This is a genomic window from Burkholderia sp. 9120, assembly GCF_000745015.1.
GTDB lineage: Bacteria > Pseudomonadota > Gammaproteobacteria > Burkholderiales > Burkholderiaceae > Paraburkholderia.
In genome coordinates, this window is record NZ_JQNA01000002.1 from 229,055 (window position 1) to 459,740 (window position 230,686).

At 63.4% G+C, this 230,686-nt stretch carries 182 protein-coding genes and 3 tRNA genes (1 of these 185 only partly in view); 70 read left to right on the forward strand and 115 right to left on the reverse strand.

The window, feature by feature from the left end:
• Together atpG and FA94_RS09380 are read left to right on the forward strand one after the other, a co-directional pair.
• Nucleotides 1–799, forward strand: partial view of an ATP synthase F1 subunit gamma gene (atpG, locus tag FA94_RS09375; RefSeq protein WP_035550001.1) — the 3' portion only. Its footprint begins 80 nt before the window's first position; 799 of the gene's 879 nt are visible here — the last part of the coding sequence; its start codon lies beyond the left edge, outside the window; the stop codon is at nt 797–799.
• Between the two features lie 82 nt (nt 800–881).
• The gene (locus FA94_RS09380; RefSeq protein WP_408304485.1) at nt 882–1,307 is read left to right on the forward strand and encodes a F0F1 ATP synthase subunit epsilon; all 426 of its coding nucleotides are present in this window, start codon (nt 882–884) and stop codon (nt 1,305–1,307) included.
• Nucleotides 1,308–1,362: 55 nt separating this feature from the next.
• Here FA94_RS09380 and FA94_RS09385 read toward each other — a convergent pair whose 3' ends face one another.
• Genes FA94_RS09385 through FA94_RS09395 form a run of 3 tightly spaced genes read right to left on the reverse strand, consistent with a single transcriptional unit; the run spans nt 1,363 to nt 4,762 of the window.
• On the reverse strand, nt 1,363–1,896 hold the full coding sequence (locus tag FA94_RS09385; RefSeq protein ID WP_197070195.1) for a hypothetical protein: 534 nt from the start codon (nt 1,894–1,896) through the stop codon (nt 1,363–1,365).
• A 56-nt stretch (nt 1,897–1,952) separates the two neighbouring features.
• Nucleotides 1,953–3,308, reverse strand: a complete 1,356-nt coding sequence (locus FA94_RS09390; RefSeq protein WP_035550009.1) for a sigma-54-dependent transcriptional regulator — start codon at nt 3,306–3,308, stop codon at nt 1,953–1,955.
• Nucleotides 3,293–4,762: a sensor histidine kinase gene (locus FA94_RS09395; RefSeq protein WP_035550012.1), complete on the reverse strand. Its 1,470-nt coding sequence runs from the start codon at nt 4,760–4,762 to the stop codon at nt 3,293–3,295. Before FA94_RS09395 ends, FA94_RS09390 begins: the two co-directional genes overlap by 16 nt.
• Nucleotides 4,763–5,144: 382 nt before the next feature.
• On the opposite strand from FA94_RS09395, the gene FA94_RS09400 reads away from it, so the two are divergent.
• From FA94_RS09400 to FA94_RS09415, 4 genes are read left to right on the forward strand one after another with little or no spacing between them, the layout of a single operon-like run.
• Complete coding sequence (locus FA94_RS09400; RefSeq protein ID WP_231584913.1) at nt 5,145–6,395, forward strand: efflux RND transporter periplasmic adaptor subunit; 1,251 nt, start codon at nt 5,145–5,147, stop codon at nt 6,393–6,395.
• Between the two features lie 12 nt (nt 6,396–6,407).
• Nucleotides 6,408–9,479 (forward strand): efflux RND transporter permease subunit, encoded by a 3,072-nt coding sequence (locus FA94_RS09405; RefSeq protein ID WP_035550014.1) that lies wholly within the window; start codon nt 6,408–6,410, stop codon nt 9,477–9,479.
• 4 nt (nt 9,480–9,483) lie between these two features.
• The gene (locus tag FA94_RS09410) at nt 9,484–12,723 is read left to right on the forward strand and encodes an efflux RND transporter permease subunit (protein WP_035550017.1); all 3,240 of its coding nucleotides are present in this window, start codon (nt 9,484–9,486) and stop codon (nt 12,721–12,723) included.
• The gene (locus FA94_RS09415; RefSeq protein ID WP_051980507.1) at nt 12,720–14,285 is read left to right on the forward strand and encodes an efflux transporter outer membrane subunit; all 1,566 of its coding nucleotides are present in this window, start codon (nt 12,720–12,722) and stop codon (nt 14,283–14,285) included. The genes FA94_RS09410 and FA94_RS09415 overlap by 4 nt, the downstream gene beginning before the upstream one ends.
• Before the next feature lie 24 nt (nt 14,286–14,309).
• Here FA94_RS09415 and FA94_RS09420 read toward each other — a convergent pair whose 3' ends face one another.
• Entirely contained in the window at nt 14,310–14,513 is a 204-nt protein-coding gene (locus tag FA94_RS09420) for a hypothetical protein (RefSeq protein ID WP_035550019.1), read from the reverse strand.
• 412 nt (nt 14,514–14,925) lie between these two features.
• Here FA94_RS09420 and FA94_RS09425 point away from each other — a divergent pair, with 412 nt between their 5' ends.
• Nucleotides 14,926–15,819 carry a glutamate/aspartate ABC transporter substrate-binding protein gene (locus tag FA94_RS09425; RefSeq protein ID WP_035550022.1) on the forward strand — a complete coding sequence of 298 codons (894 nt, stop codon included), beginning with the start codon at nt 14,926–14,928 and terminating at the stop codon, nt 15,817–15,819.
• Nucleotides 15,820–15,899: 80 nt separating this feature from the next.
• Here FA94_RS09425 and FA94_RS39400 read toward each other — a convergent pair whose 3' ends face one another.
• The 4 genes from FA94_RS39400 to FA94_RS09445 all read right to left on the reverse strand — a co-directional run bounded on the left by FA94_RS39400 (nt 15,900) and on the right by FA94_RS09445 (nt 20,224).
• Nucleotides 15,900–16,346 carry a hypothetical protein gene (locus FA94_RS39400; protein WP_035550025.1) on the reverse strand — a complete coding sequence of 149 codons (447 nt, stop codon included), beginning with the start codon at nt 16,344–16,346 and terminating at the stop codon, nt 15,900–15,902.
• 2 nt (nt 16,347–16,348) lie between these two features.
• The gene (locus tag FA94_RS09435) at nt 16,349–17,803 is read right to left on the reverse strand and encodes a phosphatase PAP2/dual specificity phosphatase family protein (protein ID WP_051980508.1); all 1,455 of its coding nucleotides are present in this window, start codon (nt 17,801–17,803) and stop codon (nt 16,349–16,351) included.
• Entirely contained in the window at nt 17,800–19,563 is a 1,764-nt protein-coding gene (locus tag FA94_RS09440) for a bifunctional alpha/beta hydrolase/class I SAM-dependent methyltransferase (RefSeq protein ID WP_035550028.1), read from the reverse strand. Before FA94_RS09440 ends, FA94_RS09435 begins: the two co-directional genes overlap by 4 nt.
• Nucleotides 19,564–19,627: 64 nt before the next feature.
• Complete coding sequence (locus FA94_RS09445) at nt 19,628–20,224, reverse strand: CDP-alcohol phosphatidyltransferase family protein (RefSeq protein ID WP_035550030.1); 597 nt, start codon at nt 20,222–20,224, stop codon at nt 19,628–19,630.
• 240 nt (nt 20,225–20,464) lie between these two features.
• On the opposite strand from FA94_RS09445, the gene FA94_RS09450 reads away from it, so the two are divergent.
• Together FA94_RS09450 and FA94_RS09455 are read left to right on the forward strand one after the other, a co-directional pair.
• Nucleotides 20,465–21,094: a lysophospholipid acyltransferase family protein gene (locus FA94_RS09450; protein WP_035550032.1), complete on the forward strand. Its 630-nt coding sequence runs from the start codon at nt 20,465–20,467 to the stop codon at nt 21,092–21,094.
• A gap of 36 nt (nt 21,095–21,130) precedes the next feature.
• Nucleotides 21,131–22,063, forward strand: coding sequence for a phosphatidate cytidylyltransferase (locus tag FA94_RS09455; RefSeq protein ID WP_035550036.1), 933 nt, complete (start codon nt 21,131–21,133; stop codon nt 22,061–22,063).
• A gap of 47 nt (nt 22,064–22,110) precedes the next feature.
• Here FA94_RS09455 and FA94_RS09460 read toward each other — a convergent pair whose 3' ends face one another.
• From FA94_RS09460 to FA94_RS09505, 10 genes are all read right to left on the reverse strand, one after another.
• Entirely contained in the window at nt 22,111–23,733 is a 1,623-nt protein-coding gene (locus FA94_RS09460) for a TIGR04222 domain-containing membrane protein (protein WP_035550039.1), read from the reverse strand.
• A 368-nt stretch (nt 23,734–24,101) separates the two neighbouring features.
• Nucleotides 24,102–25,193: a double zinc ribbon family protein gene (locus FA94_RS09465; RefSeq protein WP_035550042.1), complete on the reverse strand. Its 1,092-nt coding sequence runs from the start codon at nt 25,191–25,193 to the stop codon at nt 24,102–24,104.
• A 263-nt stretch (nt 25,194–25,456) separates the two neighbouring features.
• Nucleotides 25,457–25,837 carry a hypothetical protein gene (locus FA94_RS09470; RefSeq protein WP_035550045.1) on the reverse strand — a complete coding sequence of 127 codons (381 nt, stop codon included), beginning with the start codon at nt 25,835–25,837 and terminating at the stop codon, nt 25,457–25,459.
• A gap of 210 nt (nt 25,838–26,047) precedes the next feature.
• A complete protein-coding gene (locus FA94_RS09475; protein ID WP_156126605.1) occupies nt 26,048–27,739 on the reverse strand; it encodes a hypothetical protein in 1,692 nt (563 codons plus the stop codon).
• Nucleotides 27,740–27,790: 51 nt separating this feature from the next.
• Nucleotides 27,791–28,951 carry a dTDP-4-amino-4,6-dideoxygalactose transaminase gene (rffA, locus tag FA94_RS09480; RefSeq protein WP_035550052.1) on the reverse strand — a complete coding sequence of 387 codons (1,161 nt, stop codon included), beginning with the start codon at nt 28,949–28,951 and terminating at the stop codon, nt 27,791–27,793.
• 8 nt (nt 28,952–28,959) lie between these two features.
• The gene (locus FA94_RS09485; RefSeq protein WP_197070196.1) at nt 28,960–29,799 is read right to left on the reverse strand and encodes a class I SAM-dependent methyltransferase; all 840 of its coding nucleotides are present in this window, start codon (nt 29,797–29,799) and stop codon (nt 28,960–28,962) included.
• Between the two features lie 29 nt (nt 29,800–29,828).
• Nucleotides 29,829–30,230 carry a GtrA family protein gene (locus FA94_RS09490; RefSeq protein ID WP_035550055.1) on the reverse strand — a complete coding sequence of 134 codons (402 nt, stop codon included), beginning with the start codon at nt 30,228–30,230 and terminating at the stop codon, nt 29,829–29,831.
• A 7-nt stretch (nt 30,231–30,237) separates the two neighbouring features.
• A complete protein-coding gene (locus FA94_RS09495; RefSeq protein ID WP_051980510.1) occupies nt 30,238–31,116 on the reverse strand; it encodes a formyltransferase family protein in 879 nt (292 codons plus the stop codon).
• Nucleotides 31,113–32,081 (reverse strand): glycosyltransferase family 2 protein, encoded by a 969-nt coding sequence (locus FA94_RS09500; RefSeq protein ID WP_197070197.1) that lies wholly within the window; start codon nt 32,079–32,081, stop codon nt 31,113–31,115. Before FA94_RS09500 ends, FA94_RS09495 begins: the two co-directional genes overlap by 4 nt.
• A gap of 519 nt (nt 32,082–32,600) precedes the next feature.
• On the reverse strand, nt 32,601–35,138 hold the full coding sequence (locus tag FA94_RS09505) for a penicillin-binding protein 1A (RefSeq protein ID WP_035550058.1): 2,538 nt from the start codon (nt 35,136–35,138) through the stop codon (nt 32,601–32,603).
• A gap of 225 nt (nt 35,139–35,363) precedes the next feature.
• Here FA94_RS09505 and fabV point away from each other — a divergent pair, with 225 nt between their 5' ends.
• Complete coding sequence (gene fabV / locus FA94_RS09510; RefSeq protein ID WP_035550061.1) at nt 35,364–36,560, forward strand: enoyl-ACP reductase FabV; 1,197 nt, start codon at nt 35,364–35,366, stop codon at nt 36,558–36,560.
• A 102-nt stretch (nt 36,561–36,662) separates the two neighbouring features.
• On the opposite strand, the gene FA94_RS38555 is transcribed toward fabV, so the two are convergent.
• From FA94_RS38555 to FA94_RS09520, 3 genes are all read right to left on the reverse strand, one after another.
• Nucleotides 36,663–37,145 (reverse strand): hypothetical protein, encoded by a 483-nt coding sequence (locus FA94_RS38555; protein ID WP_156126606.1) that lies wholly within the window; start codon nt 37,143–37,145, stop codon nt 36,663–36,665.
• Nucleotides 37,138–39,846 carry a glycoside hydrolase family 19 protein gene (locus FA94_RS09515; RefSeq protein WP_035550064.1) on the reverse strand — a complete coding sequence of 903 codons (2,709 nt, stop codon included), beginning with the start codon at nt 39,844–39,846 and terminating at the stop codon, nt 37,138–37,140. Before FA94_RS09515 ends, FA94_RS38555 begins: the two co-directional genes overlap by 8 nt.
• A gap of 229 nt (nt 39,847–40,075) precedes the next feature.
• Nucleotides 40,076–40,735, reverse strand: coding sequence for a TetR/AcrR family transcriptional regulator (locus FA94_RS09520; protein WP_035550066.1), 660 nt, complete (start codon nt 40,733–40,735; stop codon nt 40,076–40,078).
• A gap of 102 nt (nt 40,736–40,837) precedes the next feature.
• On the opposite strand from FA94_RS09520, the gene FA94_RS09525 reads away from it, so the two are divergent.
• Entirely contained in the window at nt 40,838–41,200 is a 363-nt protein-coding gene (locus FA94_RS09525; RefSeq protein WP_035550068.1) for a darcynin family protein, read from the forward strand.
• Between the two features lie 69 nt (nt 41,201–41,269).
• Here the strand turns inward: FA94_RS09525 and tssJ are convergent, their stop codons facing one another.
• From tssJ to tssB, 10 genes are all read right to left on the reverse strand, one after another.
• Complete coding sequence (tssJ, locus tag FA94_RS09530; protein WP_035550070.1) at nt 41,270–41,812, reverse strand: type VI secretion system lipoprotein TssJ; 543 nt, start codon at nt 41,810–41,812, stop codon at nt 41,270–41,272.
• A 13-nt stretch (nt 41,813–41,825) separates the two neighbouring features.
• A complete protein-coding gene (gene tssG / locus FA94_RS09535; protein ID WP_035550071.1) occupies nt 41,826–42,926 on the reverse strand; it encodes a type VI secretion system baseplate subunit TssG in 1,101 nt (366 codons plus the stop codon).
• A complete protein-coding gene (gene tssF, locus FA94_RS09540; protein WP_035550073.1) occupies nt 42,923–44,737 on the reverse strand; it encodes a type VI secretion system baseplate subunit TssF in 1,815 nt (604 codons plus the stop codon). The genes tssG and tssF overlap by 4 nt, the downstream gene beginning before the upstream one ends.
• Before the next feature lie 11 nt (nt 44,738–44,748).
• Nucleotides 44,749–46,353: a type VI secretion system protein TssA gene (tssA, locus tag FA94_RS09545; protein ID WP_035561776.1), complete on the reverse strand. Its 1,605-nt coding sequence runs from the start codon at nt 46,351–46,353 to the stop codon at nt 44,749–44,751.
• A 2-nt stretch (nt 46,354–46,355) separates the two neighbouring features.
• Complete coding sequence (locus FA94_RS09550; protein ID WP_035550074.1) at nt 46,356–49,931, reverse strand: ImcF-related family protein; 3,576 nt, start codon at nt 49,929–49,931, stop codon at nt 46,356–46,358.
• Complete coding sequence (locus FA94_RS09555; protein WP_051980512.1) at nt 49,928–51,199, reverse strand: KPHS_23130 family T6SS system protein; 1,272 nt, start codon at nt 51,197–51,199, stop codon at nt 49,928–49,930. The genes FA94_RS09550 and FA94_RS09555 overlap by 4 nt, the downstream gene beginning before the upstream one ends.
• A gap of 10 nt (nt 51,200–51,209) precedes the next feature.
• Entirely contained in the window at nt 51,210–51,458 is a 249-nt protein-coding gene (locus tag FA94_RS09560) for a PAAR domain-containing protein (RefSeq protein WP_035550076.1), read from the reverse strand.
• Between the two features lie 60 nt (nt 51,459–51,518).
• Nucleotides 51,519–53,855, reverse strand: a complete 2,337-nt coding sequence (locus FA94_RS09565) for a type VI secretion system Vgr family protein (RefSeq protein ID WP_051980513.1) — start codon at nt 53,853–53,855, stop codon at nt 51,519–51,521.
• Between the two features lie 115 nt (nt 53,856–53,970).
• Nucleotides 53,971–55,506 (reverse strand): type VI secretion system contractile sheath large subunit, encoded by a 1,536-nt coding sequence (gene tssC, locus FA94_RS09570; RefSeq protein WP_035550079.1) that lies wholly within the window; start codon nt 55,504–55,506, stop codon nt 53,971–53,973.
• A 63-nt stretch (nt 55,507–55,569) separates the two neighbouring features.
• Nucleotides 55,570–56,082 (reverse strand): type VI secretion system contractile sheath small subunit, encoded by a 513-nt coding sequence (gene tssB / locus FA94_RS09575; protein ID WP_035550081.1) that lies wholly within the window; start codon nt 56,080–56,082, stop codon nt 55,570–55,572.
• Between the two features lie 539 nt (nt 56,083–56,621).
• Here tssB and tssK point away from each other — a divergent pair.
• The 5 genes from tssK (at nt 56,622) to tssE (ending at nt 61,758) form a co-directional block, all read left to right on the forward strand.
• Entirely contained in the window at nt 56,622–57,971 is a 1,350-nt protein-coding gene (tssK, locus tag FA94_RS09580) for a type VI secretion system baseplate subunit TssK (protein WP_035550084.1), read from the forward strand.
• On the forward strand, nt 57,968–58,702 hold the full coding sequence (locus FA94_RS09585; RefSeq protein WP_035550087.1) for a DotU family type IV/VI secretion system protein: 735 nt from the start codon (nt 57,968–57,970) through the stop codon (nt 58,700–58,702). Before tssK ends, FA94_RS09585 begins: the two co-directional genes overlap by 4 nt.
• The gene (locus tag FA94_RS09590; RefSeq protein ID WP_035550090.1) at nt 58,702–60,525 is read left to right on the forward strand and encodes an OmpA family protein; all 1,824 of its coding nucleotides are present in this window, start codon (nt 58,702–58,704) and stop codon (nt 60,523–60,525) included. The genes FA94_RS09585 and FA94_RS09590 overlap by 1 nt, the downstream gene beginning before the upstream one ends.
• A 156-nt stretch (nt 60,526–60,681) precedes the next feature.
• Complete coding sequence (locus tag FA94_RS09595) at nt 60,682–61,167, forward strand: Hcp family type VI secretion system effector (protein ID WP_035550093.1); 486 nt, start codon at nt 60,682–60,684, stop codon at nt 61,165–61,167.
• Nucleotides 61,168–61,299: 132 nt separating this feature from the next.
• Nucleotides 61,300–61,758: a type VI secretion system baseplate subunit TssE gene (tssE, locus tag FA94_RS09600; protein ID WP_035550096.1), complete on the forward strand. Its 459-nt coding sequence runs from the start codon at nt 61,300–61,302 to the stop codon at nt 61,756–61,758.
• Between the two features lie 54 nt (nt 61,759–61,812).
• Here tssE and FA94_RS09605 read toward each other — a convergent pair whose 3' ends face one another.
• Together FA94_RS09605 and FA94_RS09610 are read right to left on the reverse strand one after the other, a co-directional pair.
• The gene (locus tag FA94_RS09605) at nt 61,813–62,193 is read right to left on the reverse strand and encodes a hypothetical protein (protein WP_231584915.1); all 381 of its coding nucleotides are present in this window, start codon (nt 62,191–62,193) and stop codon (nt 61,813–61,815) included.
• A 192-nt stretch (nt 62,194–62,385) separates the two neighbouring features.
• Nucleotides 62,386–63,009 carry a glutathione S-transferase family protein gene (locus FA94_RS09610; RefSeq protein ID WP_035550102.1) on the reverse strand — a complete coding sequence of 208 codons (624 nt, stop codon included), beginning with the start codon at nt 63,007–63,009 and terminating at the stop codon, nt 62,386–62,388.
• A gap of 247 nt (nt 63,010–63,256) precedes the next feature.
• Here FA94_RS09610 and FA94_RS09615 point away from each other — a divergent pair, with 247 nt between their 5' ends.
• From FA94_RS09615 to FA94_RS09625, 3 genes are all read left to right on the forward strand, one after another.
• Nucleotides 63,257–64,606: a glutamine synthetase family protein gene (locus FA94_RS09615; RefSeq protein ID WP_051980514.1), complete on the forward strand. Its 1,350-nt coding sequence runs from the start codon at nt 63,257–63,259 to the stop codon at nt 64,604–64,606.
• Between the two features lie 55 nt (nt 64,607–64,661).
• Nucleotides 64,662–66,020 (forward strand): aspartate aminotransferase family protein, encoded by a 1,359-nt coding sequence (locus FA94_RS09620; protein WP_035550105.1) that lies wholly within the window; start codon nt 64,662–64,664, stop codon nt 66,018–66,020.
• A 181-nt stretch (nt 66,021–66,201) separates the two neighbouring features.
• Nucleotides 66,202–66,849 (forward strand): GntR family transcriptional regulator, encoded by a 648-nt coding sequence (locus FA94_RS09625; RefSeq protein ID WP_035550107.1) that lies wholly within the window; start codon nt 66,202–66,204, stop codon nt 66,847–66,849.
• A gap of 40 nt (nt 66,850–66,889) precedes the next feature.
• Here the strand turns inward: FA94_RS09625 and FA94_RS09630 are convergent, their stop codons facing one another.
• Complete coding sequence (locus FA94_RS09630) at nt 66,890–67,786, reverse strand: LysR family transcriptional regulator (RefSeq protein ID WP_035550109.1); 897 nt, start codon at nt 67,784–67,786, stop codon at nt 66,890–66,892.
• Nucleotides 67,787–67,961: 175 nt separating this feature from the next.
• Here FA94_RS09630 and tam point away from each other — a divergent pair, with 175 nt between their 5' ends.
• From tam to FA94_RS09645, 3 genes are all read left to right on the forward strand, one after another.
• Nucleotides 67,962–68,738: a trans-aconitate 2-methyltransferase gene (tam, locus tag FA94_RS09635; protein ID WP_035550112.1), complete on the forward strand. Its 777-nt coding sequence runs from the start codon at nt 67,962–67,964 to the stop codon at nt 68,736–68,738.
• A 218-nt stretch (nt 68,739–68,956) separates the two neighbouring features.
• Nucleotides 68,957–69,322, forward strand: coding sequence for a hypothetical protein (locus FA94_RS09640; protein WP_035561788.1), 366 nt, complete (start codon nt 68,957–68,959; stop codon nt 69,320–69,322).
• Nucleotides 69,323–69,753: 431 nt separating this feature from the next.
• Nucleotides 69,754–70,689, forward strand: a complete 936-nt coding sequence (locus tag FA94_RS09645) for a LysR substrate-binding domain-containing protein (RefSeq protein WP_035550115.1) — start codon at nt 69,754–69,756, stop codon at nt 70,687–70,689.
• A gap of 112 nt (nt 70,690–70,801) precedes the next feature.
• On the opposite strand, the gene FA94_RS09650 is transcribed toward FA94_RS09645, so the two are convergent.
• The 4 genes from FA94_RS09650 to aldA form a co-directional block, all read right to left on the reverse strand.
• The gene (locus FA94_RS09650) at nt 70,802–72,463 is read right to left on the reverse strand and encodes a GMC family oxidoreductase (RefSeq protein ID WP_035550118.1); all 1,662 of its coding nucleotides are present in this window, start codon (nt 72,461–72,463) and stop codon (nt 70,802–70,804) included.
• 69 nt (nt 72,464–72,532) lie between these two features.
• Nucleotides 72,533–73,750 carry a mandelate racemase/muconate lactonizing enzyme family protein gene (locus tag FA94_RS09655; RefSeq protein ID WP_035550120.1) on the reverse strand — a complete coding sequence of 406 codons (1,218 nt, stop codon included), beginning with the start codon at nt 73,748–73,750 and terminating at the stop codon, nt 72,533–72,535.
• The gene (locus FA94_RS09660; RefSeq protein WP_035550123.1) at nt 73,751–75,073 is read right to left on the reverse strand and encodes an MFS transporter; all 1,323 of its coding nucleotides are present in this window, start codon (nt 75,071–75,073) and stop codon (nt 73,751–73,753) included. It abuts the gene before it with no gap.
• Nucleotides 75,074–75,206: 133 nt separating this feature from the next.
• On the reverse strand, nt 75,207–76,643 hold the full coding sequence (gene aldA / locus FA94_RS09665; RefSeq protein WP_035550126.1) for an aldehyde dehydrogenase: 1,437 nt from the start codon (nt 76,641–76,643) through the stop codon (nt 75,207–75,209).
• 284 nt (nt 76,644–76,927) lie between these two features.
• Between aldA and FA94_RS09670 the strand changes: the two genes are divergently transcribed.
• On the forward strand, nt 76,928–78,103 hold the full coding sequence (locus FA94_RS09670; protein WP_035550129.1) for a porin: 1,176 nt from the start codon (nt 76,928–76,930) through the stop codon (nt 78,101–78,103).
• A gap of 130 nt (nt 78,104–78,233) precedes the next feature.
• Here the strand turns inward: FA94_RS09670 and FA94_RS09675 are convergent, their stop codons facing one another.
• A complete protein-coding gene (locus FA94_RS09675) occupies nt 78,234–79,241 on the reverse strand; it encodes a zinc-dependent alcohol dehydrogenase family protein (protein WP_197070286.1) in 1,008 nt (335 codons plus the stop codon).
• A gap of 154 nt (nt 79,242–79,395) precedes the next feature.
• Between FA94_RS09675 and FA94_RS09680 the strand changes: the two genes are divergently transcribed.
• Entirely contained in the window at nt 79,396–80,322 is a 927-nt protein-coding gene (locus tag FA94_RS09680; protein WP_035550135.1) for a LysR family transcriptional regulator, read from the forward strand.
• Between the two features lie 77 nt (nt 80,323–80,399).
• Here the strand turns inward: FA94_RS09680 and FA94_RS09685 are convergent, their stop codons facing one another.
• The 5 genes from FA94_RS09685 to nirB form a co-directional block, all read right to left on the reverse strand.
• A complete protein-coding gene (locus tag FA94_RS09685; protein ID WP_035550138.1) occupies nt 80,400–81,074 on the reverse strand; it encodes a type IV pili methyl-accepting chemotaxis transducer N-terminal domain-containing protein in 675 nt (224 codons plus the stop codon).
• 95 nt (nt 81,075–81,169) lie between these two features.
• On the reverse strand, nt 81,170–82,537 hold the full coding sequence (locus FA94_RS09690) for an MFS transporter (RefSeq protein WP_035550142.1): 1,368 nt from the start codon (nt 82,535–82,537) through the stop codon (nt 81,170–81,172).
• 223 nt (nt 82,538–82,760) lie between these two features.
• Nucleotides 82,761–87,053 carry a bifunctional nitrate reductase/sulfite reductase flavoprotein subunit alpha gene (locus FA94_RS09695; protein WP_035550144.1) on the reverse strand — a complete coding sequence of 1,431 codons (4,293 nt, stop codon included), beginning with the start codon at nt 87,051–87,053 and terminating at the stop codon, nt 82,761–82,763.
• A gap of 35 nt (nt 87,054–87,088) precedes the next feature.
• Nucleotides 87,089–87,442 (reverse strand): nitrite reductase small subunit NirD, encoded by a 354-nt coding sequence (gene nirD, locus FA94_RS09700; protein ID WP_035550146.1) that lies wholly within the window; start codon nt 87,440–87,442, stop codon nt 87,089–87,091.
• A 41-nt stretch (nt 87,443–87,483) separates the two neighbouring features.
• Entirely contained in the window at nt 87,484–90,030 is a 2,547-nt protein-coding gene (gene nirB / locus FA94_RS09705) for a nitrite reductase large subunit NirB (RefSeq protein WP_035550149.1), read from the reverse strand.
• A 740-nt stretch (nt 90,031–90,770) separates the two neighbouring features.
• Between nirB and cobA the strand changes: the two genes are divergently transcribed.
• The gene (cobA, locus tag FA94_RS09710; protein ID WP_051980516.1) at nt 90,771–91,544 is read left to right on the forward strand and encodes a uroporphyrinogen-III C-methyltransferase; all 774 of its coding nucleotides are present in this window, start codon (nt 90,771–90,773) and stop codon (nt 91,542–91,544) included.
• Here the strand turns inward: cobA and FA94_RS09715 are convergent.
• Nucleotides 91,541–92,749, reverse strand: a complete 1,209-nt coding sequence (locus FA94_RS09715; protein ID WP_035550151.1) for a GAF domain-containing sensor histidine kinase — start codon at nt 92,747–92,749, stop codon at nt 91,541–91,543. The genes cobA and FA94_RS09715 overlap by 4 nt on opposite strands.
• Before the next feature lie 142 nt (nt 92,750–92,891).
• Here FA94_RS09715 and FA94_RS09720 point away from each other — a divergent pair, with 142 nt between their 5' ends.
• The gene (locus FA94_RS09720; RefSeq protein ID WP_035550154.1) at nt 92,892–93,272 is read left to right on the forward strand and encodes a response regulator; all 381 of its coding nucleotides are present in this window, start codon (nt 92,892–92,894) and stop codon (nt 93,270–93,272) included.
• Nucleotides 93,273–93,314: 42 nt separating this feature from the next.
• Here the strand turns inward: FA94_RS09720 and FA94_RS09725 are convergent, their stop codons facing one another.
• Nucleotides 93,315–94,202: an MOSC domain-containing protein gene (locus FA94_RS09725; RefSeq protein WP_035550158.1), complete on the reverse strand. Its 888-nt coding sequence runs from the start codon at nt 94,200–94,202 to the stop codon at nt 93,315–93,317.
• 285 nt (nt 94,203–94,487) lie between these two features.
• Between FA94_RS09725 and FA94_RS09730 the strand changes: the two genes are divergently transcribed.
• Both FA94_RS09730 and FA94_RS09735 read left to right on the forward strand, forming a co-directional pair.
• Entirely contained in the window at nt 94,488–94,892 is a 405-nt protein-coding gene (locus FA94_RS09730; RefSeq protein WP_035550161.1) for a GlcG/HbpS family heme-binding protein, read from the forward strand.
• 68 nt (nt 94,893–94,960) lie between these two features.
• Nucleotides 94,961–97,132 (forward strand): malate synthase G, encoded by a 2,172-nt coding sequence (locus FA94_RS09735; protein ID WP_035550163.1) that lies wholly within the window; start codon nt 94,961–94,963, stop codon nt 97,130–97,132.
• A gap of 267 nt (nt 97,133–97,399) precedes the next feature.
• Here the strand turns inward: FA94_RS09735 and galU are convergent, their stop codons facing one another.
• The gene (gene galU, locus FA94_RS09740) at nt 97,400–98,329 is read right to left on the reverse strand and encodes a UTP--glucose-1-phosphate uridylyltransferase GalU (protein ID WP_081935854.1); all 930 of its coding nucleotides are present in this window, start codon (nt 98,327–98,329) and stop codon (nt 97,400–97,402) included.
• 306 nt (nt 98,330–98,635) lie between these two features.
• Nucleotides 98,636–98,779, reverse strand: a complete 144-nt coding sequence (locus FA94_RS39100) for a hypothetical protein (RefSeq protein WP_176058197.1) — start codon at nt 98,777–98,779, stop codon at nt 98,636–98,638.
• Nucleotides 98,780–99,048: 269 nt separating this feature from the next.
• Here FA94_RS39100 and FA94_RS09745 point away from each other — a divergent pair, with 269 nt between their 5' ends.
• A complete protein-coding gene (locus FA94_RS09745) occupies nt 99,049–100,278 on the forward strand; it encodes an acyltransferase family protein (protein WP_035550165.1) in 1,230 nt (409 codons plus the stop codon).
• Nucleotides 100,279–100,506: 228 nt separating this feature from the next.
• Here the strand turns inward: FA94_RS09745 and FA94_RS09750 are convergent, their stop codons facing one another.
• Genes FA94_RS09750 through FA94_RS09760 form a run of 3 tightly spaced genes read right to left on the reverse strand, consistent with a single transcriptional unit; the run spans nt 100,507 to nt 106,578 of the window.
• A complete protein-coding gene (locus tag FA94_RS09750; protein WP_035550167.1) occupies nt 100,507–102,957 on the reverse strand; it encodes a glycosyltransferase family 4 protein in 2,451 nt (816 codons plus the stop codon).
• The gene (locus tag FA94_RS09755) at nt 102,954–104,420 is read right to left on the reverse strand and encodes a flippase (RefSeq protein ID WP_035550169.1); all 1,467 of its coding nucleotides are present in this window, start codon (nt 104,418–104,420) and stop codon (nt 102,954–102,956) included. The genes FA94_RS09750 and FA94_RS09755 overlap by 4 nt, the downstream gene beginning before the upstream one ends.
• Before the next feature lie 55 nt (nt 104,421–104,475).
• Nucleotides 104,476–106,578 (reverse strand): NHL repeat-containing protein, encoded by a 2,103-nt coding sequence (locus FA94_RS09760; RefSeq protein WP_408304516.1) that lies wholly within the window; start codon nt 106,576–106,578, stop codon nt 104,476–104,478.
• On the opposite strand from FA94_RS09760, the gene FA94_RS38560 reads away from it, so the two are divergent.
• The 5 genes from FA94_RS38560 to FA94_RS09780 all read left to right on the forward strand — a co-directional run bounded on the left by FA94_RS38560 (nt 106,550) and on the right by FA94_RS09780 (nt 112,108).
• Nucleotides 106,550–106,987 carry a hypothetical protein gene (locus FA94_RS38560; RefSeq protein ID WP_231585166.1) on the forward strand — a complete coding sequence of 146 codons (438 nt, stop codon included), beginning with the start codon at nt 106,550–106,552 and terminating at the stop codon, nt 106,985–106,987. The genes FA94_RS09760 and FA94_RS38560 overlap by 29 nt on opposite strands.
• Before the next feature lie 313 nt (nt 106,988–107,300).
• On the forward strand, nt 107,301–108,425 hold the full coding sequence (locus FA94_RS09765; protein WP_035550175.1) for an acyltransferase family protein: 1,125 nt from the start codon (nt 107,301–107,303) through the stop codon (nt 108,423–108,425).
• Complete coding sequence (locus tag FA94_RS09770; protein ID WP_231584916.1) at nt 108,422–109,222, forward strand: SGNH/GDSL hydrolase family protein; 801 nt, start codon at nt 108,422–108,424, stop codon at nt 109,220–109,222. Before FA94_RS09765 ends, FA94_RS09770 begins: the two co-directional genes overlap by 4 nt.
• Before the next feature lie 79 nt (nt 109,223–109,301).
• On the forward strand, nt 109,302–110,345 hold the full coding sequence (gmd, locus tag FA94_RS09775) for a GDP-mannose 4,6-dehydratase (RefSeq protein ID WP_035550178.1): 1,044 nt from the start codon (nt 109,302–109,304) through the stop codon (nt 110,343–110,345).
• Between the two features lie 260 nt (nt 110,346–110,605).
• Nucleotides 110,606–112,108 carry a Fic family protein gene (locus FA94_RS09780; RefSeq protein ID WP_035561799.1) on the forward strand — a complete coding sequence of 501 codons (1,503 nt, stop codon included), beginning with the start codon at nt 110,606–110,608 and terminating at the stop codon, nt 112,106–112,108.
• A 26-nt stretch (nt 112,109–112,134) separates the two neighbouring features.
• Here the strand turns inward: FA94_RS09780 and FA94_RS09785 are convergent, their stop codons facing one another.
• The 10 genes from FA94_RS09785 to FA94_RS09830 form a co-directional block, all read right to left on the reverse strand.
• Nucleotides 112,135–113,301 carry a glycosyltransferase family 4 protein gene (locus FA94_RS09785; RefSeq protein ID WP_035550180.1) on the reverse strand — a complete coding sequence of 389 codons (1,167 nt, stop codon included), beginning with the start codon at nt 113,299–113,301 and terminating at the stop codon, nt 112,135–112,137.
• On the reverse strand, nt 113,298–114,566 hold the full coding sequence (locus FA94_RS09790; RefSeq protein ID WP_051980517.1) for a glycosyltransferase family 4 protein: 1,269 nt from the start codon (nt 114,564–114,566) through the stop codon (nt 113,298–113,300). The genes FA94_RS09785 and FA94_RS09790 overlap by 4 nt, the downstream gene beginning before the upstream one ends.
• Nucleotides 114,563–116,035, reverse strand: coding sequence for a glucose-6-phosphate isomerase (locus FA94_RS09795; protein WP_035550182.1), 1,473 nt, complete (start codon nt 116,033–116,035; stop codon nt 114,563–114,565). The genes FA94_RS09790 and FA94_RS09795 overlap by 4 nt, the downstream gene beginning before the upstream one ends.
• 3 nt (nt 116,036–116,038) lie before the next feature.
• Nucleotides 116,039–117,193, reverse strand: a complete 1,155-nt coding sequence (locus FA94_RS09800) for a glycosyltransferase (protein WP_035550185.1) — start codon at nt 117,191–117,193, stop codon at nt 116,039–116,041.
• Nucleotides 117,190–118,125: a glycosyltransferase family 2 protein gene (locus FA94_RS09805; RefSeq protein WP_035561804.1), complete on the reverse strand. Its 936-nt coding sequence runs from the start codon at nt 118,123–118,125 to the stop codon at nt 117,190–117,192. The genes FA94_RS09800 and FA94_RS09805 overlap by 4 nt, the downstream gene beginning before the upstream one ends.
• Nucleotides 118,126–118,187: 62 nt before the next feature.
• On the reverse strand, nt 118,188–120,383 hold the full coding sequence (locus tag FA94_RS09810; RefSeq protein WP_035550187.1) for a polysaccharide biosynthesis tyrosine autokinase: 2,196 nt from the start codon (nt 120,381–120,383) through the stop codon (nt 118,188–118,190).
• 115 nt (nt 120,384–120,498) lie between these two features.
• Nucleotides 120,499–121,713 (reverse strand): polysaccharide biosynthesis/export family protein, encoded by a 1,215-nt coding sequence (locus FA94_RS09815; protein WP_035550190.1) that lies wholly within the window; start codon nt 121,711–121,713, stop codon nt 120,499–120,501.
• Entirely contained in the window at nt 121,707–122,162 is a 456-nt protein-coding gene (locus FA94_RS09820) for an arsenate reductase/protein-tyrosine-phosphatase family protein (RefSeq protein WP_035550193.1), read from the reverse strand. The genes FA94_RS09815 and FA94_RS09820 overlap by 7 nt, the downstream gene beginning before the upstream one ends.
• A gap of 105 nt (nt 122,163–122,267) precedes the next feature.
• Nucleotides 122,268–123,719, reverse strand: coding sequence for a UDP-glucose dehydrogenase family protein (locus FA94_RS09825; RefSeq protein ID WP_035550196.1), 1,452 nt, complete (start codon nt 123,717–123,719; stop codon nt 122,268–122,270).
• A 48-nt stretch (nt 123,720–123,767) separates the two neighbouring features.
• Nucleotides 123,768–125,165, reverse strand: a complete 1,398-nt coding sequence (locus FA94_RS09830; RefSeq protein ID WP_035550198.1) for an undecaprenyl-phosphate glucose phosphotransferase — start codon at nt 125,163–125,165, stop codon at nt 123,768–123,770.
• A gap of 221 nt (nt 125,166–125,386) precedes the next feature.
• Here FA94_RS09830 and FA94_RS38565 point away from each other — a divergent pair, with 221 nt between their 5' ends.
• Together FA94_RS38565 and FA94_RS09835 are read left to right on the forward strand one after the other, a co-directional pair.
• Nucleotides 125,387–125,743 carry a hypothetical protein gene (locus FA94_RS38565; protein WP_156126608.1) on the forward strand — a complete coding sequence of 119 codons (357 nt, stop codon included), beginning with the start codon at nt 125,387–125,389 and terminating at the stop codon, nt 125,741–125,743.
• A gap of 80 nt (nt 125,744–125,823) precedes the next feature.
• Entirely contained in the window at nt 125,824–127,401 is a 1,578-nt protein-coding gene (locus tag FA94_RS09835) for a mannose-1-phosphate guanylyltransferase/mannose-6-phosphate isomerase (protein WP_035550201.1), read from the forward strand.
• A gap of 341 nt (nt 127,402–127,742) precedes the next feature.
• On the opposite strand, the gene FA94_RS09840 is transcribed toward FA94_RS09835, so the two are convergent.
• Both FA94_RS09840 and FA94_RS09845 read right to left on the reverse strand, forming a co-directional pair.
• The gene (locus FA94_RS09840; RefSeq protein ID WP_035550203.1) at nt 127,743–129,059 is read right to left on the reverse strand and encodes a DUF6566 family protein; all 1,317 of its coding nucleotides are present in this window, start codon (nt 129,057–129,059) and stop codon (nt 127,743–127,745) included.
• A 584-nt stretch (nt 129,060–129,643) separates the two neighbouring features.
• Nucleotides 129,644–129,940, reverse strand: a complete 297-nt coding sequence (locus FA94_RS09845) for a YciI-like protein (RefSeq protein ID WP_035550205.1) — start codon at nt 129,938–129,940, stop codon at nt 129,644–129,646.
• 449 nt (nt 129,941–130,389) lie between these two features.
• Between FA94_RS09845 and FA94_RS09850 the strand changes: the two genes are divergently transcribed.
• The 3 genes from FA94_RS09850 to FA94_RS09860 all read left to right on the forward strand — a co-directional run bounded on the left by FA94_RS09850 (nt 130,390) and on the right by FA94_RS09860 (nt 132,338).
• On the forward strand, nt 130,390–130,686 hold the full coding sequence (locus tag FA94_RS09850; RefSeq protein ID WP_035550208.1) for a PsiF family protein: 297 nt from the start codon (nt 130,390–130,392) through the stop codon (nt 130,684–130,686).
• 212 nt (nt 130,687–130,898) lie between these two features.
• Nucleotides 130,899–131,351 carry a membrane protein gene (locus FA94_RS09855; RefSeq protein ID WP_035550210.1) on the forward strand — a complete coding sequence of 151 codons (453 nt, stop codon included), beginning with the start codon at nt 130,899–130,901 and terminating at the stop codon, nt 131,349–131,351.
• 393 nt (nt 131,352–131,744) lie between these two features.
• Complete coding sequence (locus tag FA94_RS09860; RefSeq protein WP_035550213.1) at nt 131,745–132,338, forward strand: BPSL1445 family SYLF domain-containing lipoprotein; 594 nt, start codon at nt 131,745–131,747, stop codon at nt 132,336–132,338.
• A gap of 194 nt (nt 132,339–132,532) precedes the next feature.
• Here FA94_RS09860 and FA94_RS09865 read toward each other — a convergent pair whose 3' ends face one another.
• The 11 genes from FA94_RS09865 to mltG form a co-directional block, all read right to left on the reverse strand.
• Nucleotides 132,533–133,600, reverse strand: a complete 1,068-nt coding sequence (locus FA94_RS09865; RefSeq protein WP_035550216.1) for a glycosyltransferase family 4 protein — start codon at nt 133,598–133,600, stop codon at nt 132,533–132,535.
• Nucleotides 133,601–133,926: 326 nt separating this feature from the next.
• Nucleotides 133,927–135,093, reverse strand: a complete 1,167-nt coding sequence (locus FA94_RS09870; protein WP_035550219.1) for an AAA family ATPase — start codon at nt 135,091–135,093, stop codon at nt 133,927–133,929.
• A gap of 79 nt (nt 135,094–135,172) precedes the next feature.
• Nucleotides 135,173–136,585, reverse strand: coding sequence for an alpha,alpha-trehalose-phosphate synthase (UDP-forming) (gene otsA / locus FA94_RS09875; RefSeq protein WP_035550221.1), 1,413 nt, complete (start codon nt 136,583–136,585; stop codon nt 135,173–135,175).
• Between the two features lie 164 nt (nt 136,586–136,749).
• Entirely contained in the window at nt 136,750–137,994 is a 1,245-nt protein-coding gene (locus tag FA94_RS09880) for a mechanosensitive ion channel family protein (protein WP_035550224.1), read from the reverse strand.
• Between the two features lie 191 nt (nt 137,995–138,185).
• Nucleotides 138,186–138,542 carry a Rap1a/Tai family immunity protein gene (locus tag FA94_RS09885; RefSeq protein ID WP_035550226.1) on the reverse strand — a complete coding sequence of 119 codons (357 nt, stop codon included), beginning with the start codon at nt 138,540–138,542 and terminating at the stop codon, nt 138,186–138,188.
• A gap of 280 nt (nt 138,543–138,822) precedes the next feature.
• Complete coding sequence (locus tag FA94_RS09890; protein WP_035550228.1) at nt 138,823–139,578, reverse strand: ankyrin repeat domain-containing protein; 756 nt, start codon at nt 139,576–139,578, stop codon at nt 138,823–138,825.
• 53 nt (nt 139,579–139,631) lie between these two features.
• Nucleotides 139,632–140,423, reverse strand: coding sequence for a TatD family hydrolase (locus tag FA94_RS09895; RefSeq protein ID WP_035550231.1), 792 nt, complete (start codon nt 140,421–140,423; stop codon nt 139,632–139,634).
• 77 nt (nt 140,424–140,500) lie between these two features.
• A complete protein-coding gene (locus FA94_RS09900) occupies nt 140,501–141,034 on the reverse strand; it encodes a GNAT family N-acetyltransferase (RefSeq protein WP_035550234.1) in 534 nt (177 codons plus the stop codon).
• Between the two features lie 77 nt (nt 141,035–141,111).
• Nucleotides 141,112–142,146, reverse strand: coding sequence for a DNA polymerase III subunit delta' (locus tag FA94_RS09905; protein ID WP_035550237.1), 1,035 nt, complete (start codon nt 142,144–142,146; stop codon nt 141,112–141,114).
• Between the two features lie 94 nt (nt 142,147–142,240).
• Entirely contained in the window at nt 142,241–142,861 is a 621-nt protein-coding gene (gene tmk / locus FA94_RS09910; protein ID WP_035550239.1) for a dTMP kinase, read from the reverse strand.
• Nucleotides 142,861–143,871: an endolytic transglycosylase MltG gene (gene mltG / locus FA94_RS09915; RefSeq protein ID WP_035561806.1), complete on the reverse strand. Its 1,011-nt coding sequence runs from the start codon at nt 143,869–143,871 to the stop codon at nt 142,861–142,863. Before mltG ends, tmk begins: the two co-directional genes overlap by 1 nt.
• A 78-nt stretch (nt 143,872–143,949) precedes the next feature.
• Here mltG and ygfZ point away from each other — a divergent pair, with 78 nt between their 5' ends.
• Nucleotides 143,950–145,029, forward strand: a complete 1,080-nt coding sequence (gene ygfZ, locus FA94_RS09920; RefSeq protein ID WP_035550243.1) for a CAF17-like 4Fe-4S cluster assembly/insertion protein YgfZ — start codon at nt 143,950–143,952, stop codon at nt 145,027–145,029.
• A 23-nt stretch (nt 145,030–145,052) separates the two neighbouring features.
• Nucleotides 145,053–145,898 (forward strand): NRDE family protein, encoded by an 846-nt coding sequence (locus tag FA94_RS09925; protein WP_035550246.1) that lies wholly within the window; start codon nt 145,053–145,055, stop codon nt 145,896–145,898.
• Nucleotides 145,899–146,088: 190 nt separating this feature from the next.
• On the opposite strand, the gene FA94_RS09930 is transcribed toward FA94_RS09925, so the two are convergent.
• The 5 genes from FA94_RS09930 to FA94_RS09950 form a co-directional block, all read right to left on the reverse strand.
• The gene (locus FA94_RS09930; RefSeq protein WP_035550251.1) at nt 146,089–147,048 is read right to left on the reverse strand and encodes an alpha/beta hydrolase; all 960 of its coding nucleotides are present in this window, start codon (nt 147,046–147,048) and stop codon (nt 146,089–146,091) included.
• Between the two features lie 106 nt (nt 147,049–147,154).
• Nucleotides 147,155–148,105 carry an SDR family oxidoreductase gene (locus FA94_RS09935; protein WP_035550253.1) on the reverse strand — a complete coding sequence of 317 codons (951 nt, stop codon included), beginning with the start codon at nt 148,103–148,105 and terminating at the stop codon, nt 147,155–147,157.
• Nucleotides 148,106–148,124: 19 nt separating this feature from the next.
• Nucleotides 148,125–149,123, reverse strand: a complete 999-nt coding sequence (locus FA94_RS09940) for an NADP-dependent oxidoreductase (protein ID WP_035550256.1) — start codon at nt 149,121–149,123, stop codon at nt 148,125–148,127.
• Nucleotides 149,124–149,273: 150 nt separating this feature from the next.
• Nucleotides 149,274–149,759: a PaaI family thioesterase gene (locus tag FA94_RS09945; protein WP_035550259.1), complete on the reverse strand. Its 486-nt coding sequence runs from the start codon at nt 149,757–149,759 to the stop codon at nt 149,274–149,276.
• A 102-nt stretch (nt 149,760–149,861) separates the two neighbouring features.
• Entirely contained in the window at nt 149,862–151,376 is a 1,515-nt protein-coding gene (locus FA94_RS09950) for an aminotransferase-like domain-containing protein (RefSeq protein WP_035561807.1), read from the reverse strand.
• Nucleotides 151,377–151,554: 178 nt separating this feature from the next.
• Between FA94_RS09950 and FA94_RS09955 the strand changes: the two genes are divergently transcribed.
• Nucleotides 151,555–151,932 (forward strand): hypothetical protein, encoded by a 378-nt coding sequence (locus tag FA94_RS09955; protein ID WP_035550262.1) that lies wholly within the window; start codon nt 151,555–151,557, stop codon nt 151,930–151,932.
• Between the two features lie 70 nt (nt 151,933–152,002).
• Complete coding sequence (locus tag FA94_RS09960; RefSeq protein ID WP_035561810.1) at nt 152,003–152,506, forward strand: LEA/WHy family protein; 504 nt, start codon at nt 152,003–152,005, stop codon at nt 152,504–152,506.
• A 28-nt stretch (nt 152,507–152,534) separates the two neighbouring features.
• Here the strand turns inward: FA94_RS09960 and FA94_RS09965 are convergent, their stop codons facing one another.
• The 3 genes from FA94_RS09965 to FA94_RS09975 all read right to left on the reverse strand — a co-directional run bounded on the left by FA94_RS09965 (nt 152,535) and on the right by FA94_RS09975 (nt 157,887).
• The gene (locus tag FA94_RS09965) at nt 152,535–153,713 is read right to left on the reverse strand and encodes an acetyl-CoA C-acyltransferase (protein WP_035550265.1); all 1,179 of its coding nucleotides are present in this window, start codon (nt 153,711–153,713) and stop codon (nt 152,535–152,537) included.
• Nucleotides 153,714–153,908: 195 nt separating this feature from the next.
• Nucleotides 153,909–155,993, reverse strand: a complete 2,085-nt coding sequence (locus FA94_RS09970; protein WP_035550268.1) for a 3-hydroxyacyl-CoA dehydrogenase NAD-binding domain-containing protein — start codon at nt 155,991–155,993, stop codon at nt 153,909–153,911.
• A gap of 217 nt (nt 155,994–156,210) precedes the next feature.
• The gene (locus tag FA94_RS09975) at nt 156,211–157,887 is read right to left on the reverse strand and encodes a 3-(methylthio)propionyl-CoA ligase (RefSeq protein WP_035550270.1); all 1,677 of its coding nucleotides are present in this window, start codon (nt 157,885–157,887) and stop codon (nt 156,211–156,213) included.
• A gap of 98 nt (nt 157,888–157,985) precedes the next feature.
• Between FA94_RS09975 and FA94_RS09980 the strand changes: the two genes are divergently transcribed.
• From FA94_RS09980 to FA94_RS10000, 5 genes are all read left to right on the forward strand, one after another.
• Nucleotides 157,986–159,542 carry a protein adenylyltransferase SelO gene (locus FA94_RS09980; protein ID WP_035550272.1) on the forward strand — a complete coding sequence of 519 codons (1,557 nt, stop codon included), beginning with the start codon at nt 157,986–157,988 and terminating at the stop codon, nt 159,540–159,542.
• 55 nt (nt 159,543–159,597) lie between these two features.
• On the forward strand, nt 159,598–160,029 hold the full coding sequence (msrB, locus tag FA94_RS09985; RefSeq protein WP_035550275.1) for a peptide-methionine (R)-S-oxide reductase MsrB: 432 nt from the start codon (nt 159,598–159,600) through the stop codon (nt 160,027–160,029).
• A 113-nt stretch (nt 160,030–160,142) separates the two neighbouring features.
• The gene (locus FA94_RS09990) at nt 160,143–160,673 is read left to right on the forward strand and encodes a septation protein A (RefSeq protein ID WP_012432930.1); all 531 of its coding nucleotides are present in this window, start codon (nt 160,143–160,145) and stop codon (nt 160,671–160,673) included.
• Between the two features lies 1 nt (nt 160,674).
• Nucleotides 160,675–160,995: a BolA family protein gene (locus FA94_RS09995; RefSeq protein ID WP_035550278.1), complete on the forward strand. Its 321-nt coding sequence runs from the start codon at nt 160,675–160,677 to the stop codon at nt 160,993–160,995.
• A 10-nt stretch (nt 160,996–161,005) separates the two neighbouring features.
• On the forward strand, nt 161,006–161,785 hold the full coding sequence (locus FA94_RS10000; RefSeq protein WP_035550281.1) for a peptidylprolyl isomerase: 780 nt from the start codon (nt 161,006–161,008) through the stop codon (nt 161,783–161,785).
• 147 nt (nt 161,786–161,932) lie between these two features.
• Here the strand turns inward: FA94_RS10000 and purL are convergent, their stop codons facing one another.
• Nucleotides 161,933–166,027, reverse strand: a complete 4,095-nt coding sequence (gene purL, locus FA94_RS10005) for a phosphoribosylformylglycinamidine synthase (RefSeq protein ID WP_035550284.1) — start codon at nt 166,025–166,027, stop codon at nt 161,933–161,935.
• A 326-nt stretch (nt 166,028–166,353) separates the two neighbouring features.
• Between purL and FA94_RS10010 the strand changes: the two genes are divergently transcribed.
• The 3 genes from FA94_RS10010 (at nt 166,354) to pgi (ending at nt 171,260) form a co-directional block, all read left to right on the forward strand.
• On the forward strand, nt 166,354–167,649 hold the full coding sequence (locus tag FA94_RS10010; protein WP_035561813.1) for an FAD-dependent oxidoreductase: 1,296 nt from the start codon (nt 166,354–166,356) through the stop codon (nt 167,647–167,649).
• 106 nt (nt 167,650–167,755) lie between these two features.
• The gene (locus tag FA94_RS10015) at nt 167,756–169,345 is read left to right on the forward strand and encodes an NAD(P)H-hydrate dehydratase (protein WP_035550287.1); all 1,590 of its coding nucleotides are present in this window, start codon (nt 167,756–167,758) and stop codon (nt 169,343–169,345) included.
• 292 nt (nt 169,346–169,637) lie between these two features.
• On the forward strand, nt 169,638–171,260 hold the full coding sequence (gene pgi, locus FA94_RS10020; protein WP_035550289.1) for a glucose-6-phosphate isomerase: 1,623 nt from the start codon (nt 169,638–169,640) through the stop codon (nt 171,258–171,260).
• A 150-nt stretch (nt 171,261–171,410) separates the two neighbouring features.
• Here pgi and FA94_RS10025 read toward each other — a convergent pair whose 3' ends face one another.
• Nucleotides 171,411–172,097, reverse strand: a complete 687-nt coding sequence (locus FA94_RS10025) for an ABC transporter ATP-binding protein (protein ID WP_051980518.1) — start codon at nt 172,095–172,097, stop codon at nt 171,411–171,413.
• On the opposite strand from FA94_RS10025, the gene FA94_RS10030 reads away from it, so the two are divergent.
• Both FA94_RS10030 and FA94_RS10035 read left to right on the forward strand, forming a co-directional pair.
• On the forward strand, nt 172,096–172,800 hold the full coding sequence (locus FA94_RS10030; protein WP_035550294.1) for an arylesterase: 705 nt from the start codon (nt 172,096–172,098) through the stop codon (nt 172,798–172,800). The genes FA94_RS10025 and FA94_RS10030 overlap by 2 nt on opposite strands.
• Nucleotides 172,801–172,919: 119 nt before the next feature.
• Complete coding sequence (locus tag FA94_RS10035; protein WP_035550297.1) at nt 172,920–173,261, forward strand: hypothetical protein; 342 nt, start codon at nt 172,920–172,922, stop codon at nt 173,259–173,261.
• 144 nt (nt 173,262–173,405) lie between these two features.
• Here FA94_RS10035 and FA94_RS10040 read toward each other — a convergent pair whose 3' ends face one another.
• From FA94_RS10040 to tig, 8 genes are all read right to left on the reverse strand, one after another.
• Nucleotides 173,406–175,343 (reverse strand): SurA N-terminal domain-containing protein, encoded by a 1,938-nt coding sequence (locus tag FA94_RS10040; protein WP_035550300.1) that lies wholly within the window; start codon nt 175,341–175,343, stop codon nt 173,406–173,408.
• Between the two features lie 86 nt (nt 175,344–175,429).
• A tRNA-Asp gene (locus FA94_RS10045) sits at nt 175,430–175,506 on the reverse strand.
• A 51-nt stretch (nt 175,507–175,557) separates the two neighbouring features.
• Nucleotides 175,558–175,633, reverse strand: a tRNA-Val gene (locus FA94_RS10050).
• Nucleotides 175,634–175,709: 76 nt separating this feature from the next.
• The gene (locus FA94_RS10055; RefSeq protein WP_035550302.1) at nt 175,710–175,982 is read right to left on the reverse strand and encodes an HU family DNA-binding protein; all 273 of its coding nucleotides are present in this window, start codon (nt 175,980–175,982) and stop codon (nt 175,710–175,712) included.
• Nucleotides 175,983–176,394: 412 nt separating this feature from the next.
• Nucleotides 176,395–178,818, reverse strand: a complete 2,424-nt coding sequence (lon, locus tag FA94_RS10060) for an endopeptidase La (protein ID WP_035550305.1) — start codon at nt 178,816–178,818, stop codon at nt 176,395–176,397.
• Nucleotides 178,819–179,021: 203 nt separating this feature from the next.
• Entirely contained in the window at nt 179,022–180,293 is a 1,272-nt protein-coding gene (gene clpX / locus FA94_RS10065) for an ATP-dependent Clp protease ATP-binding subunit ClpX (RefSeq protein WP_035550307.1), read from the reverse strand.
• 184 nt (nt 180,294–180,477) lie between these two features.
• Entirely contained in the window at nt 180,478–181,131 is a 654-nt protein-coding gene (clpP, locus tag FA94_RS10070) for an ATP-dependent Clp endopeptidase proteolytic subunit ClpP (RefSeq protein WP_007182010.1), read from the reverse strand.
• A gap of 215 nt (nt 181,132–181,346) precedes the next feature.
• A complete protein-coding gene (tig, locus tag FA94_RS10075; protein ID WP_035550310.1) occupies nt 181,347–182,693 on the reverse strand; it encodes a trigger factor in 1,347 nt (448 codons plus the stop codon).
• A gap of 409 nt (nt 182,694–183,102) precedes the next feature.
• Here tig and FA94_RS10080 point away from each other — a divergent pair, with 409 nt between their 5' ends.
• Complete coding sequence (locus FA94_RS10080) at nt 183,103–184,248, forward strand: glycerate kinase (RefSeq protein WP_035550314.1); 1,146 nt, start codon at nt 183,103–183,105, stop codon at nt 184,246–184,248.
• A 63-nt stretch (nt 184,249–184,311) separates the two neighbouring features.
• Nucleotides 184,312–184,764, forward strand: coding sequence for a MarR family winged helix-turn-helix transcriptional regulator (locus FA94_RS10085; protein WP_035550319.1), 453 nt, complete (start codon nt 184,312–184,314; stop codon nt 184,762–184,764).
• A 37-nt stretch (nt 184,765–184,801) separates the two neighbouring features.
• Here the strand turns inward: FA94_RS10085 and FA94_RS10090 are convergent, their stop codons facing one another.
• Entirely contained in the window at nt 184,802–186,295 is a 1,494-nt protein-coding gene (locus tag FA94_RS10090; protein ID WP_035550322.1) for a DUF3999 domain-containing protein, read from the reverse strand.
• A 275-nt stretch (nt 186,296–186,570) separates the two neighbouring features.
• Here FA94_RS10090 and FA94_RS10095 point away from each other — a divergent pair, with 275 nt between their 5' ends.
• Nucleotides 186,571–186,858 carry a hypothetical protein gene (locus tag FA94_RS10095; RefSeq protein ID WP_035550324.1) on the forward strand — a complete coding sequence of 96 codons (288 nt, stop codon included), beginning with the start codon at nt 186,571–186,573 and terminating at the stop codon, nt 186,856–186,858.
• A gap of 104 nt (nt 186,859–186,962) precedes the next feature.
• On the opposite strand, the gene FA94_RS10100 is transcribed toward FA94_RS10095, so the two are convergent.
• Nucleotides 186,963–187,049: transfer RNA gene (locus tag FA94_RS10100), tRNA-Leu, on the reverse strand.
• A 219-nt stretch (nt 187,050–187,268) separates the two neighbouring features.
• Here FA94_RS10100 and FA94_RS10105 point away from each other — a divergent pair.
• Nucleotides 187,269–188,102 carry a squalene/phytoene synthase family protein gene (locus tag FA94_RS10105; protein ID WP_035550326.1) on the forward strand — a complete coding sequence of 278 codons (834 nt, stop codon included), beginning with the start codon at nt 187,269–187,271 and terminating at the stop codon, nt 188,100–188,102.
• 89 nt (nt 188,103–188,191) lie between these two features.
• Here FA94_RS10105 and FA94_RS10110 read toward each other — a convergent pair whose 3' ends face one another.
• The 3 genes from FA94_RS10110 to FA94_RS37905 form a co-directional block, all read right to left on the reverse strand.
• Complete coding sequence (locus FA94_RS10110; RefSeq protein ID WP_035550329.1) at nt 188,192–189,409, reverse strand: DUF1501 domain-containing protein; 1,218 nt, start codon at nt 189,407–189,409, stop codon at nt 188,192–188,194.
• A 74-nt stretch (nt 189,410–189,483) separates the two neighbouring features.
• Nucleotides 189,484–191,193: a DUF1800 domain-containing protein gene (locus tag FA94_RS10115; protein ID WP_231584919.1), complete on the reverse strand. Its 1,710-nt coding sequence runs from the start codon at nt 191,191–191,193 to the stop codon at nt 189,484–189,486.
• A 182-nt stretch (nt 191,194–191,375) separates the two neighbouring features.
• Nucleotides 191,376–191,702 carry a hypothetical protein gene (locus FA94_RS37905; RefSeq protein WP_081935856.1) on the reverse strand — a complete coding sequence of 109 codons (327 nt, stop codon included), beginning with the start codon at nt 191,700–191,702 and terminating at the stop codon, nt 191,376–191,378.
• Nucleotides 191,703–191,932: 230 nt separating this feature from the next.
• Here FA94_RS37905 and ompR point away from each other — a divergent pair, with 230 nt between their 5' ends.
• The 4 genes from ompR (at nt 191,933) to FA94_RS10140 (ending at nt 195,407) form a co-directional block, all read left to right on the forward strand.
• Complete coding sequence (gene ompR, locus FA94_RS10125; protein WP_006048917.1) at nt 191,933–192,667, forward strand: osmolarity response regulator transcription factor OmpR; 735 nt, start codon at nt 191,933–191,935, stop codon at nt 192,665–192,667.
• Between the two features lie 44 nt (nt 192,668–192,711).
• A complete protein-coding gene (locus FA94_RS10130; protein ID WP_035550334.1) occupies nt 192,712–194,061 on the forward strand; it encodes an ATP-binding protein in 1,350 nt (449 codons plus the stop codon).
• A 198-nt stretch (nt 194,062–194,259) separates the two neighbouring features.
• Entirely contained in the window at nt 194,260–194,808 is a 549-nt protein-coding gene (locus FA94_RS10135; protein ID WP_035550336.1) for a peroxiredoxin, read from the forward strand.
• A gap of 74 nt (nt 194,809–194,882) precedes the next feature.
• Nucleotides 194,883–195,407 carry a carboxymuconolactone decarboxylase family protein gene (locus FA94_RS10140; RefSeq protein ID WP_035550339.1) on the forward strand — a complete coding sequence of 175 codons (525 nt, stop codon included), beginning with the start codon at nt 194,883–194,885 and terminating at the stop codon, nt 195,405–195,407.
• Between the two features lie 95 nt (nt 195,408–195,502).
• Here the strand turns inward: FA94_RS10140 and ispF are convergent, their stop codons facing one another.
• The gene (ispF, locus tag FA94_RS10145; RefSeq protein WP_035550342.1) at nt 195,503–195,982 is read right to left on the reverse strand and encodes a 2-C-methyl-D-erythritol 2,4-cyclodiphosphate synthase; all 480 of its coding nucleotides are present in this window, start codon (nt 195,980–195,982) and stop codon (nt 195,503–195,505) included.
• A gap of 104 nt (nt 195,983–196,086) precedes the next feature.
• Nucleotides 196,087–196,800, reverse strand: coding sequence for a 2-C-methyl-D-erythritol 4-phosphate cytidylyltransferase (gene ispD / locus FA94_RS10150; RefSeq protein WP_035550345.1), 714 nt, complete (start codon nt 196,798–196,800; stop codon nt 196,087–196,089).
• A 121-nt stretch (nt 196,801–196,921) separates the two neighbouring features.
• Here ispD and mfd point away from each other — a divergent pair, with 121 nt between their 5' ends.
• The 4 genes from mfd (at nt 196,922) to mscL (ending at nt 203,465) form a co-directional block, all read left to right on the forward strand.
• Nucleotides 196,922–200,404, forward strand: coding sequence for a transcription-repair coupling factor (mfd, locus tag FA94_RS10155; protein WP_035550348.1), 3,483 nt, complete (start codon nt 196,922–196,924; stop codon nt 200,402–200,404).
• Nucleotides 200,405–200,612: 208 nt separating this feature from the next.
• Nucleotides 200,613–201,839, forward strand: a complete 1,227-nt coding sequence (gene argE, locus FA94_RS10160) for an acetylornithine deacetylase (protein WP_035550350.1) — start codon at nt 200,613–200,615, stop codon at nt 201,837–201,839.
• 55 nt (nt 201,840–201,894) lie between these two features.
• Complete coding sequence (locus tag FA94_RS10165) at nt 201,895–202,929, forward strand: pyridoxal-phosphate dependent enzyme (RefSeq protein ID WP_035550352.1); 1,035 nt, start codon at nt 201,895–201,897, stop codon at nt 202,927–202,929.
• Nucleotides 202,930–203,018: 89 nt separating this feature from the next.
• Nucleotides 203,019–203,465, forward strand: a complete 447-nt coding sequence (gene mscL, locus FA94_RS10170) for a large conductance mechanosensitive channel protein MscL (RefSeq protein ID WP_035550355.1) — start codon at nt 203,019–203,021, stop codon at nt 203,463–203,465.
• A gap of 144 nt (nt 203,466–203,609) precedes the next feature.
• Here the strand turns inward: mscL and FA94_RS10175 are convergent, their stop codons facing one another.
• The 3 genes from FA94_RS10175 to FA94_RS10185 all read right to left on the reverse strand — a co-directional run bounded on the left by FA94_RS10175 (nt 203,610) and on the right by FA94_RS10185 (nt 207,925).
• Nucleotides 203,610–205,583, reverse strand: a complete 1,974-nt coding sequence (locus FA94_RS10175) for a hybrid sensor histidine kinase/response regulator (RefSeq protein ID WP_035550357.1) — start codon at nt 205,581–205,583, stop codon at nt 203,610–203,612.
• 89 nt (nt 205,584–205,672) lie between these two features.
• Nucleotides 205,673–206,164: a response regulator gene (locus FA94_RS10180; protein WP_035550359.1), complete on the reverse strand. Its 492-nt coding sequence runs from the start codon at nt 206,162–206,164 to the stop codon at nt 205,673–205,675.
• A gap of 150 nt (nt 206,165–206,314) precedes the next feature.
• On the reverse strand, nt 206,315–207,925 hold the full coding sequence (locus FA94_RS10185) for a sensor histidine kinase (RefSeq protein ID WP_035550361.1): 1,611 nt from the start codon (nt 207,923–207,925) through the stop codon (nt 206,315–206,317).
• A gap of 412 nt (nt 207,926–208,337) precedes the next feature.
• Here FA94_RS10185 and FA94_RS10190 point away from each other — a divergent pair, with 412 nt between their 5' ends.
• Nucleotides 208,338–208,832 carry a hypothetical protein gene (locus FA94_RS10190; protein WP_035550363.1) on the forward strand — a complete coding sequence of 165 codons (495 nt, stop codon included), beginning with the start codon at nt 208,338–208,340 and terminating at the stop codon, nt 208,830–208,832.
• Nucleotides 208,833–209,103: 271 nt separating this feature from the next.
• Here the strand turns inward: FA94_RS10190 and FA94_RS10195 are convergent, their stop codons facing one another.
• Nucleotides 209,104–211,614 (reverse strand): AsmA family protein, encoded by a 2,511-nt coding sequence (locus tag FA94_RS10195; RefSeq protein WP_035550366.1) that lies wholly within the window; start codon nt 211,612–211,614, stop codon nt 209,104–209,106.
• Between the two features lie 245 nt (nt 211,615–211,859).
• Here FA94_RS10195 and FA94_RS10200 point away from each other — a divergent pair, with 245 nt between their 5' ends.
• A complete protein-coding gene (locus tag FA94_RS10200; RefSeq protein WP_035550369.1) occupies nt 211,860–212,621 on the forward strand; it encodes an ABC transporter ATP-binding protein in 762 nt (253 codons plus the stop codon).
• Nucleotides 212,618–213,424 (forward strand): ABC transporter permease, encoded by an 807-nt coding sequence (locus tag FA94_RS10205; protein WP_035550372.1) that lies wholly within the window; start codon nt 212,618–212,620, stop codon nt 213,422–213,424. The genes FA94_RS10200 and FA94_RS10205 overlap by 4 nt, the downstream gene beginning before the upstream one ends.
• A gap of 147 nt (nt 213,425–213,571) precedes the next feature.
• On the opposite strand, the gene FA94_RS10210 is transcribed toward FA94_RS10205, so the two are convergent.
• Both FA94_RS10210 and FA94_RS10215 read right to left on the reverse strand, forming a co-directional pair.
• Nucleotides 213,572–214,135 carry a DUF6013 family protein gene (locus FA94_RS10210; protein ID WP_035550375.1) on the reverse strand — a complete coding sequence of 188 codons (564 nt, stop codon included), beginning with the start codon at nt 214,133–214,135 and terminating at the stop codon, nt 213,572–213,574.
• 314 nt (nt 214,136–214,449) lie between these two features.
• The gene (locus FA94_RS10215; RefSeq protein ID WP_035550379.1) at nt 214,450–215,466 is read right to left on the reverse strand and encodes a zinc-binding alcohol dehydrogenase family protein; all 1,017 of its coding nucleotides are present in this window, start codon (nt 215,464–215,466) and stop codon (nt 214,450–214,452) included.
• 146 nt (nt 215,467–215,612) lie between these two features.
• On the opposite strand from FA94_RS10215, the gene FA94_RS10220 reads away from it, so the two are divergent.
• Complete coding sequence (locus FA94_RS10220) at nt 215,613–216,566, forward strand: LysR family transcriptional regulator (protein ID WP_035550381.1); 954 nt, start codon at nt 215,613–215,615, stop codon at nt 216,564–216,566.
• Nucleotides 216,567–216,625: 59 nt separating this feature from the next.
• Here FA94_RS10220 and FA94_RS10225 read toward each other — a convergent pair whose 3' ends face one another.
• From FA94_RS10225 to FA94_RS10240, 4 genes are all read right to left on the reverse strand, one after another.
• The gene (locus tag FA94_RS10225; protein WP_035550383.1) at nt 216,626–216,943 is read right to left on the reverse strand and encodes a hypothetical protein; all 318 of its coding nucleotides are present in this window, start codon (nt 216,941–216,943) and stop codon (nt 216,626–216,628) included.
• Between the two features lie 66 nt (nt 216,944–217,009).
• Nucleotides 217,010–219,982, reverse strand: a complete 2,973-nt coding sequence (gene ligD / locus FA94_RS10230; RefSeq protein WP_035550385.1) for a DNA ligase D — start codon at nt 219,980–219,982, stop codon at nt 217,010–217,012.
• 61 nt (nt 219,983–220,043) lie between these two features.
• On the reverse strand, nt 220,044–221,105 hold the full coding sequence (gene ku / locus FA94_RS10235) for a non-homologous end joining protein Ku (protein WP_035550388.1): 1,062 nt from the start codon (nt 221,103–221,105) through the stop codon (nt 220,044–220,046).
• 359 nt (nt 221,106–221,464) lie between these two features.
• Complete coding sequence (locus FA94_RS10240; protein ID WP_035550390.1) at nt 221,465–222,694, reverse strand: cytochrome P450; 1,230 nt, start codon at nt 222,692–222,694, stop codon at nt 221,465–221,467.
• A 268-nt stretch (nt 222,695–222,962) separates the two neighbouring features.
• Here FA94_RS10240 and serB point away from each other — a divergent pair, with 268 nt between their 5' ends.
• Nucleotides 222,963–223,802, forward strand: a complete 840-nt coding sequence (gene serB, locus FA94_RS10245; RefSeq protein ID WP_035550393.1) for a phosphoserine phosphatase SerB — start codon at nt 222,963–222,965, stop codon at nt 223,800–223,802.
• A 254-nt stretch (nt 223,803–224,056) separates the two neighbouring features.
• On the opposite strand, the gene FA94_RS10250 is transcribed toward serB, so the two are convergent.
• From FA94_RS10250 to rimO, 6 genes are all read right to left on the reverse strand, one after another.
• A complete protein-coding gene (locus tag FA94_RS10250; protein ID WP_035550395.1) occupies nt 224,057–224,506 on the reverse strand; it encodes a hypothetical protein in 450 nt (149 codons plus the stop codon).
• 209 nt (nt 224,507–224,715) lie between these two features.
• Complete coding sequence (locus FA94_RS10255; RefSeq protein ID WP_035550398.1) at nt 224,716–225,900, reverse strand: cystathionine beta-lyase; 1,185 nt, start codon at nt 225,898–225,900, stop codon at nt 224,716–224,718.
• A 169-nt stretch (nt 225,901–226,069) separates the two neighbouring features.
• The gene (locus FA94_RS10260) at nt 226,070–226,681 is read right to left on the reverse strand and encodes a hypothetical protein (protein WP_156126801.1); all 612 of its coding nucleotides are present in this window, start codon (nt 226,679–226,681) and stop codon (nt 226,070–226,072) included.
• Between the two features lie 189 nt (nt 226,682–226,870).
• On the reverse strand, nt 226,871–228,055 hold the full coding sequence (gene bktB, locus FA94_RS10265; protein ID WP_035550404.1) for a beta-ketothiolase BktB: 1,185 nt from the start codon (nt 228,053–228,055) through the stop codon (nt 226,871–226,873).
• A 74-nt stretch (nt 228,056–228,129) separates the two neighbouring features.
• Complete coding sequence (locus FA94_RS10270; protein WP_035550406.1) at nt 228,130–229,080, reverse strand: sugar kinase; 951 nt, start codon at nt 229,078–229,080, stop codon at nt 228,130–228,132.
• 3 nt (nt 229,081–229,083) lie between these two features.
• Nucleotides 229,084–230,475 (reverse strand): 30S ribosomal protein S12 methylthiotransferase RimO, encoded by a 1,392-nt coding sequence (gene rimO, locus FA94_RS10275; RefSeq protein WP_035550410.1) that lies wholly within the window; start codon nt 230,473–230,475, stop codon nt 229,084–229,086.
• Nucleotides 230,476–230,686 lie beyond the last annotated feature (211 nt).

Genomic DNA, 230,686 nt, shown 5'->3' on the forward strand with positions numbered 1-230,686 from the left:
GCGCACGAGAATGGCCAATGCGCAGCGGCGCGCCCGCACGTTCCGTCCGTACGCGGAACGGATCCGTGAAATCGCGCTGCGTTTACGCGAGGACAGTCCCGACTATGTGTCGCCGTTGTTCGTTAAGCGTGCCCGGATCGCGCGTGTCGGGCTGATCGTGGTCAGCACCGACCGTGGCCTGTGCGGCCCGCTCAATAGCCGGCTGCTGATGCGTTGCGCCGAAAGCCTCAATGACTGGCAACGCGGCGGCATGGAAGCCGAGGTAATCGTGATCGGCGCGCGCGGCGCCGGCCCGTTGATGCGGCACGGCGCCCATATCGTCGCGCGAACCGCCGCGTTGAGCGCGGATCTGCACTTCGAGTCTTTCTTCGGCGCGGTGAGCGTGCCGCTGAGCGGCTTTCTCGCCGGCCATCTCGACGAGGTCTATGTGGCGTACAACCACCTGAGCAGCGCGCTCTCGTATGAACCGCGCATCGACAGGATCTTGCCGCTCGGTGAAATGCGGCGCGAGGGCGAAGAAGTTGAGCATGCCGGCGCAGTGCGGACCGAATACCTGTATGAGCCGAGTCCTAAACCGGTGGTGGATGCGTTATTGCTCCGCTATGTCGAAGCGCTGATCTACCAGGCGGTGGCCGAGAACAACGCCTGCGAGCAATGCGCGCGGATGTTCGCGATGCAGACGGCGACCGAGAATGCCGACCGCGTGATTCGCGATCTGCGGCATCTGTATCAGAAGACCCGCCAGGCGCAGATCACGACGGAACTGTGCGAGATCGTCGGCGGCGCGGCGGCCGTGTAGGTGGCCTTAGGCTTTTTATCGGCTTACGGGCTTGAGTGCCGCCCAGGCTGCGAACGAGAGGACCTCGGTGATGGAAAGTTTTATGCAAGTCGACATTCTGAGCGTCGAGCAGATGCTTTATTCCGGCAAGGCGAGCTTCATCGTGTTGCCCGGCGAGATCGGTGAACTCGGTATTTTCCCGCGACACGCGCCGCTGCTGACGAAAATCAAGCCGGGCGTGGTCACGGTTCACGAGCAAGGCACGACCGTCGAACAGCATATTTTCGTCGCGGGCGGCATTCTCGAGGTATTGCCCGAGTCCGTGATCGTGCTGGCGGATCACGCGGTTCGCACGCCGGAACTCGATTCCACCAAGGCCAACGACGCACGCCGCGAAGCGCAAACCTTGCGGGCGCGCTATGCGGACACGCGCCGCCCGGGTTTCGATTTCGCGGCGGCCAAAGCCGAACTCGCGGATGAAATAGCGCGCTTCTTCATGCTGGCGCTGCGGCGCGGCGCGCAGGAGTAGCGGAACGCCGCGCGGACGGCGGCGGTAACAGTGGCGGCAACGGCGGCAACGCTACTCAGCCGTTCAACGAATCCAGATTCAGCGTAATGATCTTGACCGACACGTCCTTGCAGGTCTTGTCGCGGCAGATGCCGCTGAACCAGATTTCGCCGCCGCCGATCATCACGCCCTGATCACGCGAGAACAACGTCGCATAGGTCTGATGCGCGACCAGATCGACCAGCTTCGGCGTAAAGATTGCGTCGTAATGCGCGACCAAGTCGCGCTTCGTGCGCAGCGTCACTTTCTTGCCATGCAACGCGACGGTGATCGGATATTTGACCATGCCCGCGACGGCCGGTTTGTCGGCGCGCGCCACGGCCTGTTGCAACTGGTCGAAGAACTGGCGGTACGGCACGTGGGAGCCGAACAGAAAGTCCATCCGCGCATCGACTGCCTGATCGGTCTGGGCATCGCTCTGCGTGTCAGTCTGTGCAGCGGTTTGCGCGACAGCGGAAGGCACGGGACCGAATGCGAGGGCGACGCCGAGCACAGCACCCGCCATCAATTGAACGTAAGTCGGGCGTCGGTGTGAGGGGATGCGTTCCATTGCGGCGTTCTCTTCTCGTTGCGTTATAAAAAGGACGCCCATTATCGCCTCTCCCCTCACCCCGCCTCCGTATCCCGGCCCGAATCCGCTACATCGATCCCATAGCGCTTGAGCTTGGCATACAGCAGTTGCCGGTTGACGTTCAAACGCCGCGCGGCATCGGTGCGATTGTTGCCGCTATGGCGGAGCGCGCGGCGAATCAGCATCTCTTCGAGCCTTGCCAGCGCGGAAGGCAAGTCCTCATCCGGCCAGTCGAATTCGAGCGCCGAATCGTGCGGCGAGCGCGCGTCCTGCAAAAACGTCAGGTCCGTCGCGTGGATGTATTCGCCGCGCACCATCACCGCGGCGCGCTCCATCGCGTTCTTCAGTTCGCGCACATTGCCGGGCCACGCAAAGCGGATCAGCAACGCGGCGGCATCGGCGGACAGGCGCTTGCCCGCAGCCACGCGCGTCAGAAAATACTCGGCGAGCGGCACGATATCCGCAATGCGTGCCGACAGCGGCGGCAGATGAATCGGCACCACGTGCAGCCGGTAAAACAGGTCCTCCCGAAAACTCCCGTCACGCACGCTGCGCAGCAGATCACGGTGAGTCGCGGCGATTACGCGCACGTCGACCGGCACCGGTTTGCCGCCGACCGGCACGACCACCCGCTCCTGCAACGCGCGCAGAATCTTGGCCTGCATCGCCATGTCCATATCGCCGATCTCGTCGAGAAACAGCGTGCCGTGCGCGGCCTGACGAAATGCGCCGTCGCGATCGGCGGTGGCGCCGGTGAACGCGCCGCGCGCGTGACCGAACAACTCGCTCTCCAGCAGATCGACCGGAATCGCCGCGCAATTCATCGCGACGAACGGCTGGTCGTGACGCAGCCCGTGTTCGTGAATCGCCCGCGCCACGACTTCCTTGCCGGTGCCGGTCTCGCCGGTGATCAGCACGGTGGCGTCGCTATCGGCGAGCACGCCGATGGTCTTCTGCACGGTCCGCATCGCCTCGCTCGAACCGATGATCGCCTCGGCCTCTTCCGCCGGAAAGCTCGCGCCCGACTCGGCGACGCTCGACAGCATGCGCTGCAGCACCTGCGCGAGATCGGCGCGGCCAATCGGCTTGGTCAGATGATCGAACGCGCCCAGGCGCATCGCCTCGATCGTATTGGACGCGGTGGCGTGCGCAGTCAGCACCGTCACCGCCGGCGCCGTGGGCCGCGCGCGCAACCGGCGCAGCACCTCGAGTCCGTCGATGCCGGGCATGCGCAGATCGAGAAACATCGCGCTGACCGGCTCGGTGTCGAGCAGGGCCAGCGCGCTCAAACCATCGGCGGCGAGACAGGCGGTGTGGCCGAGATCGACCACGACTTCGGCGAGCGCGTCGCGCATGGTGGCGTCGTCGTCGACGATCAGGATGTGGGGCATGGCAGGATGATCTCGAAAGTAGTGCCGTGGTCGGTCGATACGAAACGCGCGGCGCCGCCGTGCGCCACCGCGACTTCGCGCACGATCGACAAGCCTAAACCGGTGCCGTCGGGCCGTCCGGTCACGAAGGGTTCGAACAGATGATCCTGGATATCGGCGGGTGGCCCCGAGCCGCGATCGTGCACGGACAGCACCAGCGCCTCCGCGCGACGCAGCGCGGCGACCTCGATCCGGCTGCCGGCCGGCGCGGCGTTGATCGCGTTCAGAATCAGATTGTCGAGCGCGCGCTGCACCTGGTCCGGGTCGAAGCGCGCCTCCTGCCAGTCGGCCGAACTCGCGATCGTCAATTGTCTGGCGGCGGCGCGCTCCGTATGTTGAGCGACGCAGGCGTCGAGAAACGCGCTGACTTCGATCAGCTCGCGTTTCGGTTCGTCGTGTTCGGTGATGCTCAGTAACCGGCGCACCAGCGCGTCGAGCCGTTCGATCTCGCCGAGAATCACGCGCAACGCTTGCGGCTGACGCTCGGCGCCGCCCGCGACCGCGCTTTCCGCTTTCAGCCGCATCGCCGCGATCGGGTTGCGGATCTCATGCGCGACGCCGGCGGCCACCCGGCCGATCGCGGCGAGACGCTCGGCGGTCGCCATCTGCCGCGCGAGCGTGTCGCCCCGCTGCCGCGCGACCGATAGCCGCCGGCCGGCCTCGTTCAGCGCGAGGACGATGCGGTCCAGCTCGCGCTCGCGGGTGGGCGGCAACACCGGCAGGTCGGCCACGTCGTACGAACTGAGCGCCGTCTCGATCTGCGACACATGGCGCGACCAGGTCATCGTCAGATGTGTCAGCAGCGCGGCTGCGATCAGCACCGTCACCAGCAGCACGGCTTGCCCCGCCATCAGTTGATAGTAGCTGCGGCCCGCGAAGGTGAAGGTCCAGGTCATCGTCCACGCCGTCAGATGCGGGATTGGCCCCGGCAGCGGACAGGCTGAGATCAGCAACGTTTGCGAGCGCGCGCCGTAGCGCTGACTGGCCGCGCGGTCGCTGGTCAGCGCGGCGGCATTGATCTCGCGAATGCGTGGTAGCTCGCCGCCTGGCGGGTCGGTGCGCGGCGCGGCGCCGTCGTAAGTCGGAAACGCGTAGGCGAGCGAGCCCGTGTCGCCGTGCCAGATGCCGCCCTGCACGCCCGGCCGGTTGCGCAACGCGTTCTGCACGACGGCGCTCAGACGGCCGCGCGCGGCGGTGTCGTCGAGCGCGGGCGGCGCGGCCCCCCAGTCGGCGCTATGCAGACGGTAGGCCGACGCGATTGCATCGCAGGCGCGAGCGTTTTCCGCGGCGGCCTGGCCGACCTGTGCGGCCGCCGATTGATGGAACAGCCCCACCATCAGCCAGGCGGTTGCGCCTGCGGCGACGACCAGCAGTGCAAGCAGCACGATCAGCCGGCCGCGTAACGATCGAAGCATGGTGTTGTCCCGTGTTTTATCTCTGGCTGTCTCTGGCGCAGTCCCTCAGCCGCAGAGCCTCTGCCGCACTCCCTGATGCGAATGGTATGCCAGAGCGAAGCTATCCGGCATGGATGGGCGCTTGAGCAGGTCATTCGGCCATCGGCGGGCATTTCAAAGGCGTGGCGAGGCTGCCGGGTTTGGCGCAACGGTCTTTGAAACACGCACGGTCGCCCGTCGTGCGCCCGACATTGTCCTGATTTGCGACACCTTGCGTCGTGAATCACGACAACCGGCTGCCGCCTGAGCGTGCGCCAACCCGAAGGCATCGGCATCGCGCCGTTGGCACGGTGGTTGCAGAGCATAGCCGGCAAACCACCCTGTCTGATCGAACGAGGCGCACGTGAAAAGAACCAACCTGAAATGGCCGGCGCTCGCCGTCCTCGTGCTGCTGATCGTGGTGGCCGTCTGGTTGCTTTTCTTCCGGCATCCCGCGCGCAAGACGCCGGCCGTGCCGCCCGGCACGCCGGTCTCGGCGGTCGCGGCGAAACTGGCCGACGTGCCGGTCTATATCGATTCGCTCGGCACGGTCACGCCGACGCGCACCGTGACCATCATCACCCAGGTCAACGGCATTCTCGATTCGGTCGACTTCAAGGAAGGCCAACTGGTGCATCGCGGCCAGGTGATCGCGCGGATCGATTCGCGCGCGCTCGAAGCGCAACTGGTGCAGGCGCAAGGCACGCTGACGCACGACAAGGCCGCGCTCGCCAACGCGCAACTCGATCTGCAACGCTACCGTCAGTTGATCAAGGTCGGTTCGATCACACAGCAGACGCTCGACACGCAGATCGCGACCGTCAACGAAAATCAGGGCACGGTGGTGTCCGACACCGGCAACGTGAAGAACCTGCAGGTGCAGGTCAGCTACTGCACGATCACGTCGCCGGTGGACGGCGTGGTCGGTCTGCGCCTGGTCGATCCGGGCAACTACATCACGACGACCAGCACGACCGGCGTCGCGGTCATCACGCAGTTGCAGCCGGCGACCATCGTGTACGCGGTGCCGGAAGACTATCTCGGCCAGATTCATCGCGCCATGTCGCGTGGTGCGGTCGCCGTGCTCGCCTACGACCGCGACAAGAAAACGCTGCTGTCGCACGGCACCTTGCTCGCCGTGGACAACCAGGTCGACACCGCCACCGGCACGGTCAAGGTGAAGGCGGAGTTCCCGCAGTCCGGCGACGCGCTGTTTCCAAACCAGTTCGTCAATGCGCGGATGCAGGCGGATACGCTCCGGCAGATTCCGGTGATCCCGACCGCGGCGATCCAGCACGGCACGAACGGCGATTTCGTATTCGTGGTCGGCGCGGGCAACAAGGTGGCGCTGCGCAATGTGAAGGCGGGGCCGGTTAGCGGCGACAACACGGCGATTCTCGACGACGGCGTGAAAGCCGGCGAGCAGGTGGTGACGGACGGCGCCGACAAGCTCGATAACGGCTCCGCGGTGCGGGTGGTGGCGGGGCCGCCGGCTGGGGCGTCTGGAGCGAGCGCGTCGGCATCGGCAACGGCGGGCGCGGCGGCATCCTCCGCCGCCAGCGCCTCAAGTGCTCCAAGTGCTTCAAGCGCCGCCGCCTCTCCCGCCTCCAACTAACAGCCGGTCTCCATGAACATCTCGCGCCCCTTCATCGAGCGGCCGATCGCGACCACGCTGCTGATGATCGCCGTGCTGCTGGCCGGCCTGCTCGGCTATCACCTGCTGCCCGTCTCCGCGTTGCCCGAGGTCGACTACCCGACCATCCAGGTCTACACGCAGTATCCCGGCGCGAGCCCGGACGTGGTCAGCTCGTCGATCACCGCGCCGCTCGAAGTGCAACTCGGCGAAATGGCCGGCCTGAAGACCATGAATTCGACCAGTTCGAACGGCGTCTCGGTCATCACGCTGGAGTTCGACCTGTCGCTGTCGCTCGACGTCGCCGAACAGGAAGTGCAGGCGGCGATCAACGCGTCCGCGAGCTACCTGCCGGCCAACCTGCCCTATCCGCCGGTCTACAGCAAGGTCAATCCCGCCGACGCCCCGGTGCTGACTTTGTCGCTGACCTCGAACACGCTGCCGCTCACCAAAATCGAAGACCTCGCCGACACCCGTCTCGCGCAGAAGATCTCGCAGATCTCCGGCGTCGGCCTCGTGACGATCAGCGGCGGCCAGCGCCCGGCGGTGCGCATCGAAGCGAATTCGGGCGCGCTGAACTCGCTCGGCCTCTCGCTCGACGACGTACGCACCGCGCTCGGCAACGCCAACGTCAACCAGGCCAAGGGCAATCTGGACGGCAAGTACCAGGCGTATTCGATCGGCGCGAACGACCAGTTGCAATCGGCCGACCAGTACCCCGACATCGTGCTCGCGTACAAGAACGGCGCGCCGATCCGGCTCGCGCAGATCGCCACCTCCGTGCAGGCCGCCGAAGACGTCCAGCAGGCCGCCTGGACCAACAGCACGCCGTCCATCGTGCTGAACATCCAGCGGCAACCGGGCGCCAACGTGATCGACGTGGTGGACCGCGTACAGAGGCTGTTGCCGCAATTGCGCGCCAGCCTGCCGGCCACCCTCAAGGTCGCGGTGCTGACCGACCGCACGCAGACCATCCGCGCGTCGGTCACGGATGTGGAATACGAACTCGCGGTGGCAGTCGCGCTGGTCGTGATGGTGATCTTCATCTTCCTGCGCAAGGTGGCCGCCACGGTGATTCCGGCGGTGACGGTGCCGCTCTCGCTGATCGGCACGCTCGCCGTCGCGTACGGCCTGGGCTTCTCGCTGAACAATCTGACGCTGATGTCGCTGACCATCGCGACCGGCTTCGTGGTCGACGACGCGATCGTGATGATCGAAAACATTACGCGCTACATCGAGGCCGGCGACACACCGATGCAAGCCGCGCTCAAAGGCTCGAAACAGATCGGCTTCACGATCATCTCGCTGTCGGTGTCGCTGATCGCGGTGATGATTCCGCTGCTGTTCATGGGCGACGTGGTCGGCCGGTTGTTCCGCGAATTCGCGCTGACGCTGGCCATCGCGATCGTGATCTCGGCATTCGTCTCGCTAACGCTCACGCCGATGATGTGCTCGCGCATGTTCAAGGCGCACGAAGAGGAACACCGCGTTGATTTCTTCGACCGCGTGAATCGCCGCTATGTGCAGGGCCTCGGCTGGGTGCTGGAGCATCGCGGTTTGACGCTGCTCTCCGTGGCGCTGACCGCCGCGCTGACCTTCGCCATTCTGCTGCTGATGCCGAAGGGCTTCTTCCCCGAACAGGACACCGGCCTGATCGAAGGCATTTCGCAGGCGGCGCCGAGCATATCGTTTCCGTACATGGTGCAGAAGCAACAGCAACTGGTAGGCGATCTGCTGAAGGATCCGGCGGTGGCGAGTCTGTCGTCGTTCGTCGGCATCAATCAGACGAGCCCGACGCTCAACCAGGGCACCGTGCTGATCAACCTGAAGGACAAAGGCGATCGCGACAGCAGCGCCGCCGTGATCCGGCGTCTGTCGGACGCGACCGCGAGCCTCGCCGGCATGCGGTTGTTCCTGCATCCGGTGCAGGATCTGACGCTCGACGACACGATCTCGACCACCAGCTACCGCGTCGGCCTGCAGGCCACGGACCCGAACGTGCTGAACGTATGGACGGGCAAGCTGATCGGCGCGCTTAAAAAAGACCCGGCCTTCGCCGACGTGCAAAGCCAGGCGTCGCAACAAGGCAACCAGATTCAACTGACGTTCGACCGCGCCACCGCGTCGCGCCTGGGCGTCACGCCGCAAGCGATCGACGACGTGCTGTACGACGCGTTCGGCCAGCGCCAGGTATCGACCATTTACACGCAGCTGAATCAGTATCACGTCGTGCTGGTCGCCGACAAAACCTCGGGCAACCTGTCCGACCTGCTCTCCGGCCTCTACGTGGATACCGCGTCGGGCAGCGTCGCGCCGCTCGCGAGCATGGCGACGATGAAGCTGGTCCATGCGCCGGTCACGATCAACCGCCAGGGGCAGTTCCCGTATGCCGACGTGTCGTTCAATCTGCAGCCCGGCTATACGCTCGGCACGGCCGTCACGCGGCTTGCGGACATCGAGAAACAGATCGGCCTGCCGATGACCGTGCAGGCGTCGCTGGAAGGCACGGCGGCGACCTTCCAGTCGTCGCTGTCGAACGAGGCGTTTCTGGTCGGCGCGGCGATTATCGTCGTGTATCTGATGCTCGGCGTGCTGTACGAAAGCTTTATTCACCCGGTAACGATTCTGTCGACACTGCCGTCGGCGGCGCTCGGCGCCTTACTCGCGCTGGTGATCACCGGCACGCAGTTCGACATCATCGGGTTGATCGGGATCGTGCTGCTGATCGGCATCGTCATGAAAAACGCCATCATGATGATCGACTTCGCGCTCGAGCTGGAGCGCAACGAAAAGCTCCCTGCGGTGGAAGCGATCCGCCGCGCCGCCGAACTGCGTTTCCGGCCGATCCTGATGACCACGATGGCCTCGCTATTCGGCGCGGTGCCGCTCGCGTTCGGCACCGGCATGGGTTCGGAATTGCGGCATCCGCTGGGGATCGCGATTATCGGCGGGCTGGTGATCAGCCAGTTGCTGACGCTGTTCTCCACGCCGGTCATGTATCTCGCGATGCACCGCGTCGAGGATCGCTTCAGCAAACGCGACCAACCCGCGCCTGCGGCGGAGTGACGTGATGAACCTGTCCGAACCGTTCATCGCGCGTCCGATCGCGACCGGGCTGCTAGCGATCGGTATCGCGCTGTTCGGCGCGCTGGCGTTCAAGCTGCTGCCGGTAGCGCCCTTGCCCGAGGTGGATTTCCCGACTATCAGCGTGCAGGCTACGCTGCCGGGCGCGGACCCGAACACCGTCGCCACCTCGGTCGCGACACCGCTGGAGCGCCAGTTCGGACAGATTTCCGGCATCACGCAGATGACCTCGGTGAGCTCGCTCGGCGCGACCCGCATCACGATGCAGTTCGATCTGAATCGCGACATCAACGGCGCCGCGCGCGACGTGCAGGCCGCGATCAGCGCCGCGCGCACCAACCTGCCGGCCAATCTGGACGGCAACCCGACCTACCGCAAGGTCAACCCGGCCGACGCGCCGATCCTGATCGTCAGCCTCACTTCCGACTCGGCGACGCGCGGCCAGCTCTACGACGCGGCGTCGACCGTGCTGCAACAGAAGCTGCTGCAAACGCCGGGCGTCGGCGATGTCACCGTGGGCGGCGGCGCGCTGCCCGCGGTGCGGATCGAACTGAACCCGGACCGCGTGAATCACTACGGCGTGAGCCTCGAACAGATTCGCAGCGCGATCGCCACGGCCAACGTCGATCTGCCGAAAGGCTCGGCCGCCGTCGGGCCGTTGAAGTACAACCTCGGCGCGAACGACCAGCTCTACAACGCCTCCGACTACGCGCCGCTGATCGTCAAGCAGAGCGGCAACGACGTGGTGCACATCTCCGATCTCGGTTATGTGCGGCAGGACGTCGAGAATCTGGAGAACTACGGCCTGTCGAACGGCAAGCCGGCGGTGCTGCTGATCGTCTACAAGCAGCCGGGCGCGAACGTGATCGACACGGTCAACAACGTGAAGGCCGCACTGCCGTTTCTCGAAGCGTCGATCCTGCCGACCATCAAGCTCAACATTCTGATGGACCGCACGTCGACGATCCGCGCGTCGCTGCTCGACGTCGAGATCACGCTGGCGATCTCGGTGCTGCTGGTCACCGCGGTGACCTTCGCGTTCTTCCGCAACTGGCGCACCACGCTGGTCCCGGCGATCGTCGTGCCGCTGTCGCTGCTCGGCACTTTCGGCGTGATGTACTTTCTCGGCTTCAGCCTGAACAATCTGTCGCTGATGGCGTTGACCATCTCGACCGGCTTCGTGGTCGACGATGCGATCGTGGTGGTCGAGAACATCATGCGTCACATGGAGCGCGGCGAGCCGCCCATGCAGGCGGCGTTGACCGGCGCGCGCGAAGTGGGCTTCACGGTGCTGACCATCAGCGTCTCGCTGATCGCGGTGTTCATCCCGCTGCTGCTGATGGGCGGGATCGTCGGGCGGCTGTTTCGCGAGTTTTCCGTGTCGTTGTCGGTGGCGATCATCATGTCGATGATCATCTCGCTGACCGTCACGCCGATGCTCTCCAGCATCGCGTTGCGCAGCACCGGCCAGGCGCACGACGACAACGAATACCCCAATTCGCGCTTTCACCGCTTCTATGCGCGCACGCTGGGTTGGGTGATCCGCCATCCGGTGCTGATGGGGATCGTGACGATTCTGGTGCTGGCGCTGAACGTGCTGCTGTATATCGTGATTCCGAAAGGCTTCTTTCCGCAGGAAGACACCGGGCGGCTGATCGGCCAGGTGCAGGCGTCGCAGAGCATTTCGTATCACGCGATGCAGCAGAAATTCCTCAAGATCAATCAACTGGTGCTGAAGAATCCGAACGTGCAGGCGGTGGGCGGTTTTGTCGGCGGTTCGAATTCGGTCAATACCGCGCTGCTGTTCGTCACGCTCAAGCCGCTCGGGCCGCGCAAGGCGAGCGCCGATCAGGTGATCGCGCAGTTGCGCCGCTCGCTCGCCAATATTCCCGGCGCGCGGCTGTTCCTGCAATCGGCGCAGGACATTACCGTGGGCGGCCGGCAAAGCGGCGCGCAATACCAGTTCACGATGACCGCCGACGAGCAGACCGATCTGGACAAATGGGTGCCCAAGGTGGTCGCCGCCATGCACAAGCTGCCGATGCTGCAGGACATCAACACCGACCAGCAGGACAACAGCATGCAGGCGAGCGTGGTGGTCAATCGCGATACGGCGGCACGGCTGGGGGTCAATTTCGCGTCGATCGATCAGGGCCTGTACGACGCGTTCGGGCAGCGCCAGGTGTCGACCATCTACAAGTCCGCGAACCAGTATCACGTGGTGATGGAACTCGCGCCCGAGTACTGGACCGATCCGGCCGCGTTGAAGGCGATCTATGTGCCGGCCGGTGCGGCCGCCACCTCGGGCAGCGGTTCGACGGGCGGCGGCACATCCACGGCGCCGAGCGTGGCGACCTCCGCGAACGCGGCGTCCGCTGCGGCGGCGGCGGCCAGCGCGGCGGCCATGGCCGGTCCGGGCAGCCGTACGGCGACGCCCTCCACCGCCGTGCTGTCGAACGGCAACGCGCTGGTGCCGCTGGCCGCGATGGCGCATTTCTCGATCGCGCAAACGGCGATCTCGATCAACCATCAGGGCACCTTCCCGGCCGTCACGGCGTCGTTCAATCTCGGGCCCGGCGCGTCGATCGGCCAGGCCACGCAGCAGGTTGACGAAGCCGTCGCGCAACTCCGCATGCCGGCGAGCATTGTCGGCAGCTTCGCGGGCACGGCGCAGGTGTTCCAGCAATCGGTGGCGAGCGAGCCGATCCTGATCGTCGCCGCGCTGCTCACCGTGTATATCGTGCTCGGCATGCTGTACGAGAACCTGATGCATCCGCTGACGATTCTGTCGACGCTGCCCTCGGCCGGCGTCGGCGCGCTGATCGCGCTGCTGGTCACCAATACGGAGTTGTCGATCATCGCGCTGGTCGGCGTGATCCTGCTGATCGGCATCGTCAAGAAGAACGCGATCATGATGATCGACTTCGCGATTACCGAGGAACGGCAATCCAATCTGCCCGCCGAACAGGCCATCACGCGCGCCTGTCTGATCCGTTTTCGCCCGATCATGATGACCACCAGCGCGGCCATTCTCGGCGCGCTGCCGCTCGTGTTCGGCTCCGGCTACGGCTCGGAATTCCGCAAGCCGCTGGGCATTTCGATTATCGGTGGACTGATTTTCAGCCAGATGCTCACGCTATATACGACGCCGGTCATCTATTTGTGGCTCGACCGCGCGTACCAGCGTCTGCGCCGTCGACGTCACGGGAAGGAAGCAACATCATGAAGAGCAGAGTGTTGAGCGCGGTTGCGGGCGCGGGCGTGGGGCTGGCGACGCTGTGCATGACCGGCTGCGCGGTCGGGCCGGATTACAGCCAACCCACGGTGGCGATTCCCGCGACGTTCAAGGAAGGCGTGAACTGGCAACGCGCGCAGGCCGATCCGCAAGCGTCGCTGTCCAGCACATGGTGGCAGGTCTATCAGGACGACACGCTGACGGATCTGATCGGCCGCTCGCTCAAGGCGAATCAATCCATCGCCGCGGCCGAAGCCGCGTACCGGCTCGCGCAAGCCACCGTCGACGCCAACCGCGCGAGCCTCTTCCCCGTGATCACGGCGGGACTCTCTGCGACGCGTAGCGGCACCGGCAATGGCGCGGCCAGTTCCGGCATCAGCAGCACGACGGGCAGCACCGTGGCCGGCATACGGAATTCGGTCAGCGCCACGGCCACGGCGAGCTGGGAGCCGGACTTATGGGGCGAAGTGCGGCGCGAGGTCGAGTCCGCGAAAGCTAGCGCGCAGGCTAGCGACGCGCAGTTAGCGGGCGAACGCCTGTCGATTGCGGCCACGCTCACCAACGATTATTTCGCGTTGCGCCAGGCCGATCTGGATATCGACTCGCTGAAACAGCAGCGAAAAATCGACGCACGCATTCTCGACATCACGCGCACCGCGTTTCTGCAAGGCACCGCGTCGAACGACGACGTGCTGACCGCACAAGACACGCTGGAGATCGTGGTCGCGCAATTGCAGACCACCGCAACCTCGCGCGAACAGGACGAGCATGCGATCGCCGTGCTGATCGGCGTGCCGCCCTCCGGCTTCTCGCTGCCGCCGAAAAAGGATTACGCATTCGCCAATCCCTCGGTGCCGCTGGCGTTGCCGTCGCAATTGCTCGAACGGCGCTACGACGTGGTGAGCGCGGAACGCACGGCCGCCGCCGCGAACGCGAAAATCGGCGCGGCCGAAGCGGCGTTTTTCCCGGTGCTGGATCTGTCGGCGCAAGGCGGCTTCGAGCACAACGCGTTCGCGCACCTGTTCTCGCTGCCGAGCCGCGTGTGGACGCTGGGGCCCGATCTGGCCGCGACGATCTTCGACGGCGGCGCGCGCAGCGCCGCGGTGCGCGAAGCCCGCGCGACTTACGATGAAGATGTCGCGAACTATCGCGGCGCGGTGCTGACGGCGTTTCAGAGTGTCGAGGACAGTCTGTCGTCGATCAATCATTTGCAGCAGCAGGCCGCGGCGTATGGCGAGATCTATCAGCGCAACCAGCAGTTGTTCGCGAGCCAGCGGGCGCAGTTGCTGGCCGGGACGGCGAGCGAGGAAAGCGTGCTGACGCAACAGTTGACGTTGTTGCAGGCGGCGCAATCGTTGACGGATAGTCAGTCGTTGCTCGCGCAAGGGAGCGTGACGCTGATTAAAAATCTGGGCGGTGGCTGGCAGTGGGATGGAGCGCCGGGGAGCAATGCGGGTGCGTCTGGGCCGGTGGTGGCATCAGCGCCGGTGGCTTCAACCTCGACTGCGACTACAACGTCTGCGTCGGCTGCAACATCGACTCCGGCGCCCTAGGCGCTGCGCCACCTGCGGCCCTGCTCACTCCTTCCCACCGCCCTGCAACCGCGCCAGCAACTCGCGCCCCCGACGGGTCAATTGCAGCGTCATTTCATGCGGCTGACGCTGCCGCACTTCGACGAGCGCATACCGGCGTAACGCCAGCACATCGGGGTCCAACGGCTCGATACGTTTCTCCGTGTCGCGAAACAGCATGAGCGTCGCGAGTTCGTGATGGCTAAGCATCCGGCACCTCCGTTCATCAAAGCGTGGCGATGAGACGATAGTAGTCAGACGCCGCGACAGTTTGGCTACAGACACGTTTCCGCTTCTTACGGGCACGCGGGCTTCGCGGCGGTCAATCCGCCCGCAGGCCCGGCGTGGTGCGCCCTCCGCCGTCGAGCACGCGTAAACCGGCGTAACTCGCCGCGATTCCGGCGGCAAAAAGCTCACGATCGTGCGCAATCCCTCACGATCGCGTACCGCGATCTATCGAAACCCTATCGAATTCAAGCGTCGGCCCTTTCCGGCCGCAACAGCTGAAACTCGTCGCACGTAGGGAGTTAACATATGTTGTTATTATTTTGTTTACTGCAACATATGAATCCAGGCGCCGTGGCGTGCCGCTAACGATCGTTCGATATCACTGGGGAATGAGATGGTCCGGGAAAAATTGTTGATGCTGGTCGTGCTGGCATCGGCCGCACAGGGCGTGCTCGCGCAAGACGCAACGCCGACCATGACGAAGATTCAAACCAACGGCCTGATTTCGATCGGCCATCGCGAGACGTCGGTCCCGTTTTCTTATGTGGACAGCGACAACCAGGTCATCGGCTTTTCTCAGGATCTGTGCAACAAGGTCATCGACGCCGTAAAGGCGAAGACGAAACGGTCCGATCTGCGTATCCGGTTCATTCCGGTGACGTCGCAGAACCGCATTTCGCTGGTCCAGAACGGCACCGTGGATCTGGAATGCGGCGTGACGACCAACCTTGCCGCCCGGCAAAATCAGGTTGCGTTTTCCGATACGTTCTTCGTGGCCACGACCCGGCTGCTGACGCGCAAAGACTCCGGCATCAAGGATTTTCCGGATCTCGCGGGCAAGACGGTCGTGACCAATCAGGGGACGACGTCCGAGCGCATCCTGAGAAAGATGAACGAAGAGAAGAAGATGAACATGCAGATCATCAGCGCCAAAGACTACGGCGAGGGGCGTCTGACGCTGGAAACCGGCCGCGCGGTGGCGTACATGATGGATGACGTTTTACTGGCGGGCGCGCGCTCGCTGACGGCGAAGCCCGCTGACTGGGTGCTGGTCGGCACGCCGCAATCGTCCGAGGCTTATGGATTCATGCTGCGAAAAAACGACCCTGAGTTCAAGAAAGTCGTCGACGATGCGATGCAGCAGGTCATGAAGGGCAACGAGATCAACGCGATGTACGACAAGTGGTTCATGAAGCCGGTCCCGCCGAAGAACCTCACGTTCGACTTCCCGATGAGCGACTCATTGAAAAAGGTCTACGCGAATCCGAACGATACGGCGTTTGAATAAAGGCTGAGGCGCCGGCGTTGCGCGGTCACGGGTGCGTGTTCGCGCGACTACGACGATCCGTCATTGCGTGCGCGGCCGGTTCAGAACGCGCCGGTCAATGCCGCGACCGCTATGACGAGCACTTGCACGACCGCGAGTATCGTCACCAGCCGGACGAGACGGGCGACGCCGCGCACACGCGCGTCGAGCGTGCGTCCGGCCTTCGTTTCGTCGATCCAGCCGAGCCGCTGCAACGCGTGGTCGAGTGCCGCGAGTGCGTCGTCTTCATTCGTCAACGCGATTGAATGCGCGAGCGCGCTGAACAACCGGCGATCGATCGCGACGCGAATCAACAGCCATAGCGCGAGCACGGCCACCGCGCCGCTCACGCACACCACCGCTACGCACGGCCACGCGCCCAGTGCGAAAGCGAGCGCGAGCCCCACCCAAGCTGCCACCTGAGTGCAGATCGCGACGATCAGTCCGGCGTCGAGCAGGCCGTGCGCCGCGGCGATTTTGAATTGCACGCTGGCGGGTGTGTCGTTCATGATCAAACCTCAGGTCCGGGGCGCGGGTCGCGTGGCGCTTCATGCCGCATTGGCAATCGCCAGTCGATATACCGCTGCAACAGCGCCACGCTCGGCGCCCGCAACACCACTTGCGGACGCGCTTCCCGCAGCAGCGCCAGCGCGGCTTGCGCATCGTTCAACTGCAAATGCGCCGCGAGCCACGCGGCCACCGTCAACGCGCTGCGCGAATAGCCGAGCGCACAGCACACCAGCACCGTATGCCCCTGCTCGCGCAACATCTCGATTGCGGCGACGGCTTGCTGCAACTGCGCGAGCGTCGGCGGCAGCAAGTCGAGTTGCGGCACGCACACATAGCGGATCGCGGGATCGCGCCGGGCCCAGCCGGGCATTTCGGCGGTCAGATCGACAATCGCGGTGGCACGCACCAGCCTCGCCTCACGACGCGTCGGCGTACGTCCCACCAGCACCGAGTGACCCACCGGCGACGACGCCGCATGACGAAACGTCCACGCGCGCGAGTTGATGAACGTGCCGAACACAGTCGGCAGGAACAGCGCGCCGGTCGCCCAGGCGAGACCACCGGATTCGCTCTTCTGATACAACCCGACATCCACACGCCAATAAACCATCGCGACGCACAGCACGGCCAGCGCGATCCAGCCGAGCAGCAACGCCGCGAACGGCGAATGCGGAATCGTCACGCAGGCGGCAATCAAAAACACCAGCGCCAACGCCGCATAGCGGCGCGCAATGCGGCGGGCGTGAGCCAGCACAGCGGGCATGACCGGTTCATCGGCGGCACGCAGGCGGGACGTTCCATCGCCCCGCCGAAGCGGAAACAGAAACAGCGCGAAGCAGCCCACCGCCGCGCCGGTCGGCACATCGATCACGTGATGCTGATAGGTGGTCAGCACGGAAATGCCGATCAGCGCGAACCAGCCGTGCAGCAGCCCACGCCACGCGCCGCGTGCATGCAACGCATACACGGCCCACAACACCACCAGCAAACCGATATGCAGCGACGGCGCCTGGTTGAACGGCTTGTCGAAACCCGCGAGCAGCGTGAACAGCGCGCCGCTCATGCCACCAGCGGCCGGCCGCTCGAAGCTGAAGCGCAGCGGCCACGCAATAAAGCACACCACTGAGATAACCTGCACCGTCAACAGCCGCTTGACGTGATCGAGCAGTTCATCGCGCCAACGCCACAGAAAAAACGACAGCGCGTAAAACAGATCGATCGACCAGTACGGCACGATCGTCCACGGCCAGAAAGGAATGGCATGCTCCCAGCCGAATGCAAACGACGGCACGCTCGCATGCCGTCCGGCCAGCCAGTTCGCGAAGCCATAGGTCGAAAAGAACACGAGCCCCATGGCCGCCAGCAGCACGCATTTCAGTGCGAAAGTCGCCGGCCGCGCAGCGGCTGCGTCGCGGGGCCACGCGCTTGCGTCGGTGCGTGCGCTGCTGCTGGTCATACGTCCGCGACCCGTTGCGCGACGCTGACGGTGAAGATGCCCCACTCGTCGATACGTTGCGCGATCTTGCGAAAGCCCGCGCTCGCCACCAGCTCATCGAGCTCGGCCTGCGAGCGGCGGCGCATCACCCACGCCGCCTCGCCGCGATGGTTCTTCAGCGTCCGCGCGATGAATTCCAACTGCGGATGCCACGGCTGCCCCGTATAAACCAGGTAACCGCCGGGCGCGACGGAGCGCGCGAGGCCGCCGAGCGAAGCGCGGATCATCGCGTTGTCGCTGAACAGTTCGTATAGCCCGGACACGATGGCAAGATTCGGACGCGGTTCGAGCGCGGCGAGCGCTTCGGCGTCGAACGCGTCGCCTTGTTCGAAACGCGCCTTCGTGCCGAAGCCCTTCTGAATGATCAGCGCGCGGCCGGCCTCGACATTCGGCGGACTGTAGTCGCGCAGCAGAATATGTTCGATGCCGGTTCGGCTCAGTGCGGCCGCGCCAATGGCGTCGAGCACATAGCGCCCGTGCCCCGCGGCGATATCGACGATCCGCACCGGCTGACCTTCGCGCCGAAGACGCGCGATGGCATCGGCGATCAGCGCTTCGATATGAATCTTGCGCTGACGAATGCCGCGCCAGCCGATCGAGTCGAGATAGTTGCGGTCGATCAGCCGGCCGAGCGGCGAACGCCCTTCCGCGCGATTGCGGTACACATAGTCGAGCGACGAGCCGGAATCGAAGCCGCGCTGGAACCCGAGCGCGATCCCCGAAGAGAACCACGACGACAGCCGCAAACCGCCGCGCACCAACGCCCAGTAGGCGCCCATCAACGGTTGCGGCGGTTGTTTCAGGCCTGCGAATTCATCACGGAACGGCCCGCGCTCATGCGCGTCGAGCAACGAGACCGGCGCGCTCGGCGCATCGTATTCCTGCAGCACGAACGCACGAACCGGCGCGATGGCGCGGCTGCGCTCCAACTCACCGAGCGTGTCGTGATGGAAACCGTCGAGCACGATGCGCTCCTTGCGCGCCGAGCTCAGCCGTTCGTAAAACTGGTCCTGCGGCTGCCGGCGCACGACCCAGTCGGCGCCGGAAATCAGCACTTGCGTCGGCACCTTGATCGCGGCGGCGTCGGCTACCACGCGTTGAGCCATGTCGTGCAGATCGAGCAGCATGTTGACCGCGATGGCACGCGCGATCAGCGGATCGGACTGGTAACTCGCGACGCGCTCGGGGTCGTGCGTCAGCAGCTTCGGCTTCACATAGCTATTGACGAAGAAGCGCCCGCGCAGCCTGTACATGAGCCGCAAAGCCGGCAATGCGAGCGGCACATAAAGCTTGATGCTGAAGGCCGGCGCGGCCAGCACCAACGCGCGCAGCGGCGGCGCGTAATCGTGCACCCACGCGGCGGCCAGCACGGCGCCGACACTCTGGCCGATCACCGTCATGTCTTCGATCGCGATGCCATAGGTGTCGCGGATATGCTCGGCGAACGTCTGAACGTCGCGCACCGACGCCGCCGCGCTCGGACTATAGCCGCGTTCGCCCGGCGAATGGCCGTGGCCGCGCGCGTCCCACGCAAAGAACGCATGCTCGGGCAGATCGAGTTCGTCGACGAGATGCGCCATGCGCGCCGAGTGTTCGTGACCTCGATGAAACAGCAGCACGGCGCCACGGCAACGTTCGCCGGCAACCGGCCAATGGCGGTAGAACAGCGCCTCGCCGTCGTGCGTGACAAAGGTGTGTTCCCCGGCAGTGCGGATCGTCATGGAAGTCTCCTCGAACGTGGAATGGTACTCGCGGCCTGGCTGCGTGCCCCGCCGGGTTTCTGCTTCAGCGCGCCTCGGCAACCCCGTTGCGCACCCGTTGGCCAATCGTCACGAGCGCCAGCAAAACCAGCACGCGCCACAGCCACGTGGCCCACGGCGCGACCGTCAGGCCGAGGCCGATCCACAGGCCGAAGGCGCCGATCACCACCGCGCGATCGCTCTTGCCGAGCGGGCCGTCGTAGCGGCGCGTGGCGCCCGCCAGCGGCCCGATCAACCCCGCGCATTCGACTACCACGGCGGCCAGCGCGAACGCCCAGATATCCGCGGCATTGAATGCGGGAATGGCCAGAAACGGTAAAACGAGTGCGATGTCGGAAATCACGTCGCCTAACTCGTTCAAATACGCGCCGAGCGCGCTCTTTTGTCCGAATTCACGCGCCAGCATTCCATCGACCGCATTGAGCGCCATGCGCAGAAATAGCCAGATCGGAATCAGCAGGAACAGCCGGTAAAAGCCCGCCGCCGCGACGCCACCCACCACGATCGAGCCGAGCGCTGCCGTTACCGTGACCTGATTGGCCGTTACGCCGACGCGCGCGAGCTGGCGCACCAAAGGCCGCAGCAGATTCTGGAACTTCGGTTTGAGTGCGTAGACGCTCATATTTATTTAACAGTTCAAACGGGTTGACCGGCCCATACGCGAATTGCCCGGAAACGAAATTATCGCGAGCGGTTTTTTTCGAGCTATTAGAAACAGCGACATCGTCATTTAAATGGGAGGAAAGGTCAAGATTCACCCTGCTCTTTAAATCGATGTGGTGATCGTCAGAAAAAATCGTCATAATGCCGCGACCGAAACGCCACCGGCGTTCAGAATGGCGCAATCAATGAGTCGGATTCAATGAGTATCTGGCACGCATGGCAACGCGATTGTCTGCTGGGTGTGGTGCGTCTCGTGGCGGGCGCCTATCCGGTCTGGCATCACGGCACACCGAACGCAACGCAGAAGATTTATTTCTCGAATCACACCAGCCACGTCGACACGCTGGCGATTCTCGCCGCGCTGCCCGGCGAGTTGCGCTCACAGGTGCGGCCGGTCGCGGCGCGCGACTATTGGGAGCGCGGCAAGGCCAAGGTGCATATCGCCAATAACCTGCTCAACGTGGTGCTGATCGACCGCAAGAAAGAAGGCGACGGCGATCCGCTGGAGCCGGTGCGCGAAGCATTGCGGCTCGGCTATTCGATCATTATTTTTCCGGAAGGCACGCGCAGCGCCGAGGCCTTGCCGCAGGCGTTCAAAAGCGGCCTGTACCGGCTCGCCGGCGAGTTTCCCACGGTCGAGTTGTGCCCGGTCTATCTGGAGAACCTGCAGCGCATCATGCCCAAGGGCGCGATCTGGCCGGTGCCGCTGATCTGCAAAGTGCATTTCGGCGCCACGATCACGCTGGCCGACAACGAGCCCAAGGCGGATTTTCTGCAGCGCGCACGGGAGCGCATCGTCGAACTTTCGCCGGTACGCCACGCGGATTGACGGGACTCGCATAACAACAACGGGGAAACACACACGATGAGAACCGCGTTCTGGGAACTCGTGGCCGGCCTGACCGGCTTTCTGGCGATCGCTTCGGTGATCGGCGGCCTGCTCGCCTGGCGCGACGGCGGCCGCAGCACGACCATCGCCAATCTGAATCAGCGGATTCGCGCGTGGTGGGGAATGATCGCGATCATGGCGATCGCGATCGGCCTGGGGTCGACCGCCACTTACATCGTGTTCGCCTTCGTGTCGTATATGGCGCTGCGCGAATTCATCACGCTGACGCCCACTTCGCCGAGCGATCACACCACGCTGTTTATCTGCTTCTTCATTGCCATTCCGGTGCAGTACCTGCTGCTATGGGTGAACTGGTACGGCATGTTCTCGATCTTCGTGCCGGTGCATCTGTTCATCACGTTGTCGCTGGTGTCCGCGCTCACGCAGGACACGCATGAGTTCCTCAGCCGCAGTTCGAAGATTCATTGGGCGTTGATGGTGTGCGTCTACGGTCTGAGTCACGCGCCCGCGCTGCTGATTCTGGATATTCCCGGCTATCAGGGCGAAAACGCGCTGTTGCTGTTCTTCTTCCTGCTGGTGGTGCAGATCAGCGACGTGTTTCAGTACGTGGTCGGCAAGCTGTTCGGCAAACGCAAGATCGCGCCGAAGCTGAGTCCTTCGAAAACCGTCGAGGGGTTTATCGGCGGCGGGCTGCTCGCTACGTTGTCGGGGGCGGCGCTTTACCGGATCACGCCGTTCAGTTTCGGCGCGGCGTTTCTGATGTCGCTCGCTATCGTGCTGGCGGGGTTCGTCGGCGGACTGGTGCTGTCCGCGGTGAAACGCTCGCTCGGGGCGAAAGACTGGGGGTCGATGATCGCCGGACACGGCGGTGCGCTCGATCGCGTCGATTCGATCTGCTTTGCCGCGCCGGTGTTTTTTCACCTGGTGCGGTATCTGTATGTGAATTGAGGGGCCGGTGCGGCTTAGGTCCGGCCTGGTTGCGGCTTAGTTGCGGCTTAGTTGTTAGAGCAACCGCCGCAGCTACTTGAACTGCAACTGCTGGAACTGCTGCAACTGCTCGAACTGCAACTGCTGGAGCTGCACCTGCTGCTGTCTGCGTCGCCGCCAGAACCGCTGCTGCTCACCACCGCCGGCACGTTGAGGGCGCGCTCATAGGTGGCCCATGCCGTGCCAGACAGCGCCCCGACACCGAGTAGCGCAGTGCGCCACAGCAAGGCGTCGGATAAACCTGCGTCGTTCGATGCGCTCTGCTCGCGGGGTTGGCCCGCTTGTTTCTGCTGGCCCTGCTGCCCCGACAGACTCCACGCCGCCGCAAAACGCGCGCTGCACTCGGCGAGCGCCTGCTGGCCGCCCTTCGTCGGCCCGCTGCGGCCCAAGCCCGGCAGCCGCTTCATGACGATCACATAGGCAAGCGCAAACAGGATTACGCCGATCACCAGCAGCAAGACCGGCCGGTCACGGCTCATGCCGACGAAAATCTTCGCGAAGCCGAGTGCCGCCACACACAGCGCCAGCGCACGCGCGACGAACAGCAAACCCTCCATGCCGCCGCGCTTCCATAGCCAGCCGCTTTCGATCAACTCCGCGTCGAACGATTTTTCCTGCAGCATCAATTGCGCGCGGAACGCCACGTAATCGGCCCGTCCGTCTTTTCTTGACCGCAACCATTGCCACTCCGACGCATAACGGCCAGCCATGGCGATATTCTCGGCCTTCACGGAGGGCTTTCCGCTCGGGAAAGGCGAAAAGCTGATCGCGCCGGCATCGATTAGCGCGAGCGTCGCGACGCGGGCCATGCGTTGCACACCGCCGGTGAGGAACGCGGCCTGGTCGGGCGTCATCGAGCGGATCGCGTGAGGCGCGCCGTGGACGCCCCATGTGCGTCGACGGTGTTCGAATTTTTGCGCCCAGTAGATCAGCAGCAGAACACCGAAACACAGTGCCAGATAGAACTGCAGGAAGTCTCGTCCTGCGTAGTTCAGGACGTTGAAATCGATGGTGGTGAAGTCGCCCGCGTACGCGTATGTGGCAACGGCGGCCGTGAGCCAGGCCAGGCCGCTGAGCGGCAAGCGGCGCTCGCGGTAGGCGCTCCAGCGGCGTGCTAGACGGGTGGTGACGTGGTCTGTGTGGTCTTTGTGCTCTGTGTGCGCGGCGTGTGACTTTGCATCGTCCGGCTCAGCAATCTGCGCGGCGCTAGCCCGCGACGGCAAACGCGGCCAGACCGCCGCGGGCGGCTCCGTGCCGAACAGGCGCTGGTAGTCGTCGAGCGTTTGTGCGTAAGCCCGCGCATAACCCTCCGCCTCGCCGGGCGAGCCATTGCCCGGCGTGTGATGCAGCGGCACGCCCAACACCTGAGCGCAAAAGACGTCCCAGTACTCCCGGGTGTATTCGAGGTGCAGATGCCACGCGGCATCCACCGCTTTGGACGGCGTCGCGACTTGCCCCGTCGACACCGCGAGAAACGTGAAGCGCTTGTATTCGGCGATCACCGCGGCGGTATGGTCGCTCGACCAGCCTTCGCGCTGCGCGAGGCGCACGCTGTACGGTAGCACGACGTTCGGCGCGTCGAGCGAATACGCGTCGAGGCGTTCGATCAGCGCGCATTGGGCGGCGCTCATGGGCTGCGGCGAGAGCGCTGTTAGTACGATTGGTGCGATTGGCGGCGTAACGGCCGGCGACGTAGGGTTTGAATATCGGCGCATGGATCGATAAAAATCGTGCGGCGCAATCATTCGACAAACAGGCGCCGAACTGTTGGAAAATGGCCGTCCTCTTAAACTGAAACGAGCGTGCCGTTCTTTCAGCCGGTTAATCGCATTGGATTCTAATCGAGTAGAACGCCCGGCGTATAGCGTTTCGATGGCAATGTCAAAACCGCACTCGCACATGAGGATTTATCCGCTGCGCGATTGTCGAATGAACGGCATCGCACCGCGTCTTTCCGGTTCATATCCGATAGCCCGATTCGCGCAGGCGATCTTTCCCGCTATTGAGTGTGCGGCGACGCGCCAGCCTCGGAAGCCGGCGCCGCATTGTCCTGCGCGGCTCCGCATTGGTGGCAATGCGGAAAGAAGAAGAAATTCCGGCCGAGGCATGCGCATAGATTGAAGAGCTTCAGTCCGCAATGCACGCAGAACGTGGAGTCGTCGCCGCCGAGATTCCATTGTTTGTCGCATGACGGGCAGCGCTTCTTTTCCAGCGAGCGAACCGCCTTGTCATAGCCGATGGCGCGTGCCCGCTCGCCCTGATCCTGCTGCAACTCGATACGCTTGCGCTCGGCGTAGCGCTGGAACGCCCTCATCATGTACAGCCCGGCGAACACGGTCAGCGCGATGCCGACCAGCACCCGCACATAGCCGCCGAAGTCAGGCAGATACGGGACCAGTTCGATAAAAAACGCGCTCAACGCAAACAGGCCGAAACCGTAGACGAACGGCCAGTAACGCGCTTTGCGGTAGCGGATGAACAGCCAGATCCCGATCAGCAGAATCGGCAGCGTTAGCGCAAGCCGCAGACCGAACACCTGCAATTCATAGTGCCGCGTCGCCTCGTCGAAGCGGCGTTCGGCTGCCGCGTCCGCATTGGCGCTTTGCGTGTCCAACTGCGCCTGCCTGGCTGCCAGCGCGCGTTGCTGGTCGTCGAGCGCATCGATCTGATGCTGCCAGACGATCGCCACCGCCTGCAAAGCGTCCAGCTTGCGCGTGCGCGCCTGCAGGTCCGGGTCGCGCGTGCCGTCGCCCGTTACCGAGCGGGTGGCCAGCCAGTTGCGGAAACTTTCTCGCGCGTCCGCGTAGTCTTTGACAGCGCGGCGATGCGCCACCTCGAGCGTTTGCGCCTTCTCATCCAGCGTGTCGTGCTGCGCCTGCAGGTCGCGTTTCGCTGCGTCCAGCCGCGCTTTAGCCGGGACGTCCGCAAATTGCTCGATCGCTGGCGGGCCGCCGCGCGGCGCGAAGGCCATGTCGCGGATCACGAGGCTGCCGAGCATATTCAGAAACACGGCGAACACGATCGCGATCGCCCAGGAAGCGAGTTGCAGGAGCCGCGCCGGACGGGTCAGGCTATCGCTGGAGATTGCCATGGTTGTGTGCCTTTGGAATAGTTTCGACTTTGCACGAGAGAATACCCAACAGTTCTTTCTTCGCCAATGCAAACCCGGAAAATGATGCCCATTAGCACGGAATAAATCGAGTCGGCGTCGTTAAAATCCGCATGCGGCCAGCATTTTTTCATTCGCTGTGAGTACGGCATATTCGCCGGTTACGGAATCGGCAATATCATCCTGGGTTGCGCCGATAAAGTCGCGATAGATAGTCCAACAGGGACGCGGCCGTTAATACGCGATCAGAACTTCGGATGGCACTCGAAATTAACCGACGACCCATGCTCGGTCAGCATCTGCACGCCGCTCACGCTTTCCATCGTCACGCTGGTCATCATGCCGCGACTCTCGCAATAGTCGCGCGCCTCGCTCATGGCGTGCTCGTGCGCGCGCGCCCAGGCCATCCGGCCGCCGGTCGCGCTGGCGGCCACCGTGTAGGTGCCGGGTTTGTCCGTGGCGACGACGTCGGTTGCCGACGCACACCCCACGAGACTCGCACACGCGAGCGCGGCGGCGATCAGCGCGCGCCAGCCGCTGGACGAGGAATCCTGGGAACCCCGCCCGCCAAACGCAACGGAAGCCGCCTGCCGTTCGGGGCGCCGCTCCGGGACCGTGTTGAACATATATCACCTGCACTTTTTATCCGGTTCATCGAGGATGAAATTATCCGCAATCGCGTGACGAAGATCAGCCTCACCGACTGAAAACACTGTTGCGAGGGGCTTAACAATGTCACCGGATGTAAGTGGAGGTGCGCGGCAGGACGGGATCGCGGCGCGCTGGGGGCGGCCAGCGGATCACCATGCCGTACAGGGTTTGTTATGCCAGTCTGCTCAGTCCAGATGAAGGCAGCAAAGATTGCCCTCGCGGTGAGCATGAGCCAATAAAGTCGGTGACAGCAACCCGCACTGGGCAACGATGTCACGCGCCCCCGCCTCTTTCAACAACTTGATTGTCGCTTCGCCTGGATAGTCCACGCCGAAGGCTTGGTCATTGACGTAGTCGGATTGGAGCGGTTCGCGCAGGCCGTCGAATGCAAAAAAGGTCAGATTGTCGATGACCAGGTGACGGGAAGCGTCGCCCTGGACGTGGCACTGCGCCGCGAACTCGCGAATCTGGTTTCGCTCGCGGCCATAACCGAGCGCCGGGATCGACAGAGGTTGACCCGGCAGCCCGATCTGCGCTGTGCGCTGATTCTCGATCGTTGGGGGCAGCACTTTCGACAGCAGCAGTGCCGCGCTACCCACGAAGAGCAGACTCAACGAAAACAGCGCGGCGATCGTGATGCCTTTAACGATTCGGGCGGGCATCAGCGAGCCGAGTGCCACCAGGGTCGAGACGGCAAGCAGAGCCGCGAGAGGAACCGTCAGCGTGCCGGTATAGAAGTTCCACGATCGATATAAGGCCATGTGCCCGAACAGACCAAGCCACAAGGCCACCATGCAGCAAGCCGCACCGTCCAGCCGGCGCCGCATGAGTTTCAACGCAAAGCCAAGCGGCGGCAGGATCGCGGCAACGCCGAAGATCGCTACGATCACAGCGCGAATGAGCGGGTTGATCCACGTGATCAACGGCATTGCAGCAACGCCCGGTGATGCGGCAAGCCAGGCTGACTGATACTGGTCAGCAAAAATCAGCTGATCGACAATCGCGCCAGGCGCGGTGTGGACATTCACCCAAAGTGCATTGAGGAATCCCAGCGGATCAGAAAGCAACTGACCCGTTGGCGTCACTAGCGATAGCCATTGCGACGAAAACATCGGCGCGCCGGCACATTTTGTCAGCGCGCCGGCGAAAACGAGGCTTTGCCACACCGTCGCCAGCACGAAGCCCGCCACGACAAGTGTCAACGCCCGGCTATGTCGCCAGAAACACAGCACGCACGACGTCAACACGACCGGAAAGAAAAACAGGGTCTTGGGGTGGGTGTAGAAGAAGACCGACACCGCGAGGCAAAACAGGATCGCGCAGGCCAATACCCTCGCGCGACTGGTGCTTCCTGCAAAGCGCGCCGTCAATGCAGGCAGGCACAGGAACAGCGTGAGCAGAACGAGCATGACCTGCTCGCCGCGCGCCATGACCAGTGTCAAAGGCAAGACCCCCAGTCCGCATACCGACGTAACCGCGGCAAGCAACGCCCAGTGCAGATGCTTCGGCTTCGTCAGAACACGGATTGCCCCAGCCGTGAGCACGAGCCAGCACAGGTCGGTAGCCATACCGAGAAGCCGTATGCCGAGCGGCGTCGCGCGTCCATAGATCAGGTCGTAGGCGAACGCTCCCGGGTAAAGCAAAGCGGGAACGCTGCGCAAATAGTCCCGATTGCATTGCGGCAGGAGCGTGTTGTATTTCCAGTCATTCGCGAAAAACATGCCGCGCATCATTTTCGTCGCGGCTTCGTCGCTATAAACGGGGACGAACAGGCCGGCCGCCACGATCAACAGAAACACGGCCAATACAACAATAACCAGAACAGCAAGAGACGGAGAGTGCTGCCTGACCTGAAAATCTGCGGGCTTTGACATCATGAAAATTTATTATCGCTTGCCTGAAATAACACGCGTCCGGTTGGACATCTATTACATGCCGCCGACGTTCTCGATGGCTCGGGCAAGTGCGTCTACGACATGCATTTGCTGGTCGTTCGTCAGGCCGATCCACAATGGCAGGCGGATCAGACGGCTGGCCATGTCGTCCGTTACGGGAAGTGGGCCGTGCGATCGTCCGAGGCGTTGACCGCCCGGCGCCGAATGAAGCGGAACATAGTGAAACACAGCGTGAATGCCCTTAGCCTTCAGCGAACTCAGAACGTGCTGCCGGTCGGCCGCCTTGTCCAGAATCACGTAGTACATATGGCCGTTGTGTGCGCACTCGGAGGGAATAACCGGGCGCCTTAACGCCCCGGCCGTCTCAAGCCGGGAAAGCAACGTGTGATAGTTATCCCAGAGCGCAAGCCGGCGACGCGTGAGATCCGTGGCCTCTTCGAGTTGCGCGCATAGAAACGCCGCAGTCAGTTCGCTCGGCAAGAAAGAAGAACCGATCGACTGCCAGGTGTATTTGTCGACCTCGCCGCGGAAAAAGCGGCTGCGGTCAGTGCCTTTCTCACGAATGATTTCAGCCCGCAGGCGCAAATCTTCACGATTGACAAGCAGAGCCCCGCCTTCACCGCTGATAACGTTCTTTGTCTCGTGAAAACTGTACGCGCCGAGCTGGCCCAGTGCCCCTAACGTCCGACCCTTGTAAGTCGCCATCACGCCTTGAGCAGCGTCTTCGATGACGAAAAGGCCATGGCGTTCGGCAATGGCCAGCAAGGTGTCCATTTCACACGCCACGCCCGCGTAGTGGACCACGGCGATCGCGCGGGTTCGCGGCGTGATCGCCGCCTCGACCAGCCGTTCATCGAGATTGAGTGTGTCCTGTCTGATATCGACAAATACCGGCACCGCACCGCGCAAGGCGAATGCATTGGCCGTCGACACGAACGTGTACGACGGCATGATGATCTCATCGCCGGGTTGCAGGTCCAGCAACAGCGCAGCCATCTCAAGCGCGGCCGTGCATGAGTGGGTGAGCAAGGCCTGCAGCGATCCTGTGCCTTCCTCCAGCATGGTGTGACACCGTTCGGTGAACGGTCCGTCGCCAGCGAGGTGCCCTTGTGAGTGCGCCTGCGTGATGTACGTTAATTCTTTGCCCGTCATGTACGGACGATTGAACGGAATCGCGAATGAAGGAGCAGTCATGATTAATCTCAGCGGTTCTTTTGGGCAACAATCAGCAGGGAGCCACCAAATGGTATGCGCAGGCCCCGCCGTATAAATGCGCTTTCGAGGCTCATTGCGCCTTCAAGAATACCGTTGGTCAAGCGGCCGAGCCGAAGGTCGGCCGTCATGTCGTAATCGGCATCGTCGACGCGGGGACGCCGCCGGGTCAGATACATCAGCGGAAACAGCAGACTGACGAACGACGTCATCAATCGGACGGTGTACCCGGCGTTCTGCAACTTCTGACGCATTTCCGCAGCGCGGTAACGCCTCACGTGGCAAACCTGCTCGTCCTGTTGACTCCACATGAATGGATGCTGTGGGACGGTAATGATCAACTGCCCTTCTGGTGCGAGGGCACGATGCATTTCCGCGAGGACGCGCTCGTCCTCTTCAATGTGTTCGAGCACGTCGAATGCGCCCATCACGTTGAATTCGCCGTCGAACGGAATGTGCCGCGCATCCATTTGATAGAACGAAGCGTGCGGCACGCGCCGGGAAGCAAACGCCAGAGCGTCCGCGTAGATTTCCGTTGCGGAGAATTTCGTGGCCGGAAATGCGTTGGCGAGTCCCGCCAGCACGTAGCCCGTGCCGCAGCCGACCTCGCAGAAGTGCGCGGCGGGCGTCATGTATGGCGACGCGGCCCAGACGATGAGCCGATTGCGCGCCCGGAACCAGAAGTTGCGCTCCTCCACTTCGGCAAGGCGCTCGAAATATTCCGGACGAAAGCCACTAGTCGCATTCGACAGGGTCGGACTCAAAGAAAGAACACCCTCCACCGTAGGCGCGGTTGCGCCGCAAGCGTCGCAATGCCACGCGTCGTTCACGTTGGCGTCCCCACATCTTGGACAAACTTTCATTCCTGTTCCACAAAAGACCGGCTGGATGCCGGGAAGACCCATAGGCGTTGTGCGACAAACATGAAAGCGGCGACCACAACAATCATGACGGCTTGCACGAGTCGATCTGAAACATGATAGCGATCCACGAATATCATCATTGCCACCAGGTTGATGCCGTAGGCGGCGCAATAAGCCGCAAGATAGCGAATGAATGTCGATCCATTCTGCCCGCTGTGCTGGAACGACCATTTCTTGTTAAAGAAGAAGGTTTGACCGATTCCTAGCGCGAACAGGCCGGTCATTGCGACTTTGTGCCCAATACCCATACTCGTGGCCAAGAGATACAGCACATATAGAACGGCGTTGGAGGCGATGCCAACTATCACGAATCTTGCCAGTTGCCTGCTTGTCTGCATGGAACGGCTATCCGAAACGCGTGCGAAAGCGTTCGAGCGGCAGCAACGATGCGCCGGTCTCACCGTCGATCAGTTCAGTCACGCGAAGCAGGCCTTCACCGCAAACCACGACGGGACAGGCATCTTCCATCCAGATCACTTTTCCAGCTTCGCGGTTTTCAACCCGAACATCCGGCAATGGTTGCGCGGCGAGTACGCGCGCGGATTCACCGTTGACCAGCGTATGAGCGCCCTTGTAGGGTGAGCCCACCGCATCGACAAAGCGAGCCAACCAGGTCGCCGGGCGCTCCCACTGCATCCAGTAATCTTCGTCGTCTCGCCAGAGACTGAAGCTCGCCAGGCTCTCATCCTGGGGAATCGCTGTAAGCGGGCCACCACCCGCCAATTGCCGCAGCACGCATTCCGCTGTCTCGCGGTAGTTCGCGGCAACGAGATCGACGGCACGGGCGATCGTGCAGGGGTACTGGATGCGCGTACTCGACTGCGCGAGTATCGGCCCCGCGTCGTATTGTTCTGCGCCCTGCAACGCGGTGACGCCGATCTGTTCCTCGCCGTTGATCAGGCAGGATACAAGCGGATTGAATCCACGATAGCGCGGCAACAGCGAATCATGGAAAACAATCAGCCGCTCGGCCGGAAAATCAATCATCCAGCGCCACGAAACGGCCATTGCGAAATCAGTGTCGATCGTGAGCTCGGGCGTGCGTTCGCGCGTGCGCAATCCATATTGCTCGCACAGGCCGGCAATTTCGTCGTGGTAATCGTTGTCCAGTGAAGCGTCCCGGCCGATCACCACGAGTTCGAACAAGGGGTGAAATTGCGCGATGAGATCGGCAAGCAGCGTATAGCCCTTCTTCGTCATCAGGAAGAGTGTGAGCTTTTTCACTTGACCGCGCCCTCTACGCGGTTCGGCGCGACCTGCTCTTCAGAACGGTTCAGTACGCTGGCAATCGCATAGGCGGGCCGACCCATGCTGCGAAAGTGCATGCGAGCCAGATATTCACCGATCATGCCAAGCGCAAACAACTGGGCGCCGGAAAAGATGGCGATGATCGACGCAAGAAACGGGAAACCGGGAACAGTGGTCCGATCGATGAAGTAGCGGGCAAGCACGTAACAGAACAGCACAATTCCGAAGGCGGTGAAACCAAAGCCGACAAAGCTGGCAATCTGCAGCGGCACAGTACTGAAGCCGGTCACCATGTTCATCGCATGGGTGAAGAGCTTGCGAAGGGTGTAGTTGGACACGCCGACAGCGCGCGGATCGTGCCGAACCATGACGTGCGTGAAGCGCGTGGTGCCCCATGTCAGGAGAACGTCGATCGACACGAACGGGCTTTGGTACGCGACGAAAGCGTCCCGCAAACCAGTACGGAACGCACGAAATGCGCTGACGTGGCGCGCGGTCTGCGCGCCCATTGCATTCTGCAGCGCGATTTTGGTGACGATCGACGCCTTGTCGCGCAGAAAACTGTGCTGCTCGCGTTCGGGTGCACCGTAGACGACGTCAAATCCAGCCTCGAGTTGGGCGAGGAGTCGCGGGATTTCCTCTGGAGGATGCTGCAAGTCGTCGTCCAGCGTGACGACCACCGGGTAGTTTGCTGCCCGGATGCCACACAGCAGCGCGTTGTGTTGACCATAATTCCGGCTGAGCCGGATGCCCTTTACCTGCGGATGACTTGCCGCGAGCGCTTCTATTACGGTCCAGGACGTGTCGAGTCCGCCATCTTCCACGAAGATAATTTCATGGCGTTCCGCGGCCCGCTGAAGGACGGGCATCAGCCGCTCGACCAAAGGCTGAAGCGTTGCTGCGGAGCGGTATACGGGGACGACAACGGAAATTCCTTGCATCGAAATCCTGTTTGTAGATTGCCGATTCGATTTTGTTCGAACGTGTGTTCCCTTCGAGATGGGGAACCGGTTAGAGTTCGAGGGCCCGGCGAGCGCACCCGTTTTCTGGTGGGCGACCGTTCAGCAACGGGGCGCGCCTATCGAAGTCTCTGACGTGCTGAAAAACCGGCATTTTGGTCGGGTATTTTACACGGCACGCGAACGGTGCGATCGCACGCCTGACAAAATGCTGAATGGACCTTCGAGGGCGATGTCTAACGGGTCGCAAGAGATCCGCGCGGCCCCCACGGTGGTCTCGGATTGTCCATTTGCCGCCATGCGAGGCGCGGGCGCGTCGCTATGTCGGCCGAGGTCATCACAACGGCCGCCGGCCCGCGACTTTCGGCAACGGAACGGGCAGCGCCCTCGTCTGTTTGGGCCTATAGGTTTGGGTTCATAGTCTTCGCTGTGATGGATCGAGCCGGACGCCACACGCCGCCGGACCCTTGCTCTTGCCACTGAACTGGGCCGGCTCTTCCCTCAAGGTGAAGCATTACCGCCCGTCGGCGCATTCGCCGATGCGCCGCCCGTGTCCGGCGACCCGATATCGTCCGGTGTGGGTGTAGGCGAGGAAGCGGCTTCGCCATTGCCGCGCGCTTCGCCGTCGACCGGTCCGCTCGCCGCCACCGGCGCCGATGCCGATGCAGGCATGCCAAGCAACGGCGGCAACGCGCGCGGCTCGGTCGCCGCAGCGGACGCCGCCGATACGGAAGACGCCGAAGACACCGAAGCCCCTGAAGACGCCGCCGTCGAAGCCCCCGCCACCACCGCCGGCGCCGGCGCCGCACGACGCGTCGTATTGCGCGTCACGACCGGCGCCTCAGGCTTTTCAGGCGACGACAACACCTGCTGGAACCAGTCACGCAAGCGGCCGGTGCGCTCGGCAAACCAGCCCGGCTCCTGCTCCGTCGCGAACTTCACGCGGCTGTCCACCAGCTTCGAGCGCTGCGCGCGCTGGAAGAAATCGCCGACGATCGGCAGCGCGCTATGCGCTCCCTGCCCCCAGTAGTCGCTGCGCAAGGTCACGCGGCTGTCGTTGAAGCCGACCCACGCGCCCGCCACGAGTTGCGGATGAATCAGGATGAACCAGCCGTCCGCGTTGCCCTGCGTCGTGCCCGTCTTGCCCGCGACATCCCCGCGTACGCCGAAGCGGCTGCGAATGCTCGATCCGGTGCCCCGATTCACGACGTCGCGCATGATGTCGATCAGCATGCGGTCCGCGTCGGCGGGCAGTTCCTGTTTCGGCGACACCGGCGCGAACTCGGCCAGCACATCGCCCTTGCGGTTTTCTATGCGCGTGACCATGACCGGCTCCACGTAGCCGCCGAGGTTGGCGATCGTGCCGTAGGCCGAGACCATTTCTTTTAGCGTGACCGGGCTCGTGCCCAGCGCGAGCGACGGCACCGGGTCCAGTTCGCTGTCCCGCACACCCATCGCGCGGGCGAGTCGTGCGACCTTGTTCGGGCCGACCGTTTCCATCAGTTGCGCGGTGATGCGGTTGCGCGAAAACGCCAGACCGTCGCGCAGGCTGATCGAGCGGTCGCTCGGTTCGTCCTCGTCGTTCGGACGCCAGACTTCGCCGCCGGCCAACTGGATTTCAACGGGCTTGTCGACGAACGTGTCGGTCGGCTTCGCGCCCGCTTCGAAGGCTGCCGCATAGACGAACGGCTTGAAAGTCGAACCCGGTTGACGACGTGCCTGCTGCACGTGATCGAACGGGTCCTGGGTGAAGTCGCGGCTGCCGACCCATGCCCTGATCTGCCCGTTACGCGGGTCCATCGCCAGAAAATCGGCTTGCACGCGCGTCTTGGTTTCGCACAGCGACTGCACGAAGCCGCGGTCGGATGAGACCTGCTTCAATGCGTCCGCGTCGCTCAGGCCGGTGCTTTTCGCGGCCTGATACTCCGGCGTTTCGCGCAGGAAGGTTTGCAACAGATCACGGCCGTTCGAGCAGCCCGAGCGCGTGCCCCACGCCGAATTGGCGATGCCCTGCAACTGGTTGCCCTGCAGCGTCACCGCCTGGGTGGCCATGGTCTGCAGACGCGAATCGATCGTGGTGCGCACGACGAGGCCGTCGGCATAGAGGTTGTAGTCGTTGCGATCGGCCCACGCGGCGAGCCACTTGCGCAGCTGTTGCGCGAAGTGCGGCGCGGGGCCCGGCGGCTCGGTCTGACGCTCGAAATCGATCCGCAACGGCTTGCGCTGCAGCGTCTGAAAGGCGGCGGGCGTCAGCTTGCCGTACTTGACCATTTGACCGAGCACCGTATTGCGCCGCTGCAACGCGCGCTCGGGATTCAGCACCGGGTTGTAGTAGCTGTTGCCCTTGAGCATGCCGGTGAGCGTCGCGCTTTCCAGCACGGTCAGGTCGGACGCCGATTTGTCGAAATAGGTGCGCGCCGCCATCTCGATGCCGTACGCGTTATAGAGGAACGGCACCGTGTTCAGGTAGGTCTCGAGAATCTCGTCCTTGGTGTAGAGCGCCTCGATCTTGAAGGCCGTGATCGCTTCCTTGATCTTGCGGGTCAGCGTCGGCGCGCGGCCGATTTCGTCCGGATACAGATTGCGCGCGAGCTGCTGCGTGATCGTCGAGCCGCCCTGGCGGTCGCCGGAAAACGTATGCAGCGCCGCCGATGCCGTGCGGCGCCAGTCGAGGCCCCAATGCTGGTAGAAGCGGTGATCTTCGGTGGCGATCAGCGCGTTCACCACGTTCGGCGAAATGTCCTTGAGCTTGACCCACTCGCGGTTGGACGGCTTGAATTCGGCCAGCAGCTTGCCGTCCGCCGACAGAATCTGCGCCGGCTGCTCGATCTTGGCCTTGCGAATATCGCCGATGCTGGGCGTGAACGGAATCAGCACCAGCACGTACAGCACCAGCAGCAACGGACTGGCCGCAACGGCCCACGCGAGGCCGCGCCGGGTCGGATGGCGCACATGCCACATGGCCCGCGCGATAGGCGCGTTCACTCGGGTAAGGCCTTTGTCCAAGGCCGCCAGGAGGGGGGTGATCAGGCGCGTCAATCTAGCTTACCGTCTGCTGGGAAAGGCGCAATCCTACCAAGACGCCGGGCGGCGGCTGGTTTTTTGCGTTTTTTGGGCGGCCGTGCGGCCGGTGGTGGCGCGCTTTAACGTGCTTTGGCTCGCTGTAACCGGCTTTGGATGGCCGGGAACAGCGGTGCACAGACGCCATGCCGGCAAACAATCGAGGCCTACTATAATGTCGGCAATTCCGACAAGAGGTGCTTCATGATCATCAAACCGCGCGTGCGTGGCTTCATCTGTGTTTCGACCCATCCGACCGGCTGCGAAGCCAACGTTCGCGAACAGATCGACTACGTCAAGGCACGCGGCCCCATCGCCAACGGCCCGAAGAAGGTGCTCGTGATCGGCGCATCCACCGGCTACGGCCTCGCCGCCCGCATCAGCGCCGCGTTCGGCGCCGACGCCGCCACGCTCGGCGTGTTCTTCGAGCGCGCCGGCAGCGAAACCAAGGCCGGCACGGCAGGCTGGTACAACACCGCCGCGTTCGAGAAATTCGCCACGGCGCAAGGCCTGTATGCGACGAGTATCAATGGCGACGCGTTCTCCGACGAAGTCAAGCAACGCACGATCGACGTCATCAAGCGCGATCTCGGCCAGGTCGATCTGGTGATCTACAGTCTCGCTGCGCCGAAGCGCAAGCATCCGACGAGCGGCGAAGTGTTCAGCTCCACGCTGAAGCCGATCGGCAAGTCCGTGACGTTCCGCGGCATCGACACCGACAAGGAAGTCATCAAGGAAACGGTCCTCGAACCCGCCACGCAGGCTGAGATCGACGACACCGTCGCGGTGATGGGCGGCGAAGACTGGCAGATGTGGATCGACGCGCTGCTCGAAGCCGGCGTGCTCGCCGACGGCGCGAAGACCACGGCGTTCACCTACCTCGGCGAGAAGATCACGCACGACATCTACTGGAACGGTTCGATTGGCGCGGCCAAGAAAGACCTCGACCAGAAGGTGCTGGGCATTCGCGAAAAGCTCGCGGCCCACGGCGGCGATGCGCGCGTTTCCGTGCTCAAGGCGGTCGTCACGCAGGCCAGTTCCGCGATTCCGATGATGCCGCTGTATCTGTCGCTGCTCTTCAAGGTCATGAAGGAGAAAGGCACGCACGAAGGCTGCATCGAGCAGGTGTATGGCCTTTACAAGGACAGCCTGTACGGCGCGGCGCCGCATCTCGACGATGAAGGCCGTTTGCGCGCGGATTACAAGGAACTCGACGCGGACGTGCAGGCGCGAGTGCAAGCGCTGTGGGGCCAGGTGACGAACGACAATATCTACGAACTCACGGATTTCAGCGGCTATAAGACGGACTTTTTGCGTCTGTTCGGCTTTGAGATCGCGGGCGTGGATTATGAGGCGGATGTGAATCCGGATGTGGCGATTCCGGGGTTGGTGCAGGTTTGATCGGGGCGGGGGTGCGCTGCAATGCTTTGCTTTGCTTTGCTTTGCTTTGCTTTGTGCTGCGCGGACACCCCCGTTTTGTGGGTTTGCGGATGAATTCATAACTTACTCGAGGTCTATCCCTCTATAGTCCTCTTCACGAAGATTTTCGTATGCGCTCGCATGAATGGATGCATCGTTTGTGCATCGAAAATTCTCGACTCTTCTTCCCTCTTTCTCCGCAATAACACCCGCATTAGTCTCAAGGGACTGGCGAGTCGTTCTATTTCTGTCATAGATATAATACGTATAGCCTTCTCTAGAAAATTTTACGTGTCCTTCTCCGCCGCCAGGATAAGGTCTACTGCTCACAAGAAACTCACCCGCCGAGCCAGATGTTTTTTCCGGATAGGCAAGATAAACTTTATTCCTGGACCTGAACCTGTAAATGAAACTATTCGTGTCTTTCGAATAGCACAGTTCGGCGATTTTGTGGCTATGCATACAGTTAAACGCAACCTCTTCGTTAGGCTGGCAAAATTCACTCGCACGAACGCCATGCAGCAATCCGCCTGACAGGAACAACGAAAGCGCCATTCTTTTAATCATGACCTTGGTTGTCCTGCGGCACGTCAAGCAAAGAAGCGATTCGATTAAATGAATTTTTTCTCTCCGCGTATCCGTTGAGGCCACCATTAACCAATTTTGTGATGGTTGCGACGGTTGAATTCGAGTCGTCGCAGACGGAATTGGCGCGAACATTTTCCCAGTAGAAAAACGCCGTCTCGACCCCGTAGTCAAGACTCGAAAGTACGACGTCTGGATTCGAAACGAAATCCCGTTGGTCATCTGGAAATTTCTGGTTATGGGAATCTTTGAAACGCGTGTAGTTCCGCTTGCCAGTCAATTGGATAATTCCCCGCCCCCTATACTTATAGCCATCGCCAGTCTCCTCGCCCCCGTTATCCATCCTGTTGGCATACACGTAGTTCGCCAGACGCTCCGGCTGATGTGCGTAATGATCAGCCTCCGTCCATAACTTGCCTCTTAATTGGCCGAAGTTGCAGACTACATCTGCCGGCGTTTCATGAAATTTCCCTGCATGGGCGCCACTGGGAGGAGACTTGCATCCAAACTTCTTTTTCATTCCCTTGACGCTATAGCTCAGCCCCTCTTCCAGATTCTTAAAATGACTTTCCACCGCGATCTGGGAGAGAAAATGTGCGATCCGTTTTGGTTTGTCTATTCCATATTTTCGGGCCGATCTGTTCAGGTAAGGCAAGACTTCCCGATGATAGGACTCGGCTGTATCGGGGTCCACGATCCTTAACATTTGCAATGTGATCAGGTCGTCCGCGTCGGCCATGCTGTCGAGGAACGTCAGCGGGTTGAAATGCCAAACGTGCGACGACGCCGGAAAGTCCTCCACCCCCTCGATCTCGTCCCACCAGGAAAGCTGATCGATCCGCTCGAGCTCGTGCTTAAGCCGCTTCGGATCGTTCTTCAGCAGCGCGTCTTTTTCCTTCAGCACGCTCCACCTGCCCGCATCGGACTTCCCTTGCCATTCACTCGGATGTCTCGCAACAACGTGCGCAAGCGCATTGCGTACGACGGGGTTGTGATTCGCCGCGGCAAGTTCATCGGCCGTGATATCGCTGTCCGGATGCTGATCGATGAGCCGGTAGAGTTTCCTGAAAAACTCCGGCACGTTTTCCGGATCCATATAGCCGTTCGCAGTGGCGTTCGTCTCCTCGACCAGCCGGAAACCCAGCTTTGACCAGTCGTATTGCACGACACGTTGAAGACGACTCTCAGGCATCCAGCCTGTCAACACGCCACCCTCTCCGATACCCTCGACCGGAAACCATTTCTTGTGGTGCGCGTCGAGCTTCGCCAGCGAGGGTGTCGTGTCGACCACAACCGGTAAAAGCAGCGGATCTGTGCCGGGCGTAAAAGTACTGACTCCTGAGGCCGATACCTCTTCCCTTGCAGGCGCTCCGTCCGTACCCGCCATCTTGAACTTCCGGCCTTCGGTCAGTCCCGCCGCATTCGCGAAGAAGTCGTTGAATTTCGGATCGCCGGTGAATATCTCAAGATGAACCTGCTGGCGAGTCATCTTGTCGTGATCGCCCTGGCCGGGCGTTTCGTACAGACCAAGGTGACCGATGGTGTCGCCTGCTTCGATCGGAATTGGGGGATTACAGGTCACGACGTTGAAGAGATCAGGGATCAGCGGGTCGCGCGAAAGATCAGTCCTGCTCGACCTGATCCACACCGTGGCGCCCACGGCAACCGGCCCTGCCTTGCCCGGGCCGAGCGTCAGTATCGTCACCTGCGCGAAGGGCTTCATCTTGTTGCCCTGCTTGAGTAGCTTCTCCTGCTCAATCTTGACGGTCGTGCCCGGTGGCACGGTATGGATGACAGCGCCCGCGACATTCTGAGCGGAGGGCTCGCCTCTGGCGCTGACTTCATGCAACACCGTTCCGGTCGCCTTCCGGTTCGACTTCCAGTACGACGGGCGCTTTCGGATATCGGCACCGGTCGCGGTCTCTAGCTGGACGCCATGAGTTGCGATCCAATAGTGTTGTCCGGCTGTTATCGCTCGAGATGTCGTATTGCCCGACACCTGTACCGCGTTGACCACGACGTAAAGCAGCTTTGTTATCTGATTGCCTGCCGTCGATTGCACTTCATCCAGCACCGACAACTCAGTGCCCGATGGCAACGCAATAGCCGGATTCACCGACGGCACGTCGTGGAGCCCGGAAAGTGATGAAGCAAAGCCCGACACAGACATCGCACCAGAATCCGACGACGTGTCCGCAATCGTCGGACGCCTCTCATAGGCGACTGCAGACGTTCCCTGCACCACGATACGCTGTGCATAGCCGCTATATGGCAACAGGTGCATATACAGGCTGTAAAAGACGAGCGTGTTCCGCGGCCCCGGCGATGTTGAACCCGCAGTCGAAGCCTTACGCGGCGACTCATAACGATGCCGCACCAGACAGAACGATGTCGAATACTTCAACGTCTGCGCATCCGTACCCTCACCCCATGTCGACGTCCGGTAGTCGTCGTTCAGCCGGTAGGCCACCACCTCTCCCGTGGCCATCGCACGGATCGGCCGGGTGTCCGCCAGATACCCGCTGGTGGCGTCGCTGATATGCAGTCCGCCATGCCAGAAGCCGTGAGTACCCAGCAGGTAAAAACCTGCGGTTTCGCCGTTCAGATGGTCGAACAGTTCCTTCGCCGACTTGAACTCGCTGCCGTCTGATCGGGTGATCGGATACTTGAAGCTGAGAGACATTGATTGAAATACTCTGGCTTATACCGGTTTCGAATGAGCGCTCAGTGGCGATCGCCTGTGCTGCCCACGCAGCGTCAGATGACCTCGACTGTGCTTTCGCATGCCCGCTTTCGCAGTTCCCCAAGCAGCACATTCAAAAGATTAAGCCATATTCCTCATACGAAATTGCCTACTTTTCCAAATCTTGTTGTGGAAATTTCGGCATCCCAATCAAGCAGAAAAAAGCCACCTATTCCGCATTTTCTTCATCACCCCGCCGTGTCCCACCCACCCGCTGCGACTGCGCCACATACCCATCCACCGCGCGCATCACACGCACCTCCAGCGCAACCGCATCACGTTCATCACGCTGCCCGGCGGCGTCGACCATGCCGTGCACGATCGCCAGCAAATCGTGCGCGACCAGACTGGCGTCACTCAACTCAGGCGCGCCCCGCTTCTCCGTCAGTGCGCTCATCAGCACGGCATGAACCAGATCCGTCAGCCGCTGGTTGCGTTCACCGAGCGGCAACCTGCGTTCCTCGAAATCGATGACGCGCGCCAGCGCCGGCCGGCGCATCTGATGCGCGACCGCCGCGCGCACCATCGCCTGCACGCAGCCCCGCGAACTCTCCACCGACGCCGCCGCCTCGATGTCCACGATCAACTGCGCCGTCTCGCGCTCGATCAGTGCCACCGTCAACGCATCGCGATTCGGGAAGTACTGATAGAGCGAGCCGATGCTGACGCCGGCACGCTCGGCGACTGCGTTGGTCGTGCAGGCGACGAGCCCTTGCGTCTCCAGAATGCGAGCGGCCGCTTCGAGCACGGCTTCGACGGTTTGCGCCGAACGCCGCTGAACCGGTGCTTTACGGGGTTTCAGACGCTGTGCAGCAGTGGATTTGGCCATGGCTGAAATGCGAGTTTTAAACGTGAGTGATCGCTCGTATTCTAAACCTGTTTTTCGCAAAGACCCGATCGACCTCTTAGCCCTCGACTGAAACCTGATCTCATGACCGCCTCTGCAAAAAAAACTGTGTTGACCGTTTTCATGCTCGTCAAAACGAAGCCCGAATGGCTCGCCTTGTCCGACGATGAACGCGCCCGCCTGCTGCACGAACACGTGTTGCCGATCCTCAAGAGGCATGCCGACGAAGTGACCTTGCGGTACTACGACATCGAGTTCTACTCGGCCCGCGTCACCGACATCTGGGTATGGGACGCGAGCAGCCACCACGCCTATGAAATGGTTGTCGAAGCGTTGCGCATGACGCCGCTCTGGGATCGCTTCTATGACGTCGTCGAGATTCTGCCGGGCGTGGAAAACGCCGTTGCTCAGGCCTACAACCGGGACGCGGCACTGCCGGCGGCTTGAACCGAACACCTTCGTGGATAAACAGGCCGGGAAGGTGCCGTAGCGGCGTCGGCGACGCGCTACCTAGCGTCAATCGGTCTTCGTTTTTTCTGGATCGGATTGCGATTGCGATTGCGCCACCAGCGTCCGATCGATCAACTCCAGTTTCAGCGGCTTATCTGTCGACAGTTTTTTCCTCGGAATCACCGTGCGCCACTGACCATTCGGGCTCGGCTCCCGGTAAAACACCACAATCGCGACGTACCGCGTATCCGTCTGTACCGGCTCAGACAGGCTTACGGCGCCACCCGGATTCACCACCGCCGCCGCGCTCGCCCGCAAGTCCTGCGCGAGCAAGGTTTTGTCGTTCGTCAGCAAGTCGCTGTACGACGCGGCGTCGAACCGCTTGCGGTCTTTCAGCTGATAGACGCGTACGGACACTGAACAAGGCCGATTGGCTTCATCCGGATTGATGGATGCCCGCGCGACGAAATCGACATCGACCGTCTTGATCTGCCTGTAAAACACCGCGCGGTAAACGCCCGTGCCCGTCTCCGAAACGGCTTGCCAGGCGCCGCAGCTCGACAGCATGGCGATCGATACGAAACCGGTGACAATCGGGCGTAAAAACATGGACACTCCGGACTTAGGCGACGCATGCAGCGTCGAGAAACGGGTTGGCGGCGGCCGATGGAAACGCCTCGCAAACGCCAAGCGGAATCGTCAACAAACGATCAGAGGAAGAAGGCAACACGGTGGTCCACGCGAGCCGGGGCGCGGGTCCCTCATACGACGCGCCGACAACAGGCGCCGGCGCGAAGCGCGAGGACATCTCCATCTGCACGAAAACGTCGGCCTTGACGCCGACATAGAGCTTTAGAAACGCCATCAGTTCGCGATGCAACGCTGCTCCCGGCAGAAGGTCGTATGTCTGGCGCACGTCGGCTGGCCGCAACGTCACACACACTGCGCCACTGCGATACGCCAGCCGTACGCCAAGCACGTAGCCGCCGCCGAGACCGTGAGGCGCGCGCCCCGCCCCGGCGACGCAGCCTAGCGGGCTGGGTTTGCCCACCCGCTTGAGCGTCGTATGAAATTCATCGACGCGCACCTCGACGCCCGGGACAGCTAGCGCGACCACACCCGCGAGCCCTTCGGACGTACGGGTTCGCTGAATCAACAGTCCGAGCAGCGCCAACGCGCGCGAGTCCGGCAACCCGGCACGCGCCGGTTTACCACCCCAACCGAAACCCGCGAGACATAGCAGATTCCGCGAATGGTTGTCAGCGCCTCCGGCACGAAAGCCGATCGGATAGCGATATTTCTTCCACGCGCGATAGAGCAGCGTGACGAAGCGATGGTTGAACTGATCGAGAAAGGCTTCGACCGCTTCATGCCCTTCCTCGCGCAGCACGATATCGTCGATCAGATGCGACGGCATCGCCGCGTCCACGCCGTACAAGCCCATGAAGGTGGTGCGCACCGTCGGCGCCGCGCCGGGACGTTCGACGTCGAGATCGACGCACGCCACCTCGCCGGCCGGAAAGCCCACACGCTGGCGCGGCCGGAAGCGCACCGGTTCGAATTCGGGCGTGTCTTGCGTGCCGAAACCCGGATGGTCAGGCACACGCAGTTCCAGTAACCGGCACAATTGCATGAAGCTCATCGTCGGCGCGCGGCCGAGCAACGACGCGACGAACGGGTCAAGCTCCGCCGGAAAAACCTGCGACGAAACACGCGCGGTCATAACGGACAACGCAGCGCCTTGCTGCGTGGCCAGGCGATGCGGGCCTGGGAAGGCAAGCTGACTATCTCAAGCTGCGTGAACAGGTTGATCTCGGCATACAGCGCGAAAAACCGGTGCAGTAGTTCACCGAACAGCATCAGGTCGCCCTCGCCCGCGAACGCGTGGCTATCGAGCGTGACTTCGATCAGCACGCCACGTTCGACCGCGCCGCCCGTTACCTCCTCGCGCAGTGCCTCCGACACATGCAGAATGCCCGCGAGACGGCGCCGGTTCAGTTCGTCGCCAGTCCAGTCATACAGCGCCAATGCGCCGCGCAACACCTCGGCGTTCATCAGCGACAGAAAGTTCGGTGCGAGATGGGACAACACCCGCCATTGAAAGCGATCGCCCGTCGGTGGATACAACGGCAGCGTCGGCGCAACAAGATTTCGCACCCTCGCGACATTCGGCACGCCGGCGCCGAGTTCGTCGAGACTCACCTCGTGCCGGCCCTTTCTCGGCAACATGCCGTTCGTGCCGGTCACGCGCAGCGACAGACTTTCTTCCGGCAGATCCGTCGCGCTCTCCCATGCGTGGCCGCCCAGAACGATCCACGTTTCATGCAGCCCCGCGCCGTTCTGGCGCACCCGCGTATGGAAATAGCGCTCAGGCGCTTCGTGCCGCAGCATGCCGCCACGGTGCCGGAAAGTCGCGAACGGCACGTACTCGTAACGTTCTGCGTTGTCGTGATCGATCGCCTCGATCGCCTCGACGCAATACGTTTCGACGTGTCCCGCCGCGTGGCCCGCCGGCACGACCCGGTATTCGGTTTCGTGGTGATCGACTTGGACCGTTTCGGCATCTAGCGGAAACAGATTGATGACCGGCGCACAGAAGAGGCGCACGTTGTCCACCGTAAAGCGCTGGTCGGATGGGTAATGGTGCGTGAGGAGAATTTCGAGTTCGAAGCGGGTCGTGTCGGCGGGCAGTTGGGTCGCGTCCAGACCGCATAGATCCACGAACAGAAATTTCTCCCGGAAACTGAAATATTCGAGCAGCAGTTGATAACCCGAAAACGCCGCATCCGCTTTCGGCCACAACCGCTCTTCGAGCGTGAATCCCGCAGGTTCGATGCTGACGCCACCTAGCGGCAGCGCATCGCCGCCGCGCACTTCCGGAATCCGCCACGCGATCGACGCCACCTGCCGGGTCAGCGCGAGATGCATCGCGAACGCCGTCGACAGGTCGGCGTTCAGATAAAGCGGCAGACGCGAGAGATCGGTCGCGTCACGGCGCGCGGACCGGTCGATCTCGAACTGCAGACCGATCACCGAACGTCCGTCTTGACGCACGGCCGGCGCGGCGTTGACCAGACGGACCGGTTGCAAACTCACGGCCCGGGTCGTGCGATACAGACAGTGCACGGCCCTCGGCGCCGCACCGTGAGAGGCCGCCGCGAGTGGCATGGCGATCGGTGCCGAGCGCACCGGCACGCCGGCGGGCAGGCATTCGGTTCTCTGCAATTTCTCCTCGATCGGCGTAAATTCCACGATCGATAGCGACGGAATCATGCGCAGGTAATGCGGCCACAGCAGACTGACGAGTCCTTCGGTCAGCTCGGGTAATCCGTCGTCCAGTTTCTGCTGCAAACGCCCGCTCAGAAACGCGAAGCCCTCGTAAAGCCGTTCGACGTACGGATCGCGGTCGCCCACGCGATCGAGATTGAGCATGCGGGCCCGGTCGGGATGCGCCTGGGCGAACTCCTTGCCGGCCTCTCTCAGATAGCGCATCTCGGCGTCGTAATAGCGCAGGATCGGATTGTCGTGGCTCATGGAAACTCGGGTTATGACAGGGCCAGCGCGCGTGCCGGGTCGAGCACGATCAGCTCGCCCTGCAGATGTTCCACACGACGGGCCAGCGCCGGCTTGTCGGCGTCCTTGCGGCGGCCAAGCGTTTTGAGCGACTTGAGCAACTGGTGCTTGATGTCGAAGCCCAGCGCGGGCTCCCACTGAATCAGCTTCAGCGATTGCACGGCAGCGTCCAGTTCGCTCAGCAGCGACGTGGCGATCTCCGGCCGCCCGGCGTGATCGGCGACGCGCGCCATGACGACGCGTTGCAGATAACGCCGGCGCTCGCTCCTGACGCCGGGCAGCGACTCCAGCCAGACGAAGGCCGCTTCGAGCGTCTGGTTCGTGCTCAGTTCGCGCGCCTGCGCTTCGATTTCGGGCCAATCGTCGGCGACGTCGAGGTGTTGGTGCGCCGTAACCGGCAACGGTGCAATCGCCTCGCCGGCTTCCAGATCGCGCACGACCGCGTGCCGCGCAATCCATTCGCGGGCGGTGTCGTCGGCGAAAGGCGTGCCGTCGTTGAACGCCAGCCGTTCGATGCCGGGCAGCCGGTCGAGAAACAGTGCGATGTCGGCCCGCAGCAGCTCGCGCCAGGTGCTGTACGGTGCCCCGATGTGATCGAGCGCGACATGCTGGAAGTACTGCAAGTCGAGCCACAGATGATTTGCCCCCTCCATGAACGCCCCTTCCACACGTTCGAGCAGTTCATGCCACTGTTTTTGCAGTACGAGCAGCTTCATCTGCTGACGTAACTCCGCGCGTGGCGGCACGAGACGCGTGCGTGCCTCCACGTCGGCGGGTGGCGGCTCATGCAGGGTGTCCCAACGTACGCCACGCACGAGCCTTGCGGATGGCAGATAGCCATTTTGCTGCTCGCGCAGATAGGCCGCCATCGCGCGAGCCTGATCGAGTAGCTCGTGCATGGAAGACACGCTGCCGGCGGTCTGTCTAGTCTGTGCGCTTCGAGCGGTCTGCGTGCCGGCCGATGCTGCTCCGTGGTCTGCTTCATGGTTCGGTCTCGGCGTGTCATTGCGCTCGAAGCGGACCATCAGCGCCTGCAGGTTCGGGCGAGCCGTCTCGTTCCATTGGTTCGTCGCCGTGATCAGCAGATCCAGCGCGGCGATCGCGCGTTCGAAATCCGCTGGTGCGAACGCGCCGTGGCTCGCGAGTGGATCAACAATCCGCGTCGTGGCAAGCCACTCGATTGCGGCCTTCTTCGCTACAGGACGAGCGGGCAGCAACGCTTCGCCGAAACGGTCGATCAGCGCGGCGATCAGATCCAGTCCATCGGCAAGGCCCGCGGGTCCGTCCTGACGCAGCCGGGCGAATGCATAGTACCCGGCCACCCGCAGATCCTTGCCGACCTCCTTGAGCAACTGCTCGCAGGTGGCGACGATCAGCGCGTCGTCGATGCGCGAAAGCCGGGTGACCTCGTCCTTCAGCGCGAAAAATGCGTCTTCGTAACCGGGATCGCGACCCACGCCGCCAATGCCGCCGCCCGCGATGGGTTGCAGCCAGGCGTCCCAACGGACGATGCGCTCGCGCATCCGTTGCTCGGCGTCGCGGGATGGAAACAGGTTTTTCAGAAGATTCGGCAGCATGCTCATTCAGACTCCAGCGTGGCGCCTTCCGGCAATGGTGTGGCAGCGTGCTTTGCCGCGGCGAGCGCCGCAGGCGGCAACGGAGGTGCCGACGCGTCGGCCAGCTTCTGTGCAGCCTTCGCGCCACCGCCGATGAAGATTCGCGACGGCAGCGAAAAGTGACGCAACGCAAGGACGTCGAGCGGCCCTTTCCCCACCTCGCTGCGCAACTGCACGTTCAGCGGCAGGCCAGCGCTCTGGTCCGGCGACCAACTGATGAGATAGCGGGCGCTATCCTGCGGCGTCACGCTCGCGCGTTCGAACAGCCGGATCGGACCGAAGCGACCCGGTACGTCCAGCGCGGTGCGCAAGTCGCCCTGTTCGGTCTGCCATTCGATGCGCGAGTGGTTTTCCAGCGTGTCGCCCGGCCAGACGAATGGCGTCCATGATTCCTGCTGGTTGAAGTAGTGCAACTCGCGGCCCGACAGCACCAACCTCGTGTCGGTGACGCCCGCCGTGGGGACGCCGCGCAACTCAAAACGCACGTGGGCCTCCCCCGACGGAAACAACACCGTCGACACCCGCGTAAGCTTGTTCAGCGCGGCGAGGAAGGTGGGATCGACCGTCAATGCAGTGCGGTTCGCCCCCTGCGCCAACACCCAACGATCGCCCTGCCGCTCGACGATGCCGGCGAGTTGCGTCGTGACGAACTGCGCGATCACGCCGTTGTCCATGCGCATGAAACGGCCCATTTCCGGCAGCGAAGCGTCGTTGTCGGAATCCGCGAACGGATAGCGACCGGCGAAAACCTTGTTCCAGTCGGCCACGACACCGTTGCGCCAGACGTCGTTCAAACTCGCCGCCGCAGGCTGCAGCACCACACGCCACGTCTGGTCGAGCGGTTGTTGCAGCAGATCGCCGAAGCCGGTCCACTGCTCGCCCAGACTCGCGGCCACGCGGCTGGCGTAATCGCGGCTGTCGGCGATATCCGACGTGCGCCCTTGCAGCACGGCTTGCGCGGCGGCACGAGACGATGCGTCCGGATCGCTGCCGGTCATGATCTGCTGCAACTTCAAACGCATGGCCGTGACGCGCTCCAGATAGCGCTGCACGCTGAGATCGACGGTCGCCGCGAACTGCGCGGACGCCGTGTCGTTGTTGTCCGAACCGCCGGAATCGTCGCCGCCTGCCAGGTGCAGCAGCGGGCCGAATGCGGTAGCGAGCGGCGCTGTGGTTCGTGCATGAGTTGCCTTCGACGGATTCTGTTCGGCGGCGCCGACGAGTTGTTGCGCCCTGTCGATCAGCGTGTCGGAGAGCGACTGCCCAAGCGCGCCGGCATGACCTTGATAGACGATCACCTTCATCAGCGCGCCAAGCGGCGAGCGCTGCGGATCGGCAAGCAGCGTCAACTGATCGATCGTGCCGGACAGCGTCGCGTCCTGCTGCCAGCGAATGCTGTTGAGGAACTGCTGCCAGGCGCGCGCGTAGTCGTTGAAATAGCGTTGCCGCAGTTCGGCCTTTAGCGTCGATGCAGACGGCTTGCTCGTGTGAGGATCGGACAGCACCCAGTCGCCGCCAACGCTGCGCTGTTCGTCAGCGGCGTCGATCGCTTTCGAGATGCGTTCGTCCCACGCCGCGCGCGTGAAGACGCCGGGCAAGGTGGCCGTGGTGTTAAACAGGCCGCGGCTGCTGGTGTCGCCCAGCAACGTGGCGAGCGACAGCGGCGGGTACTTGCCACGGTTTTCGTCAAGGATCTGCCGGTAGAGCACATCGGTCGAATTCTGCAGGCCGATCACACCGATCAGGGTCTGACGAACGGCACTGACGAGCGATGCGTCGGGGACGATGGCTAGCGCCCCGTCATCGCTCGATGCGCGATGCCCGAGGTGATCCGCGTAGAAGGTCACGAGACGCTGCTGAAGGTCTCGCCATGCACCGTCGCTCAGTGCGGCGTGCTGCGGGTGCGTCGGTTGGCCCATGGCGAGCAGTTGAGCGGTGAGAAATTTTGCGTCCGTGTGTTCCGGCCGCGCAAGCATCAGATAGGTTTTGAGCGTTGCGTGGGCCGCTGTGATCTGCCGGTCGCCACCGCCGACGATTTCAGCGTCGGAGAGCGAGCTGAGTTGCCGTAGCCGGGCTTCGAGCACGGCGCGGATTGGTTGAACCAGAATCCGATTGCTTGCGACTTCATAGCGTGGCCAAAGCGCCGCGAGAAGGTCGGCGTTGCGATTCAGACCGAAGCGGGTGTACCAGGGTGTGCCATCGCGTTGCCTGACGTCCAGCGTGTCGAGTTGCTTCTGCAGGCTATCGAGCGCGAGTGCGGCATCGGTCGGGTCTTGAGTGCTCGAGAGCTTGACGGTCGTCGCGGCGGCCGTCTGGATGGTGGCGCGGTGGGTGAAGCCCGACAGATTGGTGCCGGCGATCCAGCATGCAACGCAGGCCGTTGCGATCCAGGCGGCGGACGTGAACGCTGATAACCCTATCGGACGACCTCGGAAGCGGCGGCTGTGGGCGGCGATTGTTTGCCAGATGGCTGAAACCATATCGCCGCGGTTGGCGTCGAACGACAAAGTATTTTCAGGCTTCTGGTGGTCTGCGTTGCTAGCGTGTTCGTTGTCTTGCTGGCCTGACGTCGAGGCCGTATTCCGTTCGTCGAAAAGCGGCGTGAACAGCACGCCGTGAATCGCGGCACGCTCGACGCGCGACCGCCCAATCCGCACGACGAGCGCGGACAATGCCGATCGATACCATGCGATATGTGTGGACAATCCGGCGGCATAGCTGTCTGCGGCATCGTTCGTCAGGCGCATCACACCGAGCTCAGCCAGGTCGTTTGCGAGGCCTTGCAGGGAGGCCTCGATCGCATCGGGCCGCAACTGTGCAGTCGACCACGTACAGCCGATGACTTCGTGACGCACCGACGTCTCGCCGCCGATCCCGGCTATGTTCACGACGTACGCCGGCGCGGACCAGCGCAACGCATGAGCATGGCGCGCCAGGCGCTGGACCAGGCTCGCATCGTCGAACGGCGGCTGCGCGCCGATCCGCGTTCTCACGATGATCGCCATTGCATCGACTGGACAGCGACGGCGTGTGCGCCGGATCCGCTCGAGCCACGCGGTATCGAGTCGATCGCCAATTGGCCGGGCGCAAAGCAGAACGGTGCCGCCGACGATCGCATAACCCGATTCCGTCAAGCCGGGTGCAAGGCGCTCGATTAGCGGACTATCTCCGACTACGAGAACCCAACGATCACGATAGCGCCACCGCCAGCCGTGACGGTTTCTTAGCGCCAGCGCCAGGTTTTCATAGCGGTGTTCGGTGAGATCGACCTCCGGTAGTTTCGCCGCGCCAATTCTTGCCGACGGATCTCGCTCGTATTGCTCTTTTTTACGGCTGGGTGCATGGTGCGCGGCAAAACGCCAGGCGGACGCGAGATGAGCGCGTGCGAGCAACGCGATCACGCCGATGGTCAGGACGACAGCCACTCGACGATAGGGCGAGGGATCCAGTTCCACTCCGTCGAAGTACACGAAGAGCGCGGCGAACGCCGTCAACGTGAAAATCAGAATCCAGTAGCCGGAGACTTTTTTCAGAGTCATGGCGTGGGCGCCTTCTCTGTTGTGTCGGCGGTGGGTCTTGCGGCAGATTTTGCAACTGGGTTCACGACGACCAGTTGCAGCGATCCTGCCCGATGAACGATGAGTTGCGGGGTATGGACTCGTGCAACGTGCTCGATGGCAAACGCGACCGCGAGCCAGCCTGCTGCGGCCCCGGCGTGGCCTAGCGTGATGTCGATATCGTGCAGACTGGACAGGTCCCCGGTTTTTGAAACCCCCAGCGACAGAGCCGAAGCACTTTGCAGGATGGCGGGTTTGTCGTCGGCGGCAAGGTCAGCCTGCCATAGGTCGCCGATCTCGGTAGACGCCGATTGTCCCCAAAACAGCGCTTTGAGAATCGCGTCGTCAAGCGCACCGGGTTCGGCTTTGACCGGACGGTGCAGCATCGCGAGCGGCTTTAGTCCACGCCGTTCAAGCAACGGCGGCCATCCGAGTAGCAGTGCAACAGCCGCTTCCGCGCTGTCGTGCGGCGGCGTGACGTGCAGTTGCGCCGAGACGTAGAGCGTGATTTTCTCCAGCGCGGCGCCGCCCCGGCTGTCCAGCCATTCGTCCAGCGACATCAACCCCTGTTCTGCGGCAAGCCGCGATGCCTTAGCGGGCCGCAGGCCGCTCTCTCGCCAACAGTCTTGCCAGATTACCGACAGATCGTCCTGTTCTGGATTTTCGGGATTGGCGGCCAACGCAAGGCAGACATTGAATGGCAAGTCTCGCGGCAACACGCAAATGGCAGGGCCGACTCCGTCCAGTATTTCAAGGAAGCACGCTCGATAGCGTTCGAGAAGGGTCCGGGCTTCGCCCAATTTCAGAGCCGTGTGCCGCACCGCAGCGCCGCCTGAATGCGGCACCTGGGCGCTTAGGATCGGATGTGTTGATGCTGTCTCGTTGGCGGCTCGTCCGTCTTTTAGCGCGCTTAGATAGCGGCATTCCAGTACCGCCAGGGGTTCGCTTCCCAAAAGGCGCGCTTTCGCCTGATCGTTTTTTAACGTTTCCTCTTCGGCGCGAACCCGATCTGATTCCTGTTCGTAATAGAACAGTCGAAGCCCGAATGCGACCAAAAATCCCAGTGCCGGTAGCACAAGCAGTTTCGTCCAGAACCAGCTCGAGCCGGTGGGTTCGCTTTTGGGCCAGGTGAGTAATGTGCACTCCGCGCCGGCCAGCATGACAAGCGCAAACAGACCCACCCACACGATGACGCGTGGCGACTCGGGCAGCGTATCCGTGGACGATGCAATGGGCAGGTCTACCGGCATGACGCTCGACTCACAAAAGGCTTGAAATCAGACGGCATCCGCACATCGCCCGGTAGCCATGCCGCGCGACCGGTACACCGTGGTCCATGGTCGACCCGTCGCCGTCGATGATCAAGTTGGGCCGCAGGTTGTGTTTGGGACAGGACACCTGGTCGCCTTTGCGCGCAACGAATCGGCCGTCGTAGCGCATTGTGGATGACGCGCTGATGACTTGGCCTCCATGGTCGGTAGAGTCGCCCAGCCGGATTAGATTTGGCATGGTTTGTCCTGTTGTAGGGAGTGGGGGATACGAAATAGGTACGAGGGAACAACGGACCAGCTACTGGGAGAAGCTGAAGAATCCTTTCTGAGCATTCCGAAAGTCCTTCGGAGGTGGAAAGCTTGGCTTGATCCGCATCGAGTTCGCGCCCTGCTTGTCCCACGCCGCACACTTTTCGAGGATGTCGCCCGGCGTGCCGTTCTCTATGCCCTGCGGCGTGATCCGTATATAGGACCCGCCTGCACCGATCCATACTTCCCTATCGGCCGATAGAATCAACTTGCCGTCCGTACTGGTGATCGATACGTCTTTTAAGGCGGCAAGATTCATCGCGTCGCTTTGGGCCTGAATGTCGACCTTCCCTTTCGCAGCAAAGAGCTTGATTCCAAACTTCGCCGCAAACAGCGATATCGCGTCGCCGGCAGCGACCGTGAACCTTTTGACGACGCCGATATCGACGCTGCTGCCCGCCGTGGCGATCAGATTCTGACTCGCGCTCACCTGCAGATGACTGCCGGAGACAAGGCCCATGCCTGCCGGAGCCGTGAGCAGAATGGCCGCCTGTTTCAAGCCGGCCAACCTGTCGTGAAGCAACGCTTTCTGTTTGGCATACTCCGCGGCAATCGCCTGTGCTGCCTGGGCGGCGTCTGCGAGCGTTTCCATCTGTTCAAGCGCCTGCTCCAGAAGTGATTGCGCAGTCCGCATGTCGAGCTGCGTCCCATTTCCCGCGGGCTGCGCGTCAGCCGAGATCAAAATCCCTCTACCACCGCGAATCGCAACGTGTTCGTCCGTGCGTAACTCCGCGCCCTGCCCGCGTTCCTTGCGCTGCGCGTCGACCATATGACCCAGGTTCAGCTCGCTGGACTGGAACGGCGTCGTCAGATGGATGTGCTCGCTGCCCTGCTTATCCTCCATCCGCAGTTCATTCCGCGCGGCGGTGCGGATCAGGTTCCGCGTGTGATTCAGGTTATTCACCGGATCAGGATGCAGGCTGTCGTGCATCGCACCGACTATCACAGGCCGGTCGGGGTCTCCCGCCGTAAAGATGATCGCCACCTCCGCGCCATCGATCAGCGGGAAGTGATGACCATAGTTGTCACCGCTATAGGGTTTCGCAAGGCGCACCGGCCGACTTGTACCGCCTGGGCTCCATGCGTCGAGATCGAATGGCAGCCTGATCACGTACCAGCCTTCCTCCGTCAGATAGGCGCGTGGGTAGTCGCCTGGTGACGTAATCCGCGCGGGCAGGATGCCGTGGATCACCGGCCGCTTCTCAGGCACAACCGGCGTACGCCAGACCCGGTCAGACGGGATTGCCGTGAACGTGTTGGAGTAAGCGTCGCTGCGCCCGCCGCGCGACGCGACCGAAATGACCAACAGACCGTGCGGCGCATCCAGGGGATTGCTGTCCAGTCCCAGCACCTCTCCCGCTTCCAGCCCGAACGCGTTGCCCTTGCCCGCGTAGGTAATCTGCTGCGCGAGATGCGCCTCGTGACGCAATTTCGCCAGCCGCCGACCTTCATCCGGCGTCTCGTAGTGTTCGCCCCAGAGGCATTCGACGGCGTTCGTCGTCCGGTCGTCTTTCGCGGCATTCTGCTCGACGAGCAGCGGCACGCCCGCCTGACGATGGTTGTAGTCGTTCAACTGGACTGCTTCGGGCACGCGGCGCATATGCCGCTCAAGCGACTTGATGGACTCCGCACCGACGCTTTCCAGACCCGCATCGCGTCGCAACGTTACAACCCGTTGGCGACGCGCGTAAGCATCGAGATCGTCACCAAACACGATGACCTCGTGTCCCTTCGCCTGTTCGAAGCGAAACCAGATGCCTTCGTCCGCCGCGATCCGCTGGATGAACGCCAGCGTCGTCTCGTGAAACTGCGTGATGTAGTCGTGCCGGCGGTACTGCGCGCGCAGGCTGAACCGAAAATCGACGCCTTCACGAAACCCGCTGTGCCGCAGCGCGTCCGCGATGATCTCGTGCACGGTTTGTTTCTGGAACAAACGGCTGGTCACTGCACGAGCCAGATCCGCCGTGCGCGGCTCGATGACCAGACGGTAATGGGTTTCGTCGGCCGACGTGCCGAATTGATCGAACTGCGTGACGATGCCGTGCACCGTGTGCGCACTGGGCAGCCCGCTAAACTTCGCCGCGTGCTCGCCGGCCATCTTCTGCAGATAAACCGCATTCGAATCCACTGACTGAACCATGAACCGCGCTGGTCGCCCCAGCACCTGGTCCATCGGGATGTCCGCAACCGGACTCGTGAAGTCGATTTCGTAGCGGTACAGCTGGCTGAGCGCGTCATGGCCCGCAAACTTCAATACCGAAAACGGCGCCGGCTGCGGCGCCAGTTTCAGCGTGTATGCCTGCTTCGGCAGAACCATCGATCCCATTGCACATTCCTTATTACTAACGCGTCCAGTTCACGAGAAATCACGCAGCAGCGCTCAACAAAACGTCAGAGACTTGTCTCAACCTGCTCCAGCAGATCGCACGCCCTACGTCCAATCAGTTTTTCGCCTTCGGCATCTGCGACACCAGAGACAACCCGATATCCATTCCTTCCACCTGAAAGTGCGGCACGATGAAAAGCTTGATGCGAAAGAAACCGGGGTTGTCCTCGATGTCCTCCACCGTCACTTTCGCCTCGCGTAGCGGATGCGACGACTGCAATTCATCGCCGGGGTCCTTCATCTCAGTCACGAGGCCCTTGATCCAGTTGTTCAACTCGAGTTCGAGCAGACGCCGGTCTTTGGTCGTGCCGATGTTTTCGCGCTGGATCAGCTTGAGGTAGTGCGCGATCCGTGAAAGCAGAAAAATGTAGGGCAGGCGCGCGTTGATGCGACTGTTCGCCGTTGCTTCCCTGGTCTCGTACAGAGCAGGTTTTTGTGCCGAGCTGGCCGAGAAGAAGCACGCGAAATCGTGGTTCTTATAGAACGACAGCGGAATGAACCCGAGGTTAGCGAACTCGAATTCCCGCGTTTCCGGAATCAGCACTTCGGTCGGAATCTTCGGCAAATAACCGGTGCCGAGGTCGTACAGGTGAACCGGCAGTTCTTCAACCTTGCCGCCCGCCTGCGGCCCACGAATCTGCACGCACCAGCCATTGCTCACGAAACTGCGCACCATGTTCGCGGCAAAAGCAAACGACGCGTTGACCCACAGATAGCGGTCGTGATCGGGGCCTTTCACGGCCTCCTCATAGTTGAAACTGCGCACCGGCGTAGTATCCGCCCCATAAGGCAAGCGCCCGAGCACGCGCGGCATGGTCAGACCGATATAGCGCGCGTCGTCCGTATCACGAAAGTTCTTCCATTTGATGTACTCGGCGCGGTCGAAGTAGTTGCCGATATCCTGGATCGCGGCAACCTCTTCCATCGTTTCCTTACCGAAGAATTTCGGCCCCACGGATCCGATGAAGGGCATATGCGCTGCCGACGCCACCTTCGAGAGATTGCGCAGCAAACCGATATCTTGCGGTGAATTCGTGAACTCGTAATCGCTGATCATGGCGCTGATCGGCTGACCGCCCGGCGTGTCATATTCCTCGATGTACGTGTGACGGTACAAGCCGCTCTGAACGATCTCCGGCGTGTCTTCGAAATCGCGCAACAGGGCGTCTTTCGATACATCGAGCAACTCGATCCTTGCATTCTTGCGAAAGTCCGTACGGTCGACCGTGAACTTCAGGCCGCGCCAACGGCTTTCCAACGCCTGAAATTCGCGCGAGTGGATCACGGCGTCGAGTTGGCGGCTGATCTGCCTGTCGAGCCGCCCAATGTGAAAATCGAGCAACGACTTGTCGAGACGATCGATCGGCCTGCTGCCCTCGCTCACCAGATTGAGGAACACGCTCATAGCTCGCGCAAGCCGTTCGTCGGCCGACGACTCCGAGAGCAGATGGTTGTCCTGGAAGGCCTCGAGCGGGCGAGCTTCGTTGACGGGCCTCAGGTTGATCTTGCTGCACAGCGACTGGTAAACATTGTGATGAGCCGATACCGCCGTCCCCGTTACGCCTGTTGGTTGTGGTTCGTTGCGTTCCATGATGTCCTATCGCTACCGTTGTCCGGGATGTGCCGTGTGCACGCCGCTTTGTGCCGACTTGCCTCAGGTATGGCCTGCGGGCTGTGCCGCTGTCGTGGCGATCTGACCGAGCTCGCCGCACAGCCGCTCCGAAAGCGACTTGTCTCTCAGGATTTTTTCGAACTCGCGACGGAACGTGCCGTTGTCGAGAAGATTCGACCTCAGGTCACGCAGCAAATTGCGCATGGCAAGCAGCGCCTTCAGTTCGGGAATCTGACGCGCGACCAGCTCCGGCTCGAAATCCTTCATCGACTTGAAACCAAGCGATACCAGCAGCTCAGAGCCGTCGGCTGCCAACGTGTTCTCGACCGCGATCTTCAGTGCGGGATTCAGGTCGGAGAGAACCGAATCGAAGTTGTTTTTGTCGACGTTGATCTTTTTGCGCTCCGCGAGCGGCGTCTGCTCGTCGCTCGCGCTGAAGTCGCCAGCCACTAGCAGCTTCAGCGGCAACTCGACCTTTTTCTGCGCGCCGCCCGTGTGGAGGTCGAGCGTGATCTGTACGCGGCTCTTTGGGATTTCTCGCTGGAAGCTGTCCATGGGGGTTCCCTGGAAAAGATTGGATCACAGAGGAAGATCGCGACCGACATTTCGCGCAGCACGATCCTTATTTCACACAACGAGCAGACACACCTATCACGCTCGCAAAACACGTCGAGATAACCATGGCGACTATCAAATCAGCGCATTTTTCCGTCACCAATTAAACACTCCAGACGGCATTAGGTCAATCAAATAAACCCATCTCAATTCATATTTATTCTGAATAATTTAAATTAGGAAAAATACCCTTATTTCTCAAAATAGAGAAGTTTCCACAACTTAATTTGGAGATACCTCTTCGGCATACAAAGCAATACAGGCAAAGCTTTCAACCATAAACCGGCAACCACACCCCGCAAAGTCAGCAATACAAACTCTCAAATCTCACAGACAAAATCAGAATCTCTTGACGATTTTTTTCAATTTAATGTGCACATCAAATCGAACATGGAATTAAACTAATCACGTACGTCGACATGCCTAACGACATATACAATCCGTCATTAAAAACAGGCAAAATAGTAAAGAGCCTATTCATGCGAATCGACAAACCCTTGTGGCACGAGGGCCTGATACTCACCCAGCAGCACTTCCAGCAGCAGGAACGTTGGGTGGATTTCGCGCACCGCCAACTCGCATCGGCCGCAGTGTGCGAGCCGTGGGGAACGCTCGGCGTCGAAATCGACGAAGAGGCGCTCGCCACCGGCCGACTCAAGCTCGCGAGACTCAAGATTCGCTTTCCTGACGGTACGCCTGTCGATACAACATTAGCCGGTGTGTTACCTCCCGCTCGCGACCTGACGCGCGGTATACCGGACGATCTGCAGAGTATGGTCGTGTACGCTGCCGTACCGCTGCTCAACGCGACCGGCAGCAACTGCCGTTTTGATGGGACAACACTTGTGCGCCCGCGTCGTTCATACCGCGAGTTTGTCCGCGTCACGGATCTGAACGGCACAACAGAAGCGGAAATCGCTGTCGAACGCCATGCCGTGCGACTGCTCTTCGACTTTGAATCACATGCGGACGACACACTGTGTGCAATCGCAAGGCTCACACGCGGTGTCGACGGCCAGTTCCAGATGGACCCTCGTTACGTGCCGCCGTGCCTGACGTTGGCGGCCCACCCACTGCACCTGGAGCGAATCAAGCGGCTTGCGGACATCCTGCTCGCGAAGAGCGAGGCACTTGGCGCGCGCAAACGCGAGCGTGTGGAACAGGTGGTTGAATATGGCATCGCCGACGTCTCCCTGTTCTGGCTCCTGCACAGTATTCACAGCTACTGGCCGCAGCTAAGATTGCTTGCCACGCATTCGAACCAGCCACCTGTCCGGCTCTATGACCTGCTCGCGCAGTTGGCAAGCGTGCTGACTACGTTTTCGACCGGCGCGCGGCTTACCGACGTCCCGGTGTACGACCATGCGCATCAGAATGAAATCTTCGCGACGCTGGAAGCGCTGATCCGCGATCTCCTCGACGCGATCATTCCATCGCGCGTAGTCCCGATCGCGCTAACGCGCAAGAACGCCACGACATGGTCCGGCCAGTTCCTGGACGAGCGGGTGGTGGCCGGCGCTGACTACTACCTGTCGGTGAATGCGTCGCTGCCGCCGTTCGATCTTATCGACCAGGTGCTGCGGCTATGCAAGCTCGGCGCGCCCAACGACGTCGAAGAGATTGTCAACGCCGCGCTCGCGGGCATTCCTGTTAAAGCCGTCCAGCGCGTGCCGGCAGCCATTCCAGTACGACTGGACAATCTTTACTTCGCACTTGACGCTAACAACCCCGCTTTTACGAGGATGCTGGCTGCGCGCGCATGCCAGATTTACCTGCCAGGCTCGGTGCCAGACGCGTCGATCGAGCTCTACGCGGTGCTTCATTCATGAGCTATTTTGTTGACGTTTCGCGCGATGTCGCTCTGCTGGAAAACCAGTCTGCGGCGCATCACGGTTCGCGCGCCAGTATCCGAGGTTTGCTGCGCGACACCGCGCTGCAGGTAAGCACACTCAATCAGGGCGGAATAGCCCAATCCGTGCCGATCCTGCGCAAGCGCTGCCTGGAATTGGTGGCGGTGTTCGCGGCAACCCTCGAGCAACGCGGCATTGCCGCAGACGTGCGGGAGGACGCGCTGTACGCCCAGTGCGGTTTGCTTGATGAGACGATCCTCAGATATTTACCATTGGACCAAAAACATCAATGGAATGCTCAACCGTTGCAAGTCGAACGGTTCGGCAAACACAACGCAGGTGACTACGTTTTCGAGCGACTCACTGAGCGTATGCGCGAAACACCACCGAACATCGATCTGCTCGAGTGCTACTCGGCGGTTCTTGGGCTCGGATTCACGGGCCGCTATGCGCGTGAGGGTGAAGAAAAGCGTGCTGCACTAATCGTCGCACTCGAAACGCAGATCGCGAAACTTCGCCCCGCAGTGCATCACAGATTGATCGCAGATCACGGCAGTGTCAGTCTGACCGACTGGCTCCGCTATGTGTCGCCGTGGGCGATCGCGAGCACGGCTTGTGTGATTTCCGTGCTCGTCTACTTTGTCTGGAGTCACGCGCTCGACGTTCAACTTGCCCATTTGCTCGCCCCACTGCCGGCTGTCAGATCGTGATGGCCCCGATTGTGTCTCCAAGCGTGCTGAAGCGCGTCCCTCTCGCAGGCTTTGGTTATCCTTTGCGCCTGATGATCATCTTCGCGGCCATGTTGGCGATTGCCGACATCGTTGTGCTGCCACCGGGCAGACGCGTGCTGACGTATTCGCTCTCGGCAATTCTGGTGCTGCTTGCGTTGGTGGCGATCGTCGCGCGTACATGGCAACTCGACAGGATTCGCGCGCAGAGCCGGAGCGTGATCGCCGCATTGGGCTCGACTACGACCGATCTCCCGCTTGAGTTAAGACTCGGCCTCCCGTCTGGCTTTTCGCTCGATCCAGGCACACGCATGCCGCTCGTAATGGTGTTGGGCGATGGGCTCGCTGACCTGTTCAATCGCGAAGGCCACGAAGAGCGTCTGGCGTATATCGGCGAGGGAGCCATCTGGCTACGGGTGGACCGGTTGCAGGATCTGCCGTCGCTAGTGGTCGCCGTCCAACAATGGCGCAACGGCCTCGCACCCGACGGCGTCGTGTTGTCCATCGCACCCGCGCTCCACGCCACAGAAGACACGTTGAAGCAGCAACTAAGCCTCGCGCGTCAGGCTGTCTCCGACGCGTCGCGCGCGCTTGGCGCAACACTGCCTGGCTATATTGCGATGTATCAGCGCCTGACGGCGACCGACGCTAGCCTCGGCGCAGCGTCGTGGTACGGCGTATCGTCGGCCACGCGACTTCAAACCACGTGGCACTTCGAAACTCCGCGCTTCGAAACTCCGCACTTCGAAACCGTGATCCGCGCGGCGGAAATTGAAGCCCAAATCGAAGCCTCAATCGAAGTCCAACAGGCATACGACAAGGCACGCGGCAATCCTATCCCCGCGGCATGCGCGGCGAAGCTAGCCTCGCTAATCGACTGGACTCATCGCGTGGTAATCAGCGCACTCGCCGACCGGCGACACCCTGCCACACCATTGTCGCTCTACGGCGTGGGCTGGATTGACTGCGGACCGGCAAGCCACCCCGGCACGCCGTGGATGCGCGACGTGGCGGTTCGAACCCACATTCAGCCTGCCCCGCTGCCTGCGTCGAGTTCACCGTGGCCTCTACCTCAGCCGTTGCTCGAAGCGCTACCCAAACGTCCGCGGACGTCACCCCGCCAGACAGCACTGCTGCAAGCAGTCGCGCTGCTCGCCGTCGCGATTGCGCTCGCGATGTGGGGCGCGGCGCACCACAACCAGCAGATATTGACCCGCGTCGGCACCGAACTGGGCCGGTTTGCCGCGATCGCGTCCACTCACGACGATGCACGCCGCGATGCGCTGCAAACGCTCATTGCGGAACGCGACCGGTTCGACCGATACGCGCGCACAGGCGTACCACTGAGTTTGTCATTCGGCATGTATCGGGGAGCAGCGCTTACACCCGTGCTCGACAATGCAATCGCGTCCTATCAGGCGCCGCCTCCACTACCATCGGTCATCACGCTCGACAGCATGTCGTTGTTCGACAGTGGCACGTCGGTGCTCAAAGCGGGTTCCACACGCTCAATCGTTGCTGCGCTCGACCTGATCAAAGCGCATCCCGACAAGCGGATTCTTGTCGCAGGCCACACCGACAACGTCGGCAACCCGGACAGCAATCAGAGGTTGTCGGTCGCACGCGCAAGCGCCGTGCGCGACTGGCTGATCGATGCCTCGGGTCTTTCGGCCACGCGCTTCGCGATTCAGGGCTATGGCGAAACCCGGCCACTCACGAACAACGACACCGACGCGGGGCGCGCACGAAATCGCCGCGTGGAAATCACTCTGGTGCCCGACATATCGATTGCGACAGGTACTTGAACGCACAGGCACTTGAACGCATAACGCTCATCGTTTTTAGCGCCCGAAGCAAACTGCTTCTGGATGTTTTATCGCCCGAAGCATGCTGCTTCAGGATTGGAAGGCTTGGACCGATCGGGCAGTGTTCACACACAGTCATAGAAAAGGAGTCACGCAATGGCAATTCCCGCATACATGTGGATCAAGGACGATGGTGGCGCCGACATCAAAGGTTCGGTGACCGTGCAGGGACGCGAGGGTAGTGTCGAAATCGTGGCCTTCGACCACGGTGTGAGCATCCCGACCGATTCGAATACCGGCAAGCTGACCGGCACGCGCGTGCACAAACCTATCACCTTGACGAAGGAAACCGACGCGTCAACGCCGTACTTCTATAAAGCTGTGACGAGCGGTCAGACGCTGAAGTCGATCGAAATCAAATGGTATCGAATCGACGACGCGGGCAAGGAAAAGGAGTATTTCAACACCCGACTCGACAACGTGAAGGTGGTCGCAGTGAGTCCGAAGATGCTCGACATCAAGAATCCGGCGTACGAGAAACACAACCATCTCGAAGACGTCGAACTGCGCTACGAAACGATCACCTGGTCGTACAAGGACGGAAACATCATCCATAAGGACACCTGGAACGAACGCTCGTGACGCCCCGATCGTCAGACGGGTTATCGGTTCGATCAACCGCAATCCAACCGCCACAACCCGATCACCCGTCCGCTTCGCACGCCGATCTTTTCATTCACGCTTCAGTTCAGCAAACGCCTGAGTACGCACGCCATGCCAACCGGTCCATCCCTATACGACATGCTGCTTGGACACATCGGCGGCGAACCGCTCAGCGCGCACAGTGCCCCGACGCTGGAAGTCATGAGCGTCATGCGTAATGTCGAGCGGATTCTGAATACACGAGCCGGATCGCTCAAGCACGTGCCGAGTTTCGGGCTGCCCGATCTGACGAATATCTATAAGGCGCTGCCGGCTTCCGCGCATCTTCTCAAGCAACAGATGGAAGCCACGCTGCTCGCTTACGAACCGAGAATCGGCTCGATCGACATAGAAATCGACGATAACAATCTCGACGAGGACGCTGATCCGGGCATCACGGTGCGTTACGTGATGACCTGTCATCTGAGGAAGACCGGGCTCGTGCGCTTCGGCACGTACTTCGAACCAACGGGACGCCTGCGCCTCAAGCGCAAACCACGGCAACGCGACGAACACGGAAGACCACGATGAAGCACCATCAAGCCATCAAGCAGCATTCCAGCCGACGCCCGCAGCGCTTAGCCATCAGCAGGGAAACGCCGCCTGCAGTGAACGAAGGATCGCAAGGCCGACCGGAAAATCATCCGAAATACTGGGATGGTTGGTGAAGAACTCGTCGAGCAGCGGATAGACGTTCTGGTTGCCGATGGCAAGGTCGGTCGGCGGACAAAAGAGCGGCGCGCGTTTCTTCGCGACCAGATCGCCGTTCGCCCAACCCAGCGCGTTGATCGTGCCGGTAATGTAGGCCGCGTAGACCGAGTTGTTATCCGTGTGAGCCCATTTCCGGTACTGGGCGGCCGTCATCTCGGCGTTCGCGTTGAGAGTGAAACACGCTGTCAGCAGTGCCAGCGCCAATGTTGATACCCGCATCGTTGAACCTTCAGGCTGTGTCGCAAAAACGGCCATTGTAGGCGAGCCGGGTCATCCCGCGCAGATGCCCGACCCAAAGAGGATTTCGCAAGCATTACATTGGGTTTTTGTAAGCGGCGCAAAGTACCACGCCGCTACGACGAAACGTACCGGGACCTGCGCTCAGGTTCCGAAAGAGAGGAAGAGACAGAAAGAAAGCCGTCCGCGGCGTACAACGCATTGCGAGCCTTACGGCGTGCCGTTACGGCAATACTTGCGGTAGCCGTCACGCGTGGCGAGGCGCGCCAGATAGGCCGTGACCGCGGGAAAATCGTCATGCGGCAGCGGCGTCTCCAGCCAGCGGTTGATCGACAGCGCAATCGGAATGTCGGCGAGCGAAAACGAAGTCCCCGCGATAAACCCATCCGTTCGCGCCAGTTGCTGGTCCACGAGTCCCATCTGCCGCGCCCAGTTCGCGCGCGACAGTTCGATCTGCCTCGGGTCCTGATGGAGCGGCGACTGCCTGACGAGCGCCAGAAACGCGTAGCTCCACGCGCGGTTCAGTTCGCTCGCCTGCCAGTCGATCCATTGATCGCATCGTGCGCGGGCGCAGGGATCGGTTGGGTAGAGCGACTCGCCGTGATAACGGCCGGCAAGGTAACGGATGATCGAATTCGATTCCCACAGCACGAACTCACCGTCTCTGATCACGGGGACCATTGCATTGGGGTTCAGCGCGAGAAATTCCGGCGCATCGGTGGCGCGAAAGCCGGCGCCCCAGTCTTCCTGCTCGAACGCCAAACCGAGTTCGGCGCAAGTCCACAGCACCTTGCGGACATTAATCGATGAGGTCTTGCCGAGTATTTTTAGCATAGTTCAAAGCGTAGCGGCGAAGTGCCATCAACAACATGGACAGTTCGCCAGCGCCCCGCCAGGCCAGCGAAAAAACTCACCCCAACTCAAAACAACTCAACGCCAGACACACACCATTTTGATCGCCCCAACCCACCCAAAACCCAAAAACCATGCGATTATTTGATCAAATCTCACAATGCAAAACAACCCAGCTTCCGACCCGGCAGCGCGACGCGCCGCCTTCATCAACCGACTGGAGTCCATCTTGCCAAGCGACCTACGCGACGATCTGCGCGAATTTCTGGAGCATCACCGAATCCATGAAGTGGAATGCGTGATACCGGACATGACGGGCGTCGCGCGCGGCAAGATCGTGCCGAAGAACCTGTTCCTCGCGCAGGGCAAGATGCACATGTCGAACGCGCTGCTAATGATCACCGTCAACGGCGAGTTCGCGGATTTCGAGCGCTTTGTGGGGCCGAGCGATCCCGACATGGTGTGTATTCCCGATCCGAACACGGTGCGGCTCGTGCCGTGGGCGATCGAACAGGTCGCGGTGGTGATTCACGATTGCGTCGGACTCGACGGCCAGCCGATCGGCATCTCGCCCCGCGCGGTCTTGCGGCGCGTGCTGAAGCTGTACGAGGAGCGCGGCTGGCGGCCGGTGGTGGCGCCGGAGATGGAGTTCTACCTGATCGCGCAGAACAAGAATCCGCACGAACCGCTGCGCCCGCCGCTCGGCCGCGCGGGTCGCCACGAGGCGGGCCGCCAGTCTTTTTCGATCGATGCGGTCAACGAATTCGATCCGTTCTTCCAGGATCTGTCGCGTTTCTGCGAGATGACGCAGCTCGGCGTCGAGACGCTCGTGCACGAAGTCGGCGCCGGGCAGATGGAGATCAACTTCTCGCACGGCGACGCGCTCGATCTCGCCGACCGCGTGTTCCTGTTCAAACGCGCGGTGCGCGAAACCGCGTACCGGCACGGCATTTTCGCCACCTTCATGGCCAAGCCGATGGAGCAGGAACCGGGCAGCGCGATGCATATCCATCAGAGCATCGTCGACCGTGAAAGCGGGCGGAATATCTTTTCGCAGCCGGACGGCTCGGCGAGTCCGCTGTTCTTCAACTACATCGGCGGCTTGCAGAAGTACATGCCGCAAGCCATGCCGATGTTCGCGCCATACGTGAATTCATACCGGCGCCTGTCGCGCTTCACCGCCGCGCCGATCAACGTGCGCTGGGGCTACGACAACCGCACCTGCGGCATCCGCGTGCCGAACTCCGACGCCGACGGCAGGCGACTCGAGAACCGCGTGCCGGGCGTCGACGTGAACCCGTATCTGGCCATGGCCGCCACCCTCGCCTGCGGCTATCTCGGCATGGTGGAGCAGCAGGAAGCCTCGGCGCCGATGGTCGAAAGCGCGTACGACCTCGAATACGAATTGCCGCGCGGCCTGGAAGACGCGCTCAAGGCGCTGATGAAATGCACCGAACTCGCCGATGTATTGGGCGAGAGTTTCGTGCATGCCTATTGTTCGGTGAAGGAAAAGGAATTCGAGACCTTCTCGCAAGGCATCACCGCGTGGGAACGCGAGCATCTGCAACTGCTCGTCTAAATGTCTGACTTCTGAACGCGGACCACGCATGAACCCCTCATTAAAGAGTCCACCCTTGAATACCCGTCATGGCATCAACTGGACACGGGCGCAGGCACTTGTCCAGCGCGAGCGTCGCGCGTTCGTCGAGGCCATGCCGACCTCGCGCGCGCTGTCCGAACGCGCGGCGCGCCATCTGCTGTTCGGCGTGCCGCTGCACTGGATGAACGACTGGTCCACGCCCTTCTCGCTGTACGTGGATGAAGCGCGTGGCGCATCGTTTACGGACGTGGACGGCCATCGTTACGCCGACTTCTGCCTCGGCGACACCGGCGCGATGTTCGGCCATTCGCCGCCGCCCGTGGCGCGCGCGCTGGCTGCCCAGGCCGCGCGCGGACTGACCACGATGCTGCCGGGCGAAGACGCCGCGTGGGTCGGCGAAGAACTCGCGCGACGCTTCGGGCTGCCCTACTGGCAGTTCGCAATGACCGCGAGCGACGCCAACCGCTTCACGCTGCGCTGGGCGCGCGCGGCGACCGGACGCAAGCAGATCGTCATTTTCAACGGCTGCTATCACGGTACGGTGGACGACGTGTTCGTCGACCTCGTCGACGGCAAACCGGCGCAGCGCGACAGTCTGATCGGCCAGGTGCACGATCTGGTCGAAGCGACCCGCGTGATCGAATTCAACGATCTCGCCGCGCTGGAACACGCGCTGAAAGACGGCGACGTAGCCTGCGTGCTCGCCGAACCGGCGATGACCAACATCGGCATGGTGCTGCCCGAGCCGGACTACTGGCGGCAGGCGCAGGCGCTGATGCGGCGCTACGGCACGCTGCTCGCAATCGACGAGACGCACACCATCAGTTGCGGACCGGGCGGATATACGAAAGCGCATGGGCTCGCACCCGATCTGTTCGTGCTCGGCAAGCCGGTGGGCGGCGGTTTTCCGTGCGCGGTGTACGGCTTTAGCGCGGAGCTTGCCGAACGCGCGCAGCGCGCCAAGCGCGACGCGCCGCCGGGCCATTCGGGCATCGGCACCACGCTCACCGCGAACATGCTGGCCATGAGCGCGATCCGCGCCACGCTCGCCGAGGTGATGACCGACGCCGCCTACGCGCATATGTTCGCGCTCGCCGAGCGCATCGAGAGCGGACTTCGGGATGCGATCGCGCGGCACGGGCTCGCGTGGTGCGTGACGCGGGTGGGCGCGCGCAGCGAATTCCAGTTCATGCCGCAGCCGCCGCGCAACGGCACCGAAGCCGGACGGCAACTCGACCCCGAACTCGAGCAGATCGTGCACCTTTACCTGCTCAATCGCGGCGTGCTGATCACGCCGTTTCACAACATGATCCTGGTGTGTCCGGACACGTCGTTGCAAGACGTGGACCGGTTGATCGGCGCGTTCGACGATTGCCTTGGCGAATTGGTGTGAGACGGGCTGCATATGCCCTCGTGCGAAGTCGCGCAGCCTCGGGCAACGAGGCTCGCGCACCAGGCGCAAGAAACACGAGACGAACGAGAAGCAACAGAAACGCACAAACCGCACAACGGCCCGCCACGCTAGACCGCCGCCCTATTCCCGCACCCTTTCCACGGCGCGCGCAAGACGCTCTATGAAAACTTCGCTTCACCAGACGCTGCAGGACCAGACCTACGACGCGCTGCGGCAATGGCTAACCATCGGCCGCTTCGTGCCGGGCGAGCGCATCAAGATCCGTCACGTGGCGGCTGAACTCGGCGTCGGCGAAATGCCGGTGCGTGCCGCGCTGCAGCGGCTCGCGGCCGAATCAGCACTCGTCAACGTACCCAATTGCGGCGTCACGGTGCCGCGTCTGTCCAAGGCGCAATTCGACGACGTGCTGCGTGTGCGTCTGATTCTCGAAGGTCAGGCCGCTGAACTGGGCGTGCCGCATCTCACGTCGCACGACCTGTCGACGCTGGCGCAACTGAACGCGCACATGGTCGACGCGTTACGCACCGCGAACCCCAAAAGCTATCTCGACGCCAACGAAGCATTCCACCTGATCCTGTACCGCGCGGCCGGCTCGCCGCTGCTGCTTGAGTTGATCGAGACGGTGTGGCTGCAGGTCGGTCCGATTTCGAATCTGTTGTTTGGCGACGCGCACTTTGCCGACACGCTCAACGACGCCCACGACGAACTCCTGAGCGCCGCGACCGCGCGCGACGCCACCGGTGTACGCCGGGCAATCGAACGCGATTTAAGCCACGCCGCGATCTGTTTGCGCGAACAGTGCGATTAGCGGCGAGTCCACTGATTCAAAGCATCAGGTCTTCAAGCCTTCAAACCTTCAGCGTCGCCTGTTCGAGAATCATGTCGTACAACGCCTGCGCCGCCGGCGACAACTGCGCGGTTTTACGCGCGACGAGAACCAGCGTGCGCGACACCACCGGATGCGTGAGCTCGACGGTCCGAACCGTCGGATATGCGCCCTTCTGCAACGCCAGCGCCGGCACCACGGCGGCGCCCACCCCTTGCGCGACCAGCCCCACCGCGGTCGAACTACGCTGCACTTCGTAAAACGAGCGCAACGCCAGTTCACTCGTCTCCAGCGCGACGTCCAGCAACGCGCGGTTGCCGCTCACCTCGCCGGCAAAGATCAGCGGATACGACTGCAACTGCTGCCACGCGAGGCGCCGCCGCTTCGCGAGCGGATGATCCTGGTGGCAAATCAGCACGTAACGGTCTTCGGTCAACGGCACGCTCGCCAGATCCGGATGATGATCGCGCGCGATATTGATGCCGAACTCGACTTCCCGGCGCAGCACCGCCGCCTCCACCGCCGACGACGCGTGATCGAGAATCTTGATGCGGTTATGCGGATAGCGCGCGGAATACGCCTGCAGAATGCGCGGCAAATACTGCACGCCGACGGTCGGCACGCAGGCGATCGATACATCGCCACGACACGCCACGCCGGTTTCGCGGATTTCAGCCAGCGCGTCGGCGAGTTCACCGAGAAGCCGCCGCGCTTGCGGCAGAAAACTGCGGCCGATTTCCGTCAGCGCCATGGAGCGCGTGGTCCGTTCGATCAGCGTGACGCCGAGATACGTTTCGAGCTTACGCAGACGCTGCGTAATGGCCGTTTGCGTGACGTGCAGCGAATCGGCCGCGCTTTGAAAGCTGCCGCGATCGGCAATCGCGACGAAGGCCTGAACACCGAGCGTGTCGATTTTCATTAGAAAAATGAAGGAATCGGGAAGATAAATTCATTTTACTCTGCGTGCGACGCCGCCGAGAATAGCCGTATCGGATCGGTTCAAGATACCCCACACGGGACCGGCGACGACCGGACTCCGCTATCGCCCACCGACGACCACCCACAAACACCCACGAACACAAAAGGAGCGTCACATGACATCGACGACGGATTGGTATGCGAAACAGTACGTGCTGTTCGAAAACGAGCGCACGCGTCCGGTCAAGGATCTGCTGGCGGCGGTGCCGGCCACGGACGTCCGGGTTGCGATCGACATCGGCTGCGGGCCCGGCAATTCCACCGAAGCGCTGGCCGCGCGTCTGCCGGGCGCGGCGGTCAGCGGTCTGGACAGTTCCGCCGACATGGTCGCGGCGGCGCGCAAACGCCTGCCGCAGTTCCAGTTCGACGTGGTCGACATTTCGACGTGGGACGCGCCGGGACCGTACGATCTGATTCTCGCCAATGCCGTGCTGCAATGGGTGCCCGACCACGAGCGGCTGTTCCCGTCGCTGGTGACGAAACTCGCGGCGGGCGGCAGCCTCGCGGTGCAGATGCCGGACAATCTCGACGAACCGGCGCACCGCCTGCTGCGCGAAATCGCGCTCGATGGCCCGTGGGCGCCAAAGCTGGCGGGGGTCGAACGCACCATGCGGCATGGCGCGGCCTGGTATTACTCGCTGCTCAAGCCGTTGTGCGCGCGGGTCGACGTGTGGCGTACCGTCTACCATCATCCACTGACGGGCGGCGCGGATGCGGTGGTCGAGTGGTTCAAGGGCAGCGCGCTGCGGCCGTTTCTGGCCCAACTCGACGAGGCCGAAGAGCCGGCTTTCCTGCAGCGCTATCGGGACGAGATGGCGCGGGCGTATCCGGCGTTGGACGACGGCACGGTGTTGCTGCCGTTTCCGCGGCTTTTTGTCGTCGCTACGCGCTAGATTTGCGGGGTCGCGCGGTTCGTCGGGGCGGCGAAACCGCGCGCTGGCGGTCGGTTTCGTGCGGTTGGGCGCGCACGGCATGACGCGCTGATGGGAAAGGTGCGCCAAGGTACGTCAGACTTTGCCGCTCGCGAATTCTGCGTGATATTGTTCAGTGAAAGCGGAGGACGGTGGTCGCCGTTCTCACTGACATGCCCATTACCGCAGCGAGCGTCGCCATGAGTGATGTACGCCACCATCTGAGTCCACGTGACCGTCTTGAGCTGTTGTGCTGGCTCACATGCGGGAGTCTTGGCGCTTATTACCTGAATGAGGATTGGCCCGACGCGGCGTTTCATGTGCAAGCCGCGCATAAGTGGCTCGACCGGCGCTCGCGGGAGGCGGATTGGTTGAGTATCGCCAAGTTGTCCGCTACCGCTGTTGAGATTGCCAGGCGGCATGCCGGGTTTGTCGAGGCGGATTGGGCTCGGGATGCGGTTGAGGAAATTCTCGATACGGTTGAGTTGGATCCCCAAGCCAGGCTTGTGCGGCAGGTTTTTGGGGATTGTCAGAGTGCGCTGGCTGATCGGCGGGTGGCTGATTAGGGGGTTGCCTGGTCGGCGACGTCGGTTGGTTGGTTTCGCCGGGTGTTGGCCTTTCCTTGATGTCGCAGTGGTCTATTAGTGTTGCCCCTGTGCGGGGCGGCACTCACTTTCTTTGCCGCCGCAAAGAAAGTAAGCAAAGAAAGCGGGCCCACACCGCCAGCCCATAAGCGGCTCCCCCGCGCAGCCCATGGTAGTGGCTCATCTGGAATCTGAGTTCTCGCACCTTCCGCCCTCGTGACAAGGCCGTCATTCTTCCGGCGGCGCTGCGCGCGCCCCACGGTCGTTCTTCAATTCCGGGGCTTTTTGGGTTTCTCGCTCTGCGGTGGCTGGGTCGCGCTAATCCTCGCGCCGGGTGGGCAAGCTGGCAGCTAAAATATCGGGCACCGCGCCGTCGCGCGTCACGTACCCGGTCGATCACCTTGAAACGCAAAATGCCCGCGCTGAACGCGCTTAAAGCCTTCGAAGTCGCCGGCCGTACGGGCAGCTTTACCCGCGCCGCGGAATTGCTCAACGTCACCCAAAGCGCGGTCAGCCGGCAAGTCCGGCAGCTGGAGACGCAACTCGGTGAGACGTTACTGCAACGTCATCATCATCATCTGGAACTCTCCGCCGCCGGACGGATCCTCCTGCAGGCGCTGCAACACTCGTTCGATCGCATCGAACTCACGGTGCGCAGTCTGCAAGATAAAACCCACCGTAACCGGCTGCGCATCAACGCACCACCCACCTTCACGAGCCGCTGGCTCATGCCGCGTCTGGGCCGCCTGCGTGACGCCTATCCGCATCTCGAACTCAGCCTGTCAACCCGCGTCGACGATAACCTCGCAGAGTCCGGCGTGCTCGACTGCGCAATCCGCTTCGGCAACGGCGAATGGGAAGGTTTCGACAATCGTCTGCTCATGAACGAACGGCACATCGCTGTCTGCGCACCGGGTCTGCTCGCGCGCCAGGCAGGCCGCGCGGCGCTCGACCTGAATCAGTTCACGCTGCTGCATGTGCTCGCCAGCGCCGATCAGCGGTATCTCACTTGGCAGCATTGGTTGAAGGCGGCGGGCATCGACAATGTCGACACCAGCGGTGGCTATGAATTCGATCTGCTCGACCACGCCATTCGCGCAGCGATCGACGGGCTCGGCGTCACAATCGCCGATCGTCACATGATTGGTCGCGAACTCGCGGAAGGCCTGCTCGTGCCCGTGCTGAACGTCCATGTGGACGGCCACCAGTCGTACTGGTTCGTCACGCGCGAGGGACAAGACGATCTGCCCCACGTGGCGCTGTTTCGCGACTGGCTGCAACAGGAAATCTGGCTGAGCGGCATGGCGCTCGATTCGTCGGAGTCGGCGCCGCTGGGCGACCCGCTGTGATCCGTACGATAGCGATAGTGCCGCGCGAGCGGACATAGAAAAACCGCGCCGATACTTTCGCATCGGCGCGGTTGTTTATTGCGTTGAAGAACTCAACTCAAACCATCTGCGATCAAGCTGCCGCAGCCAACTCCGCTGCCTTCGGTTGATGCGCGGCTTCGCTCGCCGCGTCTTCGAGAATCATCCCGGCGCCCTTTTCCGCCACCATCATGGTCGGCGCATTGATATTGCCGGACGTGATGTTCGGAAAAATCGACGCATCCACCACCCGCAAGCCGGCCGTGCCATGCACGCGCAAACGCGCATCGACCACCGAGGTGCGCGGATCGTCGCCCATCGCGCACGAACCACACAGGTGATAGATCGAACCCGACTGCTCGCGGAAATACTGCAAGAAGCCTTCGCGGCTATTCACCTGCGGCCCCGGCGAGATTTCCTCGACCGTGATCGCCTTCAGTGCCGGTGCCGACATCACCTCGCGCACCAGCTCGCAACCCTGAATCACCTCGTCGATGTCCTTCTCCGTGGTGAGTGCGTTGATGCGAATCTTTGCGGCATCTTCGGCGCGGTTCGACGCGATCTCAATCGAACCACGGCTGGTCGGACGGCACGGATTGAAGGCCAGCAGGAAACCCGAATACGGTTCCGGTTCGAGACTCGCCTTGTTGCTCTTCGGAATGCGATACGACAGCGGATTGAAATAGAGCTGCAGATTCGGCTGCGTCTGGTGCTCGTTGCCTTTGAAGAAACCGCCCGACTGGTTCACGCTCATCGCCAGCGGCCCCTTGCGCGTCAGCAGATACTGCAAGCCGAGTTTCAGCTTGCCGAGCAGCGGCCGCATTTCGTCGTTCAGCGTCTTGATATTCGCGCGGTAGTAGAAGCTCACGCACAGATGGTCCTGCAGGTTCCGACCCACGGCAGGCAGTTCCTTGACCATCGCGATGCGATGCTGCGCGAGCAACGCGCTGTCGCCCACGCCGGACAATTGCAGCAGCTTCGGCGAATCGACCGCGCCCGCCGACAGAATCACTTCACGGTTCGCCGTGAATTGCCGCGCCGCGCCGTTTTGCGTGACGCTCACGCCGATCGCGCGCTGATTGCCGTCGAATAGCACGCGGCTCACGAGTACCTCGCGCTCGACCGTCAGGTTCTTGCGCGTCAGCACCGGATGCAGATACTCGAAGCTGCTCGACGAACGCTGACCGTTACGCGTATTCACGTCGTAGATGCCCGCGCCTTCGAAGTTCGCGCCGTTGAAGTCGTCGCTGCGCTGATAACCGGCCTGGTCGCAACCTTTGAGGAACACGTGACAAATCGGGTGCACGTCGTCTTTCATCGGCGAAATACGGATCGGGCCGTCCGCGCCGTGATATTCCGTGTTGCCGAGCGGATGCGATTCGAGCTTGCGGAAAACCGGCAGCACGTCGCGAAACGCCCAGCCCGGGTTGCCCGCCGCAGCCCAATCGTCGAAATCATGCGGCTGGCCGCGCACGTAGATCATTGCGTTGATCGAGCCCGAGCCGCCCTGCACCTTGCCGCGCGGACAATAGATCGGCCGGTTGTCGAGTTCCTGTTCGGGCTCGCTGTAGTACATCCAGTTGTAGGTTTCGTTGTAATACGTCTTCGTGAAACCCACCGGAATCTTGAACCAGAACGAGCTGTCCTTGCCGCCCGCTTCCAGCAGCAGCACCGAATATTGGCCCGACGCCGACAGGCGATTGGCGAGAATGCAGCCCGCCGAACCCGCGCCGACGATGATGTAATCGTAGTTCATGCTCTATGTCGCCAGACGGCGCCCAATCCATTGAATACTGATGCCACGGTCAACCGGGGCCGATCCACTTCAACCCTTGGCCGGCGCGAGGTCTTTCACGTCGACGGGTTGTGCGGCCATTTGCAGATGCAGACGCTCGCCGGTGTACGGCGTGTGCTGCCGGACGACGTCCATGTTCAATTCGACGCCCAAGCCCGGTTCCTGCGACGGAATGATGTAGCCGTCTTCCCATTGAATCGGCTTCTTCAACACCGCTGCATGGAAACCGTCCCATGTGCCGATGCTTTCCTGAATCAGGAAGTTCGGCGTGCAGGTTGCAAGCTGAATACTGGCCGCCGCGCCGATCGGTCCGTTGTACAGATGCGGTGCGATCTGCGCGTAGTACACCTCGGCCAGCGTCGCGACTTTCTTCGCTTCGAGCAGGCCGCCCACGCGCGCCACGTTCAGTTGCAAAATCGACGCGGCGCCCGCTTCGAGCAGCTTGAAGAACTCGTACTTGGTGGTCAGGCGTTCGCCAGCCGCAATCGGAATGCTGGTGTGCCGCGCGACTTGCGCCATCGCGCCTTCCTGGCCCGGCGGCACCGGTTCTTCGAACCACAACGGATCGTATTTTTCGAGGCGCCTGGCAAGACGAATCGCCGACGACGGCACCATCTGACCATGCGTGCCGAACAGCAGATCGGCCTTGCTGCCCACGGCTTCCCGCACGCGCCGGCAGAACGTTTCGCAACGGTCCAGCACTTCCATCGACAATTGATGGCCCGAATACGCGGTGTACGGACCCGCCGGATCGAACTTGACCGCGGTGAAGCCGCGCTTCACGTTCTCGAGCGCGCATTCGGCCGCGAGATCGGGATCGTCGTAGTCGTACTCGCCGCGGCTGTTCTTCGGATACAGATACGTGTACGAGCGCAAACGCTGATTCACCATGCCGCCCAGCAGCTCGTATACCGGCTTGTTGGCCGCCTTGCCGATAATGTCCCAGCACGCCATTTCGAGGCCGCTGACTACGCCCATCATCGTCAGATCGGGGCGTTGCGTGAACCCGCTCGAATACGCTTCGCGCCAGAGCCGCTCGATATGATGCGGGTCCTTATCGAGCAGATAACGGCCGAACACATCGTCGATGATGGCGGTCATCGCCTTCGGATGAAACGTCGCCGAATAGATTTCGCCGACGCCTTCAATACCGCAATCGGTCTTGAGCTTGACGAAGATCCAGTACATGCCGCCCACATGCGGCGGCGGGACGGCGACGATATGCGTTTCGAGCGAGACAACTTTCATTTACGCACCCTCTTTTCTGTTAAGCATGTTTCTCAGCGCGAGCCCGGCAAACCCACCGAGCGCCGCCATGGCGGCCACATAGCCGAAATACAGTTGATAGCCGAAGACGCCCGGGAAGGTCTGCGTCAGATAGCCGTTGATCAGCGGCAGGAACACGTCCGGCGAATAACCGAGTACGGAGATCAGGCCGATCGCGAGGCCCATCGTGGTGACCGGAATATTGCAGCGGTCCAGCAGCGACCAGTACAGGCCGCGAATCGCGTACGTCAGAATGCCGATGAACAGCACGAGGAACACCAGCAGCACATGGCTCGAAATACGCGGCGCGGCCATCAGACCAAGCAGCGACAGCGCGGCGAGAAACAGCGCGATCACCAGCACCGACACCTTGGAATAACGGTCGCCGAGAAAGCCGCCGCCAATGCCGCCGATCGGCCGCATCCACAGCTTGAGCGTGGTGATCGTGCCGGCCATCACGACGGTCAGGCCGATCTCGCCTTCGTGCAGATAAGCGGAAAAACTGTAGGTGGCCCAGAACACCTGATAGCCGCAGAACACGATGGCCGCGACCAGCCACAGCTCGGGAATCTTCGCGAGCGTTTTCAGATCGACCAGCACGTTGCTGCGTTGACGCGATGCGCGATTGGCCGCGGCATCTTCCGCGCCTTGCGGATCTTTGACCAACGCCAGAATCACGCCGAGCGCGATACACAGAATCGCGTACATATAAACGACCAGCTTGAAACCGGCCGCGACCGTTTCACCTTTGGTCTGCGTCACCCACGCGAACAGCGAGATCGCGATGGTCGCGAGCATCGCTTCGATCAGGCCGCGGCCACCGTCGAGCAAACCGAAGAAACGGCCCTGCTCCTGCGCGCCGGCAATCATCGTCACGCGTTTGATGACGGCGGCCCAGAACGTCAAACCGGTCGACAAACCCCAGCCGCCGAAGATCAGCATCAGCATCGGGAACGACGGCGCGGTCGAATACCACAAGCCCAGTACGCCGGTGGCGATCAGCGAAAAGCAGATCAGCAGACGCGGTGCAATACGGTCGGCCAGCCAGCCGCTCGGCAGATAGCTCACCAGAAAAATCGTGCCCAGCGACGAATACAGATAACCCAGTTGGCTATCGGTGATGTGGAACACTTCGAGCATCGTCGGCTGATACACCTGCCGCAGATAGAGAATCGGATAGATCGCGCCGGCGGCGATCACCAGCAGCATGAGCTGGATATAGCGCTGGGTTTTATTCTTTTGCAGTGCGGCTTCGGCGTCGCTTAAAGCGAGCGAGGCGGCGTGACGAACGGGTTGCGATGACACGTGAGCGCTCCTTAGAGACACCGTGCCGGCGTGAACGGCCGCCGGGTCTCCAATATGTTTTGTTATGGATTTAACTGCGGGTGGATAAAACGCGCGCCGTGCCTTGAAGCGTGCGGCGCGCGCCGGTTCTGCTTCAGTACTTCATGACCACGAGACGGGTCTGCGTGAATTCGAGCATGCCGTGCTTGCCGTCGTCGCCGCCGAGACCCGAGCGTTTCCAGCCGGCGTGGAAGCCCTGATACGGATCGGCCGGCGTGCGGTTCACATACAGCTCGCCCGCTTCGATGCCGTTGGCGACCTTCATCGCGGCGCGATAGGTCTCCGTGTACAACACCGACGACAAACCGAACTGGTGGTCATTCGCCATCTCCAGCGCTTCGTCGAGCGTGCGGTATTTGACGACCGGCATGATCGGACCGAAGGTCTCTTCCTGGATGATTTCCATGTCCTGACGGCAATTCGTCAGCAACGTGGCCGGATAGAAGAAGCCCGGGCCGGACGGCAGCGTGCCGCCGGTTTCGAGCGTGGCGCCCGCCGCGACCGCGCGTTCCACCATGGCGTGAATCGACTGGCGCGAGGCTTCGTTGACGAGCGGACCCATCAGCGCGGGCTGTTCGCTGCGGTCGCCGCTTTCCACTGCGCTCATATGCTGTTTCAGCAGCGCGACGAAGCGGTCATGCACGCTTTCCTGCACGTAGACGCGTTCAATCGCCGTACACAACTGACCGCAGTGCGTGGTCTTGGACGCCACCAGATCGCGGGCGGCTTTCTCCAGATCGGCGTCGGCTTCGATGATCGCCGGTGTCTTGCCGCCCAGTTCGAGCGACGGCTTGGCGATATTCGCCTTGCAGTAATCCAGCACCTTGCGGCCCGCGCCGACGCTGCCGGTCAGCGTGATCATGCCGACCTTCGGATGCGTGCAGAGCGCTTCGGCGGTCGCGTGATTCATCGCGAGAATGTTCACGACGCCCGCGGGCAAGCCGGCCTTCTCGACAGCGCGGGCGATTTCGAACGCGGACGTCGGCGTGTTATTGCTCGGACGCACCACCACCGTATTACCGGCGATCAACGCGGGCGCCACCTTGCGCATGAACGTGTAGACCGGATAGTTGAACGGAATCAGGCAGGCCACCACGCCGATCGGCTCGCGATGCAGCACGAGGTTTTCGTCGGGCGTATCGCTCGGAATCACTTCGCCTTCGATACGGCGCGCCCATTCGGCGTGATAGCGGGTGATCTGGCCGGCGTAGATGGCTTCGTTGGTGGCGTCGGCGACACTCTTGCCCGACTCCAGCGCGAGCGCCGCGCCAATGGCGGGCGCGCATTCGGTCAGCGCGTCGGCGAGCTTGTGCAGATAAGCGCCGCGTTCGGCGGAAGGCAGCTTGCGCCAGCCCTTCTGCGCGGCAGCGGCGGCGTCGACCGCGGCAAGGGTCTCGGCCGGCGTGGCCGCCGTGACATGGGCGATCACAGCGCCGGTGGCCGGGTTATGGACGGCGATGAGTTCGTCGCTCGCGGATCCGGTGGCGGGTTCGTTGAACCGTCCGTTAGAAAAATTCCGCTCGATTCGCATGGTCGTCTCCTGAATGGCGTGGTGCAAAACGCATGGCCTCCGGCTATCGCCTTCATGCCTAAGTTGCATGAACAGAATTTTTCTCCTCGTCAGGGCGACCCACAAGCGAATAATTTGCGTGACAAACATTCGAAAAAATCATGTTTATCCAGGGATCGACCTTATACGCCGATCCCCATTCCGAATTGCAGAATCCGGGCTTCGCCAAAAAGCAGCGGCCTCGCGGGCGGCGTTCCAGCCACCCGGACCGAAGGCCGCTCACTACCAACGTCTGGAGCTCGACAATGAAAAAGAACCGCCTGGCCACGGCCACTACCGCCACCCTCGCCGGTTTCGCGGCGCTCGCCTCGCTGGCGACGACGCCGGCTTTCGCGCAAAGCAGCGTGACCCTGTACGGCGTGCTCGACGAGGGGATCGACTACACCAACAATGCCGGCCGCGGCGCGGTGTGGGAAATGGCGAGCGGTTATGCGCAAGGCAGCCGCTGGGGCATGAAGGGTTCGGAAGACCTGGGCGGCGGCATGAAGGCGGTGTTCCAGTTGGAAAACGGCTTCGACGTGAGCTCCGGCCGTCTGGGCCAGGGTGGCCGCATGTTCGGCCGCCAGGCCTATGTGGGCCTGAGCGACAACCGTTTCGGCACGGTCACGCTGGGACGTCAGTACGACTCGGTGGTCGATTACCTCGCGCAGACCACGGCCAACGGCAACTGGGCCGGCTATCTGTTCGCGCATCCGTACGACAACGACAACACCGACAACTCGTTCCGCCTCGGCAATAGCGTGAAATACGCGAGCCCGGATATCGCTGGCTTCCAGTTCGGCGGCGTCTATAGCTTCAGCAACGACACCAACTTCGCGAACAACCGCGCGTACAGCTTCGGCGGACAGTACGCGAACGGCGGGCTGCTGATCGCGGCGGCCTACCTGCAGGCGGACAATCCGGGCGTGGGCTCCACCGGCGCGATCACCGCGAACGACGCGAGCTTTATCGCCGGCCGCATGCGCGTGTTCGGCGGCGGCATCAACTACACATTCGGCTCCGCGACTGCGGGGTTTGCGTACACCAACTCGAACTACCAGAACCCGACCGGCAACGGCTATATCGGCATTCCGCTGGCTGCGGCCGGCGTCACGTTGAATACGCTGAAGTACCAGAACTTCGAAGTGAACGGCAAATACCAGTTCACGCCGGCGTTCTTCGTCGGGGCACAGTATGTCTACACCATGGAGAACTACGACGCGTCGTCAGGCAGCGTGAAGCCGAAGATTCACTCGGTCGGTCTGATGGCGGACTACAACCTTTCCAGACGCACGGACGTCTACGTTCAGGGCGAATATCAGAAGGTGGCGGGCAGTTCGACCCACTCGATTCTCGACGACGCATTCATTCCGGGCGTGCAGGCGCCGTCGTCGACGGGCACCCAGGTGGCCGTGCGGGTCGCGTTGCGGCATAAGTTCTAATTGAAGGCAACCGGCGGGGCGGCAGCAGGCCCCGCCGTGTTCAGGTTTTTCCGATGTTCACGTTCCGTATACAGCTCGCATTCTTTGAACACGTTCGCAACGTGCATCGTCCATTGTTCGCCCGCGAGACTCAATCGCCGACTTTCACCACCACTTTCCCGAACGCCCCCCGCTCCAGATGCGCGAGCGCGGCCGGCAGTTGGTCGAATGCATAGACCGTATCGACCACCGGTTTGAGTGCGAGCGCATCGACCGCGCGCACCAGGTCGTCAAGCGCGCGCCGATGGCCAACGCCGATGCCCTGGATCGTCGGCCGTCCGAGGAAACTCGGAATGCTCGGCAGCGACATGCTGTAGCCATCCAGCGTGCCGATCAGCGAAATACGGCCGCCTTGCCGCAACGCGCGCAACGAAGCACCGAGGTTCTCGCCGCCCGCCAGTTCGAACACATGATCGACGCCGCGCCCGCCGGTCAGCTCACGCGCGACACGCTCCCAGTCGGGCGTGGCGTTACGGTCGATGCCATGCGTCGCGCCCAGTTCCAGCACGCGCTGCAGCTTGGCGGCGCTGCTCGTGGTGGCGATCACCTGCGCGCCATGCGCACGCGCCAGTTGCACGCCGAACAACGCGACGCCGCCGGTGCCTTGCATCACCACCGTTTGCCCCGCATGGACCGCGCCCTTCTCCACCAGCGCGAACCACGCGGTCAGGCCGGCGCACGGCAGCGTGCTGGCTTCGACCGCGCTCAGCGAGCGCGGCGCGCGCACGGCCCACGATTCGTGCAGCACCACGTAATGCGCCAGCACGCCGGGCAACGAGCCGCCGAGCACGCCCGCGTCGGGCGGACATTCGCCGTCCACCCAACCCGCCCAGAACGTGCCGAGCACGTCGTCGCCCTCGCTGAAACGCGTCACGCCGGCACCGGTCGCGACCACCGTGCCGGCCATGTCCGAACCGGGCGTAGCCGGCAGCGTCGCCGACGTGTCCGTCTGCTCGTCGGCGATAAACCACAAGTCGCGATAGTTCAGCGACACCGCCGCGACCCGCACCACGATTTCACCCGCGCCGGGCGTCGGCATTGCCTTTTCTTCCAGCCGCAGATTGTGCGCACCGGCTTCGCGTAAGACCCATTGACCCATCGTTTGCATATCGGCTCCCGCCTGAACGTTTTCGATGAAAAGAGTCTACGGTTTCTATAAACGCTACAGTGGCGGTATCTGATCGTCAGTTTGTAGCGTTTTTGGCGCCAGTCAGTCCGCTATCGTCGCTCATCGAGCCAAGGGAGCGTGTTCCATGAGAGACCGTCTGAGCGGCATCGCCGCGTTCGTCAACGCCGCCGAAGCCGGCAGTTTCGCGCTGGCCGCCGAGCGCATGCATCTGTCGCGTTCGGCGGTGGGCAAGACCATCGCGCGTCTGGAAGAGCAACTCGGCACGCGGCTGTTTCATCGCACCACGCGCAGTCAAAGCCTCACCGAAGACGGTCACGCGTTTTACGAACGCTGCGTGCGCGCGCTCGCCGAACTCGACGCGGGCGAAGCGACCTTGACAGCGGGCCGTCAGGATCCACAAGGAAGGCTGCATGTCAGCATGCCGGTGCTGTTCGGGCGACGTTGCGTCGCGCCGATTCTGCTGGAACTGGCGCAGCGTTATCCCAAGCTGGAGTTGCAGATCAGTTTCACCGATCGCGTGATGGACCTGGTCGAAGAAGGCATCGACCTGGTGGTGCGCGGCGGGCCATTGAATCGCGCGCCAGCGGGACTGGTGGCGCGCAGGCTCGGCGAACAGATCATGGCGCTGTGCGCGGCGCCCGCTTATCTGGCCAGAAACGGCACACCTGACACGGTGGCGGATTTGCAGCGCCATCAAGGCATTTTCTATGCGCGTGGAAGGCGTGAAGCAGCATGGCAGCTTCCGGATGAAGACGGTGTCTTGCAGAACATCGTGATTCCGCACCGCCTGCGTTTCGACGATCTCGAAACCATTCTTGCCGCTACCGTGGCGGGCACGGGCATCGCCTGTCTGCCGTGCTGGCTGATCGCCGACGCCATGGCGAGCGGCGTGCTGGTGAAGGTGCTGCCGGCATTGCCCGGACAGCGCATCGATCTGCATCTCGCATGGCAACAGACGCGCCATTTGCCGTCGCGAATGCGCGTCGTGATCGACGAACTCGCGGCGCGCGTGCCCGCTGTGCTCGCGGAGGGCATCGTCGATAAGAGTTGAAGATTCGCGTGGGACGTCATGCGCCAATTCATTAAAGCGGCGCACACCCGGTAAATCTCACGCGCGACAGCAAAACCTCAACCGCCCGAGGTCTTCTTCACGAACGCGCTAACCACGGCCTCCAGTTCCTTCGTAATCGACGTCATCACGCCGGCCACGACCGCGAATTCGCGACCCGTCACATCCGTGCGGCTCGCGACGATCTGACCGTTGAAGGAGACGATGTGCGCCTCTTTCGCGATCGCCTTGATCCGTTCGATCAGGTTCTGCTGCTCTTTCTTCTGCGCTCGCGCAATCCGCCGGCTCTCCTCTTCATACACCGCCGTGACGCCATGCAGTTGCGCGAGCAACGGATCGACCGAGCCGATCAAGGCGGCGAGCGTGTCCTCCGACTGCGGCGCGGCGCGTCCGATCGCATCGAGCGCCGCCGTGGCCAGCGCGATAAAGTCGGCGATCTTCTGCGCCACCTGGCCATTGCCATGAAACGCGTCACGCAGCGCCGGTGAGAATAATCCCGGCAAGCCGTCGCGACCTTGCACCAGCGCCGCGTGACTGTCGGCGAACGTGCGCAAGGTGTCGCGCGCAATGGAGAGCGCGCCGTCGAATTGCTGGAACGCCAGCATCGCCTTCAACGCAATGCGCTGCGACAGCATCCGCTGACGTCCGGCCATGTTGATCAACGAACTCATCACCTCGCTGGAGACGTCCGTATCGGCCGGTATAACGTGAAGCCTTTGTGCGGTAATGCTCATGGTCACTTCTTAACGATGTCGAGAGTCCCCGCCGCAGGCGCGTTCGTCGCGTAAAACCGCGGCAACGAACGCGCCGGCACGGCCGGGTTGATGCGTCACTCCGTGGCGTGCGCGTGCATTACGCCGGTCTGCATCGACCACGCCATCCACGGACGGCGCAGCGCGACGATCGCGACGAACGCGCAGGCGGCCAGCGCGCCGAAAGTCGCGAAGCCCATCTGATAGCTGCCGGTGCTTTCTTTCGCGATGCCCATCACGACCGGCAGATAGAAGCCGCCGATCCCGCCCGCCGCGCCGACAATGCCCGACATCAACCCGGTACGCCCCGCCCAGCGATGCGGCACCAGCTGGAAGGTCGCGCCGTTGCCGAGACCAAAGGCCACGTACAGGCACAACAGCAACGCGATGCCGCCCACCATCGAAGGCATCGCAGCGGCGAACACGAAGTCGCACAGCGAGATGATCGCCAGCAGGAAGGTCAGCGCGCGCACACCCGACACCTTGTCGGCGATCAGACCACCGAGCGGGCGCACCATCGCGCCGGTCGCGGCGAGCAACGCCATGAACAGGCCGGCGTCGATCTTCGACAGTTGATAGAGGTTAGTCAGCAGCAGCGACACATACGAGGACATGCCGACGAAACCGCCGAACGTGATGCTGTACACCAGCATGATCGCCCACGTATCGCGCTCACCGAGCACCGCGCGATAACGCTTCGGCAGCACCGCGATAGCCAGCAGCGCGCCGATCACCGGCAACAGCAGCACGCCGGTCTTACCCGCGCCGAACAGACCGGCTTCGACGAGCAGCACCAGCACGATCAACCCCACCAGCGTCACCGCGAAACTGCTGAATGCGCGCAGCACGCTGCCCGACTTGATGCCCGCGTCGTTGGCCCAGAAATACAGCGTGATCGCGGCAATCGCGAGCAAGGGCAGCGCGCCGCCGGCGGCCATCTGCCAGCCGTAGTGCGTGGCCAGTTGCGGGAACAGGAAACCGTCGAGCACCGCGCCGATATTGCCGGCCGCGGCCAGACCCAGCACCAGCCCCTGCACCTTCGGCGGATAGTTGCTGCCCGCCATCGGCAACGCCACCGCGAAACTCGCACCGCCGACTCCGAGGAACACGCCCAGCACCAGCAGCTCCGTGTACGACGGCACCGACGCCATGAGCGGCAGCACGATCGTCGGCACCGCCGACAACAGCACGCCCATCAGCGCGATGCGTTTGCCGTGCGCGGACTGATAGAGATTGCCGAGCGTCACGCGCAGAATCGCCGCCGACAGCACCGGCACGGCCACCAGAAAACCTTGCTGCGCGGGCGTCATCGCAATGCTTTTGCTGATGAACGGCGCGAGCGGTCCGTACAGCACCCAGACCGTGAAGCCGGTGTCGAAATAGAGGAAGCACGCCACCAGCGCGCGCCAGTCCCCGCTCTTGAGGGAGCTCATCACGTTTTTCATCAGACATCCTCATAAAACTGATTGTTCGTCTATCCGGCCGCAACGTATGAGGCTGCGTGGTGCTGTGCTTTTTGCCATGCACCGGAATGGTCGACAAGGTTGAAAACCGGCTTGAACATGCAACCTCCATGCCATCCGGGTCCGTCGTTTGACGCTCGCCTGCGTACTCTTTGAAACCTGAAACTTCGACCTCGGCGGGCCGCTTTTCACACCGTCTCAATCTTCAGTAAACGTCGCGTGCATAGCGCTTTTCGCGCGCGAGGCGGCTCACGTAGTCGAGCGCTTTTTCGTCGCTCATGCCGCCGTGTCGCGCGACGATGTCCTTCAACGCGGCGTCGACGTCTTTCGCCATGCGATTGGCGTCGCCGCAGACGTAGAAATGCGCACCGTCTTCGAGCCACGACCACAGTTGCGCACCCTGCTCGCGCATGCGGTCCTGCACATAGATCTTGTCCGCCTGGTCGCGCGAGAACGCGACGTCGAGCCGGTTGAGCAGACCGTCGTCGCGCATGGCCTCGAGTTCGTCGCGATAGTAGAAATCGGACGACGCATGCTGCTCGCCGAAGAAGAGCCAGTTGCGCCCGCTGTCGCCACGTGCACGCCGCTCGTGCAGAAAGCCGCGAAACGGTGCGACGCCGGTGCCGGGGCCGACCATGATCATCGGTGTGTCCGCGCCGTGAGGCGGCCGGAAATGCGCGGACTTCTGCACGAACACCGGCACGTCGACGTCGCCGGCGCGATCGGCGAGAAACGTCGACGACACGCCTTTGCGATGACGCCGGCCATTGCTGTAACGCACGGCGGAAACCGTCAGATGCACTTCGCGAGGATGCGCTTTCGGACTCGAGGCGATCGAATACAGGCGCGGTTGCAGGCGTTTGAGCATGCCGGTCAATTCGGCGGCGGTGAGCTTCACCGGAAACTCGTGCAACACGTCGGCTAGCTGTTGCCCCCACAACCATTGCTTGAGGTCGGCCTTGCGCTCGGGCGTCAGCAGATCGCGCAGCGCGCCTTTACCGCTGCCCTTGCCGTTATCGCTGCGCGCGGCGATCAACGCGAGCGCATCCGGATTCGGCCGTGCGATCTCGTAGTGCCGGTGCAGCGCGTCGGCCAGACGCATCTCGCCCGCGCCCGCCACCTGTACCAACGCGTCGGCGTTGGTGCAGGTGAGGCCGATCAATTCATCGACCAGCTCCGGACAATTGCTCGGCCAGACGCCCAGCGCGTCGCCCGTTTCGTATTCGAGGCCGGATTCGTTCGTGCTGAGTGAAAAGTAGCGCGTGTCTTTCGCCGCGCCCTGCTTGTTCAGACGCAGATTCGCGACGAGCCGCGACGCGGCCGGCTGCGCTTTGCTCGGCACGGCGCCGGGGATCACCGCGTTGATCATGCCGCCGGGCGGCACCGCATGTAGCGCGGCATCTTCCTCTTTAATGCGCACGATGATGCGTTCGAGCCACGCGTCGGCGCTTTGCTGATAGTCGCTGTCGCAATCGACTCGCTCCATCAGTCGCCGCGCGCCTTTGGCCGCGAGCCGTTCGTCGAGGCGACGACCGTGGCCGCAAAATTGATCGTAGTTGCGGTCGCCGAGCGCGAGGACCGCGAAGCGCACGCCGTCGAGACGGGGCGCGGCGTCCGTGGCTGCGTTCGCAACTGCGTCCGTGCCCAATTCCGTCCAGAGACTTTGCGCGTTGTCGGGGGGATCGCCATCGCCGAACGTACTGGTCATCAGCAACACGTATTGCGCTTTGGCCAGCGCCGACACGTCGTAATCCGCCATGCACGAGGTACGGATTTCAAAACCCGACTCCATCAGACGCGTGGCGTAGCGCTCGGTGAGCGATTCGGTATTGCCGGTTTGCGAGGCCCATAGCAGCGTGACCTTGGGCCGTGCGCGTGCGATCCGCACGCCGGATGTTTGCGACGTGTCTGAGGGCGTGTGCGCGAGCGAGGTGGGCATGGCCGCTGATGCAGCGAGCGGCGCGCTGCGGCTAAACAGCCCCGCGAGCAAACCGTCCAGGTAGAGGCGTTTTGTTGCATCGAACGGCGCGCTGATCGGCAAAACCGGCACGGCGCTGCTGTCTCCACTAACGCCCTGCTCCCGCGCCGAGCGCAAGCCACTGACGAAACCCGCCAGATAAGTCCGCTCGGCATCGGAGAACGACGGCGCGGGCGTCGGCGGCAATTGCAACAAACGGGTGAGTGCTTCGATATGCGGCATAGACAGATCCTCGGCGCTGGCCGTTGCAACATCCACCGACGTGGCGGTCGCGCCCACCGCCAACGCAGATGCAGATGCAGATGCAGATGCAGATGCGGCGGCAAACTTAACCGCGTCATCGTTCAAAACCGACTCGCCAACCTCCACGCGCACCGCACTCAACGCGACCGCGCAAAACTTGAGTTCGGGTTGCTGCGAGACCGGATCGATTGCATCGCTTGTCACAGCGTTGATACACAGGTCGTCGCCGAACACGTCGTTCCAGTGCATCGGCGCGAAGCAGTGGCCCGCGCTCACGCGTTCGGTCACGACCGCCGGCAACACCGCGCGGCCGCGGCGCGAACGAATCTCCACCGGGTCTTTGGCCTTGATACCGAGCGTGGCCGCATCCTCGGGATGAATCTCGACGAACGGCCCGGGGTTCAGCTTGTTGAGCATCGCGACCTTGCCGGTCTTGGTCATGGTGTGCCATTGATGCTGCAAACGGCCGGTGTTCAGCACGATCGGAAATTCGCGATCGGGCAATTCGGCCGGCGCCGCATAAGCGCGTGCGAAAAACATCGCGCGTCCGCTGGCGGTCGGAAACGCGAGCCGTGGATGGCTGCCGTCCGGCAACGCTTTCAACGTCTGGCTGACGCCGTCGTTGACGTAACGCACGGGATTGCGTGCGTTCGAATCGTCCGCCGCCAGCGGCCATTGCAACGGTGTTTCCTTCAACCGCCGATGGCTCGCGCCACGCAGGTCGTAGCCGGTTTTCGGATTCGACGCCCGCGTGATTTCCGCGAACACTTCGTCGGCGCTCTCATAGCTGAAGGCCTCGGCAAAACCCATTTCACACGCCACGCGCGCAATGATCTGCCAGTCCGGCAACGCCGCGCCCGGCGGCTCGATGCCCTTTTGCATCAGCGTGAGCGTGCGCTCCGAGTTGATCATCACGCCTTCCGCTTCGGCCCATAACGCGCCGGGCAGCAGCACGTCGGCGTAGCGATTCGTCTCGGTGTCGAGAAACGCGTCCTGCGAAATCACCAGCTCCGCCGCGCGCAAACCGGCAATCGCGTTCTGCCGGTTCGCGACGCTCGCCACCGGATTCGTGCAGATGATCCAGCAGGCCTTGATCTCGCCCGCGGCCATGCGCGTGAACATATCGATCGTGCCGGTGCCGACTTCGGTCTTCAACGTGCCGGGTGGAATCTCCCAAAGCGCCTCGATAAACGCGCGGTCTTCCTCCACCAGCACCGACCGCTGGCCCGGCAAACCCGGACCCATGTAGCCCATTTCGCGGCCGCCCATCGCATTCGGCTGGCCGGTTAGCGAAAACGGCCCGCTGCCGCGCCGGCAGATCTTGCCCGTCGCCAGATGCAGGTTGCAGATCGCGTTGGTATGCCACGTACCGTGCGTGCTTTGATTCAGGCCCATGGTCCAGCAGCTGATCCACTCTTTTGCCGTGCCGATCATCTGGGCCGCGCGGCGAATCGCTTCGGCGGGCAAGCCCGTGATGCGCGCAACATTCTCAGGCGTGTAATCCGCCAGAAACGCGGGCATCGCGTCCCAGCCCTCGGTAACCTCGGCGATAAAAGCGGTATCCGTCTGGCCGTTTTCGTGCAACAGATGCAGCAGGCCGTTGAGCAACGCGAGATCGGTGCCCGGTTTGATCTGCATGAACAGATCGGCTTTGTCGGCGGTCGTATTGCGGCGCGGATCGACAACGATCAGTTTCGCGCCGGCCTTCACGCGATCCATCATCCGCAGGAACAGAATCGGGTGACAGTCGGCCATATTCGCGCCGATCACGAAGAACACGTCGGCGTGATCGAGATCGTCATACGAGCCCGGCGGGCCGTCCGCGCCGAGCGACAGCTTGTAGCCGCTGCCCGCGCTCGCCATGCACAGACGCGAGTTCGATTCGATATTGTTGGTGCCGACGAAACCCTTGGCGAGCTTGTTGACGAGGTACTGCGCTTCGATCGACATCTGCCCGGACACGTAGAACGACAGTGCGTCCGGTCCATGTTCGTCGAGCAGGCCGCGCAAGCGCGCCGCCGTGCTGCTGATCGCCTGCGCCATGGGCAGCGGCGCCGGATCCTGGTCGCGCGCGTGACGCACGAACGCGCCTTCCAGACGCCCTGACTTGCGCAACGCAACGTGCGCCGATTGCCCCTTCGTGCAGAGCCGTCCGAAGTTGGCCGGATGTTCCCTGTCGCCGGAAATCTTCACGACCTGTCCGTCCTCGACGTGCAGCACCATGCCGCAGCCAACGCCGCAGTAAGGGCATACCGTTTTAACGTTAGAGGAAGACATGGCGGGCAACGTGGCTCAATACAGTTAGCGGGCGATCAAACGGCGACCCACACCTGACCGTTTTCCACGCGCGTATCGAACGCGCTGACGGAATACGCGGGCGTTTCCAGGCACTCGCCGGTACGCAGATCGAAGTGATGCTTGTAGATCGGCGAAGCGACCACGACGCGTTCGCCGAGACTGCCGATCAGTCCGCGCGACAGCACCGCCGCCTGCGAGCCCGGATCGAAGTTCTCGATCGCGTAGACGGTGGCGTGTGCATGACTGTCGTGCACGTGAAATACGGCCACCTGCTCGCCGTTGACGAGCGCGCAGACGCCCGTGTTGGGGACGATTTCATCGAGCGGGCAAACGGGCTGCCAGACACGCGGCACACGGTCTTGGTTCATGGCGAAGTCCTCGGTAAATAACGCAACACGCGTGAATGGGATCAGACGGTTTCGACGACGACCGGAATCGCCGCCAGCCGGGTTTGCCGTTCGGCGGGCGTGGCCGGCCGGATCTGGCCGCGCTCTTCGACGAACGTCACGTTGCGGTCCGGCTCGCTGCTGTTGACGAAGTGACGGAAGCGCTTGCGCGTTTCCGGATCGGTCACGGCCTTCTTCCATTCGCATTCGTACGTATCGACCACGTGCTGCAGGTCCGCTTCGAGTTCGGCGACCACGCCAAGACGATCGTGGACGACCACGTCGATCAGATACGCGAGTCCGCCTTCGAGGTTGTCGCGCCACACGCTGGTGCGCTGCAGACGGTCGGCCGTGCGCACGTAGAACATCAGAAAGCGGTCGATGTAACGCACCAACGTGTCTTTATCCAGATCCGACGCGAGCAGTTCGGCATGGCGCGGCTTCATGCCGCCGTTGCCGCACACGTAGAGATTCCAGCCCTTTTCGGTGGCGATGATGCCGACGTCCTTGCCCTGTGCTTCCGCGCATTCGCGGGTGCAGCCCGACACGCCGAACTTGATCTTGTGCGGCGTACGCAGACCTTTGTAGCGGTTCTCGATCTCGACCGCGAGCCCGACCGAATCGCCGACGCCATAGCGGCACCACGTCGAGCCGACGCACGACTTCACCGTGCGCAGCGATTTGCCGTACGCATGGCCGGATTCGAAACCGGCGGCGATCAGTTCTTCCCAGATGAGCGGCAATTGCTCGACGCGCGCGCCGAACAGATCGACCCGCTGACCGCCGGTGATCTTCGTGTACAGCCCGTATTTCTTCGCGACCTGGCCGACGGCGATCAAGCCGTCGGGCGTCACTTCGCCGCCCGCCATGCGCGGCACGACCGAGTACGTGCCGTCGCGCTGGATATTGGCGAGGTAGTAATCGTTGGTGTCCTGCAGCGGCGCGTGCTCTTTCTTCAGCACGAATTCGTTCCAGCACGACGCGAGAATGCTCGCCGCCGCCGGCTTGCAGATATCGCAACCGAGACCATGACCGTGCCTCGCGAGCAATTCGCCGAAGCTGCGCACTTCGCCCATCCGCACGAGGTGATACAACTCCTGGCGCGAAAACGGAAAGTGTTCGCACAGATGGTTGCTGACAGCGAGCCCCTGCTTTTTCATCTCGGCCTTCATCACCTGCGTGACGAGCGGCACGCAGCCGCCGCACGAGGTGCCCGCGCCGGTCGCGCACTTGAGCGCGCCGATATCGGTTGCGCCCGCACCGACCGCCGCGCACAACGCGCCCTTCGATACGTTGTTGCACGAGCAGATCTGCGCGGCGTCGGGCAACGCGTCGACGCCGAGCGCCGGTTTGGCGGTGCCGTCGGCTTGCGGCAGGATCAGGAATTCAGGCGCCTCCGGCAGCTCGATGCGGTTCAACATCATCTGCAACAGCGTGCCGTATTCGCTCGCGTCGCCGACCATCACGCCGCCCAGCAGATACTTGCCGCATTCGGAGACCACCAGCTTCTTGTAGACCTGCTTGCGTTCGTCGCTGAACTGATAGGCGCGACTGCCCGGCGTGTTGCCGTGCGCGTCGCCGATACTCGCCACGTCGACGCCCATCAGCTTCAGTTTGGTGCTCATGTCGGCGCCGGCGAATTCGGCCCCGGTCGTTTCGCCCTGCAACTGTTTCGCCACCGCGCGTGCCATTTCGTAGCCCGGTGCGACGAGGCCGAACAACTGGCCGTTCCATAACGCGCACTCGCCGATCGCGTAGATGTGCGGGTCGCTGGTGCGGCACGCGTTGTCGATCACGATGCCGCCGCGCGCGCCGAGCGTCAGGCCGCTTTCGCGCGCCAGGTCGTCGCGCGGACGGATGCCCGCGGAGAACACGATCATGTCGGTGTCGAGATGGCTGCCGTCGGCGAACTGCATGCGGTGCGTGCCGGCTTCGCCATCCACGATCGCCGTGGTGTTCTTCTGCGTGTGCACCGTCACGCCGAGTTCTTCGATTTTGGTGCGCAGCACGCGGCCGCCGCCGTCGTCGAGCTGCACCGCCATCAGACGCGGCGCGAATTCCACCACATGCGTTTGCAGGCCCATATCGCGCAGCGCCTTCGCGCATTCGAGACCGAGCAGCCCGCCGCCCACCACCGTACCCGTAGTCGAGCGCGCGCCGCATTCCTGCATCGCTTCGAGATCGTCGATGGTGCGGTACACGAAGCAGTCGGCGCGCTCGCGGCCCGCCACCGGCGGCACGAACGGAACCGAGCCGGTGGCGAACACCAGCTTGTCATAGGGCAAGGTCTCGCCCGTCGAGACCGTCACGGTGCGCGCGTCGCGATCGATCGCGACCGCTTTCGCGTTCAGTTTGAGCAGCACGTTCTGCCGTTCGAAGAAACCCGGCTCGACCAGCGACAGATCGTCGGCGCTCTTGCCCGCGAAGAACGCCGACAGATGCACGCGGTCGTAGGCCGGCCGCGACTCTTCGCACAGCACGGTGATGTCGAGCCCGTGCGCGGCAATTTGCGCCAGGCATTCAACCAGTTTGTGGCCGACCATCCCGTGACCGATAACGATGATTTTCATGACCGCGGTGTCCTCATGTGCTGGGCTTGCTGGGGTTCATGCGCCGCCGCGCGACAGCAGCGAAAAACGCTTCCGGAAACAAAAACGGCGTCCCGCGAATCCAGTCGATGACTGAATCCGGGGGACGCCGTTGTCCTGACCTGTGCTGCGGCGAGCACTTTGTATTGCGCTCGCGACGGATCCACGTTGATCCGATGGCACGGCATTATGCAAAGGCCGTGCCAATGCGATGAATTGCACGCGGCGAGGCCGTGGCGCGGGGCTTGAACGGGAATGGCACGCGCGTGCGGCAAGCTACCGGCGCGATGCGTTTTGATGCAGTAAAGCACAGGGATGGTGCGACGCAGCACTGTACGCGTGCGGCGCCCGGCTAACGAAGGGGAACGTCAACGCTGCATTGATGAAGCGGCCGGCGACGCGTGGCGTGACTTCGAACCCGCAGTGCCCATGCGTGGCGTAGTCCTTGCATCAGTCACCGTTGAACCGTTCCGGCAACGCGGCCCGAACGAGCGCATGACATGCATGGCATGAAGCACCGCATTGGCCTCGAACGAAACACAGCGCGGTGTTTCGTTTTCACCAGAAGCGGTTTTCGCCAGAAGCGAAATCAGAAAGCAACGGACAACGGCGTCCGCTCGTGATAATCACGTGCGGACGCTTTTTTTTACGCCGACGGTGCGACTACCGGCCGCCTGCACGCATCACGAAACGAACCACCACGAACCACCAGGAACATCGCGATGAACACGAACCCCGGCAAGGTCACGCTATTGAGCGCGGGACCCGGCGACCTCGACCTGCTGACGCTGCGGGCGGCGAAAGCGCTCGCATCCGCTGACGTCGTGCTGCTCGACGATCTCGCGAATCCCGAGATCGTGACCCTTGCACCGCAAGCGCGCGTGATTCGCGTCGGCAAGCGCGGCGGCTGCCGCTCGACACCGCAGGCATTTATCGAGCGGCTGATGCGGCGCTACGCGCTCAAGGGCTTGCACGTGGTAAGGGTGAAAGGCGGCGAAGCGCTGCTGTTCGGGCGCGCGGGTGAAGAGATCGCGGTGCTGCGCGAGGCGGGGATTACCGTGGAGATCGTCAACGGGATTTCGTCGGGCTTCGCGGCCGCGGCGGCGCTGGGCATTTCGCTCACGCATCGGCGCCATTGCCACGGCGTGAGCTTCGTCACCGCTCACACGGAGAATCACGACGAGCCGGACTGGGCCGCGCTCGCCGCCACACGCACCACGCTGGCGATCTATATGGGGATGCGGCGTATCGAAAGTCTTGCCGCCGCGTTGCTTGCCAATCTACCGGCCGATACGCCGGCCGCCGTCGTGCAATGGGCGGGTGGCGCCGACGAACGGCGCCTCGCGACTCAGCTCGACCGCCTGGCTGCGGATGCCGCGAGCGCCGGCTTCGGCAGCCCCGCGGTGATTCTGGTGGGCGATGCGATTGGCGAGAGCGAAGCATTCCGTCTTGACGGCATGAGTCGATTTCCCGACCTTGCCGCCCGATACGCTTAAACGCCGGTCGGCAAGCGCGCTACGAAACACGTGCCCTCTTGCGCCGACGACCGGACTTCCATCGTGCCGCCGTGCGCGGAAACGATCTGCTTGCAGATATACAAGCCCAGCCCCAGGCCGCCGCCGGGCTTGCTGGTGGGCGGCCGCCAATAAGGCTCGAACACTTTGCTCAACACGTCCGCGGCGATTTCGTTGCCGCCGTTGATCACCGTCAGCACCAGCTCGGCGCGCTCGATGCGCGCCTGCACCCGCACCGGAAACTCCGCGTCGCCGTGCGTCACCGCATTGCCGAGCAGATTCGACAGCAACTGCTGCACGCGCGTGCGGTCGCAGCGCACCGGCGTGGTAATCGCGATGTCGTCGGCGAGCAGACGCTGCGGATTGGCCTCGCGCACTTCCGCGACCACCGCCCGCAGCGCGCCGGCCAGATCGTCGACCTCGTCGATCGACACGCCGATGCCCGAGCCAAGCCGGCCACGCGCGAAGTCCATCACGTCGTCGATCAAACGCGCCATGCGCAACGTGGAAGATTTCAGGCGCTGGCCGATTTTCACGAGATCGGGCTCGTTCTTGCGTAACGACAGCAGTTCGGCGGTCGCGCTGACCGCCGACAGCGGATTGCGCAGATCGTGGCCGAGCACGGCGATGAACTGCTCACGCAGGCTGGCGGTTTCCCGCTCGCGAATCAGGGCCGTTTGCGCGGCTTCGTGACGCCCTTCGGTCACGAGCTGCATCGCGATCAGGTCGGCGAATCCTTCGAACATGCTCAGCGTGCGCGGGTTCGAGACCTCGGCCGGATTCGGGTCGATCGCGCAGAGATTACCGAAATAGCTGCCGTCGGGAAGAATGATCGGCACGGAAATATAACTGCCCAGCTGGTAGATTCGCGCCGTGTGATGGCCGTGATAAACCGGGTCCTTGCCGAAATTGTCGATCACGATGGTGGCCCGCGCCGCGCGCGACTCGAAACACAGCGTGGTCTGCAGTTCGAGCTGACCGCCCGCCATCAGGCCGAAATTCACTTCGTCCTGCACCGCGCAGGCGGTCCAGCTACGCTCAGAGACCCGGGCCACGGCGGCGAAGCCCATCCCCGTGTTTTTGCAGATCAGGCGCAGGATCGCGGGCACAGCGCCGATACGCTGGACCGCCTCGATGTCGCGCGCGATTTGCGCGTCTTCGCTATTGCCGAGCGGTAGATTCGTCATAAATAAATGGTGCTGGATGTTTTGCGCGGAGGGCCTGAGAGCGGGCCGGAAAACGAAAAAACGTCGCGCAATAATTCTATCGGGACTTCAAATTGCTCACTACCAGGAATACACATACCAGGAATATTCATAGGGGAAGCCGATGTTTACTCAGGAAACGGCTCGCCTGCTGATCGCCGACGACGACCCCGATCTGCTGGCCGCCTACACGCTCTATTTCAGCGCCCAGGGTTTCGACATCCGCACCGCCCGCAACGGGCTCGACGCGCTGGCGCAGTATTGCGCCTGGCATCCGGCCGCCGCGCTGCTCGACGTCGAGATGCCGCGCCTCGACGGGCGCGCGGTGGCGCGCCGGATCCGCTCCGTCGGCGATGTGCCGGCGCCGACCCTGGTCGCGGTCAGCGGACTCCAACGCGCCGAGGAACGCAGTGAATCGCTACGTTCGGGCTTCAATCACCATTTCGTCAAACCCGTGCCGATGCCGGTGATTCTCGCCGCGTTGAACGGATCGAGGCGGCATTGAGCGGGGGTTAGGCGTGGTTTGAGCAGCGTTTCAAGCGGCGTTTCAATCACCGAAGCCCAACTCCGCCTCGACCGTCTGCCCCACCCGCAACCACGCTCCGGCGCCGCTCGCCACGAGCGCGTTATTGCCGAACGTCAACGCACCGTTGCGCTGCGGATTCGCCCGGTATGTGCTCATCGTGTCGGTCGGCTCGTCCGGCCAGTCCGGATCGGGTGCGCCCGTCGCCTGGTCGACGGTCGGCATCGGACAGCGCGCGCAGGTCTTCACCAATTGCAGTTGCACCGCGGCGACCCCATCAGCCGCGTCGCCGGCATCGACGCTCAACGTCTCCACGTAGTCTTCCTCGTATGCGTCGAGCCCCGTCAGCACGACGTTCGGGCGGAACCGGTCGATCGGAATCGACGGCGCGCCCTTGCGTTGCAGCCGCGTGTTCAGATCGTCGAGCGACGCCTGGCCGACCACCAGCAGCGGAAAACCATCGGCGAATAACGTGTTGGCGCCGCCGGTGCTCCCGGTGTAATCCGGATCGACGGTACGCTCGTGCTCGGGATCGAAACGCAGCAGCCGCGCCGGCACGCCGAGAAACGTGGAGAACCAGGCCGCGCTGGCCTCGCCGGTGTCGAGACCATAGGCCGCGTCCCGCCAGACCTGGGTCTGCACTTTACGCGGCGCATCGAGCCGCGCGGCGTCGAGCGGCGTGCGCAATTCGCTCATGCCGGGCGCGCGAATCACGAGCTCCGTGTCGCCGAGTTCGACCTTGATCAGCGCCATGCGCGGATACGCACGCTGCGTGAGCATCGCGCCGGCCGGGTCGACGACGATCCAGCACCGATCGTATTCGAGCCCGGTGGCAAGCAGGCGCGCTTCGCTCAATGCGATGCCCGCGCAGGATTTGATCGGATAGACGAAAAGCTCGCTGATGGTCGGCATGGTGTGGGTCGGCGCGTGGGGCGGCGCTCAGGTGGTTGGTCTTTGAAGCTCAGCTTTGAAGCTGGTCTTTGAAGCTCGATTGTAAGGCCCGGCAGGACGGCGCGTCCGCTTCGAACCGCCTTCGCCGCATCACCGATAGCCGGCATGCGTCATGCAGCGGTTTGTTCGAACCGCGCTTGGACGTAAAATCACCGGGCTGCGCGACGGCCCTCGCTTAGCGTCAAAGCGTCACTGGATTGAATTTATAGAAGCATCCTTACCATAACCCGAGACAGGAAATTCATTATGCTGAGCAAACCCGTGTTGACCGTCGCCGAAACGACCCGCATCCTCGAGGCCGCTCGCGCCGAGGCCGAGAAGCATCAGTGGGCCGTCGCGATCGTGGTGGTCGACGATGGCGGCCACCAGTTGGGCATGCTGCGGCTGGACGGCAGCGCGCCGGCCAGTTCGTACATCGCGACGGAAAAGGCCCGCACTTCGGCGATCGGCCGCCGTGAAACCAAGGTATACGAAGACATGATCAACAACGGCCGCACCGCGTTCCTGAGCGCGCCGTTGCTGGGCACCCTGGAAGGCGGCGTGCCGGTGATCGTCGAAGGCCACGTGATCGGCGCGGTCGGCGTGTCGGGCGTCAAGTCCGATCAGGATGCACAGATCGCCAAAGCCGGCATTCAGGCGCTGGCCGTTTAAACCGCAGTTGTAGCTCAACGCGGGCCGATGCCCCCTCATCGGCCCCATTCAGACAGATGGAGCAGTCGATGACTCAGATGAACCCGCGCGGCGGACTGCAGGTCGCCGCCAACCTCGACCAGTTCGTCGAAACCGAAGCCCTGCCCGGCACCGGAATCGACAGCGCAGCTTTCTGGTCGGGTTTCGACGCCCTCGTGCACGAGCTGGCGCCCAAAAACCGTGCGCTGCTGGCCGAGCGTGACCGCCTGCAAACCGAACTCGACGGCTGGCATCGCGCCAATCCGGGCCCGGTGCGCGATCTGCGTGCGTATCGCGCGTTTCTCGAAGGCATTGGCTATATCGTGCCCATGCCCGCCAGCGTCAAAGCCACGACCGACCACGTGGACACCGAAATCGCCGAACAGGCCGGCCCGCAACTGGTGGTGCCGCTGTCGAATCAGCGCTACGCGCTGAACGCGGCGAACGCGCGCTGGGGCAGCCTGTACGACGCGCTGTACGGCACCGACGCGATTCCCGAAACGAACGGCGCGGAAAAACAGCAGGCCTTCAACCCGGTGCGCGGCGCCGCGGTGATCGCCTATGCACGCGAATTCCTCGATCAGGCCGCGCCGCTCGCGAACGGCTCGCATGCCGACGCGACCCGCTATAGCGTCGAAGGCGGCAAGCTGGTCGTCACGCTGAAGAACGGCACCGGCGAACTGAAAACGCCGGCGCAGTTCATCGGCTATCAGGGCGAAGAGAGCGCGCCGTCGGCGGTGCTGCTCAAGCACAACGGCCTGCACTTCGAGATCCAGATCGACGCGAACGACTCGATCGGCAAGACCGATTCCGCGCACGTGAAAGACGTGGTGGTCGAAGCGGCGGTGAGCACGATCATCGACTGCGAAGACTCGGTCGCGGCGGTGGATGCGGACGACAAGGTCCTGCTTTATCGCAACTGGCTCGGCCTGATGAACGGCGAGCTGACCGAAGAAGTCACGAAGAACGGCAAGACCTTCACGCGCCGTCTGAACGCGGATCGCGTGTACGTTGCCGCGAACGGTACGGCGCCGGTGGTGCTGCATGGCCGCTCGCTGCTGTTCATCCGCAACGTCGGTCATTTGATGACCAATCCCGCGGTGCTGACGAAAGACGGCGCGGAGATTCCGGAAGGCATTCTCGACGCCGTGATCACCACGCTGTGCGCGTTGCACGACCGCAAGCAGCAACTGAATTCGCGCACCGGTTCGATCTATATCGTCAAGCCGAAGATGCACGGCCCGGCCGAAGTCGCGTTCGCAAGCGAGCTGTTCGCGCGGGTGGAAGACCTGCTGAAGCTGCCGCGCAATACGATCAAGATGGGCATCATGGACGAGGAGCGCCGCACCAGCGTGAACCTGCTCGCCTGTATCGCCGAAGCGTCGGAGCGTGTCGCGTTCATCAACACCGGTTTCCTCGACCGTACCGGCGACGAGATGCACTCGGCGATGGAAGCGGGTCCGATGATGCGCAAGGGCGACATGAAGTCGAGCGCATGGATCGCCGCGTACGAGCGCAGCAACGTGCTGGTCGGTTTGAGCGCGGGCCTGCGTGGCCGCTCGCAGATCGGCAAGGGCATGTGGGCCATGCCCGATCTGATGCACGCCATGCTCGAACAGAAGATCGCGCATCCGAAGGCCGGCGCCAACACCGCCTGGGTGCCCTCGCCGACCGCCGCCACGCTGCATGCGTTGCACTATCACCAGGTCGACGTGCAAGCGGTCCAGCAGCAACTGGAGCGCACGGATTACGCACAGGTGCGCGACGAACTGCTCGACGGCCTGCTGACGATTCCGGTCGTCGAAGCGGCGAAGTGGAGCGACGACGAAATCCGCAGCGAGATCGACAACAACGTGCAGGGCATTCTCGGTTACGTGGTGCGCTGGATCGATCAGGGCGTGGGCTGTTCGAAGGTGCCGGACATTCACAACGTCGGCCTGATGGAAGACCGCGCCACGTTGCGCATTTCGAGCCAGCATATCGCCAACTGGCTGTACCACGGCGTGGTGAAGCGTGAGCTGGTCGAGGAGACGTTCAGGCGCATGGCGAAGGTGGTCGACGAGCAGAATGCCGGCGACCCGCATTACCTGCCGATGGCGCCGGGCTTCGACACGATCGCGTTCAAGGCCGCGCAGGCGCTGGTGTTCGAAGGACGTCAGCAGCCGAGCGGCTATACGGAACCGTTGCTGCATAAGTTCCGGCTGGAAGTGAAGAAAGGCTGAGCGGTTTTCTGCCTTCAGCGCGGCTTGAATGGCTTGAACGGCGTTTGATCACGACGTTCGAACCGCGCAAAAAAAGACGGGCGCCACGCAATAAAGTGGTGCCCGTTTTAATGTGCGCGGTGCTGCTGCGCGTTGCTTCTGCGTGATGCGTTTGCAGCGGCCGCCGTTTCCCAATCGACACGAGTCGCGCCTGGTGCGCCCGGCTCAACTCGCGCCGATCGCCGGCTCCGCCTTGGGGCTCATCAGAGCCCTCGACCGTTCAAATCCTCAAGCCGCTTCGGCCGTGTATTGCGTCGCCGTGCCGGCCTGGCCATTGATCTGCCCTTTACCCTGCATATAAGCCTGCAGATACGCCTCGAATTCCTCTTTCACTTCCGGATGGCGCAGCGCGAATTCCACCGTCGCCTTCAGATAGCCGAGCTTGCTGCCGCAATCGAAACGCGTGCCGAAGTAGCGATACGCGAGCACCTGCTCTTCGGTCAGCAGCGACTGCACCGCGTCGGTCAATTGCAGCTCACCGCCTGCGCCCGGCTTCAGCGCGCGGATATGCTTGAAGATGGTCGGCATCAGCACGTAGCGCCCCACCACGCCGAGATTCGACGGCGCCTTGTCCGGCGCCGGCTTTTCGACGATGCCCGACATCTTGATCACGTTGTCTTCCCACTCGCGGCCATCCACCACGCCATACGAGCGGCTGTCTTCGCGCGCAATGGTTTCGACGCCGATCACCGAGCTGTGATAGTGGTTGAACGTATCGACCAGTTGGCTCATTACCGGCTTCGAACTGTGCAGCAGGTCGTCGGCCAGAATCACGGCGAACGGGCTCTCGCCCACCAGTTTCTCGGCGCACAGCACCGCGTGGCCCAGACCGAGCGCTTCGGCCTGACGCACATAGAAACAGTCGACGTTAGCCGGCTTGATGCTGCGCACGAGATCCAGCAGCTTCTGCTTGTTGCGCGCTTCGAGCTCGGCTTCGATCTCGTACGACTTGTCGAAATGATCTTCGATCGCGCGCTTGCTGCGGCCGGTCACGAAGATCATCTCGGTGATGCCGGCCGCAACCGCTTCTTCCACCGCGTACTGAATCAGCGGCTTGTCGACGACCGGCAGCATTTCTTTCGGACTTGCCTTGGTAGCCGGCAGGAATCGTGTCCCGAGGCCCGCTACGGGAAACACGGCTTTGGTGACTTTCAGCATGGTAGGCATTCCATCGGTTAGAAATTAGAGTGTTCGCGGGCCCGGCGGCCAATCGATGCCGCCGGCAAGACTAGCAAAAAAATCAAACGGGTTCATACGTGAAAATTTTCTCGCCCCGAATAAATAATTGGATTGAATTTCGATATGTCGCATCGTGATAAACGGCCAGCAACAATTACGTATCTCAATCGAATTATTTTTCCGAAATTCCGAAAATCTTACTTGTCAGGCTCAGTTGCGCGGTTCAGCGGCGTGCGTCGGGTCACGCGACGCACGCCGCCGCGGAGGCCCGCCAGATTGGGTACTTCATTCGTTCTCGTCGTGCTGGGGCAGCTTGCCCGAAGTCACCCGGTAACGGCGGATCGGCTCGTTGCGCAGCGCTTCCCGGTAAGCGGAGGCGGCGACAAGGAGCAACAGCACGGCAATGCCGGCGAGTAAATGCAGGTTCATGACTTCACCTCGGGTCAAGAGAATCCGTGACTTAAATTAGCATGACAAAAGCAGTAAATAATTCAGCGCCGCATCTGCTTATGCTCAATTACAATTCGTCACAAAATCGTTACCCAATTCAATTCATTCCGCAATTTTTTAGCGATTTTTTTGCCGCCGCGCTGCACTACGATGTAACGCACCGCGGGCGTGCACGGCATGCGCCCATCCGTCCGCATTCACCCGCCTTTGCCTTTTACCTTTCACCTCCTTCAAACCAAGGACCGCGCATGAGCGACCCCGCACTCGATGCCGCCGGCTCATCCCTGCCGCATCTGCCGCCTTCTTCGCCACGAGCCGTCCGCGTGGCGCGCGCGCAGGACGAAGCACGCGCCACGAGCGTCGGCAAGGAGCATGTGATCGACGCCATGCGGGGTTTCGCCGCGTTGCTGGTCGCGTATTTTCATTGCCGGCAGATCGAGTGGGTCGGCATGCAGGCGTTTCACCAGAATGCGGGGCATTCGTTCAGTCTGAATACGCTGGCCGCGTATCTGACCTTTCCGATTGCATGGGGCTCGGCGGGTGTGCCGATTTTCTTCGTGATTAGCGGTTACTGCATTCATCGCAGCGGCGCGTTGCGGCTCGCCGCCAATCCGGCCTACCGGCTCGACGCGGGCAATTTCTGGGTGCGCCGGTTCGCGCGGATTTATCCGGTGCTGCTCGCGGCGCTGCTGCTGACCTTCGCGCTCGACTGGTTCAGCCTGCAGTTGCCGCCCGTCAGCCACAAGATCCGCGAGATCGGCCTGCAGGCGTTCCTCGTCAATCTGTTCTCACTGCAAGGCGTGGCCGGCAAGACGTACGGCTCGAACGGCGCACTGTGGACACTGTCGCTCGAAGTGCAGTTCTACGCGATCTATCCGCTGCTGTTCGCGCTGCGTCGCCGGATCGGCATGACCAACGTGCTGGCGCTGGTCGCCGTCGTCAATGTGGTATCGGCCTATGTGCTCGAACGGCACGATATCCAGTTCTTCACGTCGTACTGGTTCGCGTGGACGCTCGGCGCGTGGATCGCCGACGCCAAAGCCTCCTCCGGCACGCCGCAGAAGAAGCGCTCGCCGGTGTGGCTCTACGCGCTGGCCGCCGGCTTTATCGCGTTGGGCTGCGCGGCGTTCCATTTCGGTCAGTACGGCGCGTTCCAGTTCTGGGCGATCGGCTTCGCGTTCTATCTGTACCAGGCGCTGGACCGCGGCAACGCGACTCAAGGCAATGCGTGGGGCACACGTGTGCTGTCGCGCTTAGGCGATTTCAGCTTCTCGCTGTATCTGATTCATCTGCCGATCTTCGTGTTGCTGTCGTCGCTGCTGTTCCGCTCGTCGCTGCAAATGACGATCTGGCCGTCGTTCGGCTACATGCTGGTGGCCATTCCGGTCGCGTATGTGTTCTACCGGCTGGTCGAGTTGCCGGCCATGAAATGGTCCGCGAGTTTTAAACCCAAAAAAGCGACTGGGACGCCGGCCTGAATTCCACGCGATCCCACGCGAAAAAAACGGAGCGAAAGTCCCGAGACTTTCGCTCCGCTGCGCCAACGACAGGAACCGGCCAAGCCCCTGCCTACACCCCCGCGTCAAAACCGCTTTAAAGCCCGCTTCACAGACTTGCTCCCGGAACCGTCACTGCCGGCGGCGGCATGAAAGTCCCAAGCCCCAGGAAACACTGAGGCCAGAACTTAAAGCCGCCGCCGGACCGTTTTACCGCCCCGCCACGCCCTTCAGAATCCGCGCGACACCGTCCACATAGGTTGTCGTGCCGAAACGGCTCAGCGCCGTCTGATAGCCGTTCCTGACCAGCCGGTTGCGCAGTTCGTCGTTCGAGCGCAGTTCGGCGAGCGTATCGGCGAGACCGTGCGCGTCGCCGGGAGTGCACAGCACGCCGTTCTCATAGTCGTCGACGATCTCCAGCACGCCGCCCGCACGCGCCGCCACCACCGGCCGCTGCGCGAGCATGCCTTCGACGATCACGCGGCCGAACGGCTCCGGCGTGATCGACGTATGAACGACCGCGTCGACCGCGCACATGCAGGCCGCGATATCGTGCTGGAAGCCGAGAAAATGCACCCGCTCGCCCAGATTGTGAGCGGCCACGAACGCATGCAATTCGATCTCGTACTGGTCTTCGCCGAACAGCGGCGCGCCGACCAGCACCGCGTGCATCTGCGGATTCAGCACCATGGCTTCGAGCAGCACGTGCTGCCCTTTCCAGCGCGCGAGGCGGCTGAACGAGCCGACCAGAAACGCGTCCTGCGGCAGATTCAGCCGCTGGCGCAGCGTGGCCTGCGGCACCGTGCGCAGCGCGTCGAACGGCGCGGCCGAAATGCCGTTGAACACCACGTCGACGCGTTTCCCGTCGAACTGCGTGAGTTCGGTGAACGCGCGCGCCGACGCCGCCGAATTGGCGATCACGTGCGCGAGACCGAACCGCGCGCACCACTTGATGATGGCCAGTTGCTTGCCGCCGAAATGCTCGGGGCTGACAATATCGCGCAGATGCCACACCACCGGCCGCCGCGCGAGCTTGCCGGCGAGCGCGCCGATCACCATCGCGCGCTGGGTGTTCGCGTAGATCACGTCGACCTTGCGCGCGCGTTTCGCGGTGGCGCGCACGAGCGAGAGCAGCCCCTTCAGCGCCTGGCCCTTCGGCAGCGAACCGCCCTGTTTGCGCACATTACGCAACGCGCCGGCTTCCAGCACCTCGACGCTCGCACCGGCTTTGGCGAGCGCCGTGCGGAACGGGCCGTCGTCGAACAGCACGACCTCGATCCGCGAGCGCAACGCCTTGACGATTTCCAGCAGCGACAACTCGGCGCCGCCGAGCACGCCGCTTTGATCGACGGCCAGAATGCGCGGCGCGCCGGCCGCGGCTTCCGCCTTGTACGGCACGTACGGCGGCAGCGTCGCGGTGCGCAATGCCGGCACCGCGGCGCGCACATGCGAGAAGAAGCGTTCGCGGAAATGCGCCGCGGAAAATTGCTCGGCGTTATGACGGCAGTCCGCGGGCGAAAAACGCTTCACGTGGTCGTCGAAACGCTCGAGCGCCGCAATGATCGACTCGACATTCTGCTCGTCAAAAAACATGCCGGTGGGCCGCGACTCGGACACGTCGCGCACGGTTTCGAGCGCGCCACCCTTGCCGTAGGCGATCACCGGCGTGCCGCAGGCCTGCGCCTCGACCACGGAGATACCGAAGTCCTCCTCGGCGGCAAAGACGAACGCCTTGGCGCGGCTCATGCGGTCCTTCAGCACCTTGAACGGCTGGTAGCCCATGATCTCCACGTTCGGCCCCGCTTTCGCGCGGATTTTCTGCATGTCGGGGCCGTCGCCGATCACGACCAGCTTGCGCTCGGGCATCCGCGCGAACGCCTCGACGATCAGGTCGATCTTCTTGTACGGCACCATCCGCGAGGCGGTCAGATAGAAATCTTCCTTGTCGGTGCAGAGCGAAAACGCTTCCACGTCCACTGGCGGAAAGATCACCTGCGCGTCGCGCTGATAAACCTTCCTGATGCGCCGCGCGATGAAATCCGAGTTGGCGACAAAGCCATCCACCGAGTTCGACGTACGGATATCCCAGTTGCGGATGTAATGCAGAATCAGCCGCGCCATGGCCGACTTCGGCCCGTTGGTCAGTTTCGACTGCTGCAGATACTGGTGCTGCAAATCCCACGCGTAACGGATCGGCGAATGCACGTAGCTGATATGCACCTGGTCGGGCCCGGTCAGAATGCCCTTGGCCACCGCGTGGCTGCTCGAAATCACCACGTCGTACGCGGAGACGTCGAGTTGTTCGATCGCGAGCGGCATCAGCGGCAGATAGGTGCGGTATTTGGTGCGCGCGAGCGGCAGTTTCTGGATGAACGAGGTCGTCACCCGCTTGCCGCGCAGAAAGCTGCGGTCGTCGAGAAAATCGACCAGGCTGAACAGATCCGCATCCGGAAAGCACGCAACGATCTGCTCGAGCACCTTCTCGGCGCCCGCATAGGTAACGAGCCAGTCGTGCACGATCGCCACGCGCACGGTTTTATCGGCGCGCAACGCGGCGCGGCGCGGCGGCGCCTGCACGCCAGGCACGCTGGTGAGCTCGGCCAGTGCGCTGCGCGTCGCGGGTCGCAGCACGGCTTCGTCTTCAAGGACTTCGTGGTTCATGCGCTTTTCCTCGGATTCAGTCGCAACAGCAGTGAACGCGCAAGATCGCGCAAAGCGGGGGTCATCGTGAACGACCAGGCGAGATTCGCGCCGACCATCAGCAGGCCGGCCACGATCGCCAGCGCGAGACCCGGCAGAAAGCTGGCGAGCCACAGGCTGGCCAGCAGAAACGCGAGATGGGCGAGCATGTCGAGCGCGATCTGGCGTGCGCGAATCGCGGCGAAATGCAGCAGCACCGCGTAGTCGAACAGCGCGCGGCCGGCCACTGCCACCGCCGCGCCGGTCAGACCGAAATGCGAGATGCCGAACCACAATGCCCCGGCAAACAAGGGCAATTCGAACAAACCGACCCGCGCGGCGGTCGCCGGATGAACCTGCGACTGGATCAGAATCCGCGTCACATTCGCCTGCCCGACGAGCCACACGGCGATGATCATGATCCGGCCCACCGGCGCGGCCACGGTCGCGATCTCATTGCCGACCCACAGATGCAGGAACGGATCGAGCACCAGCATCGCGACCAGCGCGACCGGCGTGAACACGCCATTGAGAAATTCGAGCGACTGCTGCGTGATGGCGTCGGCGTCGGCGCGACCCACGGCGGACAAACGCGGAAACAGCGTGCGCACCAGCGCGGTCGGCACGATATTGAGCCGCGTCACGAGGTTCTGCGGCACCGTGTAATACGTAACAAAGCGCGCGCCGAGACTCGTGCCGAGCATCACGCGGTCGAGCGAGTCGGCGACCATCGTGGTGACGCTCGCAATCAGCATCCAGCCGCCGAAGTTGAACAGCCCCTTCGCGACGCCGAATTGCGGCGCCCGAATGCGCCGAATTTCCAGCACCTTCAGCGCGGAACGGCCCAGCATCAGCGCGGCCAGAATCCGCGCGAATACGGCAGCGGCCAGCACGTTCTGCAAGGTCGCGCCAAGCCACAGCGCGGCGCCCAGCGGCAGCAACTGGAACAGGAACGTACCGATGGTCTGATTGGTGTTGTACACACCGAAGCGCTCCGCGCCGTTGATCGCGCCGGCGAACACCCACGAGACATTGGCAATCGGAATCGCCACCGCGAGCCACGGCAGCGCCATATACACCTCGTGCTGCAACTCGGGCGACACCTTGGTGAAATACGCGGTGTACAGAAACGCGCCGAAATAGATGATCAGGCCGCCGATCACGCCGGTCGCCAGGTTGAGCCATGTCGCGCTCCAGAACACGCGCACGCACTCGTCCTTGTCGCCGGAAGCCCGCGCCTTCGAGATGTGATTCTGCGCGGCCATGCTCATGCCGAGATCGAGAATCCCGAAGTAGCCGATCAGTGTCCACACGAGACTGATCACGCCGTAGCGCTCGACGCCGAGCAGCTTGATATACGACGGCACGGTCACGAGCGAGACGAAGGTCGGCAGGACCAGCCCGAAGAAATTGATCGCTACGTTCTTGAGAATGCCTTTGTCCATCGGATGCCTTGGTTTTGACTGCGGTTGCTGAAGCGCGCCTGAATCACGGAGTGCTTCAAGGTTTCCACCGGTACATCATGACTTTGCCGCGCGCGTCTTCTTCGACGAACACGAGGTACTCGCCATCGGCGCGCTTCGCGGCGCTGATGCCGTTGGGCACGTCGACCCAGCCGGACGCGCGGCCCACTTCCGGGCCCGGCCGGATCACGCCGACTTCCTTGCCGCTGTCCTTGTCCCACACGTGCACCGCGCCGACCGGTTCGACGCCGAACAGGTATTGCCCCTCGACGGTCAGGCCGATGATCGTGGCGATGGGTTTGCTCTGCGTCTGCCACGGCAGCGTGATCGAATAGCGCTGCACCGGATTGCCGCTCGACCATTTGTCGTAGCGCACCAGCACGCGGCCCACTTCCTTCCAGAAGCCGCGATCGACCGGTGTGTCCGCCGTGTAACCGGTCACGTACATCGTGTCGGTGGCCGGTTCGTAAATCGCGCGATGCAGTTCCGTGAACGGCGGCGGCACCGGGTACTGCGTCAGGTTCGAATACGAGTAGACCGGGTTGCCCTTCGCATCGAGACCGCCGAACCGGAAGCGGTAAATGCCCTTGCTGTCGCGCGTGCGCCAGATATCGCCGGCGCTATCCACCCACCAGCCCCAACCGCCCGCGAGCTTCGTGCCGCTCGTGTTAAGTGTGAATTCGTCGGTGTTGAACTTGCCGTCGCCGTTCGTATCGCGCCAGATCCAGTCGCCGCCCGGCGGCGCATTCGGCACTTTCGCGACTGCGCGCTCACGCCCGGCGATGAAGCCCGACGGAATCGCCGTCTCGCCGTCGTGCTGCGGATCGAAGCGATAGATCTTCAGATGGTCCGCGTACATGTCCGTCAGATACAGGAACGTGCGGCCCTTCAACTGACGGGCGATCGGCAGGCCCGGATACTGATCGGTGTGAAACACCGGATCGTCCGGATACTTGAAACGGTTCGACAGAAAGCCCGCATATTTCCAGTCCTGCCCGGCGGGCTTCGACAGATCGAGTTCGAAACGCTTGTTGCCGGTATAGACACTGTCGGGGCGCGCCGGATCGATCCACGCGCCGTCGACGAACAGCAGCCCTTGCACCTGCCAGTTGCGCTTGCCGTCCGGCGCATAGCTTTCGAGCGTCGCGCCGAGACCCGCGCCGATCGGGTCGTAGCGCGGCCCGATGCCGTTGGTCGACACGTAGACGTTGCCGCGCGCGTCCACGCCCACGCCGGTGAGTCCGTTGAAACGCTGCGGCCCGGGTTTGCCGGCGACGCCGCTGAAGATGCCGCCGCGCTCGCCGAGCGAGCCCGACTCCGCATAGCGGCCATTGCTTTTGCTAAAGAACAGCACCTGCTGACGCGGGCCGTTGTCAGCGATCAGCAGGCGGCCTTGCGCGTCGACCGCGATATCGACGGCCACCGTGTCGGCCGGCAACGTCAGCGTCTCGTCGATGCGCTTGCCCGTCGGCGTGTAGTGCTCGACGTGCGGCGCGCGATCGTTACGCGTGCCACTCAAGACCCACAGCGTGCCGTCGGGCGCGAGCGCAAGGCGGCCCGGTTCGTGCACGCTCCAGGTGGTTTTCTGCTGCATCGATTCGGCGTCATAGACCTCGATGCGATCGCGTGCGGTGTTCGCCGCGTAGAGCGTGCTGTCGTTCGCCGCCAGGCCGCCGATCTCCGCGCTCGTGCCGGTCGGCACTTCGTTCATCACCAGGAAGCCGGCCGCCAGTTGCGCGTGCGGATCCGCAGCCTTCGCGGCGGGCTGGAACGGCGCGGCGAGCTTCGGGTCGGCGATCTGCCGCCGCGAGATGCCGAACCACTGCTTGCCCTTCTCCGGCCATACGCCCTGTTCGACCAGCCGCCCCTTCTCGTTGCCGACGCCGATCGCGACGAACGCATACTTGCGGTTCACCGCGATCGCGCTGCCGCCGCTATTGCCCCAGCCGTGCGTGCCGCCCGCGAAGCCGAGCATCTTGCCGTTCTGATAAACGCTCGCTTCGGCGCCGCTTTCGTCCCACGGTGCGTTCGTATAGACCTTGCCGTCGGGCGCGACTGCGATCGCGGTGATGTTGATCTGCGCCCAGGTGCCGTCGCCGAAACCGAAGGTATTGCCGATCCATGAAGTCTTCGCGTTCAACGCGGTTTCCGCGCCGGCCGTGACGCTGAGCGATGCCGCGGCGAAGCCGGTGGCACAGGCGAGCACAGCGAACCAGCTTTTGAACGTGAAACGGCGCAAGGTATTTCCTCCAGTCAGCGCGGCGCCGCGCGCGGACCTACGCCCGCGCGGGCATCGAAAGAAGCAGAACAAGAACGTGAGACCGGGTCGTGCCATCCGGCACGCAAGCGAAACAGCGGGACAACGTGAGCACGACAACGCGGCGGATCGCCGTGAACGGGCTGCGCGTGCGGCGCACGCGCCTTCCCTCGCCACCCAATCCGCACGGCTCACATTACGCGGAAAAAACCTCGCGACGAAAATCGAAAATAATTCAAAAATATTCGACGCTTCAAGCATCCTGAAAGAAATCGATTTAAAAATCGATTAACCGGAAATTAACCACGCCGCACCTCTCCATCCGCACGTTGCGATTCATCTTTACCGATGTTATGGCACGGCAGGCTGCACTTATTACGCGATGCGTCATTGGCGCGACAAGCCTGAACACAAGCATAAAAATCCATTGCGAATGGATAACGAAACACCCTGTTGCAAACTGATTCATTTATCCAATTCATTCCCGTTTTTTCGCGATTTTCTTTTCCCTAGAATCAATTGCACTTTCGTTGCGACGCGAAGCGGGCGTGCCTGCGCTGCGCCGACCCTCGCGCGGCCTCCCCGCTTCACACCATGGACGGTTCATGACTGCTAGCGCACTGCCCTCATCACCTTCTCACTCTCGCCGCATCGTGCAGCTCGATGGCTTGCGCGCCATCGCGGTCCTCGCCGTGTTCGCGCAGCACGCATTGAAAGCGCCGCTGTGGATGGGCGTCGATCTGTTTTTCGTTCTAAGCGGCTTTCTGATCACCGGCATTCTGCTCGAGCGCAAGGCGCGCCAGCAGTCGTATTTCGGCTATTTCTACGCACGGCGGGCGCGCCGCATCCTGCCGCCGTACGTGCTGCTGATGGTGGTGTCGTCGATCCTGTTCGGCTTCGGCTGGGCGCAGCACTGGCAGTGGTATGCGTTCTTCGCGACCAATATCGGCGACGCGCTCAATCAGAGCGGTCACGACAGCCTGAATGTGCTGTGGTCGCTGGCGGTCGAAGAGCAGTTCTATATCTTCTGGCCGTTCGTGATCCTGCTGCTGCCCGAGCGTGTGCTCGGCTACGTGGCGGCCGCGCTGATCGTACTGGTGCCGTTGCTGCGCGGGTTCGCCACGCCGTGGTTCGATTCGTTCTGGCCGATCTATTACCTGACGCCGTTCCGCATGGATCTGCTCGCGGCCGGCGCGCTGCTGGCGGTCGCCGTGCGGCGCGATCGCGATGCACTCGAACCGTACAAGGGTCTCGCCGTGCTGGGGTTTTTCGCGGCGCTCGCCGTGCTGGCCTGGCTGCACCTGCACTACCCGCGGTTTCGCGCGGCCAATACGCCGCTGTCGAACGCCGGGCTTTATAGCGTTTCGCTGGTGCTGTGCACGTCGGTCGTGGTGATCGCGTTGCAGAGCAAGGGCATCGTCAAGCGGCTTTTGTGCAATCCCGTGCTGGTCTATATCGGCACCATCAGCTACACGATCTATCTGATTCATCTGAGCGTGCTGTACATGCTGTGGCCGCTGCAGATCAACCGCTTTGTGACCGCCGCGCTAGCGCTCGCGATCACGCTCGTCTACGCCAGCATCACGTGGTTCGCATTCGAGAAGCGGCTGATTTTCGGCGCAGCGAACGGCCACGCGCCGGCGCCGTCGGGTGTCGGTTCCGGCGTCGCTTCAGGTGTCGGTTCCGGCGTGACCGGGACCGCGCCGCGTGCGCCGCAAAGCCGCGCATGAGTCGCCGCGCAGGGCTCGCCGCGAGCGCGTGGAGCTGGCTGCGGATGCGGCCGTGGTCCGCTGCGGCGACGCTGGCCTGCGTGAGTTTGACGGCTCACGCTAGCCGCGCCGACGCGGTGCAAACCTCATCCGCGGCGCTGCCCGCCAGGGCCGCGCAGGCGCAGGTGCTGATCGAAGCCTACGGCGATTCGACCACGCTCGGCATCACCTGCAGCGACGGCCACTGCGGTCCGCAGTCGCGCAACGCCGTCGTGTATCTGCAGGACGATTTGCAGGCGCGCGTCGGCGAGCGGGTTCTTGTCACGAACTACGGCGTGGGCGGCACGATGGCCACCCAGTTGCGCGACGGCACGGGCAATCGCCGCGCCGGCCCCACTGCCGGTCTACCGTGGCAGGCGCGTTTGGCCGCGTCGCCCGCGCAGATCGTACTGATCAATTACGGCATCAACGAAGTCATGCAGAACCAGACGCCCGAGCAGTTTTACGCGGCCGAAACGGCGCTGGTGACGAGCGCCCGCGCGCTCGGCAAGCAGCCGGTTCTGCAGACCTCGAACCCGATGCCCGACAACCGTCTCAATGCGCGGCTCGCCGCGATGGTTGCGATGACGCGCCGCGTGGCCGCCGAACAGCAGGTGCCGCTGGTCGACCAGTTCGCGTACGTGAGCAGCTTGCCGGACTGGAAAACGCTGATGTCCGACGGCGCGCATCCAAAGCCGGACCTGTACCGCCTGAAGGCGGAACAGGATTGCCGGGTCGTCGAACCGATGGTGCGGCAACTGCTGGACGGCACACGTTGAGGCTCTTTTTCAGGTCCATGTGCTTTACCGGGCGCGAGTGTCGATTGTTTTTTCTCTTTTACCAATATGAAGGCAAGCTATGAGCCAACCACGCAAAGCGATCATCACCGGCGTTTCCGGACAGGACGGCGCCTATCTGACGAAACTGTTGCTCGACAAGGGCTATCACGTGACCGGCACTTACCGGCGCACGAGCTCCGTCAACTTCTGGCGCATTCGTGAGCTCGGCGTGCTTGCTCATCCGAATCTGCGTCTGGTCGAACACGATCTGACCGACCTCGGCTCGACGCTGCGCCTGCTGGAAGGGGCGCAGGCCGACGAGTTATATAACCTCGCGGCACAGAGCTTCGTGGGCGTGTCGTTCGATCAGCCGGTGACCACCGCGGAAGTGACGGGCGTCGGCGCGCTGAATCTGCTGGAAGGCATCCGCATTCTGAATCCAAAGACGCGCTTCTACCAGGCGTCGACGTCGGAAATGTTCGGCCTCGTGCAAGCCGTGCCGCAACGCGAGGACACGCCGTTCTATCCGCGTAGCCCGTATGGCGTCGCCAAGCTGTTCGCGCACTGGTCGACCATCAATTATCGCGAGTCGTACGGTCTGTTCGCGAGCAGCGGGATTCTGTTCAATCACGAATCGCCGCTGCGTGGCCGCGAATTCGTCACGCGCAAGATTACCGACACCGTCGCCAAGATCAAGCTCGGCAAACAGGACATCCTGGAACTCGGCAACCTGAGCGCGAAACGCGACTGGGGCTTCGCGCTCGAATACGTGGAAGGCATGTGGCGCATGCTGCAGGCCGAGCAGCCGGACACCTTCGTGCTCGCCACCGGCCGCACCGAGACGGTTCGCGACTTCGTGCGTATGGCCTTCGCCGGGGCGGGTTATCAGCTCGAATGGTCGGGCAAGGAAGAGCGCGAAACCGGTATCGATGTCGCCACCGGCAAGACGCTGGTGCGCGTCAATCCGAAGTTCTATCGTCCGGCCGAAGTGGACCTGCTGATCGGCTGCGCCGACAAGGCCCGCGACATGCTCGGCTGGAAGCCGGAAACGACGCTCGAACAGTTGTGCCACATGATGGTCCATGCGGACCTGACGCGTAACGAACAGCACGAGACGTTTTGATCGTTCTGAGTCGGGAAACGGCGCGGGCTCTCTGCGAAAGCGGCGAGCCCGCTGAGGCATGGGCAGCCTGCGCACATGCCTAAAAGCTAAAAAACGACAAAATGGCCACTTTGTTAGCTGGATTGCGACAAATTACGCCAGCCTGGCGAGCGGATAAGCTAGAAAACGACAATCGGGATCACGGCGGCGTTCACTTTGTTTTAACTAGAAAACGACAAATATGCTAAATTGAAAGCTGGAAAACGACAACCTTGCACCGCGTGAGCCTCTCTAAAGCTGAAAAACGACAATCAGACGACTTTTTTTTTTCGTCCGCCGATCCTGCGCGAAACCGCAATTTGCAGCGCCGCGCGAAGGAAGGCGTCCTGACGCGCGTCGGACCGGGCGTGTACGTCGAATCAGGCAGTGAGGCGGAGATCGTTGGCAAAATCCATCGCAACTGGCAAAAAGTCGCGGCGCACGCCGTGCCGGGCGCAGTCGTCTCGCACCTGAGCGCATTTGCAAGCGGTATTACTGCGTCCAACGAAATTGTGCTGTCTCACCCCACACGCTTTAACCGGCGCATCCGTTATCCGGGCCTCACGCTGGTGCTGACGAAAGGGCCGTCCCCGCAACCCGGCGACCTTCGCCTCGGTTCGCTCGACCTTTACTGGGCATCGCAAGAGCGGGCGCTTCTGGAGAATCTCAGTCGCGGTTCGGCAACCACCCGCGCAACGCGCGATGCGATTGAAGAACGACTCATCACCTGTCTGAACGCGAATAAGGAATCTGGTCTCAATCAGATCCGGGACCGCGCCCGTGCACTGACCGAACCGCTTGGCGCAACGGCCAGCTATGCGGCACTGAATGGGCTGATCGGCGCGTTGCTCAGCACACATTCAAAGGGCGTGCTCAAAACCCGAGCCGGCCTGGCAATCGCCCCGGGCACGCCCATCGACATGGAGCGTATCCATCTCTTCAACACCCTGGCCACTGAGTTGCGCACGGCGATACTGCCCGATATCGCGGACGTCGCCGCACAAGGCAATACGCGAATCTATTTTGCGTTTCTTGAATCGTATTTTTCCAACTTCGTCGAAGGCACCCGATTCTCCGTGGAAGAAGCGGAAGGCATCGTTTTACGCAATCAGATCGTAGTTCAACGCCTGAAGGATTCGCATGACATTCTCGGTGTGTTCAATCTCGCCCACCGAACGGAAACCCGGGCGGCGGTGCCGCCAGTCGGCGACGACTTCGTCGATGTACTGCAGGAGCACCACCGTGTCATGCTCGAGCGCAGGCCGGAGGCCAACCCGGGCCACCTCAAGCTCGAGGCAAACTACGCGGGCACGACCCGGTTTGTCGAACCCTCGCACGTACGCGGCACCCTCGCGGAAGGATCGCGCCTTGCGCTGACGATCCCGGAAGGAATCGGACGAGCCATTTATTACCTGTTTCTCGTGGCCGAAGTGCATCCGTTCGCAGATGGCAACGGGCGGCTATCCAGACTGGTGATGAACGCGGAACTGTCGCGATGCGGGCGCTCCCGCATCATTATTCCTACGCTATTTCACCCGCAGTTTGTCGATTGTCTGCGGGCACTCACGCAAGGCGGGCGGCCGGGGCCGCTCATCCAGGCGCTATCGCGCATGGGTAGCTGGTGCGCAGCGTTCGACTACGCGGAAATTACCGACGTCGTACTGGCCATGCGCGGTGCCAACGCGTTCGAAGAATCCGCTGCCGACTTCCGTCTACTCAACGCCGACGGCAGCCGGGCCGCCTAAGCGCCCCGCCATCGCTTCCCTCCCCCTCAATGCACCCCACCCGCCGCGATCGCTTCGGCATACACCGCGGCGACCCGCTTCGCGATCACCGAGTTATCGAAATTCTCCCGCGCGTAACGGCGGCAGGCATCGGCATCCGGCAGCTTCAGCGTGCCGTTCAACGCGCCGGCCAACCCTGCCGCGATCGCTTTCGCGCCGGTCTCCGGCAGCACCAGATTCGGCGACAACCCCGCGACCGCTTCCGGTAAGCCGCCCACCGGCGTTACCAGCACCGGCGTGCCCGACGCCAGCGACTCGACCGTGATCAGCCCGAAGCCTTCGAGCGCCACGGTCGGCACCACGCTGATATTCGCCGCGCGGTACAACGCCGCCAGATGCTGATCGGGCACGAAGCCCAGCAGCTTGACGTTATCTTCCAAGCCGGCCGCGCTGATGCGCGCCTGCAATTCGCCTTCTAACCGCCCTTTACCCGCGATCAGCAGCAGCACGTCCGGCGCGCTCTGCCTGAGCAACTGGATCGCGTCGATCAGATCTTCGAGACCCATGCGCCGCACCAGCCGCCGCACCGCCAGCACGATCGGCCGGTCTTGCGGCAACTGCAGTTTCAGACGCGCTTCGGCCGGCGTGATCGGCAGATTGAACTGCTCGACGTCGACGCAACCCGGCACCACGCGCACGCGCTCCGGCGCGATGCCGTAGCGCGACGTGAGGATCTTGCCGAACGCCTCGGACAACACGATCAACCGCGACGAGCGCGCATACACCGACTGCTCCAGGTAACGCTTGGCGCGCTGGCCGAGCGAGTCGGCGCCTTCCACGTGGCTCTCGTCGGCCCACGGTCCCTGAAAATGCGAGACCTGCGGAATCCCGCGCGTCACGTCGAGCCCCGGAAACGTGTACAGCGCGAAGTGCGACGAGATCACGTCGGGCCGCGACCGGCGGACTTCCTCGCGCAACGCGCGGCGCGCCGCCATCAGCCGCAGCGGCAGCGATTGCGCGGCGGAACCGAAACCGTTGATCGCGCCGCCGGTGTCCGCGGCGACTTTCGCCGAGCCGGCCACCACGCCGCGCACCGCGACGCCCGCGCCCGGCAGCGCGCCGACCAGCGAGTAATACATGCGGTCGAGACCGCCCGCGCGCTCGGGAAACCAGTGCATCCCGATCTGCAGCGATTTGATTGAACTCGTTGTCATGATTGATGCCCCTGTGCGTTCTGTGAGTTGTGATGGTCGAACGATGCCTTCTGTCCCGCCAGCGTGTTCAGCGTCAGCGCGTCGGTCTTCGCGACCGCCGCCGCTTCCGCCTCGCTGCGCCGGCGATTCTGCTGCTGCCCCGCGAGTTGCCGGTAAAGCGCGATGTACTGCTCGGCCATCCGCGCCCAGCCGAAGCCGGTCGCGAGTTCGTTGGCGGCGACGCCCATCGCGCGGCGCGCGTCGTGATGCTCGGCGAGACGCGCGACCGCGCGGGCCAACGCCGTGGGATCGTCCGGATCGTCGAGCACGATCCCGCATTCCGGCGTGATGATTTCGGCACCGCCCGCGCTGCGTGCCGTGACCACCGGCAAGCCCGCCGCCATCGCTTCGAGCAGCGACAGGCTCATCGCTTCATAGCGCGACGGAAACACGAACGCGTCGACCGAATGCATCAGCACCGGCATCTCCTTCACCAGCCCGAGAAAATGCACGCGATGCGCAATGCCCAGCGCCTTCGCCTCATCCGGATACGGGCTGCCCGGCAGAAAACCGGCCACCGCGATCTGCACGTAGTCGGGCAGATGCTTGAGCGCGGCGAGCACGGTGCCGAGGTTCTTGCGCGGCGTGCGCAGATCGCCGACGAACAGCAGCAGGAACGCGTCCTTCGGCAAGCCGAACTTCTCGCGGTCGCCGGTCGCGGCGGCGAAGCCCTGCGTGTCCACGCCGTTGTAGATCACGTCGACGCGGTTATCGGGCGTCAGGCCGATCGCGCGGATTTCGTCGGCGACTTTCTGCGACACCGCGGTGATCACTTTCGAGCGCCGGTACGCCCAGCGTTCGAGCAGCGCGTTGCAGCGCGTGTAGACCGACTGGTACGCGGACCACACGCCCTTGGTCAGCCCGAACGGGTAGTACTTGCTGCCGAACCAGCCGCTGTGCACGAAGTGCGAGGTATTGACGTCGGCAGGTATCCACGTGATGAAGCCGTTCACGTGCAGCACGTCGTATTCGCGGCGATGCGCGCGCAGCCACAGCGTGCTCTTGAACGCAAACACCTGCTGGCGCAGCAGATTGGTGGGCCACCAGCGGCCCACTTTGATCTGCGCCCAGCGAACGTTCGGATGCGCGAGCAGATCCGGCGCGACGTGCGAGGCCACCAGCGTGACGCCGATGTTCTCGTCGAGCGCGGCCCGCGCGATCTCGTGGTTGACGCGCCCCTGGCCGTCGTTATGGCGCACGACGTGCGTGACTATGGCGACTCTCAATCAGTGCCTCCGTGGAAAAGTAGCGTGCGTCTGCGGTTGATTTTTTCGTAGTGCACCGCGGATAGGATCGAAAAAACACTCATGAACAGCAACAGTCCGCCCGTGCCCACCAGCGAGTTGGTGAACACCAGCATCGCGAAGGTCGCGAGACTCAGGCTCAGGCAGGCCGAGACGAACTTGTCGTTGCGCAGCTTGAACGAGGCCAGCACCGCGCGCACCACCAGCCAGACGATGCCGGACATGTAGAGTAGCGTGCCGGGCCAGCCGAGCACGAACGGGATATTCATCACGCCGCTGTCGAAGTTGCCGTACTGGCCGAGCTGGCCGCCGTCGTTCGAGAGCTTGGTCGAGGTGCCGGTCGCGCCCATGCCTTCACCGGAGACGTCGGTAAACGCGGTTTTCGCGAAGGTCGCGTAGAACTCGTTACGCGCGGCGTAGCTCTGGTCGTCGTTCAGATTGACGATGGTGGTGAGCCGCGCCTGCATCCGCTCGGCAACCGGGCCGACCGCCAGCAGCGGCACGCACAGGCCCGCCAGCAACACCGCGCTCGCGACGATACGCACCCGCACCTTGTTGTTCGACTTGACCAGCTGGACCAGCAGCGCGATCACCCAGCCGCCCCACGTGGAGCGCACGAGGCTCAGCGCGAACGCGAAGAAGCCGAGCGCCGCGGCGATCCAGCGCACCCGGTGGTTTGCTGCCATCACGTACACCATTGCGCCCATCATCGCGAACGCGAACGGGCCCGACGAATTCATCGTGCTGAACACGCGCACGCCCATCGGCACCGGGTCGCCTTGCGAGTTCATCTGCGAGCCGAGCATCCACAGTGCGTCCCACGGCGGCATGATGAAAAACTGCACGAGGCCGTAGCCGCCCATCACCAGCATGCCCCAGATGAACGTGTTGACGATGGTGTCGCGGTACTGCGGATACTGACGCGTGTGCGCCATGATGTGGAAGCCGATCAGGATCGGATACAGCCAGTTCGCGAGGTCGTAGGTGGCTGCCAGCGGCCCGCTCGACATCACGCCGACCATGAACGCGTAGATCAGGCCGAGCAGGATCAGCAGCACCGGCAGGCCGCGCCGTTGCGCGAGCAGCCGGTAGTAGCGCAGCAGGGAAAGCGCGCTGATCATCGTCACCGCGAGCGGCGCGACCTGGATCAGGCTGGTGGGCGTGAACGCGCCTTTGGACCAGTCGGCGAGACGCCGTACTTCGGGGCTCAGAAACCACAGCCACCACATGAAGCCGATGTAGCGCGCCGGGCTCTTGAAGTAGAGCCACAAGCCCGTGAGGATCGCCAGCACCGGAAACGCGAGCGTCAGCACCGTGCCCTGATGCGCGATGATCAACACCGCCGTGATCAGCCACAGCAAGGCCGGCGGACCCCACTCCTGCGCCCCGCCGGACCGGCTGCGTCCCGCGCGGGTCGCGCCGGATGGAGCGGTGTGCGTGATGGTCGACATCGCTTAGAGACCTCCGCGTGATTCACGCGCGGCGGGCCGCGAGGTTTGCGCCCTCGCCTGCGGTTGCGTGCGAGCGGCGCGCGCGCGCAGCATCTCCTGCGTGATCCGCACGTGCTGCATCGCGTAGTGCTGGGTGGTCAGGTCGCGTGCCAGCAAACCGGCCGCCGCCGCTTGCGCCTGACGCAAGCCGTCCAGCGGCGATGCGGCGAGCTGGTCGACCGCTTCGCGCAGCGCCTGCGGATTGAACGGCGGAATATAAAGCGCCTCGCCGGCCGGAAAATAATCCTGCAACGCGCCGACGTTGGTGACCACCATCGGCTTGCCGACGGCCGCCGCTTCGAGCATCACCGTGATCCCCGAGGCGTGCGAATTCGGCCGCAGCGGCACGACGATCAGATCGGCCCAGTCGTACAACTCGTGCTGCTTTTTAATGCCCGAAAACAGCGCGATCTCGACGTTCGGCGCGCGCAGCGACGCGGGTATCCGCCGCCGCGTCGCGAGCTTGACCGTGTAGCGCGAATCGTTGCCGAAGGCCTTGATCAGCGTTTCCCAATCGCGGTCGCGATCGTTGCCGATCGCGGCAATGCGGATCGGCGCATGCGGCAACCATTCGGTCGGCGCCTTGACGGGGAAGTCCTGGGTGTTCAGCCCGTACAGCAGCGGCGTCGCGTCGCGATCGAAATAACGCTGGCACAGCGCGGCGTTTTCAGTGGCGAGCGTGGTCAGTTGATCGGCGCGGCTCAGCAGCTTGCGATACAGCCAGCTACGCAGAATCCCGTACGAAGGCCATTTATCGAGCAGCCACACGCTTTGTGCGAGCAGCAAGGGGGAAGCCTCGGCTCCGGCCTTGCGGCCGCTCAGCAACAGCATCAGCGCGGCGGAGAGCCATTCCTGCTCGGTATGCGTCCAGATTACGTCCGCGCGCAGCATCTCGGCACGATTGCGCCACGTATGGATGAAATCGAACCCCAGCGCCGCCTTCAACGCGCGCCGCAACAGCCGCACCGGTTTGCTTTCGGGCGCGTCCTGCGAATAGCTCAGCGCGAAGCCGTCGGACTGCGCGTGGTGATAGCCGTACAGGCAGCCGATGTCGTCGCCCGGCCGGTAAAAGCGCGGGTCGGCGCCGTAAAACAGGTGAACGTGAACGTTTGTACTCATGCGGCCACTCCGCTTCGCGCCCGGCGCGCCTCGTGCGCGCCGCCGCGCACCGCGCGCCAGCGCGACAGCTTCACCCCGGCCTGGTTCGACAGCAAAGCGAGCGCCGCATGCGTGAGTCCCGGATAGGCCCGCGTGCCGACCAGCGTCCACCACCACCACGCGGTTTCGCGGTGCAGCGGCGGCAACTGGTCGCGCAGGATCAGATGGAAGTTGAACGCGGCATTGCGCAACGCCGCCATGGTTTGCGCGTTGCGCCCGTCTTCGTCGAAACGCTCGGCGGGAAAATGGTCGACCGCAACGCGCGGGTCGTACACCAGCTTCCAGCCGGCGCGCTTCACCGCGAGGCTGAAGCCCATGTCGTTGTGAGCCTGCGCGCCCGCGCCGCGCAAGCGCGCGTCGAAGCGGATCGTGCGGATCGCGTCGCGGCGGTAGCTCATGTTGGCGCCCTTCAGAATGTCCACTTCGCGCGCGCCGCCGGCGCCGAGATGATGATTGCCGATGATCTTGCCGGACGCCGTGACCTTGCCCACCCGCTGCCGCTCGCCATCCAGCACGCGGCCTCTTTCGTGCACCCAGTCGCGCCCGCCGAGCGCGCCGAGGCGCGCATCGCTTTCGAACGCGGCGGCGATCCGGGCGACCCAGTCGACGTGCGGCGCGGCATCGTCGTCGGTAATCGCGATCACGTCGCCGCTGGCCGCGTCGAGCCCGCGATTCAGCGCCGCGACCTGACCGGGCGCCTCGACCAGCGCCACCGACAGCGGCAGCGCACCCGGCACCGCCGGATCGCGCAGACAGGTGTGGGTCGCCTCGTCGTCGGCGCGCGCCACCACGACCACCTGGTCGGGCGCACGCGACTGGCGTTGCAGTGCCGCGAGGCAGCGCGCCAGATCGGCCGGGCGGCGATAAGTCGGAACCAGTACCGTCACTTTCATCGTGATGTCCTTTTGTATCGTCATTGCGCGAGGGTCGGAAAAACCCGGGAAACGCGTTCCGCTCAGGCGCTCAGGTATTCCTGCACCGCCGCGTAGCCACGGTCGTAGCCGCCGCGCGAGCGCGGCATGCCGTTGAAGATGCCGCCCTGCACATGCACGCCGGCCGCGCGCAGACGCTTCAGCGCGTCCTGGATCTCGCCTTCGCTGTGCACGCCCGAGCGCATCACGAAGAAGGTCGAACCGGCATACGCGCCGATGATCGACGCATCGGTCACCGCCAGCACCGGCGGCGTGTCGATCAGGATCACATCGTAGCGTTTGGCGAGCCCGTCGAGGTATTGCGGCAGCCGCGGCGACATCAACAGTTCCGACGGATTCGGCGGACGGCGGCCGCACGAGATGAAGCTCAGGCCTTCCACGTTCGAACTGCGGATCGCTTCTTCCAGCGAGATCTGGCCGCTCAGCAACTCGGACAAACCGTTGTCCTGCACGCCGCCCAGATAACGTTCGAGCGCGCCGCGCCGCATGTCGCCGTCGATCATCAGCACGCGCTTGCCCGAATGCGCGAGCAGCACCGCGAGGTTGACCGTGAGGAAGCTCTTGCCGACGCCGGCCATCGGGCCGGTCAGCATGATGATGCGATTGCGCGCGTCCATCATCGTGAACTGCATGGAGGTGCGCAGGCTGCGCAGACTTTCGACCGTGATGTCCTTGGGCCGCGCATTCGCCAGCACCGAACGCAGACGTTCGCCGCCGCGTTCGAACGCGCTTTCGAGCACCGCCTGTTCGGCGCTCAACGGCACGAGGCCGAACACCGGCAGATGGAACGCACGCTCAATCTGATCCGGATCGTCGATCCCCTTGAACATATTGCGGCGCAGGAACACGAAGCCGGTGCCCGCGATCAGGCCGAGAATCACCGCCGCCGACAGGATCAGCACCTTCTTCGGCTTGACCGGCGCGCCCGGGCGCAACGCGGCGTCGACGATATGTACGTTGCCGCCCGTGCCCGCTTTCTGCACCGACAATTCCTGCACGCGGTTCAGCAACAGCACGTAGATGTCTTCCGCCACCTTCGCATCGCGCTGCAACTGCACGGCCTTCACTTCGGTGGCCGGCAGGTCGCGGAAACGGTCCGCATATTTGGTGCGCTGCGCTTCCAGCTCGGCCATCTGTTGACGCGCGGCCACCAGCATCGGATGGTCGTCGCCGTAACGCTCGCTGAGCTGCGTCATCTGCAGACGCAAACCGGCGATCTGCTGCTCGTACTGCACGCTGCCTTCCAGGTACACCTTGGCTTCGTCGCTCGCGTTGATCGAGCCGGACTGGCGCTGATACGCGGTCAAGGCGGCTTCCGCGCGCTCCAGATCGGCCTTCAGACGCGGCTCTTCGCTTTGCAGGAAGTCGAGCATCTTGATCGCGTCGGCCTGCTTGTTCGACACGTGCTGGCGCACATACGACTGCGCCAGCGCATTGGCGACCAGCGCCGCGTGTTCCGGGCTCTTGTCTTCCAGCGAGATCTGGATCACGCCGGTCTGCTTGCCCTGCTCCTGCACGGTGATCGCCGACTGGAACGCGGTGATCGCGTCGAGGTCGTTGGCGCGCACCACGGTGAACTGCTCGCCCGGACGCGCGACCAGTTTGTTGACCCGCATCGTCACGCCGCCGCCCTGCGCCTGCTGGCCGACCTGGCCGCGCAGCAGCAGCGCGCCGTTCCCGGCGAACAGCGCATAGTGCTGATCGTCGACCACCTTCAGCGCGAGCTTCTGGCCTTCGAGCGCGGGCACCACGTCGATCGAATCGACGTCGGCCACATCGCCGCCCCAGCCATACGACGACAGGCCCAACCACGGCTTCGCCAGTTGACCCGGCGCGGCCAGCTTGGCCGAAATGCTACCGAGCAGCGGAATCGTCTTCGGCGTGACGCTGAAGTTCAGCTTCAGGTCCTGCACGACCGGGCCGACCACGCCACGGCTCTTGATGATTTCGATTTCGGCGTCCGTCGGCAGCGAGGTCGAGCCGGTGGTGATCGCCGCGCCCGTTTGCGTCTGCGTGAGCGCCTGCGACGTGTTGTCGGATTGCTCGACGCGCACGTGCGCGTCGGCCGAATAGATCGGCTTGGCGAGCAGGCAGTAAGCACCGGCAATCGCGACGATCACCGCGGCGATCGCGATCAGCCACCAGATGTCGTCGAGGATCACCTGGATCAGTTGCCCGAGGACGATGTCCTCTTCTTCGGTCCTGACCGGACCGCCCATGTGTGGAGAGAGTTGATTGCTCACAATTCGCTTCCCGTATCGGTTACATCCGTGTTTGCTTCGGTCCCGCGTCACCCCGCCGGCTGGCGGTGTGACGCGGGCCTGGCGACGGCGCCTAGCGCGTCAGTTGTTTCAGGTAGAACAAGGTCTGCACGCTCGGCAGGATCTGCTGCAACACACGGTTGAAGGTGGTCGAAGCGGCGGTGCCCACATACACGACGTCCAGCGGCTGCAACTGGAACTGCGAGGACAGCATGATCGAGTCCGGCTGCGTCATGTCGAGGCGGTAGACGTCCGGCGTGGTCGGATGGTCTTTCATGCCGCGCATCACGTAGATCTGACGCGGATTGGCGTCCGTGTCGAGAATGCCGCCCGACTGCGTGAGCGCGTCGGCGATCGTCATGCGGCCGCGAATGATCGGCACCTGGATCGGCGTCTTCACTTCGCCCATCACGAAGATGCGGCTGTCGGTGCGGTCCGGCACGTTGATCACGTCGCCGTTCTGCAGCATCACGTTCTGCGTGGTGTCGCCTTTGTCGAGCATGCGATCGGCGTCGAGCACGTAGAGCCTGTTGTTGCGCGTGAGGCGCACGCGCTGGATATCGGCGTCCGAATTCGTGCCGCCCGAGCGCGTGATCGCGTCGACCAGCGTGAGCGGCACGTCGCTGACCGCGAGCGGGCCCGGCGTCTTCACTTCGCCGGTCACCTGCACCTTCTGGCCGCGATACGACAGCACGCGCACGTCGACCTGCGGATTGCGGATATAGCGCACGAGGCCGCTGCTCAACTGATCGCGCAGCTCGCCGACGGTTTTGCCCGCGGCGCGAATCCGGCCGACGAACGGGAAGAAGATCGTGCCGTCGGCGGCGATGGTCTGGCCGTACGGGTCGGCCTGGCCCGGCAACGCGGCCGTGTACGGCTGCTGCAACGCGCCGCCCACCGACTGCGTGGTGTTGCCGCCCGCCGACAGCGTGCTGCCCTGCGGCGTGGTCAATTCCGGGTGATCCCACACGGTGATGCCGAGAATGTCCTGCGGCGAAAGCCGGTACACATACTGCGACGGATCGCTGATGGTCGAGGTCGGCAGCACCTGGGTCTTCGCGGCGGCCTGTTGCGCCTGCGCGGCCACGAGCTGCGAATCGATCAGATGCACCGGATAGGTTTCGGCGGGCTGCGACTGATGCTGGCCGTCGTCTTTCAGACGCGACGTGTCGAGATAATTGCCCGGTGCGGTGGCGCAGGCCGACAGAAAGGACGTCAGCAAAAGTGAGGCGGCGAGTTTCGATTTGAAGTTCGCCGCTGAATGCGGTGCGAGTTTTTTCATCAGCATATTTTTTTCAGCCATCCCATGACCAGATGTTCGATGAGCACGAGACTCTCCCTATAAGCGGTTTCCGCGCAGCCGTGCGGGTCGGCGACGTCGGAGTCGGCTTCCCACTTGCCGAGCGGATAGACCTTGCCGCGCGCGGCCGGGTCGAGCGCTTCGACCGCGCCCACCTGGGCGCGCTCGGTGACCAGCACGAGGTCCGCTGAGCGCACCAGATTGCGGTTCAGACGCCGCGAGTAATGGATCCCGGAGGCGACGCCCTGCTCGGCGAGCAGGCGGCGCATCACCGGGTCCATGCCGTGGCCGTCCATCGCGCGCAGGCCCGCCGAATGAAACGCGATCGGCGCCGAAGACGGCCGCGACACCGCGCGTTGCCGGGACTTGAACAGCATCTCGGCGGCCGGCGAACGGCACACGTTGGCGTGGCAGACGATCAGTACATTGGCGAACATGGCAGGCTCCTTGAAGCGCGAGGTGATTCGGTGGGCCGCTTGCGGGGCGGTTGCATGCAGCCCGCTTGCGGCCAGGTTGCGGCCCGCTTGCAGCCTGCTTGCTCGTTAAGCGACGGCGCGGCGGCCGGACTCGGCCACGTCCGCCGGCGTGAGCGGCACGCCGTTCGCGCCGACCTTGCCCGGCGCATTGCGCAACGCGTGCTGACGGCCGATCGCGTGATACTCGATCCCGAGTTCGAGCAGCGCGTCCGGTTCGTACAGATTGCGGCCGTCGAAAATCAGCGGCGTCCTGAGGATCCGTTTCAGCGAATCGAAGTCCGGGCTCTTGAAGACCTTCCATTCGGTGAAGATCACCAACGCGTCGGCGCCCTCCGCCGCGTCCATCTCTTCCTTCACGAACTCGAGGCGCGCGTGCTGCTGCGGCACATCCTTCAGGTCGAGCGCGAACACCCGCTTCGATTCGTCGATCGCGACCGGGTCGTACGCTTTCACGCGCGCGCCACGGCGCAGCAGTTCGGCGATCAGCGGACGGCTCGGCGCTTCGCGCATGTCGTCGGTATTCGGCTTGAACGCGAGGCCCCAGACGCCGAACGTGCGGTCCGACAGGTCTTCGCCCAGACGCGCGACGATCTTGTGCGCCAGCACCTGCTTCTGCGTGTCGTTGACGGCTTCCACCGCTTCGAGAATGCGCAGGTTCGCCTTGTGATCAGCGGCGATGCGGATCAGTGCCTGCACGTCTTTCGGGAAGCACGACCCGCCGTAGCCGCAACCGGCGTACAGGAAGTCGTAGCCGATGCGCGGATCGGAGCCGATGCCACGGCGCACCGCTTCGATATCCGCGCCGACGCGGTCGGCCAGATTGGCCAGCTCGTTCATGTACGAAATACGCGTGGCCAGCATCGCGTTGGCCGCGTACTTGGTGAATTCGGCGGAACGCACGTCCATGTACAGCGTGCGTTCGCGATTGCGGTTGAACGGCGCGTACAGGCGCTTCATCAGCTCGCGGGCTTTTTCGCCGGGCACGTCTTCGTCGCAACCGAGCACGATGCGGTCGGGCCGCGTGAAGTCGTCCACAGCCGCGCCTTCCTTCAGGAACTCGGGGTTCGAGACCACCGAAAACATGTGATTGAGGTTGCGCGCGGCCAGTTCGGCGGCGATCACGTCGCGCACGCGCGAGGCCGTGCCGACCGGCACCGTCGATTTGTCGACGATCACCTTGAAGCCCGTCATATGGCGGCCGATGTTGCGCGCGGCGGCCAGCACGTATTGCAGGTCGGCGGAACCGTCTTCGTCCGACGGCGTGCCCACCGCGATGAACTGGATGTCGCCGTGCGCGACCGCCGCTTCGATGTTGGTCGAGAACGTCAGGCGGCCGGCCTTGCGATTGCGCGCGATGATTTCCTGCAGACCCGGTTCATGGATCGGCACGCCGCCATTGTTGAGCACGTCGATCTTGCGCTGATCGACGTCGAGACAGAACACGTCGTGGCCGATGTCGGCCAGACAGGCGCCCGTCACGAGCCCTACGTAGCCACTACCGATGATCGTCAGGTTCATGTATTACACCTCGCGAAATAAGGTTGATTCAGGAGTGCGGTGAAGGACTCAGTAAGCGTTGCTGCCTGCGAATCCTTTCCACAGCGTCAGCACGACGATCTTGATGTCGAGCCAGAAGGTCCAGTGCTGCATGTAGTACAGATCGAGCTTGACGCGGCCCATCATCTTTTCGATGCGGTCGGTTTCGCCGCGATAGCCGTTGATCTGCGCCCAGCCGGTAATGCCCGGCTTGATCCGGTAGCGGTGCATGTAGCCCTTCACCAGATCCTTGTAGATGTCGTCGTGTTCGAGCGCGTGCGGACGCGGGCCGACCACCGACATCTCGCCGCGCAGCACGTTGATGAACTGCGGCAGCTCGTCGAGACTGGTGCGCCGCAGGAACGCGCCGACCGCGGTGATGCGCGGATCGCGCCGCGTGGCCTGGGTGATCTTGCCGGCCTCTTCCTGGTGCAGCTTCATCGAGCGGAACTTGTAGATCTCGAACTGATTGCCGTCGATACCCTTGCGCTTCTGGCGGAAGAACACCGGACCCGGCGAACTCACCTTCACCATCACCGCAATCACAATCATGACCGGCGCCAGCGCGGTCAACGCGGCCAGCGCGAACAGACGGTCGAACACGCGCTTGGGCAGCACCCGCAGATCGGTGATCGGCGACGCGGCCAGGTTGATCGCGGGCACGCCGAGCAGGTCGACCATCGGCTGATTGAACAGCGTCAGGCTGCGCACGTCCGGAATGAAGCGGATGTTCACGAAGTCGTTCTTCAGGTCCATCACGAAGCGGTGAATCGCCTTTTCCTTCGAGATCGGCAAGGCCAGCCACAGCTCGCGGATCGCGCGCTGGCGCACCAGTTGCAACATGCGCTGATAGTCGCGTTCCACCGGTACGCCGTCGATCGCATTGGCCGCGTCCGGGTCTTCATACGGGTTGATCGTGCCTTCCTCGTCGAACACCACGATCGGCGTGAAGCCCGCTTCCGGACGGCCGCGCATCTGTTCGATCAGAAAGCGCCCATACGGCGCGCCGCCGACGATCGCCACCGCGCGCTGATTGAAGCCCTCGCGGCGCAGACTGCGCAGCACCGAATAGACGATCACCTTGGTGACCACCAGCAGCACGATCGTGGCCACCGCCCAGTAGACGAGCCACAGCCGCGACAGACTGTCCGAACGGTGCAGGCTGAAGCTGATCAGCACGCCGGTGACTTCCACCATCACCCAGCCGCCGGCAACCCGGCACAGCAGGTCGTAGAGCGGCTTGCCGCGCCACGACTGATAGATGCCCAGCGCGGGGAAAAACACCACCACGAGCAGACAGTCGAACGCGAGCGACACACGTTCCATGTCGTCCAGCCACACGAATTTCCCGCTATGCACGGCCGTCGCCAGCGTCGCGCCGAGCACGACCATGGCGATGTCGATGATTCTCGATAGAACGCTCAGCATGCGCTGCCCCTCAGTTCGTCAGTCAAGTGCCATCCGTTGGTTGATTAAAAATCCGTCGCGCGGTTTTTCTTCAGCGTGCTCCGGCGCCCGAACACGACGCCGGTCTCCGCGTTCGGCGGATCGATGCGCGACGCAGTAAAAAAATGAAGCCCAGCTAATTGCCTCGCCATTCCCAATTTAGAAAATCGGCTGAACAGCCGAACCGGGAAAGGCGAGTCGAAATGAGTGAATACCCTCGTACAGGTATAGATAAAGCTTTATTAAAATTCCCACTGCAAGACCGCAAAATATCTCAAATTGTATCGGTCAAAATTTCAGCATTTTTTTCGATTTTTGCTCGGCAATTGTTACCGGATTGCCTTTCGATAGGCAAGCTGAAGGCCTCTAAGCGGGCCATTTCGATGCTCTCTGGTCGCTCGGAGAGAGAAGCTTACGAGACGCCTGTTGCGTCACGTTTGTGCAAGCATCGCGCTAAAAAAATCACCCGTTATTTTTTTCGGGTAATTTTTCTTTTTAAAAAATCTATCGGACATTTTTCCTTCACGGAATTCGCTATTTTTATCGGCCGTTTTATATAGTTTTCTATTTAACGCGCTTTTATTGATTCCGCTCTTCATGATAAAACTCGACGCATTCACCCAGCCTCGAGGAGTCCATCATGACAGCTCCGGTTACGGCCACGCCCGCCGACACCCGGTCCACGCAAGCTAAGCCCCTGAACGTCAAGCTCAAGGTTCATCCCGTGATTCTGGCCGGTGGATCCGGCACGCGTTTGTGGCCGATGTCGCGCGAACAGCATCCCAAACAGTTGATCGGCCTGCTCGGCGACGATTCGCTGCTGCAGTCCACCACGCGGCGGCTCGAAGGACTCGAAGCCGGCTATCCGCTCACCGATCAGCTGGTCGTGGTCGCGAACGAAGAGCAGCGCTTCACCACCGCCGAGCAATTGCGCACGAGCGGCAAACCGACCCGCCTGATTCTCGAACCCGCCGGCCGCGATACCGCACCGGCGCTGACCGTAGCCGCGCTGTCGATCGCCGCGCAGGACGACGACGGCATCATGGTCGTGATGCCCGCCGATCACGCGGTCACCGACCTCGCGGGCTTCCACGCGGCCGTGACGGCCGGCGTGGAACAGGCGGTGGCCGGTCATATCGTGACGATGGGCATCGTGCCGACGCGGCCGGAAACCGGCTTTGGTTACATCCGGATCGGCGCGGCGCTGGGAGCGTCGGAGGCATCGGGCGCATCGCCTGGCATCCCTGACGATACGGAAAACACCGGCAGCGAAGGCACAATCTGCGCGCACAAGCTCGATCGCTTCGTCGAAAAGCCGCATCTCGAACTGGCGCAGCGCTATATCGAGTCGAAGGAGTACTGGTGGAACAGCGGCATTTTCATCATGCGCGCGTCGACGTGGCTGAAGGCGATCCGCCACTTCCAGCCGGCCATCTACGAAGCCTGCCACGCAGCCTACGCGGGCGGCAAGGCGGACGGCGACTTCTTCCGCCTGCAGCGCGATGCGTTCAGCGCGTCGCCGTCGAACTCGATCGATTACGCGGTGATGGAACAGCTCGGCAGCGATCAAAGCGCCGCCTCGGGCGTGGTCGTGCCGTTGCAGGCCGGTTGGTCGGACGTGGGCTCGTGGGACGCGATCTGGGACATCTCGGAGAAAGACGCCGACCAGAACGTGGGCCGCGGGCGCGTGATGTTCGAAGGCGCGGCATCGACCTTCGCGCATTCGGAAGGACGGCTGATTGCCTGCGTGGGTACGCAGGATCTGGTGGTGGTCGAAACGGCCGACGCGATTCTCGTGGCCGATAAATCGCGCGTGCAGGACGTCAAGAAGATCGTCGGACGGATTCGCAGCGACGGCGGGCTCGAAGCGGCCAACCATCGCAAGGTGCATCGCCCGTGGGGCAACTACGATTCCGTCGACACCGGCGAGCGCTTCCAGGTCAAACGCATTGTCGTGAAACCGGGTGCGCGGCTCTCGCTGCAAATGCATCATCACCGCGCCGAACACTGGATCGTGGTGCGCGGCACGGCGCTCGTCACGCGTGGCGAGGAACGCTTTATCGTCTCCGAAAACGAGTCGGCTTATATTCCGCTCGGCGTCACGCATCGACTCGAGAATCCGGGCAAGATGCCGCTCGAAATGATCGAGGTGCAGTCCGGCTCGTATCTCGGCGAAGACGATATCGTGCGGTTCGACGATACGTACGGCCGACAGTAACGCCATCAGGCGCCTGCAAGGCGCCTGCGCAAGCCAATCATCAAGCCAACCTGGCTTGGGCCGTCGTCGAACGGCGGTCCGCCACGGGTCGATCCGGGGTCCGTCCAGGGTCCATCGGGGACTGCGAAAACAAGGCTTGAATCACACTGAATGAAGCGGGAACCTGCGGCGGTTGCTCCTACCGGCCGCGGGGTACTGCCAGACTTTCTTCTGTCGCCGCGCTTATCAATGCGCCAGTCGCCAAACTTGCCAATCTCACTCTGTTACTGCGCTTGCTTGCGCTTGCTGCCGGGTTTCGACCGCGTTCGTTTTAAGCGCGTTTTAACTGCCAGCCGCCGCGCTCATCCTGCGTGAGAGATGAACTCCGGATAAGACGGATACCGTTCCGCCGACGTGCTTTCCGTCGTCGCGCTGACGACCGTGGTCACGACCGGCTCGCTGGGATAACGGCGCAACGGTCCACGAAACGCGTGCAGCGGACCATGCAACGGCGCACCGTGATTGATCGTGACGGGCTCCGGCACATGACGCCGGACGGGCAGCGGACGCGCCGGCGCAACGTGCGATGGCGTGGGCGAATGCACCTGCGCGGCGGCACGTTCTTCCAGCACCACGACTTCCTCAACCGGAGGCGCAACTTCCGCGGCCGCCAATGTCAGGCATTCGCGATCGATCCATTGCAGCGCCCAGTCGAGCGCGTACTGCTGCGCTTCGTCCGCATCGGCGAAGCGCGGGCCGACCAGGCCGGAACGCTCGACGCGCCTGCCGTCTTTCATGATCTCCGCCCACGCGCGATACATCACGTTGGGCACCTGCTCCGCCGCGACGAAAATCGTAAAGCCACGCGGATCGTCGATCTGCGTGCCGCGCGGCGCGAGGCTCATCGACAGCGGACTGCGCAGGTCGTCGTCCGGCGGACTCGTGTGGCGCGCCGACGAAATCGCGGCATCCAGCAGGTCCATGGCTTGACCCACGGCGGCCGCTTCGTCGAGGCGGGGCAACACGGCGCGCATCGGCGGACGCATGGCGGGCGCGAAGGCGGAAGCGCCGGTGGACACACCGGCCGACACACCATTAGATACACCCGCAGCCGCGAACGAACGGCCCGGCGCCATCGGCGCACGCGCGACGGGTTGATGCGGCTGCTGCAGTGTTTGCGGCGCTTGCGCATTCGCGAGACCCGACAACTGACGCGTGATATCGGCGATCGGGTCGGCCGAACGCCAGTTGCTCAGGCTGCTCGACACGCCGGGCGCCTGCCACGACTCGGGACTCTTCCAGGACACGCCACGCAGACTTTCGTCGCGCACGCTCGGTGCGACGACCACCGGTGCGGCCGGCTTGGTCGCGGCGGGCGGGGCCGGTTGCGGAACGTACGCGAAGGTACGCCCGGTTTGCGATAACAGCCGAACCATCTCGAGCAGCGTGCCGTTCAACTGCCACTCTTCGAAACGGCGCCGGCAGGTCGGACCCGACGGATAACGACCTGGCAGTTTCGACCAGGGCTCACCGGTTGTCAGAATCCAGAGGACCGCATTCGCGACGATGCGTGGTTCGGCGCGCGGCCGACCGCGTCGGTTTAGACGGACGGCCGGCTCATCGGAGACAAGCGCTGCCAGCAGCGCCCATTCGTCATTGCTTAGCTCATCGAAAAACATTGGGTTTTCTCCACGCAGCCTGGCCGGGCCGCGGCTTTGGACTTGCCACGGATTCAACTTTCACGATCCGTGTGCAGCCCGCGGTTGCACAAAAATGTTCTGTACGTTCTGTTGGCTGGTCAATACCGCCCTGACATGGTGCGGTTTGTCCCTATTCCGAAGCACAAAACGTGGTCTCACTCGTGCATGGGAGAATTTGTGCACGAAGCATACCATTCCCAGGGTTTGCGTGAATATCGTTGAGACAAGTGTTACGGATAGAAACAATCTTGTTCTTTTTGCTGCGTCATTTCACGTATTGCCGTCACAGAGATGCGGGTCGCCTCGGCCCCAACCCTCACTATTGCACAGCACAACGCAAGGGTAAATGTGGCGAATGGCCTTTACAAATCCAGCCTTTATGCGGTATCGCATTTCCATGCATTTTGGCACTCGCGACGGCGCGTGGATGGGTCGCTACGAGTGCCGTGTGGAGAGTGCGTATGCGTCATGACGCGCAGCGCCGCCATGACAGATCGGTCCGCTTGAACGCATGCACGTTGCATTGCACGTGACACGTTTCGAGTGAAATCGATCTGTGGTTTCTAGCGCACAGGATGAGTCGCGCCCTCGCCCACCACGGTCGTCCACGCGCGTACCCGCCAGTGCGTCACAAGGCCGGCGATCACATACGGATCGGCTCTGGCAAAGGCTTCTGCGGCAGCCGGCGAATCGCTCTGAAACAGCAGGACCGCGCCGTCGATGGGCTCGGCCAACGCGCCGGCAAGCAGCAATTCACCGCGGGCCACTGCCGCCCACGCGCATTGCAGATGCGCGTCGCGATAGGCGCCGCGTCGTTCGAGGTAGTCGGGCACGAGCTCATACATCAACAGGTAATGCATGGAGAACCTCCTGAGACAAGGTGGACGCCCGCCCACGCCGACACCTGCGAGTCGAGCTTTCTGGTCAATATTACCAATGCGGTCGACAGCGGAATTTCATGCCGATTTACTATTCAGTTGCATTCGCAGCAATATTCATGCTCCGCGCTAATTTTCTTTGATCAATCAGGAATGGCGACCGTTTAATCTATTTGAAATAGCCATCGCAATTGATCTGGAATGCATAGCATGATTTTTCAATGCCGCTATTCGCCGAATCCCCGCACCGGCGTCGCCTGAGCGCCACCGCGTACGGGAAAACCAGCGTCCGCGTCTGTCAACCGGAATGCGCTTTTGTCCGTTCTGGCAGATAGCATTTGCCATAATGGTTATGCCGAGGGGCCCTGGATGCCGTTGACGCCCGCGCGCATGAACGACCAAAAACGTTTTCACCACCGATGGAGTGTCACATGAAAATCCAATCCGCTATCGCTACGCTGGTACTGGGCGCCGTTCTCGTTTCGCCGGCATTCGCGCAGAACAGCCAGCAAACCAAAATGGCCGACTGCAACAAGCAGGCCGCCGACAAGAAAGGCGACGACCGCAAGGCGTTCATGAAGACCTGCCTGTCCGCGAAACCGGCCGCCGCCGCGCCGATGAGCCAGCAGGACAAGATGAAGGCCTGCAACACGCAAGCCACCGGCAAGAAAGGCGACGACCGCAAGGCGTTCATGAAGACCTGCCTGTCCTCCGCGCCGGCTAACTAAGCCGCGTGGAGCGGCGCCGCAGCGCGGCGCCGTCGACATGGCGCCGCGCGTTCAAGCGCGGCGCATCCCCCCTCCATCGAGCCGACATCCCGGTCGCGCGAACGCCCCGTTTTTCTTCTATGATGGCGGCGGAGACGGCCCACCCTCACACACAACATTAGACGGGCCGCCATCTTGTCGTTGGTGCTGCAGAGCATCGATCGGAGGCAAGGATGGTAACGAAGCATAAAAACCGCTGGTTGAGGCGGTGGCTGGTCGTCATCATATTCTGGGCGGTGCCCGTGGCGATCGTGGCGGTCAGCGAGATCCGCGAGGAAATGGCGTACAACGCCGTCGACCTCGATCGCGCGCTGACCAGCTGGACGTTCACCGACGCACAACGCGCCGCCGGCGCCCCCGCGCGCTGCCACGGCAAGCCCGACGAGGCGCAGGCCGCCGGCTGCCCGGCCGACGTGCTGGCCGCCAACGCGCCGCGCCAGCAGGACGCGCGCAACGAATACAGCGTGCGTCGCACCACTTTGATGGCTTACCTGTGGCATGCATTCGTCGGCTACTGGATCGTGCCGGCCGTAACGCTGTTCCTGATCGGCGTGCTGATCGGCATGGTGCGGCGTGCGTTGCGGCGGCCACCGCCGCCGGTCAAGAGTCCGGCGAACCATAGCTGAGGGCGGCTGACGAGGGCTGACGACGACCTCCGGCAGCGCCGAACTGAGGCGTCGCGGCAACACTTTCAGTTCAATTTCAGCGCTGCCTGGCAAGGCCGGAATCGGTAAAAAGGGACGTTTCGAACCGCGGTGACTGAGTGCCGGTGACGCCGATCTGCGTCTCCTTCGATTCGCCAGGAACCCGTTCGAACACGCCGCCGGGTCCGATCCGGGACTCTTTTGCACCAGGTCAAAGTTACTGCATAGCGCCTTACGATTACCCGCAAAGCCCCGCCACACAAGGCTTCACGCCTGGCAGCGAGGCACGCCTTTTCCGTTTGCGTGTGATATAACTCATAGGCAACCCGCCAATTCATCCGGCGTTGCGACCCGGAACCATCACGGAGAAAAACGATGCAAAGACGAAACTTCATGTTGAAGACGACCGCTGCGCTCGCTTTCGGAGGCCTTGCACTCGCTGGTTGTACGACTACGTCCAACAGCGACAATAAAAACACCTCGTCCACCGACGCATCGAAGCGTCAGTCGATCGACGCCAGCGTCGACGGCACCATGTCGCGCCTGTACACCACCGTGCAGGGTTCGCGCGAACTCGTCTCGAAGGCGCGCGGCGTGCTGGTGTTCCCGTCGGTGCTGCAAGCGGGCTTCATCGTGGGCGGTCAGTACGGCGAAGGCTCGCTGCGCGTGGGCGGCGGCACGGTCGGCTACTACAGCACCATTTCCGGCTCGTTCGGCCTGCAGGCGGGCGCACAGTCGAAGGCCATCATCTTCCTGTTCATGACGCAAGACGCGCTGGACAAATTCCGCAATGCCGACGGCTGGTCGGTGGGCGGCGACGCCTCCGTCGCGCTGGTGAAAATGGGCGCGAACGGCGCTGTCGACACGACCACGGCCACCGCGCCGGTCGAGGTATTCGTGCTGACGAATGCCGGCCTGATGGGCGATCTGTCGCTGCAGGGCACCAAGGTTTCGCGCCTGAAGATCTAAACGCGTCGCAACCAGCGTGCTGGTCTGGCGCGCCTGCCTCTGATCCGTCCGGTTCCGTGCGCGGCGGCGTGAGGTGGTGGCAAGCGGCGGCGTCAAGCGACCATGAAAAAACGGCGATGCGTGATAGACGCATCGCCGTTTTTTTTGCCGTGCCGTGCAGTACCGGGCGCAGCGGGCAGCGAGCCCGCTCCGCCTCAGCTTCCCGACTTGTCGATCACCTTGAAACGCGACCGCTTCTGCGCCCGAATCACCGACTGATACGCGTCCACATACTGCTGCGCCATCCGGTGCGACGTGAAGCGTTCCTCGAAGCGTTGGCGCACGCCCGCGCGCGGCATCTTGTGCAGGCGATTCACCGCCGCCACCGCGCCGATTTCGTCTTCGACGATAAAGCCCGTCACCCCCTCTTCGAGCACCTCCGGCACCGAGCCGCGATTGAACGCGATCACCGGCGTGCCGCACGCCATCGCCTCGATCATCACGAGGCCGAACGGCTCCGGCCAGTCGATCGGAAACAGCAACGCATGCGCGCCCGACAAAAATTCGGCCTTCTGATGATCCGCGATCTCGCCGATAAACTCGACGTGCGGCAGATCCAGCAACGGCCGGATGTCGCGCTCGAAGTACTCGCGGTCGGCGGAATCGACCTTGGCGGCGATGCGGATCGGCATACCGCAGCGGCCAGCTATGCGGATCGCGGTGTCAACGCGCTTTTCCGGCGAAATCCGGCCGAGAAACGCGAGGTACTTTTGCTCGACCGGCTGCGGCGTGTAGAGCTGCTCCGGCAAGCCGTGATAGACAGTGGTCAGCCACCTGGCCTGCGGCAACGGATGGCGCTGCGCGTTCGAAATCGAAATCACCGGCGCAGTGTTGAAGGTGTCGAACACCGGCTGCTGTTCGGGCAGGTCGAGGCGGCCGTGCATCGTCGTGACGAACGGCGTGTCCTGACGTTTGAAGACCGAGAACGAGTAGTAGTCGAGGTGAAAATGCAGGACGTCGAACTGATCGGCCTGGCGGCGCACCAGTTCCATCAACAGCATGTGCGGCGCCACGCGGTCGCGAATGCCAGGATCGAGACGCAGCGCGCGCGGCCACACCGGCTCGAGCTTCGCGCTGGTCACCGAGTCGCCGCTCGCGAACAGCGTCACGTCATGGCCAAGCTCGACCAGCGCCTCGGTGATGTACGACACGACGCGCTCCGTGCCGCCGTACAGCTTGGGCGGCACCGATTCGGTCAAAGGGGCGATCTGGGCAATCTTCATAGCAGGTTTGTCTCCGTAAACTGACGGCTTGCGCACGGCGGCGGGGCGTGTTCAGGGACGCTCTCCGCGCAGGGCGACGCCGATTGCGCCGATCGATGCAAAGCGCATCTGCATGACCGGCATCGAATCATTATTCACCACAGGACAACAAAAAGCGCCACGCCTTGCATTTCCCTGGCGCTGTTACATTCAGCTTACATTGCGCGGGGCGTTGGGCACAGTCGGGCAAACACCGCAGGGGGTTGCCTGTTCCGTCTCGGGCGCGCTTCGAGGCCGCCTGAGGTCGCTTTGGGCGCGTACCGGGCCGTCCAATCACCAGGCCGCAATTATCGCGCCGGCCATTTCCACGCGGGCAGGTCGCGATCGTCCGCGTCGGCAATCCGGGTGGCGCCGAAATGCTTTTCCAGCACGATGGATTGACTCTCCTCTTCGCGTTCGAGCGCCGCGATCAAGCGCGCCGCATGCGACACCACCAGCACCTGCGAATGCAACGCCGCCCGCGCGATCAGGCGGGCCAGCGCCGGCAGCAGATCAGGATGCAGGCTCGTCTCCGGTTCGTTCAGCACCAGCAACGCGGGCGGACGCGGCGTCAACAGCGCGGCGACCAGCAGCAGATAGCGCAAGGTGCCGTCCGACAACTCCGCGCCCTTCAGCGACCGCAGCAGGCCGTGCTGCCGCATCATCACTTCGAAGCGGCCGTCCTGCGTCGAGACGTCGAGTTGCGAGCCGGGAAAAGCGTCGTCGATGGCCGCGGCGAGCGCCGTGGGATCGCCGATCTCGCGGATGGTCTGCAAGGCCGCGGCGAGGTCCGCGCCGTCGTTGGACAGCACCGGCGTATGCGTGCCGATCTGCGGCAGACGCGCGGCGGCGTCGGCATCGGTGCGGAAATGGTCATAGAAGCGCCACGAGCGGATCTGCTCGCGCACCGTGATCATCTCGGGCGCGGTCCGTGGGTCGGAGAACTCCGTCATCATGCTGTCGAAACTGGCGACCGGTTGCGGGATGGTCTGCCAGTCGCCCTGCTCGTCGCGCATGCGCAGCGCCGGCCCCTGCCGGTCGACCAGCAACGCAGACGGCCGCAGCACTGGCCCGCTCCAGATGCACTCGCGCTTGATGGTGGGGTCGAGCGGGAACAGCGTGTCCCTGTTGAGCGGCGGCAGACCGAGATCGATCGCGTAGCCGAACTGATCGCCGGCAAAGCCGAGCCGCAGGCTCACCGGATCCTTGCGGCGCAGCGGCTCGATTGGCAATTCGCCCGCCAGCATGCCGCGCGAGAAGCGCTCGGGACCGGCCCATAGCGTGGACGGCAAACCGCCTTCGCGCGCCAGCGACGTAATCACGCCGCCGCGCGCCGTTTCCGCCAGCAGACGCAGCGAGCGATACACGCTCGACTTGCCGCTGCCGTTCGCGCCGGTGATCACGTTCAGCCGGCCGAGCGGCACGACCAGTTCGCGCAACGACCGGTAACCGGCGATGGCTAGCGTCGTCAGCATGCGGACGACTCCCGGTTGAATGCGACGCGCAACGCGAGCGACCGCCCGCGCGATAAAACCTTCCGTTCAACACGCCTCATCACCGATGCCCGCCGCCCTTACCCGGCTTCTGCACCGGCACGCTACGCAAATCCTCCAGGAACGTATCGCGCCACACGCCGAGATCGTTCTTGCGCAGCGCCGCCATGTTGATCTCGTGACGCCGCTGGCGCGCGTCGAGCGGCATCTGCAACGCGCGCTGCAACGCTTCGCACATGCCGATTGCGTCGTGCGGATTGACCAATAACGCGCCGCTCAACTCGGCCGCCGCGCCCGCGAAAATCGACAGCACCAGCACGCCGGGATCGTCCGGATTCTGCGCGGCGACGTATTCCTTCGCGACCAGATTCATGCCGTCATGCAACGGCGTCACGAAACCGATCTGCGACTCGCGAAACAGCGACATCAGTTTCCATCGATCGTATTGCTGGTTCAGATAACGGATCGGCGTGTAGTCGAGCCCCGAGTAGCGACCGTTGATGCGCCCTGCTTCGTACTCCAGATCCTGGCGGATCTTCTGATACGTGACGACGTCCGAACGGGTGGGCGGCGCGATCTGCACGAGCGTGACGTTGCCGCGCCATTCGGGCGAGCGCTCCAGCAATTGCTCGAAGGCCCGGAAGCGTTCGACCAGCCCTTTCGAATAATCGAGCCGGTCGACGCTCATGATCAGCTTGCGTCCTTCGAGACTCTGCTTGAGGTCGAGCACATGCTGGCGGCTTTCGTAGCGCTGCGCCTGCTCGGCGATCTCATCCGGGAACACGCCGATCCGGTAGACGCCGGTGCGCAGCTTGCGGCCGAATGCTTCGACGTGGCCGTCCGCGCTCACCGAGCCACGCGCGTGGCGTGTCGCGTAGTCGTGGAAGGCGAGTTCGTCGGTGGCGGTCTGAAAGCCCAGCAGGTCGTAGCACGACAGCGACTTCACCAGCTCTTCATGCGGCGGAATGTTGAGCAGAATCTGCGGCGCGGGAAACGGAATGTGCAGGAAGAAACCGATGCGGTTCGTGATGCCCTCGTTGCGCAACGCTTCGGCGAACGGGATCAGATGGTAGTCGTGAACCCAGATCACGTCGTCGGGTTCGAGCAGCTTGATCAGCTTGTGCGCGAGCCACGCGTTGACGCGCCGGTAGCCCGCGTATTCTTCGCGCTCGTAGCGCGCGAGGTCGTTGCGGTAGTGGAATACCGGCCACAGCGTCGCGTTCGAAAATCCGCGGTAGTACTGGTCGTAATCCTTGCGTGTGAGACCGACGGTCGCGAAGGTCACCGCGCCGTCCTGCTCCAGCGTCGGACCGGCATTGGCGACGGTCTCGCTGACCACGTCGCCACTCCAGCCGAACCACACGCCGCCCGCGTCTTTCAGCGCGCCGAATACGCCGACCGCGAGACCGCCGGCCGAGCCCTTGGTTTCCGTCGGCGTGGCGACGCGATTCGACACGACGATAAGTCGGCCCATGATGTGTCCTCCTTGGTTCGTGCGGCGCGAAGCACGCCCCTGCCGCGCCGGATTCGTGAGTCAGTGGACCATTCGACCGCTTTAGTGCCCGATCAGTTGCATCGATCTGCAAGCGGATGAATACGGTTGGCGGTGGCGAGCTACGGCCACGCCACGCCCTTCCGTCAGACTTTTTCCTGCGCCTTCACCTGCGCAGCCTGGGCCGCAGCGTCTGCATCCGCCATCGGCAGCCGGCCGCTGCGGCTCGCCACCGGATCGGCCTCGGTATGCGCAACCGTGCTACCGGCCGGCGTATGCAAACCGCGCGGCACCCAGTCGAGCGGTTCGCCCTTGCCGTTCTCGAGTTCGGCCGACACGTCGGCGCGCGCCCGCGGCAGGTACTGCGGATAGTGCTGCTGGATAAATTCGAGCAGCCCCTCGCGCACGCGGCAGCGCAAATCCCAGTTCAGCCCCGAATCGAGCGAACTGACCAGCGCGCGCAACTGCATCGACCGTTCGGTGCCGTCGGTGACCTGCAGCACCTGCACGCGGCGATCCCACTCGGGCGCGGCCTCGACGATGCGCGCCAGCTCCTCGCGCAGCGGCGCGAGCGGCATCCGGTAATCGACGTACAGAAACACCGTGCCGATGATCTGCGAACTGCTGCGCGTCCAGTTGGCGAACGGATTTTCGATGAACCACTGCAGCGGCACGATCAGCCGCCGCTGGTCCCACAGACGCACCGACACGTATGTGCCGGTGATTTCCTCGATGCGCCCCCACTCGCCCTGAATCACGACGACGTCGTCGAGGCGGATCGGCTGCGACAGCGCGATCTGCAGGCCGGCAATCAGATTGCCGAGCACCGGCCGCGCCGCGATACCGGCCACCAATCCGGCGACGCCCGCCGACGCCAGCAGGCTCGCGCCGATCTGCCGGACGTTCGGGAAGGTCATCAGCGCGCCGCCCACACCGATAATCACGATCACCAGCATCACCGAACGCGCCAGCACGCGCGCCTGCGTATGGATGCGGCGAGCCTGCAGGTTGTCGGCGGTATCGAGCGGATGGGCCTGAATGATCGCCTCGCCGATCGCGGCCGCCGAGCGCACCGACAGCCACGTGATGGCGCCGATCATCGCGATGCCGGCGGCGTCGCGCAGCGGCGTGATGAACGTGAGCGTATCGGGCGCCTCCCACCACACGGCTTCAAGCGCGAGGATCACGAGGAACAGACGCGACGGTTTGTCGATATAGCGCAGCACCACGCTGGTCAGCGGATAAGGCCGCGCGATGCGCGTGACGATGCGCGCGCCGACCCGCTGGATGCCGAGCGCCAGCAGCGCCGCGACGACCGACACGATCAGCGCGCCGAGCCAGGTATGCAGCGGCGCTTCGGCGATACGGGCGAAGTCGTCGAGAGTGGGCATGGGGGCATGGTCCTCGTGACTTGAGGGAGAGGGATGGATGGGCCGTACGACGGCGGGTCGAACACAAACCCGGGGCGGGTTTCAGACCGATTCAGCCCATATCGTGCCAGGCCGGAGAAGAAAGCGCGATCAGCGCCAAGCGCCCGGCGCGCGCTCGTTAAGCACGCGTCGGGCGCTCGACGTCATTCAGATCAATTACCGCTCTTGCAAGGAAACGCCTTGCCGAGCCCCAGCGAGATCGCCGTGCTGGCGTTATAGCCCGCGACGATCGGATTTTCCGCGATGTACTTGCGCACCGCGTCGGTCAACTGCGCCGAGCGCGCGTCCTGCGGCAAGCAGAAATACTGGCCGACTCGCGGCCCGGTCGTGCCGCCGATTGCGTCGATGGTATTGAAGATGCCGTCGGCGGCGCCTTCGATATAAGCCGCGCATGCACTGCGCGATGCCACGTCCGTCTTGGTGCACAGCTTGTTGAGGTCGCCCCCCGTGAACGCGGCTGCCGATAGTGGTACGGCGAGCGCGCTGGCGAAAATCAAAGCCCGCAGCATGGTGTTCCTTTCCAGGGTCGTTTATCAGGCGGTCTTTCGCCGCATCCGGACGGCGCGCTCAAGCGGCGCGCCAAAGTCGTCATTCTGCACTGTTTTGCGAAGCGCAAGCGCGTCAACTGGCGCTATCTACAGGCAAAAGTGCGGGGAACGAGGGAACGGTGCTGTGCCGCATTCACGCTTCGGCACTTCGGTACTTTGGTGCCTTGGTGCTTTGCCATTCCGGCACCTCGGCCCTCTACCCGTCGGCGCGCTGTGCGCGCGCTCCCCATTCCCGCGCCCTTTACTTCTGCATCTGCTGCAGCCGCGCGGTCAGCCCTTCAACCACGTCCGGCTCTTTATAAGTCTTCGCGAAATCGAGCGCCGTCAGGCCGATCTGGTTCTTCACCGTCAGATCCGCGCCGTTGTCGAGCAGCAGCTTCACCGTCGACACATGGCCGCCGCGCGCCGCCATCATCAGCGGCGTGGTGCCGTTCGGCGAGCCGGCGTCGACATACGCGGAATGATCGAGCAGCACCTTGACGACGTCGTCGTGGCCGTTCGCGGCCGCGTAGTGCAGCGGCGCCCAGCCCTTCTTGTTGACTTCGGCGTCCTTCGCGATCAACTGGTTGACGAAATCGAGGTCGCCGTTCAGCGCGGCCATCATCATCGCGTTCTCGCCGGCCTTGTCCTGAATCTCGATGTTGGTCTTCGGATTCGCCAGCAGCGCGGCGCCCACCTTGTCCGACTTTTCGCGCGCGGCGATCACCAGCAGCGGAATGCCCTGGTTATCGACGCTGTTCGGGTCCATGCCCTTGGCGAACAATTTGTTGACGCCGTCGACGTCGTCGAATTTGACCGATTTGATCAGCGAGTCGATCGGCGCGGCCTGAGCCGGCGACGCGATCAGCGTGCTCAACGTGACGCAAGCCAGCGTGGCCGCGAACACCGAGCGCAGCGCGCGCGACGCGCGCAACACGCTGCGGCGCGCCGGAACCCGCGCAGTGCGCGCGGCGGAAGTCTTTTGAATGGCAGCGATCGACATCGGAATATTTCTCATATTGTGCTTTAGGAACCTTCCCTATCCTTTTGAATTTTATCGACTTTATAAGGTCACACGCCAGCCGGCACGGGAATCTTGAAGAGCCGGAAAAAGTTTTGCGTCGTCGCGGCGGCCAGCGCCGTGTCCGGCATCTCGCGTTGCTGCGCGATGTAGCGTCCGACATAACTCACGTACGCAGGTTCATTGGGCTTGCCGCGATACGGCACGGGCGCGAGGTACGGCGAATCGGTTTCGATCAGCAGACGCTCGAGCGGCACGCGGCGCGCGACGTCCTGCACGTCGGTCGCGCTCTTGAACGTGACGATGCCCGACAGCGAAATGTAAAAATTCTGCGCCAGCGCCTGTTCGGCGACGGCCCACGGCTCGGTGAAACAATGCATCACGCCGCCCGGCTCGCTCGCGCGCTCCTCGGCCATGATGCGCAGCGTGTCTTCCGACGACGAGCGCGTGTGGATGATCAACGGCTTGCCCGTGGCATGCGCCGCGCGGATATGCGTGCGAAAGCGCTCGCGCTGCCACTCCATGTCGGCGATCGTGCGGCCTTCCAGACGGTAGTAGTCGAGTCCGGTCTCGCCGATCGCCACCACCTTCGGATGCGCGGCCAGTTCGATCAGCTCGGCCAGACTCGGCTCGCGCATGTCCTCGTGATCCGGATGCACGCCCACCGACGCGTAGACGTTGTCGTGCTGGCTGGCGATCTCCAGCACCGACGGCAACGTCTCCAGATCGACCGACACGCACAGCGCATGCGTGACCGAATGGCTGCGCATATTCTCGAGCACCTGCGGCAGGCGGTCGGCGAGTCCTTCGAAGTTGATGTGGCAGTGCGAATCGACAAACATGGTGAGGTCCTGCGTAAAAATGGCGTGAGGTGAATCGGGCGGCTTCGGTCGGCCTTATTAGTCGCTCCTGGTCGGGTTTATTCGACTTCGGCGGCTTCCGTCGGCGCGTCGAGGCGTTTGCCGAGAATCACCAGATCGCGCTCCACGTCGTCGAGCACGGCTACGCGCGGCAACGAACCCCACGTGTCGAAGCCGAAGCCGCGGAACAGCCGCAAGCTCGCATCATTGTGGCCGAAGATGAAACCCAGCACCGTGTCGATGCCGAGCGCCGGCGCGGCCGCCAGCGACGCCGCCAGCAGTTGCTTGCCGAGGCCGTGGCCACGGGCGCTTTCGTCGAGATAAATGCTGACTTCCGCCGTGCGCAGATAGGCCGGCCGGCCGTAGAAATCCGAAAAGCTCAACCAGGCGATCACGCGGCCGGGCTGCTGCGAATCTTCCACCACCCACAACGGACGCTTATGCGGGCCGTGCGCGTGAAACCACGCCAGACGGCTTTCGACGCTGACCGGTTCGAGGTCGGCGGTGACTTGCCGCGACGGCACGGTCGAGTTGTAAATAGCGACGATGGCGGGCAGATCGTCGAGCGTGGCATCGCGGTAGGCAAGGCTCATGGTGCGTTGAACGTGAGGTAGATAGTCAGGGAGAAGACCCGAACGGACCCAAACGGGGCTTAAAAACCGCAGCGGCCCTACGCGAACAACTCGCGGTAGCCGAGAAACAGCTCCTCGAACACCAGCCGCGCATTCAGCGGATGGTTCTCGACAGCGCGTTGACGCGTCACGGTCCGCATGAAACGCGCGAACGCGCTGGCGTCCGCCTGCGACGCGCAGCGCGTCAACGCCGCCGAAGCCTGCGGGAAATAACGCGGCGCGCCCGCGGTGCGCTGCGCCAGCAGATCGTACATCCAGCGTTGCAGCCAGCCGAGCACCAGCGGCACCGGCAGCTTCTGCAGCGCCTCGCCGCAGGCGAACGCATCGCACCCGGGGCCGGCGGCCAGTTGCTTGAGAGTCCAGTCGCGCAGTGCGCGGTTCTCGTCGCTGGCGAGCGCAAGTGCCGCGAGCGGCGCGCCGCCGGCTTCGGCGAGCAACGCGGGCGCGTCGGCCACGCCCTGCGCGGCCAGCCATGTCGCGGCCAGTTCCGGCGCCGGCACGCTCATCGGCCATTGGCGGCAACGGCTGATGATGGTGGGCAGCAGACGGTCGATCCGCGCCGACACCATCAGGAACATCACGCCCGCCGGCGGTTCTTCGAGCGTTTTCAGCAGCGCGTTGGCCGCGGCGATGTTCAGCGCTTCGGCCGGATACAGCACCACCACGCGCGCGCCGCCGCGATGCGATCCCACGCCGACGAAGTCGAGCAAGCCGCGAATCTGCTCGATCTTGATTTCCTTGCTGGGCGCGCGGGTCTTTTTGCCTTCGTCGGCGTCGGCCTTGTCCGCTTTTTCGTCCGCGGCGCTGTTCAGGCCGGCTTCGGCGGCCAGCGCCTCGGGCACGACGATCCGGTAATCCGGATGGTTGCCCTGGGTGAACCAGTTGCAGGCCACGCAGGCACCGCACGGCTCGCCGTTGGCCAGCTGCGCCTCGCACAGGAACCCCTGCGCGAGATGCTGCGCGAAGCGCAGCTTGCCGATGCCGCCTTGTCCATGCAGCAACAACGCATGCGGCCAGTGGCCGCGCAATTGTTGCAGGCGGTTCCAGTCATCGGCTTGCCACGGATAAATCATCGTTTCTCTTTGAAATCAATCGGCTAGCGAAGTAAAGCGAGATGCCACTCGAACTTTGCCGACCGCTATAAACCAGGGTTATATTCTTTTAAAATCAAAGAACTGCAATCAACTCTTCAAGCTGCTTCTGAATGCGCGCGATGGTCTGCGAAGAGTCAATGATAGCGAACCGGTAAGGCGCCTCTTCCGCGCGACGCAGATATTCGCTGCGGGTGCGGTTGAAGAACGCCGTCGATTCACTCTCGAAACGATCCGGATCGCGCACCGCGCTGCGCCGTTCGTCGGCGACTTCCGGGTCGAGGTCGAACAGCACCGTCATATCCGGCTGAAAACCGCCCTGCACCCAGCGCTCCAGCGTTTCCAGCTTGTCGCGCGGCAGCCCGCGGCCGCCGCCCTGGTAGGCGAAGGTCGCGTCGGTGAAACGGTCCGACAGCACCCAGTCGCCGCGCGCGAGCGCCGGCTCGATCACTTCGGCCAGATGCTGGCGGCGCAGTGCGAACATCAGCAGCGCCTCGGTTTCGAGGTCCATCTTCTGATGCAGCACGATCTCGCGAATCTGCTCACCGAGCGGCGTGCCGCCCGGTTCGCGCGTCATGACCACCGCGCGGCCCGTGCTCGCCACCTTGTGCTCGAGGCGCTCGCGGAACCAGCTCAGATGCGTGGTCTTGCCGGCGCCGTCTATGCCCTCAAACGTAATGAATTTGCCCCGCGCCATCATTGCCCTCGAATGTATTTGTCCACGGCCTTGTTGTGATCGCCGAGGTTGTCGGAAAAGATGCTGCTGCCGTCGCCGCGCGACACGAAATACAGCGCGGTGCTTTGCGCCGGGTTCATCGCCGCCTGCAGCGATGCGACACCGGGCAGCGAGATGGGCGTAGGCGGCAAACCCATCCGGGTGTAGGTATTGTAGGGAGTGTCCGTCTGCAGGTCTTTCTTGCGGATTCGCCCCGTGTAACTGTCGCCCATGCCGTAGATCACGGTCGGGTCGGTCTGCAACGGCATGCCCACCCGCAGACGGTTGGCGAACACCGCCGCCACCATCGGCCGGTCAGACGGCTTGCCGGTCTCCTTTTCGATAATCGACGCCATGGTCAGCGCGTCGTACGGCGTCTTGTACGGCAGGTTCGGCGAGCGCGCGAGCCACGCTTCGTCCAGACGCTGACGCATCAGGTGATACGCGCGGCGGTACACGTCGAGGTCGCTGGTGTTCTTGTCGAACAGATAGGTGTCGGGGAAAAACAGCCCCTCGCCGTTACCGATCGACGCTTCCGGCGCGCCGATCGCCGTCATCAGATCGGCGTCGCTCAGGCCGGCCGTGTCGTGCTTGAGCGCCGGATTGGCGTCCAGTTCGGCGCGCATGCGCTTGAAGGTCCAGCCTTCGATAATGGTCGCCACGTATTCGTTGACGTCGCCGCGCGCGATCTTTTGCAGCACTTCATACGGGCTCACGCCGGTCTTGAACTCGTAGTTGCCCGATTTCAGCTCACTCTGCAACCCCAGCAGCCGCGTCATGGCGACGAACAGTTCCGGCTCGACCGGCACGCCGCCGCGATTCAGTTGCAAGGTGACGCTGCGCAGGCTGCTGTGCGGTTTGACGGTGACGTCGAGTTGCGCGGGGTTCAGATCGAGCGGGCTGGTGGCCCAGTGATAGCCGGCTGCAACGGCGGCTACGGCCAGCACAACGACGAGTGAGCCGGCGACGAAACATTTCTTCAGGAGGGACATGCCGAACGGGACAGGAGTGGACTGCATATAATACTTGTTTGCCTTAGCTAAAGTCAGAATTGACTGTTCTCCGAATCCATGAACACACCGCTCGCTACCGCTTCAGGCACTGCCTCAGTCAACCCTTCCGCTGCTGCCGCCGCGCCGGCTTCGTCCGTCGCGCTGCCCGTGCTGCCGCGTCCGTCCGCCGATGAATTCGACGCCGTCGTCCAGCACGGCGCCTACATGCCGCTCACGCAGTTCGGCGTGATCGACACGATCGGCGACGACGCGGCGAGCTTCCTGCACGGCCAGCTCACCAACGACACCCAGCATCTCGACGCCGCCAACGCGCGGCTGGCCGGCTATTGCTCGGCCAAGGGCCGGCTCCTGGCGTCGTTCCTGACGTGGCGCAGCGGCGAGGCGATCCGCCTGCTGGTGTCGAAAGACGTGCAGGCCGCGGTGCAAAAACGGCTGTCGATGTTCGTGCTGCGCGCCAAGGCCAAACTGGTGGACGCGAGCGGCGAAGTCGCGGTGATCGGCCTCGCCGGCGACGTGCGTCATGCGCTGTCGGGCGTGTTCGACGCGCTGCCGGACGGCGTGCATGTGAAGGTGGACGGCCCGGCGGGCTCGCTGATTCGCGTGCCGGACGCGCTCGAGCGGCTGCGTTATCTGTGGATCGGCCCGAAGGCGCAGATCGAAGCGCATCTGCCGGCTTTAGAGGACAAGCTCAAACGCGTGTCGCCGGCAGTGTGGGACTGGCTCGACATTCGCGCCGGCGAACCGCGCATCACCCTGCCGGTGGTTGAGCAGTTCGTGCCGCAAATGGTCAATTTCGACGTGCTCGGCGCGGTGAACTTCCGCAAAGGCTGCTATCCGGGTCAGGAAGTCGTGGCACGCAGCCAGTATCGCGGCACGATCAAGCGGCGCACGTCGCTGGCGAATGTGGCCGGCGAACTGGACACGGTCAAGGCGGGCGCGGAGCTGTTTCACTCGGACGATCCGGGTCAGCCGTGTGGGATGGTCGTGAATGCGGCATCGGCGCCGGAAGGCGGCGTCGATCTGCTGGTGGAGATCAAGCTCGCCGCGCTGGAAAACGGCTCGGTGCATCTGGGCGCGGCGGAAGGTGCGGGGTTGCGGTTTCTGCCGCTGCCGTATGGGTTGCCGACTGAAGTTTGAGCGGCAAAGGAGACCCTCCCCCGATGTGCCTGATCGTCTTCGACTGGCGACCCGATGCGGTCGACGGCCCGCTCTTCACGCTCGCCGCGAACCGCGACGAATTTCTTCGCCGCACCGCCGAACCCGTCAGTTGGTGGCACGACGCGCCAGCCGTGCTGGCCGGCCGCGATCTGGTGGGCGGCGGCACGTGGCTCGGCGTGTCGCGCGACGGCCGTTTTGCCGCGCTGACCAATTACCGCGCACCGCATGAAATGCGCGCGGACGCGCCGACCCGCGGCACACTCGTCAGCGACTGGCTGAGCGGCGCCGCGCGCGACGCACACGGTCAGCCGCTCGACACGCCGCTCGCCTATCTGCAACACGTCGCGCAAACCGGCGAGATCTACAACGGCTTCAACCTGCTGGTGGGCGACTGGACACGCCGCGAACTCGGCTGGTACTGCAACCGTTCGTCGCTGGCGCCCGCGCTGCTCGCAGCGGGCACGCATGGCATTTCGAACGCGGTGCTCGATACCGCGTGGCCGAAGCTCGTCAACAAGCGCGCGGAACTGGGCGCCCTGCTCGCAACCCAGACCATGCCGCCGCTCGAACGGCTGATCGATCTGATGCGCGACCCGCGCCTCGCACGCGACGACGAATTGCCGTCCACCGGTATTCCGCTGGAACGCGAACGGGCGTTGTCGGCGGCGTTTATCGAAACGCCGGAATACGGCACGCGCGGCACGACCGCGTTGCGCGTGGCCGCGCAGGGCGATGTGATCAGCGTGGCCGTGGCCGAGCGCAGCGACGATAACGGCTCGCACCGGATCGTGCGGCCCGGCGACTTCGAGCGCAGCTTCGCGTTCAATGTTGAACGCGAGACCGCCTGATAAGCGGCCCGATGGCTCCCCTGTTGCGGGCAGAGCGGTCAGCGGTCAGACACGCTGCAACCTGAGATCGCCGGATAAGCAGTCTGACGGCTCGCCTGTTGCAAGCAGAGCGGTCACACACGCTGCAATCTGAATGGCGACGCCGCTAGTCCACCTCGCCAGGCCACGCAGCCATACCGCACCCCACCTCTTACTCCACGCCGAACGCCCCGCGCAATGCCGCGGCGGCATCGGCATGCGCTTGCGCCACATCGGGCACAAAGCCGCCCATCTTGAAGAACTCGTGGATCATGCCCGGGTAGTGTCGCAACATGACCAGGTTGCCCGCGGCGCGTAACTTTTCCGCGTAGGCGTCGCCCTCGTCGCTCAACGGATCGTATTCGGCGGTCGCGATCCAGGCCGGCGCGAGGCCGCTGAACGCGGGCGCGCCGCGTTGGCCGTCGAGCGGCGCGAAACGCCAGTCGTCGCGATCGCTGCTGTCGCGCACGTAGTGATCGAAGAACCATTGAATCGTCTCGCCCGACAGCAAAAATCCGTTGGCCAGACGCGCGTGCGATTCCGTTTGCTGATGGCTGCTCGTGCCGGGGTAAATCAGCAATTGCAGCGCGAGTTCGATATCCGCGTCGCGTGCGAGCACCGCGCAGACCGTCGCCAACGTGCCGCCCGCGCTATCGCCGCCCACCGCCAAACGGTTTTCATCGATGCCGTATTCCGCCGCGTGCGTGTGCAACCAGCGCAACGCGTCGAACGCGTCATCGACCGCGGTAGGAAACTTGTGCTCGGGCGCGAGTCGGTAATCCACCGACAACACCGCGCAGCCGCCATCGCGCGCGAACATGCGGCATAGCGCGTCGTGCGTGTCGACGCTGCCCACCGTGAAGCCGCCGCCGTGGTAATACACCAGCGCCGGAACCGGTTCAGCCCAGCCGGGTTCGACCGGAAAATAGAGACGCGCGCGAATCGTCGCGCCATCGCGCGTGGGCACGCGCAGATCGTCGACGGAGAACATCGGCGCGCTGGCGATCTCCAGGATCGGTGCGCTTTTTTCATACGACGCGCGCGCCTGTTGCGCGGTCATTTCATGAAGCGGCGGACGTTTGGCCCGCGCGATCATGTCGAGCACCTGCTCGATCTTCGGATTCAGCGGCATGGTGCGTCTAACGGCGCAAAGGCGCCAAAAAAGTAGAAAGGATCCGGCGAACCTCGCATCGCAACCCATCACGATGCGGCAACTCGCCGGTCATGCTGGCGATCCCCTAACCCGCGTTCTTCACTTCGGGCTTCAGCGACATCGGATCGGTCGGGTTGCGCAAATGCTCGATATCCTCATGGCGCAGTTCCACCGTCGCCATGATGCCCGGGTGCGTGATGATGTAGAAACGCCGTGCGGCGATCGCTTCGAAGGTGATATCGGCGACGTCGGCGGCGCTCAGCTTGCCCGACTGCACCGCGCGATGCAGTTGCTTGCCCGCGGCGATCTGCGAGCGGGTCGGGCCGCTGTCGTTGCGCAGTGTTGCGGGGCGCGCGCGTTCGGCGTTGGCGATACCGGTCGGCACGAAGGCCGGGCACAACAGCGAACAGCCCACCAGAGCACCAGCCGCACCGGCACCTTGCACACCTTGCGTCGCTTGCCCCGCTTCTGCCGCCTGCGCCGCTTGCGTCACCTGAGCCGCCTGCGCCAGTTGCAGATCGTGATACAGCGTCTCGGTGAGCGACACCACCGCATGCTTCGACGCGTTGTAGATGCCCATCGCGGGCGGCGACAGCAAGCCCGCCACGGACGCCGTATTGACGATATGCGCCGGCTCGTTCTGCGCCAGCATGATCGGCGTGAAAACACGCACGCCGTGCGCGACGCCCATCACGTTGACGCCGAACACCCACGACCAGTCGTTCACCGAGCTTTCCCACAGGAAGCCGCCCGAGCCCACGCCCGCGTTGTTGAACAGCAGATGCACCTTGCCGAACGCGTCGAGCGCCGCCTGCGCGAGCGCTTCGACCTGGGCCGCGCTGGCGACGTCGGTCGGCACGCCGATCACTTCGGCGCCGCCGGCGCGCAAGGCGTCGACGGTTTGCGCGAGCGCCTCGGGATTCACGTCGGCCAGCACGAGCTTCATGCCAAGCGCCGCGCCCTTGTCCGCGAACGCACGGCCGAAGCCGCTCGCCGCGCCGGTGATCACCGCCACCTTGCCTGTGAATTCGAACATCGTGCGCCCCCTGGTTGGCTCAGATCAGCTTGACGAGTTGCTTGCCGAAATTCTTGCCTTTGAGCAGTCCCATGAATGCCTCGGGCGCCGCGTCCAGACCTTGCGCGACGGTCTCGCGATACTGCAGCTTGTTCTGCGCGACCAGCGTGCCGAGCTGCTTCAGCGCTTCCGGCCACACTTCCATATGCTCGCTGACGATAAAGCCTTGCACCAGCAAACGCTGCGTGAGCATCAGCGAAGGATGCTTGAGCGGCAACGGCTGGCCGTCGTAGCCCGCGATAAACCCGCACAGCGCGATCCGGCCGAACGCATTCATGCGCGCCAGCGTCACATCAAGCACTTCACCGCCGACGTTCTCGAAGTAACCGTCCACGCCGTCCGGCGTCACCGCCTTGAGGTCCTGATACAGATTGCCGGCCTTGTAGTCGACGCAGGCGTCGAAGCCGAGCGTCTCGACCACATAGCGACACTTGTCTGCACCGCCCGCAATGCCGACCGCGCGCGCGCCGGCCAGCTTCGCCAGTTGCCCGACCACGCTGCCCACCGCGCCGCTCGCCGCGCTGACCACCACGGTCTCGCCCGCCTTCGGCGCGATGATGCGGTTCAGCCCGTACCACGCGGTGACGCCGGGCATGCCGACCGGTCCGAGATAGGCCGACAGCGGCACATGCGTATCGTCCACTTTCTGCACGCCCGCGCCGTTCGAGACGCCGTATTCCTGCCAGCCGAACATCGCGATGACCTTGTCGCCTACCGCGAATTTCGGGTTCTTCGACTCCACCACTTCACCGACCGTGCCGCCGACCATCACTTCGTCCAGCGGCTGCGGCGCCGCGTACGACTTGCTGTCGTTCATGCGGGCGCGCATGTACGGATCGAGCGACAGGAAGTGATTACGCACGCACAATTCGCCGTCGGCGAGCGGTGCGAGCGGCGTCTCGACGAGCCTGAAATTGTCCGGCGTGACGGCGCCTTGCGGACGCGAAGCCAGCACGAGTTGACGGTTGATCTGGGGCATGTCGTTCGTCTCCATGAGTTGCCGGTTTGATCGGCGAGTAATTTGAAACGGGTGCTAGTCGCAAGAAGCAAAAGCGACGCGGCGCGCACGGTGTTCGGACAGCACATGCAGATACACAGACACGTCGGTGCACCTGCACGCCGCGGGCAATCAACCGTCGCTCGGACCGGGTTTCGCCGACGGGTCGCTGCGCAAGCGTTGCTGCGTCACCTCGCGGCCCACCGCGAGGCGTCGCATGTATTTGAACGTGCCGAGCGCCTTGGCAACGAAGTGCCCTTCGCTGTCGCGAATCTCGCCTTCGCAATAGGCCATGGTGGTCGAGCGATGCAGCACGCGACCGGTCGCGCGCAACTCGCCGCGGCCCGGTTGCATGAAGTTCACCTTCATTTCGACGGTGACCACGCCCACACCGTCGCCGGCCAGACTGCGCGCGGCCATGGCTAGCGCGACGTCGGCGAGCGTCATCGTGACGCCGCCGTGCGCGACGTCCCAGGTGTTCATATGATCGGGCTGCAGCGGCAGTACGACTTCGCTGACGCCGTCCGCCGCGGACACGAGCTGCGCGCCGAGCCGGTCGACGAACGGACTCTCGGGCAAGGTCGCGCTATTGGCTTTGGATGAAGTTGAATCGGTCATTGCGGTTATCTGAATTCGTGCTCGACGCGCGATGAATCACGACGCGATACGGGTCGAGCGGGTTGTGCGGGTTCGGCGATCAGCAGCGGGAAATGATACCCGCTATGGCGTTTTCGCATGCGTGGCCATCCGCGTGGCGAGTCGGCCGAGCTTGCGCACCGCCTCGTCGGCCTGCTCGATATCCGTACTCGGACAACTCAGGCGAATGAAATGATCGAAGCGTCCCGCGTTCGAATACACGGTGCCGGGCATCACGCGAATGCCATCGCGCAAAGCGGCCTCGAAGAACGCCGCCGACGACACCTCGCGCGGCAGCTCGATCCAGAAAAACATCCCGCCGCCCGGCGGCGTGAAACGCGTGCCGTCCGGAAACGACGCGGCAATCGCCGCCGCCATCCGCTCGCGCTGAATCCGCAGCCGGTCGCGCAAGCGCCGCAAATGCCGCTCATACGCGCTGGTTTCCAGAAATTCGGCGAGCACGACTTGCGCCAAAGGCTCGTTATGACGCGACTGCGCGAACTTCAGCATGCCGACACGCGGATGCCAGCGGCCGCCGTTGATCCAGCCGACCCGCAAGCCGGGCGCCAGCGTCTTGTTGAACGACGTGCAGTGGATCACGGTGCCGTCGGTGTCCCAGGCCTTGAGCGAGCGCGGCGACGACGCCGCGTCGACGAGTTCGCGATACGGATCGTCCTCGATCAACGCAATGCCGGCCTGCGAGCACAGTTCGACGAGTCTGGCCTTGTGTGCGTCGGGCATCACGCTGCCGAGCGGGTTCTGCAGGTGCGGCACGACCACCACGGCCTTGATGTCGGGATGCGTGTGCAGCGCGAACGCCAGCGCTTCGACGGCAAGACCGGTGCTCGGACTGGCGGGAATTTCGAGCGCGCGTAAACCGAGGCTTTCCAGTGCCTGCAGCAGGCCGAAAAAACACGGCGACTCGACCGCGACGGTGTCGCCCGGTTGAGTCACGGCGCGCAACGCGAGGTTCATCGCTTCGATACCGCCATGGGTCATGATGACGTCGTCCGCGCCGATCTGGATGCCGGCCTCGAGCACGCGCCGCGCAATCACCGCACGCAACGCCGGATCGCCGTGATCGTGGCCGGTGGCGGTCAGCAAGGTGGGCTGCCGGCGCAACGCGCGCAGCGCGGTTTTCTGCAGCGCCGCGGTCGGATAGAGATCGGGCGACGCGGTCGAGCCGCCCAGATTGAGCGCGTCCGGATAGCGCCGGTATTTGGACACGATCGCCGAAATCGTCGAGTGAATCCCGACGAATTGCGCGGCGCCCGGCTGCAAGGCGAGATCCGCCGCGTCCGGTTCGGCGGCGGCCGGCAACGCGGCGGCGGGCGGCACCCGCACGAAATAGCCGGCACGCGGCCGGGCGTCGATCAGCGCGGCGCGTTCGAGCACGCGGTAGCTTTCGGTCGCCGTCGCGAGACTCACGCTGTGGCGCTGCATGAATGCGCGCATCGACGGCATGCGGTCGCCCGGGCGCAGCACGCCGTTGCCGATCGCGCGACGGTATTGGTCGGCCAGTTGCCGATAGAGCGGCTGGCTATCCGCCGCGCGCTCCGCCGACGGCGAGCTGTCTTGCAAGGAAGTGGACTGTGTCATGCGACGATAGTGCGGACTGTTCGCGTGCTGCAACAGATACACATCGGCGCCATTCGGACCGATACAGCACGCTGAATGGCCCTACTGCACCGGTTCAGATAGTCAGGCGTTGCGGCTGTTTTCACGTCGACGGACTCCCTAAGCTGTGTGGCATGAAAACGGTTTAAAGGAATCGCTCATGTCGCTCCGTCAACCTCGCGCCTTGTCCTCTCGCGACGCCGTGCCCTCGCGCCTGCCCGCCGGTCAACTGGCCCTGCACGACCTGCGCGCGCGCACCGCGATCGTGGCGGTGGAAGGCGCGCTGCAACTGCAGTTGCGCGATCACTCGCTGGCCTGGCTCGGCGACGCCGTGCCCGTCACTACGATCAGCTTGCAGGAAGGCGAGTGTTTCGTAACGCCGCAACGCGGCGTCGTGTCGATCAGCGCGGTGCAGGGGCACGCGGCGGCGTTCGTGTTGCAGCCCCCGCGCTTGCAAAACAACCTGTACGACCTGATGCGCCAGGCGCCGCAATCGCTGGCCGGGCTCGTCAAAACCTGGTGGCGACGCACCGCCTGACACGCGCCGTCCGGCTCATCGTTGCCCAGTACAATGCATGATCCAACCCGCTTCCTTCGAGGTGCCGGTCATGTCCTTTCTTCGCGCGTTGCTGTCCAGCCGTCCCGTTCGTCTGGCCGCCCTCGGCGCCGTCGTCACGCTGACGCTCAACGGTTGCGCCAGCCTGTTCGGCGGCGACCCGTTGCGCGTGAACGTGGCCGGCATCGAACCGATCGACAGCCAGGGCCTCGAAATGCGCTTCAACGTCAAACTGCGGGTGCAGAACCCCAATGAATCGGCGGTGAGCTTCGACGGCGTATCCCTCGCGCTCGAACTGAACGGCAAGCCGTTCGCCAGCGGCGTCAGCGATCAGGGCGGCACGGTGCCGCGCTACGGCGAAACCGTCGTCAACGTGCCGCTGACCGTGCCGGCCTTCGCCGCGGTGCGCCAGGCCTTCGCGTTCGCGGGCGTCGCGCAGTCGGGGCAAATTCCCTACCTGCTGCGCGGCAAGCTCGCGGGCGGCTTGACGAGCACGACACGTTTCGTCGATCAAGGGACCTTGAGCCTGCCGGCGCTCGGCATGGCAATGCCTTAAGGTTGGCACACCGGGCTGGCAAACAGCCTCACACCACTTCGAACAACCCCGCCGCGCCCTGGCCGCCGCCGATACACATCGTCACGACCACCAGCTTCGCGCCGCGCCGCTTGCCTTCGATCAGCGCATGGCCGGTCAGCCGCGCGCCCGACACGCCGTACGGATGGCCGACCGCGATCGCGCCGCCGTTCACGTTCAGGCGATCGTGCGGAATACCGAGCTTGTCGGCGCAATACAGCACCTGCACCGCGAACGCCTCGTTCAGTTCCCACAGGTCGATGTCCTCGACCTTCAAACCGGCCTGCTTGAGTAGCTTCGGCACCGCGAACACCGGCCCGATACCCATTTCGTCCGGCTCGCAACCGGCCACCGCGAAGCCGCGGAAAATCCCCAGCGGCTGCAGGCCTTCACGCTCCGCGACCTTCGCGTTCATCACCACGCAGGCCGACGCGCCGTCCGAAAACTGGCTCGCATTGCCCGCCGTCACGACGCCACCCGGCATCGCGGTACGGATCTTCGACACGCCTTCGAGCGTGGTGTCGGCGCGAATGCCTTCGTCGCTGCTAACGGTGACTTCTTTCGTGAACAACCGGCCGCTCGCTTTATCGGCGACGCCGGCCAGCACCGTCAACGGCACGATCTCGTCCTTGAACTTGCCGGCTTCGAGCGCGGCCGCGGCGCGTTGCTGCGAGCGCACGCCGTATTCGTCCTGACGTTCCTTCGAAATCGAATAGCGCCTGGCAACGTTTTCCGCGGTCTGCAGCATCGACCAGTAGATTTCCGGCTTGTGCTGGCTAAGCCAGCCTTCGGTCATCATGTGGCGGTTCATCTCGTTCTGCACGCACGAGATCGATTCCACGCCGCCCGCGACGAACACGTCGCCTTCACCGGCGATCACGCGTTGCGCGGCGAGCGCGATGGTCTGCAAGCCCGACGAACAGAAGCGGTTCACCGTCATGCCCGGCACGCTGACCGGCAGGCCGCCGCGCAGCGCGATCTGCCGCGCGATGTTCATGCCCGTCGCGCCTTCCGGATTGGCGCAGCCCATGATCACGTCTTCGACGCGCGCCGGATCGAGGTTCGCGCGCTCGACCGCGGCCTGCGTCACGTGGCCGCCGAGCGTCGCGCCGTGCGTCATGTTGAAACCGCCGCGCCAGGATTTGGCGAGGCCCGTGCGGGCGGTCGATACGATTACGGCGTCAGTCATGCAAATCTCCTGTTTCGACGAGAGTGAGCGTATTGGTCAGAGTGGGCGCATTAGCGCTGACTCTCGTCCCCTACAAGTTGGTCGGACCTTCCCGATGTCGATGGTGGCGTGCCGGCACTTCGCCGTACGGCAGTTTGCGGACACGCACGCGCCACCTCAGTCATTTCACTCGAAGGGCCTATGGCCCTTGAAGCCTCAGCCGTTGAACCCGCGACCCTTGGCCGCCAGTTCCGCGATACTCGGCGCGAGTTGCCACGCGTCGCCGTTCGGCCGCGCCGCATAGCGGCGAATCGCGCGCTCGACGTTGTAGAGCCCGACGGTATCCGCGTACAGCATCGGACCGCCGCGATACAGCGGAAAGCCGTAGCCGGTCAGATAGACCATGTCGATATCCGACGCCTTCGACGCGATGCCTTCCTCGAGAATCTTCGCGCCTTCATTGACGAGCGCGAACACGAGACGTTCGACGATTTCCTCGTCGCTGATCTTGCGGCGCTCGGCGTTGGCTTCCTTCGAGAACGCGCCGATCATCTCGTCGACCACCTTCGACGGATACGCCGCGCGGTCGCCCGCCTTGTAGTCGTACCAGCCGCCGCCGGTCTTCTGGCCGAAGCGCCCGGTCTCGCACAGACGATCGGCGATCTTCGAATAGTGCATATCGGGATGTTCCTGATAGCGGCGCTTGCGGATCGCCCAGCCGATGTCGTTGCCGGCCAGATCGCTCATGCGGAACGGGCCCATCGCAAAACCGAATTTCTCGATGGCCTTGTCGACCTGCGCGGGCAGCGCGCCTTCTTCGAGCATGAAGAGCGCCTGACGGATGTACTGCTCGATCATCCGGTTGCCGATAAAGCCGTCGCACACGCCCGAGACCACCGCGGTCTTTTTGATCTTCTTCGCGAGCTTCATGACGGTGGCGAGCACGTCTTTCGCCGTGTCCTTGCCGCGCACCACTTCGAGCAGCTTCATCACGTTGGCCGGGCTGAAGAAGTGCATGCCGACCACGTCCTGCGGACGCTTCGTGAACGCGGCGATCTTGTCGACGTCCAGCGTCGACGTGTTCGACGCGAGGATCGCGCCGGGCTTGGCCACTTCGTCGAGTCGCTTGAACACCTGCTCTTTCACGCCGAGTTCCTCGAACACGGCTTCGACGATCAGGTCGGCCTGCTTGAGGTCGTCATAGGACAGCGTGGGTGTGATCAACGCCATGCGCTGTTCGAGCGCCTCGGGCTTGAGCTTGCCCTTCTTCACGCTGGCTTCGTAGTTCTTGCGGATCGTAGCGAGTCCGCGATCGAGCGCGTCCTGTTTCGTTTCCAGCAGCGTGACCGGAATGCCCGCGTTGATGAAGTTCATCGCGATGCCGCCGCCCATCGTGCCGGCGCCGATCACCGCCACCTGGGCGATATCGCGCACCGGCGTATCGGCCGGTACATCGGGAATCTTGCTGGCCGCGCGTTCGCCGAAGAACGCATGACGCAGCGCGTGGCTCTCGGGCGTCTGCACCAGCGCGATGAAGCAATCGCGTTCGAATGCGAGGCCCTTGTCGAAACCGTTCTGCACGCCGGCTTCCACCGCGTCGATACATTTCAGCGGCGCGGGGAAATTCTTCGCCATCGCCGAGACGGTGTTGCGCGTGAACTGGATGAAACCGGCCGCGTTCGGATGCTCGATCTTGCGATCGCGCACGCGCGGATGCGGGCCTGCCTTCGCGCCGACCTGGCGAGCGAACGCGAGCGCCGCGTCGGCCAGATCGCCTTGCGCGATTTCGTCGAACAGACCCGAATCGGCCAGTTTCTCGGACAGGACCGGCGCGCCGGACACGATCATATTGAGCGACGCTTCGAGGCCGATGGCGCGCGGCAGACGCTGCGTGCCGCCCGCGCCCGGCAGAATGCCGAGCTTCACTTCCGGCAGCGCGATCTGCGCGCCGGGCGCCGCAATGCGGTAATGCGCGCCGAGCGCCAATTCCAGACCGCCGCCCATCGCCACGCTGTGAATTGCCGCGATCACCGGTTTCGCGCTGCTTTCCACCACCTTGATGACGGTGGCGAGCGTCGGCTCCTGGGTCGCTTTCGGCGTGTTGAATTCGGTGATGTCGGCGCCGCCCGAAAAGGCTTTGCCCGCGCCGGTCAGCACGATGGCCTTGATGGCCGGATCGTTCTGCGCGCGCTCGATTCCGTCGACGATGCCGGCTCGCGTCGACAGGCCGAGGCCATTCACGGGAGGATTGTTCAGCGTGATGACGGCCACGCCGTCATGAGTTGTGTAGTCCACTGCCATCTCTGCCTGCCTCCATGCGATTCATGCCATGTTGCGGTTGAGGCGGCGCATGACGCGCCGCCCGTCCGGTTCACCGAGTCGGATCATTGTCCGCTTGTTGCCGGCGAGTGGGCGACACGCTCAACGACTCATACGCCGACTCGTAACCAACTCGCTGCTCGATTAACCGGGGTCAGCAGGCAGAATACACAAAAAAGCACGCTCGTTCAATTTACCGTTAGGCGGGGTTTCCCCTAACCAGCGGACAATCCTTCTCGTCCTCCAATGCAGACGGCAGCACGTGATTGCGGAACAGATCGCGCAGCTTCAGCTTCTGCAGTTTGCCGGTGGCCGTGTGCGGCAGTTCGTCGACGAAGGCGACGTCGTCGGGAATCCACCATTTGGCGACCTTGCCGTCGTAGAACGCGAGCAGTTCCTTGCGCGTCACGTCGAAACCCGCGCGCTTGACGACCACCAGCAGCGGCCGCTCGGTCCACTTCGGATGCGCGCAGGCGATGCAGGCCGCTTCCGCCACCGCCGGATGCGCGATCGCGACGTTCTCGACGTCGATCGAACTGATCCATTCGCCACCCGACTTGATCACGTCTTTCGAGCGATCCGTGATGTTCAGAAAACTGTCCGGGTCGATCGTCGCGACGTCGCCGGTTGGAAACCAGCCGTCCACCAGCGGCGAATCGTCCTTGCGGAAATACCGATCGATCACCCACGGTCCGCGCACATGCAGATCGCCGAACGCAACGCCGTCCCAAGGCAACTCCCGACCGTCTTCGCCGACGATCTTCATATCGACGCCGTACAGCACATGGCCCTGCTTTTCCAGCAATTTGCGCTGCTCGGCGAGCGGACGTTGCGATTGCTCCCACGTCAGTTTCGACAGCGTGCCGAGCGGCGACATTTCGGTCATGCCCCATGCGTGAATCACCTGCACGCCGTAGTCGTCCTCGAACGCGCGCAGCATGGCCGGCGGACACGCCGAGCCGCCGATCACCGTGCGATTCAACGACGAAAACCGCACGCCCGCTTCGCGCAGATAGTTCAGCAAACCGAGCCACACGGTCGGCACGCCGGCGGAATACGTGACGCGTTCGCTCTCCATCAATTCGTACAGCGACTTGCCGTCGAGGTCCTTGCCGGGGAACACCAGCTTCGCGCCGGTCAACGGCGCGCTGTGCGGAATGCCCCATGCGTTCACATGGAACATCGGCACGACCGGCAGCACGGCGTCGCGCGCGGACAGGCTCATGGCATCGGGCAACGCCGCGCCGAACGCGTGCAGCACCGTCGAGCGATGCGAGTACAGCGCGCCCTTCGGATTGCCGGTGGTGCCGGACGTATAGCAAAGGTAGGAGGCCTGGCGCTCGTCGAGCTCCGGCCACGCGAAGTTGCCGTCCTGCGCGTCGACCAGCGTTTCGTAACTGAGCACCGGCGTTTGCATGGCCGGCAGATGCGCTTCGTCGGCGAGCGCGATCCAGCCGCGCACTTTCGGGCACTGCGGCGCGAGCGCGTCGACCAGCGGCGCGAACGTGGTATCGAACATCACGTAGGCGTCGTCGGCGTGATTGACGATGTAGGCGATCTGGTCGGGAAACAGACGCGGATTGATCGTGTGGCATACGGCGCCGAAGCCGGTCGTGCCGTAATACGCTTCGAGATGCCGGTAGCCGTTCCATGCCAGCGTCGCCACCCGTTCGCCCGGCTCGACGCCCAGCGCGATCAGCGCCTGTGCGAGCTGCTTCGCGCGTTTTTCGCAATCGCGGTAGGTGTAGCGATGCAGATCGCCTTCGATACGCCGCGACACGATTTCGGTGCCGCCGAAATGCCGCGCGGCATGCGCGAGCAACGAGGATACGGTGAGCGGCACGTCCATCATCTGTCCAGGCAGCGGCGTCGTCATAAAGAGAGGTCTCCTCGTTCTGGTTGCTTCAATGGGACGCCAGCCTGCAGCGCCGCGGGAGCGGACTTACAATATCGGTTAATCCAGAGGCGCTCAACATGTCGTTTTCCCCAAGCTTTGCAGGGTTATCCGGGCCGTTAGCGGCTCTTTCCAATGCACTCGTCAGCGCACCTGAAAACGCGTTCGCGCGGCTCGGCAGCGTCTTCCTGACCCGTCTGCCGGCGGCGCCGCTCAATGCGCCCTACATGGTCGGCTTCTCCGCGGAGACCGCCGCGCTGCTCGGTTTAGAGCCGGGCCTCCAGGGCGACCCCGGTTTCGCCGAACTGTTCTCCGGCAACGCCACGCGCGAATGGCCCGCCGAGGCGCTGCCGTATGCGTCGGTGTACTCGGGGCATCAGTTCGGCGTGTGGGCCGGCCAGCTCGGCGACGGTCGCGCGCTCGGTCTCGGCGAGGTCGCGCATAACGGCCAACGCTTCGAGCTGCAACTCAAAGGCGCGGGGCGCACGCCCTATTCGCGCATGGGCGACGGCCGCGCAGTGCTGCGCTCGTCGATTCGCGAGTTTCTGTGTTCGGAAGCCATGCATCACCTGGGCATTCCGACCACTCGCGCGCTGTGCGTGGTCGGCTCCGATCAGCCGGTGCGGCGCGAAGAGATCGAAACCGCCGCGGTGGTCACGCGGGTCGCGCCGAGTTTCGTGCGCTTCGGCCACTTCGAGCATTTCTATTCGAACGATCGCACCGACGCGCTGCGCGCGCTCGCCGATCACGTGATCGAGCGTTTCTATCCGCATTGCCGCGACGCCGACGACCCCTATCTCGCGCTGCTCGGCGAAGCCGTGAAATCCACCGCCGACCTGATGGTCGAATGGCAGGCGGTCGGCTTCTGCCACGGCGTGATGAATACAGACAACATGTCGATTCTTGGCCTGACGATCGACTACGGTCCGTTCGGTTTCATGGACGGTTTCGACGCCGGCTACATCTGCAATCACTCCGATTCGCAAGGTCGTTACGCCTACAAGATGCAGCCGCAGATCGCCTACTGGAATCTCTTCTGTCTGGCGCAAGGGCTGTTGCCGCTGCTCGGCGAACAGCACGACGAAAGCGTGCGCGGCGACAAGGCGATCGAAGACGCGCAGCGCGTGCTCGGCGGTTTCAAGGAGCGTTTCGCGCCGGCATTGGAACGGCGCATGCGCGCGAAGCTCGGCCTGGAGATCGAACGCGACGGCGACGACACATTAGTGAACCGTCTGTTCGAGGTGATGCACGCCAACCGCGCCGATTTCACGCTGACGTTCCGCCATCTCGCGCGCGTGTCGCGACACGACGCGAGCGGCGACACGGCGGTGCGCGACCTGTTCCTCGACCGCGCCGCGTTCGACGCGTGGGCGAACGACTACCGCGCGCGCCTGTCCCATGAAACACGCGACGACGCCGCGCGCGCCATTGCAATGAACCGGGTCAACCCCAAATTCATTCTTCGCAATCATCTGGCGGAAACGGCGATCCGCCACGCGAAAGAGAAGGATTTTTCGGAAGTGGAGCGTCTGGCGGCGGTACTGCGCCGCCCGTTCGACGAACAGCCCGAGCATGAAGCGTATGCGGGGTTGCCGCCCGACTGGGCGAGTTCGCTGGAAGTGAGCTGCTCGTCGTGACGTGCCGAAGCCGTAGTGCAGTCCCCAAAACAAGCCCGAGACAGGAACCCCGACCATGAACAAGCCCGACGACCTCAACCCCAACACCCCCGACGTCCCCGCCGTGCAGAAAGACGACGCCGAGTGGCGCAAGCAGCTCTCCGACGTCGAATACCAGGTGACGCGCCACGCGGCCACCGAGCGCCCGTTCACCGGCCGCTATCACGACCACTGGGATCGCGGCATTTACGACTGCGTGTGCTGCGGCACGCCGCTTTTCGAATCCGACACCAAGTTCGACGCCGGCTGCGGCTGGCCGAGCTACTTCAAGCCGATCAACGGCGAAGTGATCGCCGAGAAAACCGACCGCGCGCACGGCATGCTGCGCATCGAAGTGCAATGCAAGAACTGCGGCGCGCATCTGGGTCACGTGTTCGAAGACGGCCCGGCGCCGACGGGTCTGCGTTACTGCATCAATTCGGCTGCGTTACAATTCGAGCCCAAGTAACGCAGCGCGGAGTCCGGCGCATTGCCGGTGGGGCCTGCGTTGCAGGCGCCCGCCGGCCGTTTCGCGCCGCGTCCCTCATTCCTCGACTCCTTCTGCGAATTCCCGACCAGATAATGAAATTCCTGTTCGATCTGTTCCCGATCATCCTGTTCTTCGTCGCCTTCAAGATCTGGGGCATTTTCACGGCGACGGCAGTGGCGATCGTCGCCACGCTGGTGCAGATCGCGTGGGTGGCGTTCCGTCACCGCAAGGTCGATCCGATGCTGTGGGTGAGCCTCGGCGTCGTCACCGTATTTGGCGGCGCGACGCTCGTGCTGCATAACGACACTTTCATCAAGTGGAAGCCGACCGTGCTGTACTGGGCGTTTTCCGTTGCGCTGATCGTCTCGCAACTGGCCTTCAACAAGAACCTGATCGAAGCGATGATGGGCAAGCAGATCACGCTGCCGCACGCGATCTGGGGCAAGCTGAGCGTAGTCTGGGCGATCTTTTTCGTACTGCTCGGGCTCGTCAATCTGTTCGTCGCGTACAACTACACCACCGACCAGTGGGTCAATTTCAAGCTGTTCGGCGCGACCGGTTGCCTCGTGGTGTTTATCGTTGGACAGAGCTTGTGGCTGTCGAAGTACATGAAGGAAGAATGACATGACCACCGACACCCATGTTTTCATGCACGCCACCACCGCCGAGCGTGCCGCGCTGATCGAAGCGCGCCTCAGCGCCGCGCTCGCGCCGGTCGCGTCGATCCAGATCAGCGACGACAGCGCGCAGCACGCGGGCCATGCCGGCGCCTCGGCCGGCGGTCATTTCAGTGTCACGATCGTGGCCGCCGCATTCGCCGGCAAGGCCCGCGTGGCGCGGCATCGCATGGTGTATGATGCGCTGGCCGATGCCATGCAGCGCGGCATTCATGCCCTTGCAATCACGGCGTATACGCCCGAAGAATTCGCTTTGTTGCCCCGCTAGGAACCTTCCGATGACCTTGAAGAAAACCCACCTTTGGGTATTGCTGGCTGCGTTCGCGGCCGCACCTGCATTTGCACAGAACATCGCTGTCGTGAACGGCACGCCGATTCCGAAGGCACGCGCCGACGCGCTGATCGAACAACTGGTGCATCAAGGCCAGCAAAACACGCCGCAACTGCAAACGGCTGTGCGCGAAGAGCTGGTGAATCGCGAAATCCTGATGCAGGAAGCCCTGCGTCGCGGCCTGCCGAATCGTCCGGACATCAAGGCACAAATCGCCGTCGCGCAACAAACCGTGGTGCTGCGCGCGCTGATCGAAGACTTCGTGAAGAACAACACGCCGAGCGACGCCGAAGTCACCGCGCGTTACAACGCGCTGATCAAAGATGCGGGCGGCAAGGAATATCACCTGCACCACATCCTGGTGGACAACGAACAGCAGGCAAAGGACCTGATCGCGAAGATCAAGGCCGGCGCAAGCTTCGAAGATCTCGCCAAGCAATACTCGAAGGACCCGGGATCGGGCAAGAACGGCGGTGACCTGGACTGGTCCGACCCGAAGGCTTATGTGCCTGAATTCGCGGACGCGGCTACGCATCTGCAGAAAGGCCAGATGACCGACACGCCGGTGCATACGCAATTCGGCTGGCACATCATTCGCCTCGACGATACGCGCGCTATCACGCCGCCGCCGCTGGAACAGGTGCGTCCGCAGATCGTGCAGCAGATCCAGCAGGAAAAGCTGCAAGCGTTCGAAGAAGGCCTGCGTAAGAACGCGAAGATTCAGTAAGCGGGTTACTTGCCCACTGGCTGAAACGAACAAGCCGCCCTCGGGCGGCTTGTTTGCTTTGATGACCTGGTTGTTTTACGTTTTGCTCGGTGTGTGAGACAAAAAAACCGCCCTCGGGCGGTTTTTTGTTTCTGCTCAACCTCAGCCTCAGCCCAACCAGCGGCGTGCGTTCTGGAACACGCGCAGCCACGGGCTTGCGTCCGTGCTGCCCTCACCCCAGCCTTCCGGATGCCAGCTCATCTGCACCGCGCGATGCACGCGCTCGGTGTGCGGCATCAGCACCGTGAAGCGGCCGTCCGGCGTGGTGACCGACGTGATGCCCTCCGGCGAGCCGTTCGGGTTGAACGGATACTGCTCGGTCGCCTGACCACGGTGATCGACAAAGCGCATGGCCACGGCCACCTTCGACGCGTCGCCCTGCTGCGAGAAGTCCGCATAGCCTTCGCCGTGAGCGATCGCCACCGGAATGCGCGAGCCTTCCATACCGTTGAAGAAGATCGACGGCGAAGCCTGCACTTCGACCAGCGAGAAGCGCGCTTCGAATTTCTCCGACTTGTTGCGCGTGAACTTCGGCCAGGCTTGCGCGCCCGGGATCATCGATGCGAGGCTGCTCATCATCTGGCAACCGTTGCAGATGCCCAGCGCGAACGTGTCTTCGCGACCGAAGAACGCGGCGAACATGTCGGCCAGTTGCGCGTTGAAGCGAATCGCCTTCGCCCAGCCTTCACCCGCGCCTAGCGTGTCGCCGTACGAGAAGCCGCCGCACGCCACCGCCCCGGCGAAATCCGCCAGATTGGCGCGGCCTGCCAGCAGATCGCTCATGTGCACGTCGTGCGCGTCGAAGCCGGCGCGGTCGAATGCGTACGCGGTTTCGAGGTGCGAGTTCACGCCCTGCTCACGCAGGATCGCGACACGCGGACGCGCGCTCTTGCCGATGAACGGCGCGGCCACGTCTTCTTTCGGATCGAAGCTCAAGACCGGCGTAATGCCCGGATCGGCCGCGTCCGACAGCATGTCGTATTCGGCGTCGGCGCAAGCCGGGTTATCGCGCAGACGCGAGATACGCCAGCTCACTTCGCTCCACGTGCGATGTAGCTCGGTGCGCGGCGCTTCGTAGATCTTCTTCGCGTCGCGATAGATTTCGATCGTGTCGCGCTCGTTGAGCTTGCCGATCACATGCGAGCACGCCGACAGGCCGTGTTCGCGCAATGCGGCTAGCACCGCGTCGCGGTCCGTTGCACGCACCTGGATCACGGCGCCGAGTTCTTCGTTGAACAGCGCGCGGATCGTGCGGTCTTCACGGCGGCCGCTGGTCTGCTTGGCCCAGTCTTTCGCGTCGCCGTAATCGGATTCGTGGTTCGGATCGAGCACCAGCATGTCGACGTTCAGCGACACGCCCACGTGACCCGCGAACGCCATTTCGCACACCGTCGCCCACAGGCCGCCGTCCGAGCGGTCGTGGTACGCGAGCAGTTTGCCTTCGCTATTCAGCGCCTGGATCGCGGCGAAGAAACGCTTCAGATCTTCCGGATCGTCGACGTCCGGCACCGTGTCGCCGACCTGCTGCGTGACCTGCGCGAGAATACTGCCGCCCAGACGATGCTTGCCGCGGCCGAGGTCGATCGCGATCAGCACCGAGTCGCCCACGCCATCTGTACCGTTGGCGCGGCGCAGTTGCGGCGTGAGGTGCTTCCGTACGTCTTCCACCGGCGCGAACGCCGTGATGATCAGCGAGACCGGCGCGACCACTTCTTTCGCAACGCCGTGGTCTTCCCACTTGGTGCGCATGGACAGCGAATCTTTACCGACCGGAATGCTGATACCGAGCGCCGGGCACAGTTCCATGCCGATCGCCTTGACCGTGTCGTACAGCGCGGCGTCTTCACCGGCTGCGCCACATGCGGCCATCCAGTTCGCCGACAGCTTGAGCTTGTCGAGCGACGCGATCGGCGCCGCCGCAATGTTCGTGACCGCCTCGCCGACCGCCATGCGGCCCGACGCCGGCGCGTTGATCACGGCGAGCGGCGTGCGCTCGGCCATGGTCATCGCTTCGCCGCGGAAACCCGCGTAGTCCATCGTGGTGATCGCGACATCGGCCACCGGCACTTGCCACGGACCGACCATCTGGTCACGCGCGGTCGTGCCGCCCACCGAACGATCGCCGATGGTAATCAGGAACGACTTGCTCGCGACCGTGGGGTGACGCAGCACGCTGACCGCGACGTCCGGCAACGCAATCCCGGTGACGTCCACCGGTTCGAGCTTCTGCTCGACCCGCTTGACGTCGCGATGCATGCGCGGCGCTTTGCCGAGCAGCACTTCCATCGGCATATCGACCGGTTGATGCGCGCTGTCCGCGTTCTGCTCGGAGTCGATCACCTTCAGTTGACGCTCGGCGGTCGCCGTGCCGATCACCGCGAACGGGCAGCGCTCGCGCAGGCACATGGCTTCGAACGCCGGCAGATCGGCCGGCGCGATGGCCAGCACGTAACGTTCTTGCGCTTCGTTCGACCAGATTTCGCGCGGCGACAAACCGCTCTCTTCGAGCTGGATCTTGCGCAGATCGAACAACGCACCCTTGCTGGCGCCGTCGACCACTTCCGGGAACGCGTTCGACAAACCGCCCGCGCCGACGTCGTGAATGCTCAGAATCGGGTTCTTGTCGCCGAGCTGCCAGCACGCGTTGATGACTTCCTGCGCCCGGCGTTCGATTTCGGGGTTGCCGCGCTGCACCGAGTCGAAGTCGAGCTCGGCGGTATTGGTGCCGGTCGCCATGGAACTCGCCGCGCCGCCGCCCATGCCGATCCGCATGCCCGGGCCGCCGATCTGGATCAGCAGCGAGCCTTCCGGCAGATCGTGCTTATGCGTGTGCTGGTCCGAAATATTGCCGATGCCGCCGGCGATCATGATCGGCTTGTGATAGCCGCGCACCAGACCCGCGACGTTCTGCTCGTAAGCGCGGAAATAGCCGCCCAGATTCGGCCGGCCGAATTCGTTGTTGAACGCGGCGCCGCCGAGCGGGCCGTCGATCATGATTTGCAGCGGCGATGCGATGCGGTCCGGACGGCCGTACGCTTCGTGCTGCTCCGCGGGATTGCGGTGTGCGAGCGGCTGCGCGACGTCGCGCGCGTTTTCCCATGCCTCGACGCCGTCCGGCAACGCCAGATTCGACACCGTGAAGCCGGCCAGACCCGCCTTCGGACGTGCGCCGCGACCGGTCGCGCCTTCGTCGCGGATTTCACCGCCCGAGCCGGTGGACGCGCCCGGGAACGGCGAGATCGCGGTCGGGTGGTTATGCGTTTCCACCTTCATCAGCGTGTGCGTGAGTTCGACGCCACGGCGATAGTGTTCCGGCAGTTCGCTCGTGCCGAGGTCGGCCGGCGTGCGCGGGAACCAGCGCTCGGCCATGCCGCCCGCCATGATCGCCGAGTTGTCCGAATACGCGACGATCGTGCCTTGCGGATTCAGCTTCTCGGTATTGCGGATCATGTTGAACAGCGAGATGTCCTGCTTCTCGCCGTCGATACTCCAGTCCGCGTTGAAAATCTTGTGACGGCAGTGTTCGCTGTTGGCCTGCGCGAACATCATCAGTTCGACGTCGGTCGGGTTGCGGCCGAGTGTCGTGAACGCGTCGATCAGGTAGTCGATTTCGTCGTCCGCCAGTGCGAGGCCCAGTTCCGTGTTCGCCGCTTCCAGCGCGCCGCGGCCGTGGCCGAGCACGTCGACGGTTTGCAGCGGCTTGGCCGGCAGTTCGTCGAACAGATGCAGCGCGTGTTCGCGCGAGCTCGACACGCTTTCGGTCATGCGGTCGTGCAGCGCGGCGACGACAGCCGCGCGGGCTTCGTCGGAGAGTGCCTTCTTGCCGCCCAGCAGGCCGCTTTTCAGCGTGACCGTGTACTCGACGCCGCGCTCGATCCGGCGCACCTGCGTGAGACCGCACAGATGCGCGATGTCGGTGGCCTTGCTGGCCCACGGCGACACCGTGCCGAAGCGCGGCACCACGAGGAAGGTTTCGGCCGTGCCGCGCTCTTTGCTTTCTTCGAGCGGATCGCCGTAGTGCATCAGCGCTTCGATCTTCGCCGTGTCTTCAGCGGACAGCTCGCTCTGGGCGTTGACGAAGTGCAGATACTGCCCGCGCACGCCGGTGATGTTCGGGTCGATGCGCGTAAGCGTGTCGAGCAGGCGGGTTTGACGGAAATCGGAAAGGGCCGAAGCGCCGGGGAAACACGAGAAGTGGGCCATGGACTTGACTTTGCGTCGCTCAGTGATGCCGAGAAGTCGCGCGTGCAGGCGACGTGAGGCGGAAAAGAAGTCCGAGATTATACCCCGGGAAAGGGCTTCCGGCCGCCTTGCCGGTGCGCTTTCGGCCCGCTCGCGCCGCGCCGCGCGACGCTTTCCGGCGTGCCGCCCGCGTGGCCGCGCGAGCACTTTGGCTGCTATCATTCGCCCTTTCACCAGATCGGCGCGAGCGGCCTGAGGCAATGAGTCAGGCCGGGCAATGCGCGCCGCATGTCACGCTCAACGGGAGCGCGCCGCTTCGGCGTCCCGTCGGCCATTCGAATCAGAACATGGATGTCATCGTCATCGGCGGCGGGATTGCGGGCGTCGCCACCGCTTATCAATTGCGCGCGACCGGTCACCGGGTCTGCGTCGTCGAGCGTCACGCCACGGTGGCGCAAGGCGCGACCTATGGCCATGGCGGCACCGTGCTGCCCACGCCGCTCGACGTCTGGTTCGGCCCGACCTTCATGGCGAGCCGGCAGAACGCCAGAAACGGCGTCATCAGCAAGACCGGCTTCACCGGGCCGGCGCGCCAGTTCGTCAAACAACTCGCCACGCTGCAGGACCCCGAGGCCTTCAGCCGCCAATATGGCCGGCTGCGTCCGCTGATCGAACTGTCGCGCGACGCCATGGCCGACGTCGAAGCGCGCTTCGGCCTCGAATTCGAACAGACCAGCGGTTTGCTGTACCTGGTGCGCTCCGCGCAGGAGTGGGAGCAGACCCAGCCGGCGCTCGACCTGCTGCGCCAGAACGAAGTGCCGCATCACGTGCTGACGCCCGCCGAATGCAGCGCGTTCGAGCATTCGGTGCGCGCCGAGCCGGAGTTCGCCGGCGGCGTGCTGTTCGATCAGGAACGCACGGCCAACTCGCCGCTGTTCGCCAAGCTGATCAAGCAGACGCTCGATACGCAAGGCGGCGTGCAATTCATGCTCGGCTGCGAAGTCTCGGCGATCCGCCTCGAAGGTCAGCGCGCGTCGGTGGAACTGGCGCCGCGGCCGGGCGCGTCGTCGCGTTCGCGCGAGGTCGACGTGATCCATGCGGACGCGGTCGTCGTGGCCGCCGGGCACGGCAGCCTCGCGCTGCTCGAACCGCTCGGCCTGCGCCTGCCGCTGCATCCGCTGCGCCTGCATACGCTGGTCGCGCCGATCGCGCATGAAGAATGCGCGCCGCATGTGGCGATCGTCGACGCGGTCAAGCGTATTGCGATCAGCCGGATGAATCATCGGCTGCGGATTGCGGGTGGCGCGGTGCTGCAGAGCGCCGCACAGATCGACAAGCCGCTCGGCGAAGCATTGACCAAAGAAGCGCTGGCGCTGCTCGGCCAGGCCACGCACGACTGGATTCCGGGCGCGGCGCGGATCTCGGCGGCGCTGCCGTGGGAAGGCGTCAAACTGCTGTCGCCCGACGGCTTGCCGGTGATCGGCAACGCGTTGCATCCGCGTCTGTTCGTCAATGTCGGGCATGGCCCGGCGGGCTGGGGACTGGCTTGCGGCGCGGGCAAACTGATCGCCGATCTGATGTCCGGTCAGACGCCGGATGTGCCCGCGGACACGCTGGCGGCGCTGCGCGCGGACCGCTTCTAGTCGCAGCCGGCCGATGGGTTCGCGCGGCGCGCTCATCGGCACTACCATAGCGGCTTCTCCAGCTTCCTCGCCTCGGGCCTTGCGCCAGGGCGAATCGCCCGCCGCCATGACCGAAGCCGATCTCACTCCGCCTACCCTCACCCGCCCTCACAACAAGGCGCTGCCTTTACTGACGCTGACCGACCTGCGGCTCGCCGAATCCCAGGCCGCGGCCGGCTTGCCCGAGCACACGCTGATGGCGCGCGCCGGCAAGTCCGCGGCGAGCTTCCTGCAGGAACTCATCACACGCGACACGTCGATCGAACGCGCGAAGCAGAAGGTGTGGCTGATCGCCGGCCCCGGCAATAACGGCGGCGACGCGCTGGTTCTCGCGACGGAGCTGCACAAGGACGGCATTGCCGTGGAACTGTGCATGCCGGTCGACGTGAAACCGGACGACGCCCGCTGGGCTCTCGAACTGGCGCGCGCCGCCGGCGTTGCGATCAGCACGGCGCCGCCCGCGTCGCTGGACGGCTACACGTGGCTCGTGGACGGCATGTTCGGCATCGGCCTGACACGCGCCCTCGACGGCGTCTTCGCGACGGTCGCGCGGCAGCTTTCGCAGCGCGCCAAGGCGCGGCCGCGCAAAGGCGGCGTGCTGGCGCTCGACGTCCCCAGCGGCCTCGACAGCGACACCGGCACGGTGGTCGGCGAAAGCGACGGCGTGGCCGTGCATGCCACGCACACGATCAGCTTCATCGCCGCCAAACCGGGGCTGTTCACCGCGCAAGGTCGCGACCTCGCCGGCTCGGTCACCGTTGCGCCGATCGGCATCGACTCCAGCAAACGCACGGCCGTGCAACTCAATGCGCCCGACCTGTTCGCCGGCTTCCTGCCGCCACGCGATTTCGCGACCAACAAGGGCACCTTCGGCAGCCTCGCCGTGGTCGGCGGCGACACCGGCATGTGCGGCGCGCCGATCCTCGCGTCGCGCGCGGCGCTGTACACCGGCGCGGGCAAAGTGCACGTCGCGCTGCTGGGCGACGGCGCGCCGCCCTACGATCCGCCGCATCCCGAACTGATGCTGCACGCGATCGACGCGCTGCCGCTCGACAAGATGGACGCGCTCGCGATCGGCTGCGGCATGGGCGAGCGCGAGCGCGCCATCCAGGTGCTGCATGACGTGCTGCAACTCGACATGCCGAAGCTGTTCGACGCGGACGCGCTGAATCTGATCGCGAAAGATCCGTCGCTCGCGGCCGAACTCACCGCGCGCGGCGTACAAGGCGATCCGTGCCTTCTCACGCCCCATCCGCTCGAAGCCGCGCGCCTGCTCGGCACCGACGCGCCCGGCGTGCAGCGCGACCGGCTCGGCGCGGCGCGTGCGCTGGCGGCGCGCTTTGCCAGCGTGGTGGTGCTGAAAGGCACCGGCACGATCATCGCCGCGCCCGACGGCCGCCTCGCGATCAATCCGACCGGCAACGCCGCGCTCGCAACGGGCGGCACCGGCGACGTGCTCGGCGGCATCATCGGCGCGTTGCTTGCGCAGCATCTGCCGCGCTACGAAGCGGCGTTGGCGGGCGTCTATCTGCACGGCCTCGCCGCCGACACGCTGACGGCGCAAGGGCATGGTCCGGCTGGCTTGACGGCGGGCGAACTGGCGCCGATGGTGCGGAGTTTGCTGAACCGGCTGTTTTATCCGACAACGGAAGGGTGAGACGTGGGACGCGGCGCCCGCATCCCACACTCTGCACCGCGCCGCCAAAGCGCGCCTGCCTGTCACCCTTCACACAAGGCCGCTATACTGAACGACTGCGCCGCGCGTCGGATTCGAAGCGGGTGGCGGCGAAGCTTCCGCGCACGTTCGCATCGCGCAGCGAACGCCCGAAGCCTCCCCACCGCTCCATCCATCACCGGCCGCGCGGCATCGCTCTAACAGCATCGTTGCATCATCCTCGGCAGCGCTTCACGCGCTCGCCTTCCTTCGTGCCCTTGGTTAGACGGACGCTATGACGCAGAACTCGCTCCCCTCCTGGTCCTCGCTGCAAACGCATTACGAGAAGATTCGCGATGCGCACCTGCGCGACTGGTTCGCCCCCGAGAACGATCCCGCCCCCACCCGCGCCGAGCGCTTCGCGTTCGCCGGCGGCGGTCTCGCGGCCGATTTCTCGAAGAACCGCATCACCGACGACACCCTCAAGCTGCTCGTGCAACTCGCGCGTGAAGCCGGCGTCGAAAAGCGCCGCGACGCGATGTTCGCCGGCGAGGTCGTCAACCCGACCGAAGGCCGCGCCGCCTTGCACACCGCATTGCGCGCCACCGACCCGAAAGCGCCGTTCTTCGACCAGGTGCAGGCCGAGCGCGCAAAGATGGCCGCGTTCGCCGACCAGGTGCGCAGTGGCGCATGGACCGGCTACACCGGCAAGCGGATCCGCTATGTGGTGAACATCGGCATCGGCGGCTCGGACCTGGGGCCGAAAATGGTCGTGCATGCGCTGCATCATCTGGCCACGCCCGAGATCACCACGCACTTCGTGTCGAATGTAGACGGCGCCGATCTGTACAACGTCATGCAGCAGATCGATCCCGAGGAAACGCTCGCGATCATCGTCTCCAAGACGTTCACCACGCTCGAAACCATGACCAACGCGCGCTCGCTGCGCGACTGGTTCGTCGAGAAGGGTTGCCCGGAAAGCGCGCTGGCGAAGCACTTTGTCGGCGTGTCGGCGAATCCGTCGGAAGTGGTCAAGTTCGGCATCGCCAAAGAGAACGTGTTCGAGATGTGGGACTGGGTCGGCGGCCGCTATTCGCTGTGGTCGGCGGTGGGCTTGTCGATCATGATCGCGGTCGGCCCGCAGCAGTTCGGCGAACTGCTCGCCGGCGCCAACGAGATGGACCAGCATTTCCGCGACGCACCGCTCGAGAAGAACCTGCCGGTGCTGCTCGGCATGATCGGCATCTGGTATCGCAACTTCTTCGGCTCGCAAAGCTATCTGGTCGCGCCGTATTCGAATGCGCTGCATTTCCTGCCGTCGTATCTGCAACAGCTTGAGATGGAAAGCAACGGCAAGTCCGCGCGACTCGACGGCGCGATGGTCGATTACCCGACCGCCGCCGTGACGTGGGGCGAACCGGGCACGAACGGCCAGCACGCGTTCTTCCAGATGCTGCATCAGGGTCCGACGATCGTGCCGATCGACTTCATCGCCGTGATGACGCCGGAGCATCCGCTCGTCAGCCATCATCCGAAGCTGCTGGCCAACTGCTTCGCGCAAAGTGAAGCGCTGATGCTCGGTCGCACGCTGGAAGAAGCGAAGAAAGTGGCCGGCCCGGACAAGCCGGAACTCGCGCCGCATCTGGTGTTTCCGGGCAACCGGCCGACCAGCACGCTGCTGGTCGACGCGTTGACCGCGCGCTCGCTCGGCGCGTTGATCGCGTTGTACGAGCACAAGGTGCTGGTGCAGGCGTCGGTGTGGAACATCAATCCGTTCGATCAATGGGGCGTCGAACTCGGCAAGATTCTCGGCAAGGTGGTCGAGGCCGATCTGACCTCGGCGAGCGTGGATGAGAAGAAGCATGACTCGTCGACGTCGGCGTTGATCGCGCGGGCGCGCGCGGCGTTGAAGAAGTGAGTTGAGTCGCGCGGGAGATCGCGTTGATTGAGCAATAAAAAAGCGGGCCATTCGTGGCCCGCTTTGCTTTTGGTGCGACGGTTGGTGTAACCGGTTGGTGCGGCGGTTTTTGTGACGCTGGTTTGGCGCGAGGCTCGTTACCAGGTCGCTTCAAGCCAGCCGACCCGCCTCGATCGTCACAGTCGTATCGCAGCGACGCGCCAGCTCGATATCGTGCGTAACCAGAATCAGCGTGGCGCCGTTCGCGCGATTCATCTCGAACATCAGGTCGATCACGGCGTGGCCGGTGGCGGCGTCGAGACTGCCGGTCGGCTCGTCCGCGAACAGGATCGCCGGATGCGTGACGAACGCGCGTGCCAAAGCCACACGTTGCTGCTCGCCGCCCGAAAGAAGCTTCGGATAGTGACCCGTGCGCTGCCCTAACCCCACCTGCTCCAGCAAACCACGCGCACGCGTCGCGGCTTCGCGCGTGCCGACGCCGCCCTGCAACTCGAGCGGCAACGTGACGTTTTCGAGCGCCGTCAAATGCGGCATCAGTTGAAACGACTGGAACACGAAACCGACCGAGCCGCTGCGCAATGCGGCCCGCTCGTCTTCGCTCAATTCGGTGAGTTCGCGACCGAGTAGTCGAACCGAGCCCGAACTCGCGCTGTCCAATCCCGCGAGCAAGCCGAGCAGCGTAGACTTGCCCGACCCGGATGCGCCGACGATCGCCACACTGCTGCCGGCATCGATAGCAAGATCGATGTTGTCGAGAATCGTCAGTTCGCCCGTCGCATCCTTAACCTTCTTGCACAAACCCCGCACTTCAATGACTGGATCAGTTTTGTTTAGCATGGTGAAGCGTAGGTTGAAAGTGCTTGCCATTGCGCCGCGCGCCGCAGCGCCGACTTCGGCATTCGGCTTGGGCCTGGTGGCCGCCACCCTGTTTGCGCTGCCCTTTGCGGCGCGTGCCGCCAACGCGCCCGAACCGGCCAGGCCGGTGATCGTCGTGCTCGGCGACAGCATCTCCGCCGAGTACGGCCTGCCTCGCGACACGGGCTGGGTTGCCTTGATGCGCCAGCGCCTTGCCACCGAGCGAATCGATTATAGCGTCGCCAATGCAAGCATTAGCGGCGACACCACCAGCGGCGGACGCGCCCGTTTGCCGGCATTGCTGGAGCGCCTGAAGCCGAGCATCGTGATCGTCGAACTCGGCGCTAACGACGCCTTGCGCGGCGTACCGCTCTCCACCACCGACGACAACCTGCGCACGATCGTCGAACAGGCCCAACAGGGTCACGCGAAGGTCGTGCTGGTGGGCATGTATGTGCCGCCTAATTACGGCCCCGACTACACCCAAAAGTTCCATGCCATGTACGGCCAACTGTCGCAGCAATTGCATGTCGCGCTGGTGCCGTTCCTGCTCGCCGGCATCGCCGACAAACCGGACATGTTCCAGGCGGATCAGATGCATCCGACCCAGCAGGCACAGCCAGTGCTACTCAATAACGTGTGGCCTGTGGTTAAGCCGCTCCTTCGACCAAGTTCGCCGCGCTGAACAGCGCGCTAACAACTTGTTTCCAGAACTTTGGGAACACGGATCGGTAAGGTCTATCTGACACTTTCGTAATCCCGTGTAACCCGGCTCGATTTTTGAGCGTCTCTTGAGGAGATAACGTGAAATACCTACCGTTAATCGCTTTGACCGTGGCAATTTCTGCCTGCGCCGCTCAACCGCCTGCAGGCGTCCAATCTGTCGGTCAAAGCCAGCAACCGGTGAAGGCCGTTGCCACCTGCATCGCGCAGAAATGGGCAGATAGCTCGCAACAGCAGGTCGTGTCGCAAGACACGATGGCTAACGATCAGGCCATGGACGTCTACGTTCCGGGCCAGCAACCGCCTAGCGGCGCGGCCGCGGTGGTGCGTCCGTCGTATTCCGGCAAGGGTACTTGGGTAGGCTTCCGCGCGAACGGCGGTGCGGGTAGCGACGCTACCGGCGCCATCAGCGGTTGCCTGTGATCCTCACTTTGAAGCACTGCAGCAAACCGTTTGGCGATCCGTATCAATAAAGCGTCTGAGACTCTGGATTACTCGCCAAATGAAAAGCCCCGCGATTTGCGGGGCTTTTTTGTTTCTTGCATCGATCAGCGCGAACGCTAAGGCTTATTCGCCGCTCGCCTGCGCATTGCTGCTGTCCAACGCGCCGAAGAACTTCACCTTCGAACGCGTGCGCACAGCCTGCAGATACGCTTCCGCTTCGGACTGCGCGTCGACTTGCGCAATCTGTTGCTGCGCTGCAGCCAGACGCTGCGGATCGATCGGTGCGCCCGCAACCACCGCGTTCACACGATAGATCGCGTAACCGTCGTCACCGAGGTCCACACCGACGTACGCCGGCAATTTTTGCGCGTCCGCTTTGTAGATTGCACTCAGTGCTGCCGGCGGCATGCCTTGCGCGTCATTGCGCGACACCTTCAGCGGCGACGAGAATCCCGCGGTCGACCTGGACTTTTCAAAGTCGGCCAGCTTCGCGATACCGTCCTTGTGCGCAGCTTCGTCCGATTGAACCGCGATCACCTTCTGACGCACCGCGTCCTTGACCGCGTCGAGCGCAGGTACGGCGGCCGCTTTGTAATCCGTGACGTGCGCCGCGATCAGCGTGTTGCCGCCGACGTCGATAGCCTGCGTGTTGTTGCGCGCAGTCACTGCGTCGCTCGCGAACACAGCGGCCAGGAACTTCGGATTGCCGAGCGGGCTGCCAGCCGGCAGCTTCGGATCCGGCTGCGGCGTCACCGTAGCGGTTTGCATTTGCAGCTTGTACTTGTCCGCGGCCGGTTGCAGGCTCTTCGCTTTTTCGTAGACGATCGACGTGAAGCCTTCCGAATCGTCGCTGAATGCCTTGGTCGCGAGTTGCGTCTTCAGGTCCTTCGAGATCTGGTCTTTCACTTCGTCGAACGGCCGGGTCACGGCCGGCTTCACGTCCGTCACCTTGACGATGTGATAGCCGAAGTCCGTTTGCACGATGCCGCTGACTTCGTCTTTCTTCAACGCGAACACTGCGTCGTCGAACGCCTTGCCGCCGGCGATCATGCCGGGACCGAAGTAACCCAGATCGCCGCCCTTCGACGCCGAACCCGGATCCTGCGAATTCTGCTGCGCAATCTGCGCGAACTGATCCGGATGCGCCTTGACCTGCGCGAGCAGGTCTTCAGCCTTCTGCTTCGCCTTGGCCTTGTCGGCCGCGCTCGCGTCTTTCGGCGCCGCGATCAGGATGTGGCTGGCTCTCACCTGGCCGTCCGTGCGGAAGTGCGCGATGTTGTCGTCGTAGTACTTTTTCAGATCCGCGTCGCTCGGCTGCGCCGACGCCGCCAGCGTGGCCGGCGACATCACCAGATACTGGATCGTGGCGGTGGCGGGCGTGGCGAAGTCGTTCTTGTGCGCGTCGTAATACCCCTGCAGTTGCGCGTCGGTGGGCTGCACTTTCGCCGCGTAGTCGCGCGGATGGAATGCGATGCCCTGCACTTCACGCTGCTGCTCGGCGAGCTCGGTCAGATGCTGCGCGAGCGTCTTCGACGTGAACGCGCTGCTCTGGATCGAGACGGGCAATTGCTGCGTGGCGATGCTGTAGCGCACGCGCTCGTCGTATTGATCGGGCGTCATGCCTTGCATGGCGAGCAACTGCTTGTAACGCTCGACGTCGATCGAACCATCGGGATTCTTCAGCGACGAGATCACCGGGTCGTTCAGCAGCACGCGGCGCACCGCGTCGTCCGACGCAGTCAGATGCAGACGCTGCGTTTCGTCGGCCAGCACGCGTTGCTCGATCAGACCGTCGAGCATTTCGCTACGGCGTTCAGGCGTGTCGAACGACTTCATGTCGAACTGCGCGCCGAGCATCTGACGGGCACGGTCGAGCTGCTGACGCATTGCGTCGTCGTATTCGGCGCGCGTGATCTTGTGACCGTTGACGCTCGCGACATTCGCACTTTCGTCAAAGAAGCCGCGGAAGCCTTGAATACCCACAAAACCCAACCCCGGCACAATGACGAGGATGAGCATGACCATCATCAGGCGTTTGTGATTACGGAAAAAATCGAGCATGCGTGAGGGGTGCCAAAAACAGAACGCCCGATCTTACAACAGCGGGCAATAAAAAAGGCGAACCGTAGTTCGCCTTTCGAGGATACTGGCGGAGTGGACGGGACTCGAACCCGCGACCCCCGGCGTGACAGGCCGGTATTCTAACCGACTGAACTACCACTCCTTATACTGCACTGATACTGCGCTGACTGAGACACTCGACTAAACCGGAAACTGGTGGGTGCTGAGAGGCTCGAACTCCCGACCTACGCCTTGTAAGGGCGCCGCTCTACCAACTGAGCTAAGCACCCGTTTCACGATCTAATGCCACTTTAGTGAATCAGCTTGCTTATTTTCTGCCGCTCGATTTCTCAAGCAGCAAGCCCATTAGTTTAGCGCATCCTTCAGAGCTTTGCCAGGCCTAAATTTGGGCACCTTTGCCGCCTTGATTTTGATCGCGGCGCCGGTGCGCGGATTGCGGCCCGTGCGTGCGGTGCGCTTGCCGACCGCGAACGTACCAAAGCCGACCAGCGTCACCGATTCACCCTTCTTCAACGTCCCTTTGACACCGCCGATCACGGCGTCGAGCGCGCGGCCCGCCGCAGCCTTCGAAATGTCGGCTTGCTGTGCAATGTGATCGATCAATTCCGTCTTGTTCATTCCAACCCCCGAGAATGTTTATGGCAATCGTGATGGCGCTCTGCTGCGCCTGGTTTCACGCGGCCGGCGGGCTACGCCGAGCCGAGTCATTAGAATTGGCCGAAACCCTTGTGTCAAGCGGGGTTGAGCCTGATTCAGAGGGATTTGCAAAGGCCCGCTTATCACCAAATCTTGCCGCGAATCGATGTATGTGCAACCAGTCGGCGCGTAGGTCGCGCGATTGTTCAAAGGTTGGGAAACCCGGTGCTGCGGAGGCGCTGCGAAACGCGTCGCGAGGCGTGATGGTGATCAAGCGATAACCGAGCGATAACTGAGCGATAAAAGGAGCCGGCAATAAAAAAACCCGCGGCATAACCGCGGGTTTTTTGTCCGGCAAACAGCTTTCGCTGCGCGCCGCTTTAACGCTTGAAGATTAGTGCTTCACGACTTCCGTCGCACCGACGTCTTTGCCTGACTCAGTCGCGACCGGCGTAGCAGGTTTCGGCTCTTCATCCGGCAATGCCTGCGGCACACGTTCGAGCGCCAGTTCGAGCACCTTGTCGATCCAGCGGACCGGCACGATTTCGATTGCGTTCTTCACGTTGTCCGGGATCTCCGTCAAGTCCTTGACGTTTTCTTCCGGAACCAGCACCAGTTTGATACCGCCGCGATGCGCCGCCAGCAGCTTCTCTTTCAGGCCGCCGATCGGCAGAACTTCGCCACGTAACGTGATTTCGCCTGTCATCGCGACATTGGCACGCACCGGAATTCCGGTCAGTACCGACACCAGCGCGGTCGTCATCGCGATACCGGCCGAAGGACCGTCCTTCGGCGTCGCGCCTTCCGGCACGTGGATGTGAATGTCCTGCTTCTCGAACGCTTCGTCCTTAATACCGAGACGACGCGAGCGCGAACGAACCACCGAACGTGCTGCCTCGACGGATTCCTTCATCACGTCGCCGAGCGAACCCGTGCGAATCACGTTGCCTTTACCCGGCATCACCGCAGCTTCGATGGTCAGCAGATCGCCGCCCACTTCCGTCCACGCGAGACCCGTGACCTGGCCAACCTGATTTTCCTTCGCCGCCAGACCGAAGTCATACTTGCGCACGCCAAGGAACGTGTCGAGGTTGCTGCCGTCGACCTTCACCGCGCCTTCCGCCTTCTTCAGCAGAAGCATCTTCACGACCTTGCGGCAGATCTTCGAGATTTCACGCTCGAGCGAACGTACGCCCGCTTCACGCGTGTAGTAACGAATGATGTCGCGGATCGCTGTTTCCGTCACATCGACCTCACCTTCCTTGAGGCCGTTGTTCTTCTTCTGCTTCGGCAAAAGATAACGTTGCGCGATGCTGACCTTCTCGTCTTCCGTGTAACCCGACAGACGGATCACTTCCATCCGGTCGAGCAATGGCGGCGGAATGTTCAGCGAGTTCGACGTCGCCACGAACATCACGTCCGACAGATCGAAGTCGACTTCGACGTAGTGATCGGCGAACGTATGGTTCTGTTCCGGATCGAGCACTTCGAGCAAGGCCGACGACGGATCGCCGCGGAAATCCTGACCCATCTTGTCGACTTCGTCGAGCAGGAAGAGCGGATTGCGCACGCCGACCTTGGTCAGGCTTTGAAGAATCTTGCCGGGCATCGAACCGATGTACGTACGACGGTGACCGCGAATCTCGGCTTCGTCGCGCACGCCGCCGAGCGCCATACGCACGAACTTGCGGTTCGTGGCGCGAGCGATCGACTGACCCAGCGACGTCTTACCGACACCCGGCGGCCCAACGAGGCATAGGATCGGCGCTTTCACCTTGTCGACACGTTGCTGGACCGCGAGATACTCGAGAATGCGTTCCTTCACTTTCTCGAGACCGAAGTGGTCTTCGTCGAGCACGCGTTCCGCATTCGAGAGGTCGTTGTTGACCTTGCTCTTCTTGCGCCACGGCAGGCCGATCAGCGTGTCGATGTAGTTACGCACGACCGTTGCTTCAGCCGACATCGGCGACATCAGCTTGAGCTTCTTCAGCTCGGCGTCGGCCTTCTTCTTGGCTTCCTTCGGCATGCGGGCAGCCGTGATGCGCTTCTCGAGTTCCTCGAGATCCGCACCTTCTTCACCTTCACCGAGTTCCTTCTGGATCGCCTTGACCTGCTCATTCAGGTAGTACTCGCGCTGGCTCTTCTCCATCTGGCGTTTGACACGCCCACGGATGCGCTTTTCGACCTGCAGGATGTCGATCTCGGCTTCGAGTTGCGCGAGCAGATGCTCGAGACGCTCGATCACCGGGAACATTTCGAGGATGTGCTGCTTCTGGTCGAGCTTCAACGGCAAATGCGCCGCGATCGTGTCGGCCAGACGGCCAGCCTCGTCGATACCCGACAGCGACGTCAGGATCTCCGGCGGGATCTTCTTGTTCAGCTTCACATACTGGTCGAACTGCGACACGATCGCGCGGCGCAGCGCTTCAGTTTCAGCGCTGTCGGCGTGGTCGGGTTCGAGCGGCATGACTTCGCACGAGAACTGCGTTTCCTGTTCTTCGATGGAAAGCGTCTTCGCGCGCTGCAAGCCTTCGACGAGCACCTTCACGGTACCGTCGGGCAGCTTCAGCATTTGCAGGATGTTGGCAATACACCCTACTTCGTACATGTCCTTTTCGGTCGGCTCATCTTTCGCAGCCGTTTTCTGGGCGACGAGCATGATGTGCTTGCCGCCTTCCATCGCTGCTTCGAGAGCCTTGATCGACTTCGGGCGGCCTACGAAGAGCGGAATCACCATGTGCGGGAAAACGACTACGTCACGCAGCGGGAGCAGCGGGAGCGTAATGCGTTCCGGCGGGAGGAGTTGGGTTCCTGACATTTCATTTCCCCATGAGTGGAATCAGTTCGTTCGATAGGTGAGGCCAGCAGAAAATATTGCAAGCCTCCGCGTGTGGGAAAAGTTCAGTGACTCCGAAGGTTCAGTGACTCCATAGTGAAAACAAGTATCCTTAACCACACGATAAACGAAAAAAGCCGTTCACGTCGCCATGAACGGCTTTTTTTGCAGAACCCGAAAGCCGATCAGTTCGAACCCGCCACTTTTGGCGCGTCTTCATAGATCAGCAGCGGTTTGCCGTCGCCATCAATCACGTTGTCGTCGATGATGACCTTGCTAACGCCTTTCATTGCCGGCAGATCGTACATCACGTCAAGCAACGCCTGTTCCAGGATGGAGCGCAGACCCCGTGCCCCCGTCTTGCGACGAATCGCCTTACGCGCCACAGCCTGCAACGCGCCCGGGCGAATTTCGAGCTCGACGCGTTCCATATTGAACAGCTTGTGGTACTGCTTCACCAGCGCGTTCTTCGGTTCGACGAGGATCTTCATCAACGCGACTTCGTCGAGCTTGCCGAGCGTGGCCACCACCGGCAGACGACCGATCAATTCCGGAATCAGACCGAACTTGATCAGATCTTCCGGCTCCACTTCGCGCAGCACTTCGCCGGCGTCGCGGTCCTGCTTGCTCTTCACACTGGCGCCGAAGCCGATGCCAGTTTTCTCGGTACGATCGACGATGACTTTTTCGAGTCCGTCGAACGCGCCGCCGCAAATGAACAGGATGTTGGTCGTGTCGACCTGGATGAAGTCCTGATTCGGATGCTTGCGACCGCCCTGCGGCGGCACCGACGCCATCGTGCCCTCGACCAGCTTCAGCAGTGCCTGCTGCACGCCTTCACCCGACACGTCGCGGGTGATCGACGGGTTGTCGGACTTGCGGCTGATCTTGTCGATTTCGTCGATGTAGACAATGCCGCGCTGGGCTTTGTCGACTTCGTAATTGCAGTTCTGCAGCAGCTTCTGGATGATGTTCTCGACGTCTTCACCGACATAGCCGGCTTCCGTCAGCGTGGTTGCATCGGCAATCACGAACGGCACGTTCAGAAGACGCGCCAGCGTCTGCGCGAGCAAGGTCTTGCCGGAGCCCGTCGGGCCGATCAGCAGGATGTTGCTCTTGGACAGCTCGATCTCGTCTTTCTTGTCGAGGTGCTTGAGGCGCTTGTAGTGGTTGTACACCGCCACCGCGAGAATCTTCTTCGCGCGTTCCTGACCGATCACGTACTGGTCGAGGATTTCACGGATTTCCTGCGGGCTCGGCAGATCGGACTTGGACAAGCCCGCCTCGATGCCCGCGCCTGCAGCTTCGTCACGGATGATTTCGTTGCACAGGTCGATACATTCATCGCAGATGAACACCGACGGGCCGGCAATCAGTTTTTTGACTTCATGCTGGCTCTTGCCGCAAAACGAGCAATACAACAGCTTTTCGCTGTTAGAACTTTTCTTGTCCGCCATAGATGTGTGAGCCTCCGGACACTCTATTACATGATACGCCGTTTGCCCCGGCCTCACAGTTGGGGCGCGGCAGGGGCTGAGCCAAGGTGACGGCGTTTGCCGCAGGCGCTCGGACGAGTTTTGATTATTTCACAAACCGATCGGACGACGGCCTTGCCTCATTTCAGGGCAAGGCCCCACCAGATCAAGGGCGCTTGTGCGCGACCTGGTCGACCAGGCCGTAGGCTTGCGCGTCATCGCCGGACATGAAATTGTCGCGGTCGGTGTCGCGTGCAATACGCTCGACCGGTTGGCCGGTATGGTGCGCCAGCAGGTGATTCAGACGCTCCTTCAAATACAGGATTTCGCGCGCCTGAATTTCGATGTCCGATGCCTGACCACGTGCGCCGCCCAGCGGCTGGTGAATCATCACGCGCGAGTTCGGCAGCGCGAAACGCTTGCCCTTCGCGCCGGCCGCCAGCAGGAATGCGCCCATGCTGGCCGCGAGTCCCATGCACAACGTGGAAACGTCGGGCTTGATGAACTGCATCGTGTCGTAGATCGCCATACCAGCCGACACCGAGCCACCCGGGCTATTGATGTAGAAGCTGATGTCCTTGTCCGGATTTTCGCTTTCAAGGAACAGCATCTGCGCGACAACCAGATTGGCCGTCTGATCGTTCACCTCGCCGACCAGGAACACGATGCGTTCCTTCAGCAGACGCGAATAGATGTCATACGAGCGCTCGCCCCGGCCGCTCGTTTCCACGACGATCGGCACCAGTCCGAGCGCCTGCGCTTCGAGATCCCGGGACGACTGGGAGGTCAACGTGTCCAGCATTTGGGCGCGAAAGGTCATGCAATGGATCCTTGTCTGGAAATATTCTAAATATTAGATGCTAGACAGGTGTGGTCGACAAGCCCGTATTCAAGTGCGCGATCAGTGCGAGCGCCGGATGCAACGTGGCGCAAAACGCCATGCAAAATGCAACGCACGTTCACTACCTACTCGCCGCACAAAAAAACGGCGTGCGGGCCGTCACTCCGACAGCCGGCACGCCGTTGCAGCGACGCTTACGCTTGCGCCGTTGCGCTTGCCAGTTCTTCGAAGCTTACTTCCTTGTCCGTCACCTTGGCCTTGCTGAGGACGAAATCGACGACGTTGGCTTCAACGACGTACGCTTCCATTTCTGCAAGACGTTGCTGGTTGGAATAATACCAGCGGACGACTTCCTTCGGGTCTTCGTAGCTTTTCGCGAATTCGTCGACTTCGGCACGAATCTGCTCCGGCTTCGCTTGCAGTTCGTTGGCCTTGACCAGCTCGGCCAGCACGAGGCCCAGCTTGACGCGGCGCTCGGCCTGGTCCTTGAACATGGCAGCCGGGATCGGTGCGTCTTTGGCGTTCGGCACGCCGCGTTGCTCCAGATCCTGACGCGCCATCACGACGAGGCGTTCCTGATCCTGCTCGATCAGCGCGTTCGGCACGTCCAGTTCCGAAATCTTCAGCAGCGCGTCCATCACCTGGTTCTTGACGATGGCTTGCGTGCGGCGCTTCGCTTCGCGTTCGAGATTGTCTTTGATCTCAGCGCGCATCTTGGTCAGATCGCCGTCTTCGATACCGAGCGACTTCGCGAATTCAGCGTCGATTTCCGGCAGATGCGGCCACTCGATCTTCTTCATCGTGATCGTGAATTGCGCGGTCTTACCGGCGACTTCCTTGCCGTGGTAGTCCTCAGGGAACGCCAGGTCGAATTCCTTCGACTCGCCGACCTTCAGGCCCGTCGCAGCCGTTTCGAATTCCGGCAGCATGCGGCCTTCGCCCAGCACGAAAGCGAAGTCGTCAGCGCTACCGCCCTGGAACACTTCACCGTCGATCTTGCCGACGAAGTCGACCGACACGCGATCGCCTTCTTTCGCTGCCGTGTCCGCACCGCCGTCACCATGGTCGCCGGCTTCGCCGCGAGCGTGGAAGTGCACGCGCTGCTTGCGCAGGATTTCCAGCGTGCGATCGATTTCCGCTTCGCTGATGGAGGTCGTGGTGCGCTCGATTTCAGCCGTGGCGACGTCGCCCAGCTTCACTTCCGGATACACCTCGAAGGTCGCGTCGAAAGCGTAGTCGCCTTCAACCGCGTCGGACTTCGGCGCGAAGCTCGGCTGACCGGCGACGCGCAGGTTTTCGGCGCGGCTGATGTCGAAGAATTCCTTGCCGACCTTGTCGCTCAGGACTTCGGCTTCCACCTGACCCGAATACTGTTGCGTCACCATCTTGAGCGGCACCTTGCCCGGGCGGAAACCCGGCATGCGCACGTTCTTCGCGAGTTGACGGATACGCGAGTCCACTTCCTTCTGCACGGCGTCCTTCGGCAGGGAAATCGTGACGCGGCGTTCGAGCTTGCCGAGGTTCTCAACAACGTTAGCCATGGCTTCAATCGTCCTAAAATTATTCGAGCGAATCAGTTATCTTCTCCGTGCCGCTTTTCGACGTCGCTTGACAGCGTGGCGTTGCGTCGATTGCGCGCCTGCGCCGCGGGCTTGCAGGCCGCCGGCAGCACGGTTGGGTCCAAAGAGCCAAATATTTTAGCAAACTATTTGCGCGCCCAAGCGGGATTCCTCGATTCGCTGCTTTTTTCTCGCGATTCGGGCCGCTTTCCACGCCGTTTCGGCGCGGTTTCCGCCAGGTTCGGACGATCCCGGCTATGCCGTTCGACATATTCAGTCGGCGCGCCCATGCTGATAAAGTGACGCACGCGCTCGGGGCTGCGCCTGCATTTCTTCCGCAGTGTCGTCGCCGCACCCGCCCTCGCCACGATTCCAAACTATCAGAGACACCATGCCGAATTCGCCGTCCTCGCCCGTCGTCGTCATTGCTCCCGACTCTTTTAAAGGCTCGCTTAGCGCGGAACAGGTCGCGCAGTCGATCGCGTCAGGCATTCGCCGCGCCCGCCCTGACGCCGAAGTGCGTATCTGCCCGATGGCCGACGGCGGCGAAGGCACGCTCGACGCCATGCTCACCAGCGGCGGCGAACGCCGCACGCTCAGCGTGCGCGGTGCGGCCGGTCCGGTACGCGACGCGCTCACGGGCCTACTCGCCGACGGCAGCGCGATCGTCGAAACGGCGGAAGTAGTCGGCATTACGGATCCGGTGGGCATGGGCGTGCCGGTCGAGGCGCGCAGCACGCGCGGCATGGGCGAAGCGATCCGCGCGCTGCTGGACGCGGGCGTGCGGCGCTTTTACGTAGCGCTTGGCGGCAGCAGCACGAATGATGGCGGCGCCGGCCTGCTCGCCGGCCTCGGTCTGAAACTATTCGACGCCCAGGATCAGGAACTCGACGCCACACCCGAACAGCTTGCGCGCGTCGCGCGGCTCGACGTGTCGCAACTCGACGCGCGGCTGAAAGACACGCAATTCGTCGGCATGTCCGACGTCGACAACCCGCTGACCGGTGAGCACGGTGCCACCGCGGTGTTCGGTCCGCAAAAAGGCGTGAAGCCGGAGCAGATCGCGTCGATCGACGCGGCTCTCACCCGCTTCGCCGATCTGCTCGAAGCGGCGCTCGGGCGCAGCGCGCGCGACCTGCCGGGCGCGGGTGCGGCCGGCGGCCTCGGCTTCGCGCTGCATATGCTCGGCGCGCAATTCGAGCCGGGCGCGGAAACCGTTGCACGGCAAATCGGCCTCGACGCCGCGCTCGAAGGCGCGAACTGGCTGATCACGGGCGAAGGCCGGTCAGACGTGCAAACGCTGCACGGCAAAGCACCCTTCATTGCGTGCCGCCACGCACAGGCTGCGGGCGTGCCGGCCACGCTGCTGTCCGGCGCGGTGGACTCCGCGGCCCTGCCGCGGCTCGCCGAATACTTCAGCGGCTGCTTCTCGCCGGCGCCCGGCCCGATCACGCTCGAGGTCGCGATTCGCGACGCGGCGCGTCTGCTGGCCGACGCGGCCGAACAATTGACGCGCCTGAAATTCGGCGCGCGTTGACCGACGGGACGGTTGCGGCAACAATCACAGCGCCGCGACCGCATCACTCACTACGGGAAGACCATGAAGGACTCCGCCAAAGCCGGGCTCGAGCAGTTCCTCACGTACCGCCTGCATGTGCTGAACAAGCTTGCAGAGCGTGGTATCAGCGAGCGCTATCAGGACAAGCTCGGCGTGACCTTGCCTGAGGCGCGCGTGATTGCATCGGTGGGCTCGTTTGGACCGTTCTCGATCATGGAACTGGCGCGGCACGCCAACCTCGACAAGAGTCAGGCGAGCCGCGCCGCGGAAGCGTTGATCAAACAAGGGCTGGTGAAACGCGAGCCGAGCGCCGAAGACGGCCGCGTCGTGCTGGTCTCGCTGACCCCGGAGGGGCGCGCGCTGTACCGGAAGGTGATGCCGATCGCGCGCAAGTGGAACGGCGATCTGTTCGATTGCCTCGACGAGCAGGAAAAAATCGCGTTCGGCCATTCGCTCGACAAAATCATCGAAACGATGATGGCGCGCGAGGAGTGAGACGCAAAAGCGGCGGCCGGGTCGGCATACGCTGAACTCAGGCTTTGCCGTCACCTTTGGTGTTGACGTTGACACTGGCGTTGACGCCGGACCGCGCAGCATCCGCATCAACAGCCGGAGCGTTCATTGCTCCGGATTCGACTGGCAAACCATTCGCCATCGCGCCACTCGCCCCGCCCGCCTGCGCATGGGCGCGAGCACCGCGCGCGAGCCGCCATGCGAGCGCGGCGAGCGAGCCCACCGCCAACAACAACGCCGCCCCTATCAGGTAGCGACGCCGCGCATCCGGTGGCGCGGGCTGACCATCGGCGTCCGGCCCAAGTGACAACGCGTCGCCCACGCGCGCCGTCGCCACAACCGATGACGCGCCCGCCAACAGCTCATCCCGACTCACTGCCGCCGATACGGTCGCGACGCTCCCCACCGACAGCGCGAACGGCGCGACCCCATGCGCGGCGAAAAGCAGCGTCGCCGGACGCCAGCCGGCGGCCACCGTCAAGGTTCCGTTACCTAGTCCGCCATTGCGCGTATCGACCACCACCCGCCATTGACGATCGGTATCGGGCGCGAACGAGAGCGACGGATTGTTTTGCTCGACCGCGCCGTTGTGCAAGCGGAACAGCGTCGCACTCGACACTTCACGCCAAGGCGCGTCGAGACCCGTGCGCGAATAAACAACTGCCGGCGCCACCGTATCGGGCTGCGGCAAATTCAGCCGCAGCCGGTCGACCGGATACGGGCCGCCCGTCGCGAAGAAATACTCGCCCGGCTTCGGCCCGGCATGAGCGACGATGCCTTCGCGCCACGTCCGCTGCGCGTCGGCGCGTTGCGCATGGACGGCGACGGCCTGCACTTCCATGTCGATCGACTCGATATAGGGCGTGCCGTCGAGCCAATGCAGCCGCAGATAGCGCGCCGGCGCGCCGTCCAACTCGACACGGTCCTGACTCAGCGCGCTGCCGTTGGCGTTGACCTTGAGCAGTTGCGCGTCGCCGGCGGGTTGCCAGTGGCGTAGATCGTCGCTGGCTTCGACCGTGACGCGCCCCTGGTAATTGTCGTCCCGCAGGTGCACGAGCAACGCACTCACCCGACCCGCGCGCGCCGCACGCCCCGCGTCGATCAGATCCGTGTCGTGCTGTTCGCGGGCCGGCGGGGCTGCGGTGGCGCGCAGCGAGCCGTCGGCGGCCATCGCCACGCCGAATGGCGCGCTGGAGGCGCCGGGCACAGCCGGCGGCAACGGAAACCAGTTCACCGGACGCAACGTGGGCGCGCCGCGCGCGGCGTCGCGTGGTATCTCGAGTGAATACGGCATGGCTTCGCCGGCGCTGTCGACAACGCGCACGTCGCCCAGATCGCTGCGCTGGCTCGCCGCGTAGACGGCGGCGGGCAACGTCACGCTATAAAAAGAAGCGCCGTTGTCGAGTTGCAGCGCAAAACGCTCTGCGAAATTGTCGGCGGCCGACACTGGCGCCGATGCCCACGCGAACACGAACGCACAACACCAGCCGGTCAGTTTCAGGACACGCTTCATTGCTCGGTTTCCACGACCACAGCCTCGGGCGGCAACGGCTGGATGCAGCCGACGAGCAGCCACATCGAACCCCTGCCGATGAACAACACAATCCGCTCGACAACGCTCACATGCAACAGCTTAAACAGAGCACACGCGCCGCGAGAGCAGCGCATTGAACCACACGAAGGACACAGCCACCATCTCGCCGCCACGCGGCGACCCGTCAACCATGTCAAAATTCGGCAGCGGCCACCGAGCCTTCAATCTCCCACATTTCATCCAAGGAAGTTTCAGTGGACATCAACAAACAGGTCGCGGCTCTCACCGCTTCGGAACTCCAGACCGCCGGCGCGAGCCAGGCGACGGCGATTGCCGTCAGTGTGCTGCTGCGTCATCTGCGTTCGCCTGAACTGGCGAAACTGTTGTCGTCGGCATTCGACAACCATCAGGCCGTGATGTTGAAAACGCCATGGCCCGAGCCGATGCTGCAGGCGTTCGACTCGACCCGCCGTTTCCTCGAAGGCGCGGCGCAAGCCGAGCTGCCGGGTATGCAGGCGCAACCCGACGCACCGGAAGCTTGAGCACAGCCGGGCAGCACCTGCCCGGCGCCCAGCGAAAAAGTCAGACCGGAAACAAAAAACCCCGTCAGTCCAAAGACTTAACGGGGTTCTTCGCTACAGATTAATGGTGCGAGGGAGGGGACTCGAACCCCTACACCCTTGCGGGCGTCAGGACCTAAACCTGGTGCGTCTACCAATTTCGCCACCCTCGCAGCCGGATCGACGCGATGCGCCTATCCGATGTCCTGCAGGCTTGCGGCCGCGTTCAAAACTCGCGCCCGAAACCGTAAGCGCGAGATTCTAACCGATAGATTCGCGCTTGTCTGCATCTGCCGGGCATCTGTCCGGACGGCGCCGATGCTACAATTTTTGGCTCGATGCACGAACCACGTGCCCCTTCTTTGCCGCCTGTTCCCCACACGCCCAATCCAGTGAATTTCGACGACTATTGCCAGCAGAAAGCGGCACCACCCGGATCGGGCACTTACTACGCGCTGCGTCAGGCGTCCGCGAAAAGCCGGCCGACGCTCACCGCGCTGTTCGCGCTACGCCGCGAGTTCGAAGAAACGGTCAAGGAAACCAGCGATCCGACCATCGGCCGGACGAAACTCGCGTGGTGGCAAAACGAACTGGCCGCGCTGGCCTCGGGCTCGCCGTCGCATCCTGTGTCGAAGGCGCTGGCCGCGTACCTGCCCGACGTGAAGGCGGCGTATCCGGCGCTGCAGGGCCTGCTCGCCGGCTTCGAGATGGACCTCGACCAGGCGCGCTATCTCGACTATCCGAATCTGCGGCGCTACGTGCAAGGCGTCGGCGGCACGTTCGCCGCGCTGGTGGCACGCGCGGCGACCAGGAGCGCAGCGGACGGCGAGCAGGTTTCGAGCTGGTCCGTGCAACTCGGCGACGCGCTGCTACTCGCGCAACTCGTGGTCGAGACCGGTAACGATGCCCGTCACGGCCGCATCTATATTCCGATCGACGAAATGCAGCGCTTCAACGTGACCGCGGCGGATCTGATCAATCGCAAATATACCGATGCGTTCACCGACCTGATGCGCTTCGAGACGACTCGCGCGCGTGACGCGTTGCATGCCGCGCTCGCGGCCGTGCCTGCTGCCGAGCGCCGCGCACAGCGCACGCTGCTCGCGCTCGCCGCGCTCGCGCTGGCGCTGCTGGATGAGATTGAACGCGATGGTTATCACGTGCTGCATCAACGCATCGCGTTGACGCCGGTTCGCAAGCTGTGGATCGCGTGGCGCGCGAAGTAGACGCGCGGCGCGCGGGACGGCTGTTGGGTCGTTGTGAAGCGACGCTCGTCAAGTGCCGGTCGTTAAGCGCCCCTCAACGCGCCCTCACATCACGCGCGCAATAACGGCAACGGCTCGAACCTCTGCTGCAAAATCGTCGACGCGTCGAGCCCCCACCACGGCCCCAACACCGTCGCATAAAGCTGCCGGAAATCCACGCCGACCGGCAGGTTGCCATTGCCATCGAGTCGCGCGAGAACCGGCGGCACGCCATACAGACCGCCGCGCACGCGCCCGCCCATCACGAAGTGCGGCGCCACCGTCCCATGGTCCGTGCCATTGCTCTGATTCTCACGCGGACGGCGCCCGAACTCGGCATAGGTCATCACCAGCGTGTCGTCCCAGCGGCCGAGTTCGGTCAGCGCCGACTTCATCGACGCGAAACCTTCCGCCAGTTGCTTGAGCAGCGCCGCCTGCTGACCCGGCTGGTTCTGGTGCGTGTCGAACCCGTTCAGCGTCAGACGGATCACCGCCACGCCCTGCCCGCTCTTCGGTTTTTCCTGCGACGTATCGCCGGCCGCTAAAACCTGCATCGCCGTTTTGATCGAGCTGCCGAAAGCACCGCCGGGAAACACCGTCTTCAACTGCGCCTGACCTTGCGTGGGACGCAGCCGGTCCGCCGCTTTCACGATGTCGTTTTCAACGTCGAGAATATGCGCGAGTTCCGGGTTGCGTTCGTGCAGCGAGACCGGCGTCGCGAGGCGCGAAGCCTTGACGAACTGCGCCGGATTGACCAGCGCGATCGCGCGCGCGCCATTCGCGAGCGGTCCCATTTCGGCGCTGCCGATCACCACGCCGTCGGCGGCAAAACCGGGCGGCACCGGTGACTGTGCAAACGCGCGGGTCAGCCAGCCTTCGCGCAGATACTGGTCGGAGCGCGAGGCGGTGTCCCAGATCTCGATCGAACGGAAATGCGAAAGGTTCGGTTGCGTGTAGCTCACGCCTTGCACGATCGCCAGTTGCTGGCTGTGCCAGAGTGGCATCAACGGCTGCAGTGAAGGATGCAGCGCGGTGCGCTCGTCGAGCTGAATGCCCTGCTCGCGTTTGATGCCAATGTTCTTGCGCAATTGATAGTAAGCCGGATCGGCGTACGGAATCACGGTGTTCAAGCCGTCGTTGCCGCCTTTCAGTTCGACGAGGATCAGCAGGTTGTCGTAGCCACGCGACCGCGAGGCGCCAAGGCCATCGAGTTGCGCGCCGAACGCGCGAGGCAGCCAGAGCGTCGCGCTCGCGGCGGCGCCCATCGAGAGAAAGCTGCGTCGTTTCATCCTGCACCTCGTTCGATCGTTATGGCGTGAGTGGCTTGCTTCAACGGCTCGCCTCAAAGGCTAGCTTCAACAGCTCATTTCAACTGATAAGCCGGGTCCATCAGCAACGCTTCCAGGTACGCGCTCGCGGTCGAATCGGTTTCGATCGCGTCCACCGGCGTCAGCGGCAAGACCGCGTGCTGCAACTGCAACTCCGCCGACAACCCCGGCTTCGCCGTCGGCGCGGTGTTGTAATGCGCGAGCCACGTGTCGATATCGAAGCGTACGCCGCCTTGCGCGTTTTGACCCGTTCGCGCGATCACACGTTGTAACGGCGAATTACCTGCCTTACCGCTAGCCGGTGCGCCACTTGCCGCGACCTTGCCGTTCATCGCGCCGTTCATCACATTGTTCATCGCGCCGTTCACCGGCTTGCCCATCGGCCGCGGCCTCGCGGCTTCGGTCGCGCGGAACAACTGCTCAACAAACTGCTTGCGGGCCAGCAACGTCGAACTGTTGATCCAGGTCGTGCCGCCCGGCCAACCTTTGACGTTCGGCGGATAAAACAGGTTTTCGCCGAGGTTGCGGATCTCCGCGGCGAACGGCGTGGTGTTGTCGTAACCAATATCGAACGCGCGCAGCGTGCCCACCACGAATTCCGCCGGCGACTTCACGAGCACGCCGCGATCGTCGTCGTCCCAGAACGCGTCGCTCATGAACAGGCCGCGCAACGCGACCTTGATGTCGTAGTGACTCGCGCGGAACTGCGCCGCGATCGGCGCAATTCGCGCCGGGTCCGGCGTGTCGGACACGAATTCGCGCCACAGTTTGGTCGTGACGAAGGTGGCCGTATCCGGCCGCGCGAGCAGAATGTCGAGCACCTGGTCGCCATCGAACGGACCGGCCTCACCGAGCACCGTCTTCTCGCCGTCGTCGTGCTGGTTCGCGCGCCACACGTAGGCCTGCGTATCGGGATCGAGACTCCAGCCCGTGTAAGCGCGCGCCGCTTCCGACACATCGCGCTGCGTGTAATGACCTTCGCCCAAGGTGAACAGCTCCATCACCTCACGGGCGAAATTCTCATTGGGCTTGCCCTTGCGATTGCTCGCGCCGTCGAGGTATTGCAGCATCGCCGGATCTTTCGCGACGTCGTGCAGCATCTCGCCGAAGTTGCCGAGCGCGTCGCGACGCAGCAGCATGTTCTGCTGCGCCATCTGCTGCGGATACCCGACCTTGTCCTGCCCGGACGTGAAGTGATTGGCCCAGAACAGCGTCATGCGCTCGGTCAGCGGCGACGGCGTGCTGAGCATCTCGCGCACCCACCATGCGCGTAACGCGTCGTACCGCTGGCCACGCAGACGCTGCTCGTCGCGGCGCTGATCGTCGCTCCACGTTTTACGGATCTCGCGCGTCGGGATCGGTTCGAGCACCCACTCGGGCAGCGGCGTCAGCGCTTCGGTTCGGGTACCCGCGAGCACCTTGTCGACGGCCTGGGCGCGCGTGAGTCCCACGTATTGGGCGACCTCGGCGCTGTCCGGCGCGAAGCCGACACGCGTCAGGAAGAAGCGCGCGTCGTCGGCGTCGAGCAGGCCTTGCTCGCTGTCGGACGTATCGGCCGCCGCGGATGCCGCGGATGCCGCGGATGCCGTGGGCCGATGCTTCGCGTGCGGAACACGAGGCGTGCCCTGCTGCTGCACGGCCGACGCCGGCGTAGCGGAGACCGCCGCGCAGACCACCGCCGCGAGCACGCTGGCCGATGCGGCAAACACCGTGCCGCGATTACCACGTCCTGGCAATTTCATCATGGATCATCCGGGTTGACGCAACGTCACGGAGCGGCGCTTGCCCATCTTGTGCATGGCAAGCGGCGCTCGGCTCTGACGACTCAACGGCAGATTGGACGGGAAAGTTGACGGGGGAAGTGCAACGAAATTTTTCACGCAAGGACGATGCGCGAGATGCCGGCCAGGGGCAGGCACGGAAATAGCTATCGCTTATAAAGTTCGCGGACAGCATCTTCGATGTGCTGCCGTAACAGACGCCGTTCGTCGGGCGTCATATGGCCGTCACGACGACGTTGATCGAGATCGGGAGGGACTGCGGTGCGCAACATCACGTCGGAAGCGGGACGCTCGATATTGGCGTTATGGCGATTGACCTTGGGGTTGCCGGGTCTGGGCGCGTGTTCGCTCGCAGCTCTGTCGGCGGAAGGCTGGGCATGGGCGAGCGTGGGTCCCAGTGAGCCTGCGAGCGTACCGGCAACTGCCAGTGCAATAACGCTCAGGCGCACATTTGGCCAAACCCCTCCCTTCATGTTTTTCCCTTCGTGGCGCGGCAACCGGCTACCTCAAATGCGTATACAGACCCCGGTAACTAGCCGGGTGCGAGAGTTTTTAGTCGAGTGAAGTATCCACCGAACAGCCGCATTCAGTAAAGCAGTCTACCTGCCCCCGCTTTACGTCGTGCCACAGTGCGGGTAAATTTTGTAACTGACTGTAACCCGATAAATGATGCAACCGCGCACCCCTTTCTAATCGCGCTAAGATGCCGACCATGGAAACTAAAAACCCTTCGAAAATCCTCGTCGTCGACGACGATCCGCGCCTGCGCGATCTGTTGCGCCGCTACCTCGGTGAACAGGGCTTCAATGTCTATGTCGCCGAGAACGCGCCGTCCATGAACAAGCTCTGGGTGCGTGAGCGCTTCGATCTGCTCGTGCTCGATCTGATGCTGCCCGGCGAGGACGGCCTGTCGATTTGCCGGCGTTTGCGCGGCAGTAACGACCGCACGCCGATCATCATGCTGACGGCCAAGGGTGAAGACGTCGATCGTATCGTGGGCCTCGAAATGGGCGCCGACGACTATCTGCCCAAGCCGTTCAACCCGCGCGAACTGGTCGCGCGGATTCACGCGGTGTTGCGCCGCCAGTCGCCGTCCGAATTGCCGGGCGCGCCGTCGGAAACCACCGAGGTGTTCGAGTTCGGCGAGTTCGCGCTGAACCTCGCCACCCGCACGCTCACCAAGGCCGGCCAGGAAATCCCGCTGACCACGGGCGAGTTCTCCGTGCTGAAGGTGTTCGCGCGTCATCCGCGCCAGCCGTTGTCGCGTGAAAAGCTGATGGAACTGGCACGTGGTCGTGAATACGAAGTGTTCGACCGCAGCCTCGACGTGCAGATCTCGCGTCTGCGCAAGCTGATCGAGCCGGATCCGGGCAGCCCGCGTTTCATTCAGACCGTCTGGGGTCTGGGTTACGTGTTCATCCCCGACGGTGCAGCCTGAGTTTGTTCTCGCCTCCTGTTTTTGATTTCAGATAAGAAGGGCCCATGCGGATCGACCGGCGCCTCCTGACGCTCGCGTTCGGCGGCCTTTTCTGGCGAACCTTTCTGCTGATCGCGCTATTGATCGCAGTCAGTCTCGCCGCCTGGTTCCAGAGCTTCCGGGTGATCGAACGCGAGCCGCGCGCGCAGCGCGTGGCGTTGCAGCTCGTGGCGATCGTCAAGCTCACGCGCACCGCCCTCCTTTATTCCGATCCCGACCTGCGGCGCGCACTGCTGCAGGATCTGGAGAGTAATGAAGGGGTGCGGGTGTACCCGCGCGAAACCACCGACAAATACAAGCTCCAGCCCGACGAGTCGCTGAACCGCCTGATCGAACATGACATTCGCGGCCGGCTCGGCGACGACACGGTCATCGCGCAGAGCGTGAACGACATTCCCGGCGTCTGGATCAGCTTCAAGATCGACGACGACGACTACTGGGTCGCCCTCGACCGCGATCAGCTCGACAACGCCACCGGGCTGCAATGGGCCGGCTGGGGCGTGTTCGCGCTGGCGCTCTCGCTGTTCGGCGCGGCGTTCATCACGAGTCTGGTGAATCGGCCGTTCGCGCGCCTCGCCATGGCCGCGCGCAAGGTCGGCTCGGGCCAGTCGCCCGAACCGCTGCCCGAGCGCGGCATGGGTGTGGCCGCCGAAACCAATCGCAGTTTCAACCAGATGGTGCAGGACCTCGAACAGCTCGAGGCCGACCGCGCGCTGATGCTCGCGGGGATTTCGCACGATCTGCGCACCCCGCTCGCGCGGCTGCGGCTCGAAACCGAAATGAGCCCGTCCGATCAAAGCACCAAAGACGCGATGGTCGACGACATCGAGCAGATGGACATGATCATCGGCCGCTTCCTCGATTACGCGCGGCCCGTGCAACGTGTTCCGGAACCTGTCGACCTTTCGGTGATCGCAGGAGAACTGGCTGCGCGTATGCAGAGCGAAGACAGCATGCGGCTGATCACGCGGCTCGCGCCGTCGGCGGTGATCGAGGCCGATGAAACCGACATGCGGCGGGTGGTCGGCAATCTGCTGGAGAACGCTCGCAAGTACGGTCTGAGCGACGGCGACGGCATTCCGCACGTGATTCTGGAAACGCGGGTGTCGCACTCGCGGGTTGAACTGTCCGTGGTCGATGAAGGCCCCGGCATTCCGGAAGACCAGTTGGCGCTTGTCACGCGGCCGTTTTATCGTGTGAACTCGGCGCGCACGCAGGCGAACGGCACGGGCCTCGGCATGGCCATCGTGCAGCGCCTCGTGGGCCGCTACCGCGGTGCGCTGCGTTTGCGCAACCGCACGCCGGGCCCGGGTCTCGAGGTCACGATCGAGTTCCCGCTGGCCAAGGGCGCCTGAGCGGAAACCGGCGTCAGGCGCCTCGGCGCGCCGCCTGCGGCCCACGGCCGCATTGAATAATTGCCACCCGTTCGATTAGCTTGACGCTATAGAACGGGTGGTTCAATAGAACCATAGGGGACACCGTGTGACGCGCTCGTGTAACGAGTTCGGAGCCTAAGACATGCTGTTTTTTCCAACTTACGAAGGAGTATTCGCATGAAAACCGTTGGCGATAAAATCGAAGCGTTCACCATTGCCGCTGCCAAGCCAGGCTTCAACCATCACGAAGAAAACGGCGTCTCGGCGTTCGAAGAAATCACGGAGCAGTCGTTCCCGGGCAAGTGGAAAATCATTTATTTCTACCCGAAGGATTTCACCTTCGTGTGCCCGACCGAAATCGTCGAGTTCGGCAAACTGGCCAACGACTTCGAAGAACGCGACGCCGTGCTGCTGGGCGGCAGTGTCGATAACGAATTCGTGAAGCTGGCCTGGCGTCGCGAGCATAAGGACCTGGACAAGCTGAATCACTACGCATTCGGCGACGTGAAAGGCGAGTTGATCGACCAGCTCGGCGTGCGCGACAAGGAAGCCGGCGTCGCACTGCGCGCCACTTTCATTGTCGATCCGGACAATACGATCCAGCACGTGTCGGTGAATAACCTGAACGTGGGCCGCAATCCGGAAGAAGTGCTGCGGATTCTCGACGGTCTGCAAACGGACGAACTATGTCCGTGCAACCGCTCGGTCGGCGGCGCAACGCTGTAAGCCGTGTCTTCAAAAGCCCGTCAAGCTTGAAAAAGCCGCGGGCTTTTTTATCGACAACCCGATAGGAGATAACAATGGAATTCTTGTCTTCGATTAAGGCACGCGTGCCGGACTACGCCAAGGACATCCGGCTGAATCTGGACGGCACGATTGCGCGCTCATCGCTCGAAGGAAACGATGCGGTCGGCGTGGCGTTGGCGGCGGCGTTCGCCGCGAAGTGCACGGTGATCGTCGACGCGATTCGCAATGCGGGCGTGTTGTCGCCGGAAGAAACGAATGGCGCGCTCACCGCCGCCGCGTTGATGGGCATGAATAACGTCTGGTATCCGTACGTCGAGATGACGGGCAGCGCGGATCTGAAATCGCAGCCGGCGCAATTACGGATGAACGCTTATGCGTCGCATGGCGGCGTGGATAAACGGCGCTTCGAGATGTATGCGCTGGCGGCGTCGATTATCGGCAAATGCCATTTTTGCGTGAAGTCGCACTTCGATACGCTGGTAGCCGAAGGCATGAGTGCCACGCAATTGCGCGATGTCGGCCGGATCGCGGCGGTGATTAATGCCACCGCGCAATGTATTGCCGCCGAGGGTAAATAAAACTTCGGTCAGCGCGCGCAGCACGATGATTTAATCGCCGCTGCGCGCGCGTCTCCTGAATGAGCCGCATCGGGTTCCTTTAGCCCAACCCGCCGTTAGCTCTTGATCAGCAACACCGCGGCCTGCGCTTCGATTCCGTCGCCTCGCCCGAGGTAACCGAGCTTTTCATTGGTCTTCGCCTTCACGTTGACGCGCTCGAGCGGCAGGCCGAGATCGGCCGCGATATTCGCGCGCATGCCTTCAATATGCGGCGCGAGCTTCGGCGCCTGCGCGACCACGCTGCTGTCCACATTCGCGATCGAAAACCCCGCCGCCGTCACGCGCGCATAACACTCGCGCAGCAAAACGCGGCTGTCCGCGCCGGCGAACTTCGCGTCGGTATCGGAGAAATGACGGCCGATGTCGCCCATTGCCGCGGCGCCGAAAATCGCGTCGGTGATCGCGTGCAGCAGCACGTCGGCGTCCGAATGCCCGAGCAAGCCGCGCTCATAAGGAATCGTCACGCCGCCAATAATCAACGGACGTCCCGGCACCAACGCATGCACGTCATACCCCTGGCCAATTCTGAAATCCATATGCGTCAAGTCCTTAAGTCCGCTTATTCACTGAAATTAAAACTGAAATTGCGATCGATCGAAACCGGTCCGAATTCAGACCGAAACCGGTCTGAAACTGATCATCACGAAGCCGACGGCCGGCTCAGAATCGCCTCGGCCAGCTCGAAATCTTCCGGATAGGTCACCTTGAAGTTGCGCAAGCTGCCCTGCACGAGCTTCGGCGCATGTCCCAGCCATTCGATCGCGCTCGCCTCGTCGGTCAGATCGTGACCGTCGGCCTGCGCGCGCAGAATCGCGTCGCGCAACATGCCGATGCGGAACATCTGCGGCGTCTGCGCCTGCCACAACCCGTCGCGTGCTTCGGTACGGGCGATGCGGCCGTCGGTGGACGCCGCGTCGATCCGCTTCAGCGTATCCGCCACCGGCAAGGCCATGATGCCGCCCACGGCGTCGTCCTTCAGCGCACCGACCAGCGCGCGGATCAGCGCGGGCGTGATGCCCGGCCGGGCCGCGTCGTGCACCAGCACCCAATCGTCGTCGTGCGCGCCGAACTCGGCGAGCGCCTGCAGCCCGTTCAGCACCGACGCCTGGCGCGACGCCCCGCCGCAGCGGCGCACCGCAAAGCGCAGCCGGCCGAAGCGGCGGCCGTCGAAGTGCTGGTCGTCGGGCGCGATTACCAGCAGGGTCTGGGCGAATTCGCTGCAGGCGTCGAAGGCCGCCAGCGAGTAATGCAGCATGTCGCGCCCGGCTACCGTGCGATATTGTTTGGGCATCGCGGCGCCGGAACGGCTGCCGGTGCCGGCGGATGGAATCAGGGCAAATAGACGGGAAGTCACGAGGGCGGAGGCCGCGAAGTCAAAGTAAAGGACGGATTTTATAATAGGTCCTTCGCATCCATGCCCGGACACGCGTAAACTTGCCGCTCACGTGTGAGCCCGAGGCCGCCTTTTTTCTTCTATGCCAGACATCGCCGCATCATCGCAGTCCTCCCCGCCCGTCGCGCTTGTCAAGGCCGGCCAGCGTTTCGCCTTCGACGGCACGCACGGTTCGTCCGACGCGCTGCTGATCGCCCGCTACCATCTCGCCTACCGCGAGAAGGTGCCGCTGCTGGCCGTCGTGTGCGAAAGCGCCGTCGATGCGCAGCGTCTATCGCAGGAAATCGGCTTTTTCGCGCCCGAGGCGCGGGTGCGCCTGCTGCCCGACTGGGAAACCCTTCCTTACGATACCTTTTCGCCGCACCAGGACCTCGTGTCCGAGCGCCTCGCCACGCTGCACGACCTAGGCGAAGGCCGCTGCGACATCCTGCTGGTGCCCGCCACCACCGCGCTGTACCGGATGCCGCCGGCGTCGTTCCTCGCCGGCTATACGTTCTCGTTCGCCCAGGGCGAGCGTCTCAACGAGGCCAAGCTCAAGGCGCAACTCACGCTGGCCGGTTACGAACACGTGAGCCAGGTGGTGCGTCCCGGCGAATACTGCGTGCGGGGCTCGCTGCTCGACCTGTTCCCGATGGGCTCGCCGCTGCCGTACCGGATCGACCTGTTCGACGATCAGGTCGACTCGATCCGCGCGTTCGATCCGGACACGCAGCGCAGCCTTTATCCGGTGAAAGACGTGCGCCTGCTGCCGGGCCGCGAATTCCCGTTCGACGAAGCCGCGCGCACCGCATTTCGCAGCCGCTGGCGCGAGACCTTCGAAGGCGACCCGAGCCGCGCGTCGATCTATAAAGACATCGGCAACGGCGTGCCGTCGGCGGGTATCGAATACTATTTGCCGCTGTTCTTCGAGGACACCGCGACGCTGTTCCACTATCTGCCCGAAGGCGCGCAACTGGCGTTCATCGGCGATCTGGACGCGGCGATCCGGCGCTTCACCAACGACACGAAGCAGCGCTACAACTTCCTGTCGCACGATCGCGACCGGCCGATCCTGGAGCCGCAGCGCCTGTTCCTGTCGGACGAGGATTTCTACACGTTCGCCAAGCCGTTCGCGCGTCTCGTGCTGCCCGTCAACACGGGCGGCGGCTGGTCGACCCCGCTGCCGAATCTCGCGATCGACCGCCATGCCGACGATCCCGTGGCCGCGCTGCGCGCCTATCTCGCCACCACGCCGAACCGCGTGCTGTTCGCCGCCGAATCGGCAGGCCGCCGTGAAACGCTGCTGCAGTTGCTGGCCGACAACCAGCTGCGGCCGGCTTCGAGCGACAGCTTCCAGGACTGGCTGATCGGCGACTCGCGTTTTTCGCTGGGCGTCGCGCCGCTCGCCACCGGCTTTGCCGTGCCGGTCGACGGTATCGCGGTCATCACCGAAACGGAGCTTTACGGGCCGCTCGCGCGTCGCGCCGGGCGCCGCCGCCAGGAGCAGGCGAGCAACGTCGATTCGATGGTGCGCGACCTCTCCGAGTTGAAGATCGGCGATCCGGTCGTGCATTCGCAGCACGGTATCGGCCGCTATATGGGTCTGGTCACCATGGACCTCGGTGAAGGCGAAACCGAGTTCCTGCACCTCGAATATTCCGGCGACAGCAAGCTGTATGTGCCGGTCGCCCAGTTGCACGTGATCTCACGCTATAGCGGCGCCGATCCGGAAAGCGCGCCGCTGCATTCGCTCGGTTCGGGCCAGTGGGAAAAGGCCAAGCGCAAAGCCGCGCAACAGATTCGCGACACCGCGGCCGAACTGCTGAATCTCTACGCGCGCCGTGCCGCGCGCGAAGGCCATGCGTTCGCGCTCGAACCGAAAGACTACGTGAAGTTCGCCGAGAGCTTCGGCTTCGAGGAAACGCCGGACCAGGCCGCCGCGATCGCCGCCGTGATCGGCGACATGACGAGCGGCAAGCCAATGGATCGCCTGGTGTGCGGCGACGTCGGCTTCGGCAAGACGGAAGTGGCGCTGCGCGCGGCATTTATCGCGGTGATGGGCGGCAAGCAGGTGGCGCTGCTCTCGCCCACCACGCTGCTCGCCGAACAGCACACGCAGACCTTCACCGACCGCTTCTCCGACTGGCCGGTGCGGATCGCCGAACTGTCGCGCTTCAAGTCGACCAAAGAAGTGAATGCCGCGATCCAGCAGATCAACGAAGGCACGGTCGACATCGTGATCGGCACGCACAAGCTGCTCTCCTCCGACGTGCAGTTCAAGCGCCTCGGGCTCGTGGTGATCGACGAGGAACACCGTTTCGGCGTGCGTCAGAAAGAAGCGCTGAAGGCGCTGCGCGCCGAAGTGGACGTGCTCACGCTGACGGCCACGCCGATCCCGCGTACGCTCGGCATGGCGCTCGAAGGCCTGCGCGATTTCTCGGTGATCGCCACCGCGCCGCAAAAGCGGCTGGCCATCAAAACCTTTGTGCGTCGCGAGGAAGACAGCGTGATTCGCGAGGCGATGCTGCGCGAACTGAAGCGCGGCGGCCAGGTGTACTTCCTGCACAACGAAGTCGAGACGATCGAGAATCGCCGGCAGATGCTCGAAGCGCTCGTGCCCGAAGCGCGTATCGCGGTCGCGCATGGTCAGATGCATGAGCGCGAACTCGAACGCGTGATGCGCGACTTCGTCGCCCAACGCGCCAACGTGCTGCTGTGTACGACCATTATCGAAACCGGCATCGACGTGCCGAGCGCCAACACGATTCTGCTGCACCGTTCCGACAAGTTCGGTCTCGCGCAATTGCATCAGTTGCGTGGCCGCGTGGGCCGCTCGCATCACCAGGCGTACGCGTATCTGCTGGTGCACGATCCGCAAGGGCTGACCAAGCAGGCGCAACGCCGCCTCGAGGCGATCCAGCAGATGGAGGAACTCGGTTCGGGCTTCTATCTGGCCATGCACGACCTGGAGATTCGCGGCACCGGCGAAGTGCTCGGAGACAAGCAGTCGGGCGAGATTCACGAGATCGGCTTCCAGCTCTACACCGACATGCTGAACGACGCGGTGAAGGCGCTCAAGGAAGGCCGCGAGCCCGACCTCACCGCGCCGCTCGCCGCCACGACCGAGATCAACCTGCACGCGCCGGCGATTCTGCCCGCCGACTATTGCGGCGACGTGCAGGAGCGTCTGTCGCTGTACAAGCGCCTGGCTAATTGCGAACACAACGATTCGATCGACAGCATTCAGGAAGAGCTGATCGACCGCTTCGGCAAGTTGCCGCCGCAAGCGCTTGCGCTGGTGGAGACGCATCGGTTGCGGCTGGCGGCGAAGCCGCTCGGCATTTCGAAGATCGATGCGGGCGAAACGGTGATCGGTTTGCAGTTCATTCCCAATCCGCCGATCGACGCGATGCGGATCATCGAGATGGTGCAGAAGCATAAGCACATCAAGCTCGCGGGTCAGGACAAGCTGCGCATCGAAACGCGCAGCCCGGATCTCGCGGTGCGTGTCGCGACGGTCAAGGAGACGTTGCGCGCGCTCGGTTCGCCGAGCCGCGGCACGGCGCCGACCGCCGCTGCGCGATGATGAATTCCGCCGTTACGACGTGATGTATGGTTGCACGAGCGCACACACTCATGCACGCACCCGCGCCCTCACCCATGCGTGCAACGTGAGAAAAACGGGGGACGTCTAGCGTCTTTCGGTTCATGCTGCGGTGCGCAAACGCGCTCCGCAGCATACGGGTGAGTTTTTTTTGGGTATGATCGAAAGACTCAAATGCCGGAGTCTTGTCATGTCTCACGTCGCTGAATCAGCGCAGTCCTCGTCAACGTCCGCTTCCGTCGCCTCGCTTTCGCTCCCCTGGATCACCCGCCTCGTGTCGATGGACACGGTCAGCCGCAATCCGAATCTCGGCCTGATCGAAACCGTGCGCGACGAACTGCGCGCGGTCGGTGTCGACGCCACGCTCACGCACGACCCAAGCGGCAAGTGGGCCAATCTGTTCGCGACGATTCCGGCGCACAACGGCGAGACCAATGGCGGCGTGGTGCTGTCGGGTCATACCGACGTGGTGCCGGTGGACGGTCAGCAGTGGGACAGCGATCCGTTCAAGCCGGAGATTCGCGGCGACAAGCTGTACGGCCGCGGCACCTGCGACATGAAGGGGTTTATCGGCGCGGCGCTGGCGCTCGTGCCCGAGATGCAGCGCACGAAGCTCGCCAAGCCGATTCACTTCGCCCTCTCGTTCGACGAAGAAGTCGGCTGCGCCGGCGCACCGCTAATGATCGCGGACCTGATGAAGCGCGGCGTGAAGCCGGACGGCTGCATTGTCGGCGAGCCGACCAGCATGCGCCCGATCGTGGCGCACAAGGGCATCAACGCATACCAGTGCTGCGTGCGCGGCCAGGCCGCGCATTCGTCGCTCACGCCGAAGGGCTTGAACGCGATCGAATACGCCGCGCGCCTGATCTGCTATATCCGCGACATGGCCGATCAGTTCCGCGAGCAAGGCCCGTTCGACGAACTCTACGACGTGCCCTTCACCACCTCGCAGACCAGCACGATCATCGGCGGCAATGCGATCAACACCGTGCCGGCCGAATGCAAATTCCAGTTCGAATTTCGCAACCTGCCCACGCTCGACCCCGAACCGATCTTCGCGCGCATCGATCAATACGCGCGTGAAACGCTGTTGCCGAAAATGTTGCGCGAGCATCCATCGGCAGCGATCGAGATCACCAAGATCGCTGCGGCGCCCGGGCTCGATTCGTCTGAACAAGCCGCGATCACGCAGCTCGTGCGCGCACTCACCGCCGACCAGGACAAGCGCAAGGTCGCCTACGGCACCGAAGCGGGCCTGTTTTCGCTGGCGGGCATTCCGAGCATTGTGTGCGGCCCCGGCGACATCCAGCAGGCGCACAAGGCCAACGAATTCGTCGCACTGGACCAGTTGGTCGCCTGCGAACACTTCCTGCAAAAATTCATTCACAGCATGTCGGTGGACGCGCACGCACACTGAAACCGAGCGGCACAAAAAAGGTCTTACTCATACCGACCAACAACACCCACACGCCATGTCAACCGCCACACCGCAGCACACGGACCACACGATCGACGGCGAGCCGATTCCCACGCTCGACGACATCGCCACTCAGCATTTTGCGTTGACGCCGTGGGTGACGCGAACGCCGGTATTCGACCGGCTCGACTTCGCGTCGCTGGAAGGCACCGTGGTGAACTTCAAGTTCGAACTGCTGCAGGCGGGCGGCAGCTTCAAGGCGCGTGGCGCGTTCACCAACCTGCTCGCGCTGGACGAAGCCCAGCGCAGCGCCGGCGTGACCTGCGTGTCGGGCGGCAATCATGCGGTGGCGGTGGCGTATGCGGCCATGCGGCTCGGCATCGGCGCGAAGGTGGTGCTGTTTCGCGCGGCCAATCCGGCGCGTGTCGCGCTGTGCCGGCGGTATCGTGCCGAGATCGTATTCGCCGAAGATATTGCCGAAGCCTTCGAACTGGTGCGTCGTATCGAGGCTGAAGAAGGCCGCTATTTTGTGCATCCGTTCAACGGTTATCGCACGGTGCTAGGGTCGGCCACGCTCGGCTACGAATGGGCCACGCAAACGCCCGACCTCGAAGCGGTCGTGCTGCCCATCGGCGGTGGCGGCCTCGCCGCCGGTGTCGCCACGGCCATGCGGCTCGCGAATCCGCGCGTGCATGTGTACGGCGTCGAGCCGGAAGGCTCGGACGTAATGGGCAAGAGTTTCGCCGCCAATCACACGGTCAAGATGGGCCACATGCACGGCATTGCCGATTCATTGATGTCGCCGCATACCGAGGAATACAGCTACGAGTTGTGCCGCCGTCATATCGACCAGCTCGTCACCGTCTCCGACGATCAATTACGCGCCGCCATGCTGACCTTATTCGGACAACTGAAGCTCGCCGTCGAACCGGCCTGCGCGGCCGCCACCGCGGCGCTGCTCGGACCGCTGCGCGAACAGTTGCAGGGCAAGCGCGTGGGCGTGCTGTTGTGCGGCACCAATACCGACCCGGTCAGTTTTGCCGCGCATATTGAACGCGCACGTCATAGCGCGTCACAGTTTCCTGAATAGCAATCCGCTCTTGGCTTTCCTTGTCAAAGGACTAGCCTATCCTTCTCAGGTTGGTATCATTCGCTAATCGATATCTGGGAGGAACCTCTATGAGCATGGTCAAGGAATTCAAGGAATTTGCCCTTAAGGGCAACGTGATGGATCTGGCGGTCGGTGTGATTATCGGCGGCGCGTTCTCCACCATTGTCAATTCGATTGTTAAAGACCTGATCATGCCGGTTGTCGGGCTTGTCACCGGTGGCCTCGATTTCTCCAATAAGTTTGTTCGCCTCGGCGACATTCCGGCTAGCTTCAAAGGCAGCCCCGAGTCGTATAAAGACTTGCAGACGGCGGGCGTGGCGGTGTTCGGTTACGGCTCGTTCATCACCGTGCTGATCAACTTCCTGATTCTCGCGTTCATCATTTTCCTGATGGTCAAATTCATTAACAATTTGCGCAAGCCGACTGAAGCCGCAGCCGCAGAACCGGCGCCCACGCCGGAAGACGTGCTGCTGCTGCGTGAAATCCGCGATTCGTTAAAGAATTCACCGCGTTAAAACCGGCGCCTCCGGTGTGTTAGCCGAGGCAAGGTTGAATAGAAAAAGCCTGTTGCGATGAAAATCGCAACAGGCTTTTTTTCGATCAAAACATCACGCGCCGAGATACGACGCAACACGACGCAACACGACAAAGCAAAGGCGTTAAGCGCCCTTCTGCGCTTTCAGACTCACCGCGCTGTCGATCATCGCCTCGAGCTGGCCGAAGTTGACCGGCTTCGTCAGATGCGAAGTAAAACCGGCGGCCACACAACGGCGCACATCTTCGTCGGTGCCGAAGCCGGTCAGCGCCACCGCCGGCGCATCCGAATGCTCGCGGAACGCCTTGATGAAGTCGAGGCCTGTGCCGTCGGGCAAACCCACGTCGCTGACAATCAGCTCGAACGTCTGCAACTGCGTGGCGGCCAGGGCGTCGTCCACGCGGCCCACTACCGTCACGTCGTGACCGAGGCTGCGGATCAGTTGCGCCATGACCTCGGCGGTATCCTCGTGGTCTTCGATCAGCAGGATGGTCAGCAAAACGCCCGAGCGCACCTGGTCGGGTGCCACGACCGGCGGCGGACCGGCCGGCGCCGCGGCGGTGGGCAGCGTGATCGTGAAGGTCGCGCCGCAATGCGCGCCGGGGCTTTGCGCGATCACCGTGCCGCCATGCACATCGGTCAGCGCCTTGGTGATCGCGAGCCCCAGGCCCAGGCCGCCGAACTGGCGCGTCATATTCTGATTGCCCTGCTCGAACGCATTGAAGAGCTTGCCGATCTGTTCCGGCTCGATGCCGATACCGGTGTCTTCAACCGATATCTGCACCTGCATGCGTTCGTCGCGGGTACGCAAATAGATATGGCCGCCGTCCGGCGTGAACTTGGCGGCGTTGCGAATCAGATTCCATAGCATCTGTTGCAAGCGTGCGCGGTCGGCCAGCACGTAGTGATGCTGCGCGTCTTTATGCACATGCACGTCCTGCTGCTTCACCTGAATCTCGCTGCGGAACAGTTCGAGCACGCTGTCCATCACTTCGTGCACGTCGACAGTTTCCAGCGACAAACGCAGCTTGCCGTTCGCCACCCGCGTGAGGTCAAGCAGATCGTCGATTAACCGCGCTTCGAGTTCGACGTTGCGGCGAATCATGCGCACGCTCGCGCGCGCCTGCTCGGGCAGATCCGGGATCATTTCCAGCACGCTGGCGCCGGCCAGCACCGGCGTAAGCGGCGTGCGCAATTCGTGCGACAGCATCGCGAGGAAGCGGTCTTTGGCGCGGTTGGCGTCTTCGGCGATCTGGCGGGCGGCCTGCTCCGACGCGAGCAGCCGCTCGCGCTCCTCGATCGCCTCGCGTTGCGAATGAATGTCCGTGCAACTGCCGAACCATTTGCTGACCTGACCTTCGGCGTCGCGCATCGCCACGACGCGGGCGTCGAACCAGCGGTATTCGCCGTCGTGACGGCGAATCCGCAACTCGTGCCGATAGTCGCCGGCATGGCTCGTCACCGCTTTGAGCCAGGTGCGGCGGATCTCCTCGCGATCGTCCGGATGCACGGCATCGAGCCACGCGAGACCGTACGAACTGCTGTCGGGGAGACCGGTGTAGTCGTACCACTGCTTCGACAGAAAATCGCAGTCGCCCGCGGCGTTGCAGGTCAGCACGAGGTGCGGCAACGCCTCCGACAGCGTGCGGTAATGCTGCTCGCGATCGCGCAGCAGCAAGGCTTCGTCCGACGCGCGCTGCAAACGCACTTGCGACAGCACCCGCTCGACGGCTTCGGGCAGGTAATCGAGGTAATCGCCGGATTTCGGCACCACGTCGGACACGCCCGCGCGCAACGCTTCGATCACACGCGATTCGTCGGTAAAACCGGTCACGAGGATGGCGGGAATCCGCACACCTTCCGAACGCAAACGGCGAAAGAAGTCGAGTCCTGTCTCCGGTCCGCTCAACTGGTAATCGAGCACCAGCAGATCGGGCGCGCCGCCGGCGAGCCGCTCGCGGGCCGCTTCGACGCCGGCGCAGATCGCGACCCGGCAGCCGGCGCGTTCAAGCGACTTGCGCGCGAGCCGCAGGATGCCTTCGTCGTCGTCGACGACCAGCACATAGGCGGCTTGCTGCGTGGACACTTCTTCGGTCATGCGGAATTCTTTCACGGGTTCGGGTGGATCAGGTTGTCATGCGCGGCTTTCGGCCAGCTTCATGGGCGCGCTGCTCGACGGGCGCGGCCTTACGGCGCCGCGAGGCGATGGCCCGACGGCAGCTTCACCACTTGCAGGAAGAAGCCGAGCCGGCGCACGGCTTCGATAAAAGCATCGTATTCGACCGGCTTGGTGATATAGACGTTGCACCCGAGCTCGTAGCAGCGCGCGATCTCGCGCGGGTCGTCGGTGGTAGTCAGCACGATCACCGGCACCGCGGCGGTCTGCGGCGACTCTTTCAGACGACGCAGCACTTCGAAACCGTCCACCCGCGGCATTTTCAGATCGAGCAGCACGACAAAGTTCGTCAGATCCTCGCGCGCGGGGATCGCCGTGGCGGGATCCGCGTCAGGATCGATGGCCGGCGCCGGGCCGAAGAAATAGTCGAGCGCCTGCTGACCGTCGCGAAAGCGCACGAAACCATTCGACACGCCGGCACGGCGCAGATTACGCTCCACGAGCGTTGCATGACCGTCGTCATCTTCGATCAGCACGATGCTGACCGTTTCCCCGTGACTCATACGCTCTCCGTGCAAACAGGTAGCTGAACCATACCGCTTCTGAATTGTTCTAGTCGTGGCGTTTTTGGCGATTGGGCACAAGATCAACCCAGGCCGAATCCCAACGCCGACACCAACACCCATACCAACCGCCGGGCCCAACGCCGCGAGTCAATTCCGCGTGGGCTGTTCCGGCAACACTACAAAAAACGTCGACCCGGCGCCTTCCGCCGACTCGACCCACACACGCCCGCCATGCCGCTCCACCGTGCGCCGCACCACCGCGAGACCAATGCCGTCGCCGTTCGCGACGTCGCCATGCAGACGCTGGAACGCGCGGAATACCTTCGACATGTAAGCCGCCGGAATGCCGAGGCCATTGTCGCGCACGTAATAAGTGCGCGTGCGCACGGCGCGCGGCTCGGACTCGTCGATCGGATCGGGCTCCAGCGCGCCGACCTCGATGCGCCCACGGCGCGCCGGGTCGAGGTAGTTCAGCGCGTTGCCGATCAGGTTGCCGAAGACCTGCTCGATCGCGCCGGGGTCGCCCCACGCGGGGGGCAATTCACGCACCGTAACCACCGCCGACTGCTGCGCGATGGCTCCCTGCAGCGCGTCGACCACCCGGCCGACCACCCGGCCGACGCTCACCCGCTGCCACTGGTATTCGAGCCGGCCGGCGCGCGAGATGCGCAACAGCGCGTCGATGATCGCGGCGGCACGCGTTACCGCGGTGCGCAGATATTGCAGGGACTCGCGCACGTCGCCGTCCAGAATATGCGTCATACGTCGCTGCTCGCCCTGCGGCAGGCCGGCCGCGTCGACGATGCTGTCGAGTTCGTCGCACGAAACCTGCAGTTCCTTCGAAAAACCTTGCAGGTTCACCAACGGCGAGCGCAAGTCGTGCGACACGCTGTAGATGAACATTTCATTATCTTGCGTCTCCTGACGCAGTTCCTCGTTGACGCTCGCCAACTCCTGCGCACGCGCTTCGAGCCGCGTCTTCATCATGGCCTGGTCGGCTTCCGCCGCGCGCAGACGGGCGCCGGTCTGATGCAGCACCGCGTCGAGCGCGGCGATCTCGTCGTTACCCGACAACGGCGGCGCCAGGGTGCGGCCGTTGCCTAGCCGTTCGGCATTACCGGTCAGCACTTCCAGCCGCCGGCCGATACTGCGCGCGAACACCACCGCAGTGGCGGCCCAGATCAGCATCGAGCCGAGCACTGCGGCGATCAGCGCGTATTGCTGACGTTCGCGCCGCCGCGTGAGCGCCGCCGCGCGCTCGGCGTCGAGCCGCGACGCCTCGTCGGCGAACGCCGCCAGTTCGTCGCGAAACAGCGCGATCTGCTGCGGCAGCGGCTCGGTTTCGAGCGCGGTGAAGGTAGCCGGGCTGCGCCCGGCGTGCAGCGCCTGCGAAATCTCGACGGTCTGCGCGCGATAAGCCTCGATCGCGCGCTGCATCTTGTGAACCCGCTCGACCTGTTGCGGCGTATCGGCCACCAGCGTATCGAGATTCGACAGCCGGTCGCCGAGATCGACCCACACCGTATGGCGGTCGATAAACGACGGATCGCCGACGGCCATGCCCGTGCGAACCCGCGCGGCCTGACGCAGCAGCGGGTCGACAATCGCCGACGACTGGTAAAGGATCTGCTTGCTGTTGGAGACCCACTGCGCAGCCTGCGCTGTCTGCTCCTGGGTATCGAAGACGACGCCAAGAAGCGCCAGCTCGACCACGCTCGGCACGGCAATCAGCAGCAGACCCTTGGTGAATAATTTCATGTTCGCCCGAAGGTCGAAGGGTCGGTCAGGCCGCGGCGGCTCGCGAGGGCCGGTCGCGTCTCGCGGTGCGTGCGCGCGCGCCGCCGCGATGCCGGAACGGCGGTACGGCGGTACGGCGCGGTGCAGCCGGACGGGCCATTATCGACGTGAATCCGAGATATTTCAACGTAGCGGCAAGATGCGCTGGCCCACACAAAAGTGACTTTTTTATTGATGCGAGTTGTTTATTCGGCGCGTCGTGCGTCTATCATGGAGGCAGATGTGCTGGGAAGGGAAAGCGCGCGGCGAGGCGGTTCGGCATGATTCGTGCGGGAGGCGGTGAGGTCGGCGTAGCCGTCGAATCACCGTGAATCCGGCCTTGTCGTATGCTATAAAAGATCGACGTGCGGCGCGCGAAGCCGGGAGTGGTCGCATGAGGACGCTGCGTTTCTTGCAATTCTTTTTCAGGCGAATTTTTATGGCCTTCCCGAAAAAGCGTAGGCGCGCGAAGGTGGACGGCGACGAGTCGTTCCTCGCGGTACTACGGCATTTCAAGCCGTTCGGTCAGCTCGACACCAAGATTGCGCGCGCTCGCGCGCAAGACGAGCCGGTCCTCTATGCGCATGTGCTGCCCGGGCTCGACGTGCTCTTATGCAGCGTGCGCGGCGCGCAACCGCCCTATCCGGCGCCGGCCGAATTGCGGCGGCGCTGCATCGAATCCATTACCAACGCGCTGGAACAACCGCTCGACGGCCTCGAAAACGGTGGCTACTGGTATGAAGCGGATGGCTTCGGCTTTCTGGTCTTCGCCAGCCGGGCGCGCAGCAAGATCCTGACGGAGTTCGGCGCCACGCGCATCGGCGGTGCCCGTCGCGGGGTGCGTCGGCAGGATGCGGCAGGAGATGCCGCACCGAGATCGCTACGCTAGGCGCGTCTCCCGTTCCAAACATTCCCTATCCGACAACGCCGCTGGTTTTATCAGGCGGCGTTGCCTTTTCTCGCTCGCCCTGAATGATCCATCCGTGCCCGGTAGCACCTGCGCGTATGCGCGCGGCGTGGCGGTTTTGGCTGAGCGTCGATCATAGGGTCGGCGCCACGGTCGTGCGTCGGCGGTACGCTGATCAGCCACAGGAAGACCAGCGACAAGCCGCCGCCCACACTCCAGCTCAACCAGTCCGCAGGTAATAGCGTCATCAAAATCAGCTCCCCTTGTACTCGGCGGCGCTGGCCGGCGACATCGTGGCGGGCTTCCGGCTCGACGCGGGTGCAGCGGCAGGCGCAGCAGCCGACGATGCGCCACCCGACGCCTTATTGACCGGCGCGCCATCCAGTGAAATAGCGGCCTTGGGCTGCTCCTTGACGCCCGGCGGCGGCGCAGTCGGCGCCTGCCGGACCTGAGCCAGCAGTTGCGCGCACGGCAGCGGCTTGTTGTTGCTCGGCGCGAGCAGCGGAATCAACGCGGCAAACGGATTGATCAGCCCGAGCCCGACCGCCGCTCCGCCGCGCAGCGCCAGCGCCGCGGCATTCACGCCGACGTGCGGATCCTTGAAGGTGCCCTTCACGTACAGCGGCGAGCGCAGCGAAAACACCCGGAAGCCCTTGGTATGCGGATGCACGCCCAGATCCATGCTTTCGTCCCGCAGATTCACATTACCGTCGATGTTGATCACCGCGTCGTCGGTATCGAGCGCGAACACGCGCGAATCGAGCACGCCGTTGGTCGCCACGAAATCGGCGGCCGCGCAGTTGATTTTCACGTCGCGATTGCCGAACAGCTTTTCGTACACCACGTTCGCCACATTCAGCCCCGCCGCTTCCATGATCAGACGGCTCACGGTGCCGTCGGTGACGAGCGCCTTCACCTCGCCGTTCGAGGTCGCCGCCAGCGCCGCCGGCGAATTGCCGGTCGCGGTCAAGGCGGCGTCGCCGTTGATTTCGCCGAGCGCGTTTTGCATCGTCTTGAAGTTCGGGAACAGTTGCTTGAGCTTCAGATGCCGTGCCGACGTCGCGAAGCGCCCCTTCAGCGGCGTCGTGCTGCCGTCCAGATGAATGTCCGACGCGAGCGAGCCGCCGGCCACGCCGAACTTGAGCGGCTCCAGCGACAGCACGCCGTCGGTCATCACCACATGCGTGTAGAGGTCCGTGATCGGCAGATCCGTATTCTTGACGATGCGCCGGCCGGTGAATTTCACGTCGGCGTCGATCGCCTTCCAGCGGTCGGTGCGGAATTCCTCGACCGGCAGCACCTTACCGGACGGCTGCGCGGTCGCGTCACCACGCTTGGCCTTGCTGGCGTTTGAATCGGCGCCGATCACCGGCGCCAGATCGGCGAATTGCAGCAGATGCGACACCAGTTCGCCCTGCAATAGCGGACGCGGTTCACGCGCGGTGTAGGTCAGCGAGCCGTTCAGATCGCTGCCGCCCACCCGGCCTGTAAAATTTTCATACTTGAATACGTTGCCGGTGGACTTGAACTGGCCAACCAGACGTCCTTCGGTGGCATAGGGCGGGGTATCGGGCAAGGTCACGCCCGTCAGCGAATAGAGTCGCGCCATGCTGTTGCCTTGCAGCCAGAGACGCAGATCGACCGCCGCCAGATGCGCGGGATCGGTGATCGTGCCGACCAGGCCGACGTGCAGATCGCCCGCCTTGACGTCGGCCTGCACCGGGAACGGCCGGTCCGCGTCCTGCAGCGCCAGCACGCCGCCCACCTTGCCGCTGCCGGAGACCGGCGTCTTGTTGTAAGTCCCTTTGATAGTCCAGCCGATGGCGTACGGCGGAATCTCACGTTTCGGTGCGCCGCTTGCGTTGGCGTCGCTGCCGGCCGCCGTGCTCGCCGTCGCTGCTGCCGTCGCGCCCGATGCCGACGCCGCCGCGCTTGCGCCCTCGCTCGCGCCACCGGCGACCAGCGCGCCCGAAGCGCCCGTGGTCGGCGTGACGCCCGACGCGTTGATCTCCGTCGCCGAGGCCCCGGAAGCCGCCGCCGCCGAGGCCGCAGCAGCCTCCGACGCCGCCTGTGCATTGGCCTGCGCGGTCAGCTTGCTGGCGCCCGCGCGGCCGATCGCCTCCGCCGACGACTTGCGCGACGCCTCTTCCTGCTGCTTCATCGCTTCGCCGATCGGGATCGGTTGGCCGAGGGTGTCGATCGCCATCTGCAAATCGACCTTCTTCTGCTGATCGGACAGCGCGACGTTGCCCTTCGCGAACGCGATATCGTGCAGGTCGAGCTTCCATTCGGACGGCCCGCTCGACGACGCCAGTTTGAACGTCCAGTTATTACGCCCGTCCAGCAGGCGTTCGAGATCGACCGACGGATTCACGAGGTTGATTGCCGGAATCACGATGTCGTGCGCCAGCAGCGGCAGCACCTTGACCTGAAAGTCGATCTCGTCGAGCGTGGCGAACTGCGGCTGCTTCGTCCAGTCGGGGTTGCCCACCGTGATGTTGGCCGCCGAGAAGCGCGGCCAGGGCACCCAGGCGCGCCAACCGGTTTCGCCGACCGGATGCCGCCAGCCGACCTTCAGATCGCCGTTGATCGCGAACGGCCGGCCGATCGCCTGCGTGACCTTGTCGTCGATGTACGGGCGGGCGCGATTCCAGTCGAAGGTCAGAATGAAGATCACCAGCGCGGCGATCAGGACCACGATGATCGCGAGTATCCATCCGATGATTTTTCCGATCCGTCGCCCGACTGTGCTCGACCCTGCCATTGAAAAGCTCCGCTTTATTTCTACGTAGCGTATCGGGCAGCACGTATCGTGCCCGATTACGGTCGACTGCGGCCGATTGCAGCCGTTGGCGAAGGTTGCGCGGCCTGCGGCTCGTGTGGCTTTATCATGCCGCATGGCCCGGCCGCAGACCGGCAGCGATGACCCGAGGTTGACGGGCGTCATGACCGGGTCGCGGCGGCTTTCAGAACACGCCCTCCGCAGCCGAACCACCCCGCACCTCACTCATGACCGATGTTCCCTTTGTCCTCGCCGACGGCGTTGCCCGCCGCGACGCGCAGCGCGGCCAGATGCTGTTGCAGCCGACCCGTTTCGCTTTGTACGCGGGCGAGCGCGTCGCGATCACCGGGCCGTCCGGCTCAGGCAAGAGCGTGTTCCTGCGCGCGCTCGCGCTGCTCGATCCGCTCGATGCCGGACGCATCGTGTGGCATGGCGCGCCGGTGGAACGGTCCGTGATTCCGCGTTACCGGCGTAACGTCGCGTATATCCGTCAACGGCCCGCGTTGCTCGACGGCAGCGTCGAAGACAATCTGCGCTATCCGTTCGAGCTGCGCGCATATCGCGACGTGCGCTTCGATCGCGCGCGGGCGGCGAGCCTCGCCGTTCAGGCCGGCCGCGGCGCCGACTTTCTCGACAAGCGCGCAAGCGAGCTGTCCGGCGGCGAGGCGCAGATCGCCGCGCTGATCCGCGTGCTGCAACTCGCGCCCGAAGTGCTGCTGCTCGATGAGCCGACCGCGTCGCTCGACCCGGAGTCGTCGCACGCGATCGAAGGGCTGGTGCGCGCGTGGTTCGACGCCGAGCCTGGCCGTCATGCGTCGATCTGGGTGTCTCACGATCCGGCGCAAGCCGCGCGCATGAGCGAGCGGCATCTGACCATGCGCGCGGGTGTGCTCGACGAAACCGGGCAAGCCGCACAAGCCGATCCGACACGCTCCGCCGCGCCGATGCCTCAGGCTTCACCGCAGGACCACCAGCAGCTCGGCCAATGACCCTGCAAAACCTGAGTCTCTGGGACGTCGCGATCGCCGCGCTGCTGATCGTCGTGAACGGCGTGGTGTCGGTGGCGCTGAAGCTCGATCTCGAACGCCAGCTCGCGTGGGCGGCGCTGCGCACCGTCGTGCAGTTGCTCGCGATCGGCTACGTGCTCGGCTGGGTGTTCCGTTACGACCACTGGTTCGTGGTGCTGCCGCTGATGATCGTGATGACGCTGATCGCCGGTTTCGCGGGCGCGCAGCGCGGCAGCCGCACGTATGCCGGTCAGCGCGCGGACAGCGTGCTGTCGATCTGGGTCAGTTCGTGGCTGGTGGGCGCGGTCGGGCTGTTCGTGGTGATCCGGATTCACCCGTGGTACGAGCCGCAATATGCGATTCCGATCCTCGGCATGATTCTCGGCAATACGCTGACCGGCGTGTCGCTCGGTATCGAACGGATGACCGAGGAATTGACCGCGCGGCGCGACCGCGTGGACATGGCGCTCGCGCTCGGCGCAACGCGCTGGGAAGCCGCGCAGGTGCCGGCGCGCCAGGCGGTACGCGCGGGCATGATGCCGACGCTGAACCAGATGGCCGTGGTCGGCGTGGTGAGTCTGCCCGGCATGATGACCGGCCAGGTGCTGGCCGGTCAGTCGCCGTTGCAGGCCGTGCGCTATCAGATCGTGATCATGTTTCTGATCGCGGCGGCGTCGGCCTTGGGGACCGTGGGCGCGGTGCTGCTGACTTACCGGCGGCTGTTTTCGGCGGAACACCGGTTTCTGTCGGCGCGGCTGGTGGAGCGGGCGGCGGCGCGGCGCTGAGGTGTGACGCTAAGCGCAACGCCGGCAAGCAACGCCAGCATGCAACGCCGGGGTGCAACACCAGAATGCCACGCTCAAAGGCTGCGACCGGCAAGGGCTCGCAAACCCCGTGTGCGCCGGTTGCAGCCACGCCGCTCAACTCCCCCCTCAACGCTTCGCGCTGACCGCCACTTCCGTACCGTCGTTCAGCGTCAGCGTTTTCGTGCTGCCGTTGACCGGCATCGTGAAACGCAGAATCTGACTGACGCTCACGTCGTTCGGACACTTGAGCGTTTTGCCGCCGTTCGTCACCGTCTTGATGCCGTGCGGTGTCTGCGCCTGGAAGCTCAGTTGCACGCTCGCGGTGCCGTCGGCGGCGACCACCGGCGCGAAGCGGATCTGCGTCTGCCGGATCATCGCGCCGTTGGTATCGACCGGTAGCGACGCGTAGTTCGGGCAGGCATCCGTGGCGGCGACCGGGCCGCCCGGCGGCACGGTTTTCCACGTGAAGTCGTCCGATTCGCCGGAGCGGATCGTGCGCGTTTCCTGGGAATTGCCGAACTGCTTCGACGTGACGCGCACCGTGTAACGGATCGGACCGTCGAGCGCGGATTGGGAGGTCACCGTGATCGGCGTGGCCGCGTGCGCCGCCGGCACGAACAGGCCGGGCGCGAGCGCGCAAGCGAGAGAAGCGACAACGGACACGGCGGAGAGTTTGAAGCTGGAGCTCATACTATCACCTCGTTGTTGTGCCGCTGCGTGCCTGTTTCAGCGCGACTGCCGGGGCACCGCCCGGTGTGGGCCGTGCGGTGAGCGGGCCGGGGCTGGACTCGCCAGCCGGGTCGCGAGACACGCAACTGTTTTCGCATGATGCGTCACCAGTCTAACGCCTCGAGAGGCCGCGCGCGCTGCGCGGAGATCGGGTGTTACCCCGCTTGCGGCGCAGCGTTTTCTGCGCGTGTGAAGCGGAAAACGCGCGACGCCCGGCGCGCATCGCTGCGGCGCCGGCCTTGCATCGTCAAAGCGCTTTCAGCCGACGGCGCGCTTCAGAAACCCGTCAGCACCAGCTTGCCGATCGCGCGCCCCGCTTCGAGCAGTTGATGCGCACGGCGCAGATTCGCGGCATTGATCGTGCCGAGATCCTCGCCGACGGTCGTGCGCAACGCGCCCGCGTCGACCAGCCGCGCCACCTCGGTCAGCAGCTTATGCTGCTCGATCATGTCGGGCGTGCCGAACATCGAGCGGGTGAACATGAACTCCCAGTGGAACGCCGCGCTCTTCGCCTTCAGCAACTCGACCGGCACGGGCTTGCTGTTCTCGACGATCGTGCAGATGCCGCCTTGCGGTTTGAGCACTTCCGCCGCCGCCGGAAAATTCTTGTCGGTATCGTTGAACATCAGCACGTAGTCGACCTGATCGATGCCGAGCTTTTTCAGTTGCGCGGGAATATCGCCGAAATGATCGACGATGTGATCCGCGCCCAACTCCGTGGCCCATTTCGCCGATTCGGGACGCGATGCGGTCGCGATCACCTTCAGCTTCGCCAGTTGTTTGGCGAGTTGAATGCCGATCGAGCCGACCCCGCCCGCGCCGCCGAAAATCAGCACCGTGCGACCTTCGTCCGCGCCTTGCGGCGACACGCCGAGGCGGTCGAACAGCGCTTCCCACGCGGTGATCGCCGTCAGCGGCAGCGCGGCTGCGTGCGTGAAATCGAGCGATGCCGGCTTGTGCCCGACGATCCGCTCGTCGACCAGATGAAACTCGCTATTCGCGCCCGGCCGCGTGATGCTGCCCGCATAGAACACCGGATCGCCCACCTTGAACAGCGTGACCTCCGGGCCGACCGCGACGACCGTGCCGGCCGCGTCCCAACCGAGAATGCGCGGTTCTTTTTCGACGTTGTCTTTCGGCGCGCGCACCTTGGCGTCGACCGGATTGACCGAAATGGCCTCGACCTTGACCAGCAGGTCGCGGCCGGTGGCGTCGGGTTTCGGAATGTCGAGGTCCACCAGGGCTTCGGCATTGTCGATCGGCAGATAACGGTAGAGACCAACGGCTTTCATACAGACTCCTGTTCGTTCGGATGAGAGGAAGGATCGGTGACGCGGCGTCGCGCCATGTCGTCGATCCCATGAACGTCATCGTACGGCGATTCTTATTCGCGCAAAACCGGCATAATCTCTGAAACATCTTTTTGATTTTCAGAAGAATGACGCCTGCCAGCCCATTGCCCCGATCTTCGTCCGCCGAACGCGAGCGGCTCGACCTGCTCGACGTCGCGTTGTTCGTGCGCGCCGCGTTGCTCGCCAATGTGTCGGCGGCCGGCCGCGAGTTCGGCTTGTCGGCGGCGGTGGCCAGTTCGCGGATCGCGCAACTCGAAAAGCTGCTCGGCGCGCGATTGCTGCATCGGACCACCCGTCGCATCAGCCTCACGCAGGACGGTGAAGTCTTCATGACGCGCGCCGAAGCGCTGCTCGATGCCGCCGCGGCGGCGCGCGCGGCGGTTGGTCGCGGCCAGGCCGAGCCGCAGGGCCGGCTGCGGGTGTCGATGCCGTCGTCGTTCGGGCGCCAGCATGTGTCGCCGGTAATCAGCGAATTCTTGCGCCGCCATCCTGGCGTGAGCGTCGATTTGCGGCTGACCGATCAACTGGTCGATCTGGTCGACGCCGGCATCGACGTGGCGATCCGGATCGGCGTGCTGAAGGATTCGTCGCTGGTGGCGCGTCGTCTCGCGGTGAACCGCCGGGTGCTGTGCGCGTCGCCCCGCTATCTTGCGGAGAGCGGCACGCCGCGTCATCCGTCGGATCTGCCGCAGCACGAATGCATGATCCTGTCGGACCAGCGCGACTGGGGATTCGTGACGCCAGCCGGGCCGCTCGACGTGCGCGTGAGCGGACGCCTCGTGACGGATAACGGCGAAGTGATCCGCGACGCGTTGCTCGCGGGCTTCGGCATCGCACTCAAATCGACGTGGGACGTGGCGCCCTATCTACGCAGCGGCGAACTGATCAGCGTGCTCGACAGTTATCCGCTCGCCGAGCAGGTGGCGATCTGGGCGGTGTATCCGAGCCGCGCTTTCGTGCCGCCCAAAACGCTCGCGTTTATCGAGTTTCTTGCCGGGCATTTCGGCGATCCGCCGTATTGGGATGCGGCGGACGCGTGAGGTTTTTAGCGCGACGGCATGGTCGACGGTTGAGGCTCGGCGGTCGGCGGTCGGCCTCGTCAATGCTTGCCGCTGCCGCCGGTGCTTTTGCTCTTGCCTGTGCCTTTGCCATCGGAGTTGATGTCGGTGTGCGCGTCGTTCTGGGTCTTCTGCTGATACTCGTCGCCACCGCGACGGTCGGTGTCCTTCAGCCCGCGCTCCAGATCGCGATGCGCCTGCTTGCCGACATGGCGCGGACCGCCTTCATGTTGCGATTCCGGCTGCTGATCGGTTTCGTGCGGCAAGGGCGCGGACGCCTCCTGCATCGAACGGGGCTGTTTGTCGGCGTGCGGATCGGCCTTCCTGTCGCCGTCCGACGATTGCGGGGTGGTCTTCATGGTTGACTCCTTGTTGATCGAACGAGGTGATGGGCTGGATTGCCGATCGTCGATTGCCGATTGTCGTTAACGCGCACCTTCCAGCCGTTTTTTCATGGCCGCGGTGAGGCGCTGACGCGTCTTTGCATAGTCGGCCCACGGATCGCGCTTGAGGTCCGCCAGCCGCTCGTGCAGGTTCTCGATGGACCATTGATCGCCGGCCGTGGTGGCGGCGACTTCGTCCCACGACAGCGGCACGGAAACGCCCAGGCCGGGCCGCGCGCGCGCCGAGAAGGCGGCCACCGTGCTGGAGCCGCGGTTGTTGCGCAGATAGTCGACGAAGATTTTCCCCTTGCGATTCTGCGCGCCCATCTTCGCGCTGAAATGCGTGGGCAACGTGGCCGCCATGTGCTGCGCGACGGCTTGCGAGAAGCCCTTCACGTCGTCCCAGCCGGCCTGCTTCGCGAGCGGCACGACCACGTGCAGCCCTTTGCCGCCGCTCGTCTTGCAGAACGACGCAAGGCCCAACTCTTCGAGCAGCGAACGGGTCAGATGCGCGGCCTCGATCATGCGCTGCCAGTCGAGCGATGTGTCCGGGTCGAGATCGAACACCATCCGGTCGGGCTTCTCGATGTTCGACACGACGGCATTCCATGTGTGGAATTCGACCGTGCCCATCTGGGCCGCGCCGATCAGCGCCTTGAGCGTGTCGACGGTGATCAGCGGCGGATGGCCGGGGTCGAGGCCGGGATGCTGCTCGACGTTCGGAATCGACAGTTTCTGACTATGCTTCTGAAAAAACAATTCGCCGCCGATGTCCTCGGGCGCCCGCACCAGCGAGACCGGCCGGCCTTTCAGATGCGGCAGCATCCAGTCGGCGATGGATTCGTAGTAGCGCACGAGGTCGATTTTGTGCGTGCCGGTGCTTTTGTCGATCACGCGGTCGGGGTGCGAGACGCGCACGTTGGCGACTTCGGTGGGGGATGCTGTGGGTCTGGCTGATTTGGCGGTGACGGGCTTTGTCGCGCGTTTTGTTGCGGTGGCTGGCGTGGTGGATTTTGCGGTGGGTCTTTTCGACGACGCGGATTCCTTCGTTGCGCTTTTCGGCGCAGTAGTCTTCGTCGTCGCGGTTTTTGTCGCAGCGGTTTTTGTCGCGGCAGTTCTAGCTGCAGTCGTATTCCTCGCACCGCGCTTCTTCGGCGCAGCGTCGGACGCGGTATCGGTTTGTTCCTGCACGTCGGCTCCTTGACGGGGGGCTTCCTTGACGATCTGGCGCGCCGGTTTGTCGTTGCGCAAACTCACGAACGACGCCTGCCGCACGATGCCATCGCCAGTCCATTCGGCGAAGTTGCACTCGGCGACGAGCACCGGCTCGATCCAATGGACCGGCGTGCGGCTGCGCTCGCGCGGCGCTGAGGCAAACGGCATGCGTTGCGTCTCGTGAGCATCGAGCTGCTTCTTGAGCGAGCGCAGCAGCGCGGCGTCGAAGCCGGTGCCGACGCGTCCCGCGTAGCGCAATTGACCGTTGCCGTCGTAGACGCCGAGCAGCAGCGCACCGAACGCCGCGCGGCTACCGGCCGGCTCCGAGTAGCCGCCGATCACGAACTCCTGGCGTCGCCGGCACTTCAGCTTGATCCACGACGACGAGCGCCCCGACAGATAACCGCTGTCGCGTCGCTTGCCGATGATGCCTTCGAGCGCCATATCGCAGGCGCTTTTCAGCAGATCGTCGGCGCTGAATTCGAAATCGTTCGAAAAGCGCAGCACGGAGTCGTCGACGTCCTCAAGCAGCGCACGCAGGATGGCGCGGCGCTGTTCGAGCGGCACGCCGCGCAAGTCGAAGCCGTTCAGGAAAGGCAGATCGAAAAGATAGACGACGATGTCCTGCGGGCGATTCGCGTCGAACGCGTTTTGCAGCGCCTGGAAGCTCGGCACGCCGTGTTCGTCGAGCACGACCGCTTCGCCGTCGAGCCACGCGCTGTCCACGCCGAGCCGCTCCAACGCCTTGACCTGCTTGCTGAACTTCGCGGTCCAGTCATTGCCGGCACGGGTGAATAGCTTGATCCTGGCGGTTTTGGCTGTTGAGTCGATGCGGGTCAGGATGCGGTAACCGTCGAACTTGATTTCGTACGACCACGCGTCGCCCGGCGGAGCGCTGTCGATGAGTGTTGCCAGTTGCGGCTTGAGGGTGGCGGGCAAGCGGGCTTTGAGCGCGCCTTCTATCGACGGTGATTGGGCAAGCTCACGCAGCGACTGGGCCGTACGTGTCGCGACGATGTCGGGGCGGTTGCTGCGGTCTTTTTTTGCGGGGCGAGTGTGGGAATGAGCGACGGAGCCCTTGTCGGAGCCCTTGACTGAGTCCTTGCCGGGCTTGTCGTCGAGATCCTTGCCTGCACCCCGCTCTGCCCGCTTCGGCGTGGCGCGGCTTCGCGCCGCCGTCTTCGCTCCTTTACCCCGCGAAGAAGCACTGTCGCCCAGCACACTCCCCGGCCGCGCCATCAGCACGTCGTACTCGCTTTCCTCGCGCGCTTCGTCGTCGCGCTCCTTGATCAACAGCCACTGCTCCTTGTCGCCGCTGCCGCGCATGTGGCTGCGCACGAGCGTCCAGCCGCCGTGCAGCTTGTCACCATCGAGCCTGAACTTGAGCTTGCCCGCCTCGTAGGATCGAACTGCCTCCTTCGTGCCGCCAAGCGGCTCCCACGTGCCACGATCCCAAACGATCACTGTCCCCGCGCCATAATTGCCCGGCGGAATCTCCCCTTCGAACGAACCGTACTCGACCGGATGATCCTCGACATGCACCGCAAGCCGCTTCACCGACGGATCGAGACTCGGCCCTTTCGGCACGGCCCACGACAGCAGCGTACCGTTCAGTTCGAGCCGAAAATCGTAATGCAGACGACGAGCGTGATGCTCCTGGATCACGTACGACAAGGCGTGGTCCACGTCGCGCGACGCACTTTTCCGTGCGGTTTTCTTGCCGCCGACGCGCACGCCCGAAGGCTCCGGCGTTTCGTCGAAACGTCGCTTGCGGGTGTAGAGATCGAGTCGGTCGGTCATGGCGGTGACGTCGTCGCGGATTGGAAGAGTGTGGGCTGTCTGTCGCGCGTGGGGCGGGTCGTCAAGCGGCCGCGCGGCGTTTACGCGCTGCCGGTGCGGATGTTGATGCGGCCTTTGACTTCTTCGCTGACTTTGATGCGGCACGGCTTGCGTCGCCGGCACTGCTGGTCCGACTGCGCGTCGTGCTCGCCGCACCGGCTCCGCGCGTCGAACGAGGTTTTTTGCGAGCCGGGGCGCTCGCTTCGGCATCCGCCTCGTCGCCCGTATCGCCTGCGTCGTCTTCATCGGCGGCGGCACGCTTGCGGCCGCCGGTCGCCGGCTTGCCTTTGCCGCGTCCCAGACTGCGTTTGAGCAGATCGGACAGATCGAGAATATCGGCCGAGCGACGCGACTCGCGCGGCGTTTCGACTTCAGTGATCTCCTCGGTCTTACCCGCCCGGATCTTGCGATCGACCAGCGACATGATGTCGTCGTGGAACGTGTCGTGATAGTTCGACGGGTCCCAGGCGTCGCTCATGTCCTCGATCAGCTTTTTCGCCATGTCGAGTTCGCGCGTGCTCACGCCGGCGGCTTTCATGCCGTCGGCCGGCAGCTTGAATTCGTCGAAGTCGCGCACCTCGGCGGCCCAGCGCAGCGTATTGAGCGCCAGCACGGGCCCGACGGGAATCAGCGCGGCAAGATGCTGTTTGTTGTGAAGTACGACGTTCGCCACGCCGATCTTGCCGGTCGCCTTCATCGCTTCGCGCAGCAGCGCGTAGACCTTTTCACCCTTGCGGTCCGGCGTCAGGAAGTAGGGCGTGTCGAGATAGAGGAACGAGATGGCCGGCGCGTCGACGAAAGCGAGAATATCGACCGTCTGTGTCGACTCGGGATTCGCCGAGCGAATCTCGTCGTCCGACAGCACGACGTACTTGTCCTTCTCGTATTCGAAGCCGCGCACGATGTTCTCGCGCGTCACGTCTTTGCCGGTGCGCTTATTGATCTGCTTGTAGCCGATCGGGTCGATCGTGCGTTTGTCCAGCAGATTGAAACCGACTTTCTCCGACTGCGTCGCCGGATACAACTGCACCGGCACGTGGACGAGGCCGAAGCTGATTGCGCCCTTCCAGATCATGTGTGCCATCATCCGCTCCGTTGGCCCGAGAGCTTAGGTGAAGCAGATGGCGTGCCACGGGGTGACGCTGCGGATCGGCGCGCAGCGCGGTGATGCGGCGCTGACTGCGTCGAGACGCGGGTTGTAAGTCTTGCGTCAGACTGGCAAAAGCTACGGAGCCGGGTTCCGCTATGCAGCTCGGCGCTACCCTACGAAGCGGGCCGCCGCGCCAAGAAACCCGCCGCTACTGTACAAAGCTAGCCTTCGCTCTACGAAGCCAACCTCTGTGCTACGAAGTCGGCCGCCTCGCCAAGAAACCCGCCGCTGCGCTACAAAGTCGGCCGCCTTGCCAAGAAACCGGCCGCTGCGCTCCAAGCCACCGGCCGCGCCTACAGCGCCACCGGCACCGCGGCGAAGCCTCGAAACCGCACACGCCCGCCGCGCGTCGGCTCACCGTCCAGCCGGTAATCCGGAAACCGCTGCACAAACCGGCCGATCGCAATCCGCGCCTCCAGCCGTGCGAGCGACAACCCCGCGCACTGATGAATGCCGAAGCCGAACGCGAGATGCCGGTTCGGCGTGCGACGAATATCGAACCGGTCCGGCTCCGCGAATTGCTCAGGATCGCGATTGGCCGCGCCGATGCACAACGTGAGCGGCGTGCCGCGCGCGACCGCGAAGCCGCCGATCTCGGTGTCGACCGTCGCCATCCGGTTGCCCAACTGATTCGAACTTTCGAAGCGCAAACATTCCTCGACCGCGGACTCGATCAGCGACGGCTCGGCCAACAAAGCGCCGCGCGCCTCAGGCCACTCGGTAAGCGTGACGAGGCCGTTGCCGATCAGGTTGGTGGTCGTCTCATGCCCGGCGTTCAGAATGAAAATGCAGTTCTGCAGGAGTTCCATCTCCGACAACTGCTCGCCACCCTCTTCGCCCTGAATCAGACGCGTCAGCACGTCGTGCTGCGGGTCGCCCGGCTCGCGCCGCCGCCGCGCGACCAGATCGCGCAAATAGGCGACGAATTCGCTCACCGCGCGATTGCCCCGCTCGAGTTGGGTGTCGGTCAGCGACGGTTCGAGCGCGCCGAGTATCGCAAGCGACCAGTCGCGCAACGGCTCGCGCTCAGCGTGCGGCACGTCGAGCAGGTTACCGATAATCTCGACCGGAATCGCCGATGCAAACGCGCCAATCAGATCAAGGCGCCCGCGTTCGGCGGCCGCGTCGAGCAGACCATCGACGAGACGGACCAGCCCCGGTTCCATTGCCGCGATCGCGCGCGCCGTCAACGCCCCCGCGATCAGTTTGCGCACGCGCGTATGACGGGGCGGATCGTTGAAAACCAGACTCGTTGTGTGATGCGCGTAGAGCGGCGAGTCGCCGTACTTCGGTTTGAATTCGACGGTCTTGTCGGAGCTGAAGGTTTTCGGATCGCGATAGACGGCCTGGACGTCACGAAACCTTGTCAGAAACAAGGAGCCGTCGGGCATGCGGCGGATCGGTTCGTGTGTGCGTAGCGCGTGGTAGACCGGATAGGGGTCGGCGTAGAACGCAGGGTTCAGATGGCGCAGATCGAACTCGCGCGCGAGGGTGGATGGATCGCTGGCGGTCGCCGGGGGCATGCGTTGTCTCCGTAAGGGGTGCGCCTCATTGGTTTGTGTCGTTGCACTTCGTGCCGTGCCGTGCGAGGCGCCGGGTGGCGCTTGCGTAGCTGAGGCGGCGTCGATGGCTGCAACGACGAAGAGGCGTCGTTCGATGCGCCAGTATGAACCGCGCAGGTCAGGATTGCACCCGCCCGTGCTCCCCGAACGCCCGCCGACGACCCGTTACAATAGCGGGATTTTCCGCGCGCGCTGCGTCCCCGTCCTCTTCTGCGTCTCTGCGTCGTCCATGAACCTCGTCATTCAAAGCCCTGCTCCTCTTTCCGTCGACCATCACAAAACGCTGATCGCGCTGGCACGCGGCTCGCACGCCACCCCGATCGACGCGAACGCGCTTCGCATTGCCGACGCCAACGTCGACCAGCGCGCCGACCTTGATGTCTACTGCGCTACCCATCGACTGGATTACGCCTTCGTCGAAGCCGGCCGCGAGCTGCGTGACTTCGGGCTGGTCGCGATGGACATGGATTCGACGCTAATCACGATTGAATGCATCGACGAGATCGCCGATTTCTGCGGCCTGAAAGCCGAAGTCGCCGCGATCACCGAGGCCTCGATGCGCGGCGAAATCAAGGATTTCAACGAGAGCCTGACGCGTCGCGTCGCCCTGCTCCAGGGTCTCGACGCCAGCGCGCTCGAACGTGTTTACGAAGAACGGCTGCAACTCTCGCCCGGCGCGGAACAGATGCTGGCGGGCGCCAAGGCCGCCGGATTAAAAACGCTGCTGGTGTCGGGCGGTTTCACGTTCTTCACCGAAAAACTGAAGCAGCGCCTGGGCCTGGATTTCATCCGCGCCAACACGCTCGAAATCGTGGACGGCAAGCTGACCGGCAAGGTGATCGGCGAGATCGTCAACGCCGACGTGAAAGCACGCACGCTGCGCGAAATCTGCACCCAGTTGAGCATCAAGCCGACTCGCGCGATTGCCATGGGCGACGGCTCGAACGATCTGAAGATGATGGCCGAAGCCGGATTGTCAGTGGCATTCCGCGCAAAGCCGGTGGTGCGCGAAGCGGCTAGCGTGGCGTTCAACTACGTGGGACTGGATGGTTTGTTGCGGCTGTTCTGAAGCGTAACCGCTGGCGGACTTTTACGAAGTGCCGCCAGCCGAAATCCTGCCGACCGGCGTTGACCGGGTGGCTTATCTATTTAGGATATCGATAAGAAGTGCCACGGACGTGAGCAGTGCAGTGACAGTCGCAAAGGTGCCGACGCGCACCACAAAGCGTTCGACATTTTCGCTGGATTCGAAATAAGTGGCTATTGTCTTCATACGTACCTCGCTGAAAACCGCAGTCTAAATGCCCTGCTATCTGAAAAAACCTATAGTGGATAGGCGTGAATGAATGCAAACAAAATAGCGGCGGCAGCCACCAGGAAAATCGACGTGCCGATCGCAGCTCGCGGAAATCCTCCGGCAACGAACGCGGTGCGCTGAGCGCGCCCCCTTGCTCTTGCCCGTTCGTCATGCGCGTCGAGCAGGCACGCCATGACGATGACCGAACACGAAAAGCCAACCAGACAACAGGCCACCGTGCCGATCTCCAGCATCGACACGTTGTCGCTCCCGCGCTCCAACTCCGTCAATCCCTCATAAATCGCGGACGCACATAAACCGGTCGCACACCAGAACAGTTGGCCGTCTTTCACCGACGCGGCGATCAGTGTTCCCGCGGCGCGCCAGCCGCGCGCGGGGGCGACGAGCGCGAGCGTAAAGATCGGGCCGATGATCGGCACGCCAAGATTCAGCAACGTCCAGAAGAATAGATTCATCGACACTCACCATGATGGGGCAACCGTTAGTCGGGATGCACACCATCGTAGCGGCGCAACGTCGCGCTGAACATTCGGCCGGATGGTCAGGTCAACCGGCTATCTTGACAAACAAAAAAGCCCACCGGGAGCATGTCCCGATGGGCTTGACCGTCCTTCGAATCTTCAGCGAATCGTCGACGAATCTTCGCGGGATACGGCTCAGTCGTTCAACCCAACGCCGCCAGACTCTGTTCGATATCCGCGCGCAGATCCGCCGCTTCTTCGAGACCCATGTAGAAGCGCACCAGCGTGCCGCGATGCGGCCATTGCCCGGCAGTACGCATCGACGCGACGTCGTACGGCATCACGAGGCTCTGCGCGCCGCCCCAGCTCCAGCCGATCGAGAAGAGTTCGAGCGACTCGCAGAACGTGTCGATTTGCGCCGCGCTGTAGCGACCGTCGAACACCACGGAAAACAAACCGCCCGCGCCCGTGAAGTCGCGTTTGAAAAACTCGTGACCCGGGCAATCGGCCAGCGCCGGGTGCAACACCGCGGCGATTTCAGGCCGCGTCTTCAGCCAGGTGGCGAGTTCGAGCGCCGCCCGGTCATGCTGCGCGAAGCGCAGTTGCATGCTCGGCAGGCTGCGCAGAATCAGCGAACAATCGTCCGACGACACGCCGATCCCCATGCGCATACGCGCCGCTTTCAGCTTCAGATGCAGTTCGCGATCGACGGTAATCGTCGCGCCCATCAGCACGTCGCCGCCGCCTGACTGGTATTTGGTCAGCGCCTGCACCGAAATGTCGACGCCGTGGTCGAACGGCCGGAAACCGAGCCCGGCCGACCACGTGTTGTCGATCGCCGTGACGACGTTGCGCGCCCGCGCCACCGCCGTGATCGCCGGCACGTCGGCGACTTCCATCGTCACCGAGCCGGGCGCTTCGAGCCAGATCAGCCGCGTGTTCGGCTGGATCAGATCGGCAATGCCCGCGCCGATCAGCGGATCGTAATAGCGCACCGTGACGCCGAAATCGCGTGCCAGCCAGTCACCGTGATCGCGGTTCGGCGAGTAGACGTTATCGGGAATCAGCACGTCGTCGCCCGCCTTGACGAGGCCGAAATACACGTTCGAAATCGACGACAACCCGGACGGCTGCAGCAGCGCGTGATGGCCGCCTTCGATCGTGGCCAGCCGCTGCGCCAGCACCAGCGAAGTCGGCGTGGCGTGCAGGCCGTAGCGCCACTGCGCGTCGTTTTTCCAGTCGAGCGCGCGCATGGTCGCGAGATCGGGGAACACGACCGTCGACGCGCGCGTGACCGGCGTCGAGAACGACTCGAAGCCCGGCGTGAGCTGGTCCTCGGCTCGCACGATACGAGTTTGCAGAGCGCGTTTGAGTTTGGATTGGGTCATGGTGAGATTCGGTGAAAGACAGACAGAGACGAAGAGTATGCGGTTTCAGGACAGACGCCGCAGCGGTCGCAGCCGACACAGTCGGCGAGCCGGCGTGGTGTTGTCTCGTGCATGGACGCGCGCACGGACTCGCTCACGCGCGGACTGTGAGGCCCGCGCGTGAGCGGCTTCATTCGCCGGTTTGCAGATTGCTGACGCCGCCCACGGCGTGGCCGCCGTTTGCGGGCGCCGAACCCGGCGCGGCAACCACTCCGCCCGCGGACGCCTGCGGTGCAGCGACCGCCTGATTCGCGCCGACCGCCGCAGTCGCCGAGGCCGGTGCGCCGGGACGCGGCACCGCCTGTCCCGCTGCCAGCGGCTTCAGATCGAACGGCTGCGGGTCGGAATCGTCGACATTCATACGATCGCCCGCCACCGAGCCGTCCGCTGCGAACTTGCCGACCCAGTTGCCGGTGATATGCGTGCCGTCGTTCGATTCCTCGACCTCGAGCGTGTCGCCGTCGTGGTCGCCGGCGATCAGGATCACCTCGCCGGTGTCCGTGAATTGATACTCGCCGTGCACGCCGGACGGATCGTCGGTTTTCGCGCCGAGTCGCAGCACGATCTGACGCGCGCCCAGCATGCCGGCGTAGCGTGGGAATTTCGCGAACTCGGGGCTCGGCTTGAGCGGCAACTGGATCGCCGGTGGCGCCGCCAGCTCCTTTACCGCGTCGCTTTCCGCCCAGGCCTGCGTGGGCATCCACGCCCCCGCGCCGGCACACAGCAACGCGGCAACACTCATCACGGCCCAACCGCGCCGCCGCTTTGCAGCGTGCTTTGCTCCGCGCTCTGCTGCGTTCTTCGCTGCGTTTTTCGCGTTCAATTCCTGCATCAAAACCTTCCTCGTTGCTTGCTACCTGCTTGCTAGCTGCTCGCGACGATCGCGACCGTCGCGAGCTTCAGATCTCGAATCTCGGACGCGGAATCAGACTCAGATCCGTTCGAAGATCGCCGCTATCCCTTGTCCGCCGCCGATGCACATCGTCACCAGTGCATAGCGGCCGCCGACACGTTGCAACTCATACAGCGCCTTCACGGTAATCAACGCGCCGGTCGCCCCGATCGGATGACCGAGCGAAATGCCCGAACCGTTCGGATTCACCTTGGCCGGGTCGAAGCCGAGCTCCTTGCTGACCGCGCAAGCCTGCGCGGCGAACGCTTCGTTGGCTTCGATCACGTCGAGATCGGCGACCGTCAAACCCGCGCGCTCCAGCGCCTTGCGGGTGGCCGGCACCGGACCGATACCCATGTACGCCGGATCGACACCCGCATGCGCATACGACACCAGCCGCGCGAGCGGCTTGATGCCGCGCTGCTCGGCGACGCTGCGCTCCATCAGCACGACGGCCGCAGCGGCGTCGTTGATGCCCGACGCGTTGCCGGCCGTGACCGTGCCGTTTTCCTTCGCGAACACCGGCTTGAGCTTGGAAAAGTCTTCCGGCGTGGCGTTCAGGCGCGCGTGTTCGTCCGTATCGAACACGACGTCGCCCTTCTTCGACGGAATCGTGATCGGCAGGATCTGGTCCTTGAAGTAACCGTTCGCGATCGCGTTGGCCGCGCGACGATGCGATTCGAGCGCGAGCGCGTCTTGCGTTTCGCGTGAGATGTCGTACTGACGCGCGACGTTTTCGGCGGTCACGCCCATGTGGATCGACTGGAACGGGTCGTTCAGCGCGCCGACCATCATGTCGACGAGGCGCGCGTCGCCCATGCGCTGGCCGAAGCGGGCGGCGGGCATCGAGTACGGCGCGCGGCTCATGTTTTCCGCTCCGCCGCCGATCGCGATGTCGGCGTCGCCGAGCAGCACGCTTTGCGCGGCCGAGATGATGGCCTGCAAGCCCGAACCGCACAGGCGGTTCACGGTCAACGCGGGCGCGTGCTGCGCGACGCCGCCGTTGATCGCGGCCACGCGCGCCAGATACATGTCTTTCGGCTCGGTGTGCACGACGTTGCCGAACACCACGTGCCCGACTTCGTCGCCCGATACGTTGGCGCGCGCCAGCGCTTCACGCACGACGCGTGCGCCGAGATCGGTCGGCGGAAAATCCTTCAGACTGCCGCCGAAACCGCCGATTGCCGTACGCACACCGCTCACCACCACTACGTCTCGTTGCATCGCTCGCTCCTCTTCTAGTCTCTCAAGATAATCTTGCCGGGGGCCTGCCGCGCTTTACTTCCAGGCGCGTGGCGTCAGGCCGCCAATTGCTGTTCGACGGTTGCCCGCGAAGGAATCGGCGCGACCGCGCCGTAGCCTTGCGTGGACAGCGCTGCGGCGACGTTCGCATAGCGCGCCGCGGTAAAGGGATCGTCACCCGCCACCACACGCGCGATAAACGCGCCGCCGAAGCAGTCGCCGGCACCGGTGGCGTCGACGGCATTGACCGTATAGCCCGGCACGACGCGCCGCTCGTCCGGCGTCGCGATGTACGAGCCTTCCTTGCCGAGTTTGAGCGCGACCACGCGCGGGCCGTGCGACAACAGGAAATCGACGATTTCGTCGCGGCCGGTCAAACCGGTGAGGTCGGTCACGTCGTCCCAGCTCGGCAGGCAGATGTCGGTCTGGCGGATCGCCTCGAGCATCACGGCGCGAGCCCGTGCCAGCGGCCACAGCTTCAAACGCAGGTTGGTGTCGAAGCTCACGCGCACGCCATTGGCACGCGCATGCGCGATCGCTTCCAGCGCCGAGTCACAGGCGCTCAGGCTGATCGCGAGGCTGATTCCGGACAGATGAACGACCTTGGCCGCGGCAATCGCGTCGCGCGGCAGATCGTGCGGCGCATAGCGGCTCGCGGCCGAACCGGCGCGCAGATAGTCGAACGCGTGGCCGTCAGGCCCGTGCGACACGAAATACACGCCGGTGGACGCGTGCTGATCGACGTTGACCAACGCCGTATCCACCAGCTCGCGTTCCCACAGATCGATCAGCAGACGACCGAAATGATCCGCGCCGACCGCGGACACGAAACCGGTCCGTGCGCCTTGCCGCGCGGCGGCGATGCAGAAGTTCGACGTATCGCCGCCGAAGCCTTGCAGATAGTTCGGCTGATCTTTCGCCGACTGGTTGAATTCGATCATCGCCTCGCCGAGCGCGAGGATCTCGGGAGTCCGTGCCGGCTGGGCAGCGGTTGCGCTAACCGTCATTGTTTAAACCTCGCCCCACAGATCGTGGCCGTCGGCGCCGGTGATCTTCACCGACACGAAATCGCCGACCTTGTAGCGCTTCGACGCCTTGGTTGTCGGCGCGATATACACGACGCCGTCGATCTCCGGCGCGTCTGCCGCGGTGCGACCGATGCCGCCGTCGGCATTGATCTCGTCGACCAGCACTTTCAGCGTCTTGCCGACCTTCTTCGCGATGCGCTTCGCCGAGACTTCTTCGGCCACTTCCATGAAACGCGCGCGACGTTCTTCGCGGACTTCGTCGGGCAACGCACCGTCGAGTTCGTTGGCCGTGGCGCCTTCCACCGGCGAGTACGCAAAGCAGCCGACCCGATCCAGTTCCGCTTCGCGGATGAAGTCGAGCAGCGTCTGGAACTGCTCTTCGGTTTCACCCGGGAAACCGGCGATGAACGTGCTGCGGATCGTCAGATCCGGGCACATTTCGCGCCACTTCTTCACACGCTCCATCACCTTCTCGGCGTTGGCCGGGCGCTTCATGCGCTTGAGCACTTCCGGATGCGCATGCTGGAACGGCACGTCGAGGTACGGCAGCACGTGACCCTTGTACGGGCCTTCGGCCATCATCGGAATCACGTCGTCGACGCTCGGGTACGGGTACACGTAGTGCAGGCGCACCCAGGCGCCGTACTGCGCGGCGAGTTCGCCGAGCGCGCCGACCAGGTCGGTCATGCGCGTCTTGATCGGCTTGCCGTTCCAGAAACCCGTGCGATATTTGACGTCCACACCGTAGGCGCTCGTGTCCTGCGAAATCACCAGCAGTTCCTTCACGCCGGACTTGAACAGGTTTTCCGCTTCGAGCATCACGTCGGCGACGGGGCGCGACACGAGGTCACCGCGCATCGACGGGATGATGCAGAACGTGCAGCGGTGGTTGCAGCCTTCGGAAATTTTCAGGTACGCGTAGTGGCGCGGCGTGAGCTTCACGCCGGCGGCGGGCACGAGATCAATGAACGGATCGTGCGGCTTCGGCAGATGGGTATGCACGTGCTGCATCACTTCGCCCAGCGCGTGCGGGCCGGTCACGGCCAGCACCTTCGGGTGCACTTCTTCGATCAGGCCGGAGCCGCTCGCGCTCTTCTTCGCGCCCAGACAGCCGGTGACGATCACCTTGCCGTTTTCGTTGAGCGCTTCGCCGATCGCGTCGAGACTTTCCTGCACCGCCTCGTCGATGAAGCCGCAGGTATTGACGACCACGAGGTCCGCGCCGTCGTAGGTGCCGGAAATCTCGTAACCTTCGGCGCGCAACTGGGTGATGATCTGCTCGGAATCGACGAGGGCTTTCGGGCAGCCGAGGCTAACGAATCCGACCTTCGGAGCTGAAGCGGTCGGCGCGGCGGGGGAAGTGGTCTGCGACATAGGTGGGTCCGGCGTATAGCGGTGACGGTAACGACAATGGGGACGGTGCAAGACGATGCAATACGGCCTGCGAGGCGACGACACAGCCCCGGGCGAACGCCCGCACACGCAGCCTACTATTGTACCGTGCTGGCGGGCGGCTGTTCGCGCGCCGCGTGAGCGCCATGTGCGCTGCAAGCGGACCATGCTCTGGTTGGCCGCTGCAAATGAA

Bases quoted from the DNA above. Each gene is read 5' to 3' on its own strand.
- FA94_RS10225 (WP_035550383.1), bottom strand. From the start codon at position 216,943: ATGAAGACCACCCCGCAATCGTCGGACGGCGACAGGAAGGCCGATCCG.
- FA94_RS10130 (WP_035550334.1), top strand. From the start codon at position 192,712: ATGCGGATCGACCGGCGCCTCCTGACGCTCGCGTTCGGCGGCCTTTTC.
- FA94_RS09380 (WP_408304485.1), top strand. From the start codon at position 882: ATGCAAGTCGACATTCTGAGCGTCGAGCAGATGCTTTATTCCGGCAAG.
- ligD (WP_035550385.1), bottom strand. From the start codon at position 219,982: ATGACCGACCGACTCGATCTCTACACCCGCAAGCGACGTTTCGACGAA.
- FA94_RS38565 (WP_156126608.1), top strand. From the start codon at position 125,387: ATGAGTGAATACCCTCGTACAGGTATAGATAAAGCTTTATTAAAATTC.
- FA94_RS09765 (WP_035550175.1), top strand. From the start codon at position 107,301: ATGACTGCTAGCGCACTGCCCTCATCACCTTCTCACTCTCGCCGCATC.
- tssG (WP_035550071.1), bottom strand. From the start codon at position 42,926: ATGACCGCGCGTGTTTCGTCGCAGGTTTTTCCGGCGGAGCTTGACCCG.
- tam (WP_035550112.1), top strand. From the start codon at position 67,962: ATGACATCGACGACGGATTGGTATGCGAAACAGTACGTGCTGTTCGAA.
- cobA (WP_051980516.1), top strand. From the start codon at position 90,771: ATGAACACGAACCCCGGCAAGGTCACGCTATTGAGCGCGGGACCCGGC.
- FA94_RS10175 (WP_035550357.1), bottom strand. From the start codon at position 205,583: ATGACCGAAGAAGTGTCCACGCAGCAAGCCGCCTATGTGCTGGTCGTC.
- FA94_RS09675 (WP_197070286.1), bottom strand. From the start codon at position 79,241: ATGGGTCAATGGGTCTTACGCGAAGCCGGTGCGCACAATCTGCGGCTG.
- FA94_RS09560 (WP_035550076.1), bottom strand. From the start codon at position 51,458: ATGCCAAATCTAATCCGGCTGGGCGACTCTACCGACCATGGAGGCCAA.
- FA94_RS10000 (WP_035550281.1), top strand. From the start codon at position 161,006: ATGACCTTGAAGAAAACCCACCTTTGGGTATTGCTGGCTGCGTTCGCG.
- FA94_RS09845 (WP_035550205.1), bottom strand. From the start codon at position 129,940: ATGCATTACCTGTTGATGTATGAGCTCGTGCCCGACTACCTCGAACGA.
- FA94_RS10010 (WP_035561813.1), top strand. From the start codon at position 166,354: ATGGATGTCATCGTCATCGGCGGCGGGATTGCGGGCGTCGCCACCGCT.
- galU (WP_081935854.1), bottom strand. From the start codon at position 98,329: ATGCTGAAAGTCACCAAAGCCGTGTTTCCCGTAGCGGGCCTCGGGACA.
- FA94_RS39400 (WP_035550025.1), bottom strand. From the start codon at position 16,346: ATGAACGACACACCCGCCAGCGTGCAATTCAAAATCGCCGCGGCGCAC.
- FA94_RS09730 (WP_035550161.1), top strand. From the start codon at position 94,488: ATGCTGAGCAAACCCGTGTTGACCGTCGCCGAAACGACCCGCATCCTC.
- FA94_RS09860 (WP_035550213.1), top strand. From the start codon at position 131,745: ATGCAAAGACGAAACTTCATGTTGAAGACGACCGCTGCGCTCGCTTTC.
- FA94_RS10210 (WP_035550375.1), bottom strand. From the start codon at position 214,135: ATGAGCTCCAGCTTCAAACTCTCCGCCGTGTCCGTTGTCGCTTCTCTC.
- FA94_RS09975 (WP_035550270.1), bottom strand. From the start codon at position 157,887: ATGACGACGCCGCTGCCTGGACAGATGATGGACGTGCCGCTCACCGTA.
- FA94_RS09750 (WP_035550167.1), bottom strand. From the start codon at position 102,957: ATGAACCACGAAGTCCTTGAAGACGAAGCCGTGCTGCGACCCGCGACG.
- FA94_RS10185 (WP_035550361.1), bottom strand. From the start codon at position 207,925: ATGAAATTATTCACCAAGGGTCTGCTGCTGATTGCCGTGCCGAGCGTG.
- FA94_RS09940 (WP_035550256.1), bottom strand. From the start codon at position 149,123: ATGCCCCAGATCAACCGTCAACTCGTGCTGGCTTCGCGTCCGCAAGGC.
- FA94_RS10015 (WP_035550287.1), top strand. From the start codon at position 167,756: ATGACCGAAGCCGATCTCACTCCGCCTACCCTCACCCGCCCTCACAAC.
- FA94_RS09420 (WP_035550019.1), bottom strand. From the start codon at position 14,513: ATGCTTAGCCATCACGAACTCGCGACGCTCATGCTGTTTCGCGACACG.
- FA94_RS09655 (WP_035550120.1), bottom strand. From the start codon at position 73,750: ATGAAAGTTGTCTCGCTCGAAACGCATATCGTCGCCGTCCCGCCGCCG.
- FA94_RS09930 (WP_035550251.1), bottom strand. From the start codon at position 147,048: ATGCCGCTGAATCCGAAGATCGAGCAGGTGCTCGACATGATCGCGCGG.
- tssA (WP_035561776.1), bottom strand. From the start codon at position 46,353: ATGCTGCCGAATCTTCTGAAAAACCTGTTTCCATCCCGCGACGCCGAG.
- tssB (WP_035550081.1), bottom strand. From the start codon at position 56,082: ATGGACAGCTTCCAGCGAGAAATCCCAAAGAGCCGCGTACAGATCACG.
- FA94_RS09465 (WP_035550042.1), bottom strand. From the start codon at position 25,193: ATGGCAATCTCCAGCGATAGCCTGACCCGTCCGGCGCGGCTCCTGCAA.
- FA94_RS09925 (WP_035550246.1), top strand. From the start codon at position 145,053: ATGTGCCTGATCGTCTTCGACTGGCGACCCGATGCGGTCGACGGCCCG.
- FA94_RS09680 (WP_035550135.1), top strand. From the start codon at position 79,396: ATGAGAGACCGTCTGAGCGGCATCGCCGCGTTCGTCAACGCCGCCGAA.
- FA94_RS10040 (WP_035550300.1), bottom strand. From the start codon at position 175,343: ATGCTCGATTTTTTCCGTAATCACAAACGCCTGATGATGGTCATGCTC.
- FA94_RS09945 (WP_035550259.1), bottom strand. From the start codon at position 149,759: ATGACCGATTCAACTTCATCCAAAGCCAATAGCGCGACCTTGCCCGAG.
- gmd (WP_035550178.1), top strand. From the start codon at position 109,302: ATGAGCCAACCACGCAAAGCGATCATCACCGGCGTTTCCGGACAGGAC.
- FA94_RS09815 (WP_035550190.1), bottom strand. From the start codon at position 121,713: ATGCTGATGAAAAAACTCGCACCGCATTCAGCGGCGAACTTCAAATCG.
- FA94_RS09800 (WP_035550185.1), bottom strand. From the start codon at position 117,193: ATGAGTACAAACGTTCACGTTCACCTGTTTTACGGCGCCGACCCGCGC.
- FA94_RS10190 (WP_035550363.1), top strand. From the start codon at position 208,338: ATGAGGACGCTGCGTTTCTTGCAATTCTTTTTCAGGCGAATTTTTATG.
- fabV (WP_035550061.1), top strand. From the start codon at position 35,364: ATGATCATCAAACCGCGCGTGCGTGGCTTCATCTGTGTTTCGACCCAT.
- FA94_RS10195 (WP_035550366.1), bottom strand. From the start codon at position 211,614: ATGGCAGGGTCGAGCACAGTCGGGCGACGGATCGGAAAAATCATCGGA.
- FA94_RS10025 (WP_051980518.1), bottom strand. From the start codon at position 172,097: ATGCTAAACAAAACTGATCCAGTCATTGAAGTGCGGGGTTTGTGCAAG.
- nirD (WP_035550146.1), bottom strand. From the start codon at position 87,442: ATGAACCAAGACCGTGTGCCGCGTGTCTGGCAGCCCGTTTGCCCGCTC.
- FA94_RS09980 (WP_035550272.1), top strand. From the start codon at position 157,986: ATGTCGTTTTCCCCAAGCTTTGCAGGGTTATCCGGGCCGTTAGCGGCT.
- FA94_RS10165 (WP_035550352.1), top strand. From the start codon at position 201,895: ATGTCAACCGCCACACCGCAGCACACGGACCACACGATCGACGGCGAG.
- ku (WP_035550388.1), bottom strand. From the start codon at position 221,105: ATGGCACACATGATCTGGAAGGGCGCAATCAGCTTCGGCCTCGTCCAC.
- FA94_RS09825 (WP_035550196.1), bottom strand. From the start codon at position 123,719: ATGAACCTGACGATCATCGGTAGTGGCTACGTAGGGCTCGTGACGGGC.
- FA94_RS09890 (WP_035550228.1), bottom strand. From the start codon at position 139,578: ATGAGAAATATTCCGATGTCGATCGCTGCCATTCAAAAGACTTCCGCC.
- FA94_RS10240 (WP_035550390.1), bottom strand. From the start codon at position 222,694: ATGCCCCCGGCGACCGCCAGCGATCCATCCACCCTCGCGCGCGAGTTC.
- FA94_RS09550 (WP_035550074.1), bottom strand. From the start codon at position 49,931: ATGACTCTGAAAAAAGTCTCCGGCTACTGGATTCTGATTTTCACGTTG.
- lon (WP_035550305.1), bottom strand. From the start codon at position 178,818: ATGTCAGGAACCCAACTCCTCCCGCCGGAACGCATTACGCTCCCGCTG.
- FA94_RS09755 (WP_035550169.1), bottom strand. From the start codon at position 104,420: ATGGACAAAGGCATTCTCAAGAACGTAGCGATCAATTTCTTCGGGCTG.
- FA94_RS09395 (WP_035550012.1), bottom strand. From the start codon at position 4,762: ATGCTTCGATCGTTACGCGGCCGGCTGATCGTGCTGCTTGCACTGCTG.
- FA94_RS09610 (WP_035550102.1), bottom strand. From the start codon at position 63,009: ATGCTAAAAATACTCGGCAAGACCTCATCGATTAATGTCCGCAAGGTG.
- FA94_RS10250 (WP_035550395.1), bottom strand. From the start codon at position 224,506: ATGAATCTATTCTTCTGGACGTTGCTGAATCTTGGCGTGCCGATCATC.
- FA94_RS10205 (WP_035550372.1), top strand. From the start codon at position 212,618: ATGACCCTGCAAAACCTGAGTCTCTGGGACGTCGCGATCGCCGCGCTG.
- FA94_RS09905 (WP_035550237.1), bottom strand. From the start codon at position 142,146: ATGATTTATCCGTGGCAAGCCGATGACTGGAACCGCCTGCAACAATTG.
- tssC (WP_035550079.1), bottom strand. From the start codon at position 55,506: ATGGAACGCAACGAACCACAACCAACAGGCGTAACGGGGACGGCGGTA.
- FA94_RS10180 (WP_035550359.1), bottom strand. From the start codon at position 206,164: ATGAGTCACGGGGAAACGGTCAGCATCGTGCTGATCGAAGATGACGAC.
- FA94_RS09880 (WP_035550224.1), bottom strand. From the start codon at position 137,994: ATGCCCACTCTCGACGACTTCGCCCGTATCGCCGAAGCGCCGCTGCAT.
- FA94_RS09830 (WP_035550198.1), bottom strand. From the start codon at position 125,165: ATGCTGAGCGTTCTATCGAGAATCATCGACATCGCCATGGTCGTGCTC.
- FA94_RS10090 (WP_035550322.1), bottom strand. From the start codon at position 186,295: ATGAAGCGTGTCCTGAAACTGACCGGCTGGTGTTGTGCGTTCGTGTTC.
- purL (WP_035550284.1), bottom strand. From the start codon at position 166,027: ATGGCCCACTTCTCGTGTTTCCCCGGCGCTTCGGCCCTTTCCGATTTC.
- FA94_RS09605 (WP_231584915.1), bottom strand. From the start codon at position 62,193: ATGGCCGTTTTTGCGACACAGCCTGAAGGTTCAACGATGCGGGTATCA.
- pgi (WP_035550289.1), top strand. From the start codon at position 169,638: ATGACGCAGAACTCGCTCCCCTCCTGGTCCTCGCTGCAAACGCATTAC.
- FA94_RS10080 (WP_035550314.1), top strand. From the start codon at position 183,103: ATGCCGAATTCGCCGTCCTCGCCCGTCGTCGTCATTGCTCCCGACTCT.
- FA94_RS09390 (WP_035550009.1), bottom strand. From the start codon at position 3,308: ATGCCCCACATCCTGATCGTCGACGACGACGCCACCATGCGCGACGCG.
- FA94_RS09650 (WP_035550118.1), bottom strand. From the start codon at position 72,463: ATGAACTACGATTACATCATCGTCGGCGCGGGTTCGGCGGGCTGCATT.
- tmk (WP_035550239.1), bottom strand. From the start codon at position 142,861: ATGGCGCGGGGCAAATTCATTACGTTTGAGGGCATAGACGGCGCCGGC.
- FA94_RS10110 (WP_035550329.1), bottom strand. From the start codon at position 189,409: ATGAAACGACGCAGCTTTCTCTCGATGGGCGCCGCCGCGAGCGCGACG.
- FA94_RS09770 (WP_231584916.1), top strand. From the start codon at position 108,422: ATGAGTCGCCGCGCAGGGCTCGCCGCGAGCGCGTGGAGCTGGCTGCGG.
- FA94_RS09515 (WP_035550064.1), bottom strand. From the start codon at position 39,846: ATGTCTCTCAGCTTCAAGTATCCGATCACCCGATCAGACGGCAGCGAG.
- FA94_RS10030 (WP_035550294.1), top strand. From the start codon at position 172,096: ATGGTGAAGCGTAGGTTGAAAGTGCTTGCCATTGCGCCGCGCGCCGCA.
- FA94_RS09425 (WP_035550022.1), top strand. From the start codon at position 14,926: ATGGTCCGGGAAAAATTGTTGATGCTGGTCGTGCTGGCATCGGCCGCA.
- FA94_RS09820 (WP_035550193.1), bottom strand. From the start codon at position 122,162: ATGTTCGCCAATGTACTGATCGTCTGCCACGCCAACGTGTGCCGTTCG.
- FA94_RS09990 (WP_012432930.1), top strand. From the start codon at position 160,143: ATGAAATTCCTGTTCGATCTGTTCCCGATCATCCTGTTCTTCGTCGCC.
- FA94_RS09410 (WP_035550017.1), top strand. From the start codon at position 9,484: ATGAACCTGTCCGAACCGTTCATCGCGCGTCCGATCGCGACCGGGCTG.
- FA94_RS09590 (WP_035550090.1), top strand. From the start codon at position 58,702: ATGGCCCCGATTGTGTCTCCAAGCGTGCTGAAGCGCGTCCCTCTCGCA.
- FA94_RS09725 (WP_035550158.1), bottom strand. From the start codon at position 94,202: ATGCCGACCATCAGCGAGCTTTTCGTCTATCCGATCAAATCCTGCGCG.
- mfd (WP_035550348.1), top strand. From the start codon at position 196,922: ATGCCAGACATCGCCGCATCATCGCAGTCCTCCCCGCCCGTCGCGCTT.
- FA94_RS09685 (WP_035550138.1), bottom strand. From the start codon at position 81,074: ATGAGCATTACCGCACAAAGGCTTCACGTTATACCGGCCGATACGGAC.
- rffA (WP_035550052.1), bottom strand. From the start codon at position 28,951: ATGACTGCTCCTTCATTCGCGATTCCGTTCAATCGTCCGTACATGACG.
- FA94_RS09870 (WP_035550219.1), bottom strand. From the start codon at position 135,093: ATGCTGACGACGCTAGCCATCGCCGGTTACCGGTCGTTGCGCGAACTG.
- argE (WP_035550350.1), top strand. From the start codon at position 200,613: ATGTCTCACGTCGCTGAATCAGCGCAGTCCTCGTCAACGTCCGCTTCC.
- aldA (WP_035550126.1), bottom strand. From the start codon at position 76,643: ATGCGAATCGAGCGGAATTTTTCTAACGGACGGTTCAACGAACCCGCC.
- FA94_RS09855 (WP_035550210.1), top strand. From the start codon at position 130,899: ATGGTAACGAAGCATAAAAACCGCTGGTTGAGGCGGTGGCTGGTCGTC.
- FA94_RS09950 (WP_035561807.1), bottom strand. From the start codon at position 151,376: ATGACACAGTCCACTTCCTTGCAAGACAGCTCGCCGTCGGCGGAGCGC.
- clpP (WP_007182010.1), bottom strand. From the start codon at position 181,131: ATGACCTTTCGCGCCCAAATGCTGGACACGTTGACCTCCCAGTCGTCC.
- FA94_RS09415 (WP_051980507.1), top strand. From the start codon at position 12,720: ATGAAGAGCAGAGTGTTGAGCGCGGTTGCGGGCGCGGGCGTGGGGCTG.
- FA94_RS09440 (WP_035550028.1), bottom strand. From the start codon at position 19,563: ATGACGATCCGCACTGCCGGGGAACACACCTTTGTCACGCACGACGGC.
- FA94_RS09625 (WP_035550107.1), top strand. From the start codon at position 66,202: ATGAAAACTTCGCTTCACCAGACGCTGCAGGACCAGACCTACGACGCG.
- FA94_RS09385 (WP_197070195.1), bottom strand. From the start codon at position 1,896: ATGGAACGCATCCCCTCACACCGACGCCCGACTTACGTTCAATTGATG.
- FA94_RS39100 (WP_176058197.1), bottom strand. From the start codon at position 98,779: ATGAACCTGCATTTACTCGCCGGCATTGCCGTGCTGTTGCTCCTTGTC.
- FA94_RS10200 (WP_035550369.1), top strand. From the start codon at position 211,860: ATGACCGATGTTCCCTTTGTCCTCGCCGACGGCGTTGCCCGCCGCGAC.
- FA94_RS09965 (WP_035550265.1), bottom strand. From the start codon at position 153,713: ATGACTGACGCCGTAATCGTATCGACCGCCCGCACGGGCCTCGCCAAA.
- FA94_RS09735 (WP_035550163.1), top strand. From the start codon at position 94,961: ATGACTCAGATGAACCCGCGCGGCGGACTGCAGGTCGCCGCCAACCTC.
- bktB (WP_035550404.1), bottom strand. From the start codon at position 228,055: ATGCAACGAGACGTAGTGGTGGTGAGCGGTGTGCGTACGGCAATCGGC.
- msrB (WP_035550275.1), top strand. From the start codon at position 159,598: ATGAACAAGCCCGACGACCTCAACCCCAACACCCCCGACGTCCCCGCC.
- nirB (WP_035550149.1), bottom strand. From the start codon at position 90,030: ATGAAAATCATCGTTATCGGTCACGGGATGGTCGGCCACAAACTGGTT.
- FA94_RS10255 (WP_035550398.1), bottom strand. From the start codon at position 225,900: ATGACCCAATCCAAACTCAAACGCGCTCTGCAAACTCGTATCGTGCGA.
- FA94_RS09840 (WP_035550203.1), bottom strand. From the start codon at position 129,059: ATGTTTTTCGATGAGCTAAGCAATGACGAATGGGCGCTGCTGGCAGCG.
- FA94_RS09640 (WP_035561788.1), top strand. From the start codon at position 68,957: ATGAGTGATGTACGCCACCATCTGAGTCCACGTGACCGTCTTGAGCTG.
- FA94_RS09960 (WP_035561810.1), top strand. From the start codon at position 152,003: ATGTCCTTTCTTCGCGCGTTGCTGTCCAGCCGTCCCGTTCGTCTGGCC.
- FA94_RS09865 (WP_035550216.1), bottom strand. From the start codon at position 133,600: ATGAAGATTGCCCAGATCGCCCCTTTGACCGAATCGGTGCCGCCCAAG.
- serB (WP_035550393.1), top strand. From the start codon at position 222,963: ATGAACCTCGTCATTCAAAGCCCTGCTCCTCTTTCCGTCGACCATCAC.
- FA94_RS09720 (WP_035550154.1), top strand. From the start codon at position 92,892: ATGTTTACTCAGGAAACGGCTCGCCTGCTGATCGCCGACGACGACCCC.
- FA94_RS38555 (WP_156126606.1), bottom strand. From the start codon at position 37,145: ATGATTAAAAGAATGGCGCTTTCGTTGTTCCTGTCAGGCGGATTGCTG.
- FA94_RS09470 (WP_035550045.1), bottom strand. From the start codon at position 25,837: ATGTTCAACACGGTCCCGGAGCGGCGCCCCGAACGGCAGGCGGCTTCC.
- FA94_RS09565 (WP_051980513.1), bottom strand. From the start codon at position 53,855: ATGGGATCGATGGTTCTGCCGAAGCAGGCATACACGCTGAAACTGGCG.
- tssE (WP_035550096.1), top strand. From the start codon at position 61,300: ATGCCAACCGGTCCATCCCTATACGACATGCTGCTTGGACACATCGGC.
- FA94_RS09455 (WP_035550036.1), top strand. From the start codon at position 21,131: ATGAGAACCGCGTTCTGGGAACTCGTGGCCGGCCTGACCGGCTTTCTG.
- otsA (WP_035550221.1), bottom strand. From the start codon at position 136,585: ATGGGCCGACTTATCGTCGTGTCGAATCGCGTCGCCACGCCGACGGAA.
- FA94_RS09595 (WP_035550093.1), top strand. From the start codon at position 60,682: ATGGCAATTCCCGCATACATGTGGATCAAGGACGATGGTGGCGCCGAC.
- FA94_RS10270 (WP_035550406.1), bottom strand. From the start codon at position 229,080: ATGACGGTTAGCGCAACCGCTGCCCAGCCGGCACGGACTCCCGAGATC.
- FA94_RS10055 (WP_035550302.1), bottom strand. From the start codon at position 175,982: ATGAACAAGACGGAATTGATCGATCACATTGCACAGCAAGCCGACATT.
- FA94_RS09500 (WP_197070197.1), bottom strand. From the start codon at position 32,081: ATGCAAGGAATTTCCGTTGTCGTCCCCGTATACCGCTCCGCAGCAACG.
- FA94_RS09490 (WP_035550055.1), bottom strand. From the start codon at position 30,230: ATGCAGACAAGCAGGCAACTGGCAAGATTCGTGATAGTTGGCATCGCC.
- FA94_RS09585 (WP_035550087.1), top strand. From the start codon at position 57,968: ATGAGCTATTTTGTTGACGTTTCGCGCGATGTCGCTCTGCTGGAAAAC.
- tig (WP_035550310.1), bottom strand. From the start codon at position 182,693: ATGGCTAACGTTGTTGAGAACCTCGGCAAGCTCGAACGCCGCGTCACG.
- FA94_RS09475 (WP_156126605.1), bottom strand. From the start codon at position 27,739: ATGATGTCAAAGCCCGCAGATTTTCAGGTCAGGCAGCACTCTCCGTCT.
- FA94_RS10260 (WP_156126801.1), bottom strand. From the start codon at position 226,681: ATGAGTGTTGCCGCGTTGCTGTGTGCCGGCGCGGGGGCGTGGATGCCC.
- FA94_RS09885 (WP_035550226.1), bottom strand. From the start codon at position 138,542: ATGCTGCGGGCTTTGATTTTCGCCAGCGCGCTCGCCGTACCACTATCG.
- FA94_RS09935 (WP_035550253.1), bottom strand. From the start codon at position 148,105: ATGTTCGAATTCACAGGCAAGGTGGCGGTGATCACCGGCGCGGCGAGC.
- FA94_RS09895 (WP_035550231.1), bottom strand. From the start codon at position 140,423: ATGTTTGTCGATTCGCACTGCCACATCAACTTCGAAGGACTCGCCGAC.
- tssK (WP_035550084.1), top strand. From the start codon at position 56,622: ATGCGAATCGACAAACCCTTGTGGCACGAGGGCCTGATACTCACCCAG.
- FA94_RS09900 (WP_035550234.1), bottom strand. From the start codon at position 141,034: ATGAGCCTTGCCTACCGCGATGCCACGCTCGACGATCTGCCCGCCATC.
- ygfZ (WP_035550243.1), top strand. From the start codon at position 143,950: ATGAACACACCGCTCGCTACCGCTTCAGGCACTGCCTCAGTCAACCCT.
- FA94_RS37905 (WP_081935856.1), bottom strand. From the start codon at position 191,702: ATGAAGGGAGGGGTTTGGCCAAATGTGCGCCTGAGCGTTATTGCACTG.
- FA94_RS09555 (WP_051980512.1), bottom strand. From the start codon at position 51,199: ATGCCGGTAGACCTGCCCATTGCATCGTCCACGGATACGCTGCCCGAG.
- FA94_RS09445 (WP_035550030.1), bottom strand. From the start codon at position 20,224: ATGAGCGTCTACGCACTCAAACCGAAGTTCCAGAATCTGCTGCGGCCT.
- FA94_RS09630 (WP_035550109.1), bottom strand. From the start codon at position 67,786: ATGAAAATCGACACGCTCGGTGTTCAGGCCTTCGTCGCGATTGCCGAT.
- FA94_RS09695 (WP_035550144.1), bottom strand. From the start codon at position 87,053: ATGTCTTCCTCTAACGTTAAAACGGTATGCCCTTACTGCGGCGTTGGC.
- FA94_RS10215 (WP_035550379.1), bottom strand. From the start codon at position 215,466: ATGAAAGCCGTTGGTCTCTACCGTTATCTGCCGATCGACAATGCCGAA.
- tssJ (WP_035550070.1), bottom strand. From the start codon at position 41,812: ATGTTTTTACGCCCGATTGTCACCGGTTTCGTATCGATCGCCATGCTG.
- FA94_RS09795 (WP_035550182.1), bottom strand. From the start codon at position 116,035: ATGTCGACCATCACGCACACCGCTCCATCCGGCGCGACCCGCGCGGGA.
- FA94_RS09850 (WP_035550208.1), top strand. From the start codon at position 130,390: ATGAAAATCCAATCCGCTATCGCTACGCTGGTACTGGGCGCCGTTCTC.
- ispF (WP_035550342.1), bottom strand. From the start codon at position 195,982: ATGGATTTCAGAATTGGCCAGGGGTATGACGTGCATGCGTTGGTGCCG.
- FA94_RS09520 (WP_035550066.1), bottom strand. From the start codon at position 40,735: ATGGCCAAATCCACTGCTGCACAGCGTCTGAAACCCCGTAAAGCACCG.
- mltG (WP_035561806.1), bottom strand. From the start codon at position 143,871: ATGTCCCTCCTGAAGAAATGTTTCGTCGCCGGCTCACTCGTCGTTGTG.
- FA94_RS10115 (WP_231584919.1), bottom strand. From the start codon at position 191,193: ATGATGAAATTGCCAGGACGTGGTAATCGCGGCACGGTGTTTGCCGCA.
- FA94_RS09785 (WP_035550180.1), bottom strand. From the start codon at position 113,301: ATGACAACGAGTTCAATCAAATCGCTGCAGATCGGGATGCACTGGTTT.
- FA94_RS10085 (WP_035550319.1), top strand. From the start codon at position 184,312: ATGAAGGACTCCGCCAAAGCCGGGCTCGAGCAGTTCCTCACGTACCGC.
- tssF (WP_035550073.1), bottom strand. From the start codon at position 44,737: ATGAGCCACGACAATCCGATCCTGCGCTATTACGACGCCGAGATGCGC.
- FA94_RS09715 (WP_035550151.1), bottom strand. From the start codon at position 92,749: ATGACGAATCTACCGCTCGGCAATAGCGAAGACGCGCAAATCGCGCGC.
- FA94_RS09525 (WP_035550068.1), top strand. From the start codon at position 40,838: ATGACCGCCTCTGCAAAAAAAACTGTGTTGACCGTTTTCATGCTCGTC.
- FA94_RS09645 (WP_035550115.1), top strand. From the start codon at position 69,754: ATGCCCGCGCTGAACGCGCTTAAAGCCTTCGAAGTCGCCGGCCGTACG.
- mscL (WP_035550355.1), top strand. From the start codon at position 203,019: ATGAGCATGGTCAAGGAATTCAAGGAATTTGCCCTTAAGGGCAACGTG.
- FA94_RS10140 (WP_035550339.1), top strand. From the start codon at position 194,883: ATGGAATTCTTGTCTTCGATTAAGGCACGCGTGCCGGACTACGCCAAG.
- FA94_RS09690 (WP_035550142.1), bottom strand. From the start codon at position 82,537: ATGAAAAACGTGATGAGCTCCCTCAAGAGCGGGGACTGGCGCGCGCTG.
- FA94_RS09995 (WP_035550278.1), top strand. From the start codon at position 160,675: ATGACCACCGACACCCATGTTTTCATGCACGCCACCACCGCCGAGCGT.
- FA94_RS09460 (WP_035550039.1), bottom strand. From the start codon at position 23,733: ATGAGCGCCGCCCAATGCGCGCTGATCGAACGCCTCGACGCGTATTCG.
- FA94_RS09745 (WP_035550165.1), top strand. From the start codon at position 99,049: ATGAGCGACCCCGCACTCGATGCCGCCGGCTCATCCCTGCCGCATCTG.
- FA94_RS09805 (WP_035561804.1), bottom strand. From the start codon at position 118,125: ATGAAAGTGACGGTACTGGTTCCGACTTATCGCCGCCCGGCCGATCTG.
- rimO (WP_035550410.1), bottom strand. From the start codon at position 230,475: ATGTCGCAGACCACTTCCCCCGCCGCGCCGACCGCTTCAGCTCCGAAG.
- FA94_RS09405 (WP_035550014.1), top strand. From the start codon at position 6,408: ATGAACATCTCGCGCCCCTTCATCGAGCGGCCGATCGCGACCACGCTG.
- FA94_RS09810 (WP_035550187.1), bottom strand. From the start codon at position 120,383: ATGGGCGGTCCGGTCAGGACCGAAGAAGAGGACATCGTCCTCGGGCAA.
- FA94_RS09955 (WP_035550262.1), top strand. From the start codon at position 151,555: ATGTCGCTCCGTCAACCTCGCGCCTTGTCCTCTCGCGACGCCGTGCCC.
- FA94_RS09670 (WP_035550129.1), top strand. From the start codon at position 76,928: ATGAAAAAGAACCGCCTGGCCACGGCCACTACCGCCACCCTCGCCGGT.
- FA94_RS09835 (WP_035550201.1), top strand. From the start codon at position 125,824: ATGACAGCTCCGGTTACGGCCACGCCCGCCGACACCCGGTCCACGCAA.
- FA94_RS10220 (WP_035550381.1), top strand. From the start codon at position 215,613: ATGACGCCTGCCAGCCCATTGCCCCGATCTTCGTCCGCCGAACGCGAG.
- ompR (WP_006048917.1), top strand. From the start codon at position 191,933: ATGCCGACCATGGAAACTAAAAACCCTTCGAAAATCCTCGTCGTCGAC.
- FA94_RS09970 (WP_035550268.1), bottom strand. From the start codon at position 155,993: ATGGCAGTGGACTACACAACTCATGACGGCGTGGCCGTCATCACGCTG.
- FA94_RS09450 (WP_035550032.1), top strand. From the start codon at position 20,465: ATGAGTATCTGGCACGCATGGCAACGCGATTGTCTGCTGGGTGTGGTG.
- FA94_RS10135 (WP_035550336.1), top strand. From the start codon at position 194,260: ATGAAAACCGTTGGCGATAAAATCGAAGCGTTCACCATTGCCGCTGCC.
- FA94_RS09435 (WP_051980508.1), bottom strand. From the start codon at position 17,803: ATGACCAGCAGCAGCGCACGCACCGACGCAAGCGCGTGGCCCCGCGAC.
- clpX (WP_035550307.1), bottom strand. From the start codon at position 180,293: ATGGCGGACAAGAAAAGTTCTAACAGCGAAAAGCTGTTGTATTGCTCG.